Annotated in this window: 203 protein-coding genes and 7 tRNA genes (1 of these 210 cut by a window edge); 76 read left to right on the top strand and 134 right to left on the bottom strand. The window is 40.8% G+C overall.

The window, feature by feature from the left end; translation table 11 throughout:
* Positions 1-605: the 5' portion of a Fic family protein gene (locus tag H6679_04130; protein MCB9493434.1), read on the bottom strand. Its footprint begins 484 nt before the window's first position; the window shows 605 of its 1,089 coding nt (coding positions 1-605); the start codon lies at positions 603-605; its stop codon lies beyond the left edge, outside the window.
* A gap of 290 nt (positions 606-895) precedes the next feature.
* Here H6679_04130 and H6679_04125 point away from each other — a divergent pair, with 290 nt between their 5' ends.
* The 12 genes from H6679_04125 (at position 896) to H6679_04070 (ending at position 12,832) form a co-directional block, all read left to right on the top strand.
* Positions 896-2,134, top strand: coding sequence for a hypothetical protein (locus H6679_04125; protein MCB9493433.1), 1,239 nt, complete (start codon positions 896-898; stop codon positions 2,132-2,134).
* A gap of 173 nt (positions 2,135-2,307) precedes the next feature.
* Positions 2,308-3,156, top strand: a complete 849-nt coding sequence (locus tag H6679_04120; GenBank protein MCB9493432.1) for a hypothetical protein — start codon at positions 2,308-2,310, stop codon at positions 3,154-3,156.
* A gap of 14 nt (positions 3,157-3,170) precedes the next feature.
* Positions 3,171-4,358, top strand: coding sequence for a hypothetical protein (locus H6679_04115; protein ID MCB9493431.1), 1,188 nt, complete (start codon positions 3,171-3,173; stop codon positions 4,356-4,358).
* An 89-nt stretch (positions 4,359-4,447) separates the two neighbouring features.
* The gene (locus H6679_04110; GenBank protein ID MCB9493430.1) at positions 4,448-6,172 is read left to right on the top strand and encodes a hypothetical protein; all 1,725 of its coding nucleotides are present in this window, start codon (positions 4,448-4,450) and stop codon (positions 6,170-6,172) included.
* A 508-nt stretch (positions 6,173-6,680) separates the two neighbouring features.
* Complete coding sequence (locus H6679_04105; GenBank protein ID MCB9493429.1) at positions 6,681-8,147, top strand: MATE family efflux transporter; 1,467 nt, start codon at positions 6,681-6,683, stop codon at positions 8,145-8,147.
* 26 nt (positions 8,148-8,173) lie between these two features.
* A complete protein-coding gene (gene gatC, locus H6679_04100; GenBank protein ID MCB9493428.1) occupies positions 8,174-8,461 on the top strand; it encodes an Asp-tRNA(Asn)/Glu-tRNA(Gln) amidotransferase subunit GatC in 288 nt (95 codons plus the stop codon).
* Between the two features lie 14 nt (positions 8,462-8,475).
* Positions 8,476-9,918, top strand: a complete 1,443-nt coding sequence (gatA, locus tag H6679_04095) for an Asp-tRNA(Asn)/Glu-tRNA(Gln) amidotransferase subunit GatA (GenBank protein MCB9493427.1) — start codon at positions 8,476-8,478, stop codon at positions 9,916-9,918.
* A gap of 2 nt (positions 9,919-9,920) precedes the next feature.
* On the top strand, positions 9,921-10,952 hold the full coding sequence (locus H6679_04090; GenBank protein MCB9493426.1) for a tRNA-dihydrouridine synthase: 1,032 nt from the start codon (positions 9,921-9,923) through the stop codon (positions 10,950-10,952).
* On the top strand, positions 10,949-11,770 hold the full coding sequence (locus H6679_04085) for a rod shape-determining protein MreC (GenBank protein ID MCB9493425.1): 822 nt from the start codon (positions 10,949-10,951) through the stop codon (positions 11,768-11,770). The genes H6679_04090 and H6679_04085 overlap by 4 nt, the downstream gene beginning before the upstream one ends.
* Before the next feature lie 17 nt (positions 11,771-11,787).
* Positions 11,788-11,864 (top strand) — tRNA-Arg (locus H6679_04080).
* 51 nt (positions 11,865-11,915) lie between these two features.
* Positions 11,916-11,989, top strand: a tRNA-Arg gene (locus H6679_04075).
* Positions 11,990-12,034: 45 nt separating this feature from the next.
* Entirely contained in the window at positions 12,035-12,832 is a 798-nt protein-coding gene (locus tag H6679_04070; protein MCB9493424.1) for a hypothetical protein, read from the top strand.
* On the opposite strand, the gene H6679_04065 is transcribed toward H6679_04070, so the two are convergent.
* Together H6679_04065 and mrdA are read right to left on the bottom strand one after the other, a co-directional pair.
* Positions 12,798-13,913 carry a hypothetical protein gene (locus H6679_04065; protein ID MCB9493423.1) on the bottom strand — a complete coding sequence of 372 codons (1,116 nt, stop codon included), beginning with the start codon at positions 13,911-13,913 and terminating at the stop codon, positions 12,798-12,800. The two genes, H6679_04070 and H6679_04065, sit on opposite strands and share 35 nt — an antisense overlap.
* A 240-nt stretch (positions 13,914-14,153) precedes the next feature.
* A complete protein-coding gene (gene mrdA / locus H6679_04060) occupies positions 14,154-15,905 on the bottom strand; it encodes a penicillin-binding protein 2 (protein ID MCB9493422.1) in 1,752 nt (583 codons plus the stop codon).
* A gap of 351 nt (positions 15,906-16,256) precedes the next feature.
* Between mrdA and H6679_04055 the strand changes: the two genes are divergently transcribed.
* Positions 16,257-16,598, top strand: a complete 342-nt coding sequence (locus H6679_04055) for a hypothetical protein (GenBank protein ID MCB9493421.1) — start codon at positions 16,257-16,259, stop codon at positions 16,596-16,598.
* Between the two features lie 211 nt (positions 16,599-16,809).
* On the opposite strand, the gene H6679_04050 is transcribed toward H6679_04055, so the two are convergent.
* Both H6679_04050 and H6679_04045 read right to left on the bottom strand, forming a co-directional pair.
* Positions 16,810-17,157, bottom strand: coding sequence for a nucleotide pyrophosphohydrolase (locus H6679_04050; protein ID MCB9493420.1), 348 nt, complete (start codon positions 17,155-17,157; stop codon positions 16,810-16,812).
* 89 nt (positions 17,158-17,246) lie between these two features.
* The gene (locus H6679_04045; protein MCB9493419.1) at positions 17,247-18,515 is read right to left on the bottom strand and encodes a dicarboxylate/amino acid:cation symporter; all 1,269 of its coding nucleotides are present in this window, start codon (positions 18,513-18,515) and stop codon (positions 17,247-17,249) included.
* Positions 18,516-19,007: 492 nt separating this feature from the next.
* Here H6679_04045 and H6679_04040 point away from each other — a divergent pair, with 492 nt between their 5' ends.
* Positions 19,008-20,480 carry a hypothetical protein gene (locus H6679_04040; protein MCB9493418.1) on the top strand — a complete coding sequence of 491 codons (1,473 nt, stop codon included), beginning with the start codon at positions 19,008-19,010 and terminating at the stop codon, positions 20,478-20,480.
* 7 nt (positions 20,481-20,487) lie between these two features.
* On the opposite strand, the gene H6679_04035 is transcribed toward H6679_04040, so the two are convergent.
* The 4 genes from H6679_04035 to H6679_04020 form a co-directional block, all read right to left on the bottom strand.
* A tRNA-Arg gene (locus H6679_04035) sits at positions 20,488-20,561 on the bottom strand.
* 21 nt (positions 20,562-20,582) lie between these two features.
* A tRNA-Pro gene (locus tag H6679_04030) sits at positions 20,583-20,658 on the bottom strand.
* A gap of 34 nt (positions 20,659-20,692) precedes the next feature.
* Positions 20,693-20,768 (bottom strand) — tRNA-His (locus H6679_04025).
* Positions 20,769-20,896: 128 nt separating this feature from the next.
* The gene (locus tag H6679_04020; GenBank protein MCB9493417.1) at positions 20,897-22,450 is read right to left on the bottom strand and encodes a S41 family peptidase; all 1,554 of its coding nucleotides are present in this window, start codon (positions 22,448-22,450) and stop codon (positions 20,897-20,899) included.
* 158 nt (positions 22,451-22,608) lie between these two features.
* On the opposite strand from H6679_04020, the gene rapZ reads away from it, so the two are divergent.
* Complete coding sequence (gene rapZ / locus H6679_04015; GenBank protein MCB9493416.1) at positions 22,609-23,514, top strand: RNase adapter RapZ; 906 nt, start codon at positions 22,609-22,611, stop codon at positions 23,512-23,514.
* A gap of 10 nt (positions 23,515-23,524) precedes the next feature.
* Positions 23,525-23,818, top strand: coding sequence for a septum formation initiator family protein (locus H6679_04010; GenBank protein ID MCB9493415.1), 294 nt, complete (start codon positions 23,525-23,527; stop codon positions 23,816-23,818).
* Positions 23,819-23,885: 67 nt separating this feature from the next.
* Here the strand turns inward: H6679_04010 and H6679_04005 are convergent, their stop codons facing one another.
* On the bottom strand, positions 23,886-24,149 hold the full coding sequence (locus H6679_04005; GenBank protein MCB9493414.1) for a hypothetical protein: 264 nt from the start codon (positions 24,147-24,149) through the stop codon (positions 23,886-23,888).
* A gap of 205 nt (positions 24,150-24,354) precedes the next feature.
* Here H6679_04005 and lysS point away from each other — a divergent pair, with 205 nt between their 5' ends.
* Both lysS and recJ read left to right on the top strand, forming a co-directional pair.
* Entirely contained in the window at positions 24,355-25,866 is a 1,512-nt protein-coding gene (gene lysS / locus H6679_04000) for a lysine--tRNA ligase (GenBank protein ID MCB9493413.1), read from the top strand.
* Positions 25,867-25,869: 3 nt separating this feature from the next.
* Positions 25,870-27,639: a single-stranded-DNA-specific exonuclease RecJ gene (recJ, locus tag H6679_03995; GenBank protein ID MCB9493412.1), complete on the top strand. Its 1,770-nt coding sequence runs from the start codon at positions 25,870-25,872 to the stop codon at positions 27,637-27,639.
* A gap of 2 nt (positions 27,640-27,641) precedes the next feature.
* Here the strand turns inward: recJ and H6679_03990 are convergent, their stop codons facing one another.
* The 6 genes from H6679_03990 to uvrA form a co-directional block, all read right to left on the bottom strand.
* Positions 27,642-30,809, bottom strand: a complete 3,168-nt coding sequence (locus tag H6679_03990; GenBank protein ID MCB9493411.1) for a hypothetical protein — start codon at positions 30,807-30,809, stop codon at positions 27,642-27,644.
* 2 nt (positions 30,810-30,811) lie between these two features.
* Positions 30,812-31,783, bottom strand: a complete 972-nt coding sequence (locus H6679_03985; protein MCB9493410.1) for a hypothetical protein — start codon at positions 31,781-31,783, stop codon at positions 30,812-30,814.
* Positions 31,780-32,775 carry a hypothetical protein gene (locus H6679_03980; GenBank protein ID MCB9493409.1) on the bottom strand — a complete coding sequence of 332 codons (996 nt, stop codon included), beginning with the start codon at positions 32,773-32,775 and terminating at the stop codon, positions 31,780-31,782. Before H6679_03980 ends, H6679_03985 begins: the two co-directional genes overlap by 4 nt.
* A gap of 15 nt (positions 32,776-32,790) precedes the next feature.
* On the bottom strand, positions 32,791-34,284 hold the full coding sequence (locus H6679_03975) for a hypothetical protein (protein MCB9493408.1): 1,494 nt from the start codon (positions 34,282-34,284) through the stop codon (positions 32,791-32,793).
* Between the two features lie 188 nt (positions 34,285-34,472).
* Entirely contained in the window at positions 34,473-35,123 is a 651-nt protein-coding gene (locus H6679_03970; protein ID MCB9493407.1) for an ankyrin repeat domain-containing protein, read from the bottom strand.
* 119 nt (positions 35,124-35,242) lie between these two features.
* The gene (gene uvrA, locus H6679_03965; protein MCB9493406.1) at positions 35,243-37,828 is read right to left on the bottom strand and encodes an excinuclease ABC subunit UvrA; all 2,586 of its coding nucleotides are present in this window, start codon (positions 37,826-37,828) and stop codon (positions 35,243-35,245) included.
* 346 nt (positions 37,829-38,174) lie between these two features.
* On the opposite strand from uvrA, the gene H6679_03960 reads away from it, so the two are divergent.
* From H6679_03960 to H6679_03945, 4 genes are all read left to right on the top strand, one after another.
* Positions 38,175-38,627: an ankyrin repeat domain-containing protein gene (locus tag H6679_03960; GenBank protein MCB9493405.1), complete on the top strand. Its 453-nt coding sequence runs from the start codon at positions 38,175-38,177 to the stop codon at positions 38,625-38,627.
* Positions 38,628-38,654: 27 nt separating this feature from the next.
* Positions 38,655-39,704: a hypothetical protein gene (locus H6679_03955; protein ID MCB9493404.1), complete on the top strand. Its 1,050-nt coding sequence runs from the start codon at positions 38,655-38,657 to the stop codon at positions 39,702-39,704.
* A 9-nt stretch (positions 39,705-39,713) separates the two neighbouring features.
* On the top strand, positions 39,714-40,235 hold the full coding sequence (locus H6679_03950) for an ankyrin repeat domain-containing protein (GenBank protein ID MCB9493403.1): 522 nt from the start codon (positions 39,714-39,716) through the stop codon (positions 40,233-40,235).
* Positions 40,236-40,357: 122 nt separating this feature from the next.
* Positions 40,358-42,100: a hypothetical protein gene (locus tag H6679_03945; protein MCB9493402.1), complete on the top strand. Its 1,743-nt coding sequence runs from the start codon at positions 40,358-40,360 to the stop codon at positions 42,098-42,100.
* A gap of 11 nt (positions 42,101-42,111) precedes the next feature.
* Here H6679_03945 and H6679_03940 read toward each other — a convergent pair whose 3' ends face one another.
* Positions 42,112-42,849 carry a hypothetical protein gene (locus H6679_03940; protein MCB9493401.1) on the bottom strand — a complete coding sequence of 246 codons (738 nt, stop codon included), beginning with the start codon at positions 42,847-42,849 and terminating at the stop codon, positions 42,112-42,114.
* A 152-nt stretch (positions 42,850-43,001) separates the two neighbouring features.
* Between H6679_03940 and H6679_03935 the strand changes: the two genes are divergently transcribed.
* The 5 genes from H6679_03935 to H6679_03915 are packed head-to-tail and all read left to right on the top strand — an operon-like array spanning position 43,002 to position 50,303.
* The gene (locus tag H6679_03935) at positions 43,002-44,507 is read left to right on the top strand and encodes an ABC transporter substrate-binding protein (GenBank protein ID MCB9493400.1); all 1,506 of its coding nucleotides are present in this window, start codon (positions 43,002-43,004) and stop codon (positions 44,505-44,507) included.
* Positions 44,479-45,576, top strand: a complete 1,098-nt coding sequence (locus tag H6679_03930; protein MCB9493399.1) for a hypothetical protein — start codon at positions 44,479-44,481, stop codon at positions 45,574-45,576. The genes H6679_03935 and H6679_03930 overlap by 29 nt, the downstream gene beginning before the upstream one ends.
* Before the next feature lie 16 nt (positions 45,577-45,592).
* Positions 45,593-47,404: a metallophosphoesterase gene (locus H6679_03925; GenBank protein MCB9493398.1), complete on the top strand. Its 1,812-nt coding sequence runs from the start codon at positions 45,593-45,595 to the stop codon at positions 47,402-47,404.
* A gap of 15 nt (positions 47,405-47,419) precedes the next feature.
* Entirely contained in the window at positions 47,420-49,729 is a 2,310-nt protein-coding gene (locus H6679_03920; protein MCB9493397.1) for a hypothetical protein, read from the top strand.
* Positions 49,730-49,742: 13 nt separating this feature from the next.
* Complete coding sequence (locus H6679_03915; GenBank protein MCB9493396.1) at positions 49,743-50,303, top strand: hypothetical protein; 561 nt, start codon at positions 49,743-49,745, stop codon at positions 50,301-50,303.
* A 582-nt stretch (positions 50,304-50,885) separates the two neighbouring features.
* On the opposite strand, the gene kdsB is transcribed toward H6679_03915, so the two are convergent.
* A complete protein-coding gene (gene kdsB / locus H6679_03910) occupies positions 50,886-51,650 on the bottom strand; it encodes a 3-deoxy-manno-octulosonate cytidylyltransferase (GenBank protein MCB9493395.1) in 765 nt (254 codons plus the stop codon).
* 149 nt (positions 51,651-51,799) lie between these two features.
* On the opposite strand from kdsB, the gene H6679_03905 reads away from it, so the two are divergent.
* From H6679_03905 to H6679_03885, 5 genes are all read left to right on the top strand, one after another.
* On the top strand, positions 51,800-52,330 hold the full coding sequence (locus H6679_03905) for a hypothetical protein (protein MCB9493394.1): 531 nt from the start codon (positions 51,800-51,802) through the stop codon (positions 52,328-52,330).
* A gap of 30 nt (positions 52,331-52,360) precedes the next feature.
* The gene (locus H6679_03900; GenBank protein ID MCB9493393.1) at positions 52,361-53,029 is read left to right on the top strand and encodes a hypothetical protein; all 669 of its coding nucleotides are present in this window, start codon (positions 52,361-52,363) and stop codon (positions 53,027-53,029) included.
* A gap of 47 nt (positions 53,030-53,076) precedes the next feature.
* Positions 53,077-53,739: a hypothetical protein gene (locus H6679_03895; protein ID MCB9493392.1), complete on the top strand. Its 663-nt coding sequence runs from the start codon at positions 53,077-53,079 to the stop codon at positions 53,737-53,739.
* 231 nt (positions 53,740-53,970) lie between these two features.
* Positions 53,971-54,951, top strand: a complete 981-nt coding sequence (locus H6679_03890; protein ID MCB9493391.1) for a hypothetical protein — start codon at positions 53,971-53,973, stop codon at positions 54,949-54,951.
* A 23-nt stretch (positions 54,952-54,974) separates the two neighbouring features.
* Entirely contained in the window at positions 54,975-56,480 is a 1,506-nt protein-coding gene (locus H6679_03885; GenBank protein ID MCB9493390.1) for a hypothetical protein, read from the top strand.
* Here the strand turns inward: H6679_03885 and H6679_03880 are convergent.
* The 21 genes from H6679_03880 to H6679_03780 form a co-directional block, all read right to left on the bottom strand.
* Complete coding sequence (locus H6679_03880) at positions 56,477-57,358, bottom strand: 4a-hydroxytetrahydrobiopterin dehydratase (GenBank protein MCB9493389.1); 882 nt, start codon at positions 57,356-57,358, stop codon at positions 56,477-56,479. The two genes, H6679_03885 and H6679_03880, sit on opposite strands and share 4 nt — an antisense overlap.
* 132 nt (positions 57,359-57,490) lie before the next feature.
* A complete protein-coding gene (locus H6679_03875; GenBank protein MCB9493388.1) occupies positions 57,491-58,234 on the bottom strand; it encodes a 4a-hydroxytetrahydrobiopterin dehydratase in 744 nt (247 codons plus the stop codon).
* A 65-nt stretch (positions 58,235-58,299) separates the two neighbouring features.
* On the bottom strand, positions 58,300-59,073 hold the full coding sequence (locus H6679_03870; GenBank protein MCB9493387.1) for a hypothetical protein: 774 nt from the start codon (positions 59,071-59,073) through the stop codon (positions 58,300-58,302).
* A gap of 191 nt (positions 59,074-59,264) precedes the next feature.
* The gene (locus tag H6679_03865; protein MCB9493386.1) at positions 59,265-60,026 is read right to left on the bottom strand and encodes a 4a-hydroxytetrahydrobiopterin dehydratase; all 762 of its coding nucleotides are present in this window, start codon (positions 60,024-60,026) and stop codon (positions 59,265-59,267) included.
* A gap of 18 nt (positions 60,027-60,044) precedes the next feature.
* Positions 60,045-62,198 carry a hypothetical protein gene (locus tag H6679_03860; GenBank protein ID MCB9493385.1) on the bottom strand — a complete coding sequence of 718 codons (2,154 nt, stop codon included), beginning with the start codon at positions 62,196-62,198 and terminating at the stop codon, positions 60,045-60,047.
* Positions 62,176-64,308 carry a hypothetical protein gene (locus tag H6679_03855; protein MCB9493384.1) on the bottom strand — a complete coding sequence of 711 codons (2,133 nt, stop codon included), beginning with the start codon at positions 64,306-64,308 and terminating at the stop codon, positions 62,176-62,178. The genes H6679_03860 and H6679_03855 overlap by 23 nt, the downstream gene beginning before the upstream one ends.
* Before the next feature lie 14 nt (positions 64,309-64,322).
* Positions 64,323-65,342, bottom strand: a complete 1,020-nt coding sequence (locus H6679_03850; protein ID MCB9493383.1) for a hypothetical protein — start codon at positions 65,340-65,342, stop codon at positions 64,323-64,325.
* An 11-nt stretch (positions 65,343-65,353) separates the two neighbouring features.
* Positions 65,354-67,408 (bottom strand): hypothetical protein, encoded by a 2,055-nt coding sequence (locus H6679_03845; protein MCB9493382.1) that lies wholly within the window; start codon positions 67,406-67,408, stop codon positions 65,354-65,356.
* Positions 67,409-67,562: 154 nt separating this feature from the next.
* Positions 67,563-68,642: a hypothetical protein gene (locus tag H6679_03840; GenBank protein ID MCB9493381.1), complete on the bottom strand. Its 1,080-nt coding sequence runs from the start codon at positions 68,640-68,642 to the stop codon at positions 67,563-67,565.
* 30 nt (positions 68,643-68,672) lie between these two features.
* On the bottom strand, positions 68,673-69,746 hold the full coding sequence (locus H6679_03835) for a hypothetical protein (protein ID MCB9493380.1): 1,074 nt from the start codon (positions 69,744-69,746) through the stop codon (positions 68,673-68,675).
* A gap of 18 nt (positions 69,747-69,764) precedes the next feature.
* Complete coding sequence (locus H6679_03830; protein MCB9493379.1) at positions 69,765-70,850, bottom strand: hypothetical protein; 1,086 nt, start codon at positions 70,848-70,850, stop codon at positions 69,765-69,767.
* 51 nt (positions 70,851-70,901) lie between these two features.
* On the bottom strand, positions 70,902-72,017 hold the full coding sequence (locus tag H6679_03825; GenBank protein MCB9493378.1) for a hypothetical protein: 1,116 nt from the start codon (positions 72,015-72,017) through the stop codon (positions 70,902-70,904).
* Positions 72,018-72,026: 9 nt separating this feature from the next.
* Entirely contained in the window at positions 72,027-73,121 is a 1,095-nt protein-coding gene (locus tag H6679_03820; protein MCB9493377.1) for a hypothetical protein, read from the bottom strand.
* Positions 73,122-73,130: 9 nt separating this feature from the next.
* Positions 73,131-74,201 carry a hypothetical protein gene (locus H6679_03815; GenBank protein MCB9493376.1) on the bottom strand — a complete coding sequence of 357 codons (1,071 nt, stop codon included), beginning with the start codon at positions 74,199-74,201 and terminating at the stop codon, positions 73,131-73,133.
* Between the two features lie 106 nt (positions 74,202-74,307).
* Positions 74,308-79,986 carry a hypothetical protein gene (locus tag H6679_03810; GenBank protein ID MCB9493375.1) on the bottom strand — a complete coding sequence of 1,893 codons (5,679 nt, stop codon included), beginning with the start codon at positions 79,984-79,986 and terminating at the stop codon, positions 74,308-74,310.
* A gap of 118 nt (positions 79,987-80,104) precedes the next feature.
* Positions 80,105-84,040: a hypothetical protein gene (locus H6679_03805; protein MCB9493374.1), complete on the bottom strand. Its 3,936-nt coding sequence runs from the start codon at positions 84,038-84,040 to the stop codon at positions 80,105-80,107.
* A 41-nt stretch (positions 84,041-84,081) separates the two neighbouring features.
* Positions 84,082-85,101, bottom strand: a complete 1,020-nt coding sequence (locus tag H6679_03800; protein ID MCB9493373.1) for a hypothetical protein — start codon at positions 85,099-85,101, stop codon at positions 84,082-84,084.
* 53 nt (positions 85,102-85,154) lie between these two features.
* Complete coding sequence (locus H6679_03795; protein ID MCB9493372.1) at positions 85,155-87,191, bottom strand: hypothetical protein; 2,037 nt, start codon at positions 87,189-87,191, stop codon at positions 85,155-85,157.
* Between the two features lie 71 nt (positions 87,192-87,262).
* A complete protein-coding gene (locus tag H6679_03790; protein ID MCB9493371.1) occupies positions 87,263-89,173 on the bottom strand; it encodes a hypothetical protein in 1,911 nt (636 codons plus the stop codon).
* Positions 89,174-89,200: 27 nt separating this feature from the next.
* On the bottom strand, positions 89,201-93,331 hold the full coding sequence (locus H6679_03785) for a hypothetical protein (GenBank protein MCB9493370.1): 4,131 nt from the start codon (positions 93,329-93,331) through the stop codon (positions 89,201-89,203).
* A gap of 193 nt (positions 93,332-93,524) precedes the next feature.
* A complete protein-coding gene (locus H6679_03780; protein ID MCB9493369.1) occupies positions 93,525-94,493 on the bottom strand; it encodes an L-lactate dehydrogenase in 969 nt (322 codons plus the stop codon).
* Positions 94,494-94,775: 282 nt separating this feature from the next.
* Between H6679_03780 and H6679_03775 the strand changes: the two genes are divergently transcribed.
* The gene (locus tag H6679_03775; protein ID MCB9493368.1) at positions 94,776-95,246 is read left to right on the top strand and encodes a hypothetical protein; all 471 of its coding nucleotides are present in this window, start codon (positions 94,776-94,778) and stop codon (positions 95,244-95,246) included.
* 86 nt (positions 95,247-95,332) lie between these two features.
* On the opposite strand, the gene rplQ is transcribed toward H6679_03775, so the two are convergent.
* From rplQ to H6679_03610, 33 genes are all read right to left on the bottom strand, one after another.
* On the bottom strand, positions 95,333-95,692 hold the full coding sequence (gene rplQ, locus H6679_03770) for a 50S ribosomal protein L17 (protein MCB9493367.1): 360 nt from the start codon (positions 95,690-95,692) through the stop codon (positions 95,333-95,335).
* Positions 95,689-96,738, bottom strand: a complete 1,050-nt coding sequence (locus tag H6679_03765) for a DNA-directed RNA polymerase subunit alpha (protein ID MCB9493366.1) — start codon at positions 96,736-96,738, stop codon at positions 95,689-95,691. The genes rplQ and H6679_03765 overlap by 4 nt, the downstream gene beginning before the upstream one ends.
* A gap of 23 nt (positions 96,739-96,761) precedes the next feature.
* A complete protein-coding gene (gene rpsD / locus H6679_03760) occupies positions 96,762-97,388 on the bottom strand; it encodes a 30S ribosomal protein S4 (protein ID MCB9493365.1) in 627 nt (208 codons plus the stop codon).
* 40 nt (positions 97,389-97,428) lie between these two features.
* On the bottom strand, positions 97,429-97,812 hold the full coding sequence (rpsK, locus tag H6679_03755) for a 30S ribosomal protein S11 (protein ID MCB9493364.1): 384 nt from the start codon (positions 97,810-97,812) through the stop codon (positions 97,429-97,431).
* A 31-nt stretch (positions 97,813-97,843) separates the two neighbouring features.
* Complete coding sequence (gene rpsM, locus H6679_03750; GenBank protein MCB9493363.1) at positions 97,844-98,233, bottom strand: 30S ribosomal protein S13; 390 nt, start codon at positions 98,231-98,233, stop codon at positions 97,844-97,846.
* Between the two features lie 61 nt (positions 98,234-98,294).
* Positions 98,295-98,411 carry a 50S ribosomal protein L36 gene (gene rpmJ / locus H6679_03745; GenBank protein MCB9493362.1) on the bottom strand — a complete coding sequence of 39 codons (117 nt, stop codon included), beginning with the start codon at positions 98,409-98,411 and terminating at the stop codon, positions 98,295-98,297.
* A 48-nt stretch (positions 98,412-98,459) separates the two neighbouring features.
* The gene (infA, locus tag H6679_03740) at positions 98,460-98,687 is read right to left on the bottom strand and encodes a translation initiation factor IF-1 (GenBank protein MCB9493361.1); all 228 of its coding nucleotides are present in this window, start codon (positions 98,685-98,687) and stop codon (positions 98,460-98,462) included.
* A gap of 24 nt (positions 98,688-98,711) precedes the next feature.
* Entirely contained in the window at positions 98,712-99,467 is a 756-nt protein-coding gene (map, locus tag H6679_03735) for a type I methionyl aminopeptidase (protein ID MCB9493360.1), read from the bottom strand.
* Positions 99,468-99,477: 10 nt separating this feature from the next.
* A complete protein-coding gene (gene secY, locus H6679_03730) occupies positions 99,478-100,794 on the bottom strand; it encodes a preprotein translocase subunit SecY (protein MCB9493359.1) in 1,317 nt (438 codons plus the stop codon).
* Positions 100,781-101,251: a 50S ribosomal protein L15 gene (rplO, locus tag H6679_03725; protein MCB9493358.1), complete on the bottom strand. Its 471-nt coding sequence runs from the start codon at positions 101,249-101,251 to the stop codon at positions 100,781-100,783. The genes secY and rplO overlap by 14 nt, the downstream gene beginning before the upstream one ends.
* The gene (rpsE, locus tag H6679_03720; protein MCB9493357.1) at positions 101,238-101,792 is read right to left on the bottom strand and encodes a 30S ribosomal protein S5; all 555 of its coding nucleotides are present in this window, start codon (positions 101,790-101,792) and stop codon (positions 101,238-101,240) included. Before rpsE ends, rplO begins: the two co-directional genes overlap by 14 nt.
* Before the next feature lie 55 nt (positions 101,793-101,847).
* Positions 101,848-102,204, bottom strand: coding sequence for a 50S ribosomal protein L18 (locus H6679_03715; GenBank protein MCB9493356.1), 357 nt, complete (start codon positions 102,202-102,204; stop codon positions 101,848-101,850).
* A gap of 37 nt (positions 102,205-102,241) precedes the next feature.
* Entirely contained in the window at positions 102,242-102,778 is a 537-nt protein-coding gene (rplF, locus tag H6679_03710; GenBank protein MCB9493355.1) for a 50S ribosomal protein L6, read from the bottom strand.
* Positions 102,779-102,788: 10 nt separating this feature from the next.
* Positions 102,789-103,181: a 30S ribosomal protein S8 gene (gene rpsH, locus H6679_03705; GenBank protein ID MCB9493354.1), complete on the bottom strand. Its 393-nt coding sequence runs from the start codon at positions 103,179-103,181 to the stop codon at positions 102,789-102,791.
* A 27-nt stretch (positions 103,182-103,208) separates the two neighbouring features.
* Positions 103,209-103,394, bottom strand: coding sequence for a type Z 30S ribosomal protein S14 (locus tag H6679_03700; protein MCB9493353.1), 186 nt, complete (start codon positions 103,392-103,394; stop codon positions 103,209-103,211).
* Positions 103,395-103,400: 6 nt separating this feature from the next.
* Positions 103,401-103,949 carry a 50S ribosomal protein L5 gene (rplE, locus tag H6679_03695; GenBank protein ID MCB9493352.1) on the bottom strand — a complete coding sequence of 183 codons (549 nt, stop codon included), beginning with the start codon at positions 103,947-103,949 and terminating at the stop codon, positions 103,401-103,403.
* A 13-nt stretch (positions 103,950-103,962) separates the two neighbouring features.
* The gene (locus H6679_03690) at positions 103,963-104,280 is read right to left on the bottom strand and encodes a 50S ribosomal protein L24 (GenBank protein MCB9493351.1); all 318 of its coding nucleotides are present in this window, start codon (positions 104,278-104,280) and stop codon (positions 103,963-103,965) included.
* A 16-nt stretch (positions 104,281-104,296) separates the two neighbouring features.
* Positions 104,297-104,665, bottom strand: coding sequence for a 50S ribosomal protein L14 (gene rplN / locus H6679_03685; GenBank protein ID MCB9493350.1), 369 nt, complete (start codon positions 104,663-104,665; stop codon positions 104,297-104,299).
* A 14-nt stretch (positions 104,666-104,679) separates the two neighbouring features.
* Positions 104,680-104,967 carry a 30S ribosomal protein S17 gene (gene rpsQ / locus H6679_03680; GenBank protein ID MCB9493349.1) on the bottom strand — a complete coding sequence of 96 codons (288 nt, stop codon included), beginning with the start codon at positions 104,965-104,967 and terminating at the stop codon, positions 104,680-104,682.
* A gap of 73 nt (positions 104,968-105,040) precedes the next feature.
* Positions 105,041-105,235 carry a 50S ribosomal protein L29 gene (gene rpmC, locus H6679_03675; protein ID MCB9493348.1) on the bottom strand — a complete coding sequence of 65 codons (195 nt, stop codon included), beginning with the start codon at positions 105,233-105,235 and terminating at the stop codon, positions 105,041-105,043.
* A gap of 13 nt (positions 105,236-105,248) precedes the next feature.
* The gene (rplP, locus tag H6679_03670; protein ID MCB9493347.1) at positions 105,249-105,695 is read right to left on the bottom strand and encodes a 50S ribosomal protein L16; all 447 of its coding nucleotides are present in this window, start codon (positions 105,693-105,695) and stop codon (positions 105,249-105,251) included.
* A gap of 13 nt (positions 105,696-105,708) precedes the next feature.
* Positions 105,709-106,341, bottom strand: a complete 633-nt coding sequence (rpsC, locus tag H6679_03665; protein ID MCB9493346.1) for a 30S ribosomal protein S3 — start codon at positions 106,339-106,341, stop codon at positions 105,709-105,711.
* 25 nt (positions 106,342-106,366) lie between these two features.
* Positions 106,367-106,705, bottom strand: a complete 339-nt coding sequence (gene rplV / locus H6679_03660) for a 50S ribosomal protein L22 (protein ID MCB9493345.1) — start codon at positions 106,703-106,705, stop codon at positions 106,367-106,369.
* Positions 106,706-106,769: 64 nt separating this feature from the next.
* Positions 106,770-107,054, bottom strand: coding sequence for a 30S ribosomal protein S19 (gene rpsS, locus H6679_03655; protein MCB9493344.1), 285 nt, complete (start codon positions 107,052-107,054; stop codon positions 106,770-106,772).
* A 35-nt stretch (positions 107,055-107,089) separates the two neighbouring features.
* A complete protein-coding gene (gene rplB, locus H6679_03650) occupies positions 107,090-107,905 on the bottom strand; it encodes a 50S ribosomal protein L2 (GenBank protein MCB9493343.1) in 816 nt (271 codons plus the stop codon).
* Positions 107,906-107,907: 2 nt separating this feature from the next.
* Positions 107,908-108,264: a 50S ribosomal protein L23 gene (gene rplW / locus H6679_03645; GenBank protein ID MCB9493342.1), complete on the bottom strand. Its 357-nt coding sequence runs from the start codon at positions 108,262-108,264 to the stop codon at positions 107,908-107,910.
* Positions 108,255-108,893: a 50S ribosomal protein L4 gene (rplD, locus tag H6679_03640; protein MCB9493341.1), complete on the bottom strand. Its 639-nt coding sequence runs from the start codon at positions 108,891-108,893 to the stop codon at positions 108,255-108,257. Before rplD ends, rplW begins: the two co-directional genes overlap by 10 nt.
* Positions 108,894-108,903: 10 nt before the next feature.
* Entirely contained in the window at positions 108,904-109,527 is a 624-nt protein-coding gene (rplC, locus tag H6679_03635; protein MCB9493340.1) for a 50S ribosomal protein L3, read from the bottom strand.
* Positions 109,528-109,555: 28 nt separating this feature from the next.
* Entirely contained in the window at positions 109,556-109,870 is a 315-nt protein-coding gene (rpsJ, locus tag H6679_03630; protein ID MCB9493339.1) for a 30S ribosomal protein S10, read from the bottom strand.
* 29 nt (positions 109,871-109,899) lie between these two features.
* A complete protein-coding gene (gene tuf, locus H6679_03625; protein ID MCB9493338.1) occupies positions 109,900-111,090 on the bottom strand; it encodes an elongation factor Tu in 1,191 nt (396 codons plus the stop codon).
* Positions 111,091-111,124: 34 nt separating this feature from the next.
* On the bottom strand, positions 111,125-113,200 hold the full coding sequence (gene fusA, locus H6679_03620) for an elongation factor G (protein ID MCB9493337.1): 2,076 nt from the start codon (positions 113,198-113,200) through the stop codon (positions 111,125-111,127).
* Positions 113,201-113,224: 24 nt separating this feature from the next.
* A complete protein-coding gene (rpsG, locus tag H6679_03615; GenBank protein MCB9493336.1) occupies positions 113,225-113,707 on the bottom strand; it encodes a 30S ribosomal protein S7 in 483 nt (160 codons plus the stop codon).
* A complete protein-coding gene (locus H6679_03610) occupies positions 113,700-114,086 on the bottom strand; it encodes a 30S ribosomal protein S12 (protein ID MCB9493335.1) in 387 nt (128 codons plus the stop codon). The genes rpsG and H6679_03610 overlap by 8 nt, the downstream gene beginning before the upstream one ends.
* 462 nt (positions 114,087-114,548) lie before the next feature.
* Here H6679_03610 and H6679_03605 point away from each other — a divergent pair, with 462 nt between their 5' ends.
* Complete coding sequence (locus H6679_03605) at positions 114,549-115,751, top strand: site-2 protease family protein (GenBank protein ID MCB9493334.1); 1,203 nt, start codon at positions 114,549-114,551, stop codon at positions 115,749-115,751.
* Positions 115,752-116,026: 275 nt separating this feature from the next.
* Here the strand turns inward: H6679_03605 and H6679_03600 are convergent, their stop codons facing one another.
* From H6679_03600 to rplM, 3 genes are all read right to left on the bottom strand, one after another.
* Entirely contained in the window at positions 116,027-119,056 is a 3,030-nt protein-coding gene (locus H6679_03600; GenBank protein MCB9493333.1) for a macro domain-containing protein, read from the bottom strand.
* A gap of 70 nt (positions 119,057-119,126) precedes the next feature.
* Complete coding sequence (lpxC, locus tag H6679_03595) at positions 119,127-120,008, bottom strand: UDP-3-O-[3-hydroxymyristoyl] N-acetylglucosamine deacetylase (GenBank protein MCB9493332.1); 882 nt, start codon at positions 120,006-120,008, stop codon at positions 119,127-119,129.
* Positions 120,009-120,090: 82 nt separating this feature from the next.
* Positions 120,091-120,519 (bottom strand): 50S ribosomal protein L13, encoded by a 429-nt coding sequence (rplM, locus tag H6679_03590; protein ID MCB9493331.1) that lies wholly within the window; start codon positions 120,517-120,519, stop codon positions 120,091-120,093.
* A 377-nt stretch (positions 120,520-120,896) separates the two neighbouring features.
* Between rplM and H6679_03585 the strand changes: the two genes are divergently transcribed.
* A complete protein-coding gene (locus tag H6679_03585; GenBank protein MCB9493330.1) occupies positions 120,897-121,274 on the top strand; it encodes a hypothetical protein in 378 nt (125 codons plus the stop codon).
* Between the two features lie 30 nt (positions 121,275-121,304).
* On the opposite strand, the gene H6679_03580 is transcribed toward H6679_03585, so the two are convergent.
* From H6679_03580 to yidC, 5 genes are read right to left on the bottom strand one after another with little or no spacing between them, the layout of a single operon-like run.
* Entirely contained in the window at positions 121,305-122,972 is a 1,668-nt protein-coding gene (locus H6679_03580; GenBank protein MCB9493329.1) for a CTP synthase, read from the bottom strand.
* 23 nt (positions 122,973-122,995) lie between these two features.
* Positions 122,996-124,285: an aminopeptidase P N-terminal domain-containing protein gene (locus H6679_03575; GenBank protein ID MCB9493328.1), complete on the bottom strand. Its 1,290-nt coding sequence runs from the start codon at positions 124,283-124,285 to the stop codon at positions 122,996-122,998.
* Between the two features lie 33 nt (positions 124,286-124,318).
* A complete protein-coding gene (locus H6679_03570) occupies positions 124,319-126,718 on the bottom strand; it encodes an LPS-assembly protein LptD (protein ID MCB9493327.1) in 2,400 nt (799 codons plus the stop codon).
* Positions 126,719-126,725: 7 nt separating this feature from the next.
* A complete protein-coding gene (gene recR / locus H6679_03565) occupies positions 126,726-127,325 on the bottom strand; it encodes a recombination protein RecR (GenBank protein ID MCB9493326.1) in 600 nt (199 codons plus the stop codon).
* 15 nt (positions 127,326-127,340) lie between these two features.
* Positions 127,341-128,948, bottom strand: coding sequence for a membrane protein insertase YidC (gene yidC / locus H6679_03560; protein ID MCB9493325.1), 1,608 nt, complete (start codon positions 128,946-128,948; stop codon positions 127,341-127,343).
* Positions 128,949-129,224: 276 nt separating this feature from the next.
* Between yidC and bamD the strand changes: the two genes are divergently transcribed.
* The gene (bamD, locus tag H6679_03555) at positions 129,225-130,106 is read left to right on the top strand and encodes an outer membrane protein assembly factor BamD (GenBank protein ID MCB9493324.1); all 882 of its coding nucleotides are present in this window, start codon (positions 129,225-129,227) and stop codon (positions 130,104-130,106) included.
* A gap of 58 nt (positions 130,107-130,164) precedes the next feature.
* Positions 130,165-130,542, top strand: a complete 378-nt coding sequence (locus H6679_03550; GenBank protein ID MCB9493323.1) for a YraN family protein — start codon at positions 130,165-130,167, stop codon at positions 130,540-130,542.
* Here the strand turns inward: H6679_03550 and H6679_03545 are convergent.
* Positions 130,539-132,203 carry a penicillin-binding protein 2 gene (locus tag H6679_03545; protein ID MCB9493322.1) on the bottom strand — a complete coding sequence of 555 codons (1,665 nt, stop codon included), beginning with the start codon at positions 132,201-132,203 and terminating at the stop codon, positions 130,539-130,541. The two genes, H6679_03550 and H6679_03545, sit on opposite strands and share 4 nt — an antisense overlap.
* Entirely contained in the window at positions 132,196-132,510 is a 315-nt protein-coding gene (locus tag H6679_03540) for a cell division protein FtsL (protein ID MCB9493321.1), read from the bottom strand. Before H6679_03540 ends, H6679_03545 begins: the two co-directional genes overlap by 8 nt.
* 148 nt (positions 132,511-132,658) lie before the next feature.
* On the opposite strand from H6679_03540, the gene trxA (H6679_03535) reads away from it, so the two are divergent.
* From trxA (H6679_03535) to H6679_03520, 4 genes are all read left to right on the top strand, one after another.
* On the top strand, positions 132,659-133,144 hold the full coding sequence (gene trxA, locus H6679_03535) for a thioredoxin (protein MCB9493320.1): 486 nt from the start codon (positions 132,659-132,661) through the stop codon (positions 133,142-133,144).
* A gap of 103 nt (positions 133,145-133,247) precedes the next feature.
* Positions 133,248-134,597, top strand: coding sequence for a cysteine--tRNA ligase (locus H6679_03530; GenBank protein ID MCB9493319.1), 1,350 nt, complete (start codon positions 133,248-133,250; stop codon positions 134,595-134,597).
* Between the two features lie 21 nt (positions 134,598-134,618).
* The gene (locus H6679_03525; GenBank protein ID MCB9493318.1) at positions 134,619-135,512 is read left to right on the top strand and encodes a hypothetical protein; all 894 of its coding nucleotides are present in this window, start codon (positions 134,619-134,621) and stop codon (positions 135,510-135,512) included.
* 36 nt (positions 135,513-135,548) lie between these two features.
* Complete coding sequence (locus H6679_03520) at positions 135,549-136,202, top strand: DUF1669 domain-containing protein (protein MCB9493317.1); 654 nt, start codon at positions 135,549-135,551, stop codon at positions 136,200-136,202.
* A 516-nt stretch (positions 136,203-136,718) separates the two neighbouring features.
* Here H6679_03520 and gnd read toward each other — a convergent pair.
* The 8 genes from gnd to H6679_03480 form a co-directional block, all read right to left on the bottom strand.
* Positions 136,719-137,630: a decarboxylating 6-phosphogluconate dehydrogenase gene (gene gnd / locus H6679_03515; protein ID MCB9493316.1), complete on the bottom strand. Its 912-nt coding sequence runs from the start codon at positions 137,628-137,630 to the stop codon at positions 136,719-136,721.
* Positions 137,618-139,015, bottom strand: coding sequence for a glucose-6-phosphate dehydrogenase (gene zwf / locus H6679_03510; GenBank protein ID MCB9493315.1), 1,398 nt, complete (start codon positions 139,013-139,015; stop codon positions 137,618-137,620). Before zwf ends, gnd begins: the two co-directional genes overlap by 13 nt.
* Before the next feature lie 103 nt (positions 139,016-139,118).
* Entirely contained in the window at positions 139,119-139,865 is a 747-nt protein-coding gene (locus H6679_03505) for a hypothetical protein (GenBank protein ID MCB9493314.1), read from the bottom strand.
* Between the two features lie 113 nt (positions 139,866-139,978).
* On the bottom strand, positions 139,979-140,716 hold the full coding sequence (locus H6679_03500; GenBank protein ID MCB9493313.1) for a hypothetical protein: 738 nt from the start codon (positions 140,714-140,716) through the stop codon (positions 139,979-139,981).
* 16 nt (positions 140,717-140,732) lie between these two features.
* Positions 140,733-141,368: a hypothetical protein gene (locus tag H6679_03495; protein ID MCB9493312.1), complete on the bottom strand. Its 636-nt coding sequence runs from the start codon at positions 141,366-141,368 to the stop codon at positions 140,733-140,735.
* 51 nt (positions 141,369-141,419) lie between these two features.
* Positions 141,420-143,618: an ATP-dependent RecD-like DNA helicase gene (locus tag H6679_03490; protein MCB9493311.1), complete on the bottom strand. Its 2,199-nt coding sequence runs from the start codon at positions 143,616-143,618 to the stop codon at positions 141,420-141,422.
* A 26-nt stretch (positions 143,619-143,644) separates the two neighbouring features.
* A complete protein-coding gene (locus H6679_03485; GenBank protein ID MCB9493310.1) occupies positions 143,645-144,268 on the bottom strand; it encodes a hypothetical protein in 624 nt (207 codons plus the stop codon).
* 59 nt (positions 144,269-144,327) lie between these two features.
* Positions 144,328-145,797, bottom strand: a complete 1,470-nt coding sequence (locus H6679_03480; GenBank protein MCB9493309.1) for a hypothetical protein — start codon at positions 145,795-145,797, stop codon at positions 144,328-144,330.
* A gap of 338 nt (positions 145,798-146,135) precedes the next feature.
* On the opposite strand from H6679_03480, the gene atpE reads away from it, so the two are divergent.
* From atpE to H6679_03455, 5 genes are all read left to right on the top strand, one after another.
* Complete coding sequence (gene atpE, locus H6679_03475; GenBank protein ID MCB9493308.1) at positions 146,136-146,381, top strand: ATP synthase F0 subunit C; 246 nt, start codon at positions 146,136-146,138, stop codon at positions 146,379-146,381.
* Positions 146,382-146,412: 31 nt separating this feature from the next.
* Positions 146,413-146,775: a hypothetical protein gene (locus H6679_03470; GenBank protein MCB9493307.1), complete on the top strand. Its 363-nt coding sequence runs from the start codon at positions 146,413-146,415 to the stop codon at positions 146,773-146,775.
* Between the two features lie 130 nt (positions 146,776-146,905).
* The gene (locus H6679_03465) at positions 146,906-147,259 is read left to right on the top strand and encodes a hypothetical protein (GenBank protein ID MCB9493306.1); all 354 of its coding nucleotides are present in this window, start codon (positions 146,906-146,908) and stop codon (positions 147,257-147,259) included.
* A gap of 4 nt (positions 147,260-147,263) precedes the next feature.
* Positions 147,264-147,821 carry an ATP synthase F1 subunit delta gene (gene atpH / locus H6679_03460; GenBank protein ID MCB9493305.1) on the top strand — a complete coding sequence of 186 codons (558 nt, stop codon included), beginning with the start codon at positions 147,264-147,266 and terminating at the stop codon, positions 147,819-147,821.
* Positions 147,818-149,332: a F0F1 ATP synthase subunit alpha gene (locus H6679_03455; GenBank protein ID MCB9493304.1), complete on the top strand. Its 1,515-nt coding sequence runs from the start codon at positions 147,818-147,820 to the stop codon at positions 149,330-149,332. Before atpH ends, H6679_03455 begins: the two co-directional genes overlap by 4 nt.
* Before the next feature lie 677 nt (positions 149,333-150,009).
* On the opposite strand, the gene H6679_03450 is transcribed toward H6679_03455, so the two are convergent.
* Positions 150,010-151,248 (bottom strand): exonuclease SbcCD subunit D, encoded by a 1,239-nt coding sequence (locus H6679_03450; GenBank protein MCB9493303.1) that lies wholly within the window; start codon positions 151,246-151,248, stop codon positions 150,010-150,012.
* On the bottom strand, positions 151,248-152,711 hold the full coding sequence (gene glmU / locus H6679_03445) for a bifunctional UDP-N-acetylglucosamine diphosphorylase/glucosamine-1-phosphate N-acetyltransferase GlmU (protein ID MCB9493302.1): 1,464 nt from the start codon (positions 152,709-152,711) through the stop codon (positions 151,248-151,250). Before glmU ends, H6679_03450 begins: the two co-directional genes overlap by 1 nt.
* Positions 152,712-152,930: 219 nt before the next feature.
* Between glmU and H6679_03440 the strand changes: the two genes are divergently transcribed.
* The 13 genes from H6679_03440 (at position 152,931) to H6679_03380 (ending at position 162,285) form a co-directional block, all read left to right on the top strand.
* Positions 152,931-153,019: transfer RNA gene (locus H6679_03440), tRNA-Ser, on the top strand.
* Positions 153,020-153,082: 63 nt separating this feature from the next.
* Complete coding sequence (locus H6679_03435; GenBank protein MCB9493301.1) at positions 153,083-153,433, top strand: nuclear transport factor 2 family protein; 351 nt, start codon at positions 153,083-153,085, stop codon at positions 153,431-153,433.
* A 66-nt stretch (positions 153,434-153,499) separates the two neighbouring features.
* Positions 153,500-153,952: a hypothetical protein gene (locus H6679_03430; protein ID MCB9493300.1), complete on the top strand. Its 453-nt coding sequence runs from the start codon at positions 153,500-153,502 to the stop codon at positions 153,950-153,952.
* Positions 153,953-153,962: 10 nt separating this feature from the next.
* Complete coding sequence (locus H6679_03425; GenBank protein ID MCB9493299.1) at positions 153,963-154,934, top strand: GNAT family N-acetyltransferase; 972 nt, start codon at positions 153,963-153,965, stop codon at positions 154,932-154,934.
* Positions 154,906-155,235, top strand: a complete 330-nt coding sequence (locus tag H6679_03420) for a hypothetical protein (protein MCB9493298.1) — start codon at positions 154,906-154,908, stop codon at positions 155,233-155,235. The genes H6679_03425 and H6679_03420 overlap by 29 nt, the downstream gene beginning before the upstream one ends.
* A gap of 18 nt (positions 155,236-155,253) precedes the next feature.
* Positions 155,254-155,904: a histidine phosphatase family protein gene (locus tag H6679_03415; GenBank protein MCB9493297.1), complete on the top strand. Its 651-nt coding sequence runs from the start codon at positions 155,254-155,256 to the stop codon at positions 155,902-155,904.
* 8 nt (positions 155,905-155,912) lie between these two features.
* Complete coding sequence (locus H6679_03410; protein ID MCB9493296.1) at positions 155,913-156,488, top strand: hypothetical protein; 576 nt, start codon at positions 155,913-155,915, stop codon at positions 156,486-156,488.
* Between the two features lie 15 nt (positions 156,489-156,503).
* Positions 156,504-158,111, top strand: a complete 1,608-nt coding sequence (locus tag H6679_03405) for an ATP-binding protein (GenBank protein ID MCB9493295.1) — start codon at positions 156,504-156,506, stop codon at positions 158,109-158,111.
* Between the two features lie 27 nt (positions 158,112-158,138).
* Entirely contained in the window at positions 158,139-159,128 is a 990-nt protein-coding gene (locus tag H6679_03400; protein ID MCB9493294.1) for a WD40 repeat domain-containing protein, read from the top strand.
* On the top strand, positions 159,121-159,687 hold the full coding sequence (locus H6679_03395; protein MCB9493293.1) for an AAA family ATPase: 567 nt from the start codon (positions 159,121-159,123) through the stop codon (positions 159,685-159,687). Before H6679_03400 ends, H6679_03395 begins: the two co-directional genes overlap by 8 nt.
* Positions 159,684-160,379 (top strand): CPBP family intramembrane metalloprotease, encoded by a 696-nt coding sequence (locus H6679_03390; GenBank protein ID MCB9493292.1) that lies wholly within the window; start codon positions 159,684-159,686, stop codon positions 160,377-160,379. Before H6679_03395 ends, H6679_03390 begins: the two co-directional genes overlap by 4 nt.
* Before the next feature lie 20 nt (positions 160,380-160,399).
* Positions 160,400-161,737, top strand: coding sequence for a ClbS/DfsB family four-helix bundle protein (locus H6679_03385; protein MCB9493291.1), 1,338 nt, complete (start codon positions 160,400-160,402; stop codon positions 161,735-161,737).
* 2 nt (positions 161,738-161,739) lie between these two features.
* The gene (locus tag H6679_03380; protein ID MCB9493290.1) at positions 161,740-162,285 is read left to right on the top strand and encodes a methylated-DNA--[protein]-cysteine S-methyltransferase; all 546 of its coding nucleotides are present in this window, start codon (positions 161,740-161,742) and stop codon (positions 162,283-162,285) included.
* Here H6679_03380 and H6679_03375 read toward each other — a convergent pair.
* Complete coding sequence (locus tag H6679_03375) at positions 162,282-162,917, bottom strand: hypothetical protein (GenBank protein ID MCB9493289.1); 636 nt, start codon at positions 162,915-162,917, stop codon at positions 162,282-162,284. The genes H6679_03380 and H6679_03375 overlap by 4 nt on opposite strands.
* A gap of 78 nt (positions 162,918-162,995) precedes the next feature.
* Here H6679_03375 and H6679_03370 point away from each other — a divergent pair, with 78 nt between their 5' ends.
* From H6679_03370 to H6679_03340, 7 genes are all read left to right on the top strand, one after another.
* Entirely contained in the window at positions 162,996-163,562 is a 567-nt protein-coding gene (locus tag H6679_03370; protein MCB9493288.1) for a hypothetical protein, read from the top strand.
* 87 nt (positions 163,563-163,649) lie between these two features.
* Positions 163,650-164,675 (top strand): hypothetical protein, encoded by a 1,026-nt coding sequence (locus tag H6679_03365; protein MCB9493287.1) that lies wholly within the window; start codon positions 163,650-163,652, stop codon positions 164,673-164,675.
* Positions 164,676-164,683: 8 nt separating this feature from the next.
* The gene (locus H6679_03360; protein MCB9493286.1) at positions 164,684-165,343 is read left to right on the top strand and encodes a ribulose-phosphate 3-epimerase; all 660 of its coding nucleotides are present in this window, start codon (positions 164,684-164,686) and stop codon (positions 165,341-165,343) included.
* 98 nt (positions 165,344-165,441) lie between these two features.
* Positions 165,442-167,715, top strand: coding sequence for an ATP-grasp domain-containing protein (locus H6679_03355; GenBank protein ID MCB9493285.1), 2,274 nt, complete (start codon positions 165,442-165,444; stop codon positions 167,713-167,715).
* 23 nt (positions 167,716-167,738) lie between these two features.
* Positions 167,739-168,545, top strand: a complete 807-nt coding sequence (locus H6679_03350) for a hypothetical protein (GenBank protein ID MCB9493284.1) — start codon at positions 167,739-167,741, stop codon at positions 168,543-168,545.
* Positions 168,517-169,044, top strand: a complete 528-nt coding sequence (locus tag H6679_03345; protein ID MCB9493283.1) for a hypothetical protein — start codon at positions 168,517-168,519, stop codon at positions 169,042-169,044. The genes H6679_03350 and H6679_03345 overlap by 29 nt, the downstream gene beginning before the upstream one ends.
* A 61-nt stretch (positions 169,045-169,105) precedes the next feature.
* Positions 169,106-170,017 (top strand): hypothetical protein, encoded by a 912-nt coding sequence (locus H6679_03340; GenBank protein MCB9493282.1) that lies wholly within the window; start codon positions 169,106-169,108, stop codon positions 170,015-170,017.
* On the opposite strand, the gene priA is transcribed toward H6679_03340, so the two are convergent.
* On the bottom strand, positions 170,014-172,008 hold the full coding sequence (gene priA, locus H6679_03335; GenBank protein ID MCB9493281.1) for a primosomal protein N': 1,995 nt from the start codon (positions 172,006-172,008) through the stop codon (positions 170,014-170,016). The two genes, H6679_03340 and priA, sit on opposite strands and share 4 nt — an antisense overlap.
* Positions 172,008-172,532 carry a DUF374 domain-containing protein gene (locus H6679_03330; GenBank protein MCB9493280.1) on the bottom strand — a complete coding sequence of 175 codons (525 nt, stop codon included), beginning with the start codon at positions 172,530-172,532 and terminating at the stop codon, positions 172,008-172,010. The genes priA and H6679_03330 overlap by 1 nt, the downstream gene beginning before the upstream one ends.
* Before the next feature lie 149 nt (positions 172,533-172,681).
* On the opposite strand from H6679_03330, the gene H6679_03325 reads away from it, so the two are divergent.
* The 3 genes from H6679_03325 (at position 172,682) to ndk (ending at position 176,471) form a co-directional block, all read left to right on the top strand.
* The gene (locus H6679_03325; protein ID MCB9493279.1) at positions 172,682-175,324 is read left to right on the top strand and encodes an insulinase family protein; all 2,643 of its coding nucleotides are present in this window, start codon (positions 172,682-172,684) and stop codon (positions 175,322-175,324) included.
* Positions 175,325-175,369: 45 nt separating this feature from the next.
* Positions 175,370-175,789 carry a hypothetical protein gene (locus tag H6679_03320; GenBank protein MCB9493278.1) on the top strand — a complete coding sequence of 140 codons (420 nt, stop codon included), beginning with the start codon at positions 175,370-175,372 and terminating at the stop codon, positions 175,787-175,789.
* A 223-nt stretch (positions 175,790-176,012) separates the two neighbouring features.
* Positions 176,013-176,471, top strand: coding sequence for a nucleoside-diphosphate kinase (gene ndk / locus H6679_03315; GenBank protein MCB9493277.1), 459 nt, complete (start codon positions 176,013-176,015; stop codon positions 176,469-176,471).
* Position 176,472: 1 nt separating this feature from the next.
* Here the strand turns inward: ndk and H6679_03310 are convergent, their stop codons facing one another.
* The 8 genes from H6679_03310 to H6679_03275 all read right to left on the bottom strand — a co-directional run bounded on the left by H6679_03310 (position 176,473) and on the right by H6679_03275 (position 188,892).
* Positions 176,473-179,133, bottom strand: a complete 2,661-nt coding sequence (locus H6679_03310) for an ankyrin repeat domain-containing protein (GenBank protein MCB9493276.1) — start codon at positions 179,131-179,133, stop codon at positions 176,473-176,475.
* A 142-nt stretch (positions 179,134-179,275) separates the two neighbouring features.
* Entirely contained in the window at positions 179,276-179,770 is a 495-nt protein-coding gene (locus H6679_03305; GenBank protein MCB9493275.1) for a hypothetical protein, read from the bottom strand.
* Positions 179,771-179,832: 62 nt separating this feature from the next.
* A complete protein-coding gene (locus tag H6679_03300; GenBank protein MCB9493274.1) occupies positions 179,833-182,388 on the bottom strand; it encodes an AAA family ATPase in 2,556 nt (851 codons plus the stop codon).
* 115 nt (positions 182,389-182,503) lie between these two features.
* On the bottom strand, positions 182,504-185,263 hold the full coding sequence (locus tag H6679_03295) for a hypothetical protein (GenBank protein ID MCB9493273.1): 2,760 nt from the start codon (positions 185,261-185,263) through the stop codon (positions 182,504-182,506).
* A gap of 99 nt (positions 185,264-185,362) precedes the next feature.
* Positions 185,363-186,490, bottom strand: a complete 1,128-nt coding sequence (locus tag H6679_03290) for a C39 family peptidase (protein MCB9493272.1) — start codon at positions 186,488-186,490, stop codon at positions 185,363-185,365.
* A 27-nt stretch (positions 186,491-186,517) separates the two neighbouring features.
* The gene (gene mnmE / locus H6679_03285) at positions 186,518-187,942 is read right to left on the bottom strand and encodes a tRNA uridine-5-carboxymethylaminomethyl(34) synthesis GTPase MnmE (protein ID MCB9493271.1); all 1,425 of its coding nucleotides are present in this window, start codon (positions 187,940-187,942) and stop codon (positions 186,518-186,520) included.
* Positions 187,926-188,609 (bottom strand): Jag N-terminal domain-containing protein, encoded by a 684-nt coding sequence (locus H6679_03280; GenBank protein MCB9493270.1) that lies wholly within the window; start codon positions 188,607-188,609, stop codon positions 187,926-187,928. Before H6679_03280 ends, mnmE begins: the two co-directional genes overlap by 17 nt.
* Positions 188,610-188,817: 208 nt before the next feature.
* Positions 188,818-188,892 (bottom strand) — tRNA-Gly (locus H6679_03275).
* A gap of 179 nt (positions 188,893-189,071) precedes the next feature.
* Between H6679_03275 and H6679_03270 the strand changes: the two genes are divergently transcribed.
* On the top strand, positions 189,072-189,833 hold the full coding sequence (locus H6679_03270) for a hypothetical protein (GenBank protein MCB9493269.1): 762 nt from the start codon (positions 189,072-189,074) through the stop codon (positions 189,831-189,833).
* A 3-nt stretch (positions 189,834-189,836) separates the two neighbouring features.
* On the opposite strand, the gene tsaD is transcribed toward H6679_03270, so the two are convergent.
* The 5 genes from tsaD to polA all read right to left on the bottom strand — a co-directional run bounded on the left by tsaD (position 189,837) and on the right by polA (position 196,821).
* Positions 189,837-190,883, bottom strand: a complete 1,047-nt coding sequence (gene tsaD, locus H6679_03265; protein MCB9493268.1) for a tRNA (adenosine(37)-N6)-threonylcarbamoyltransferase complex transferase subunit TsaD — start codon at positions 190,881-190,883, stop codon at positions 189,837-189,839.
* A 6-nt stretch (positions 190,884-190,889) separates the two neighbouring features.
* A complete protein-coding gene (rho, locus tag H6679_03260; GenBank protein ID MCB9493267.1) occupies positions 190,890-192,497 on the bottom strand; it encodes a transcription termination factor Rho in 1,608 nt (535 codons plus the stop codon).
* 219 nt (positions 192,498-192,716) lie between these two features.
* Complete coding sequence (secF, locus tag H6679_03255) at positions 192,717-193,619, bottom strand: protein translocase subunit SecF (protein MCB9493266.1); 903 nt, start codon at positions 193,617-193,619, stop codon at positions 192,717-192,719.
* Positions 193,620-193,657: 38 nt separating this feature from the next.
* Positions 193,658-193,921, bottom strand: coding sequence for a 50S ribosomal protein L27 (rpmA, locus tag H6679_03250; protein MCB9493265.1), 264 nt, complete (start codon positions 193,919-193,921; stop codon positions 193,658-193,660).
* 146 nt (positions 193,922-194,067) lie between these two features.
* The gene (polA, locus tag H6679_03245) at positions 194,068-196,821 is read right to left on the bottom strand and encodes a DNA polymerase I (protein MCB9493264.1); all 2,754 of its coding nucleotides are present in this window, start codon (positions 196,819-196,821) and stop codon (positions 194,068-194,070) included.
* A 95-nt stretch (positions 196,822-196,916) separates the two neighbouring features.
* Here polA and ruvX point away from each other — a divergent pair, with 95 nt between their 5' ends.
* The gene (gene ruvX, locus H6679_03240; GenBank protein MCB9493263.1) at positions 196,917-197,333 is read left to right on the top strand and encodes a Holliday junction resolvase RuvX; all 417 of its coding nucleotides are present in this window, start codon (positions 196,917-196,919) and stop codon (positions 197,331-197,333) included.
* On the opposite strand, the gene H6679_03235 is transcribed toward ruvX, so the two are convergent.
* Complete coding sequence (locus H6679_03235; GenBank protein MCB9493262.1) at positions 197,330-198,538, bottom strand: NAD(P)/FAD-dependent oxidoreductase; 1,209 nt, start codon at positions 198,536-198,538, stop codon at positions 197,330-197,332. The two genes, ruvX and H6679_03235, sit on opposite strands and share 4 nt — an antisense overlap.
* 10 nt (positions 198,539-198,548) lie before the next feature.
* A complete protein-coding gene (amrB, locus tag H6679_03230; GenBank protein MCB9493261.1) occupies positions 198,549-200,213 on the bottom strand; it encodes an AmmeMemoRadiSam system protein B in 1,665 nt (554 codons plus the stop codon).
* A 150-nt stretch (positions 200,214-200,363) separates the two neighbouring features.
* Between amrB and H6679_03225 the strand changes: the two genes are divergently transcribed.
* Positions 200,364-202,436: a hypothetical protein gene (locus tag H6679_03225; protein MCB9493260.1), complete on the top strand. Its 2,073-nt coding sequence runs from the start codon at positions 200,364-200,366 to the stop codon at positions 202,434-202,436.
* Positions 202,437-202,461: 25 nt separating this feature from the next.
* On the opposite strand, the gene H6679_03220 is transcribed toward H6679_03225, so the two are convergent.
* From H6679_03220 to H6679_03210, 3 genes are all read right to left on the bottom strand, one after another.
* Complete coding sequence (locus H6679_03220; GenBank protein ID MCB9493259.1) at positions 202,462-203,247, bottom strand: ABC transporter permease; 786 nt, start codon at positions 203,245-203,247, stop codon at positions 202,462-202,464.
* A 108-nt stretch (positions 203,248-203,355) separates the two neighbouring features.
* The gene (locus tag H6679_03215) at positions 203,356-204,141 is read right to left on the bottom strand and encodes an ABC transporter permease (GenBank protein ID MCB9493258.1); all 786 of its coding nucleotides are present in this window, start codon (positions 204,139-204,141) and stop codon (positions 203,356-203,358) included.
* A gap of 19 nt (positions 204,142-204,160) precedes the next feature.
* Entirely contained in the window at positions 204,161-204,901 is a 741-nt protein-coding gene (locus tag H6679_03210) for an ABC transporter ATP-binding protein (protein ID MCB9493257.1), read from the bottom strand.
* A 394-nt stretch (positions 204,902-205,295) separates the two neighbouring features.
* Between H6679_03210 and trxA (H6679_03205) the strand changes: the two genes are divergently transcribed.
* Both trxA (H6679_03205) and H6679_03200 read left to right on the top strand, forming a co-directional pair.
* A complete protein-coding gene (gene trxA, locus H6679_03205; GenBank protein ID MCB9493256.1) occupies positions 205,296-205,616 on the top strand; it encodes a thioredoxin in 321 nt (106 codons plus the stop codon).
* 26 nt (positions 205,617-205,642) lie between these two features.
* Positions 205,643-205,960: a thioredoxin family protein gene (locus H6679_03200; protein ID MCB9493255.1), complete on the top strand. Its 318-nt coding sequence runs from the start codon at positions 205,643-205,645 to the stop codon at positions 205,958-205,960.
* A 66-nt stretch (positions 205,961-206,026) separates the two neighbouring features.
* Here H6679_03200 and H6679_03195 read toward each other — a convergent pair whose 3' ends face one another.
* From H6679_03195 to H6679_03145, 11 genes are all read right to left on the bottom strand, one after another.
* On the bottom strand, positions 206,027-208,045 hold the full coding sequence (locus tag H6679_03195; protein MCB9493254.1) for a hypothetical protein: 2,019 nt from the start codon (positions 208,043-208,045) through the stop codon (positions 206,027-206,029).
* Between the two features lie 81 nt (positions 208,046-208,126).
* Entirely contained in the window at positions 208,127-209,596 is a 1,470-nt protein-coding gene (locus H6679_03190) for a UDP-N-acetylmuramate--L-alanine ligase (protein MCB9493253.1), read from the bottom strand.
* A gap of 13 nt (positions 209,597-209,609) precedes the next feature.
* Positions 209,610-210,359: a class I SAM-dependent methyltransferase gene (locus tag H6679_03185; GenBank protein ID MCB9493252.1), complete on the bottom strand. Its 750-nt coding sequence runs from the start codon at positions 210,357-210,359 to the stop codon at positions 209,610-209,612.
* Entirely contained in the window at positions 210,359-211,519 is a 1,161-nt protein-coding gene (locus H6679_03180) for a pyridoxal phosphate-dependent aminotransferase (protein MCB9493251.1), read from the bottom strand. The genes H6679_03185 and H6679_03180 overlap by 1 nt, the downstream gene beginning before the upstream one ends.
* Before the next feature lie 344 nt (positions 211,520-211,863).
* Positions 211,864-213,375 (bottom strand): MCE family protein, encoded by a 1,512-nt coding sequence (locus tag H6679_03175; protein ID MCB9493250.1) that lies wholly within the window; start codon positions 213,373-213,375, stop codon positions 211,864-211,866.
* An 18-nt stretch (positions 213,376-213,393) separates the two neighbouring features.
* The gene (locus H6679_03170; GenBank protein ID MCB9493249.1) at positions 213,394-214,554 is read right to left on the bottom strand and encodes a hypothetical protein; all 1,161 of its coding nucleotides are present in this window, start codon (positions 214,552-214,554) and stop codon (positions 213,394-213,396) included.
* A gap of 13 nt (positions 214,555-214,567) precedes the next feature.
* Positions 214,568-215,611: a hypothetical protein gene (locus tag H6679_03165; protein ID MCB9493248.1), complete on the bottom strand. Its 1,044-nt coding sequence runs from the start codon at positions 215,609-215,611 to the stop codon at positions 214,568-214,570.
* Positions 215,608-216,018 carry a hypothetical protein gene (locus tag H6679_03160; GenBank protein ID MCB9493247.1) on the bottom strand — a complete coding sequence of 137 codons (411 nt, stop codon included), beginning with the start codon at positions 216,016-216,018 and terminating at the stop codon, positions 215,608-215,610. Before H6679_03160 ends, H6679_03165 begins: the two co-directional genes overlap by 4 nt.
* Positions 216,008-216,592 (bottom strand): prepilin-type N-terminal cleavage/methylation domain-containing protein, encoded by a 585-nt coding sequence (locus tag H6679_03155; protein ID MCB9493246.1) that lies wholly within the window; start codon positions 216,590-216,592, stop codon positions 216,008-216,010. The genes H6679_03160 and H6679_03155 overlap by 11 nt, the downstream gene beginning before the upstream one ends.
* Before the next feature lie 11 nt (positions 216,593-216,603).
* Positions 216,604-217,044: a type II secretion system protein GspG gene (locus H6679_03150; GenBank protein MCB9493245.1), complete on the bottom strand. Its 441-nt coding sequence runs from the start codon at positions 217,042-217,044 to the stop codon at positions 216,604-216,606.
* A gap of 35 nt (positions 217,045-217,079) precedes the next feature.
* The gene (locus tag H6679_03145) at positions 217,080-218,300 is read right to left on the bottom strand and encodes a type II secretion system F family protein (protein ID MCB9493244.1); all 1,221 of its coding nucleotides are present in this window, start codon (positions 218,298-218,300) and stop codon (positions 217,080-217,082) included.
* A 158-nt stretch (positions 218,301-218,458) separates the two neighbouring features.
* Between H6679_03145 and H6679_03140 the strand changes: the two genes are divergently transcribed.
* Positions 218,459-219,658, top strand: a complete 1,200-nt coding sequence (locus H6679_03140; protein MCB9493243.1) for a hypothetical protein — start codon at positions 218,459-218,461, stop codon at positions 219,656-219,658.
* Here the strand turns inward: H6679_03140 and H6679_03135 are convergent.
* From H6679_03135 to H6679_03115, 5 genes are all read right to left on the bottom strand, one after another.
* Complete coding sequence (locus H6679_03135) at positions 219,562-220,305, bottom strand: TlyA family RNA methyltransferase (GenBank protein MCB9493242.1); 744 nt, start codon at positions 220,303-220,305, stop codon at positions 219,562-219,564. The genes H6679_03140 and H6679_03135 overlap by 97 nt on opposite strands.
* A gap of 5 nt (positions 220,306-220,310) precedes the next feature.
* Positions 220,311-221,954, bottom strand: a complete 1,644-nt coding sequence (locus tag H6679_03130) for a trypsin-like peptidase domain-containing protein (protein ID MCB9493241.1) — start codon at positions 221,952-221,954, stop codon at positions 220,311-220,313.
* Positions 221,955-222,090: 136 nt separating this feature from the next.
* Positions 222,091-222,624, bottom strand: a complete 534-nt coding sequence (locus H6679_03125; GenBank protein MCB9493240.1) for a nucleotide exchange factor GrpE — start codon at positions 222,622-222,624, stop codon at positions 222,091-222,093.
* Between the two features lie 158 nt (positions 222,625-222,782).
* On the bottom strand, positions 222,783-223,199 hold the full coding sequence (locus tag H6679_03120; GenBank protein MCB9493239.1) for a hypothetical protein: 417 nt from the start codon (positions 223,197-223,199) through the stop codon (positions 222,783-222,785).
* A gap of 201 nt (positions 223,200-223,400) precedes the next feature.
* Positions 223,401-224,501: a hypothetical protein gene (locus H6679_03115; protein MCB9493238.1), complete on the bottom strand. Its 1,101-nt coding sequence runs from the start codon at positions 224,499-224,501 to the stop codon at positions 223,401-223,403.
* Positions 224,502-224,576: 75 nt separating this feature from the next.
* On the opposite strand from H6679_03115, the gene H6679_03110 reads away from it, so the two are divergent.
* Complete coding sequence (locus H6679_03110; GenBank protein ID MCB9493237.1) at positions 224,577-225,122, top strand: hypothetical protein; 546 nt, start codon at positions 224,577-224,579, stop codon at positions 225,120-225,122.
* A gap of 7 nt (positions 225,123-225,129) precedes the next feature.
* Here the strand turns inward: H6679_03110 and H6679_03105 are convergent, their stop codons facing one another.
* The 5 genes from H6679_03105 to H6679_03085 all read right to left on the bottom strand — a co-directional run bounded on the left by H6679_03105 (position 225,130) and on the right by H6679_03085 (position 230,665).
* A complete protein-coding gene (locus H6679_03105; GenBank protein ID MCB9493236.1) occupies positions 225,130-226,428 on the bottom strand; it encodes a hypothetical protein in 1,299 nt (432 codons plus the stop codon).
* Positions 226,429-226,518: 90 nt separating this feature from the next.
* A complete protein-coding gene (locus H6679_03100; GenBank protein ID MCB9493235.1) occupies positions 226,519-227,376 on the bottom strand; it encodes a DUF2608 domain-containing protein in 858 nt (285 codons plus the stop codon).
* Between the two features lie 8 nt (positions 227,377-227,384).
* Positions 227,385-229,535 (bottom strand): hypothetical protein, encoded by a 2,151-nt coding sequence (locus H6679_03095; protein ID MCB9493234.1) that lies wholly within the window; start codon positions 229,533-229,535, stop codon positions 227,385-227,387.
* Positions 229,536-229,570: 35 nt separating this feature from the next.
* Positions 229,571-230,206: a hypothetical protein gene (locus H6679_03090; protein ID MCB9493233.1), complete on the bottom strand. Its 636-nt coding sequence runs from the start codon at positions 230,204-230,206 to the stop codon at positions 229,571-229,573.
* A gap of 15 nt (positions 230,207-230,221) precedes the next feature.
* On the bottom strand, positions 230,222-230,665 hold the full coding sequence (locus H6679_03085) for a hypothetical protein (GenBank protein ID MCB9493232.1): 444 nt from the start codon (positions 230,663-230,665) through the stop codon (positions 230,222-230,224).
* Positions 230,666-230,686: the final 21 nt, after the last annotated feature.

Here is a 230,686-nt window from a genome sequence, read left to right as displayed (position 1 = left end):
AACAAACGTGCACTGCGTCCATTGCCGTCGGAGTAGGGATGAATCGTCGCAAACTGATAATGCACAATACCTGCAACAAGCGGTGCCGCAAGATCTTGATCATGCTTGCCAACCCACTCAATTAATTCACCCATCAAAGTAGCTACATCACTAGCTTCTGGTGGCAAGTACACAATGCCTCCGGTTGCCCCGTCTCGAATAACATTTTGTCCATCACGATACGGCGTTGGACTGACACGAATACGCCCTTTTCCCATCACGAGCGCATGCACCATTTTGATTAGATCATCAGAGAGAGAAACCCTTTTTTTTATTTGCTGTTCAAGCCAATCAAGCGCAACATAATATCCCTTTACTTCATCTTCATCACGTTCACGGCCGGGAAAATGCTCACGCCTTTTTATGACACGTTCTACCTGCTCACTTGTTAACCGATTGCCTTCAATTGCCGTTGAGTAGTGCGTTGATTGAAGCCGAGCACTGTAGCGTAGCCCTGCCAACACATGTGGCGTAATGGGAACATGTGCTATCTTTTCTCTGGCAGCTTCGATGCGCATAAGCACCTTAGCCAGCAGCGGCGTAATCGTAAAGTTTGGTTTAAACATACTCATAACCTTGTGTAGTTAACGGCAATTTAATGACAATTTAACGGCAGTTTAACGGCATCGTCATTTTTAATGATGACCATTTTAACGATATTTTTCAAGATTTTATAATAAAAATACCCCCTTTTGACTTAGTGACTACCTCAATTTTACTAAGCCAATCAAACTTTTAATAATTTACAAATATACAAAACTATTGATTTTAACACCAGAGCATACGTACACTGAGTAAAAATAGATCTGTATATTTACAAAATTATGATTAAAAAAGTTTTTGGGGGAGAAAACTCATGAAACTTCGTTCAATACGTTTTATAAGTCTTATGGTCCTGGCATGCGTGAGTGGACAGGCATGGGCCGCTGATAGCTCAGCGTTGAAGGCCGGCAAACTCGATCAAGGGAAACCAAAACCCAAACGAGCTACAAGCTTTTATCAACCGAAAAAAGAAAAAGTAACTCCTGGAACTAAATACGCGAAAGAAATGTACGACCCAGTAGATAAGCCCATAAAAAGTGAAGAACTTCCTGGACTTAAAGTAACCGCCGGAATAAGGCAAATTGGCCGAGATGTTGAAAAAACAACTGAAGTTTTAAAAATGTTACCAAAGCGAACAAAAGTTGAGCCCGTTGTAATTAAAGTTCCTGAAAAAGAACCCAAAAAGACTCCCGAGCAACAATTCCCTGTAATAAAAACAAAAGAAGAAAGGGATGCTGAACTTGCAGTGGTAAAAGAAGCGGCTAAAAGAACTTTCGTTGAGCAACCTGGCCCACGTGCAAGCGTAGAATTTGTAAAAGTCCAAGAACAAGCACAAGAAGAAGTAAACAAGTTTAAAAATAGCACAAAAGATGAACAGGTAAACTACCTCTCAGGTATAGTAAAATGGACCTTTCAGGATACAAACTTATCAGATAAATCTCGCAAAAAGTTTAGCAAAGAAGCGTTAAAAGCTGCTAAGAACGAATTTGGCAAAGGCTCTGAAGAGTACAAAGCTATTGACCAACTGATTAAGTCAGAAAATGAAGCCGTCAAAGGTAAAAAACAACCATTTGTTAAACGTCACAAGAAAAAGCTTATGATTGGCGGTGCTATCGGCCTTGGCATTGGCTTACTTGCAGCAGGCATCGGCATTGGCTATGCAATTGGCTCAGCAAGCAATGACGAAATTAAAGAAGAAATAGCTATTCGTGAAGAAACCGTCGCTAATCTAGATGGTGAAATAAAAGAAATTGAGGACACACTTGCACCAACCCCAGAGCAAAAAGAAGAACTTGAAGACCTGAAAGAAGAAAAAGACCGTCTGGAAGAAGAACTTAGTGACCTGCGTGAAGAACTGGCCGATCGTGACAAAGAAAAAGAACAACTAGAAGAGCAAAAAGCTACGCTTGAAGCCGACGACCAGTCTCGCGATGAAGCGCTCAAACAGCTTGAAGCACTCTTTGATCAAATCATCACTGAAGAAGGCAGCGAGGTAGAAGGTGACGTTGAGTCAATCTACCGTCAAGACCTAGATGAGGAAACGGTTGACTAGACCAAGTTAGTCATAAGCGTATGTCCAAGCGAGCACGAACTTGCTTGGATGTCAGAAAGGGTCTTTGCATGACATTGTGTTGTGCAGAGACCTTTTTTATTGAATTCTATTTGTCAATTTTAGTACACTAAAACTATAGAATTGTTGTACTCTATCTCATAAGGAGAAAAACCATGAATTTTGCCATTTTACTGTTTCTACTTGCCGTCAATCTGGGCAACTATAGCCTGTATGCAGGTGAGGCTGCAGACGCGGCAAAGGCAACAAAACGAAGCACTTCACCAACTCGAGAGCTTCTTAAAAAAGGCATTCGTCTAACAGACCCAGGTGAAACTAAACCTACCAAACGATCAAGCTCGCCGCCAAAGATAAACCCGAAGCTCCAACAAAAAACAAGCCCCCGAGACAAGGCTAAACCAGCAGATCTAGAACCTCTCTCAAAAAAACTGGAACGGGAAAGAGGGAACTTTGAAGCGCGTATCACATCTGAAGAAGGTTTGATTAAGGCTCAAGAAGACCAACAAACTGATTTGGGCAGAACATGGTCAGATCAAAGCAAAAAAAAGATCAGCTCAAAGAAATACAAAAAAAAATCAAGCCAGATCCAATCCGAGCTCATAGACTTGCGAAAAGAACAGGACAAAATACTTAAAGAGGAAGCAGATAAAATTGGTGCCCGTAAAGCAACTAAAGATGAAATACTTAAAAAGTACGATGAAAAAATTAAAAAAGAAAAAGAGTCTGAAGAAGCTGCCGCACAACGAGAAAAAGTACTAGAAGAAATCAAAGCTGACGCAACTGCGCTCAAAGACGATCTTGAACAAGGCCTTGCTGATCTCAAGGCCAGCATAGAAGATCCTCCAACCAAAGAAGACGTTATAGAAAGCATTAATGCTTTTGGCATGCGTCTTTCAGACGGTCTTGATAGTCTTTTCAAAAAGAAAGAAGAAGAGCCAGAGGCAGAAGCACAACCAACAAGCATTTTTGACTTTTTTAGCGCAGTCAAAGAAGAAAGTCGTTAACGGAGAGAGAAAACGTGAAGAAAAATTATTGTTTTTACACCTTCATATTTATTGCAACACTCTGCGATTGGACTCAGCTGCAAGCGCTAGAAGGCCTTGGCGTTATGCGTGCTCAACAAGCAGCACAAATGGACCTTGTCGACAGCGCAAAAGCGCAAAAAAAAGCTGCTAAACAAAAGCTGGAGGGGACGTTAAAGGACTTTGAGGAAGTTGATACCAAGATTGTAAAGCTTGAAGAAAAGCAGAAAAAAATAGGCAAGAAGAAAACACTCAGCTCCAAAGACCAAGAAAAAAAGACTGCACTCGAGACAGACCTTGCCTCGCTAGCCGTCAAGCGCGAACAGGTTAGAACACAAGCTGAGCAAGAAACCAAAGATCTGGTTTTGAAAGATTTTGCCAAAGCTCAGGCAAAACAAATCAAAGCGCAGGAAGAACTTAATGACGCAAATACACGCCAAGATGAACTGAGAAGGCAAAGTGATCGCGATGATCTAGCGGTTGAAGGTCTGACCAAAAAACTCTCTGAGCTTACCCTGCAAGCAAGCCAAGGTGGTCAGGTTGGTCTTGAAGTACTTTCAACGCGAACAAAACTGGACCAAGCAAAAAAAACAGCTGCCGAAAGTAACACAGCATGGAAAAAATCTTTTGATGATGTTTCAGAAAAAGAGAAAGCACTGAAAAAGGCAAACAAAGAATTTGAAAAAAGCGATGCATACCGAGCTCGCCTTGAGTCCGAAGGCATCAAAATAGAAGCTCCAAAAAGCAAAACGCAACGCTTTAAAGATTTTGTGAGAGAGAATACCGCTACAATTACAGCTCCTATGTTGGTGGCTACCGGGGTCTCAGCAGTTATCAGCGGGGGCATACGTGCTACTACCCAGCATGGGGTTGAACAAGCCCTAGAGGCACGAGAGAAAGAAGAAGAAGAAGAAGAAGACACCACTGGCCAGGAAACAATAAGCCTTGAAGCTGGTGATGAAAATGAACCTGAAACCATTGATTCAGGCCAAGACGACAAAATTGTTGACGAAGAGAAGGGTAAAGTAAGCGCAGAAGAAGAAACTACTGTCGTTGACCAGCCTCAAGATCTGCTCGACTTACCCAAAGAGGCTGTCATGGAACCTGATGACATTAAAGAAAAGCCTATACAAGAAAAAAGCGTCACAACAAAAGAAGAAGACGTTGCTCGTTTTTTTGAATAAAGAAATGAGGAGTGGATCCCGGCTCAGAGGCCGGGATGACGCCGCTGGATACTTAACAGATAGAAAAAACTTTGGACTATGGAGACCTGATGAAAAGAATAAATTATGCGCTTACCGCCCTACTCGTCTATCTATTGGTATGTGCTGCGCTTTCTGCAAGTGAACAACAAGCAAGCCGCTTGAGCAAACAGCAATCACAACCAGTAAGCGCAAGCTTTAGCAGAACAAGAAGCCTAAGCTCGCTGCCAAAAAAAGAAGCAGCTCCAAAGACTGAAGCCGCACAAGAGGCTGAAAAAACTGACGCTCCATCTGGCCTTGCAGGCTTCCGCCTGCCGGGTGTAACCGGCGAGGAAAGCTCGGTGCTTGATGTTTTCAGACAAATGGGTGCGCAAGAAGAACGAATTAAAACGCTTGAGCGAGAAAAAGAGGCTGCAAGAAAAGAAGCGCAGCAATTTAAAAAACGATTTGAGCAATCACGCCAAAGCGGTAAGGAAAAGAAAGCCGATAAGAAGGAGCAGAGTGCTAAAAAGAAAGCGGCAGCAGCCCAAGACACTGCTGATGCTGAAAAGGTTGATGAAGACCCAGATGATATTTTTACTGCTGCCAAACATGCAACAACCACAATCGGTAAAATCAAACATTCCGCGCAAAAGTATCCCGGTAAAACAGCTGCCAAAACTGCGGGAGGACTGCTTGCAAGTTTTGGTGGACTTGCCGCCGTCATTGCACCGATTATCACAATCTTAGACAATGAAGGTGATGATGAAGAGCGTGGCAAACAACTCAGAGAGTTGAGTAAAAAACTTGATGAACAAGCCGCAACTGCAGCCGAAGATGAAAAAGAAGAAATTGCACGCATGAAAGAGTTTGCCGAAAAAGAAGCTGCTCGAGCCGAAGAGCGCGTTGCTGAGAAAAAGGCCATGGCAGCACAACTTGGCTCACTGCGTGATGAGATTAATGAAAACCAAGACATCATTAGCGGGCTGCGTCAAGACCTTGAAAAAGCACAAGCACAAGCTGAACAAGCTGGCGCCCAAGCTCGAGAAGACATGAAAGGTAATATCGAGCAAATACGTCAGCAAGAGCAAGAACTGGCTAATCAAAAATTTGCAGAACAAAAAGCAGCACATGAGGCAAAAATAAACGATCTGAACAGTCAAGTGAGTGAACTCACTAAGCAACTCGCAGCCAAGGAAAGTAGCGTTAACGATCAAGTCAATGAACTAACCGAGCAACTTGCTGCCCAAAAACAAGTAGGCCAAGAACTTGAAGCTGCTCATGAAAAAGAACGTGAAGCACTCAACGCTGAACTTGAAGAAATCAAGGCAGCACTTAAAGTGTATCAAGGCCGCGAGCAGGCTGAACAAGAAAAACTAGATGCGCAAGAACGGAAAGAACGTGAAGAAGAGCTTGCACTGGCCAAAGCATTTCAAGAAGAACTTGCTAAAAAGAAAGCAGCCGCTGAAGAACTTGCTCGCAAAAAAGCTGAAGAACAACGACTGCTTGCTGCATTTCAACGCTTTAAGGAAGAAGAGCGCGCTCGTCAAGAGGCAAGGGCAGAGCAAGAGCGTCTCTTAGCCGAAGAAGAAGCTGCACGCCAAGCAAAAGAGAATGCACAAGAAGAGATGAAAGAGAAATTAAAGCAGGGTGAACAGCAACGACAAGAAATGCAAGAAAAAATAGACATACTCATGGAGATGATAAGCAAAAAACAAACCCCTGCTCAGGAAACCGAAGCTTCTGTTGAAAATGCCACGCCAACTACAAGCGAGTCAAAAACAGATACATCAAAAGCAAAGCAATTGATATCTTGAAAAGTAAAGATACCCAAGAAAAGGCAAAAGGACTGCTTCAGAAAGCCAGTGGATTCTTTACTCCTACCGGATAAGGGAACTACAAGTTCTGGATTCCCGCCTACCATGTATAGTATTGGGTTGTTAGGACTCGTCATACCGGCCTGCGAGCCGGTATCCATTGTGACACCCACATGTACGACGCGTTTGTTCTTTAGAAATAGACCCTGGATCGGAGTCCAGGGTGACGAGCTACTACTATCCAAAGTGCTGCTTGTAAAATCATATGCAATTGAGTAGAGGTCATTCCCAAGCCTGTCCTCTGACTTGATCAGGGGGCCGATCGGGAATCTAGAATTTAATCATCCTTTTTCTTCCCAAAGAAGGTTGCCAAATACACGCTTTTGTTCTACATTTTCTGAGTCAATACGTTGTGATGCGGCTGTCGCATCACAAGCGTACACTACCCTTTTTGGTTTTTGTGCGTCTCACGCTGCGGTTTCACGCCTTCCACGTAAAGGATGGTTTCATGAACGTTAAAAAACAAATTCAATCGTTTCTTTCATCACGTATGCACGGTGAACGGTCGCGCGACATTATTCTTTACTGGTTACCTGAGCTGATAACGGCAACGATTCTCATTTCGCTGCCACCACTAATCGACTCGTGGATTGTTTCGCAGCTGGGGTCAAACACAACCTACGGCGCACTTGCTATGGGCACCAACTTTTTGCATACGCTAATCAAACTTGCAGAAGCAATACCAGTCGCTTCAATCGCCATCATTGGTCGACACAACGGTGCGGGCGAGTATGAACAATGTGGCCAGGATCTGGGAGACACGTTTTGGACAACATTTATTTTTGGGTGTAGCCAATTTTTGATCATCTTTTTGAGCGCAAAATATATTTATCAATGGCTTGGCGTTCCCGCGAAAATGATTCCTATCGGTGCTGAGTTTTTGCGAATTAAGGCGTTTGGTGTTTTCTTAATTTTCACGATTTTGTGTTTTGTTGGATTTATGCGCGCACTTAAAAATACTCGCGTTCCTATGCTGATCAATATGCTGGGCATTGCAGTCTTTATCGTTTTTGACTACATGCTCGTTTTGGGACACTTTGGTTTTCCCAAACTTGGGCTTAAAGGATCTGCCATTGCAACAATTGTCCAATATTCAGTAATGAATGTTGTTGCGCTCTGTTACATACTCTTTAACCCAGACTATAAAAAATACTTCACAACTATCTTTTTTGCCGTCTTTAGCTGGAAGCGCGCACTGCACCTGATTAACCTCAGCTGGCCGATTGTTATTGACAAAAGTACGATAACCTTTTCATATGTCTGGTTGTCAAAAATGATTGCCAGCATGGGCAAATATGCCATCACCTCGTATGACGTCGTCAAGAACCTGGAACGCTTTGCCATCTTACCGGTGGCCGCTGCTGCCCAAGTCGTCACCTTTCTGGTCAGTAACAGACTAGGTGCGGGCGACCCAGAGGGCGCTGTAGCCAACATCAAAAAGATGTTTATGCTCTCGTTTGCCACCGTCATACCCTCGCTCTTCATCTTGAGCATCAATGCCCCCTATTTCGTCAGCTTTTTTGATAAAAAAAACAAGTTTGGCAATTTTGCAGCATCTGTTTTACCAATCATCACCTTTCTGGTAATCTTTGACTTTACACAGCTCGTTCTTGCAGGGGCACTACGTGGTGCCGGTGATGTAAGAACAGTTATGTGGGGGCGGCTTTTTTCGTGTGCTTGTTTTTTTATACCCGTCTCCTATGTCATTAGCCAACTGCCACAGGCAGGAGCTGGTCACGGGTTTAGCACACAGACAACAGGAATGTTATCTGCATACTTTATGGTACTCCCTCCCATTAGTAATGAACTAAAATTTATTCTCATCTATGGGTCTTTTTACGTAACCACTGGCTTGATGGGCATTATCTTTGTACGGCGCATCAAAAGCCGCAAGTGGCTAACCCATAAGGTGTAACACTTTTTGAAAAAGGAACTACAACCATGGCAAACAATTTTTGCAAAGAAGAACTGCTTAAACTTGCCGCGATGGCTGGGCTATCACTCGACGAAAATGAAGTGAAGCAGTTTGAAGGTGAAATTAAGGCAATTATCGAAAATATCGATGCATTAGAAAACGTAACACTTTCTGAAGAGCTAGCAACAGCTCGACTCGAAAACGTTTTTCGCGAAGACGTTGTTATAGAAAGTGACGCTGACGCAATCCTTGCCCAAGCACCTCAAACGCAAGATCGCTATTTTGTGGTACCAAAAATTCTTGACGAGAAATAAGAGGAAGCAACAGGATGAATCCCTTTTCAACTATTCGTGAGATCAAAGAAAAATTAGAAAAAAAAGAAGTCAGCAAAAAAGAAGTCTTCTCCTTTTACCTTGAACGCATCAAAAAATACAACCCTGAACTCAATGCAGTACTTGAAGTTTTTGAGGACCTTTCTGCTGATGACATCGAAAGCAGCCAAGGCTTACTTGCCGGCATTCCGATGCTTGTCAAAGACAACATTTGCCAAAAAGGCCGACTGACCTCTGCTGGTTCAAACATTTTGTCAAACTACAGGGCGCCGTACAACGCTACCGTCATTGAGCGACTCAATGCTGAGGGTGCGCGCTCGTTAGGTCGTACAAACATGGACGAATTTGCCATGGGGGGTACCGGCGCTTTTTCTGCGTACGGCATCGCCAAAAACCCGTGGAACCTTAATCGTACACCAGGTGGATCAAGCTCAGGATCAGCTGCTGCTGTTGGCGCTGGCCTGGCACCATTTGCTCTTGGGTCTGAAACTGGCGGCTCTATTCGCCAACCAGCTGCATTTAACAACTTGGTTGGCATGTACCCTACCTATGGCTCTCATTCGCGCTACGGTGTTATTGCCTTTGGCTCATCACTTGACCAGGTTGGTGCCATTACCCGCGATGTGTATGACAGCGCATTGATTGCAAGCATTTTTTCTGGCCACGACCCACATGATCAAAGCTCACTGGTAACAGACAAAAAAGATTACACCAAGGCGCTTGATGGAAAACTACCTGAAAACTTGAAAGTTGGCATCATCAAAGACGCCCTCGAATACGAACAAATTGAAGGAGAAGTGCGCGCGGCCTTTGATGAAAGTGTCAATCAACTCAAAGCAATGGGTGCAAAAATAAAATCAGTCGAACTCCCTGATCTCAAGCACGGTACTGCGCTCTACTTCATTGTTAGCCGTATGGAAGCTGCATCTAACCTACACCGTTTTGACGGTTCGCTCTATGGCAACCGTTGTGAGCAAGCAGACAACTTGATTGACATGTATGTACGCACGCGCCACGACGGCATGGGTGCAGAGGTAAAGCGCCGCATCTTAACGGGGACATATTTGCTTTCTTCTGAACACAAAACTTTTTACTATGAACTTGCATTGCACATTAGACGTATGATTCGTGCTGAATTTGAAAACGCTTTTAATGACGTTGATGTGTTAATCAGTCCTACAACCCCAACATTGGCATATCGCTTTGACAACATGCCCAGCGACCCAGTGCTGCTCTATCTTGCAGACTATTTCACCACACCAAATTGCATGATCGGTACCCCAGCCATTTCAGTGCCGGGTGGCTTTTCGCCTGAAGGGTTGCCAATTGGGGTACAATTTTTGGGACCACGACTGTCTGAACAGTTATTGCTTAAGGTTGCCTACGCTTTTGAACAACATACTAACTATGGTCAAAAAACTCCGAAAGGGTTTGAATAATTATGTCCTTTTTCACAGAGCAGATTAGTTTTGGAAAATTACGCGTTCCACGTGTTATGGCAGCGCCACTTGATGGTGTGACCGACTCGCCACTGCGCCAGCTCATCAGGCACTTTAGCCCGACCGAGCTATTGATGGGCGAGATGCGCCATGTCAGCCAAGTAGCTAACGAAAAAAATGACAGAACTGTCAGCTATAATGCAAGCGAACAACCACTTGCGTTTCAGTTTTCTGCTAATCGACTCGACTTTATGGAAAAGGCGGTTGAACGGGTACTTGAGCACAAGTTTGTCATGATCAATCTCAACTGCGGGTGCCCTGCACCTGCGGTCACACGCTCGGGCTCGGGCTCAGCACTGATGGCAGATCCTGACACATTCAAAATTTTAGCCACACGTTTGAAAGAGCTGATTGGCGACCGCGTACCATTCACCGTCAAAATTCGCGCTGGCTACAAACAAAAGAATGCCGTTGATTTCGCCAAACTTGCAGTTGACTGTGGCGCTGACGGCATCATGATTCATCCACGTACGCAGCCTGAAGGTTTTACTTCACGCCTTGACTACGACCTAACTGCTGCCGTAAAAAAAGCAATTAATGTCCCACTAATTTTTTCTGGCAATATTAGCCGCTTTGATCAGGCACAGCGCGTCTATGAAAAGACCGGTGTTGACGGTTTCATGATTGGCCGTGCGCTGTGGGGTGCACCATGGAAAATGCGTGAAATAACCGACGCAGCACAAGGCAAAACCTTTACGTTTAGCACCGTGCAGGTGCTTGAGTATGCACTCAAACACCTTGATTTGAACATGCAATTTTACGGACCACGTGGCTTTATACCATTTAAAAAACAAGTTGCTCAATACATTCGTAGTGCACCTAACGCTGCAACCTGGCGTAAAAATATTTTGATCAGCCAGACTGAACCTGAAATGCGCGCCAAGCTTGAGCAAATTATTATCGAAGCAAAAAATCAAGAACTCACTTCACCAGATACCAGCACCGTAAGGACACAAACAAGCCCAGTGCTATGATAAAAAAACTCAGCACTCGATTTATATCATTGCTTGGATGTTTGGGGCTTTGTCTTTATCTTGTACTCTTTCCTGTCGCGTTCGTTGAACGGGCAGCGTCACACATACTCTTGCCGGTACTGTACGTGTCGCATTTATGTGCATATAAACTTCGAGCACTATCTCAGGCAAAGGTCGACTACGCAACCATGCTTGAGCGTTATCATGCATTGTTTGAAGACAACGAGTCAATCAAACAAGAAAACATTGCCCTGCATGCAGCGCTTGATCAATTTAAGCGAAGTGCTGACCTGCATAGCTTTATGAAAAAATACACCCTGTCTGATAAGCTGCAGGCAACAATCTTGGCACGCAACATCACAACCGACCAACACTTTTTTTTACTCAATAAAGGTGCGCGTGATGGGGTTAAAAAGGATATGGTCGCACTCTACAAATTTCAAATTATTGGCAAAGTTTATGAGGTTTGCCAGTGCTATAGCAAGGTCAAACTTATCACCGACAAGAGTTGCAACATTGCCGGCTATGCAGCAAAAAATCACGCGCATGGCGTGGTACAAGGAAGCAATAATATTGGATTTTGCGCCTTTACATACGTTGACCAATCATTTAAACTAGAAGCCGGTGACATTGTTATTTCAAGTGGACAGGGACTTGTGTTTCCTGAAGGCTTTGGTATCGGCAAAATTTGCCAACCCAACAACAGGCCAGACGAAACACAACAGCTGTATCAAACGTTTGATATCGAACCTCTTGTTGACTTGTCATCACTTGAATTCTGTTTTTTGACCGATTACACGCAACGAGATCTTTTTTAATAATTTTGATTATACATGCGCCTGTAGCTCAATTGGATAGAGTGTCGGACTTCGAATCCGCAGGTTGCAGGTTCGAGTCCTGCCAGGCGCACCATCTTTATTAAGGGTGCTGAAAACGTAAATCGGTTAACGCAAAAAATCTTGTGTGCCTATAGCTCAGGTGGATAGAGCGAGCGATTCCTAATCGCTAGGTCACAGGTTCAAGTCCTGTTAGGCACATTTTTACTTTTATCTCTCGTCAACTTCCCCAAGAAGGTATAACTCATGAAAACAAGCACCACCCTACTCTTTTTTGCCCTCTGCTCTTTTTTTTCACTCTATGCTGCTGAAAATACTGGCCCTCAAAGTGATTATGATGACACGTGCCTCACGATTACCAGCTCTACGGAATACGTCGTCATAAAAAAATTTTTGTACCAGAATGGGGGTGCTGCTTTACAAACAGACTATTCTTACAGCTGTGCATTTAATCTAGAAGAAGTGCAAAAATTAATCTCGCCAAGATTCACTCACTATGCGGGGCTCATGATTTACTCTCTTTCGCATCCCGTCACCATTCCTGCTAAAAATGCCGGCTATGTAACGATAGAACTTGTAGAGATGGCAACAACGCAGCAAGAACTACAAACCAAGTACAGCTACACCTGTTGGACTGAAAACGACCTGTGCCGTATAAAATATCTCTCAGGAAAAGAAAAAGTGCTTCCTACGGACCTACATCAAGCAATGTTCACCGTAATTAACAATCTTGAACCAATGTTTATCTACGCAGATGTGGTCGCGCGTGGTTATAACGATAACCCTTCATGGACGCCGTATTTTTATTACACGGCACCCGATCCATACAATAGCAACGAGCTAACGCTCTGGCCAATCATTAGCCGTTTTCTTCAATCACAACAGCAGAAAGAAACCAAGCAACAGCCTACATCTCAACCCCAAAAAACTCCTAGTCGAAAAAAGCATGGAGAAAGCAAAAAAAGCAGTCAGGGAAATGTAAGAAAGCGCCACAAGAAAAAACAATCTTTTATTTCACAAACACAAGGATTTCAAAAGCAATAAGAATGATGATCACAAGCGTCAAAACATGATCATGCATGAGGTCAAGGCGGTTTTGGTACACTGAGTATAAATCGTGAATAATGTTAAGTTTACGGTTGATTGAGTCACGCAGTGAACGCAGTGCCATCTTGTCAACAAGCATCATGTACAAGTTGATGTAATACGAGTCGCCCGTCAGCTTAATGCTACTCTCAAGGCGCTCAGTAATTACTGAAATATCAACACGCAGCTTTGCAAGGTTTGAAATGGGCTTGTCTGCAAATGCCCCAATGAAAGGGATATAAGCCCTAAGTGGTATGGTATACACATCTTGCATGTAAAAAAACGTAAGCTTATTGTCAAGTAGACGATCGTAATACTGTAACTCAAGCTTTTGGATATTGATTTGCTCAAAAAACTCCACCGCTTCAAAATAATCGTAGTCATAAACAAACGATGCTTCACTGTCGATGATCATAAAGTCTTGACCATAGTAACCGATACTTGATGAAAGAATTTGATCAGTTTGATACTCAGAAAGCGAGTAAATTTCTAACTTAAGAAGTGAGGCAATTTTTGATCCATAGCTTTCTTTAAACGTCTCTGAGGTATATTTTTTCCCCTCGAGTGGATCAACTTGCACAGCAAAATAGGAGTGTTTGAGGCTTCCGCCATCAAAGCGTGGGTCTTTAACCGCTGGCAAGATTTTTTGCAGTACCATTTTTGCATCTTGATCACTTTTGTGATCAAACGTTTTTTTGATATCGATAATACGCAGTTTCAAATCTTCAAACGTACTGCTAAATGGAATGCGGTATGCAAAAGAAAGCGCTCCAAAATTGTAGACTTTACATGAAAGATAGGTTGCGCTAAGCGCGGGATCAACACCAGCAACTTTTTGGTCCTCAGTCATACGAAATGAGAGCGGCATGTGATAACTTTTGAAATAACTTGAAAGCGGTACAATGCAAACATTCAAAAGCAATTTTCGTCGTATTATTTCAAGATCAACGTCGTCACTGACATCAAAGGCATAAAACAACAAAATATTACCATTAAAAATGGTTCCCTGTTTTGACTGCTCTTGCTCTGTTACCTTCATTGTGCTTCCTATGCTATTTTTTAACCCTACTTACCCGCTCAAGACCCTTAAAAAAGCTCTATGCTGCTGCTTCATCGATCCGGCCTTAATCTACTACCATCAAAAGTGTTTATCACCTGCTACATAAACTATTTTCTAAAATTATGTACTCTCTCCCCTGAGTCGCCCCCGACGCCGATCGGGGGTCCAGAACTTGTGTTCAACACTTTTTATCGAACGCGTAGCTACCTCCCACTACCCTCAACTTACCACAGCTTTTGCCTTTTGTCCCTGGTCGGCGCTCATCAGTTTTTTGTACTGCTGCAAAAACTTTTCAGCAAAATTAAGTGCTGGCCTGGACAGCCCAACGTTTTCAATCAATACAACAAAGGCGAGCGGATCGCTACCTTCATATGAGAAAAAGCCACATGTCCATGCATGTTCCAGCTGAGACTTTGATAGTTTTTTTGTCTTCAAACCACACGTCTGTGCTGTCCCTGTCTTTGCATACGCTTCAAAACCTTCAATTTTGTTTAGCCTACGCGCCGTTCCATTAAGCACAACCTCACGCATTGCATCTTGCAAAAATTGTAGCGTCTGAATAGAGATATCAATCCGCTCTTGCTCTATCGGCTCAGTTTCTAGCAAGCGCGGTTTGACAAGTAAACCGGTACAAATACCTGCGCTCATACGCGCCATCTGCAGTGGTGTAACCAACATATCCCCCTGCCCAATAGAAACCGAGAGTGTCTCCCCTTTCCACCAACGCTCACCCTTGTAGGCCATTTTCCACGATGCACAGGGTACCAACCCTTCACGCTCGGGCAGTAAAAATCCTGTTTTTTGACCAAGACCAAAACAGCGGGCATACATAGCAAGAGTGTCAACACTAACATGACGAGCAATTTCAAAAAACGGCACATTACATGAAACGGCAAGCGCTCGCTTGGGTGCAATGTTGCCATGACCAATTTTACGCATGCAGTTGTAGCGACGTCCGCCAATTTTGACGTACCCCTTACATTCAATGTCTTGATCGTAAAAAATAATGCCCTCTTCAAACCCTGCTGCCAGCGTGATCATTTTAAAGAGCGATGCCGGGGGATACAGCCCTTTGGTTGCACGGTTGAGCAGTGGATTATCATTCATTAACTCATCCCACACTGACGATGAAAATGGATTTAAAAATAGATTAGGGTCAAAGGTTGGGTACGAAACAAGCGCTTTGACTGCACCCGTTTTACAATTCATCAACACAAACGCCCCTGATTGATCTTTTTCAAACAAGCGCTGGGCAAGCTCTTGCACTCGACAGTCAAGGGTAAGTGTCAGGTCAGCGCCAGACTGGGCAGACTTGTATTGCTTGCGCTCAAGCATTTTACCTGCCGAGTTTATAACACTGACGACAAAGCCATCTTTACCCTGCAGTTGCTGGTCAAAGGTGTGTTCTATACCTGCTCGGCCTACGAGCTCACTGCGATTTAAATAACCAAGCACATGACTTGCATTGTGCTGTTGTGGATAAAACCGAGCAAAACGCTGTTCGATAGAAATGTTTGGAATATCAGCACACTGTTCAGAAACTTTACACAACTGAGAAAAATTAACATCACGAGCAAGCTGGTACGATTTTCCATATTTTTCTGACCGCAACAGCGTACTGTAGCTATCACCATCAAGTAATGAATCGTCTAAAATTTCGCCTAATTTTTCAAGCACAGCCTGTTGCTGACTGGACAAGCTTGTCTGCCCACCTCCCTGCCAGTACACATCAAAAACTGGTCGATTAGATGCCAATAGCCGACCGTTACAGTCTCTAATAGTGCCACGCGGTGAGGTTAAGACCTCAGTCTTTAAAAAATTACGCTCTCCTAGGTTTTGGAGCACCGCATTTTGCACAATTTGCAAATAAAATAGACGCAGCGTAATGATGGTTATAAAACAACAAAAGCCACACAATAACCACCATATTTTCTGCTCTCTGGCAGCAAGTACCACCCGCCTTGCTAGCATAAAATCCCTTCTATTGCTTGGCCTGATCAACGATAACAAAGAGTAACGCACCTTAAAAAAATTGATTTTTACAGTTTACTACAACCTGTAGGCCTCTGCCAAATTTTGGCCTATTAGAAAAATATCAAAAATTTATCAAAAATAATGCCAAAAGCTCTTGCACAAGAAAATAAAATTATCTAGGCTGAATTCCTCACGTGAGAAAACGGTGACATCTTTGACAAACAGCAAGACCGTTATAAGGCACAAAAGGGATGTGTCCTAAAGACCACCAAACATAACTCAAATATCGATCTACCATGGTGGTAGGTGATTGTGGTTCAACATTTTAAAATCTTATTGGGGGATTTTATGATGACATCTGTTAAAAATATTGTTTTATCTGTCGCATTGTGCAGCTTAGTTGCTGGTTCAGCTAATGCTGGCGTTGCAGAAGTTAAAGCAAGCTGGGATAAACAGTCTAAAACTAAAAAGGCTGTTATCATTACTGGCCTGACAGCTTTGGCTCTTACAGGCGCAACTACCGCTGGCTACATTGCTGGCAAAAATGCTGCTGAAGGCACTTACTTGAACAAGTTTTACAACGCAATCAACAGCGCAGCGCAAGCAACTGGTAATGCACTTTCAAGCGCAAAAGCTAAAGTAAAAAGCCTTGTCAGCAAAAAAGAAGCTAACGACGAAGAAACTGCATAAAAACAGTAACTTCTGACAACACCTGGTCAGACAACAGTTTTTCATAAATGATCTACAACAGGCCTTTAAACTCGTAATGCTTTGCAGAACACGCATTTTTTCAACACAAACGTATGAGCAACCACAGCATTACGCGGTATTTGACGGGAAGATGGGTTGTGTGTTCCCTGCATGGGACTCAATCTTCCCGTTTCTTTTTTGTCTATTCTTTTTATAGCTCAGTGTACTTTTTCCTTACCCCTCGCGCTTTTTCAATCGGATATTTTTTAGCCGTCTTTTCCAGCTTACGCTCGGCCGCATCAAAAAGATCAATATCACAGTCATTAGCCATCAATACAATCCAGAACAAAACATCGGAAAGCTCATCACCCAACTGTTCTCTTTTTTCTTTGAGGGCAGCATCCAGTTCATGCTCACGCTGCCACTGGAACAATTCAAGCACTTCGGCAGCCTCCAAAACCAGTGAAAGCGCCATGTCTTTGGGATTATGAAACTGCTTCCAATCCCGATCTTGCCTAAACTTAAGCATTTTTTCTTTGAGTTGATCAAACTTTTCCATTGAATAATCCTTTAGGGCAAAAGAGATTCCCGATCCCCACTTTCGTGGGGACTGTCGGGAATGACGATTTTTTTTTGCACATTAATTTGCTAGTCACCGTTGGTAACGCCATTATTGTACACATCCAGCTCAAGCTCACCTTCAGAACGAGCAACCAACACGGCGGTAAATGTATCACCCGTGATGTTAGCCGTTGTACTAACCATGTCAATGACACGGTTAACAGCAGCAATAATACCAATCACACCCAACGGAATTTTGACTGATGAAAGCACCATCGGCATAACAATCAAGCCAGCTGCTGGCACCCCAGCACAACCAATTGCAGCAATAACTGAGGTAAAGACGACGCTGACCATGTCGGCAAGGCTCAGCTCTATGCCATATAAATTTGCAGCAAATACGGCGATCACACCCATGTAGGTTGACAACCCGTTCATATTAACCGTTGAGCCAAGCGGCAACACAAAACTTGCAATATTGTTGTGTACCCCAAGCTTGTATTCTGCAACACGCAGGTTGACTGGCAATGCTGCAGCACTACTGGTGGTACTAAACGCAATTGCTTGCGCCTCAATCATCTTTTTGAAAAATGGAATTGGGTTAAGGCCAACCATAAGAAGGCCAATGGTATATACGCCAAAAATTACAATAGCCATACACAGATAAATCACCCCAACCATATTCATAAGCGCAGCTATCACGTCCAAGCCGTGACTGCCTGCAACATCGGCCATTAAGGCAAAAATACCGTAGGGTGCAAAACTCATAACCAAATTAACAAGCTTGAAAATAACCACAGAAAGCGACTCAAACATGTATTCGACAGGACGCCCCTTGCGGCCACACAGGTTAATAGCAACTCCAAAAATGAGTGCAAAGAAAATGATTTGTAAAATATTGCCCTGAGCAAACGCACCAAACACATTTGATGGAACCATATCAACAACCATATCGACAAAACTAACGGTTGGCATTTGCTTTACATCAATCAATTTTTTACTCAGGTTGTTCAGCGTTACCCCAAGGCCTGGTTTAAAAACAACCGACGAGAGAAATAGGGCAATTACTGAACCAAGCGCCATGGTAGTAATGTACAAAATGAATGTTTTAAGCGCAACACGTCCCATTTTGACGGGATCTTTCATCGACAGGACACCGCAAACAAGCGAGACAAAAACGACTGGCACAACCATCATCATAATCGCATTAATAAACATGGTCCCAACGGGACGCAGCACCGTTGCTTTTTCGCCCAATGTGCATCCAAGCGCTAATCCCAAAATCATGCCCACAATACTTTTAACCCATGCTGGAAGGTCAAACCACAATGAAAAATTTTTTTTTACTTGTTTCATACGTTTTTATCCTTGTCGCTAAAATGTACATCTATCGAAAAAAATTACTAAAAGTCTCCTTTATATTCTTTTAAACAAAGGTATTCCCTGAGCACCAAATGAGGTAAGTTTCTTCAACAAAACTTCCTTTCTTTTAGTTATACGAGTACAGATCGCGCTTTTCGAAATAAAATCTTAATAAAGATCATGCAGAAAAGAAAATACAATGTCACTCTTTTTGATACAGCCACGTAATCGGCTTTTTTTACTCAATGAAGAAGTATTATATCACAAAAACAATAAAATTACTTGCCCCCCTCATAAAAACTCAACCATCAAGGATAAAAATGTCGTATTTTACGACCAAAACAGACAATACTCAGGCAATTCCTGGCATAATGATGCACTTTATTTGTATATTATTAAATAATAAGACCTGTGAAAGAATAAATAACACAGAACAAATGTGCCTGATAATTTCTTATAGATATTATTTGACCCAGAGGAAGCGGTATGCACACGCATCGATATGCCTTTTTTATTATGACACTCATCGTCACAACAGCCAACGCGCATGTACCAAACTATCAAAACATTGCAAGTAATCTCACTTACCTTAACTCATCAATTGATCATATACTTAATCCCTCCTATCAACCGGTCAGAGAAGAGATTGAACACACAATATCAGCCATTAAAACAGTCATGCAACAATTTGTAAGCCACGAACAATGGCCAGCTGACGCATACGAAAAAATGTCAGAATTACTAGCACACGCTACGCATTCTTCATCGTTTGAAATACATAAGCTTTTTGATGAATTGATAGCCTGGTACGGTCTACCCGTTAATGACCTGGTCCGCAGCAAATTTTTTATTACCATGCTTGAGGAGCTGGCAGCCTTGCTCTGGCATACTCCAAACCCAACGATGTATGATTACAAACGCTGTGCACATCAAACGCTTGAAAGGCTTGACCGCACAGCTCAGGAACTTTCTTCTACACTTTTTTGCAAGATCAAAAAAAAAGATCCCGAAGAAAAACAGCGTTACTTACTATGGATATTTTTTTCCATCTCAATCACGTTAACCGTTGGCATGAGCATTACAATTTATCACCTCCTTAAACAAACACTGGCAAGCCAAAACGCAGAACAAGAAAAAAAAGCACTCGCCCAGCAGCTAGCACTTGCACAGCAACTGGCTGAAAGTCAAAAACTAAGTGAGTCGGTTGCTACCACTGTTGAACAGAAACTTGCCCAAGCACAAGTAGAACAAGAAAAGGAAAAACTTGCTACCAAGGAACAAATAAGCAAACTAACACAGCAAGTTGAACTACTAGGCATAAAGCTTGAAGAACGTAGCAAGGCACTTGAAATGGCACAAAGGCAGTCACAAGAACAACAAAGTAAAGAGATTGCCTATCTCAAATCACAGCTTTTACAAACATTAGAACAAGAACAGCGTAAGACAAACCAACAGATTGACCAGATAACGCAAATCATGCAAACACTTAAAGCAAACAATGATCAAAAAACTAAAGCATGCCAAGACAGCATTACAACTCTTGAACAGCGCGTAGAAGAAATAAAGAAGATACATGTGGAACAATTACAGTCCATAAAAAGAGTAATATCAGAACACGTCGCAGCCCGTGACGAGCAAGAGGATGATGAACCTTGGCTTATTGACAGCCTTCCAGATTTCAGCTTTTCCTCTATCGGGAAAGGCATCAAGGTAGTACAAAGCGGCATTCACGTTGCTGGAGAGCTTGCCAAGGTCGTCAATATGCTTCAGGGATCCCCTGGCCATGCATTCTCCTCTCCGACACTCCCGACCTTTACCAACCCTGAGGATATCAGTGATGAAGATTTTGAAGAACGTATTGCACGCCTTAAAAGGCCTTCTAACTCCGTTCCAGATCTACCGAGCAGTACTACTTTTAATTTTAATGGAACAGCGAATGGAAGAATGGGATTGTTCTAATAAGATTTGTGCCCGGCAGGACTCGAACCTGCGACCTACGGATTAGAAATCCGTTGCTCTATCCAACTGAGCTACGGGCACAAAAAAGCTCACGGAAAAAAATGGTCGGGGTGGTCAGACTCGAACTGACGACCCCTCGCTCCCAAAGCGAGTGCGCTACCAACTGCGCCACACCCCGACGGTCTTTTTTTATTCAAGATATTTCATTTAAATGGGGTGAACGACGGGACTCGAACCCGCGACATTCAGAACCACAATCTGACGCTCTACCAACTGAGCTACGCCCACCATTTCATGCGTTAACGCAGCGTATTGAGCATACGTTTCACGGTTTAGATAGTAGTATATGGCCTTTCCATCCAAAAATCAAAAAATATTTAACAATTTTTATTGTTTTTTAGCCATTTTATTATGTATTACTTGATTTTAACGACCTGAACGGGGTTGTCGGTCATATAGTGTTGTTTCAAAAAACTAAGTGCTTTATCTCGATTCTTAACCATTTTAGGAGCATTTTTTCTACTATTATCAAGCATATTAATCATATTGACGCAGGTCTGCACCTGTATATCTGAAAGCAGTGCCTCCCGATGCTTTTCTTCCCAACTCTTTTCTTTCTCATCCTCTTTTTTCTTTTCTTCAGGTTTTTTACCCGGATTTTCTACCTCTTCAGCGGTGATATAATGTTTAAGTGATGATTCTTTTCCATACATTTCACTTACCCATTTCAGCTCGTCTGAAGGAATCATACGCGGCTTTATCAAAAAATCTGGCTCTATACCACGGGCCTGAATAAGCTTTTCGTCAGGCAAGTAGTACAGCATTGTTGTTAGCTTGAGCGCACAACCATTACTGATTGGAATAACTTCTTGCACTGACCCTTTACCAAAGGTTGGAACGCCCACCAAAAAAATCATCAGTCGCTTGTTCTTTTTTGCATTTTTGTCTTCAAAGTTTTTGATAGAGTGGTACTGCAAACACCCTGCCAAGATCTCCCCTGCTGAGGCTGTAAAGTTATCAATCAAAATAAAGATAGGCACATCTGACTTAAGCACTGGCTCGGTCTTAGTGCGGTATTCAGCAACACGCATACCAAATTTGTTTTTGGTCAAAGCAACCATTGCGCCCTTTTCCAGAAAGAGGCCTGCCATCTCAATTGCAGAGTCAAGCGTGCCACCAGGATTACGTCGTAAATCAAGCACAATGCCCTTACACTTACCGGCGTTAGCCTTATGCAGCAGTTCAGACATTTGCTGCGCTGAATTTTCTGCAAACATTTTGAGCGAAAGATAATAAATACCGTGATCTGGAAAATGATAACAAGATGACGTCTGGTCCTTAATGATGTCTCTGGTAATGGCAAATTCAAGCGGCTTTTTATTACGCACAACTTTAATTTTAACCTCGGTGCCAATTTTGCCTTTTAATTTGCTCGTAGCCTCATCAGTTGTCATCCCCTTTAGTTTTTTACCATCAACTTCAACAATTTTGTCATTGGCTTGTAGACCTGCTTTTTGTGCTGGACCGGGTTGAACAACATCAATAATTGTAAGCGCCTCATCATCAGGCGACTTACCAATAATGCTGATCCCTATGCCAGAAAACTCTCCAGTAGCCGACTCCATAGCGGTTTTATAACTATCCCTAGTAAAAAATGCAGAGTGAGCATCAACCTGCGATACGGCTGACTTAAGCGAGTCCTGGATAAAGTCTGAAAAATCAACACTTCTAAATGCTTTCTTCTCAACAAGACCAACCACTTCAGAGTATGTTTTGAACCACTGGTAAATGTCTTTTTCTGGATTTTTTTCCTTTTTGTCATCTTTATTATCATCTTGACTTGATGAGGAGGCAAGCAACAGAGGCTCCTTTTTTACGCATAAGCATGAGCGACACAAAACATCCTCTTGAGCGTTAAGTATGCTACCTAAGACCATAAGGATCATAAAAAAATATTTTTTTTCCTTCATACTTCTCCTTTCTAGGGCACATTCTAGACTTTTACTTGTAGAAACTTTCCAAATCGCTCTAAACACTTTAAGATTAGAGTAATCAGAAATAAGAAGTAAATGTATTTACAAGGTTGTAAAAGTTTTAAGCGTTCTAACAAAAAACGTGGATGAAGAACATGCAACAAATCCATGAAAAAGAATTGGTTTCACCTCAACAAGAAAATACTTATACCGTTGTCGTTGTTACTGGCCTTTCTGGTGCTGGCAAAACAAGTGTTATGCGCGCGCTTGAAGACCTTGGTTTTTATTGCGTTGACAACTTACCAGTACCTCTGATCAGTACATTTCTTTCACTCGCATTTCATACTAAAATTAACCCACTAAAAATTGGTATTGGTATTGATGCACGCGGAGAACAATTCCTCTCAGAATTTATGTCTGAAATGGCAAAAATCAAACAGGAAGGAATTTTTTCAACCAAAATAATTTTTCTCAATGCTCGGACCCAAACACTGCTTAAGCGCTTTCAAGAGACGCGACGCAAGCACCCTCTTGCAGAAGGTATCAACATGGATCGTGCCATTGAAAAGGAAAAAGAATTACTTGAACCTATCATGAGCATGGCAAGCATGATCCTTGATACCGACGAATTTAATATTCATGAGCTACGCAAATGGGTACGTAAAAGTTTCTCTGAAGAACAGCTGCAAGAACTTCTGGTGAATCTACTTTCCTTTGGCTTCAAGTACGGTGTTCCCTCTGAAAGCAACCTTGTCTACGATCTACGTTTTTTACCCAATCCACATTTCATAGAACACCTTAAACCTTTAACTGGTAAAAACAAAGAGGTACAAGACTACCTGTTCAATAACACGGTTGCCGAAGAATACTGGGAAAAATTATCAGGATTTTTACACTACTCACTCGAAAAGTTTTATCAGGAAGGCCGCTTTTTTGTCACCGTAGCAATCGGGTGTACTGGCGGCAAACATCGTTCTGTTACGTTTGTAGAAAAACTCAGTCAACAAAATTGGCCTCATATTCGCTTTCTCACCACACATCGAGACATTGAGCGAGAGTAAGATTAAGATTATGGAAAATAAAACATCTATATACTTATGCATCTTTCTATCAGCCTCTTTCGCTGTCGGCTACTATTTTGTTCTAGGCAAGCGTGGCATCCACGAATATTTTTCATTACAAAAAAAAATTGAATCAAAAATGAAGCAAATAAGCTCGACACGAGATGAAATATATGCCCTCAACAATACCATTACTCAATGGCAAGCGGGCACATTTGAACTTGAAAAACTCTGTCGAGAAAAATTGCAAATGGGACAACCTGAAGAGTTTGTTTATATCAACGCTCACGCTGTAACAAAATAAGAAAAGGCGACTCATTGCGAGTCGCCTTTTCTATTTCAACGCTTAATGCGATGAAAACTTTTAAGCCCTAGGCTGTTGCACCGCCGCGAGAAGCTTTTCTGCCTTCTCTACCAGCTTTGCGTGCGCCAGCTGCTCTAGTTCTTTTGCCTTTTCTTTCTTTTTTGGTGCGTTGCTTTCTGCCTGCAGTTCTTTTTGTACGTGCTTCAGCTGCTGTTATGCGGCCTTTTGTTTCAGGTGATCTTTTTGCCGCTGTGTCTGTTCCTGCAAATACAGGCGTTACTGCAGCTGCCAAAAGAACTGAAAGCAACAAACTTTTTGCCAATGATTTCATAACCTTCCTCCTAAAAATAGAGTTAGTTGAACGAAAAACTTCTCCTTACACCTGATTTAAGGTAACCTGCTTTTTTTCGTTTGTAAACATTATTGTTTGTATTTGTCAAAAATATGCAAGATTTGCACAGTTTTTGCAAGTCTTATATACTAAAAAGACTCTCAAGGTCTTATATTTTTTTAACGTCCAGCGTTAGGTCACCGCCATGAAAAATACAAAAATTGATCCCGTAGACACACATACACTCCAGCCAACGGATGCCAACGAGCATGAGGTTCGCTGTGCAAAAGTTACAACAATGCAGAAGCAGAACATCAACCCGTGGCCATGCAATATACCGCTTTCATGCACTATTGCCCAGGCACTTGATGAATTTGAGCAGGGACAAAAGCCTGAAACATCATACAAGCTTGCTGGACGTCTACTCTCAAAACGTGATCATGGCAAAACGTTTTTTGGCAATGTCAGAGACTTTTCCGGAAATTTACAAGTTTACATAAAAAAAGATGGCCTAGGAGAAGAAGCATTTGATCAGTTCAAACACTTTGTTGATGTCGGTGACATTGTTTTTGTACAAGGAACACTATTTGTAACAAAAACTGGACACACGACACTCAGTGTTGAAAAAATCGTACTACTGAGTAAATGCTTACACCCACTTCCCGAAAAATTTCATGGTCTGACCGATATTGAACAACGTTATCGTCAACGATATCTTGATCTAATCAGCAACGCTGAAAGTAAACAGAAGTTCATACAGCGCTCAAAAATTGTTCAAGAAATTAGAACCTTTTTGCAGGAAAAAGAATTTCTGGAAGTTGAAACTCCTATGCTTCACCCCATCGCCGGAGGAGCGACCGCACGACCTTTTGTAACTCACCACAATGCTTACGACATTGAATTATTCATGCGCATTGCACCGGAACTATACCTCAAGCGCCTTGTCGTTGGCGGTATAGACCGGGTGTTTGAAATCAACAGAAACTTTCGAAACGAAGGGGTTTCAACAAAACACAATCCTGAATTTACTATGCTTGAGTTTTATATGGCTTATCATGACTATCATCACGGCATGGTCCTAACCGAACAACTTATTGCTCATGCCGCACAAAAAGTAAGTAATGATCTCAACGTTGAATACCAGGGAACCGTGCTTAACTTCAATCCTCCTTTCAAACGCATGAGTATAAAAGATTCGCTCATCGAAATTGCTGGCATTAGCCCTGCTGCGCTTGACGAAAATGAAATCAATAAAATCTTTAGCCAACATGGACTTGAGCACAATCCAAATACACCTTACGGCACCAAGCTCTTCACACTCTTTGAAGAATTGGTTGAGGAAAAATTGGTACAACCAACCTTTATCACAGATTTTCCTGTTGAAGTTTCACCACTGGCCAAAGAAGATCCAGAAAAGCCACATATTGCCTCACGTTTTGAACTATTTGTTTGTGGTATGGAGTGTGCTAATGGCTTTTCAGAGCTTAATAATCCGTATGAACAAGCAAGGCGCTTTCATCAACAGCTCGATGCAAAGGCTCAGGGAGATGACGAAGCGCACTGTTTTGATGCCGACTACATCAAAGCACTGGAGTATGCACTACCACCAACCGTTGGTGTTGGCATCGGGATTGACCGTCTCGCCATGTTGTTAACCGATACAAGCGCGATCAAGGACATAATTCTCTTTCCAACGCTTAAGCCGATAAAAGAGTAGCGCATGTTAGAGCGGTCCACCCAAAAAACTGAGACGCTCGCGCAACAGCACGAATTTATTCAAGGAACAAAGTACTATTGGAAGCTCCCAGTCACTGATTTGGCACATGCGCGTCAATGCGGACTTGCCCATAATCTCGGCTACCCAATTGCACAGATTTTATGCCGTCGAGGATATGACACAAGCGAAAAAATTAACTCTTTCTTGTTCACGACGTACGAAAAAGACGTCCCGCATGCTGGTACGCTCAAAGATATTGAGATAGCCGTCGAGCGCATAAATCGAGCTATCAATCGTAAAGAAAAGATACTAATTTTCGGCGATTATGATGTTGACGGCATTACCTCATCATCAATTATGCTCTCCTCCCTCATACCGCTGGGGGCAAACATAAACTATTTCTTGCCCAACAGAAAGCGCGACGGATACGGACTTTCCAGCAAAGCTGTAAAAAAAGCTCATGCAAGCAACTACGCGTTAATCATCACCGTGGACAACGGCATTACAGCCTATAAGGCTGCTAATGACGCATATAAACTTGGTATCGACTTGATCATCACTGATCACCACCGACCTCACGGCACGCTGCCCAAAGCAATCGCTATCATTAATCCCCAGCAAGCCGACTGCCCTTACTCGTTTAAAAGCCTTGCCGGCGTAGGGGTAGCATTTAAATTGGTAAGCTTACTGTATGAAAAGCGTGGCATTAAAAAACTCCCAGAAAAGACATACGAGCTCCTTATGCTGGGCACTGTTGCCGACGTTGTCCCGCTCGTCGGTGAAAATAGGTTCTGGGTACGGCATGGTCTCAATCTTGTCAATCAAAACCGTAGCTACGCTATGCAAACACTGGTGCAAAACAGCGGTCTGGAAAAGCAACTGCTTGACTCACTCGATATCGGTTTTATGATCGCACCGCAACTCAATGCTCTGGGTAGACTTGATGACGCTCGTGATGGCGTACGATTCTTGATTAGCTCTAACCAAGATGATGTTGCCCACGTTGGTGCGGTCTTAAAAAATATGAATGAAGAGCGCAAAAAAATCGAACGCTCAATTTATGCTCAAATTGAGCAAGCCATTATCAATAGAACAATCGATTTAGATGGTGAAAACGTTATTATCGCATCAAATGACAATTGGCCTGCTGGTGTTATTGGCTTAGTTGCCGGAAAACTGATGCACAACTATGGCAAACCCACGCTCATTTTTCATATCGACGCTCACGGAACCGCAAAAGGCTCATGTCGCTCGATTCCTGAATTTGATATTTTTAATGCACTAGAACAAAACAAAGATCTTCTGCTCAACTTTGGTGGACACACCTGCGCTGCTGGACTTTCACTTGACGCAAAAAATCTCCCTCTACTCAAGAAAAATCTTGAAGAACAGGTGAAAGCGAGTGTTTCTCCTTTAGATCTTCAACCTAAAGCAACTATAGATGCAGAACTTGAACTACCAGAAATTAACTACAAACTTATGGACGATATCGCTCGGCTAGAGCCATTTGGCAACTCAAACCCAGCACCACTTTTTCTTATCCGCAACGTTACCCTGCAACAAGGAGCAACACTGCTAAAGGAAAGACATGTACGCTGTTCGGTCTTTAGCCAGGGCATCATCAAACCAGTAATCTTTTTTAATCGCCCAGACCTTTTGCCTATTTTTGATCAAATTGGCGACCAGTCATTTAACTTGCTTGCACAGGTTATGAAAAATGAGTGGCAAGGAGTTACGCGTATTGATCTACAAGGGCTTGATATCAGTCTGTAGGTCTACTGGCCAATCTTTTCCCAATACTCCCAACTTGGATACGGCTCAACAGTGTCATAGTCCTCAAACAGTTCATCTTTGCATAAAAGATTAAAATAACGTGGCATGGTTATTTTTTCAAACAGCTTAAGCGCTGCCTTGAAGTCTTTTTTATTACACCAGCGAATTACAATATTGCTATCAATGTCCTTAATGACCATGTCAATCGTACAAAGCATACGAGCAAGAAGCTGCATGGTATACTTTTGATCGTCACGCATAACATATAATTTTTCTTTTGTGTTGTTCTCGTTTTGCATACCAAAACCTGGATTTGCTCCAAGAAAACCTACTGACTCTGCGTCATCGAAAAACCCTGAATTATTGCTCTCATCTGAGTCATCGCTATTTTGATCACATGATGGATTCAGTCCATTTTTCGTTGCCTCCTGATACATATTACGCGCTTCAATTTTCCAAAATTGACTTTCGTTAAGATATTTACCAAGCCGATTTGCTGTAACTACCGCATCCGGGCCATTCTCGTTTTGATGCTTTTGGACCAGAAGTGAAACAACGCTTTGCTTACCCATTGGGCCAAACATCATTGAATCATTTCCTGCTTTACTCCGTAGAGTTGCAAGATCGCAATCATAGGCAAAAATACCACTACTTGTTTGTTTGACATTCCAGTTCAAGCGTAATAGTTCATCGTCAATTACTGCAAAATCCTTAGGTTTGAACGTCCTTAAATTAAAATTTTTAAAAGCTTTTTTTATTTTCTTTGAAATAGAACTTGTACACAAATCGTAGAGGCGTTGCACCACATAAACATTTCCATCTGTTCCCTTTGTCATCAAAAGTGGAACAACGGGCCATAGGTGTTTTTCAAACTCGTACAGACCATCAGCATTAACTTTTGTAAAAGCAAGATTGCTCAACGCTGCATACCAACACGAGCGTATACTGCTCATAAATGGCGTCAGCAACAACTCACTTTTACACTCAGGGAAAAAACGATATAAAACCTTAACGCCCTGCCCATGAGTAAGGTTAGCCTGATAATCACACGAACCCTGTTCAAAGTTACTCGCTCCAGTGACATTAACGTCACCACACTGTTGCCAAGCCTTAGCCAAACTTTCATGGTTAACATAAGCATTAAAAAAACTAGAGAAAACGTCAGAAAGCGCAAGAACTCTATTAAATGAAAATTCAAAGATATTAACAAAAGACTTTGTTTTAGCAAAAAGCTTTTGGAGGTTGTTGCGTTCTTCAAGAATTTTTTTTCGACATGCATTATGTACATAATTAACATTGTCCTGCTGCACATCATTTAATTTTTTGAGGCAGTAGTCGTTGAGCATTGCGGGAGAAACACTTTGTACATAATTAACATCATTATTCATAATGTACTGGTACAAAAAGAAGCGCAACATTGACTCTTGATAAAGCGAGTCAAAAAATTTCTCTAGTTTTTTGTGATCAAGTAAACAATGCAACAACTGTCCACCATTAATAAAGGTTGCATATGAGCTAAACAGCGGATCAAATGATGGATTAAGCAAAGCAAGTTGCTGCAACAGGTAATTAATTCTCACATTTTCACGCGATGAGCGAGGATACATACTTACAAAATCAACAAATACTACTTCTTTGATATCATACTGCTTAAGCTTTTTAATAAAATCATCGACAAAAAAACTGTACGAACAAGGCATCTTAATGCCGGCAAAAAAAAGCATTTGCTCTGCTTCAATGTTCTTTAGCCCTTCAGACTTAGTCTGCCCAAGCGGAGTCAGTCCACGGATTTCGGATGGTCTGTCTTGGTTAAACAAGTAAAAATTATCTTTATGATGAAAAGGAATCCAATTGTTACCCACATGTCGTTTTAATAAAAAGAGATTCTTTACAAATGATGAAGAGGCTGATGCTGCATCGTTAAGCTGAGGAGCCTGAAAACCTTGCTCTGCTATAACCTGTTCTACACGCTTATACAACCGATCATATTCCTGTTTAAGCTGACCAATATTACAAAGCACATACTGCTCAAGTTCTGTAATTTTTGCGTACGGTAAGTTTGTTTGCACATCAACATACACGTATCCGTCGGGCTTATAGGTAAAATGACTCACCTGCGCCGGCAAATCTGCAATAAAAACCTTATCAGCATACTTAAATACTTCTGAAAGCTGTGATGATGAATTATCAACATGCTCAAATTGGTCAATATCACTACCAAACCGCATCCAATTTTTAATGTTGCCAAGCATGGTACTTTTGCCAACACCATCAACAAAACTACAAAAAACATAGACCGTATTTTGACCATTGCGAGACTGAAGCTTTTTGACAAATTCGCTAACAAAATGCTGAGCATGAATAGTTGCCCCACGCTTTTGTTTGCATGAAACCTCAATCGGATAGGTAATATCGGGACCCAAAAAAAATTTAAGCAATGGAAGCTCAGAACGAAGTAAATGCTTGCCATACTCAATAGAAAATAAAATATCTTGCGTTCCTGCAATCTGCTTATTGCCAACCTTCAATGCACTTGTGTACATGGTATGCCAAAACGCTATCAAATTTTTAAAGACCTCTTTGCATTTCCCTTTTAAACTGTGGGCTAAAAGAGTATCTCGAGCCTTGTGCATCAACGGCAAAGCTTGCCCAAATGCATGTTCCTGAAAAACTGTCGCTTGATCTCTAAACACCGTTAATGCCGTTGGGTCAATATGGTAAAAAAGCGGCTCTTTATCTTTTATAAAGCGCTGAGATAGCTCGTTGATATCCTTAAACAAAAAACCGGTCATAATGCCAAACCGATTGTGTAATTTCATCGACCAATCTGCTTTACTATGCAAACGTGCCTCATCGTTAATTTTGGCTCGTGTATAATCGGTGTAGTAGGATGGAACCGCCTGTTCTTCATATCCACAAATAATCATACGACCAAACAAATGAAGCCCATTATCAACTAAGCTATGTTCAAGCTCATCAAGACTAACTGATGTATTTTGCAGCAGATATGGATGATATTCATGAGTAAATCGCCCCTCTGGGCTAAACTCATAATGCTTAATAAAGCTCTGAATAAAATCTGGCAAAATAACACTACGCGATGTGTGCTGTTGCAGAGCCAAGCATCGAACAAAACAGAATAAAAAGATGTAAAAAAATCTATAGCTCATACCTACCCAAACAGAGAACGACTTTCACGCATCAACGCTTTTGCCTCTTCAGATGCTTCCTGATCATCACCAAAGAGCATGTTAATAAACTCTTCTTCATCTTTATCAACACCTAAATGCAGCTCAAGCAATTGATAAAGCTCACGACATGTCTTCAATGCTTCTTGATAATCAGATTCAAATGACGAACCGCGTAACTTACCCATAACGTAATTCAATTCAGCCTGATATTTGTTTGCCATAATTGTATCTTTAAACATGATACCCTCATTAAATAACTTAATGAGATAGTCAAAGCACAAAGCATAAAAACGAAATATTACATGGTCTTGACGCATTTCGTAATCTTTTTGCTGCTCGTCCGTATCTTCATCTCCTGAATCCTCCCCGCAGGTCTTATCTTGCGAGGAAATGTCAAAAAGGGCCATAAACATAGCCTGCTCATCTGCTTGAACAAAATCGTCATGCATATTTTTTTGAGCACCATAAACGTTCGATTGCTCTTTAAAATAATCAAGCAGTGGCTTTGATATGCTCATCAACAGCTTTTCCTCAGATGATAAAAAAAATGAATCTTTAAGGAGGAAGACCTTGTTTTCAAGGGGATTAATACGAGCTTTGTTCAAAAAGCTATTGATTATGCTGAGCTGATCTACGATAAATTCCCAATAATGACCTAATTTGAAACCCTCAGGTTTATTGACAAAATAAAACCACGGTTCTTTGGCAAAAAGCGTTACAAGATCTTCCAGCGACTGCTCAATCTGTTCAGGCGCCATCTGCAAAAACATATCTTGCATGACCAATGCCTTAGGAAAATATTTTTCAAGATAGTCTCGATAAAAACTAAAGTCCTGCCGAGCAAGCATATTCCGCTCTGGGACTGAGACATTATCTAAAAAACACTCCCCACTAATCGCGGAAAAAAAGTACGAAAAAATAGCTAAAAAAAAAATGCTTTTCATACCACTCATGCAACCTTGCCTTCACAGATATCTTTAGCCATGTTGCACACAGTTCGCTTCATTTTTTTGAAAAATATTTGTAGTGACAAAAAAAAGCTATCCGCCTCCTGTCCATGCTCGCGACTACTCAGAATATGTTCAAACTCTGAAGAAATATGATTAACCCCCTCAACAATATTATGAATATGGGCACTCATACCCTGATCAGAATGGCCTTGATTTACTCGACAACCAAATACAGCGCATATAAATGCCAGTAGTTTTTCTGTTGTGTAAACCATTGCTGCATGATGTGTCACTATCGAAACGGCGTAAAAATCGTATAATTTTGACGTATCATCTTGGCTCAACCTATGCTGAAAATGCTGACAACTCTGTAAAAAGTCATACACACTATCACCAAACGTACCCAACTCCTGCTCAAACTCTGCAAGCAACATCCGCGCTTGTTCTTTCTCAAAGTTCCATGAAATACCCGCAGCACCTTCCTGTAACTTATCAAACAAACCAGAAAACTTTTGCAACAGCTCATGCGAGATAAATAAAAATATCGCTGCACCAACAGCACGGAGCGCAGAGTCTTTAACTATGCCCCGAAAAGTTGCACGCTCTCGTTTATGCTTTACTTTTTCATAGAGATATTGATTATACAACCGATCAAACTCTTCATCGCTCATTGGTTGACCCGAATTATTATTGTGCTCTTGTCGCTCAAGCTTCCACCAAATCCACGCCACACTGAGCAAGCCCGTTGCCAATAAGCCAAGTACCATGTTTCTATTCCAGCATGCCTGGTCTATACGTTGCTCCCACTCATTTGTGAACTCAGCAATTCTATCTAGGCTCATTGTCTCAAAAACGAGAGTTTTTTTGCTATCAAAAAGCGGGGTTGGCTCCAGCGCTTTGGAACCGGAAGCAAGCACTTCATCTGTGCGACCTACAACAGTACAAGTCGCAAACAATCCCAATGTAAACAAAATCTTGTGTACGCCTACTTTCACTCCGCTTGTTCCTACCTAAAAGAATGAACCCGGATACGGCTTGTCATTATCAAAACCCGAACCATAACCGCCCATACTACCTTTATTGAAATCATTAGCAGGAAACTTACCCCCAAATTGTTTGTCCTTGCTGGTAGCTCTTCCAAATCCTTGCAGCGACTCTGACAACCGCCTGTTAAGCATCAGGATGTTCTTCTTGTAAGCACCAACCATCTGTTTGTTAAAATCAAGCAGTCGATCAAGCTCGCTCAAAGAATTTGCCTCAAGTAAAATATCCCTAAACTCAAGAAGTCGTTTAACAATTTGGCTAATGTAAAATGAGCAAACACGATTTGTAAGATTATTTTCTTTATAGTAAACCTTACGGTCTTCAAACTCACCTGCTATAAAATCAATTTGATCTGCATAGCCCTCAATCAAGCAGCGCCAAGCACTATTTTTAAGTGTTGTCAACGTTTCACTTGCTTCATCACTCTCTTCTTGTAATTGACGTAATGTCATTTCATAACTACGAGAACTATCTTTAGGTCCCTCTTTTAAAAGCGCTTCAATATCTTTAAAAACAGAATCAAGTAAGTTATCCCACCCGGTTAATTCGTCTGAGGTAAATGGATCTCGTGACGCATGAAACAACACATTGCACAACACATTCCACCCATCCACGATCTGGTTCTCGGCAAAATCCCACGCACCGCCAAACATGCGGTTAATAGATCCTTTAAGTTTTTCGCCAAGAACGTCGCCACATGCACCCGCAACGCGTACATACACACCTTGTTCGATACCACTTGAGACACTGTCAATATCACTATCTTCAAGTACCCCTTCAAGCTGTTGTCCGGCTAGCCCTCGCGCAATAATACTCCCAAGCTTTGCCGCAGGATTAGTTGAGTTGACCAGTGCTTTAGCTATATTATCTGAATTTTCACGCAACATTTTAAGCGCTTTTTTATACTTATTTATTGTGTTATCAAGAGCATCTATTTCTTCTTGATCAACTGGCTGACTATTAAATTTTTCTTTATAATAATGAAAACAATTCTCCTCTTTAGTAAGCAATTCCCACTTCCTTTTTTTAAGCACACCTCGAGGCGTAGGAAGGGGAACCTTATCGGCACTACCACTCCGACCTGGTGATGCCAAGGCTATAAAATCCTCATCAGATTTTCTCAGATCCCTTTGCCAGTTAGTCAACGCTTCAGGTTTATTAGGCTTACTAGCCGCACTTAGTTGCTTATTATACGCTTTATAAGCATTTACCTTCTTGGTGTACTTATCACGTGCTTTGCGAAAGTTATCCATGACCTGTTCAATTTTTTCTTGATCTCGAACAATTTTTTCAATCTTGGTCATTCTTTCGTGTAGGGGCAATCCAAACAGTCCTCTACCTTCCCAGTACTTATCACGTTGAGACATGGCGCTTACAACTTGGCCACAACCGAGGAAAAATAATATACCTACAACTAAAAGACATAGACGTCTTTTAAAAAAGTCTACATCAACTTTCACGCCAATCCCTTTTCTCAATGAGGGGGTTAACATACATTTAAATGGAAAATACTGTGACAGAAGTATATCAAATAACGCCTGTAATGCAAAAACGACACGCTGCTGGTTGATTAAATCAACCAGCAGCGTAAAAAAATTACGAAATCGTGCAAATTTTCAGATAATGCTTACTCAAGACTTGAGTAAGCCTATGATTTGAGTTCTTTGATAGATTGCATGAGCTGTTTGCTTTGCTCATCAACACTTAAGCCAAACGCCGCCAGCTTTTTGCAAATTTCTTGTGCTGCAAAAACATATAATGAACGAGATGTTTCGGCGCGAGCTGTTTGACAACTAATTAATGCGCGTGCAAGTGGGGTAAATTTTTGTCCATCAAGCATTGTAAGGTCATCCTTACCGAGTGAACTAAGTAAACGATTGAAACCCTGTTTTGCCTTTTCAACATCTTGTTCACTCTCTTGAGGAAGATTGACAATAGCTAGATGAAGCGTTGTATACCCATTAAATGGAATCATTGTTCCCTTATGTCCACCATCTTTACGCGTAGCTACAACCTTAGCATTCTTCTCTACGCCATCAAGCGAAAGCAAGTACGTCATAACACCAAGGCTATTATGACATACAGCATTATGTAGCGGTGTAAGCCCATGCTCATTGCGGGCATTAACATCAGCACCATCTCCTACCGCTTTTTTAGCATCATCTAAGCTATCACTTTGTGCGGCTTCGTGTAAAGCAAGCGATGCTCGATCCAGATCTACCCCCTGCCCCTCATCCATTGCCGATAACGTTGAACAAGCAAACAAAAGCATACAAGAAAAAATAACAGAGCATTTCATTCTCTTCCTTCCCCGTCTTTAAAAATAAAACAACCTTGCTCGGAATTTAATCTAAACAAGGCTGTTTTCGCAAGCAACTTAAAAAATCGGTTTAAAGAGCGTTCTAGATCAGTGTGCCTTTATTTTTTTTGACTATTCGCAAGCTCACGTGCTAGAAACTTACCGGTAATACTTTGCTTACTTTTTGCTACTTCTTCAGGCAGCCCTTGAGCAACAACATAACCACCCTGCTCTCCACCCTCAGGACCAATGTCAATCAGGTAATCAACTGATTTGAGCATATCTAAATTATGTTCAATAACCAGCACACTGTTTCCGCGATCAACTAATTTGTTAATCACATGAAGGAGTTTGTCAACATCGGCACTGTGAAGCCCCGTCGTTGGTTCATCAAGAACGTACAATGTGCAACTATCACGCTTTGCAAGCTCATTGACAAGCTTGATACGCTGCGCCTCACCGCCAGAAAATGTTGTTGATGGTTGACCAAGTCTAATGTAGTCAAGTCCAACCTCACAAAGCAGATCAATACGTTTTTTAATACGTGGGAAATTTTTGAAAAACTCTTGTGCCTCGAGCACCGACATTTCCAAAATATCTGCAATCGTTTTACCATTAAAGGTTATCTCAAGAACCTGCTGGTTATAGCGTTTACCCTTACAGGTCTTGCACAGTACTTGCACATCTTCTAAAAAGTGCATTGATACTTTAATTTTACCCTCACCATTACATTCAAAACAACGCCCATCACGAACATTAAAGCTAAATCGACCAGGTTTGTAGCCTCTGGCGTTGCTCTCAGGCAAGCTTGCATACAGATTGCGAATATCGTCAAAAATACCAAGATACGTTGCTGGATTTGAGCGTGGTGTGCGACCGATTGGACTTTGATCAACAATAACTACATTTCTAAGCTGATCAATACCCTCAATTTCTTCAAAGTTTCGGCCTATTGCATACCCTGAGCTAAAATATTGTCGTAGCCCCATAGCAAGGCACTGCATGACCAAGCTACTTTTTCCTGATCCAGAAACGCCAGAAACGGCAGAAAAAACACCGAGAGGAAATTTAACCTCAAGATTTTTTAGATTATTTGCCCGTGCTCCTTTAAGCGTTAAAAATCCCTTTACCTTACGACGTTTTTGGGGAACTTTAATCGCTCGCTTACCAGACAAAAATTTACCGGTCAGGGACTGTTCTAGTTTTGCAAGTTCTGACGGTGACCCATGAGCAGTCACCTCGCCACCTAAAATACCGGCAGCCGGTCCCATATCAATCAAATAATCCGCAGCCTTAATGGTGTCCATGTCATGCTCAACAACTACTACCGTGTTGCCCTGATCACGCAGCAACTTGAGCGTTTCAATTAAGCGGTCATTGTCTCGCTGATGCAAACCAATACTTGGTTCATCAAGAATGTAGACAACGCCACTCAGCGATGAGCCTATTTGCGTTGCCAAACGAATACGCTGCCCCTCCCCACCAGACAGTGTTCGAGCGCTACGAGCAAGTGTTAAATAGGTTAAGCCAACATTATTGAGAAAGGTTAAACGGCTGATAATTTCTCGCATAAGTGGTGCAGCAATTACTTGCTGCTCGGCATCCAGATCTGTTTCAATGGTTTTGACAAAATCAAGCAACGAACTAATCGCCATGGTGCTGAACTGATAAATATTCTTTCCCGCAACGGTAACAGCCAGAGCCTCATCACATAAGCGCTTACCCTGACAAAAATCACACGGACGCTCGTGTGGACGCACATCCGTATAACGGCTTGATTCGTCATCCTCAAGAGAGTCCCACAACTTGTTTTCAAATGATGAACTTGATTCGTACGTAAAGCCAAGCCCATGACAATTCTTACACGCGCCAAGGGGAGAATTGAAAGAAAAAATACGGGGCTCAAGTTCAGGAAAGGACTGGGCACAATCAACACAAATACGCTTTGATGAATACATACTCTCAGAGCCCTGCTCATTAATAATGCCACACAAACCACCGTTACATCCAAATGACTTTTCAATGGCCTCTTGTAATCGAACATGTTCATCTTTTTGAACACGCAACTTATCAATCAACACACTAATTGTATGTTTATATGTTTTTCCAAGCTTAACTTTTGCAATATCTTGTGGGTCGGTAAAACGATAATATTTTCCGTTTATAACAAATCGATGAAAACCTCGTTCAAAAAAACGCGTAAGCTCATTTTTAAACTCCCCCTTCTTTTGAACTGCGATGGGCGCCGTAACCGTAATTTCCTGTCCATCAAATTTTTCCTGCAACATATGGGCTATCTGTTGAGGACTACGTGCACTAATACCTTTACCACACTCGACACAGTGAGGAGTGCCAACACGGGCAAACAAAACACGTAAATAATCGTAAATCTCGGTAATCGTTCCAACAGTTGAGCGAGGATTATAACCAACCGTTTTTTGGTCGATGGCAATTGCAGGACACAAACCATCAATTTTTTCGACAGATGGTCGACGAGCAACGCCCAAAAATTGTCGCGCGTAGGACGAAAGCGATTCAACATAACGTCGCTGTCCTTCAGCATACAACGTGTCAAGCGCTAAAGAACTTTTACCAGAACCCGATGGCCCGGTAATAACCACCAATTTTTCCTTAGGAATATCAACAGAAACTGACTTTAAATTATGCTCTTTAGCACCAATAATTTTGATTGTAGGTTTACCCATCACGATCCTCACTGCTTAAACGGTTTAACACTCCACTTTTAGTCACATTATTACAGATATTTATTTTCTAATGATCAATAACATACCATAAAAAACAAGATCTGTCACGCCCCCTGAAAACATTTATTATAAGGCACAATCCATACAAAAAAACCCGACATGTCCCCTCTAGAAGGACTAAATGGTATATTAGACAACTTCTTTGCCCTATCAAAATGGTGGTATACATAATATCACACATTATAAATATTGCCCATTTGACAATTATACGAACCGCTATACACTAAAGAAGGACTCAATTTTAGCGCTCTTTCGACAAAGTATTAGTAAAAATATGGAGGTCTCTATGAATAATGTAACTAAATTCACACTCGTAGCATCACTAATATTTGGCATGCTACCTGCAGCACAATGTACACCACCCATCAACCCAGAAAGAACACCTGATAATGAGCTTTTACGCTCAGCCCGTGACGGACGGCTAACAAGTCGCACGTTGGCCATATTGCTCAATGCGGGTGCAAATCTGAATGCAACATCCCCTACAGGATGGACAGCGCTTGATTACGCTCAAGCAAAAGGACACGTAAACATAATTGCACTACTACAATCACTTACTCAAGATGTGCCAGAAGCGCCAGTAATCAATCTGAATGAGGATAGTGATATAGAAACGCTCGACCTTCCAGTACAACAAGAAGGGGAGCCTGTAGAAATAACTCAAAACATCACCGTTTTTAGAGTAGGGCTACACAGATTTTATGCTAACCCAACGCCCGAAACTTTAACCACTCAATAAAAAAATTATCGATAAATGGAGGTTCCTATGAAAAAGCTTATAAGCGCTATAGCACTGCTAGCATTAGCAAATGTCAACCTGTACTCTATAGAGAAGCCAAACAACATACCCAGAAACATTCATCTTCGCCTAATAACCAAACAAACAGGCAATGATAAAACCATTCCTAATGGCTGGCTTACGGACTTTAATGTTAACAGAATCAAAATCGATGATAATTATACGTACGACATTATTATGAGAGCTCTATTGTTAAGGGATCAAAACATCATAATAAAAACCATTCTCGCTCTAAAGGAAGCTCAAAAACTGAATAACTCATTAAATGCAGCACTTATAAAAGCATCAAATAACATAGCAACCTGCCACCCGTTAAAACTTGATGACTACGCCCATGGCTATCTATTATGGAGAGAGCTTGAAAGCATGCACTTAGATGAAGAACAAGACATCGACAATACATTAGAAATACAAGCTCAAAATAACAAACTGTTCTCACATGCTAAAAAGCTCCATACGGCATATCAAGAACTATACAGGTTTGTGGATAATGGAGAGCTGACAGAAGAAACGCTCCACAAATACATTAAAAATCACAAGATTGATATTAACTTTCCACTTTGGCAAGGAAAAACGCTGCTCGTGATCGCAATAGAAAAAACAAACTCCAGTCACGCTCACATGGAACAACGAGATACTATAAAAGAACTAATCAAGCTTGGAGCAAATATAAGTCATGTAGACCAAATCACAGGAAAAACTTTGCTTCATTATGTAGTACAAGCTAATCTAATAGAGGTTGCGCAGGCACTTATAACAGCTAACAACAACAAACCTTCAGACGATATACAAGTCAACGCTGTATGCAAACAATATCACAAAGCAATAGATCACGCATTCGCTCCTAGTGTCAACATACCAATGCTCAAAGTATTGCTTAACTCTAACGACATAGATCTATCTCATACAAAATTATCGCACCCCTTTTGTGGCAGACCATTAAAAGATGTTATACTGGGTGACCCGTTCTTGAACGAAATACTCGGTAAACAACTAGAACAAAAAAATTATCGTTAAAGAGACATTATGAAAAAAACAAATATTTTAGCGCTCATACTCATGCTTGCAGCCTCTCAACTTCCTCATGCAAGAGGAGCAGAATGCCGCAAGAACCAACAAGAAATACACTCTCTTCCTGAGGATCTTGTACACAAAATACTCTCAGACAAACTCACAGAAGCAGACGTCAAAGAAATTAGCCCCATATTTATTAATGCTACACATGGCAAAGGTAAATTTACCATGCTGCATCATGCAGTTGAAAACAGGCATAAAGGATTAGTCCAAGCCTTACTTGAAAAAGGTGCTAATCCAAATCAACCAGACGCTTGTGGTAACACTCCGACACAAAGCGCTGTACCTCGCGTTGGTAAATGCAATATAGAAATTCTTGACCTACTGCTTAAGCACGGTGGAAACGCAGAAGCAACAGACAAACTCGGAGAAAGCCTTTATAGTATTGCTCTAGACAGACACCCTCTTCCAGTTCAAGCACTCATCTTACGCTGTTTGCTTAACGCCAAACAAACTCGAGAAATCAACAACTAAACTACTGCCTAACGCAGAACAACCGCCTACAAAGCAAATCCACAAATTATTGACAAAATGCCCCCTTGGCAAAGTATTCTGAAAAAGTTAATCAGTTTAGAAAGCTTTGTTAAGGGAGTATCATGAACAAATATAAGTCACTACAAACAAACCTGTTACTCTTTTTACTGACAATAAATTTTTACCCCAAAAGCGTATTCTCAGCAGAAAACCTTTCATTACAAACCCCTGTCGCTGACGCTCGTGGTAATCTGTGGGCACTTGCCCTCGCCGATCCGCAAAATCCTGATAAAGACCTGCCCATATACTGCAAACAAAAAGATAGCAAACTATGGCAGACCATTCCTGGCATTGGCATCAAATTGACCACCCATCCTGAAATCGATCAGGTCTGGATGACCCAAAGCAAAAAACTTGGCGACAAAGTTTTCGCCCGAACCAACATTTCCGACCAGCTCCCCATCGGTAACAACTGGTATCCTATCGGGCTCGATCTACAAACACAAAATATCCAAACTCCCGTCACCGACGCTCGTGGCAACCAATGGGCACTTGCCACGGCTGATCCTGGAAATCCTGATAAAGACCTGCCCATATACTGCAAACAAAAAGACGGTAAACTATGGCAAACCATTCCTGGCATTGGCATCAAATTGACCACCCATCCTGAAATCGATCAGGTCTGGATGACCCAAAGTAAAAAACTTGGCGACAAAGTTTTCACCCGAACCAACATTTCCGACCAACTCCCCATCGGTAACAACTGGTATCCTATCGGGCTCGATCTACAAACGCAATACATCCAAACTCCCGTCACCGATGCTCGTGGCAACCAATGGGCACTTGCCGCGGCCAACCCTGAAAATCCTGACCAAGACCTGCCCATATACTGCAAACAAAAAGACGGCAAACTATGGCAAACCATTCCTGGCATTGGCATCAAATTGACCACCCATCCTGAAATCGATCAGGTCTGGATCACTCAAAGTAAAAAACTTGGCGACAAAGTTTTCACCCGAACCAACATTTCCGACCAGCTCCCCATCGGTAACAACTGGTATCCTATCGGGCTCGATCTACAAACACAAAATATCCAAACTCCCGTCGCTGATGCTCGCGGCAACCTCTGGGCACTTGCTGCGGCCAACCCTGAAAATCCTGACCAAGACCTTCCCATATACTGCAAACAAAAAGACGGCAAACTATGGCAAACCATTCCTGGCATTGGCATCAAATTGACCACCCATCCTGAAATCGATCAGGTCTGGATCACCCAAAGTAAAAAACTTGGCGACAAAGTTTTCACCCGAACCAACATTTCCGACCAACTCCCCATCGGTAACAACTGGTACTTTATTGGGCTAGCGGGAACCGTAGAAAAAAGTATTACGCCACAGCCAAGCCCTACTACAAAAACTGAACCGGGGCCCATACTCCCGGCTGAAGAAACCCCAAAAACGCAAACAAAAATACAACCTCAAACAACAGAGCAACCAGCTCAAAGAATAAACGATAGACGAGCCGCTGCCACCACAAAAACAGAAGCTCCTCATGAATCTTTCAAAAAAATACAACGACCTGAAACGCCAACATCACGAACACTACAATCTCCAGAGGCAACCATCGAGAGAGCTCCTCAAAAAAATATTGCACCAGACGTTGGAACAGGATCTGTTAAAAGTAGCCGAAAACGTGCAACAGCCAAAGGGGTACGAGCTGCAACAGGTATGGGACTATCGAATGAATCAGTTTTGCGATCTGACCCTACAACGACAAGTGAACCCACAGCAAAAACACAAACACAAAGCAGAGAAAGAGAATCTACTACAACAACGCAACGTCCCCAACGAACACGAATACGTTAGCAGCCTTCACATCAAAATAGCTGCTCAAGATGAATAAGCATCCGCTTCACGTAGCTTTGTATTTCTTGATCACCTGAAAAATCTGGCATGAGCTCATACCATACTTCTAACATCGTAGGACTAATGCCAAAATATGTTTTTCCCTTGACCAAACTGAGCAGCTTACTTGGACGATTGGCAAAAACAAGTCGTAATTTTTCATGCCACACACGTACATCGCGCTCCGTCAAACCCAAAACAATTTCTCCATCCGCCATAAAATTTTCAGTCCATAGAAAATCATCCCACTGACCCTGCATATCAAACAAAACTTCATCTTCCAAAAATTTAAGATATCGATCACTCATTTTCTGAGGTAGCTTTTGGTTCTTTTTAAAAAGCAGATCACGTATACCTTCCTTACGTGCAAATTCTTCTCGTTTTTCATCGATAAAACAATGTATTTTTTTACCCAACTCACAAGCGTCCTGACATGCTCGAAGATTTTCAGCAGTCAAGCCGCGCTCATGCGTTTGCTTACGTGTAATAACGGGCGTCACATTATCTTCTTTTAAGATATATCGAATGTCTGGCCACATGCCCCCCAGCAAGCATGCGCGCTTTTGAGCAACATTCTCAGGCTCGTTATATGATGCTCTGTTTTTATTTATCCACTTTTGCGTCAAATAAACGTGTGTATAAGGACCAGCTGCAAATACACTGCCGCAAACAAACAAATAAATGAACACTAGGCTATTATGAAGCTTCATCCTACTCCTTCCTTTTTTATTATCTCAAAGCACGCCTGAAGTATACCCTAGCGCAATCATTCTAGAATACTGTTGACTTAATAAATCAAAAAAAGGCAAAGTAATTGCGGTTGTTGAATAACACTATGTCCATCTTTTGATCGAAAAAAATCATGCCTGACAAAAACAAAATAATACTCACACTCACACTTATGCTCAGCGTTGCGTACATTGGCCAACATGCCAGTAATATAGCTGTTGATGATTTGCCAATATCAACCCCTGAACACGTAGAAGGACTACAACAAGAGCAAGAAATATACGAAGATGATCTAGAACAACCAGCTATTACCGTTGCAAAAGAAGCAAAAAAAATAAAAAAACACAAACCTGGTGCTATAAAAAAAGATGCCCTAACAGAAGAACTTGACAAATATGGACAAGAGAAAGAAGAAGACACTCCACCCCTAGCATTTGTTAAACGCACTGAAAAGCTTCAGCAACCACCGCCAACAGAACCTAGCCCCCATGACATCCCCCAACGTCAAGAGTTACCTATCCAAACAAAAATTGTCTCTGGCAAGACACAAATTCCAATATCTGCAAGCCTTCCACTCAAAGGTGAAATTTCCATTATCGGCAAACAGCTTTTTGACGGCATAACGCTCTTTTTCAAAAAAATGAAAAAAGATTTTAAGGAACTTGTCTTCAATTTTCATCTGTACGCGCTCAACGACAGCGCGTTAATTCCTAAGGTACGGCGTAATATCGGGAAAATGTCACCCCACTCGCCACTTTTTTTAAGCTTCTTTGGCACTGAGGTTGTTGGGGCCATCATGCCACACATTCATACTGGTGAACTTGCCAATATTTTTCCCATAGAGGGAAGCCCAGGTTTGCGAACAGAACAAAACGTTAATTCCGTTTATTTTCGAGCATCTAATGAACTCGAACTGAAAGCGCTCATCGATCACTCAGTCAAAGTGCTTTACAAGAAAAAGTTTGCCGTATTTTATGAAGCAAGTGATTGGGGCGAAGGAGCAGTCATTTTAATTGAAAAAATTCTTAATGAGCATGGGCTTAAACTTATGGCAAAAGCTGGCTATCCAGCACGTACCGTCAATATCAAACAAGCGGTTGATTTTCTCTCGGCCTATTCGCCAAACGCAATTTTGTGTATTGCTCACGCACGGCCAGCATATAATTTTATTCGACAAGTCATTAACAAAGGTCTGCACCAAACAGTCTTTTTGGGGCTTTCAACGCTTTTCTCAATCCAGCGCCCCTTGCGCCGCTCACGCGGCATACAACTCATTACTTCATCGGTTGTCCCGAGCCCATTTACTAGCAAGTTGCCCATCGTAGAAGAATATCGAAAGGACATGCAAGAATATTTACCCTACAAAACGCTATCACCATTTTCTTTGGAGGGGTACATTAATGCCGCCCTTCTTTGTGAATGCTTTAAACGTATAACGCTTCCACTCAACAGCGATAAAGTCATATCAATCTTAGAAGATATGCAACAGGAGAATTTTAAAGGCCTTGAACTTAATTTTTCTGCCCAAAACCGAACACTTTCACATCAGGTATGGATCAATATTGGACAAAAAGAAGAATGGATTCCGTTTCCTCAAACGTTAGAAGATTATGAACAAAACGATTCAAAAAATAATTGACTTCACCCTCGATCATGCGATACAGGTTAAAACAGGCATCATAGCCCTGGTAATGCTTTATCTACTTGCTATTTTTCAAATCCCGCTATTGCGCTTTACTACCACCGATACCCCTCCAGAGCTTAACGCTATTAACACAGAAGTTATCAAAAAACTCGGTCCATTTGCAGTAAAAGTTGATACGGGAATGCTGATTAAAAACTTCCCTATATTTGACGTTAAGAATAATCGCTTTGAGGTTGATGCTGTTGTATGGTTTGAATTCAACGCTGATGAGATCATGCTCAGCACCATCGAAAGCTTCTCATTTGACAACAGCAAAATTAAAAGACGATCACCGCCTGATATAAAAATGATTAAAAATCGTATTTTTGTAAAATATGACGTACTCTTCGAACTTGATACCAACTTGCAATTCCACAAATTCCCCTTCGAAGATCATCGACTTTCGATCGTACTAACCAATAACTTTGTTACGCCTGAAGAAATGTACTATATGGTTGATGTTTCAGGCTTTCAGCTCGCCAAGGGCGTCGTTCCCTCTAGCTGGCAGCTCACTGACGTTAATGTTGACTCTGGCTTTTTGCCAATTCAACTCGACGAGCAGGATAAGACTAAAAAAATTAACAACCCCAAGGCTCTTTTTATTATCAACTTTGCCAAGGCTGGTATAAAGCGAATCATGGTTATTTTTATCCCGATTTTTTCAGCGACCTTTCTCTCGCTCCTCTCATTTCTGGTCAGTGCTACAAACTACATTTCTCGCTTTAGTTTGGCCATAACAGCTGTAACCGCTTTGCTTGGTTATCGATTTGTTATCGAACAAATGATGCCCAAGGTGGGTTACATGACAACCACCGATACTATCTATCTCTTTTTACTTGTCTTTTCATTTGTATCTTTTGCCATACAACTTCTGGTTAACCGCTATTTTATTACCCAAACTAAGGGGCAAAAAGATGTCAATCCAAAAAATCTCACACGGACATTAGAAGTTGTTAGCATGCTCATTTTTATTTTCATGGTGCTCTTGCTTGCAAGTGCAATCACATATATTATTTTAACATAAAAGGAAGAGAGTCATCGTGAAAAAGAGTTTGTTTTCAAAACAAAATATTTTGTTCGTTCTTAAAATATGTGGTATTACCCTTGGCATCATTGGTGCGGTGGTTTTGGCTGTTGCCGTTCTCGTTCCACTCCCAATTTACAAGACAGGTTTTGAAACGCTTACCGCAATCAGTGAATATGCTCAGGGTCTTGAGGAAAAAGTTCCTACAGACACAGACAACACTATTCGGCCACAATTTAATAAGCATTACAAACAATTTGAATCATCATTTTGGAAAAACAGCAAAAAAAAGTTTTCATGGCTTTTTTCATTTATAGGTCTTTCAAAACCACCACTCTGGTCTGCTGGTTTTTTTAAAGAACAGCTAGAAAAACTCACCAAACCCCGTGAAGAAAAAGGTATGAAAGATAATTTTGTTACAAAAATTGCAACAACTTCGAAAACAAAATTTGTTATTTTTGGCAACGTCCAGGGGGCATTTCATTCAATCGTTCGAGATCTTGAGCAATTGAAGAAGCTCGATTTTATCGATGATGATCTCAAGTTAAAATCTTCCGACTACTACATTGTTTTCATGGGCGATGTAATTAGCCGCTCACACAGCACCATGCAAATGCTTAGTCTTGCCATGCGCCTACTACAAGCAAATCCCGACAACGTCGTATACCTTCGCGGCAATCATGAGACCGGTGATTACTGGCAGGAGCACTCACTCAAAGCGGAACTACAAATTCGTGCAAAGCATCTTGATGAAAGCACTATTCCTTTAGAAAAAGAAGTAACCGCTTTTTTCAATACGTTAGCACTCGCCTGTTATATCACAACAATTGATCAAGCTACCAACGAATTTATTCGTATCTCTGACTCAAAGCGTGGGAAAATACCAATACTCAATGAAGCACATTACGCAGCGTTTTTATCTGAGAAAAAACCGGGACTGAGTTGGCATCAACTCAAAGGAGACGCCGATGAAGGAGGCGAAAGCTCTGAGGAAGAGGGTCCTGAAGCAGAAAGTTCTATAGACTTAAAAGTTATCTTCAAGGGTGAAAAAAAGCGCGAGTCATTTCAAACAATGACAGGCCTGCGTTACCTTTCTCCTGACATGGGTGCCGTTGCATGGAACATTCTTTCATGCCCAACCATGGTATATCAAAAGGCACTTAAGTTTTACCATGACGCCTTTGTCATGCTCATTCCCGCTGCAAAACTTGAACAATGGCAACTCATACTCTATAACCGCGACACACGCCAAGATGATAAAGAATACAAAAAGACGGTCTATTCACTGCTGACCGGAGTTGAAGAAGGAACCCAAACTAAAGCGCCAACTGATGAGCCAGCTCCTGACGCACAGGCAAAAGAAGAAGAAAAAACCGATAAACCAGAAAAGAAAGCTGTAAAGGCAAAGCCCAAAAAAATTAAACAGGATGTGGCTCAAAAGCAAGAAGAGGCAGAAGTGAGGGCCAAAAAACAGTTGCAACCGGAACAACCACAAAAACCAACCAAGACAGTCAAACGAATACCTCAACAGCCAGCTGAGCCATCACCAGATACACATGAAAGCATTGATGAGATTAAGGACCATCTACAATCTGTTATCAGACTGCTTAACGATCTAAAAACTGATGATGAACAACAACCCCAAGACCAACCTGCGCAACAACAAACCAGACAAGAGCCAGAGATCGACGACGAGCATGTATATCACGAAGAACATGCTCAAGAGCAACGTCTGCAACCACCAACTACTGATCAAGAAACTGAATATTCCCACGTTGAGCAACAGGATATACCAGAACAAGAACAACGCTTACAACCGGCAGAATAAAAAGGAGAAATGCCAATGAAGCGTCCCACAGCTTTATTACTTCTTATACTCCCAGCAGTAATGATATCATTCTGTTGGGCAGAACCAGAGAGCCACCATCGCCAGGATTCTTATCCTGACGAACTTGATGCTTGTAGCATTATTATTGCCCAGCACAGCCCTGACAAAACAACGCTGCAAGAAGAGCTTGAGCATGTCAAACAGACACAAGACATTTTTGACACCAAACCAAGCAAACATGTTCGCTCACGCTTGTACACCGCCGGTCGATATTACACGCTACGAGACAAAACACACATGCCTCATTTGCATGACGCGTACAAGATAAAACTTGAAACGCAAGATCTTGAAATAGGTCTTGGTGGACGAATTCGTGATGAGTTTTTCTTCTACAATCGTGCCCGCACATTGCGTGATGACTGCTTTGACCGCAACGAATTTTTCAGACACAAACTCAATCTTGATTTTTCCGTACAGCAAGGTGCACAGCGTTATGGCACGCCGGCTTCGCAAGCATTTATCAGACTTACCAACTACGTACGCTGGCAAAACCATGGCCACTACATGCCTATGTACATTGACGACCTGCTGATACCATCACTACCTGATGTTTCGCTCGCTCAAAATGTTAAAGTCAAAAACGTCATGCCGCTCATTTTTACTGAAGAAGCTTGGTTTAAAATTAATTTTAATGCCTTTACCGATCTGCTCCAAGATCGTGAAACATACCTTAAAGTTGGTTATTTTCGATTCTTTTTAGGCCGTGGTATCGTCGTTGGCTACCATGATGACTTAGCTGTTGACTATCTTGGCTGGCCAGGAGAGGGGCTGTTTGCGCGTCATCCACACATGCCACCCGGCCTGTTGCTGCATCATCAAATACACAAAAATATCGCTGCAGAACTTTACTACATGAAGTGGCGCGAAGTTAATAACTCGCATTTTGATGTTTCTCAGCCAGTTCGTCGCGGACACCTTAAAGGAGCTCCCGAGCGGGGACGAGACAAAGACCGTGACACCGTTATTGGTCGACTCGTTCTTGATTACAAGTCAAAAGAAAAAGGTAAATATTATGCTGAACCGTACTGGGCTTACACCCGTGCACCAGAACAGCAAATTGAAGCACAAGCTGACGCAAGCTCTCACATTCATACACTTGGCTTGATGTTTGACTGGAAGAAAAATAACATGCACTTCAACTTTGAAGTCGCTGGCCAAATGGGCCACCAGCAAATGCATGGCCTTGACCGTAACTTAATTCAGCTCGTGCATGGTGGTTCAAGCGGTGCAGTTAGTGCAAAGTTTAGCCATATTGACTTAAAATCAAATATTCCTACGCAAGATAGTGGCATTGTGGTACGAGCAAAGGCTCATGCTGGCACTCATGGAGGAGTTTTTCCAATACCTGCTGATGGGGCCTTCAAAAAGGACGAATTATTGCCACTTATTGTTAACAATCCTATTAATAAAGACCCCCAGGTAACTGATAATTTAAAACGTACAGACAACGCTCAAAATCTTCTGGTTAACACCGGCGGAACCGCAAACTCCTTTGCCCTCAACTCACAACGCTTTGGCAACAACCGTTTCCGCTTACCTTACCGCTTGTCCTACCGCGGTATCATGGCACTTGCTGACATGAGCTATGAATTTGAAAAGCCACATCTAAAGGCTGCACTTGCCGTTGGCTACATTGGCGGTGACAACTACCCATACAACAACGAACGCGACTGTACCTACCATGGCTTTATACCAATGCGCTCACGTTACAAAGGCCTTGGTGTTCAGAATATGCTCATTTTTGATCGCTTGGCAATTCCGCGTCCAGTTAACATCTCACACCGAACATTCTTCGCATTTAATAACACCAAAGATCTTTCTAACCTTCAATTTCTGGGCGCAGGCCTAACCTGGTATCCACTTGAAGAAAAAAGCAAACTATCACTGACCCTTGATGTTATGTCACTTTGGGAAGCTGCCCAACTTCAAAAGTGGGATAAAAATGGCACACATCCTGACCCTGACATTGAAAAACAAATTGCAGAAGCTCGTAAGTTTTTTGGTTTCTCTGGCTGGGAAAGTAAGGATAACGCAAGCAAACATTTGGGCGTCGAAGTTGATCTTAAATTGTTTTATGAGATACTCAATCACAGTCTGTTCTTTGTCAGAATGGCTATTTTTGTACCTGGTAATTTGTACAAAGACTTACTTGGACAACCAAACGAACTTACTATTCGCGTTACCCGTGATGGCTTTAACAGCTATCAGTCTCTTGGTAACTCAACCGCTTTTGCTTTAATTATGGGCATTAACTACCGCTTCTAAAGGAGAATAAACAATGAAAAAAATATTATTACTGACCACATGCGTCCTCACAACACCTTGCCTTGCAAGCCTTGTACCTCCAGGAATTAACATCAGACAAACAGAAACATCTAACCCAAAAAATACTCGATCACCGGGCAACCACTTCAAAGATACTGAGGTTACTCGTGCAGACGACCCCAATAAAATTTATGGCAAAAATAATATAAAAAAATACCTGGTTGAATTCCTCGACAAAATGTGTGGAGATATAGGAACAACACCTCACAGCGTCTCAAATAATTTCTGTGCAGAGTATGAATCACGCTGTGAGCACGTTATGGAAAAACTCACGTGTCTCATGCAAAAATACGAGCGAGGCTACGTATCACCGCAAGAAATCGAACAAGAAGCTCGTCAAACCATGGATATGTTTTTCCAGCGTGTTCGCTTTGCAAACATTAATAAGCTGGCAAAAGAAATGATGAAGCAGCACCGCAGTAAAAAATCACTTCGGGGGCATGAGGCTGCATCCAGCAAGTTTGAATACGATAAGGAAACTGCTGTACAATTGACTCAGTACTTGGATAAATAAAGAACAGCTATGCATTTGACAAGTCAGAGCGCTGGCTTGGGCATGACGTCACTTTATACTCGCAACTCTTTCTCCGTAATCCCGGCCCACGAGCCGGGATCCACAAAAACGCTCAAAACAGACTCCGGATCAAGCCCGGAGTGACAGCTGTCGCGGACAGGCTCTCTAAGCAACAAAACTTGTCATCCCCAACTCCAATATGTTTGTGTTTGTAAAATTTTATATGAGGGACGAGTTCTGGCTTCCCGCCTACGCGGGAACGACGAGTGTTTGGCTGTTAGGACTCGTCATGCCGGACTCCGAGCCGGTATCCATTGTGACACTCATATGTACAGTGCGTTTGTTCTTTAGAAATGGACCCTGGATCGGAGTCCAGGGTGACGAAATTAGTAAGCCAGATGCTACCAAAATTAGAAAGCTAACCAGAAAGAACAACACTTTGCACAGTAGTGGAACAAGCCCGTGACGAGCTTGTTTAGAAAGTTACTCAAAAAAACAGCTCTTTGAGCAGCAGTACTCTTAGGCTCTCTAAATAGCAAAATTTGTCATCCCCGAGTCCCATCGGGGATCTCAATCCTCTGGTCAAGCAAGTGACTGACAACGCAGTGTCGCTCGTGCCAAATCCTGTTCAGTGTCAATACCCATAACTTCATGACTCGTATTATGTACAGTTATGGCAATGCCGTTTGCAAGAAATCTGAGTTGCTCAAGCTTTTCAGCATCTTCAAGCATATTGGACTCAAGTGATGCTATCTTTTCCAGAGTCTGTGTCGTGTAGGCGTAAATACCAATATGTTTTTTGAACGCACCTTGCTGAAAAAAACTCTGTAGCTCATGCTGGTCTCGTACATGTGGGATTGGACTGCGTGAAAAATACAGTGCTTTGCCCCACTTGTCGCAGACAATCTTGGCAATATTGGAAGCAAAAATTTCAGCCTCATTTTCGATAGTTTTACACAACGTCCACATCTGCTGACCAGTTTGATCGCACGATTGGAGCAAATCATCAATCATGGTAGAAGTTATAAATGGCTCATCGCCTTGCCAGTTTACCCACACATCAGCATGAACATCACCTCGCCTGGCAACCTCTATGACTCGATGCGTACCTGAAGGACATGCTGAATCAGTCATGACGTAGTCTGCACCAAAACTATCAAGTAATCGAGCAGTCTCTTGACTATCTATAGCGAATAAGACACGATCAAATGCGACAACTTTTTTTGCTGCTTCCCATACCCATTGCAGCAGAGGCTTGTCGTGAAGTGTAGTCAAAACTTTTCGTGGAAATCGAGTCGATGCAAGACGAGCAGGAATCACACACACAATTTTTTTATTTTTAAACATTATAAAGTCCAAATTTTGTACAAAAACAAAAGCATATGTCAGCGAAAGCATTTAGTTTACCACACCATAATTTTCGGACCACCCCTTTGCAGATTACAGGAAACAAGCTAATGTAAAATAAATTCTATTTTGATAAAAAAGGAGTCCTCATGAAAAATAAAAAGAATCTCATAGCGCTTTTTTCTTGCTTCACCCTACTTCTTATCAATCCGGCGAACAGCCTCGCTAAAGTAAACAACCAAAAAAAATCTATTAACAACCAAGAGTGTTGCGAAATCCTCGCATGTCTTAAAGAAAAAGTAAAAAAAAGCGAACAAGTAATTTCTAGTATAAATGTTTTTTTAAATAACATAAAAGATATAACATCTCTACTTTCTCAAACTCTGCAGCAACAACCAAGTCAACTTTCAACAATCAAAGAAAACCTCGCTCAATTGGTCAGTGACTATGAGCAGACTAAAGAGAAGTGCTCTCTCTATCAGACAAATGAGGATTTATGGGAAAAATTCATCGAAAATTTAAAACCATTGATTGAGCAAATTGACTCAAGCATAATGGACAATAGTAAGCAACTCGAGCAGCTTAATCAGTATTTAGTCACATTCAACAATATGGAAAGGAGTAATGATTTAACTTGGCATGAAAAATTCATGCAGTTTTGCAAAAGTAGTGAAGTGTAGAAATCACCATGTACAAAAAAGGAAAGAACCATGACGCTAAAAAAATTGCTCAGTCTAAGCCTGGCATTTTCTCTGGGTGCAAGCCAAGTTTTTGCAGTTGCTGTTAACAAAAATCTGTGGCAAGACGCAAGTAGTATTTTATCAAAACTTGGTGGCGTGCGTGACCAAATTGGTGAAATGCGTGAAGAATTCAAAGTTATGATTCCTGTTCTCGGTACACTTGAAGAAGTATTCATTGAACGCGATAAACAACGTGATGAAACATACAAATGCTTACGTGACAAATTTAAAGAACTTGAAGGCCTTATCGGTAATTGCCTTGAAAATAAAGGCAAAGTTGATGAGCAACGTAAATTAACAAACAAATCAATCCAAACAGAAATTGACAAGCTCACTCAAGAAAGCAACATAAAAATAAAAACCCTTCAAGAAGAAATCGACAAAATTAATGAACGCATTGCCGAGCTTAAAGCATCGCTTGCAACGTTAACCGAAATGAACGGCGAAAAAGTTAAGCAAATTATTGATGACTTAAGTGGCATTAGAAGTGAATATGAAACAATGATGGTTCAACGAGAACTATTCAAAAAGTCACTCACCGACCTAACCAGCAGATTACAAGCATACAACCATGATGAAACAACCGATACTACCGAACTTAAAAAAGACCTGTGTACACAAGAAGGTGATGAGTCATAATCACCGTTGTCATATTTGGAAATATACTCTAAAAAGGAGACTTTATAATGAACAAGCTTAGCACACTTCTGCTTACCTCAAGCCTTGTTTTTTCAGGACTTTGCCTTAGAGCAGAAAATGTAGAAGTTCCAGACTGGAACTCACAATTGCCAGCACTTGAGGCTAGTCTTACCGGACTTAAAGACGCCCTGTCTGAAAACAAAGCAACATATACGGCTCTCGACGAAACTGTTGTAAGCCTTTTTGGCACGATGCAAGCACGTCATGAAGCACGTCAAGGCGCTTTTGATTGTGTAAGAAAACGTTGGAAAGAGTTACTCAAAGATCGTCAAACTTGTGTAACTGACACACAAGCACTTGTGGAACTTGCAGCATCTGAAAAACTTGCACTCCAGTCAAAACTTGAATCACTACGCAAAAGCACCGAAACAGAAATTAGTGATTTAGAAAAGAAAAAGGCAGACGCTGAAGCACTTAAAAATCAACTACAAGACGAATATGATGCAGCCGTTGGTGACTCACAAGAAGATGCAGCACGAATTATGGGCCAACTGATAGAGCTCTCAGGTGAATACGATTGCATGATCGACGCAAAGAAAAAACTGCTCAAGGATGTTAACACCCTCAAATCAAAAGTCGAAGCTTACGACACAAGAACAGACGTTGCAACAAAAGATATCAACACAGAAATCTGCGGCGCAACACTGTAATAACGTAAAAGAGAAGGAGCACCTGGTAATTACCCATAATCTTTTTCTCTGAAATAAAAGAGGTGGTTTGGACTATTTCAAGCTACCTCTTTTTTCCTCCCACTTATTCTGATCCAAATGTTACCACCCCCTGTACATCACCACCTGATATGCTAGGCTAGGGTAGTCCTGCCGCTAGCTACTACGCACAGCTAAACCAATCAAATTTAAGCAGGGCAAAAAAGGTAGAGAGTGAAGGACAAATCTGGAAAAATAGTTTTCATCTCCTTTTTCTTTATGTTCCTGCTTAGAGCTCAAGATGATACTCCAACTCCCCAGCAAACTATACAAATATCACTTGAGCAGCTTTCTGCTGCGCTCAAAAATGGCCTGGACCAAGCAGAACCTTTAATAACCGCTCTGACAACAAATATGCACATTCTGCAAAATGATCTTGATGAGCTTGAGGCAATTTTTTGTCCAGATCCAACATTAACCGACACGACTGATGCACAACCGGAGCCAACACCACCTCCTACACCAACACCATTTTCTTTTGACCCCTTTGTGCCACCGCCGCTACCAAACCCCTGGCCAGACAAAACATCACAACTTGCCTTTGTCTCAAAACCTTCATCATCTTCGACACAGCCCACAGACACTGCAGCTCAAACGCAACCTACACAACCTTCGCAAAATAACACGACTCCTCAACCATCAACTCTCCCAAACACTACACCAACTCAAACGCAACCAGAAACAACACCCACTCAAGAAGTTACAATACCACAAAACACTTCGCAGACAGAGCAACCAATACCACAAACAAACACGCAAGTAACCAACCAAACTGGACAACCTGTAGTGCAACCGACGATACAACCATCTTTACCCTCTCTGGAACAATCTCGTCCTCAAACATCAGTTGTTTATCAACCAATTACTGAGTTAGGCCCTATCTCACTGTACTATCCCGCCTGGATACAAAAGTTGATACAAACAAGCCCTGAAGTCACTATTTTATACGATGGGACCACCTGCTGTGCTCCACTGCCCCCTCCAGACACACAAACCGCACATTTTGTTTTGGAGATTGGCGACCATAACCTGTGGTACGGCCCAGAAGGAGCTTTATGGGGCTACGACAAATGCGGACGTATATTTTACATCACTGTCGATGGAGACAGGGTTACACAAAATATAGAATGTCCATGTGATTTTTTACTTGAGTAATAACACTAACCATTGAGAACTACATGAGAAATAGTATAGTTTTTCTACTTTTTCAGTACTTATTTTTATTTCTCCGTATCATGGCAAGTGAAACAACGCCAGACTCACTGCTGCTCAGTAACAAAGAAATAGTTCACCAGACCGTAAAAAACCAAGTAGAAAACAAAAAAAATCATGTGTCTATTGTACAAAAATTACAGCGCTACAAAAGCTATCTTCCCCCTAAACTCCATTGGCTTTTAGACCCATACCAAGAGCATGGCGTAAAAAAAATACATAACGCACTTTTTTTCGAACTTTCATTTGCCCACAACTTTACCGACCATTGCTTTAACAAAATAGGTAAAAAAACTGGCCTTGCTGAATGCATTTTTGGCAAAGAGTTTCTGCTCAGGGACATTTTTTTGGCGAGTAAACTCGCAGCCAAGGGTAAATTCTCACTTGGTGGGGGTACTGGCTTTGGTAATAGCCCAACCGAACAATATATTTACTGTCTTAGTCCCACAAAAATACTCATTGACGCTGAACAAAAAGAATTCATAGGCCATGCCCACGGTCTGTTTTATTTTCGCATACCGTATACAAAAAAATTACTCGGTGGTATTGGTGCACAGCTGACGGTCAAAGACTGTAGACGAACTATGGAACTTAGAACCCAGGACGGCCGGCTCTTTTGTTCAAACACTTTTGCAAGCGGGGAAAACAGTCTTTCTCAGTTTTTTAGTGATTTTAATATGGACTTTTTTGACTTTTTTACGCGAGGAGTTACCAATCCCAAACTGCTAACCTTTCAACCTAAGCAACAAAAGCGTGGCATTGGTGACCTGTCCATTTTTACACTTGTTAACTTTGCGCCCTATCTCCCTAACACCTACGACTGTGCCCTGGGTATGAACGTCGTCTTACCAACAGCTTCAAAAAAGAAAGGCTTTAAAGTTTGGGAAATTACCTTAGGAAATCGAGGTGGCGTAGAGGTTGGAGCCTTTTTAAGTGGGTCATACCACTCATCTTATTCATTTTTTCATCCATTTTTTTATGCTAACTTTTCTTATGTTTTTCCTCACTCAAGCATGGAGCGTGTACCTGAGCAAAAGACTGATCCATCACAAGTCCTCGTTCCCCCACGTTTTAACATGCACACGATAGCATCATTTAATGAATTTGATACCACCGTGTTGGAATTTGCTGACGAATCATTTAAAACACACATCAGAAACCGCTGGCATACTTCATTTTTAATTGGTAACTACTGGCACAATGTTTTCCGTTCGAATATAACTTTCGGGGTTAGTTATAGCGCATATATTCATAACCAACCCACCGTTAGGGTACCAAATTTTCATGGCAGATTTTTCAATACAGCACTGATTGCTGATAGTATGAAACACCAGCGTCACTGCCTGAGCTGGAGCGCTAAGCTTTCATACAGCAACAACACTCGTATCTCACTTGGCTTTAAACACACGTTTGCCGGTAGAAACGCATCTGCATACGATGAAGTACATGGCTCCCTGGTATTCCTAATCTAGGAGGCTGCTGCAAGCGCCTCACACTCTTCTATAATGTCAGTATACTGGACTACTGAACCTGCAGCCTCATCATCCTGGTCTGACTTGAATGCAAATTTCACACTCGTCAGGTGTTGGTCAAAAAGATCGTCTATATATTGTGCAAGTTCAAAATCTTGAAACGAAAACGTTTTAAGCCCTGGACTGTAAATATCAATTCTTGCTCTGCTGTAAAAAATATACAAGTCAGGATAATGCGACATCGCTTGTGCCTGCTTTGCTATCTCATTAACAAAGCTCATCGTCTGAACAAAATTTGTAAATTCAAACCGGCGAGAAAGACGAGGAGAAAGCGCATCAACTTCTTTCCAGTCACCAATCCCTGTAAATAGACGTTTTTTATCATACTCCGTCACGACAGCATGCAACGGTCTAAACGTTTGCCCTTGCTCACTATTGTCTTTCTGTGCAAGGTTTGCCAAGGGAATAATATCAATCTTTGCAGCCATAATAAAATCACTTTCGGTCAAGCCATTAACTGCATGTGTGTACAAATCCAAGCGCACTTGGTTACCAAAAACAAAAATGTCTGGATGATGTCCTTCTCTTTCAGCAACATTTGCAACTCTGTTGATAAAGGCTATGGACTCTTGATACGAATCAAATGAAAAGCGACGCGTAATTCTGTTCGGGAAATAAGCATCTTTACCCCATGCTGGCACCTGGTCAAGCAGCCTTTTTTCCTCTTTGGGATCTAAGATTGGAACGCTTCCTTGACAGGCTGTACAGGTCTTCTTTGATAATTCTTCCTTTTTTGAACCCTGAATCTGCGCAGCACCTAAAAACGCTGCACAAAAAACTACATGTAACAATAAATATTGTTTTAACATTACTTTCATTACTACTCCCTTTCAACACGAAGATATATTCTAGCCCCAACAGGCTACAGTAATGAACGTAAAAAAGTATCACGAAGACGTCAACGATATAAGTACAGAAACAAGTAACGTCTTCACTTTTTATTCTCTTTGCTACACAAGCTCATCAAATTTTTGGTCTATCATGCAAGCCATATCAAAGTCATCGAGCGTAAAGCCACGAGCACTTTTTGTTGATAACGATATCTTCATACGATTATAAAAAATGTACATCTCTGGATAGTCCTTCCTTTGAATGGATTCTTGCGCTAGCCAATTCATAAAATCAATCGCTTGAACAAAATCTTTAAACTCAAGCTCACGACTCAAGCGCTGCCAAATATCTGTCACAACATTCCAGTCAGGCATGCGGGCCAAAAGATGCTTTACCTCACTTTGTGAATGTACTGCTTTTTTGTCTGGCTTGTGCTTATGCTCCTTATCCTGATCGGCTGGCAATGTAAGTTGATTGATTTTTGCAGCCATAATAAAGTCGTTTTCAGTTAACCCATCAGCAGCGTGAGTATACAAATGCAACTGCACTTGGTTATTGAAAACAAAAATATCAGGGTGATGTCCCTCATTTTCTGCAAGTTGAGCAACTGTATTAACAAATTCAATCGATGCTGCAAAAGTGTTGAAAAAGAAAGCACGCATAATTCGGTTTGGACGATACTGATTTTTATGCCATTGCTTAACTTGCCCAAGCTTTTGCCTCACCTGATCATGACTGAGCGCAAGCACTCCACCCTCACAAGGCACACAATGCTGCTCGCTTATATCACAACTCTGAGAATTTTCTCCCCACACAGGCACCGTTAAAAACACCAAAAAGCTAAGTACTATTAAGTGTATCATTCCAAACTCCCTTACGATAAAAAATAAAAAGGTCGCCCAAAAGGCGACCCCAAAAATACATTTTTTTATGCTGATGGTGCTGGTGTAAGCCACATTTCTTGACTTGCTGTATAGTCAAGGTCTGTAGCATAAGTAGCAAGACTCCCTTGCATGTTCCCTTCGTCTGTAGCAACACCATAGGTAAAGGTATTAACTAAACTCAGAAAATTTTGGAGTTCTGTCATGAATGCTGCACGATCAGTTTCCAATGTCGATTGCTCTGTGCTAATAGAATCCATCACTGCAACCAATTCACCAGCCTTGGTTGCATCAAGACTTACTAATGTGTTATATGCGTCTTGAGCAGAAACCAAATCTGAATTTAATACCGTATTTGCAGCTTGAAGATCAGCTATCTGTTTGGTTGCAGACTCTTGCAGTGAGGCAATTTGCGCTTCAAGAATATCGCGAACTCTACGAGCTTGCGTAATTTGTTCATCACGATCAGCCTCAAGCTGTAAAATAGTTGCTTTTGCAAGATCAAGACTTTGACGCATGCTATCAAACAATACGCTACGCTGTGTGTTCATCGCATTAAAATCTGGCTGTATGTTTTGTAACGTACTTCCCCAGCTTCTATAATTTGCAGCTGCAACTTGTAGCTGTGCGGGCACACTGCCCAACTGAGTTAAAATGTTATCAGCAGCAGTCACCCAATCAACAGGAGTAGACCTGAGCGTAAGGTCCCAACCATGATTTTTAAGTTCTACATTTTGGTTATGAGCATGAAGCGAACCCAGTACAACTACACAAGAAAATCCTACAAATAATACTCTACGAAGCGCTTGAGATATACTCATTGCATTCTCCCCCTTTATTTAAACTCAACCTCTTAATACATAACTTTTTGTAGTTTTGTCCTATAGACCTCCCCCCTCTATAAAAATGAAACTGTTTTTATAAATCAATAACAAGAATACTTAAAAATGGGTGCAGCACGTAACATTTTAGTTACTTTGCCCCAATATAGTCCAAAACTAGAGGAATACTGCTATCCTTCTAATCGTTTGTATTTTTGATAAAGGTTTTCTGCCAACATAGCCGCATTAAAATCACCTGCTGTCAGATCATGCACATCCTTAGAGTAAAAATCAAGACGCATGCGATTGTAAAAAAGCTGTAACTCAAAGTTCTGCTCAGCTGGAGAAATTTCGCCCATGAATTCATTTAAAAAAGACATAGCTACTTCAAAGTTTTTAAAAACGTAGCGGCGAGTAAGGCGAACCTCAGGCTCATTAACAACACGCCACCCAGTAAGGCCGCGTAATAATGATCCTTTTTCAACCTCAGATAGTACTGGTGCACTCTTTCTAGCGGCACTGCTCAAAGGTGTCGACCGCCCCTGCTCATTTGGTGATATAACGTCAATTTTTGCAGCCATAACAAAATCACTTTCAGCCAAACCACCAATTTTGTGCGTGTATAAATCAAATCGAAGACTCTGCTCATTTAAAATGATGTCAGGATGATGGCCCTCTTGTTCTGCTATATCTGCAACCTCATTAACAAATGCTAACGTTTTTTTAAACGTTGAAAGCGTAAACTCTCGAGAAATTTTTGCTGGATTATCAGAAGACTTATGCCATTCAGGCACATGCTTGAGATATGTACGTTCTTCCTTTGCGCTCATAGGCGGTGTACCGCCTTTGCATGGCACACACTTTTTGCGTGCAAGGTTATTGAGCTGCTTTGTTTGCGCACATGAGCAAACTCCGACAGATAACATCAAAAGCATTAATCCTAACTTGAGCATTGTACCCCCCTATACTTTTTACACAGCTGTTGGCTCCAACGTTGCATCAGACGGCTTTATTAAAATCACTTCATCACCAAACGTAATGGCCTGATCTGGTACTGTTGGATCGTTGCTAAAGAGCAGGTTGCGATTTCCTACAACAATCCTGCCACGCTCGAAAAATAAACCTTGCGGAGCAAGAAGCGATGCACCATCAAGAATAAGCGCAGCTGATGAGTCGACCAGCTGGAAGAGTGTGTTCAAGCCACTTGCTGGAGCGTACTCAAAAATTGTGTCTCGGGTCAACAAGATGGTTGAATCCTGCAAAATAGTAAGGGGCTGATTACTCAAATAACGAAATGGAATAGGATGAGACATTGTCACAAGATCTAAAATATCTAACGCTCCAACGCTATACTCAAATATATCGTCTTGCAGCCATTTCACATTACGCAGGATAATTTTACTACTTGGATCAAGACAACGAATGTTATTACCTGCAATCCCTCGCAAAACCAGCCCATCAAGCATCAACTCTGAGTTTTGCCCCGTAACCACAATTGCCCCACTCACACCTAATGTTAAATCATTGCCACCACCATTTAGAATGGTCTTACCACTAAACGTCCATTCATAGTCAAGTTCCTCATTTCGAGCAAGCTCAACCGTGGTACCATCATCAAATGTTAAGGTAGCATCTTGTCCAAATTCAACGTGACGAGGAGAAAACTTGAACACGGTATTTTTGTAGCATGCATTAACATTATCACTGATGAACATGAGTGGCTCATCAGCCCGAGAAAATGAGATATAATTGGTATTACCATCGATTGTAAGGTCAAACCGAACATTGTCCTCATCAAGCTCGTCCCTGAGCATGCCTTTAACCGTAGGGGTATCAATTTCTGGAAAGATACGCAATTTACGTGTTGGCCAAATAAGTTCATAACGATCCATTACCGCATCTTGGGAATAGTTAACAAATGAAATAGGATCAACACGAAAACGCCTAATTGAACCATTGTTAATAATTTCTATAAATTTGTGATTTGGATCTTCTATTCGTAGAGGACGAATATTAAATTGATCAATAAAATCAAGCGCATCATACGTTAGTGCAACTCGATCAACAGTCAAAGAACCTTCTTGATCGAAGATTAAAAAGTTGTCTCTAGTCAACACATTTGTTTCACCATCAACAAAAATACCTCCTGAGTTAACCAAATAACTCGTATTCATTTCGATAGCAACATTTGAAAGGCGTAACTGAGATCCTTCTCCCAACAACAACTCACCAGTTCCTACACCTTTCAGTACAACCCCAGACATCCGCAGACGAGAACCAGGGAAAACAATAATCGCGCCACCCTCAGCAATGTCAATGACATTGCCATTGCCATTAATTTGCCCATCGCCAAAAAAGAACCATTCGCCACGCAGATTAACTCTACTATTAAGCTGAATATCTAACGCGCTATTCCAAATAATTTGGCCTTCCCAATCGGTTTCAGTACCGCCAATAGACAAACGTCTATTGTTGAGCACAACTTGCCCATCACCTAGAAATTTTGCATCATCGCCAAGTGATAAGTCATCTTGCAGAAAAACCGTACCACCATTGAGCGTTATATCAGTATTAAGCGCATTTTGAATGGCAATAAAAAGACCCGCCGAATCATCTTCAAGCACAAGATCATTCGTTCCAAAAAAAACAGGTTGTCCTCGCAAAAAATTTGCTCCCGATTTAATAATCACTTTATGACGGAAACCTCCGGGATTTGAAATAAACAGGTCAGCATCATCCAGATCTGGGTTGTCACCAATTTCAATATTGCCAGTCCTGGAGGTATCACCGACAGAATCAAGCTCTGTATCTTTACGTGATGTTATATCCGACAACCTGCGAGCAGGCCTAAATACTCCATTTAAAAGGCCTTCGGCATTAAAACTTGCAAAAACACCATTATTAAATCGTATGGAATGGCCAATAACTTGGCTGAGAGGCTCTCTTTCAAGTCTGCCCTGCTCGATGAGCATATTGGGCTCACGAATCCGCAGAAACGAGTTGTCTTTTACCACCAGACTTGACTCTGTGTTGCCAAAGTTAATCTCTGCATCACCCGGACAGAAGCAAACTAAACCTACAAGTAATAAGAAGCTACCACTTTTAACCAAAGACATTTTGATCACTCAGCGCTCCTGAAATAACCTCAAGTGTAGCACTTGCAGGTTTATCAAGCAGTAAATTGTTTTCAAATGTTCCGTTCCCAAACTGAATAACCTGATCAAAGTTTGTTGCGCCATCATTTTGCAGAAAATTGCGATTACGCACAATCAGGCGGCCGTTTGTTAAGATAACGCCAAACGGAGCAGACAACGTCATATCATCCATAAATATTGCCGATGACCGATCAACTAACTGAAAGTTATCACGATTTTGGTTAGGAGGCGCATAGTTAAATACTACACCGCGCGTTAAGTAAAACGTTGCATCAGGTAAAATGGTGAAAATACCATTACTCATGAAATTGAAGTCCCCGGGACATGGCATAAACGTTTCCCCATCAATGTCCATGCTCCCTCTTTCATAGGTGAAATCGCCGCTTTGAATCCAGCGAACATTACGCAACACGATTTTGCTTGATGTATCAGTACAGCAAATATTTGTTCCCTGTATCCCTTTGATTGTCATGTTCTCTAGGTGTAGCTCTGAGTTTGGACCCTGCAATAAAATCTTACCACCCTCTTGAAGTGTCAAAATCGATCCTCGCCCTTTAAAGAACGTCAAACCTTCAAACGTCCATGTTATAGATAGATCCTCGTTACGCGCGAACTCAACGGTCGTTTTATCACCAAGTACAAACGTGGAACCTTCCCCAAGTAACAGGTGCCGCGGAGAAAATTCACGCAAAACAATATTTTCGGTCTTTGCTCGTACTCCGTCAGAAATCTCAAGCAATGACTCATTTGACCTGGTAAAAAGCCAGAAGTTTGTGTTGCCCTTAATCGTTACATCAAAATTAAGCGCATTTGTTGTACGATTAATTTCAGGAAAAATTTTAATTTTTTTATTTGGAGTTGCAACACCATAGCGCTCAAGCGCTGTGTCTGAGCTGTAATCAAGAAATGAAATAGACTCCGCACGAACCTTTCTAATTGATCCCCCATCTAAAATTTCAATGAATTTATGATTTGGATCCTCAATTCTAAGCGGTCGAATATTGAATTGATCGATAAAATCAAGTGGATCATAGGTCAATGCAACACGATCAACCGTCACAGAACCTTCTTCATCAAAGGTTAAAAATTTATCTTTGGTAATGATGTTTGTATTACCATCAATAAAAATACCGCCAGTATTAAACAGGTAGTCAGCATCCATTTCAATCTCAACTTCTGATAGACGCAGTTCTGCTCCTGTTCCAAGAAGGATTGATCCTGATCCTAGACCTTTGATCACCGTTCCCGAAATTCGTAAGCGCGACCCTGGAAATACAGCAATCACCCCACCGTTTGCTATGTCAATGACATTACCGTTGCCATTAATTTGGCTGTCCCCAAAGAAAAACCAACTTCCAGCCAAATTAACACGACTGTTAAGTTGAATATCAAGTGAACTGTCCCAGGTAATTTGCCCGTTCCACGTTGCAGCTCCCCCACCTAGCGCTAGACGTCTGTTATTAAGTGCAACAAGACCATCTCCAAGTAAAACTGCATCATCTCCAAGGTCAAGATCGTCTTGAAGAAACAATACCCCATTATTCATGCTTATATCTGTATTAATGGCATTTTGTGCCGCAACGGCAAGTAATGACGTTTCATCTTGTATGGTTATATCATTTGGTCCAAAAAAAAGTGGTTGTCCACGAAGCAAACTACCACCAGGTCTGACAAGCAGCTGATGACGAAATCCTCCCGGATTTGCAATCAATAAATCAAGTGCATCGGGATCAGGATTAAGCCCTAATGCAACAAAGCCAGTATTTTCAGTGTCTTCAATGCCCTCAACAGGGATAACCTCAAGCGGTGGAGCAAAAATACCATTAAGCAAAGCTTCTGAATTAAAGCTTGCAAAAACACCACGATTAAATGTCACTAAATTACCCGTTATCGCACCAAAGGCGGTGCGCGCAAGCCGTCCCCCATTAATTTGCATACCTGCACTCGTAACATCGAGCTGAGAGTCATCATTAATTTTAAGCGACGACGTCCTACTTCCAAAGTTAATTGCGGGTAAGACTATTTGACTGCATAAGCCAGCATGTAGTAAAAACGCTAAAAGTGTGTATCTCTTTTTCATGGTTATACTTTTCTTTAACTAGGATTTTTATAAGAAAGAAAACCATCTTCAACTTCTATGCTTGCTCCAGGCATAATAGTTACTTGCAATGTTCCAGCGGTGGAACCATCACCCAAAATAATTCCCTGCGACTCCTGAGTCGGTCCATCACTTAAAAATGTTGTTTTGTGATCAATAATTAAGTGGCCATCTGTCAGACGAAGCCCAACACTGCGAGGAACCGTCAAAAATGCACCATTCAAGAAAAGCTGTGACGATGGTCCTGCCATCACAAAATGTGTTGAAAGTGAGTCAGCGGGGATATAAAACAAATCAGTATCAATATCAATAAATAATGTTGAATCTTCCTCGATAAGTAGATCAAGATCAGAGTTGAAAACAAAAGAGAAAGGCTCCATGATTCTAACAAAATCAAGAATTTCAAGTGATCCTTCAGAAAAGACAAAATCACCACTCAGGTGTATAACTGCTTCTTGTAGCACAAGTGTTCGAGAGCTTCCACCAGCTGCAACCGAAAGATTTGTTCCACTCAGGCCCGTAATAATAACATTACGCAATGTCAACACAGTACTGGCACCACCAGCAACTACAATGTCTCCGGAAAGATTTAAAACGTGACCTTGACCATCAATGGTTGTATCGGAAATTATCGTTATTGTTTTGCCAGCTGGAACAGACAAATCACCATCTAAAAAAATTGTATTACCGGCACCGTCAATCATACCGCTATCGGGCAATGTCGCACTTGATGCAAGGTGCATATCCCCTGCCAGCAACAATGTACCTCCACCACCAAGGTCAACAGGCCCTGCAACTGGCGGAAAAACATTAAAAGTAACCGTACCCGCACCCGGTAGACTGAAACCACCATCAAGCTTGACAAAACCTGTTGCAAACTCACCCGCACCAAATGGATGAGAAGCAGCTTTGTAAACAATACCAACGGTCCCGTCAAGGCTTACGGCGTGAAGCGCCATAAGCCCTAACAAAAAACACATCATTAAGCTTGATAAATACAATGCAGTTTTTTTCATGGGAACACCACTTAAACAGCATTATTGTAAACTAATTTACCTGAAAGTATTTCTAGCACGCCATCACCGGCAAACTCAACCGTAACATCTTCTGCAGGAGTGCCATTACCAAGCGAAATTGCTTGAGACAGTGAAACAGCACCTGCGTTGTAAATTGTATTGTTACCTCGTACAAAAACTGTACCCTTAGTCAGACGCATACCTGTTTGGGATGAACCAAGGGATGCATTATTAAGCTCAAGCGTTGCTGTGCTATCATCAAGTGCAATCAAGTCACGATTTGCAACACATGGGTCATAGCTGAATGCCATGTTACGGTCAACACACAGCGTACCAAAGTGACAAATATGGCTTTGTCTTGGTGAACAGTATGCAAATGTTGTTGTACCAATCAAGTCAGTTCTACCAACAACCGCAAGTGAACCTACCGTAAAGCTGAACACACCATCCTGTTTAAATTTAACGTTACCAAATGACACCGTTGCAGTGGAATCAAAACAACGAATTTTGTTAGCACTTGCATCTTGAATCTCAACATTATCAATAAGCAACGCACTATTTGGACGCACACAAATTTCACTACCGGTACCAAGACATAAAATTTTGCCACCACCGTTGAGGGTTGACTTACCAGCAAAATTCAGCGTCGTTGTCAATGTTGAGTTTTCACCAAGATTGAGCACAGCTTTATCACTAAAGGTAATACTCGATCCTGTTTCAAGCGTCAGATCATTGATTGGGAAGTTACGGAGTTCGATGTTTATAAACACTGCGTCCTTGCCACTGACAACCCTAACAATACTTTGTGTTGAACCAACGGCAAAGTCGTACTTAAATCCGTCTCCATTAATCGTAGAAGTCTCTTCAACAATCAATTTTCTAAGTGGAGTCACCTGAAACTCACGATCAAGTTTTTTGTCTGCTGCCGCAACCTCAAGATCACCGAGTTCAAGCGATTCTTCCTTACGAATTGATCCACCACGAAGTAAAATCTTACTATTCAACTCATTGGTAAAACGAATATTGTTATTATCATTAAAATCAAGGTTATCGTAGACCATTGTCGTCCCATCAACGGTCAAACAGCTTGCTGGGTCATATGTTAAAAAGAAATCTCCAGTGATAACACGCACTGGCCCAACAGCCTTAAAGCCACCTATGGTAAAGGTCACATCATCATCCATTTCGATAGCAACATCAAATAACTCAACACGGGCTGTTTTATCATCGAATTGCAACGACCCACTGCCAAGACCTCTAAGCGCAACATTCGTCATCCGCAACTCGGTCCCTGCCTTTACCCGAATGCGTCCACCACCTGAAAAGTCTATAACGTTGTTATTGCCTATAATTTGAGCATCACCATCAAAAATCCACTCACCAGTTAAACGATTATCAGCATTGAGTACAAAGTTTTTTGCCCCCATCAGCATGAGCGTTGTTGTCCAAATCAAATCCTTTTGACCAAGAACAAGGTTAAATCCATTAAAGTCAATCGTACCTTCATCTGCAAACTGGACAGAGTCACCAAAAGCCAAATTGTTATCTAAAATAACTTTACCCCCACTCAGCTCAATCCCCTTATTTAACTCATTTTGAACAGCTACACGTAGTACTGTTGTTGCAGCGCTCAGCTTAACAGGCAAGGCAGGCTCAAAACGTGGAAACCCTTCTAGTCGATTATTTGAACCACTGACCAAAATTCGTTCCGCAATAAAGCCTGGATCTATGACAAAAAATGATGCTGCCTTTGACGCAGTACCACCATTAAGCAGATAGGAATACGTGCTTGATGGATCGTACGTTCCAGTAAATTTTATTTCGTAGTCGCCATCGGTGATAACGCCACCATCGAATGGAATTTCTGCGCCCGTCCATGTTGTTCCAGGATTTTTTTCAAGCGTCCCTGTTATAGGAGATAACCCCGTTGATGTAACTTTGAGCGATGCACTACCCTCAAAGGTTATTTTTGACGATAAATCCGAAAAGGTTAGTGCTGCATTAAGTGCGTTGAAAGAAAAGAAAAGCAACCCAACAGCTATGTAAGAAACCACTCCTTGTTTCATCTTTCTCCCTTTTTTTACGTATAAAATTCTAAGCTTCAGAATTGTGTGCGTACCATTTAAGGTCGGCACATCAATACTTCTTATTTTCACTCTCCATTTTTCATGCTAACAGATTTTTTAAAAAACAAAACTGATAAAATCGTTGTATTAATTTCTATGTTGTGTTGTTAATAATTAGACGACCGTCCACGCCCGATCTGGCAGATATCGTCAAAGATGAACTCGGTAATATTTGTAATGTAAAGTCATTTGTTGATGTCACTCCGTCACCCAATGTAATTGGAGGATCTGTATTAATTAAATTCACTCCTTTGCTAATTAACCTTCCCCGCTGAAGACGCTGATTTCCTACTCCAACAAATGTCAAAGCCGCACCATCCATAAGAATTCGTGATGATGAATCTAAAAAATTAAAAATGTGATTATCGAAAAACATACTTGAGCCAGGGGGCATTTCAAAAGTCGAAAAAGAATGGATCAGAGGATTTTTTAAAAGTGGATTCTGCACACCCAAAAACGCTATTGCATTTAAGGATAAAAGCGCAACACTATTCATCATAGTTGTAGCAGCCTCAAGCCGGACCAAATCAAGTCCCATAAAGACCCCATCAAACGTGACTGTCGTATGTGTTGATGTAACAAAAGTTCCGTGAGCATTATTCAACTCTCCTCCTGGCCCGCGAGAGCTCAGAAAATTGAACGTCAGGTTTCTCATGTAAAGACCAACTTCCTGAGGTAAAGGAACAGATTCAAAAGGAAACGAACGCTTAACAAATGAACCACTCACCAAAGATGAACGTCTAACCTCTAAAGTATGGCAATGACCATCGAGCGTAATGGTATTTCTAAGTCCCGTCATGGTAAGCCGGAGTTCACCATCGAGTAACTTAACATTACCCAAAAAGTGCACTGCGTTACCATTGCCCACAATCGTTCCGGTGCCAACAAATGTTGTGCCCGCATTCAAAAACAGCTCATCGTCAAGAATAAGGGTACCATTATTAAGATCAATTTCCCCTCCAACTGGCGTTTTAGCCAAACTTAGCGACACCGTTCCATTCGCAGGAAGGCGAAAGCCTTTAGTAAAATGAACAAACCCACGAGCACTATCGCCACTGGTAAATCCTGTATACTGCACCTCTAAAAATGAGGGGGTTACCGTTCCATCAATACTTACAGCACTAAGTTGAAAAAAACTGAAGCAGCTCAAAAATAGAGCGCAAATAACAAACATTACACTTCTCCTAGAAGAATTTTTTACATTTTAGAGCGGGTTATTATAAACAAGTCTAGTTCCTGTAGTCAGTACAAGCTTTGAAGACGGCATAAAGTTTAAATCAACATTGTCGGTAGGAGACCCTCTGCCAAGAACTAGATCACCACCAGGAATGTCTGCTGTAACCACACCATCAATCAATACTCTGAGTGGAGTAAAGAATATAAGTGCAGATGCACCGCCAAACTTAATTGCACTTCTTGTTTTGGTTGTAAGCCTACAGCCCTTGAGACGCAAAGAAGATCTTATGCTTCTGCTAAAAAAGAGTTCTTCTTCATGTGCATAAATACACTGGTCATTTGAACCAATCTCAAGCTCTGAAAGAAAATCAATACTGAGCGTTGAGCCTGACTTGATTATTCTAAATGGCCCACGAGAGCGACGAGTTTGAAATAAACATTTTCCACATATTGTTGTCGTTGCCCTCAATGAAAGTGTATTAACAACATCGAGAATGGAATTTTCAAAAACAAAATCAGTTAATATCCCGTTACGAAAAGAACCAGTGTTCGTCAGAATTGATGCACTTGTCGGATCGTGAGTATGCACGCCCCTGATACGTAAATTTCTAAACGTAACCGTTGTTTTGAAGCTGCTTGCATCGCCACCACAGTTAAGCGAACCAGCAGCACTCAATGTCAAAATTTTGTTGTGGCCATCAATTATAATTTTGTTATCTTTGTCTGGCAGCTCGAGTGAAATTGTTGATGTAAAAACAAGACTATTGGAAAAGTGGATTGCAAAACCATTTCCTTCAATTAGCCCCGAGCCTGTCAAACGAGCACTTGAGCTTAAAAACAAGTCTCCATCCAAAATTAAACGACCATCGTTAAGATTAATATCTCCGTTGACGGGTACTGAAAGATTTACATTTAGTGTTCCTCCTGAGGGCACCTTAAAACCACTTTTAAAGTACACCCATCCCCGAGCACTATCACCAGAAGAAAAACTATTCATAGACGTTTCAATGTAGGTCGGTGTTGCTCGTCCATCTAAATTTGCCGCCTGAGCAAATGAGTATGTTAAAAAGATGCTCCCTAAAAAAACTATCATTTTTTTCATTGATGTACTCACTTCTTGCTATTTTGAATTGTTATAAATAAGACGATTGCCGGTAAAGAACTTCATACGAATCTCAGAACCCGGATTTACAATCACGTCTATATCTCCATCTTCACTCACACCATCACCAAACACCCAGTCTGGCAATCCATTTTTGCTCAAAGCGACCAGTCCATCAATGACCATCGTTCCCCGCTCAAGAATGATAGGATCAGGCGAACCATTAGCTGACTGAAAATTACAATTATCAAGAGCCAAAATAGACTCGCGCGACTCAAAAATAGGCCCGCTTATGCCCGCGCCTGAGCTAATACCAAAGAGGAAGAAAACATTTTTGTCTAATCTAAGCGTTGAAAACGGCTCAATTCTCATTTTTCCTAATGCAGACTTACTAAAAAAAGGTGTGCTTGCACCCGTTGCTGCAAACTCAACAAGTCCTCGAATGGTTATATCTGCGTTTAAAGAAAAGCTAAAACTACCACCTGCAAGAGCCGGTGTTTCGGCCCCAAATAACTTGCAATTTTCAAACGATAAAACTGTATCAGCTCCACGCTGAGCAAATGAGCCTAGGTTGCCCGCAAAATCAGCATTAAGATTTTTTAGAGTCAAATCCATGTAATCAACAAAAACTTTAGGCTGCGCTGGTCCAACATCCATATCAAGAACACCAAAATTTCTGAATTCTATGGCGTTACCATTCCCATTTACTTTTATACGGGTTTCTTGAGCATTATTTCTGAGTTTTACTCTCGAAGTAATAATTAATGGCCCACTCAGATGAATAGTATGGCCGTTACCAACAATAAAGCCCGTGCCCGTTATTTCAGCGCTAGACCCAAGGTACAAATCATCAGTTAAGACTATTGTTCCGTTGTTTAAATCTATTTTTCCATTTACTTCACCAGCTGTACCAAGGGTCATGGTGCCAGTAGATGGAACAGAAAAACCATCTTGAAAATACACAAAACCAGCAACTGAATCCCCATTGGCAAAAACAATTGGCGTTGTGTTGTAACTAATGGATGTTTTCGCGATTATGCTAGCAGCATCTAATGTTTGTAAAAAAATTGTAACGAATACAACAAATAAACTTCGAAAAAACACTACAGTCCCCTTTTTAATACGAATCAACGTTTTTATTTCATCTGCTCAGACCTAAACCGTGTTATTGTAAACAAGACGAACATCTTTGCCCGCACCGGCAAAAAAGTCATTAATTATAAGCTTTGAGCTTGGTAGAATATCAACATTAAAGTTATTTGCTCCACTGACACCGTCACCAAAGATCAGACTACTAAGAGCCGGAACAACTGCTGCCAACGAATCTACCTCAGCTTCTCGCTCAACAATAAGCGTCCCTTTTTGAAGATTTATATTATTTGAGGTGGGCAACAACGTACTGCTAAGCGACAGCACGGTCCCACGAAGACTCAAGCGAGAAGAACCATCAGCAAACTCTTCTGTACCATTTAGGCTCAATATCAAATTTTCTTCTAGCCTCAGCGTGGAATTGTCTTTAATCAATAATTTCTCTTGATTACCACCAACCCCAGACTTTGTTCCTGCACCAACAGAACGCAGTGCTATCAAAACATCCCCAATTATAGTGGTATTTCCATTACCCAAAACGAGAAATGAAAATCCTGAGATAGGCAAAATTACCGTATCTTCAAATGTAAACGTTACTTTCGGCACAAAACCTAAAAAAGATAATGACGTATCAAATTCTTCCAAAATAATATTTTTAAAATGAACCCCATACTGAAATGTATGCGTTAATGCGCTAATACCACCCAGCCTAAAATCAATTATATTCCCTTTAAACGCAAGCTTGTGCCCATGACCATCGATAGTAATACTTGTATCATGCGAAGCAGACAAGCGAATACCCAAACCATCTAACTGGACATTTCCTCCCAGATGAAGCGTGTTCCCCTCTCCAATGATATTTGCCGTTCCACCTGTAAGCTCTCCCGGCAAACGATCTAAATCAGAGTCAAGATACAAATCATCACGCAAAATAAGTTCAGCAGTAGAAGCAGCCCATGATAAAGGGCCTGAAACAGGTACCCCAGCCAAGTCGAGCACCACCGTGCTTGACGGGTTAAGGCTAAATCCTTTGGCAAATCGCACAAATCCTGTAGCAGCATCTGCATTAGAAAAAAGGTGCGTGCTCGTAACATGCGACGGAGTAACCGTGCCATCAATACTTACTGCCTGAGTGGAAAAAAAATAGAGCGGTAACAAAAGTAAAAAGGCATACACACACATACCATCTCCCTAAAGGTTCGAGTTATAAACTAAACGAGTATCGCCTACAATATCCAGACTCGTTGCGCCAAGCAAGAATAGATCAGTGTCATCAAAAAATCCTGCTGACGGACCTTCTCCAATAACAACATCACCTCCAGGAACAGCAACAGATACTCTGTCTTCTAAAAATATGCGGCTAGGGTTAAGACAAATTAAACCATTTACTTTCGACTTTAACTGACAACCCTGCAACCGAACACTTGAAGACTTTGTTGGGAAGGTAAATTCACCAACTTCAAGTTCAAACACACAGTTTTTATCAGGCCCCAAAATTAACAACGCCTGTTTATCAACCGTTATTTTACCACCAGTCTTAATAATTTGATGAGGACCGCGCTGACGACTTGCCATGAAATTAACATCGCCCAAAATACTCGTTGTCGCTCTAAGAGAAAATGTGCCCTTAAAATCAATAGTGGTATTTTCAAAAAGGATCGTACTACGCAGCCCATTACGTAGTGACCCAGTTTCGGTAAACATTGCAGCTCCAGTGGGGTCATGGGTATGAGCACCTTGTAAACGTACATTTAAAAACCTAATTGTTGTCGTAAACGTACTTGAATTACCACCCAAATTTATCGATCCTCCAGATTCAGAAATCGTCAACACATTATCATGCCCATTAATAATGATATGATTCGCTTTATCAGGCAGTTCAAAAGAAATAGTCGATGTAATATAAAGACTTGATGTCAGATGAATTGATCGATAAATATCATGACCAAAAAGAGGTAAGTCGGGCACTGTATTGCCGTTAATTCCTTCAATTAGACCAGAGCCGGTAATACGAGCACCAGAGGCAAGCCACAAATCTTTCTCCAAAATTAACCGTCCACCATTCAAGTCAATATCACCCTTAACCGGTACATTGAGCTCAAGTGTTAGTGTACCTCCTGTAGGAACTTTAAATCCTTTACGAAAATACACCCAGCCTCGAGCACTATTGCCTGAAGCGAAGCTGGTCATTTGCGTGTCAATATAGGTTGGTGTTGTACGTCCATCCAAACTTGCTGCCTGGAGACAAGAAATATTTATAAAACAAAGAAGAATAAAAATAATCATATGTTTCTCCTAGGTCGTATTGTTATAGGTAAAGCGCGGAGCTGCACTAAAGATGTTTCTTGTCATTCGCCACAATGCTCCATTTCGTATAACAATATCCATATCATCTGCTGGATCAGGCCCCCCGCCTATGGTGATATTTGGCGACGATCCAGATCCGCTAAAATGAAACGTATTCCAAGCACCTTCAATCAACAATGTTCCACGTTTTAATTCAACAGGCCCAAAAAAGCCTTGTATAAAGGCCGTTGTATTATTCATGCGCAGTACTGACGAACGATCTTCAAATGTTGGCACCGTGAAGGGTGCTCCAACCGTAGAGAGTCTAAAAGTAATGTCTTGGTCAATATCAAGCACTGAGTTTTTCGTTACATGGACTCTAGTGCTATCATTACCAAACGTTAGGCCAGAACCGGCAATCGTCAGCTTACGTATCACCGTATTCCTAAAGCCACCAAGCTCAAGGCCTTTAGGAAATCCAGTAAGTCGCCCCATAATTATTTTTACATTATCGTAGGTCATCTCAGCAGCAATAACCCGAAAGGATCCTGGTGCAGCGCCGGCAAAGGTTAAATTGGCATTTTTAATAGTGATGTTTCGAAGTGTTGCGGTTAAATTCGATGCTTGAAAACGTAATAACCCCTCATTTCGTAACTCCAACGTATTTCCATCTCCATTAATAACAATTCCCTGAGGGGTCGCACCCTCAAACGTAATGCTCCCAGTAATAATTAAATCATTTCCTAAGTAAACTGAGTGTCCATTTCCAAGAATGTGACCAGACCCTGTTATTTTGCTTGAGCTAGAAAGAAATAAATCATCATTAAGTTCAAGAACACCACCATTAAGGTCAATTTCTCCATTAACGGGAATGCCCGCAAGCGACATAGTCATCGAACCCCCTGATGGCGGACACTTAAACCCCTCTTTGAAGTAAACAAAACCCGTTACGTCGTCACCCGCGGAAAAACTAACTTGTGACGTATTATAGCTAATCGATGTTTTTGCAGAAATGCTCGCCGCTGATATCGACGGCACCCAAGACAATAGTAAAAAATAAATGATGCCATAAAATAGCATAGGTACACCTCTCCTTTTGGTCCTTTTTTTTTAGAATATATAAGAGTAAAAAAAAGAAAAGAAGATAAAAAAAGGGAGGGACCTTTGCAGTCCCTCTCTTCTCCTTTTAGTCAACGTTTGCGTAATCAAGCATACCTGTTTGTAACTCAACCGAGCCACCAGGTAACACTTGAATATTGAGATCGTCAACTGCAACACCATTACCAAACGCTATCGCTTCATTGAGCGCTAAGCCTTCAGCATAGAGGTTATTGAGATGATCTATACATAGGGTACCAACCGTCAATCGTAATCCCGTTGTCGTTGAACGAATATCACAGCCATCCCATTTTAAGACTGCTGTAGCATCTTGCATTGCAAGCAAATCTCTGCTACCAGAATTTGGAGCATAATTAAATGTGGAACCTTTATCAAAGGTCAAGCTTGAGCATCCGCTAATGGTTGATGTCAAGTCTGTCATGTAGCTAAACCAATGTGTTCCGCGTAAAACTACATCTTGAACAAACAGCATTGAGCCTTTTGTAAAGCTGTAATCTGCTGATAACCACAAGTCGCAATCTTTGTAAATAATGCTTGAATCGTCATGTTCGCAACGTACATTGTTATCCTGCATGCCTGACAACCACAAGTTGTGCATCGTCAGCTCTGCACTTGGCAATACTCTTATGTTGTACTCACCCAGCATCAAGATATTGTCGTAACCACGGATTTGTGTATCTCCGTCAAACTTCCAATCCATCTCCATGCTCTGCATTTCATCAAGTTCAAGACGTGTACAGTTACCAAAGACAACTTCAGATCCTTCGCCAAGCTGAAAAACACGGTCATGGTAGTGTCTGAACACAACGTTTTCAAAAATAACTTGTACACCATCTGCTACCTGAATGATGTCATCACATTTGCTTGCAAGGTTAATTGCCTGGCCATTACCGTTAATAATAACTGTAGTACCACAACCGTTTCGAGTAACTTCCTTTTGCCCATCAGCTACAAGATCACTCGCCGTTCTTATAAGACATTCTGGCTCAATCACCATGCAGTGTGTACAGGAAATATGCAGATCAAAGTTGATTTGATGCGTGTTGTGCTTGATAAACACTTTTTCTGGGCCATGATCAATGGTATTTAGCTGTTTATCGTGTCTGATGATCGCATTGCTATTGTCTCGGCAACATGCCAACAGCGTATTGCTGTTATTCTTCACATCCTCTACTAACTTGAGAATTGCCTCACTATTGTCCTCGCAACACTGGGCAAGAACGATAATCGCATTACTGTTGTTGGTTATGTCCTGATCATGTTTAATAATCGCGTTACTATTATTGGTGATGTCCTGAACGTTCTTCAAGATCGCATTGCTGTTGTTTTCAACATCCTGTGTCAACTTGATAATCGCATTACTGTTATCACGGCAGCATGCCAACAAGGTGTTACTGTTGTTGGTGATATCCTGCACGTTCTTCAAGATCGCGTTGCTGTTGTTTTCAACATCTTGTGTCAGCTTGATAATCGCATTGCTGTTATCACGGCAACATGCCAACAAGGTGTTGCTGTTGTTCTTAATGTCCTCAACGTTCTTCAAGATCGCATTGCTGTTGTTTTCAACATCCTGCGTCAACTTGATAATCGCATTACTGTTATCACGGCAGCATGCCAACAAAGTGTTACTGTTGTTCTTAATGTCCTCAACGTTCTTCAAGATCGCATTACTGTTGTTTTCAACATCTTGTGTCAACTTGATAATCGCATTGCTGTTATCGCGGCAACATGCCAACAAGGTATTACTGTTGTTCTTAATGTCCTCAACGTTCTTCAAGATCGCGTTGCTGTTGTTCTCAACATCTTCTGTCAACTTGATAATCGCGTTACTGTTATCACGGCAGCATGCCAACAAGGTGTTGCTGTTGTTAGTAATATCCTGCACGTTCTTCAAGATCGCATTGCTGTTATTTTCAACATCTTGTGTCAATTTGATAATCGCGTTGCTGTTATCACGGCAGCATGCCAACAAGGTGTTGCTGTTGTTAGTAATATCCTGAACGTTCTTCAAGATCGCGTTGCTGTTGTTTTCAACATCATTCGTCAGCTTGATAATTGCATTGCTGTTATCACGACAGCATGCCAACAAGGTGTTGCTGTTGTTAGTGATATCCTGCACGTTCTTCAAAATCGCGTTGCTGTTATTTTCAACATCATCCGTTAGCTTGATAATCGCATTGCTATTATCACGGCAGCATGCCAACAAAGTGTTGCTGTTGTTGGTGACATCTTGGACTAACTTGAGGATTGCCTCACTATTGTCTTCACAACATTCGGCAAGCACAACAATCGCATTACTATTGTTTGTTATATCCTGATCATGCTTGATAATTGCATTACTATTATCACGACAGCAAGCCAACAGCGTGTTACTGTTGTTGGCAACGTCTTGAGTCAACTTGAGAATTGCCTCACTGTTGTCTTCACAGCACTCGGCAAGCACAACAATTGCATTACTGTTATTTGTTATATCCTGATCATGTTTGATAATTGCGTTGCTATTATCACGACAGCAGGCTAGCAAGGTATTGCTATTATTAGTAATATCCTGGACGTTTTTCAAGATTGCGTTACTGTTAGCTTCAATTTCTAAGCACTTTGCCAGTATTGCATTGCTATTATTTTCAACATCTTGCGTCAGTTTAATAATCGCGCCACTATTTTGTTCACAGCAATCACCTATCGCCAATATCGCGTTGCTATTATTCTCAATATCCTGACATTTACCAATAATTGCATCGCTATTGTGCCTGATGTTGTCGGCGTTGGAAGCAATATCCATAGCATTATTGGTTATATCAACAGCATTTGCAGCTATGTTTGTTGCATTCGTTGCAATATTGACTGCGTTGGTCAAAATATCGGCTGAATTCTTCATAATATCAGCCTCATTGGCTAATATTGCGTTACTATTCTGTTTAATCTCTTCACATTTTTTGATAATTGCATTGCTGTTATTAGTAATACGCTGACTGTTGTTTATGCAACAATCACCTATTGCCAATATTGCATTGCTATTATTTTCAATATCCTGACATTTACCAATAATTGCATCGCTATTGTGCCTGATGTTGTCAACATTGGAAGCAATATCCATAGCATTATTGGTTATATCAACGGCATTCGCAGCTATGTTTGTTGCATTCGTTGCGATGTTGACGGCGTTGGTCAAAATGTCTGCTGCGTTCTTCATAATGTCAGCTTCATTTGCCAATATTCCATTGCTGTTGTTTTTAACATCTTGAACAATCTTGATAATCGCATTGCTATTGTTGCGGCAACAAGCAAGCAATGCATTGCTATTGTTCGTTATGTCTTGAACATTCTTCAAAATCGCATTGCTGTTGTTTTCAACATCATTCGTTAATTTGATAATTGCGTTGCTGTTGTCTCGGCAGCAGGCAAGCAACGTATTGCTATTGTTCGTTATGTCCTGAACATTCTTCAAAATCGCATTGCTGTTATTTTCAACATCATTCGTTAATTTGATAATTGCATTGCTATTATCACGGCAACATGCCAACAGCGTGTTACTGTTGTTCGTCACATCCTGAACAAGCTTAATAATCGCATTACTGTTGTTTTCGATTGCCTGAGAAAGGCCTTGATCAAGTGCAACAATAGCATTACTGTTGTTTGTTATATCTTGGTCATGTTTGATAATTGCGTTGCTGTTGTCTCGGCAGCAGGCAAGCAACGTATTGCTATTGTTCGTTATGTCCTGAACATTCTTCAAAATCGCATTGCTGTTATTTTCAACATCATTCGTTAATTTGATAATTGCGTTACTGTTGTCTCGGCAACACGCCAACAGCGTATTACTATTGTTCGTCACATCCTGAACAAGCTTAATAATCGCATTACTATTATTCGTCACCCCATCAGTAAGACCAGCACTCAGGGCAAGAATAGCATTACTGTTGTCACGACAGCATGCAAGAAGCGTGTTGCTGTTATTTGTTATGTCCTGAACATTCTTCAAAATCGCGTTGCTGTTGTTTTCAACATCCTGCGTCAACTTGATAATTGCGTTGCTGTTATCTCGGCAACAGGCTAACAACGTATTACTATTGTTTGTTATGTCTTGAACGTTCTTCAAGATTGCGTTGCTGTTGGCCTCTATTTCAAGACATTTTGCAAGGATGGCATTGCTATTCTGCTCTGCAAGTTCGGCAGCACCACCACTTGCCACATCAAGTGCAATAATCGCATTACTATTATTTGTTATATCTTGGTCATGCTTGATAATCGCGTTGCTATTGTCTCGGCAGCATGCAAGAAGCGTGTTGCTGTTATTTGTTATGTCCTGAACATTCTTCAAAATCGCATTGCTGTTATTTTCAACATCATTCGTTAATTTGATAATTGCGTTACTGTTGTCTCGGCAACACGCCAACAAGGTGTTACTGTTATTCGTTATATCTTGAACATTCTTTAAAATTGCATTGCTGTTGTTTTCAATGTCCTGACATTTCTTGATCAACGTATTGCTATTGTTAGTTATATTTTGAACATTAACCAAAATCGTGTTGCTGTTATTCGTTATATTCTGAACGTTCTTCAGAATTGCATTGCTGTTATTTTCTATGTCCTGGCACTTTGCAACAATCGCATTACTGTTTTCTATTGCAAGCTGGACCCCGCCAGAGCTAATCGCGAGAATTGCATTACTGTTATTTTCAATCTCTTGGCATTTAACAAGAATTGCATTACTGTTTTGAATAGCAAGCTGACTTGCCTGTGCCACATTGTTGTTTGTGATAACGCCATTATTTACAAGTGCTAAGTTGACCCCACCTGGATCTTGCCCAGCGTCGAGCGGCACTATATTTGAACGGTCATCAAACGTCAACGTGTCATAAGTAAGGCGTATCCCATCAACGGTTAACGATCCACTCTGATCAAACGCTAAGAAGTGATTTTTTGTTACGATATTAGCAGGACCTTTTGCGTAAATACCACCGGTTGTTACCGTAAACGATGAATCAAGTTCTACTTCAACCTGCGAAAGATACAAACGAGACGTTTTATTTTCAAAAACAATAAACCCCGTTCCCAAGCCGCGAATTTTAATATCGCTCAACCATACATCGGTATTACTGCGTATCCACAGCGTCCCACCACTGGTCAGGTCAAGGCAATTGCCATTTCCGATAATGTGGGCTGGGCCGGTAAACGTCCACAACCCCGTCAAAGCAATATTGCTATGCATGACCAAATCATCTGCATTTTCCCAGACGATTGAGCTCGTCAAACCTAAATCTCTTCCTCCAAATTCTAGCCTATGACCATTAAGCTGCACACGACCAGAAGCACCAATAGTAACACCATCGGCAAGACTTAATTTATTATCAAGACGCAACGTCCCGTCATTTAAAATAATGTTTCTATCAATAGTTGTTTGATCAACAATAGTTACATTTGATGCTGAGTCAAAAACTTCAATAACATTATTTTGAGTGAACGCCAGATCACCAGTAAATTCTGCACTACTGTTATTATCGGCGAAAATACCTCCATCAAACATAAGTTTGGGACCTGAAACTACGCCACTCTCAAGTGCATTGACACTCCCCTCTCGCACCAAAAATGGATTCGCAAAAGACTGCAGCTGTGCGCTGCGTCTAACATTAATAGCAGACGCTAAGCTCCCAAATTCAACTGCTGCAAAGAGACTACTTGACAGTGTACAAGCTATCGCCAATAAAACTTTTATTGCACGTTTTGCAGGTATAGTCACACCCATCCTTCCTCTTTTTTTAAAAAATGCGTAGACACCTCTACGTAACGCTCGTAACGAAGCTCTTACACCATCTCATATTCTGAAGAGGAGGGATGATTCCCTCCTCTTCAGGCTTTTGCGTTTATGTATCTAAGTTTGCGTAGTCAAGCACACCTGATTGAAGATCAATTGATCCACCAGGCAACACTTGTACATTAAGATCGTCAAGTACTACTTGATTGACACAATTACCAAACGCTATGGCTTGTGACAAGCTTGAACCGCTACCAAAGAGTCTGTTGATATGATCAACACACAACGTACCCACGGTTAGGCGCCAGCCAGTTGGTGTTGAGTAAATATCACAGCCATCCCATTTTAAGACTGCTGTAATGTCTTGCATTGCAATCAGGTCTCTGTTCGCAATAGGCGGTTCATAGTTAAACACAACGCCCTTATCAAAGGTCAAGCTTGAGCATCCGCTAATGGTTGATGTCAAGTCTGTCATGTAGTTAAACCAATGTGTTCCGCGTAAAACTACATCTTGGACAAACAGCATTGAGCCTTTTGTAAAGCTGTAGTCTGCTGATAACCACAAGTCGCAATCTTTGTAAATAATGCTTGAATCGTCATGTTCGCAACGTACATTGTTATCCTGCATGCCTGACAACCACAAGTTGTGCATCGTCAGCTCTGCACTTGGCAATACTCTTATGTTGTACTCACCCAGCATCAAGATATTGTCATAACCACGGATTTGTGTATCTCCGTCAAACTTCCAATCCATCTCCATGCTCTGCATTTCATCAAGTTCAAGACGTGTGCAGTTACCAAAGACAACTTCAGATCCTTCGCCAAGCTGAAAAACACGGTCATGGTAGTGTCTGAACACAACGTTTTCAAAAATAACTTGTACACCATCTGCTACCTGAATAATGTCATCACATTTGCTTGCAAGGTTAATTGCCTGGCCATTACCATTAATAGTAACAGTCGTGTTACAAGCGTAACCGTTTCGAGTGACTGCCTTTTGCCCGTCAGCTGCAAAATCACTTGGTGATTTTGGACATTCTGGTTCAATCACCATGCAGTGTGTACAGGAAATATGCAGATCAAAGTTGATTTGATGCGTGTTGTGCTTGATAAACACTTTTTCTGGGCCATGATCAATGGTATTTAGCTGTTTATCGTGTCTGATGATCGCATTGCTATTGTCTCGGCAACATGCCAACAGCGTATTGCTGTTATTCTTGATATCTTCAACGTTTTTCAGAATCGCGTTGCTGTTGTTTTCAACATCTTGCGTCAATTTGATAATCGCATTGCTGTTATCGCGGCAGCAGGCCAACAACGTGTTACTGTTGTTTGTAACATCTTGTACCAATTTCAGGATCGCCTCACTATTGTCTTTGCAACACTCAACCACTGCAATAATTGCATTACTGTTGTTTTTTATATCCTGTTCGTGCTTAATAATCGCATTACTGTTGTTACGGCAGCAGGCCAACAAGGTGTTACTGTTGTTCTTAATGTCTTGCTCATGTTTAATGATTGCATTGCTGTTGTCCTCACAACACTCGGCAAGTACAACAATTGCGTTACTGTTATGTATGATCAACTCATTGTTAATCATAATACTTACAATTGCATCACTGTTGTGTCTAATATCTTCAACATTCTTCAATATTGCATTGCTGTTATTTTCGATATCTTGACACTTCTTCAGGATCGCGTTGCTGTTATTTTCAACATCTTGCGTCAACTTAACAATTGCATTACTGTTATCGCGGCAACAAGCCAACAAGGTATTACTGTTGTTGGTGATATCCTGAACGTTCTTAACAATCGCATTACTGTTGTTTGTTATGTCTTGATCATGTTTGATAATCGCGTTGCTATTATCTCGGCAGCAAGCCAACAAGGTGTTACTGTTATTCTTAACATCTTCAACAAGCTTGAGAATCGCTTCGCTATTATCTTCACAACACTCTACCAATGCAATGATCGCATTACTATTGTTGGTGATATCTTGGTCATGTTTAATAATTGCGTTGCTGTTATCACGGCAGCATGCCAACAATGTGTTGCTGTTGTTGGTGATATCCTGAACGTTCTTCAAGATCGCGTTGCTGTTGTTTTCAACATCATTCGTCAGCTTGATAATTGCGTTGCTGTTATCACGGCAGCATGCCAACAAAGTGTTACTGTTGTTGGTGATATCTTGAACATTCTTCAAGATCGCATTGCTGTTGTTTTCAACATCCTGTGTCAACTTGATAATCGCATTACTGTTATCACGGCAGCATGCCAACAAAGTGTTACTGTTGTTGGTGATATCTTGAACATTCTTCAAGATCGCGTTGCTGTTATTTTCAACATCTTGTGTCAGCTTGATAATCGCATTGCTGTTGTCACGGCAGCAAGCCAACAAGGTGTTACTGTTATTTTTAATATCCTCAACGTTCTTCAATATCGCATTGCTGTTGTTTTCAACATCTTGTGTCAACTTGATAATCGCATTGCTGTTATCACGGCAGCATGCCAACAGCGTGTTACTGTTATTTTTAATATCCTCAACGTTCTTCAATATCGCATTGCTGTTGTTTTCAACATCTTGTGTCAACTTGATAATCGCGTTGCTGTTATCACGGCAGCATGCCAACAATGTGTTGCTGTTGTTGGTGATATCCTGAACATTCTTCAAGATCGCGTTGCTGTTGTTCTCAACATCATCCGTCAACTTGATAATCGCATTGCTGTTATCGCGGCAACATGCCAACAAGGTATTACTGTTATTGGTGATATCCTGAACATTCTTCAAGATCGCGTTGCTGTTATTTTCAACATCATCCGTCAACTTGATAATCGCATTGCTATTATCACGACAGCATGCCAACAGTGTGTTACTGTTGTTGGTGATATCCTGAACATTCTTCAAGATCGCGTTGCTGTTATTTTCGACATCATTCGTCAACTTGATGATCGCATTGCTATTATCACGGCAACATGCCAACAGCGTGTTACTGTTGTTGGTGATATCCTGAACATTCTTCAAGATCGCGTTGCTATTATTTTCAACATCTTGTGCAAGCTTAATAATCGCTTCGCTATTGTCTTCGCAACACTCGACTACCGCAATAATGGCATTGCTATTATTTGTGATATCTTGATCATGCTTAATAATCGCGTTGCTATTTGCTTCGATCTCTTCACATTTGACAACAATAGCATTACTGTTATTTATTATATTTTGAGAATTTTTAACAATAGTGTTGCTATTATTTGTTATATTTTGAACATTAACTACGATAACATTACTGTTATTCGTGATATTTTGAACGTTAACCAAAATCGCATTGCTATTCGCTTCAATTTCGTCACACTTTGCAATCAAAGCATTGCTATTGTTGGTTACATCTTGTTCAAGCTTAATAATGGCATTACTGTTGTCCTCTACACCCTGTGACAGATCAGCATTAATAGCCAAAATTGCATTACTATTATTTCTGCAACATGCAAGAAGCGCATTACTGTTGTTTCTAATTGCTTTAAGATTATCAGATATGTCCATTGCGTTACTTGCAATACTTGTTGCATTTGATGCGATATTAACCGCATTGGTAATGATGTCAGAAGCGTTACTTGCAATATCCGCGTCATTTTTTACAATTGCATTACTATTATTTTTGCAACACTGCGCAAGCGCAGCTATTGCAGCACTGTTTTGTAAAACAAGTTCTGGATCGGTTGTAGTAAAGGCACGATCCATTTGCCAGTCTCTTAGCACGTGCCACTCATCATTCACTGAGGCTGGTGCACTATTTTGATCGTAAACTTGAGCCCCTCCAGGACTTCTGCTAATAGTAAGGCCTCGATCAGATGCTCGTACAATTGATTCTTGCTCCCAACCACGTACTTTATTCTGATCGCCAACACGCAAAACAGACTGCTTTCCATTACTACCTAGCAATATGGACGAGCTACGACTTGCAAAATCTAGCTTTGCCCCCGCAAGATGATGCTCAATGCCACTGGCTGCCAAAAGCATTAAGCACACAATCTTCTTGTAACATCTCATTTTCTACTCTCCTTTAAAACGTTTATATACCTTGCAAAACACTACCGAGCCGGATTAAAGTCCATGTAGCCATCAACCTCAACAAGCGCCCCAGCAAGAACTTTTACATCAACATCATTAGCTGTATTTCTTCCATCACCAAGTTGAAAACTTCTTGTAGCAGATGTATTACCGTCATTTTGAATCATACATCTATTATCTAAAAGCAATGTTCCTTTAGTCAGTTGAAGCCCTTTGTTCTCTCCTTTAGCATCTGCATGAATATTTCCACCGTTTAAGAAAATACGGGATGTTTCATCAACCATTACAAGCCCAGTTCGAGTTTGATTCTTCCAATGAAGTGTTGTATCCGAATCCATCCACAAAGTAGAAAATGAATCTATTTTTAAAGAACTTCTACCACCAAAGACTAACTTGCCGCCACCTTGTACTGACACCAAGCTACGTACTTCAACTTCTCCATCACCCTCATATTCAGCTACCATTTCAGGTGACAAGTCAATTTCACAATCCTGCAATACTACACGGCCTTGTCCTGCAAGCTGGCAATTGCCATCCCAACCCCTTAAAATAAGGTTGCGTAAAGTAAGTGTGCAATGCTCATGAACATAAATTTCCGAGAGTAAGTCCTCAAAACAAATAGTATATCCGTTACCATCAATCGTTAAATCACCAGCTATGTGCAATGAACGTGAGGCTGGGACGTTTATATCACCACCAAGAAATAATGTATATCCTTGCCCATTTATATAAGCACAGTCCGAGCAATTCTGACCAATAGCAAAATTGATGTGTGATGCAGTATGTAGGTCACTCATGAGATGCATAGTACAATCGGCACCAAACTCTACAATTCCTTGTACTGGAAGAGGAACATTAAAATAGACATCTGATTTTGATGGCAAAGAAACCCCATTCAAAGGAACAAAACCCTCAATGGTCTCTCCATCACGGCATACTCTTTTTTTGCTTGCAGCACAAAATAGCGCTGAGCCTTGCAACAAAATAAGTACCATGATTAAGCATTTTTTTAGACTATTTGAGCAGCCAAAACGTCTCATTCTCTCTCCTTTTTTACCTAGCAAAATAAACGTTAACTAATTTTTCTCTCTCTTTAAATCGTATTATCATAAACAAGGCGTCCAGTAAGCACATTAATATTTGCACCCGGCATTACTTTAACAGTCAAATCATCACTTGCTGACCCATTACCAAAAGCTATTGACTGTGAAGCACTCGCAGCACCATCATTGATCGTATTGTTTTTGTGATCAAGCATGAGGGTTCCTCGTGTCAAGCGTAGACCAGTCACCGTCGATGCAAGCGTCGCACCTTTCATTTCAAGCACAGCGCTACTGTTTTCCATGTAAATTAAGTCACGATGTGCACGTTTTGGTGCATAGCTAAATGACATACCACAATCGAGTTTCAATTTTCCATGTGCGAAAATGGTACTTCCAACAACCGTTGAATATTCAAACGTTGAAGAACCTACAAGTTCCAAATCCTTAATAACTGCAAACGTACCCAATGAGAATGTTGTTGAATCATCTTGAATCCACGTAACATTTTTAAAGGAAACACTACTGCTATTATCAAGACAACGAATTTTATTGGCAGAAAGACCTTTAATAATGATATCTTCGAGCAGCAAGTTAGTTCTATCTTGCTGCAACACAAGCGCAGCAGCAGTGCTACTCATGTCAAGGCAGAAACCGCGACCATTCAGCACACATGCCCCGGTAAAGGTCCATGTCGTAACAAGTTCACTATTTTGGCCAAGTTCAATTTTAGTGTTATCTGCAAAGATAAATTTAGCACCCGCATTAATATGGTGTGGAGCAAATGCTTTGAAAGCAATATTTTCAAACGTCGCTATCTTGCCCGGATCAACAACAATAAGCGGCTCTTTAGCACACGAGAAGAACACATTATGCGTTGCCCCGTCAAGCGTTGCCGTTTCACAGAAGAAAATCTTGAAATCTGGGTGCAATTCAAGCAGTCCCTCTAAAATAAAGTTATTAACAATGACTACAGGGCCCGAGGTAGAAGCTACCCTGCGAATGGTTGCATTATTAAGCAATGTTAGATGCAACTGATTTAGATCAGCCGCTGCATTAAACGGTCGAATATTTTGTTTATCGGTGAATGAAACGGTATCATATTCAAGCGTTAGACAATCAACCGTCAGAGAACTTGCACTATCAAAGCGCAAAATTTTATCTTTCGTGATAATTTTTGTTGGACCTTCAATATAGAAACCGCCGGTTGTAAAGGTCACGTCACGATTCAACATCACATGAGCGTCAGACAAACAGAGTTGTGATGTTGGATCTTCAAAAATAAGTTTTCCAAGACCAAGGCCTTTAAGCGTAATGTTACACATAGCAAGCGTTGTTGTAGCCCTGATTCTAATCGTTCCCCCCTGAGAAAGATCAAGCACATTACCATTACCGTTAATTTTTGCATTCCCGGTAAAAGTCAATTCACCCGTCACGGTAATCTTGCTGTTAATGTCCCAATCAGACATATTTCTCAACGTAAGATTATCTCCTAGAGTCAAATTTCGACCCCCGGTAGACAGTCTGTTACCACGCGCATCAATGGTACCATCGCCTCGAGGCATACGACCATCAGAAAGGCGCGCATCGCCCGTTAGATTAATTTTACCTCCAGCAAGATTAATGTTGGTGTTGATCGGTGTTGCAAGGTTAAGATCAAGTTCTGAGGCAGGATCTGCTAAACTAACAGACTCATCAAACCGCCCAGAAAGGCCCTCAAGCTTTGCACTTCCACTCAAGCGAATGCGTTGACGAGGCCGTCCCGAAGCTGGGTTGAAGTTAGACCCATCAACAGTAATCTCATTAGCATTAATATCAAGCGTACCCGTCAGCTCAACATCCACTTGATTTTCTTCAACAAAACGTCCATTGGTAAATTCAACAATCGCACCTGTTGCACCTTCAAGCGTTGCCTTCTCCCCAACTCTTAGCCTTCCGCTATTAACACGTAATCGATTTTCAATGCGCATGGTTGAAGTTGACTCAACGTTATAGCCAGACTCGCGACCTCTGTGCAACGTTCGAGCATGCAAAGAACCCACTGCGGCTACACAACATAAAGCCAAGAAGAAACAACGCTTTTTCAACATTACAAACTCTCCAGCACTGACGGTGGACCGGAAGCGCCTTTATACAAACGCTTCCGGCATGTTTTTATTACTTAAAATGAGTAGTTAAACGCTGTTGTGAATAACACTAGTTTTGGAACGCTCTTACCAGCAAAGGTATACTCTAAGCCGACACGCAGACGTGCGTCCAGATCAAACTGATAGGCATACTCAAAACCAAGCTTATGCTCAAGACGCTGTGTGTTATCCCAAACATAGCACAGGTTAAGTTCATCAACGCGCTGACAGCAAGCTGTGTCAACTTGCTCAAGGCAACGACGTACTTCATCTTGAGCTTTGGCTCTAAAGTTGTAGTACACGTCCATAAAGCCACGACGAAGCAAGAACGCTTCCATCATGTTACCGAGGCGGAACTCAAATTCTGCACCCTTGGTCATGCGAATTTTGTTAATCTTGTCACCAAAGCCATTAACTGTCGCATCAAATTCATCAAACTTGTTAGCATCACTAAGAGGATCTGTTTTGTATTTGACAAAACCACCAAGAGAAATCAAGTCATGGCCAAGATCTTCGGTTGCGACAGCACTGTCAGGCGTTACAACACGGCGAGGTACACGGCGTTTAACGTTTGCTGAGTTGCTAAAGCGTCCTTCAATCAATACATGTGGATTCAGGAACTTTTTATAGCTAACCAGTGCCGACATGTAGGCACCAACCGTGGTAAATCCACCGCAGCCAAGCTCTGGTGACCAGAGTCTGTGCAGATCGGCTTCTTTGCCTGTCGGTACTGCTACACGTAAGCCAAAAATCACTTTATCGGCCCACCATGGTCTGAGTTGGATGTTACCAAACAGCTCAATGTCTCCAATACCACCAGATGAACCACCAACGTGTTCAATGCCTTTGCCTTTCAAGATTTTTTCGATCATGTAATCGTTAAAAGCTTGCAAGACATTTGGATTAACAAGTTGTTTGAGAGCAGTATTCGCAGGAACAACTATCGCCTGGCCTGATTGAGACTGTATAGTAACTATTGGAATGTTATTTAAGGTTGCTGTCGGATCATTGCCCAATCCCAAGAAACTATTAAACTCAAGCTCACGACCACTGACTGGCAAACCAATTTCAAGACGATTCTTTTTGTACACAATTGGCACATGCACACCCACGGCCACATCACGACCACGCAGGTAACGAGCAAAGTCAAACGACACACTCATCGACTCTTGCTTACCATTAAAACGCAAAGTTTCATCCGCAAACGCTTTCAGAAAGTTTGCAACAACCAAGTTACATGCCTCTGGATTAACTTTCCCATCTTTAAGCAGCCTGCTGGCAAGAGAAATGTCTTTGAGCTTGATTGGGCACTGACCAAACTCAAGTGTTGAGACATCATGCCCACTACCGCCACGGCAAGAGCCATAAGCATCTGTTGCGTAGGTGTAGTCAAACTGCACATTTAAAAACGCTTTATTTTCCCAGAAGAGTGCATGCATAGGCCATGCTGGTGATTTATAAAGATAGGCATACTTACCTTTTTCTTTTTCTTGCAGGACAACTTTATCACGATGAGTTTCCCAATTGCTCATAAGCATGTCGCGTTCATCACGTCCCTGCAGAGCACGCTGTTTTTTCTCTTCCTGTTTAAGCCCATCCATTTCACGAAGGCGTTCGTACTCTACACGATTTTTATCAGCTTCTTTGGCAGCACGATCTTTTTTGGCTTTCTTTTTCATCTTGTTGCGAATTTTCTTGTCCTCAGCCTTTTTCATTTCAACGCGTTTTTTCTTGTCTTCCATCGCACGCTTCATTTCCTTTTTGCGTGCTTTTTCAGTCGTCTTTTTTGCTTTTTCCATTTCGCGTTGTGCATTTTTTTTCTGCTTTACCAAAGCCTTTTCGTGCTCTTTAGCAACGCTCATGGCATCATGAGCGTTGGCATTTGCCTGCTCCACATTGCAACACAAGAGCAATGAGGCAAGCATTCCTAAAATAAATGCGTTCATCGTACTCTCTCCTTATTTTTTAAAAGCTTAGTCATTAACTTTAATATTGCCATTAATGTCAATCGTCACCGCATTAAAGCCATCCGTTCCAGTTGCTTGTCCGGTTGTTGAACTGTCTGATACCAATGTAATTGGGTTATTGTTTGCAGGATTAACAAGTGGAACAGTTGTACCATTCTTTGTTCTCAACATTACAGCACCGTCTTCATCAACAAATACCGTTGAGACAGACAGGCCTGGACGACTTTGTACCAAGTTTCTGACAATACTTTCACTTGAAAGTTTATCTGCTTCTTTTATACGACGAACAAACATCTCGTTAAGACCAATGAGGCGACCGAGTAAACCACCCTTGTGAATACTTTGTTCTTTACCCGGAGTACCTGAGAACGGAGCAGGCAGATAACCAACTAAACCTGAACCTTGTACTTGACCACTGAACTCAAAGTCATAGCAGGTTTTGCCAGTTAGTTTTTGCTTAGGATCTTCTTTGCTGGCACCAATAAGCAGCAAGCCATTTTGACGGATATTCAACTGTCCACCACAACCAAGATCAAATGAATTGAAGCGACCCTGTTTCAACGTTTCGTTGCAGTCTCCGTTTATAGCAAAGGTACCATAGTCACCAACTAACAAGCGGCCACCATCAGTACCATTGATATCAAATGTTCCGTACTCAAGGCTAATACATGCTCGATTTGATGAATCATCTGATTCAACCCAAACAACACCATCAATCAAATTCAACATAATGTCATTGAGCTTGTTTGAGTCAACGTCATCAACTTTTTCGGTTGAAGAACCCAAACGTAGTTTGCTACCTGCCTTATCAAATTTGATCATTGCACGATCTTCAACGCTAACATTACCCACACCTTGAATAGCAATTTTGGCGTTCTTTGCCGCTGGAACAAACTTAGCATCATCTCTGATGATTATAGATGGACGAGCTTCGGTTTGCGCTCTACCTGTTTCAGGGTTAATCTCAGGTTGTCCAAGGAACTGGAATGTTACACCATCCTCGCAAACAACATACCCATCACCTTCAAAAATCAGTTTGCCTTGCTCTCCTATGTTTTGTGTCATACCTGCAGAGAAAATAAAGCGAGGTTTATGTGTTCCGTTATTTGCAAAGCGAATAATACATTCCGCATCACCAGAGAGAAGCAAGTTACCCTGGTTAACTCTGAAGTCACGGCAAACTTCTACCACATTCTGTTTACCGATCACACTGATTATCTGTGTAGGCTCGAGATCAATATCTCCAGAATTACTTTGCTCTAACTCTGACTCATTACTCAAAACTACATGAAACGGTTGGTCGGGATCTGTATATGCTTCCTCAATACGAGCATTATTTCTCACATCAAGAGCACCTTTAAGCGGTTCATTTTCAGCAGGATTAAGAAGAAGAGTACCACCTTGGTTACCTTCAATAATTTCGTCAAATATTTCTGGTACGAAGAAATCCTCTGGATCTTCAAGATCTCCACGTTTCCTTGCCCACTGACTTGGGATTCCCATTGCGCGAGTTGTATCATTCAAGCTACGCTCACTACGACGGCGACGTCCATTTGATGAACTACCTCCACCGTTTTGAACTTGAGTAGGTCGTGATGGACGGTCATTGTCTGATGAACTTGGACGATCTGGGCGACCCGGAGCTTCTGGGCGATCAGGCTTTTGTGGTGGACGTGGAGGCTGCTCTGGACGAGAGCCCGGCGCTTCTGGCTTATCTTGACGTGGTGCTAATGGTTTAGCTGTCGCTGGTTTTTGCGGTTTATTATTATTGCTTGGCTTGTTTGGTTTATTTGGACGTCCACCATTTTGTTCAAGTGCTGCAATCGCTGCTGCCTGTGAAGCTAAGAACTGCTCTTTTTCTTTTTGACGAGCAATGTGCAGCGCTGTTAACTTGATACCTTCTGATCTGAGTGCACTTCTCACACTTACTGGGCTACGAACAAATGATGGGTCAATTTTTGCACCAGCTATTTCAATCGCTTCAAATCTGAACAATCCAGATGCTTGTTTAATTGGATTATCAAGAATTTCAAGTTTCTTGGCTGTAAGCAGCGAGTTGTCATCAACCACAATACCATTTGCATTGCTAAGGCGTGTCGTTACTGAAAAGTCTTCAAAAATCAGATGAGCACGACCGTCAAGTGAGAACACAAATACTCCAGGATCACCAGTAAACTCTACAAATGGGTTACCCGGTTTTACGCCAACACGGCGAGGGTTGTTTGGATCAATTGGATCAATAAGCAAGAAGCGCATTGACAATTCATTATCTGGGAAGTCACCAAATGAAATGTTACCAGACATAATCAAACCATCTTGCTCAAAAATCATTTCGTTGCGGCCATCTTCAATAAAGAAGTTCATACCTGTATCGACATCAATAAATGCGCATGCTTGGCATGAAAGCGCAATGGCACCAACAATGACCGGACCATTAATATGGCTTATTGATGCAAAGCCACCAATACCAGCATTTTCAAGCTTGAGGGTGTTAGTGCCCAAGAAAAGCAATTGGTTTGCAACGCCTGATGGAAGCAATGGCACAAGTGGGCGTACATCAAAAACTCGTTTGCACTTGTCACCTTTAATAGTGAAAATGTTTGAACCAGCCGCCGAGTTAAGTACCTGAATAGCACCTTGTGAGAAGGTAACGTTTTCGCACAGGCAAAATGAAACATCTTCGTCGATGTTAAGCAATGCACCATCGCGAATATCAAGGGTATTTTGGCCAATGTTGTTTAATGCAATATTTTTAAGTGTGAGCGTGTTACCTGCTTCAACAATAAGCTGTGCATTGTCTGCACCACATAGGAAGCAAAGCTCATTACCTTGACCGTCAATTTCAACATCCCCACAAATTCTAATGGTATCATGTGAACAAAGACAGATCCCACAGTTGAGCTTAAGACTGTCAGTCAAGCAACCACTAAGCAACTCGCACAGACTTTGGTCAAAGCGGGCTTCCTCTTTGCTGATGGTATCTTTAATTGTTGCGCAATCAATTAATGAAAGGTATCCGGCCGCAATATTTGCAGTAACATTATCTGGCTGCCATAAGCCATTTGCAAACAATGGGAGATTAACAAACAATTGACCTGACCCAACTGCGCAATCAGCACACAGCGTATCAAGCCACAATGGTACACCGTCTACGGTGAGTGAAGCCATGGTATCAAAAGTCCAGTCATAGTTGCCAAGCATCAATGTTGCAGGCCCAACAACATACATGCCGCCGGTGGTCCAGCTCATATCACCATCAAGTTTGAACGATGCATTCGCTATACGAAGCTGACTTGTTTTGTCTTCAAATACAATCATGCCTTTGCCAGCTGCATCTGCAAGACCAGTAACGTGAATGTCGTTCATGCACAACGTTGCACCAGCTTTAACAATAATTTTACCTCCACCGGACATATCAAGCACTGAGCCGTTACCATTAAGAACGGTTTTACCTGTAAATGTCCAGGTCCCTGTCAGTACCGTGTTACCCGTTAGCACGAGGTCAGTTGCATTATCAAAAAATAGTTCTCCTCCCCACGGTGTGGTATATACGCTACCAAGTGAAAGTTGACGCTGATTTAAGTCAACAATACCAGGACCATTGATTTTAACATCATCAACAAGGCCAAGGTTATCAATTAAAATCAATTTACCGCCATTAAGCTCAATATCATTATTCAGTTTGTTTTGAATACCGATTGAAAGCTCTGTTTTGTCGTTGGCAAGAGTAATCGGCCCACTAAAACGAGGCTGTCCCTCGAGCTCATTATCAACACCTTCAACTACCATTGCCTGAATCACGGTGCCAGGTGTTACGTCACAGTGAGCCTTGCCGGGAAGCGTTATGATGTCTGTTCCTGTTGGATCATACAGTGCGGTCATGCAGAGTTCAACATTCTTATTGCGCAAACGACCATCTTTGAAAGCAAATTCCTTGCCTGTAATACTTGCATCGTTAGCAGCATCAATAGTACCGTCAACGCACAAATTGTCAGATGAAATATTAAATGTAGTACCCGATTGAACCTTAATGGCAGACTCACGACTACCAAAGGTTATATTTGAAAAAAGCGACTGACCCAACCCAACAATAAAAAGCACAGATAGAAATGTTGACAAGCGAAGAATGTTCCTCATTGCTCTCCTTCCTCTCACAGACTTGTACCTCTCTCACTTTTTGAATCTAGATGAGGCCCATACCACATCTAATTTTTTTACCATGTAGCATTATTTTATGTTCGATTCTAGTAACCTAAAAACTTTTTGTAAAGATATTGAATATTTTTTTCATCAATATTTCTCAAACTCCCAATCAATACACGCTTCACTATTATAATAACTTCATTGCTTGCTCAATTCCTTCCCTTATCTTTTGAGCCGACTTAGAAAACAATACTTGCTCATTTTGGCTCAACTGCAAAGGCAGCTGCTGGCAAACACCTCCAGCGCGGATAATAGTTGGAACACTCAAACAAACACCCGACTGCCCATAAACATTATTGATTAACGTTGACACGGTAAATACACGCAACTGGTCAAGCAAGAGAGCTCTAACAATCTTTGCAATCACCAATGCAATCGCATAATACGTAGCCCCCTTTGCTTCAATAACCTCATAGGCTGCACGTTTTGTATGATCATAAATTTTTTTCATTAGCGCTGGTTGGTAGCCCTCAAACTGATGCAAGCCAATTCCTGCAATATTTGCTGCACTTTCCCAAACAAACTCAGAATCGCCATGCTCACCCAAAACATAGGCTATAACATCTTTGGGACTCACATTAAAATGCTCACCCAATGAATAACGAAGACGAGCTGAGTCAAGGACCGTACCTGTTCCAAACACACGACATGCATCAAACCCAGAAAGTTTATGAGCAACATAGGTCAATACATCAAGCGGATTTGTCACAATTAACAAAATACAATCTTTGTTATGCGCGACAATCTTAGGAATAACATCTTTGAATATAGATACATTTTGCTCAAGTAGCGCTGAACGACTCTGACCCGGTGCTTGGGCAACGCCTGCGGCGACGATAACAATGCTCGCGTCCTTTATGAGTTCATAAGAACTACCAGCACAAATTGAAACAGACTTGGTAAATTGCATACAATGCTGTAAATCAAGAGCGTGTCCTTGAGCTTTTTGTTTTTCAACATCAATCAAGACAATTTCTGAAACGGTGCCCCCAATCATCAGAGCATATGCTGCAGTACTGCCCACAAAGCCTGCTCCGACTATTGCAACCTTACATCCTGACTGAAAAACTTTACACCCTCTAACCGTCTCATCCATTGTATTTATAACACTTGCACGTCTTAATTATTTTTTTTAAATGCTTGTCACACGAGTATAAGAGTACTCAAGTCATTCAAACAATTGCAACATTTAATTATGTTTGCTAAAAAAATGACCCCAACATGTCCCCAATACGACTATAACAAACAAATTGAGAATGCTATTTTTAAAACTAAAAAATACATTGTGTTTTTTTCTCTTGCCTTCCAAAACTTTTTTTGTACAACCTAATACAATTGAGTTATATCCATTTCACTAAAAAGGAAACAAGGAGAAACAATGAAAAAAAGCCTACTAACTTCTTGCTGTTTTTTTGCGCTCGTCACACTACTAACCCCATCCAATATTTTGGCTGCAAAGGGTGAAAAAAACCCAAAACCAAAGAAAACAAGTGTTAAAAAGGGCGACAAGAAAGGGCTTCCGTCCGATGCTCAACTCGCCTACTACTCGTACATCAAAGAACACAATTTAAATGAAAAAATGAGATCATGCTCAGATTTACTCGTGGACATAGCACGAGAAATGAGAGGAATGTCTTTTGCACAAGAGCCGACAGAAAAACTGATTGCTTTGTTATCTAGCTATAAACAAAACGCTGAGTCCGCCTGCCAAGAGTGGCAAGACTTTCTTACAAGTAATCCAGACATTGATACAAAAATAGTGGAGTATGTTACACAGGCAAAAGAGTCGCTTGAAAGCGGCTGCAATGCATTGAAGAAACGCTTTGCAGGTGTGTGGGACAACTTATAAACTTTTTTTTCTTTCACATAGAACGCAGCAATTAAAAACCCCCGTATTTTCTACGGGGGTTTTTAATTTTTTTAATCTATCTCATATTACACCCATTCAAGGCGCGCAATAGGAGCAGTATCGCTCATTCGTCGCCCTAATGGTATTGTCCGAGTATACCCGCCGGGTCTATCAACATAGCGAGGAGCTATTTCTTTAATAAGCTTCTGAACCGCTTTTTGATCATAAGGAAGCAACTGCCTTACTCGACGAATTGTGTTAAAGTCATTCCCTTTACGAGCAATGGTTACAATCTTCTCAGCCATTTGCTGAACAGCCTTAACACGTGGCTTGGTTGTTTGCAAGACACCATAGTTAATAAGGTGAATAACCTGATTACGCATAAAAGCTCTACGATGAGAGGACTTTAAATTTAATTTTCTTTTTCCAGCTTGATGGTGACTCATGATTTGATATTACCTTCCTGTTCTTTAATGGCTTTTTTAAGATCCAATTCTTTGACATTCATTCCCAAATGAAGCCCAAATGCAGAAAGTATTTCTTTTACTTCTCTCAGCGACTTACGGCCAAAGTTTTTGATCTTAAGAATTTCGTCTTCTGTAAGATTTACCAAATCATAAACACGCTTGATACCAGCCCCAATTAAACAATTGTGAGCTCGAACAGAAAATTCAAGATCATTTATTGGCTTTAAGAACAGGTCAACCGGCAACCCCTTGGTTGGACTTTCCCCTTCTCTAACGCCTTCACTTTCAGCATTCTCTTCGCTTGCTTTTGAAATTTCATTAAATGCAATTTCTTTAACCGTCAAGAAATGTTCTAATTGAGTTCTCAAAACAGAGGTCCCATAGTGAACAACATCTTCAGGCTTTACAGCACCATTGGTGTGAATGCTTATGATAAGTTTATCATAATCAATTTCTTGCCCCACACGCGTTTTCTCAACATGGTATTCAACACGCTTAACTGGGCAAAACATTGCATCAAGATAAATTCGTGAATCTTCTTGTAAAGACTCACCCTGTGGCCACTGTGCAGTCTTATACCCCCTACCAGCTTCCACAAAAAACTCTATCTCCAATTCACCATCAACTGCTAAATGAGCAAGCACAAGGTCTTTATTGATGACCTCTAAGTGCTCATCACAGATAATGTCACTTCCACGAGCAATGCCTTCGCCTTTTACCTTTAGCTGCATTTTTCCTGGCAAGCCCGTCGTATTCTTGATAACAATGCCCTTAATATTCAAAATTAAGTGTAATGTATCTTCCATCACGCCTTTGAGCGATGAAAACTCGTTATTCACGCCCTTAATAATAACAGATGTAACGGCTGAACCTTCTATCGAAGATAACATGACACGTCGCAATGCATTTCCCAGAGTAATTCCAAAACCAGGACCAAGCGGCTTAACTATTAACTCTCCGTATCTCTCTGACAATGTATCAACATTCCAACTTAATTTTGGAAGTATTAACGGCCTATAATTCATCGTTCTCTACCTAACACCAGCTATTATTTAGAATACAATTCAACAATCAAGTGTTCTTCAATTGGCGCTGTGATATCTGATCTAACCGGCAAACGCAGAACAAGTCCCTTACGTTCTTGCTTTTGTAGCTCAAGCCACTCAGGAACCTTAATACCAGAATTCAAACGCTTATCAACAACATTTTCAACGAATACTTTGCTTTTCAAAACGCTCTCGCAAAGCCCAATAGCATCATTCTGAGAAACTAAGTAAGATGGTCTATCAACACGTTTTCCATTGACGGTAATGTGCCCATGTACAACCATTTGACGGGCTTGAGCTCGAGAAACTGCCATTTTAAGACGGAACAAAACGTTGTCCAGGCGACGCTCAAGAATACTCAGCAAGTTATCACCAGTTACACCAGATTGGCGAGAAGCATTCTCAAAAAACCGACGGAACTGACGTTCTTTAACATCATACATCAGTTTCACTTTTTGCTTTTCTAGTAATTGCTTACCATACTCAGACATTTTTTTTGTTCCAATTTTTTTCCCATGCTGACCAGGCTGTACGGGACGATTTTCAATAACACATTTAGGAGTGCGACACTTTGAACCTTTTAGGTAAAGCTTTTCTCCTGCTTGTCTACATTTGTTACATGCTGACATACAAATTCCTTATCTTCGCTACTAATTCAAAGCTCGTTTTTTAAACTCTACGTTTTTTACAAGGACGCGTACCATTATGAGGCAATGGAGTAACATCTCTCAGTGTTGTAACGCCTAATCCTGCTGATTGAAATGCCCTTACTACAGAGTCTCGCCCAGAACCAGGACCTTGTAAGTTCACTTCTATAGTCTTAACGCCTATTGTCATTAATTCTTTAGCAAGCTTTGTTCCAATCTGGTTAGCAGCAAAAGGAGTTCCCTTACGTGTACCTTTATAACCCATCTGCCCAGCGCTACCACGCACCAAAACATCTCCATCTAACGTCGTCACAGCAACCAACGTATTGTTGAATGTTGATCTTACATGTGCTATCGCTGAATCAACATTTTTATGCTGACGTTTCTTACTTTTTTTGTACGCCATTAATCGTCATCCTTGTCACTTACTAACTTAACTATTTCTTAGATACAGCTTTTTTATTCGGTACAACATTGTGAGGCTTTCTAGGACCTTTACGCGTACGAGCATTTGTTTTAGTACGCTGACCTCGAGCTGGTAGGCTTCTCTTGTGTCTCCATCCTCGATATGAACCAATTTCTTGCAAGCGTTTGATGCTCAATGTGATCTCCTTACGAAGCTCACCCTCAACCTTGCAGCTTTGATTTATGTACCTTTGAATAGCAGCAACCTGCTCATGTGATAAGTCCTTTACGCGTATGTCTGGATTAATTTTCGTCTCACGTAAAAGATCTTTAGACGTTTGCAAACCGATGCCATATAAATATGTCAAAGCAGTTTCTACACGCTTCTCTGTAGGTAATAACACACCTTCTATTCGAGCCATTCGTACCTCATTAAAACAAATCAAAAATCCAAAGCTAGGATTTTATAAATTCTTAAATACTTTATCCCTGACGCTGCTTATGTCTTGGGTTCTTCTTACAAAGAACACGAACTACACCAGAACGCTTAATAATTTTACAATCTTTGCATATTCTTTTTACTGATGTTTGTACTTTCATGTCTTAAAACCTATCCAATATTCTTAAATTTTACTTTTTTGCACTCACTTAATGTCTATAGCGAGAAACAATCCTACCCTTGGTCAAATCATATGGAGATAGCTCAACAGCCACTTTATCCCCAGGCAAAAGCTTTATGTAGTGCATACGCATTTTACCAGAAACATGCGCAAGTACAGCATGATCACTGTCAAGCATTTTCACCTGAAACATCGCATTTGGCAAAGCCTTTTCAACTATGCCGTCCATCAATATAGATTCTTCTTTCTTTTTCATACTCACTCAATGTCTCTTTCCAAACTACAGCCTTGTTAATACTTCAGGACCCTGCTCTGTAATGACAACAGTATCTTCCACATGGGCAGCAAGACCACCATCTACAGTCTTTGCTGTCCATCCATCAGGCATAACTTTAACTTCATAACTATGTTGTGTAATCATAGGCTCTATGGCAAGCACCATGCCCTCACGCAAAACCGGCCCCTGCCCAGGGGATCCATAGTTTGGAACATCTGGAGCTTCATGAATACTTTTGCCTATGCCATGTCCTGCAAAATCTCTTACGACACCAAAACCGTCTTTTTCAACAGTTTCCTGTACACATGAAGAAATATCGGAGAGACGATTCCCAACGGTAGCTTTGGAAATTGCCAAATCTAAAGCCTTCTGGGCACTGCGTGCCAATTTTTCAGTGATTTGAGCAACTTCACCCACAAAAAAGTATCGTGCCATATCAACACAATAATTTTTATATGAACCCACCACATCTATTTTAACAAAATCACCAGATTTTAAAATAATTTCTTTTGAGGGAACACCATGAACAACAACATCATTCAAAGAAATACAAGTTGCAAATTTATATCCAGCATATCCCTTACAAACAGGTTTTAAACCAACCTGTCTCATCTTCGATTCAATAAGCGCATCCAAGTGAAATGTACTCACCCCCTCCACAACTTCGCCATGCATTTCATGCATGATCTGAGCAAGAAGTTTCCCTCCAATGCGCATCTTTTCTATAGTATGTTTATTCTTTATGATTATTCCGCTCATGTATCTATTATTACCTTACGTATCGACCTTTAAGACGACGACCTGCCCCTAAAAAGCCTTCATATTTACGTTCTATTAGGTGAGTTTCTATCTGAGCAGATGTATCAAGCGCTACACCAATTACAATCAACAGGCTAACACCGCTAAACATAACTGGAAATGCAAAAATACTTTTCAATATACTCGGCGCTACAGCCAAAAATCCAATATACAGACCACCCGCAAAAATAATACGAGTTAACAGAAAATCAAAATACTCAGCTGTTCGCTTTCCTGGTCTAATCCCTAAAACAAACCCTCCTGACTTTCTCAAGTTATCTGCAAGTTCGACCGGATTAAAAATAATCGAAGCATAAAAGTAAACAAAAAACATAATTAATCCAGCAAGAAGCGTATTATAAATCAGCCGATCACCCAAAAACCACTCATTAACAATGCGGTTCAGATACGGCCATTTCATAGCAAACAAACTCACCACTGTTGCGGGCATTGAAAGCATGGCACCTGCAAAAATAACTGGCACCACTCCTGTAGGATTAAGCTTGAGGGGAATATACGAACTCTGACCGCCGTAGACCTTTTGGCCCACAATTCTACGAGCATATTGAATTGGAACTCGACGCTCACCTTTTTCTAAAAAGATAATGCACGAAACCACCGCTAGGGAAATTAAAATTAATAATCCGACAAGCAGCAAATCCGTCTGTCCTAACCGAACATTCTCAATAATCTTGAGAATTGCACCAGGCAAAGACGCTACAATACCTGCAAAAATAATCATCGAACTGCCATTACCCAGTCCATGTGTATTCACCTGTTCGCCAAGCCACATAACAAATAAAGACCCCACAGTCAAAATAAGCACTGCAGTCAATCTAAATGCCCAGCCAGGGCTAACAACAATTCCAGGATTTCTTTCTATAAGAAAAACAGCACTAAATGCCTGTAAAAAACTCACCAAAACTGTTAAATAGCGAGTATACTGATTAATAATGCGACGACCATATTCCCCCTCCTTAGATAACATCTCAAGAGAAGGGACCGCTATCGTCAAAATCTGCATCATAATAGAAGCTGTGATGTATGGACCTATACCCAATGCAAAGATGGCAAACTTACTCAAAGCACCACCTGAAAACATATCCATATAGGTTAAGAAACCACTTTTAAAGCCGCTACTAAATAAATTATTTAAAGCAACTACATCAATCCCTGGAATTGGTACATGTGCACCAAAGCGAAAAACCCCAAAAATAGCAAATGTAAATGCTAATTTCTTACGGAGTTCTGCTACAAAAAAAATGTTTTTTAAATTATGCAGAAGCACCACCACTGCTCATCTCCTTGATCAATTCTACCTTGCCGCCAACTTGTTCAATAGCAGCTTTCGCTGATTCGCTAATTGCGTCTACTTGAACGGTTAATTGCTTACTCAATGTGCCAGTTGAAAGCACTTTAACTGGAAGAACTTTTTTACGTTTAATCAACCCCTTTTCTTTCAATGTCTGACGATTAACGCATTCGCCTGCATCAAACTTACGCTCGAGATCACGTAAACCAATTACTTCATACTCTGTCTTAAATTGATTAACAAAACCACGGCATGGCAAACGCCTAATCAACGGCATCTGACCACCTTCAAAGAATGGCCTCAACTCCGACTTACCACCAGCACGAGCACGCTGTCCCTCTTTACCTCTACCGGAATATCTTCCCTTATCACCACCGCGACCAACGCGTTTTCTTTTTGTGGTAGTTTTTTCCAATTTATTAAGCTGAAACATTCTTATCCTCAAATATTTCTTTTATGTTTTTACCACGTAATTTCATGAAATGTTGCGCTGACTTTAACTTACTCAGGGCATCTATTGTTGCTTTAGCAACATTATGAGGATTTGATGAACCCAATGACTTTGCAAGTACATCTCTAACCCCCAGAGCTTCCATAACAGAACGTACGGCACCACCAGCAATAAGTCCGGTACCCTTCGCCGCTGATCTTAGCAAAACAGAGCTTGATCCATGCCTACCAAGAATTGTGTAAGGAATAGTTGTTTTATAAAGAGGAATAACAAACATCGTTTTCTTTGCTCGACGTAATGCCTTTGAAATCGCAGAGGAAACCTCTCTTCCTTTTCCGAGAGCAATGCCAACTCTTCCCTTTTTATCCCCAACCACAACAAGGGCTGAAAAGGCAAATCTTCTTCCACCTTTAATTACTTTTGCAACACGACGAATGTTCAATACCGACTCGGCATACTCTTCTTGTTGAGCCGCTTGCTTAGTAGCTGCTACTTGAGACTTTTTATTTCTTTCTTCTGCCATAAATATAATCCCAGGAACTTTCTTATAATTTTAGTAAAAGCATTAAAAAACTATGCTAAAAACTTAGACCTGCTTCACGAAGCCCATCAGCGAGCGCTTGCATTCTTCCATGATACAAGTAACAACCACGATCAAAGAAAACATCTTTGATATCTTTGTCTACAGCTACTTTGCCAAGCTCTAGGCCAACTTGTTTTGCTTGTGATTTTTTATCACCATCTTTTTTAGCTAGTTGCAAGGACGAAAAACTTGCAAGCGTCTTGTGCTGGCTATCATCAATAATTTGAGCATAAATATTACTCAAACTTTTAAAGACACTAACACGCAACTTTTTACCACGACTTACTTGCTTATTTCTTACGCGAAAACTTCTTTTAATTTTTCTTTTCTTAATATTTTTTTGCAGGCTCACAAAAGCACCTCTTAAAAAGTTAATTATTAAATCCTACTTATGCCTTTGTCTTTCCAGCTTTACGTAAAATAACTTCGCCTTCTTTAATAATACCTGTCCCTTTATATGGCTCAGGCGGTCTAAAAGATCTTACTTTGCTGCAGACATTACCAAGCAAAAATTTATCATGAGAGCGAAACACAAGCTTCTGACCAGTCTTGTCAACTTCAGCGGTTACACCTTCTGGTAAGTCAAAATTAATTTTATGTGTATAGCCGAGGGAAAAAATCATCTGACTACCACTTACCTGTGCCTTATAACCAAGTCCCACTATATTAAACTTTTGCTCGAAACCTTTTTCTACCCCTTGTACTTTGTTTGCAACAAGCATTCTATGAAGCCCCCAAAGCATTCTATTTTCACGGGTATTATTAGCAATTCCAATATTTAATTTACCATCTTCAAGAACAGCATTCATGCCTTCCGGAAGTTCGTGGTCAAACGTTATTTTTCCACCAGTAATCTTGAGCCTGTTCCCATCAACCTCAACTTTAGCGGTTGAAATAGCTATAGGTTTCTTTCCAATCTTTGACATATGACGTTCCTTACCAGATATGACAAATAACTTCGCCGCCAACGTTTAACTTTTTGGCCTGTCTGTCAGTTATTACACCTTTACTCGTGGTAAGAATAGAAATACCCAAACCACCAATTACTTGCTCAATTTCCGCGACACATTCATAGCGTCGTCTGCCGGGAGTACTAACTCTTTTAATTTCATGTATAACCGACTCGCCATCAACATACTTTAAACGAACAAGTAAGTTCTTTTTTTGCTCTTCTTGAACTACCTGAAAATCAGTGATGTATCCTTCGTCCTTAAGAACACGAGCAATTTCATGCTTCAAACTAGAAAAAGGTATAACTACTGAACGCTTTGCAACGCTAATACCGTTGCGAATTATTGTCAAAAAATCACCAATAGAATCAACCGACATTATAAAGTCTCCACAATTTATGTAGCCTTACCAGCTCGCTTTTCTTACACCAGGCAATAGGCCTTCTAACGCGTATTTTCTAAAACAAATTCTGCACAACCCAAAAAGACGCATGAAACCACGCGGCCTACCACACAATGAACAACGATTTCTAGCGCGAACTTTATACTTGGGCTCTCTCTTGGATTTCTCAATCAACGCTTTTTTTGCCATAACCTTCTACCTCTCTGTTCTCTTAAAAGGAACATTAAACTTACTTAAAAGAACATGAGCATGATCATCAGACATCGCTGTTGTGTGAATTGTAATATTCATACCACGACTTTTATCAACTTTATCATAATCTACTTCAGGGAAAACCATCCAATCTTTCAGTCCAAGATTATAGTTTCCAGTACCATCAAATTTAATACCTACCCCCTGAAAATCACGTACCGAAGGTAAAACAACATTGATAATCTTATCTAGAAAGTGGTACATTTTCGATTTACGCAGCGTCACCTTTAGACCAATTGGAACACCTTGACGCAACTTAAACCCGGCAATAGACTTTCTCGCACTTGTTTTGACCGCAGCCTGACATGTTATTTTCTCTAAAATATCTTTTGTGGCATCAATAACCTTACTGTCAGTTACCGCATCCTTCAAGCCGATATTAACGACTATTTTTGTAATCACAGGAGCCTGCATAACATTCTTCAGCTTAAGGTCTTTTACAAGGGCAGGACAAATAGTGCTTCTATAAAGTTCTTCCAAGCGTGATTTCATAATTTACTAATCCTTAAAATTCTTCTCTACAACGATGACAAGATCGAACCTTTTTTTGTCCTTCTTCTACAAACTTCACCTTAATTCGGCAGGGCTTTTTACATGCAGGACAAACAGGCATTACTTTACACAAAGCAATCGGTCGCTCTTCTTGAACAATCTTACCCTTTTCGCCAGCTTTTTTTGCCTTAACGTGACGAGTAACAACACCCAAATCTTTTGCTATCAGTGTTGACTTTTTGGGGTCCACAGAAAGAACAACTCCCTGCTTTGTTTTATCTTTTCCGGATAAAACAACAACCGTATCATTTTTCTTTATTCGACTCAACATAAAACTTACCTAAATGCTATAAAACTTCTGGCGCAAGAGAAGCTATTTTTGAATAACCAATACTTTTAAGCTCTCGAGCAATCGGACCAAAAATACGAGTACCCATAGGTTGCTTATCTTTATCTATAATCACAGCAGCGTTATTATCAAAACGAATATAGCTTCCATCAGAACGTCGAAATTCCTTTTTGGTTCGAACAATCACCGCATTGTGAACTTCGCTTTTTTTAACTGTTCCACCAGGGAGAGCTTTTTTTACTGTAACCTTCACGATGTCGCCTAAATATGCAAAACGCTTTCTCGTGCTTCCGGTTACTCGAATAACCTGTACCTTCTTTGCACCTGAATTATCAGCAACGTCTAACATCGACTGTTCTTGTACCATCTTCTAAGTCTCCACTAAGCAGCGTTTTCAACAATTTTTACTAGCTTCATATGCTTCGTTTTTGAAAATGGTTTTGTTTTTACCATTTCCACCTTATCCCCAACTCGAGCTTGATTTTGCTCATCGTGGACTTTGTACTTTTTATAACGACGTACAATCTTACCGTACAGTGGATGAGTGAAGGTGCTTAAAACTCTAACAACAACAGTTTTATCCATCTTGTCAGAAACAACTTCACCGGCAAGTACAAGGCCTTTGCTCGTTTGCGCTTGATCAACGTCGTGCTTTATATTATTCTCCATCGCCAGGTTCTTTCTTACCTATATTTCTTTATTATACCTTTAACAAACACCCCCCACAGGGATTTTTTTAAAATTAGCGAGCTTCTTTCTGCTTAAGTAGTGTTAAAGCTCGAGCAACTTGAACACGAAGTGCTCTAAATTGTGAATAGTTCTTTACCTGACCAGTATTTTTACTCAACTTCAGAGTAAAAAGCTCCTGTCTTAACGAGGCAACTTCATTTTTAAGTGACGCGCTGTCAAGCGCCTTCAGTTCTTTTTTAGTTAACATAAATAACCTTCCCCTAAGCCGTTGTCGCTTCAGATTGCTGTACTACCTGCTCATCACGGGCAACAAAACGAGTCTTCATCGGTAGCTTATAAGATGCAGCTTTCAGAATTTGCTTAGCCACTTCTTTGTCAAAACTACCCTTAATTTCAACAATCATCTTGCCACGCTTAACAGCCGCTACCCAAAACTCTGGGCTACCCTTACCTTTACCCATTCGCGTTTCAGCTGGTTTTTTGGTGATGGGTTTATCAGGAAAAACTCGCAGAAAAATTTCACCAATTTTCTTTAGTTTCCTATTTACAGCCACACGAATAGACTCAATCTGACGAGCTGTTACCCACGAAGGGTCAACTGCAACAAGCCCATAATCACCAAAAAGTAGGTCCCTGCCGCCTTTAGCACGCCCTTTTAGTCTACCTCTTTGTACCTTGCGGTATTTTATTTTTTTTGGCATCAACATGATTTATAACCTTTCAACGATTGGCAGAGTACTCACCCTTGCATATCCAAACTTTAACGCCAATCATTCCATACGTTGTATATGCTTCAGTAAATGCATAATCAATGTTTGCTCTTAAAGTATGAAGTGGTGTTGAACCTAATCTCAACCATTCCGTACGAGCAATTTCAGCGCCACCAAGTCTACCAGAAATACAAATTTTTACACCTCTTGCACCACTTTTCAAAATTGCATAACCAGATTTTTTCATGAGCCTCTTGTAGCTAACACGCTTTCCAATCTGCTCAGCAATAGACTTTGCAACGAGTAGTGCACTGAGTTCAGGTACTCTAACTTCTTGCACAGAAACATCTACGTTTTTTTTCAAGAAATTAAACAGGTCTGCCTTTAATTGCTCTACACCTTGACCTTTTTTACCAATCACATAACCAGGACGAGAGGTAAAAATAACAATCCGGACATTGTCGACAGCTTTCTCTATTACAATCCTTGCAATGTCAGTATTATTCAATCTCTTAGAAAGAAATTCTCGCACTCGAAAATCTTCTTTAAGCTCGTCACAATACTTACCTTTTGCAAACCAACGAGCATGCCAATCTTCAAAAACTCCAAGTCTAAAACCAAATGGATGAACCTTTTGTCCCACGACGCATTACCTCAAAAAAATAGTTTTATCTCTTATCCAATACAATTTCCAAGTGGCACAAACGCTTTCTTTGCATGAAAGCTCGTCCCATGGCGCCAGGTTTAAAATATTTTACTATCGGCCCCTGGTCGACGCGTATTTCTTTAACATACAACTCTGCCATGTCATTGATCTCTGGATTTTTCTGACATGCATTTGAATACGCAGAATGAAGCGTCTTAATGATCGGCCTAACCCGTTTAACAGTACATGTTCTCAGCCACGCAAATGCCTTATCGGCCGCAAACCCACGAATTACATCCGCATAAGGGCGCAATTTGTATGGAGAAACGCGAATATACTTACTTTTAGCTCGTGATAACATAACACTTTATCCTATTAATTCAACATAGTGTGAGCATTTCTGCTCATTTCTTCAATTTGCCTTATTACTTACCACCTTTTTCAGCTTTTCGCTGTCCACTATGCAATCTAAATGTTCTTGTTGGAGCAAACTCACCTAGATAGTGACCCACCATGTTTTCGGTAATAAAAACAGGAACAAATTTTTTACCATTATGTACAGCAACTGTAAAGCCTACAAAATCAGGCGTTATCATACTTCCACGCTTGTACGTTTTAATTACATCTCGCTTGCCAGATTCTTTTGCCTTTTCAAGCTTTTCTATAAGCGAGGGGTGTACGAACGGGCCTTTATGTAAAGATCTTGCCATTCTTAAATCTCCAGTAGTCCTCAACTATATCTGTTTTATTTTCTTCGTTTCAAAATCGCTGAACTCTTGCGTCTTCTTGTCTTCACACCTTTACAGCTCTTACCCCACGGAGTCACTGGATGAGCTCCAGACTTGGAACGCCCCTCACCACCACCGTGCGGGTGATCTATCGGGTTCATTGCCATACCCCTAACAGATGGTCTAATACCCATCCTTCTTGATCTACCAGCCTTACCAATCATCATGTTACGATAATCAGCATTTGCAAGACTTCCAACAGTAGCCCAGCAACTAAGTAAAACTGTACGTTGCTCACCAGAAGGCATCTTCAGAATAGCCCGATCACCCTCTTTTGCCACAAGTTGCAATGAACATCCTGCACTTCGTGCAATCTTGCCACCACGGCCAGGACTCAACTCAACATTGTGAACTACAAAACCAACAGGAATACTGCGCAAAGGAAGACTATTCCCAACTCTAACTTCAGCTCTATCGCTCACAATAACTTCATCACCTACTTGCAACGAATCAGGCTTCAGCATGTAACTTTTAACGCCATTCTTATATTTAATCAATGCAATAGGAACATTTCTGTTTGGGTCATATTCAAAAGCAGAAACAACGCCGGCTACATCCTTCGTTGCTCGCTTAAAATCAATAATGCGATATGCCCGTTTTGCTCCCCCACCACGATGGCGAGACGTTATTCTACCATAGACATTTCGTCCACCACTTTTGTGCAATGGAGCAAGAAGATGTTTTTCGGGTTCCTTTTTCGAAAGATCTTTGTCAGCAATATATTGCTGATTTCTTAAAGATTGGTTTCGTGGCTTACGCGTTACAACTGCCATGTTTACTCACTTTCCTGGTCTGTTTTTTTCATTTGAGCCTGAGTTTCTTCTGCAGCTTTTACAGTATCAACTAACCCTGGAATCTCAATTTTATAACCTTCTTTCAAAGTTATGATTGCTCGCTTTTGATCAGGCTTTTTATATGTCCTACGTGCAAAACTCTTTGTTTTACCCGTCTTATTTGAAACATTTATCTGTTCAACCTTAACATTCCAAATCTTTTCAACAGCAGCACGGATCATTGGCTTGTTTGCTTCCCTGTGAACCTCGAAGGTTACTCTGCCATATTTTCTAAACAATTCAACAGCCTTACTTGTTATCACAGGCTTTTTAATAATACTATAAATACTTAGTTCCATCGCTGCACCATATCTTCAAAGAGCTTTGTATCTTTTTTCAACATCACCCAACAATCAGCATTTGCCAGATCAAAAACATTGGGCTCATCAAAATAGACAACATTAACATTCGGAATGTTTCTAAATGATGCAACATAGAGATCATCCGCAAATGGAAGAAAAAGCAAAACTTTTTTATCAGACAAATTAGCTTGCTTTAAAAAACTTGCGGCTTTCTTTGTGCTTGGCTTTTGCTCGCCAAGAACAAAATCGAAAGAAAGGATTCCGTTCTGCTCAGCTTTTGAAAAAAGAAGATTGTTCAAAACATGCTTCTTTTGCTTTGCATTAAATGAAAGCTTTCTCGGCCTCTGTTGCGGACCAAATGTTACGCCACCTTTTCTCCAGATTGGCGATCTACGAGTTCCAGCTCGTGCACGGCCGGTACCTTTTTGTCTCCACGGCTTCTGATTGGAAAAGGCAATCTCACCCCGTGTCTTAGTACAGGCAGTTCCTTGTCTCCAACTAAAAAATAGGGCACGCAAGGCATTTGCAAATGTTTTCGGACTTTCTTTCTTTTGAGCAACGGTTACTGAAAGTTGCAACGCATCCTGCTCTTTTCCTTGTCCATCAAATGTTAAAACTTTTAGCATGCTCAGACCCTTACTTTTTAATCGTAATCAACGTATCTTTTTTTCCAGGGACAGCGCCTTGAACAAAAACATAACCATTTTCTTTGTCAATATGAGCTATCTTTAGGCCTTTAACAGTTGTCCTTTTCATGCCCATATGACCCGGTAATTTTTTCCCTTTAATAACTTCACCTTGACGACGTAGGTGACCAATAGCACCCGGTATACGATGAAATTTAGAACCGTGCCCCCCTGGGCCACCGGAAAAACCCCAGCGTTTTACAACACCCTGAAACCCAAGGCCTTTGCTAATTCCTATTATTGCAACAGTATCGCCTTGTTCCAGCGAAGTATCCTGCAGTGTAATTTTTTGTCCAAGCTCAAATGCTGCATTCTCTCCTGTCATAGGAATTTCTTTAACATGCAAAAAATATTCTTTTTTTGCATGAAGCCATGATGTAGAAAATTCTTGGTTTCTGTAACGTTTTCTTGGCAATGCTACTTGCAGAGCATCATAGCCATCTTTTACCGCAGTTTTTATCTGCGTGACATACCAATTTCCTACATTCACAACTGTTACGGGAATAGCATCTCCAGCCTCATTAAAAAGCTGGGTCATTCCTATCTTCTTCCCTAAAGCGTTATTTAATACCATAGTACATTCTCAGTATCATCAATTGCATCTATTTAATTTCAACATCAACGCCAGCAGAAATATTTAACTTCATTAAAGCGTCCATCGTTTGCTCTGCAGGAGCATCGCGAAAAATGATATCTAAAAGTCTTTTGTGAGTAGTTAGTTCAAACTGTTCACGAGACTTCTTGTCAATATGCGGTGAGCGTAAAACGGTAAAAATTTTCTTTTTATTTGGCAAAGGAACAGGCCCCACAACTTGTGAGCCTGTCCTTTTTACCGTCATAACTATTTGCTTAACCGCACTATCTAACAACTGATGATCATATGATTTAAGCGTTAAACGCATTTTATGTTTTTTCATATTGTTCAATCGTTAGTAAGGCTAAATGGTTAATCCAATATTTCTGTAATTGATCCAGCTCCGATAGTTCTGCCACCTTCACGGATAGCAAACTTCAAGCCTTTGTCCATAGCAATTTTGCTAATCAATTCAACTTCTACTTCAACGTTATCACCAGGCATAACCATCTCTCTGCCTTCAGGAAGCTTAACAGAGCCTGTTACGTCGGTTGTACGGAAATAGAACTGTGGACGATATCCGCCAAAGAATGGGCTGTGTCGGCCACCTTCTTCTTTTTTCAACACAAAAATTTGGGCTTTAAATTTCTTATGAGGCTTAATAGTCCCAGGAGCAGCTATAACCTGTCCGCGCTCTACGTCTTCTTTTTTAATACCACGAAGAAGCAAACCTACGTTTTCTCCAGCTTCAGCCTCTTTCATTTCTTTATTAAACATCTCAACACCGGTAACGGTTGTCTTTGTTGTATCTTTAATACCAACAATTTCAACTTCATTACTGACCGCAATTTTACCTGACTCAATACGTCCTGTTACAACGGTACCACGACCAGAAATTGAGAATACGTCTTCAATTGGCATCAATGCTGGCTTATCAATATCTCGCTGAGGCTGAGGAATATTAGCATCTACTGCTTCCATCAATTTCAAAATTGCTGGAGCCCCGATATCACTTGTATCGCCTTCAAGTGCCTTAAGCGCAGAACCTCTAACGATAGCTGTCTTGTCTCCAGGGAAACCATACTTGGTCAAGAGGTCTCTTACTTCTTCTTCAACAAGCTCAATCATGTCAGAATCGTCAACCATATCTGCTTTATTCAAGAACACAACAATGGCAGGAACGTTAACCTGTTTTGCAAGAAGAATGTGCTCTCTAGTTTGCGGCATAGGTCCATCAGCAGCAGAAACAACCAAGATAGCTCCGTCCATTTGTGCTGCACCGGTAATCATGTTTTTTACATAGTCAGCGTGACCCGGACAGTCAACGTGAGCATAGTGTCTCTTCTCAGTTTCATACTCTACGTGTGTTGCTGCAATGGTAATACCACGAGCCTTTTCTTCAGGAGACTTATCAATCTGATCATACGCTTTAAAGTCAGCCCCACCTCTTTCAGACAAAACCTTAGTAATTGCTGCTGTCAATGTTGTTTTACCATGGTCAACGTGGCCAATCGTTCCAACATTACAGTGTGGCTTCTTTCTTTCGTATACACCCTTTGCCATTTTTTAATCCTTCCAGCTGTACCAAAATATAATTTTATTTTTTATTACTTACTATTTGCTCTTCTATATGCTTTGGAACCTCTCGATACATAGCAAACTGCATCGAATAGCTCGCTCGACCTTTGGTCATAGAGCGCAGCGCCGTGGCATACCCAAACATTTCACCGAGAGGAACTTCTGCACCAATTACCTGAGCGCCCTTTCGAGTCTCCATACCCAAAATTCTTCCACGGCGAGAGTTTAGGTCACCCATAACGTCACCCATGTGCTCTTCAGGAGTAATCACTTCAACAGTCATAATCGGCTCAAGTAGCACAGGAGATGCTTTCATAGATCCATCACGAAACGCCATAGATGCAGCTATCTTAAATGCCAATTCTGATGAGTCAACATCGTGAAAAGACCCGTCATACACAGTCGCCTTAACGTCTACGACAGGATATCCTCCAAGCCCCCCAGCATCCATCGCCTCTTTAACACCTTTTTCGATGCCCGGAATAAATTCTTTTGGAATCGTTCCGCCGACAATTTCATTACCAAACTCAAAGCCTTGCCCACGCTCTAGTGGTTCAATTTTGAGCCACACGTGACCATACTGTCCATGACCACCCGACTGACGTATAAATTTGCCTTCGACTTCAACTTTTTTCTGAATGGTTTCTTTATACGCAACCTGAGCCTTACCAGTATTTGCTTCAACTTTATACTCGCGCAGAAGACGGTCTACAATAATTTCTAGATGCAACTCACCCATACCAGAAATAATTGTTTGTCCCGTTTCGTTGTCATAAGTAAATCTAAACGATGGGTCTTCTTGCATTAGTTTACGCAATGAGTTGACCATCTTTTCATAGTCACCTTTACCCTTGGGCTCAATAGCAACGTTAATAACTGTTTCTGGTGCGGTAATTGACTCAAGAAGAACTGGTTTACTTTCGTCACATAACGTGTCACCCGTTGTCGCTTCTTTAAGCCCAACTACTGCAACAATATCACCAGCTGAAACGGATTTAACTTCTTCTCGCTTATTAGAGTGCATTTTCAGCAAACGACTAACACGCTCTCGCTTACCCTTCGTCATGTTATAGACATACGAACCAGCTTCCAGTGTGCCTGAATAAATACGAGTAAACGTCAATGTTCCAACATACGGATCAACCATAATTTTAAATGCAAGCGCAGCAAATGGCTCGCTCGGATCTGCTTTGCGAACAACTATTGTGTCCTCAGAATCAGGAAGCGTACCCTCAATTGCAGGAACATCTAAGGGGGAAGGCAAATAATCAATAACCGCATCCAGCATCAACTGAACACCTTTATTTTTGAAAGCAGAACCACAAAACATTGGTGTCACCTCTTGTTTGACAACACCTTTGCGCAAAGCGGACTTAATTTCTTCGACACTAATCTCTTTGCCTTCAAGATACTTCTCTGCAAGATCATCATCAAAATCGCAAGCTTTTTCGACGATTGCTTCATATCTTTCTTCAACTTCATCTTGATATTCTGCTGGAACGTCTTCCCACTCAATATTTTCACCCATCTGACCAGAGAATGTAGCCATTTTTTTGGTCAAAACGTCAATAATAGCAGTAAAATTTTCTGATTGCCCCACAGGAATCTGCATAGCGACGGGATTACCATTGAGCTTCTCAGCTACTTCATTAACAACAGCAAAATAATCGCCACCGGTGCGATCTAGCTTGTTAACAAATGCTATACGAGGAACTTTATAACGATCAGCTTGTCGCCAAACAGTCTCAGATTGAGGCTCAACACCACCCACACCACAAAAAACCGCAACCGCACCGTCAAGAACACGGAGCGAACGCTCTACTTCAATAGTAAAATCCACGTGACCAGGAGTATCAATAATATTAATTTGATGCTCTTTCCAGTGACAAGTGGTAGCAGCCGAGGTGATAGTAATACCACGCTCACGCTCCTGCTCCATCCAGTCCATGGTGGCTTCACCTTCGTGAACTTCACCAATCTTGTGAGAAACACCAGTATAAAACAACACACGCTCTGTTGTGGTTGTTTTACCAGCATCAATATGGGCCATAATCCCAATATTTCTATATTGCTGCAGCTTAGTTTTAGTACTCATTATTTTTCTAATCCTACCTAAATATTACCATGCATAGTGCGAGAAGGCCCTATTTGCTTCAGCCATTCTATGAACATCACTCTTCTTTTTGACCGCAGCACCATGACCTTCAGCAGCATTCAGCAATTCATTTGCCAAACGTTGCCCCATGGTCTTGTCCTTACGCGCAGCAGCAGCGCCTATAATCCAACGAAAACTTAAAGCTAGCGCTCGAGACGGACGCACTTCGGCAGGAATTTGGTAAACACCACCCCCAACACGTCGAGACCTACACTCAACAACAGGCTTAACCTGCTCCAAGGCTCTTTCAAAAAGCGCATAGGCCTTTCTATCGTCGCCACTATTTTTCTGAGCGATTACATCAAACGCTTCGTACACTATATTGCGAGCAATATTTTTCTTGCCCCGCTCCATGACCATATTAATAAGCTTTTGAACCATGTACGAGTTGAAACGCTCGTCAACTCCGATATCTCGGACAAAATTTACAGATTTACGCCTAGGCATTTGCACTCACTTTCTTACGCTTAGCACCATACAACGAACGACTTTGCTTTCTCGCATCAACACCAGCTGCGTCAAGAGTACCCCGTACAATATGATAACGAACACCCGGCAAATCCTTCACTCGGCCACCACGTATCAAAACGATCGAGTGCTCCTGCAAGTTGTGTCCTTCACCTGGAATGTAGGCCGTTACCTCTTTTCCGGTTGTCAACTTAACACGCGCTACCTTACGCAACGCAGAGTTAGGCTTTCTTGGCGTTGTCGTGTACACACGAACACAAACACCACGTCTTAACGGACACCTATTCAGCGCCGGGGACTTTGTTTTCTCTATCTTCTTTGATCGTCCTGAACGAACGAGCTGGTTAATCGTTGGCATAGTTTAAACCTTAAAATTTAACCTTAAAATCTAATACTCCAAAAAAAACTAGCCGCAAACGCTGCACCTGCCGCATTTGCGAACCCAATTTACACACAGTAAATAATTTTAGGGTCGGTGTATATATATTTATTGCGTATTACCTCAATGACCGTAAAAATGCATGATCCCTAAGCAATAATTGAGGAGCCATGAAAAACTCAATATGCATATCAAAAAGTAAATGGCTGTTTACGATTTTATATTTTTTTACATTTTTTTCAAGCAAAAATATACTCAGACAAATAATTTCGGGAATATTTCTCTCTGACCTCATTACAAAAATGCACAAATATGCAAATTTTGCCCTCAATCAGTCGTAATCAACATTTCTTTTACAAAACGTGTAAAAACGTGAACTTTTTGATACACTTTCTAGTAAGTTTAATCTTTTTGTAATAAATTTCTTACTAAAGGAAAATCATGTTTCTTAATGCACTGCCACTCTTTGTTAGCAGCAAAATTATTCCTCTCTTTAGTGCTATTTTGGGGCTGAGTCTACTCATTGCAATTCACGAATGCGGGCACTTCATTTTCTGCAAACTTTTTGGCATTCACACCCCAACATTTTCTATAGGCTTCGGTCCGGAGTTAATCAGCAAAAAAATCGGGGACACAAGCTTTCGACTCGCGCTTATACCTCTTGGTGGCTACGTTGAAATCGCTGGCCTTGCCGAAGTAGGGCAAGGCGAACAAGCACACGCAACGGTACAAGATGACACATCGTTTGATAAAAAACCGTACTGGCAGAAAGTGCTCGTCCTGTGTGGTGGTATTATTTTTAATATGCTGCTTGCGTATATCCTATTTACAACAATCTTTTTACTGGGTACAGCCAGCAAGCCATCGCTCACCGTTGCCTCGGTAAGCAAAGACTCTGCCGCTGAATCTATAGGCCTGCGTGGGGGCGACCACATCCTATCCGTCGACATTATTCCAGCAGAAGACGTAAAAACGGAAGAAAATGTACTCAGTCATCACAATTTTGAAGAAATCTCGGCAACAGATCTGCATAGCACGCAAAAATCATTCATCCAAAGCATTCAAGCGAATCCAGGCAAACAAATTATTTTACATATCAATCGAGGTGATGCCTCACTTGACCTTAAAGGTCTAATTGGCAGCAAACCATCACAGGGCAAAGAGATCGGCGTACTTGGAGCCATGACCTCAATACCAACGCCACGCTTACCATTTTTTCAAGCGGTTGCTATGGGCATCCAGGTAACCAACGGCTGGATCAAAGACATTGCCTACAGCGTAAAACAAGTCATTACTCAGCGCCTGGAAGGTGCTGGTGGTCCAGTAATGATTATTTCACATTCATTTAGCTCAGCACAGATGGGACTACAATCATTTTTGATGTTTTTGGCGATCATCAGCATCAACCTAGCACTGCTTAACCTGTTGCCAATCGGAGCACTTGACGGTGGACAGCTGCTTTTTGCAACTGTTGAGGCAGTCACACGACGCAAAATTCCAGAGATTGTCAAGCTAAGCATCAACCTTGCATCATGGGCGCTCTTTATAGGCCTATTCATCTACTTGACCTACAAAGACGTCAGACTGCTTTTTGGCGGGCATCTTTCGAAGCTGTACCAAAAAATTGTTTCACTCTGGAGCTAGCAACTAGGCCTTACCAATAATGGCCGTCATAAGCTTAAGATGCTTAAGCTTCATTAGCTGCAATAGCTGATTGACTGGACTTAAAGTAACCTTGTCAAATTCAAATACTGCTTTCAGGGCACAATGATCAGAGTAAAACTGTACCGACTTCGGTGTAGTTTTTGCTCTGTCGTCAATGAGATCTTGTACCTTTCCAGGATACTGATCAAATGTAACACACTTAATATTTTCGCCCCAATAGAAGATATAATCTATGTATAAATCAATAACAAAACCTAAGTCAGGCTAAAGGACCCATGAGCACTAAGCGCCTTTTTAAATGCATTAATCCACGCCTGCTCACCTTTTTGTGCTATCAAATAAATTCTACGCAATGTGGTTGTTTTATTCGCCCTTAAAAATGCATCTATAGCATCCAACGCAACGGGCGTCGCCTTTTCAACGGAGTACCCAAAGATACCTGTGCTAATACCCGGAAAACAAATTTCAGTCAATCCCTTTTGCTGAGCAAGCTGGAGTGATCGTGTGTAGGCAGATTTTAAAGCAACAGGATCTTCACCCATGGGCCCAATCGCATGAATAACATATTGCGCCACTTCCTTTTGACCCGTACCAAGATCACATGCGTCAGAAATGTACGCCTCACCTGTCTTGCCACTACTAACCTCACTACCTCCAACATCAAACTTGCCAGCTGCAGCTAATTTAGATTTAAATTTTTTGGTGTCTTTAGGATCCGGATATTGCCCTGCCGCCTTATGAATTGCACCGTCGACGCCGCCACCTCCTTGTAGCCCCGTATTTGCTGCATTGACAATTGCAGCTTTCTGCCAGTTGTCAAAACTAAACTTTGTAATGTCATTTTCAACAACAATAACCAAAACATTGTTAAGAATCGTATGCATATACTTAGCTTTTTCATCCCGAGTCTCTTTTTTAAAAGAACTCGCTCCTGAGCCAGCACCTGACGCTGATGATGGAAGAGCAACAGTTGACATTAACTTGAGCATCTTAAGCTTCATAACCTGCAAAAGGCTCGTCGCTGGAGAAAGTTGAGCTGCGCCCGATTTTGATGAAGCGGCAGCTCCTTTGGCCGAAGCTGAACTACTTTTTGGAGGGGGGCTCGAGCTCTTTGGTTTTGCTGATGATGGTGGAGGCGAACTAGCTCCCCCTGGTGATGACCAAGACCCTGACTGTTGAGCTGAGGACTTCGGAAAACTAAACCTAGCACTCACAATAGCATGATCAGAATGATGCTTAATATTCTCGAGGATGACATCGCGATTACTCCATGTTTTCTCATACTTTACACCATCCCAATAAAAATATGGAAGCCTTATCAAAGAGTTAGGAAGAGGAACCATACTAAAACCTTCCTGCGCTAAACCCTTGCAGCATACATGATCAACCCATTGCTCATATGGCTCTGCTTGTAATGGTTTGTTGTTGAAAAATGATTTAAATGCAAAATTACCATTCACACAAAAAGTATACTGCTTCGAAAGTAAGGCTGCTTCCGCGTTCTTCCAATTAAATGAAGCCTGATTTGCATGCACACCAAAATCACCACAAACAATAATACTGTGACTTTGCACTAGCCAATGTTGTAGATAGTATAGTATCTGATTTACATAGCTACCCACTAAATGTTTGTTGAGCGTGCTAACTAGAATATTTAAAACCCCAAGTCTATGACCTGTTGCCTTATGCTGAAAAAGACAATAGAGTGACTCAAACTCACCATCCAAGTCGTATGCTATAGAATTAATAAGATCAAATACATTTGTCTTATTAAGTACAACCAACTTTTTATTGTTACCTACATAAGCAAAGGTTTGGGGCGAATAATTAATATTTTCCGCAAAATATTGATTATCATCATCCTGCAAACATATAATATCTGCCGAAGAAAATCTCGCAGAGTGATAGCGGTTAAGTAAGCCTAATCTCTCCTTTTGGCTAACCGGAGGATTGGCTACCTGCTGCCAATAACTTTGCAACGGTGAACCAAACCACCCGCTCACATAACGCCACTCTTGAAAATAAGAATCATAACGTTGCTGAGACAAAACGTTATGCGAAACAATGTTAAAAACCAACGCTGCCCCCTGTCCTGTTGGCTGCGGTGGAGATTGCTTGCCATGATCAACATTTTTTGGGTTTTCTATTGCTTCTATAAGCTTGTCATAGGCATTTTTGATGATCTTAAATATTTCTGTATACTTTTCACTTTCATCTTTATGCTTGTCAGGATGATATTTCACAGAAAGCTTTTTATAGGCTTTTCTTATAGTATCTTTAGAAGAATCATTTGGTATACCTAACACAGCATAGTAATTATTGGGATCATTAAAACTTTCGGTGGTTCCCGTTGTTCCCGCTGCTGGCAGATCTATAGAAAACGTAACTTTCATGATAGCATGATCAGAATGATACCCATAATGCTGAAATGCTGTTTTGTGACTAATCAATTGATCGAAGGTAGGAAATGTTGTAAAACTACCTTCTTCTTTTTGCATGCCTTTGTAAAAGATATAATCAAGACGCTGTGGCTGATCAGTAGGGTCTTTCACCGGAGAAACTCTTACCGTACATGAAGGCGTCTGTAACTTCTCATCAACATTAGAAAATCCTAATATTGAAAGCTGCGTAGCCTGCATGAACTCATCATATTGAGCAGGGCTTGCATTAAGATTAAAATCTCCACACAATACTGTCGGCATATCTGAAGGAATCTTAGTTTTAATCGTGTTTATCTGATCTATACGTAACTTCACGTAGCTATTCGCTTGACCAGAATACCCAGGGCCACCTTTCAAATGAGTATTAATAACTGCAACTTGTTTACCAGTTACTTTATGCCTAAGCGTAACAAGCACATAAGGTCCTTCATTAAAACCGCTTGATGCAAAACCATAGCTGACTTCACCAACAATCTCAAAAACAGTCTTATCATAAATGATTGCTACATCTGCATTCGGATTTTGCTTAATTAACTGAAATACACCAGGCTTTAGCGATTGTATTTTGCCAGAAAACGTTCCCCCTTGATCTTCTTGCAAACAAACGATTTGAGCTTCTTTAAATTTGTCCTGATAAGAATCAATATAGCTAAGTCTTGAAGTTTCACTCAGCACCCCCGACAACAGATGTGTAACACCTTTCCCATAATTTTGTAAAGGCGTTTGGTGCAACACGTTGTTTGACACCAGTGTAAACTTTATCTCACCCGCAAATAATGAACTAAACAAAAAACAGCATAACGATGAAAATAATAGAAATTTTTTACCCACAAACGACATCATGGCACGCTCCAAAAATTTCAAAACTACTGACGCTACAACTGGTCAGTGTATAAAAAAAGGAGGAACGCACTCAAGAGTTAAGCAGACGCCACTGCTCAGGGTAACGAATAAAATGTTCTACAACAAGACGGTTAAAGCTATGACCTGTCTTTTTTGCTTTAATGGTACCTGCCAGCTGGCACCCAAGTAGGGCCAAATCTCCCAGAAGATCAAGCACCTTGTGCTTGACACACTCATCTGCAATACGCATATCATTAAGCAGACCGTCTTTACCCGCTACCACGGTATTACCTAGCGATGTACCTTGGGCAAGACCATGCTGACGAAGCAACGGCAGCTGGTGCATAAATCCAAAGGTTCGGGCAGGTGCAAGTTCACGTGCAAAGCAGTCAGCTGTAATTGCAGCCTTAAAATGTGGACTACCTAAACTCGGATCGGCAAATTCAGCCTCATAGTCAACACTCACCAGACTTGCACCCTGACTGGGTAGCTTTTGAACGGGTGTAATACAGATCGAGCGACCATGTTTGTCTTGTATGCTTAATTCTTGTTTAGGCGTAATGATTTTTTTTGCAGCATTCTGCGCAACCAACCCAGTTTGCTGTATACCCTGAACAAAGGGCAAAGAACTTCCGTCCAAAATAGGAACTTCATACCCTTTAATTTCAATAACTGCATTATCAACACCAAGCTGCCCAAGTGCCGCCATTAAATGCTCTATCGTGCTGATCATCCAACGCTTTGACTTTAACACCGTTGCATGCATAGCAACTTCAGGCACAACACTACCAATAACAAGTGGTTCATCATGCAAATCAACGTTAACAATCGTAATGCCGGCATTTTCAATGGCCGGCTTAACCCACACCGTTGAGGGCTGCCCCGTGTGAACACCAATGCCCTCGAAAATAACATCTTTGGATACAGTTTTTTGCTTCCAGCGATCTGTCATACTTTTGCTCAGAATTTATAAGAAACAGGAAAGGGGCACTAAATTTAGTGCCCCTCATAATCTATATTTGCGCGTATTAAATTTATGCTTGCTTTACGCTAGTCTGCGCTTCGTGTGGATGCTCATTGCCAACGTACACTTTGAGCTTTTTCAAAATAGTACGATTTAATCTGTTCTTTGGCAACATACCACGAACGCCAAGCAAAATAAGACGGCGAGGATCTTTTTCAAACATTTTTTTCGCAGGAATCTGCTTAAGACCGCCCATCCAGCCGGAGTAACGAGAATAAATCTTGTCGTCCCACTTTGCGCCAGTCAATTTAATCTTTTCACAATTGGTGATAACAACATAGTCACCACTGTCGGTATGCGGTGTATATTCTGGTCTATCTTTACCACGCAAAATGTCAGCAACTCGTGTGCACAAACGACCAAGAACCTGGTCTGACGCATCAATTACATGCCATTTGGGGTCACGATCTTCGGGTCTAAGTCTAAAGCTTTTATTCATGTCCATAGGGAATTACCTCACAGCGCAAATGCTCTATTAATCGTTGATTTTAGAATTTTAATTTCGTTCGAAAGCCTTATTTTAAAGGAAAAAATAGGTTCGGTCAAATTAAGTTTGCCTAAATTAACACATACGACAAGCCCCTCCACCTCTCCCTAAACTATCATTAATTATTAAAATTTCAAATAGAAAATATAGGCAATGCAAAAAGAGTTGCTGAGAAAATATAAGTACTACTACCAGTAGGACATATTCATCGAATATAGACCAATTTACTAGCCTATCACAGCCCCCCATTTTATTTTTTAACAGAAATATTGTAAAATTAATTACAGTTAAAACATTTTACTGTTTTTATTGTAATGGAGGTTACACTCATGAAAACTATTTCAAAAATCTTTTTTGCTGCTTGTGCAATCACCCTTGCTAACGGTCACGGCATGCAAGCTACTAACCATGCTCCCTACGCAATTCCAGGAGCTCTAGGAACAACATCGCTTATTGCCGGACTTGCAAGTTTTTATAAGGGATACGAGATCACTAAGGCAAATATTTGGAGATCCTTAGCTATAGATGACCTAAACCAATACCTTGGAGAATGTCTAGCATACAGAATTCCAGTAGCAATATACGGATCCCGGCTCAACACAAACTACAATGCCTATGGCATAACCCTAACACTCGCAGGTCTTGGACTGTTAGTATACGCCGCACACAACTACTACTTCCCACCAGGAAAAGATCAGTCAAAATAAACAAATGGGCCCGCTTAAAGCGGGCCTTTTCTATTGCTGCTTACGCTCAACAGCTGCTTTTACAAAAGCTGAAAACAACGGATGTGGACTGCGTGGTGTAGAACAAAACTCTGGATGAAACTGGACCCCAAGCATAAATCTGTGGTCTGGGAACTCTGCAATCTCTACAAGCTCTTTATCTCGGTACACCCCTGAAAACACCAGACCCGCGTCCTCGTACGATTTTCGATAAGCATTATTAACCTCATAACGATGACGATGCCGTTCATAAATAACAGGCTTGCCATACGCTGCTTGAGCTTTTGTTGCCGGCTGCATGGTACACGGATATGCCCCACGTCGCATACTAGCACCTTTTCTGGTAACACCACGCTGCTCATCAAGCAAAGAAATAACGGCATGTTTCGTTTTAGGATCAATTTCTGTACTATTCGCTCCTTCAAGTCCAACTAAAGAACGCGCTGCCTCAATCAACATAACTTGCATTCCAAGGCATATACCAAAAAATGGTACATTATTTTCTCTTGCCCACGTCGCTGCAAGTACTTTACCCTCAACACCACGCTTATCAAATCCGCCAGGTACTAAAATAGCATCAAGTTCTTTAAGCTGTTGCCACGCTTGGTCATGCTCTTCTTGACCGGGCTCAAGTAGCTCAGCATCAATCACTGTAACTTTAACACGACGTTGCTGGTAAAACCCAGCGGTCTTAAGCGCCTCAATAATACTAATATACGGGTCATTAGCACCAACGTACTTTGCAATAAGCCCAATGTTGAGTTCTTTACTGCTCTGCTCAATTAAGCTTATGTACGTCTGCCAAAAACTAAGATCTGCTTTTTTGATTTCTTCGTGGTTAAAATGCTGCTGAATTCGTGCACACAAATTTTGTTCATTCAAATCAACAAACAATTTTGCTAAAGCTTCAAATGTCAAAACTTGAAAAATAAAATCTCGCCCAACACCGCACGTGAGTGCAACTTTTTCAACCGACTTCTCAGGAATTGGCTGCTCGGTTCGTAGGAATAAACAGTCGGGAACAAGCCCAGCTTTTTTAAGCTCCATAACACTATGTTGTGTTGGTTTTGTTTTGACTTCACCAGTCCACTCAAGATGAGGTACATAACTTAAATGCGCAAGCATTACCTGCCTGCCCAGCTCCATACGTAGCTGTCTGATGGCTTCTAAAAATAAGTCACCTTCCATGTCGCCAACCGTGCCACCAATTTCAACCAACACATACTCTACCTCGTGCTTAAGCGCAAACTCAAGCAAGCGTTGTTTAACAGTATTTGCTGCATGCGGCACCAGCTGTATACACTTACCAAGATATTTACCCTTGCGCTCTCCTTCAAGTACCTCCTGAAAAATCTGTCCCGACGAAATCGATGAATCTTGCGCTAAATGAATACCAAGCATGCGCTCGTAATGACCAAGATCAAGATCGGTTTCGGCACCATCATTGGTAACAAAAACTTCACCATGCTCAAGCGGTGACATTGTGCCAGGGTCGACATTGAGGTAAGGGTCACATTTAATAACCGATAATTTATATCCCGAACTCTTAAGCAACACACCAATGGAAGATGTTAATACGCCTTTACCAATAGATGAACAGACACCTCCAGTTACAATAATAAACTTTGTCTGCATTTCTTTGACTCGAGCAATAAGCTGATCTATGCTCTGATCAATCACGATGTCTCCTTTTTTAGATCTTTTTAGCGGGCCATTAATCTCTCGATTTCATCAGCCTCTTTGGTTAATTCATAACTTAAACAAACCGCCCCCTCGTCAGTCATGACGTAATCATCTTCAATACGCACACCGATATTCTCTTCGCAAATATACAGGCCTGGTTCAATAGTGAATACATTGCCCGGCTCAAGCGGAACCTTGTATGAACCAACATCATGCACATCTAGCCCCAAATAATGCCCTATGCCATGACAAAAATACTGTGCGTATCCTTTTCCTTCTAAAAATTTAATTGCTAAATGATGGAGTGACTTATCTTGCTGTTCAGGGTTTGATAAAAACATTCCTGGTTTTGCAATGCCTTCAACATAGCGCTGCGTCTCCAACACTATGTTGTATACTTCTTTTTGCCGTGTACTAAAAACACCATCTACAGGATAAGTACGCGTAATATCTGCTGCATAATACCCATATTCTGCACCAATATCAACAACTACTAGTTCATTTTCTCTCAGTTGATGTATCCGATCAGTGTAATGCAGGATCGTTGTATTTTGTCCAGTTGCTACAATCGACGGAAATGCTGGACCTGCGGCAGCTATGTGAGAAAATATAAATTCAATAGTTGCCTGCAATTCGTACTCAAATTTACCAGGTTGAATAGCCTTTGCTATTGACTCTTGCGCCATACTGGTCAGCTGCGCAGCTTTGTAGAGTAAATCTATTTCGTACTCATCTTTGGCTTTACGCATTTCATGCACTACTGGAGCAACATTGACAACACGCTCATACGAAATACCTAATTGACCAATTAAAAAATCAAGGAGCTGATACTGCAGGACAGCACCTGTCTGGTGCTCATCACGAATAACAAATAACGTTGTATCAGGCACCATACGTTCTTTTAACGTAGCCAAAATATTTTGATATTTTTCAAGCGTAAAAATAGGTACAAACGAGTACCCCTTTTGCTCTGAACCTAAAAATTTTATGCTATCCACCTCCAAAAGTGTTGCATCTCGTTCAGCATCAATTGTCGTTGTTACCCACTGTTGACGTACTGAGGAAAACTGGGGAACGTATAAAACCTCTTGCTCATTCAAATCGATACCCAACATAACACCAGGTTCAGTGATTCCCGTCAAATAATAAAAGGAACTTTCTTGACGAAAAACAGTACGATCAGGCTCAAACGCACCACACAGCAAAATAATGCCATCTCGAACCTGAGCAAACTGTTGCTTAACCAACTCTGTAAGCATCGCTCTTCGTCTTTTGAATAAAGTATAGTTTTGAGGTTTTGAAAAATGCACACACTCCCTTTCTGTCAAATCAATCTGATAAACTCAACGTTTAATAAATTGAGGCCTTTTAAATTTCTTTGCAAATGAACCGAGAGAATCAAGTCGTAAAGAAAATACCACGGCATGTTCACTGCGATTATTACCAAATTCTCGGTACCGCTTCTGTTCATAACCCAAATAAAAGCCCCAGCAATGTCCAGCATAGTCAAAACGTATACGATGGAGCAATGGTCTTACCGTACCTAACTTTAAGAAGCTTGATTTGCCCTGAGCATATAACTGTGCATCATAGAACAGCGTCGCACATTTGCCAAGAGGTATTTGACAATTAAGTAATAAAAAATGAGAAACGTTGGTTAAAATATCTCTAACTTCTTGGGCTTTACGATCTTGATAAAGATAACCCAAAGAGATATTAAAACGATCTGTATTAATACCAACACCACAATACGACTGCAAAAGGTTAAAGCGCTTCCAATCATATTCTTGATCACAAACAAAATTGACATATCTAAAGCCCCCTTCAGCATTCAAACGAAAAGGCAACAAATGCTCATGTGTCACTGACCGATCAAGGAAAAAACGATCTTTTGATGGGAAAAAATCATATCCCTGACTCAAACAGATCTCTGCATGCCATGGGTCCTTATGCCATGCATTGTGTAACGTCAATCCCAGCTGATTTTTTGCAAAGAAACGATCCCATTTGTCCATATAATACCAATGATCTTGAAAAAACCTTGGAACAAAATCCCAGGTCAAACACGGCTGAAAATAGTTTCCCCACGAGCCATTATGGGAAAGCAAGCTCCACTCGGGAAAAGCCCATGTAGCTCCCGCTGCTAAAAAAGCTCGGTAACCACCACGACCAAGCACGCGTTCTTCCCACACATTTTTTGAAAATACAGCATCTTGCTGCTTGTCAGATCTGACTTGAACAACTGGCTTAAAATAAGCTGTCAATGCATTTGAATAAAATTGAGCATGAGCAGATACATTGCCATGATAGTTAAAACGAATAAGCGATGTTTCATCCAATGGCTTTAACAAACGAGTGTCAACAAGCAAAGAGTTAGAATAGGTACGCTCTGCTTCTTTTTGACGATAATAAATATGGTCTATGAAAAAATCATGTCTGTATGAGAGAAAATCACCAATCCTTTGCCACGCCTGATTAACTTCAAAATGCGGCACCTTGACAACTGAAACACGATCCTCCAGCTCTTTACGCTTGCAAATAGCTGTCCCTTCCTGCTCCCGCTTGCAAGCAAGCTTTTGACTCAACTCATGTAAATGCGCATCTTGCGTCAATGAAAAATCAATAAATTGTCGTCTATTCGTTTTAATACTGTCAAGACTAAGCTCAAGCAAATTTTTTGGACTGGCTAGTCGCGCTATAACCGAATTACAAAAACTGTCTTCAACGTCCTCTATCGTATTAAAAAAATGATAGCCAATACGCTTATCAGTCCCAAAATCAAGTCTGACTAAACTATTAAGATCAATGTCCTTACCAGAAAAAAGATCAAAGGTACGAAAATCCTTACCCACAACCCAATAACGGTGTTGTTTTTTACTCACCACCCTTTTGTTTCGTCTCACAAGATTGTCATTGACAACCGCATAGTGAGCATTAAAAAGTGTAAAATCTTGCGGCGATCGGGCCCAACGCAATTCATCAAAAAAAACAATACCTCGACGATCGCGCCAGTCAAGACCAAGTGTTGTATCAGCATGCTCATGTATTCGATAGTAATACTCTTGCTTAAAACCAATGCCGTAATCAGAATCGAGCACAAATCGCGGAAATAAAAAACCTGAACTGCTTGTATGAGGCGAAAGTAGACCAATTGGCAACATAAAGCGTGGCAAAGAAAATATTGGCAATGGCCCCGCCTTAAACAGCGCATCGTGCATCTTTATAAAATAGCCACCGCGTAACATTGCACGCTTAGCTTTCATTTGCCAGTGTGGCCTGCGCCCATCGCAGGGAGTAAACTGTAAACTTTTTATATGCCAATCACGGCGATTAATCTTTTCTGCTTGTTGCGCGTACACATATCCTTCATCAACATGCAAAACTATTGAATCAGCATGGCCCGTCTGATCATTAAGATCGAAAACAAAGCGGTCAGTCAAAATGAGAAAGTCTTGCCCTTCAACCTTGACGTGTCCCTCTGTTTTTTTTTCTGCGACAATAATGTTTTTCTTCTTATCAAAGGTGACAACATCAGCACACAAATGGATTTTTTCATCAATAAGTACATCCACCTGATCATAAAACGTAAAGGTTTCAAGCGCATGTACAACTTGACGCTTGCTTTCTATTTTAATGCGATCAATGGCTGTTGAAACTTTGGGTAGTGCTGCATGTACATTACCCAACAATGCAAAGCTAAGCAGGCACAAACCAAGACGAGTAATGAACTTAAAATATGTCACGCCAACCTTAGTATGGCCTTCTACCTGCAAGCGCCTTAGCTATAGTTATACGATCCATATATTCCAAACTTGACCCGGTAGGAACACCGCTTGCAAGCTTAGAGATCGTCAATGGAAGATGCTGTATTTTTGAAGAAATAAAGCTTGCAGTCGCCTCACCCTCGGGAGTCGGGTTGGTTGCAAAAATAATTTCTTGAACATCACCTTCAAGACGCTTGAGCAAAGGCTGAATATGTAAATGTTCAGGACCTATGCCCTCAAGCGGACACAGTGATCCCCCCAGAATATGATAAACCCCTTCGTAACCGCCGGTATTTTCTATCGACCATAAATCATGCCATGTTTCAACGACACATATAACCTTGCCATCACGCTTTGGCGAACTACAAATTGAGCACAGTCCCTGCTGCTCCGTCCAGTTAAAGCATGCCGTACATAATTTAACTTGTTCACGCGCCTGTTTGATCGATTCAACGAGCTCATCGATTGTTTTATCATCGCGCGTCAAAAAATAAACTGCAACCTTGGCGATATTTTTAGACGCCAAGAAGGGAACTTTCTGTAGTTGCCTAATAAGCCTGCTCAGAGCAGGAAGTCGTCCAAACACGGCTCCTCCCTGCCATTACCCGAAGATATATTTTCTCAAAGAATCTTCAGCAACTGTCAACACGTTGTTAACAAACCAGTACAAGACAAGACCTGCTGGAAAGTTCAAAAACACGACAGTCATAATCACAGGCATAAACATCATGACAGCACGTTGTTTTTCATCACTGACGGGAGCAATAATCTGCTGAACCAGCATGGAAAGACCCATCAAGATTGGAAGTACGTAGTATGGGTCTTTGCTTGACAGGTCAACAATCCAGCCAATAAATGGTGCCTGATGAAGCGCCAAATAATTGTTCAAGACTCGATAGAGTGCAAACAAAATTGGCAATTGCACAAGCAGTGGCAAACAACCAACCATATGCGCGGTTGGGGAGAGACCGTGATCCTTGTGATACTTCATAATCTCTTCATGCGCTAGCTTCAGATCATTGCGATATTTTTGTCTAATTTTGTTAATAATCGGCTGATGTTTTTGGTATTCTTCCATTCTACGACGTCCATAAATAGAAAATGGGGTAAATGGAATCTTGAGCAAAATTGTCAAAATGATGATAGCAAAACCAAAGTTGCCAACATACTTGTAGATAATTTCCAACAGTTGAAGAAGTAGCTTACACAGCCATGACAACCATCCAAAAGACAAAAGCTCTTCAAGACGTGCATCAGCTTTTGCAAAATGCTGAAATAACTTTGGCCCAAAGTAAAATGACATCCTCCACTCACGCCCTTCAGTTACTTCAGGACCCTCAAGAACAGGAAGCACCTCGCGATCGTTAAGATACTTGACATAGGCACGCTGCACAAATTTGCTTGGGTCGTTAATTAATGCATGAACAAAATACTTGTTCTCTACCCCAAACAACGGATCTGTTCCTTGCCATGGCCACACAAGCCCCTGGGCCTTAACCGCTTCAGACTTGTCAATAGCTTGCTTTGACTCATTCCACGCAACAACGCTCAAACTATCTTGCTCAATCTCCTTAATGAATGGTGCTACAAAAAAGAGGCGTGGCTTGACCGGCTTTGCCTGTACAACTTTTGGCTCAAACCCAACAATCACATCAATCTGATAGCTATCTTTTACAAACACGTACTCTTTTGTAATAACCCACGACTCATTTTCTGCTTGAAAAACAAGCTCCATGCCACCATCAGTTTCACGTCGTTGTTTAAGCGTATAAATAAACGGAGTGTTCTCGTCCAGCGCAAGCAAGAAACAACCTTTTTTACGTTGCTGCTCATCGTGGACTCCTTTTGCCTGGACCGTTTTTAGCGCAGTTTTATTTCTACCTGTATGCTGATCAAAATCCAGTGATGTTAATATTGCACCATAGTTTGAAAACGTAGCAGTGCAATAATCTGTTTGTACAACCGTATTAGACTCATCCAACCCCGCCTTACGCTCAGCGGCAAACGAAACATCTAATACCAATGGTTTATACAAATCTTGAGTTGTTGGCACTTTGATCGGCTGCCCTGAAACTGCAGTCTGCTCCTGCTGTTCTACGCTGACAGGCCCCGTTTTTTCAGGTGCCTGAGAAAATTTACCAAAAAAGTAATGCATGGCACCAACCGTCGCCAATGAAAGTGCAATTGACAGAAGTAATTTTCTATCCATAAATTTTTCCTTGCGTTGCCTATAAATTCAATAAGAAATTATAAATTAAAATACATACAAACATTGAAACTACTGTAAAATGAGAATTCTACCAAAGAAATGCAATTGTCGCTAGCGCTATCATTGATAATTGCCTGCTGGTAAAATTTTTTTTTATTGGTATCGTAAGCATTACACACAGATACAGAAGTGAACTATAAAACGTATTTCTCTATCACAACTCCTTTATGTTCGTTTTTTACACGCAAACCACATTTAAAAATCGGGGAAGCAATCATGCAAAAAACACGCTCAATGTCAGTAAGCACGCTATCCACTTACCTCTGCCTAGGGTTGCTAGGCTTAACGCTGAGTGGATGTGGCAAACAAAAAAAAGAAAAAACAACAACTATCCCCATTGAACAAAATCAAGAAAAACCGATTAAAAAAAAGAAAAAGAAGAAACTAAACAAAGAAGACGATCTTACTCTTGCCGAGCTCAAACAACACGCGATTGATAGCATCAAGCGCAAACGTAAAATGGATGCCATCACGTATCTTGAAAAAATTGTCACACACTACCCAGATGAGCCGAACATCGGTAAGTTCAAACTAATGCTTGCAGAGATGTACTTTAAAACAGCAAGTTATCCATCAGCAAAGAAAATGTACTCTCACTTTAAACATTACTACCCTGCAAGCAAACACGCTGAGTATGCTCAGTACAAATCCATTCTTTCGAATTTTTACCAAACACTACGCACCGATTGCGACCAAACACGAACAGAAAAAACAATCAAAAGTTGCAAAAAATATCTAGCCGACGCTAGCAAGCTACGCTACCGTCGTGACGTGCAAGACATTCAAACAACCTGCATAAACAAACTCGTAGACAAAGAAGTATACGTTTTTAACTATTACCTCAAACAAGGCGAACTACAAGCTGCAGAAAACCGGCTCAAACATCTACGAGCCAACTTTCTAGAACAAAATTCATCACTTGAACCACGTCTACTCTTTTTAGAGTGTAAACTTGAGAAAAAACGTAATAACAAAGACTCAATCAGACACAAAATTGAGATATTGGATACCAAATATCCTCAGTCTCAATTTACCGTTATGGCTCAATCGCTTGATACGAGCAGCAGCCACAAACCAACTGTTCTTGACCTTGCATAATTTGACAATGTCATCTCCGGCGCTGATCGGCGATGACATTTCGCACTGATTCAGAGTTATGACAAACAACACACAAGCATTAGCTAAGCAAAAAACTGGGCGTGCTGGCGAACAAGCTGTCAGCACGCATCTTGAGGCAAATGGCTTTCAAGTCATCGCGCGTAACTATCAAACACGTGCTGGTGAGATTGACATCATTGCACAAAAAGATGATGTCGTTGCTTTTATTGAAGTTAAAACACGATTTAATGAGTACTTTCACATAACGCAGACCATTACAAAAAGCAAACAAAACAAAATCATCAAAACAGCCAAACACTTTGCCATGAAGCAAAGTGTTGTCGACAAGGTTTTGCGATTCGATGTTGCCATTGTCACTCGTCAAAATGGAACATGGCACGTCAACTATTTGCCCAATGCGTTTCAGGCTGGCTAAGAGTTCGTAACCGTAACATCAAGACTCATAAGATCATGCAGTGCCATTTTATGCGCAATTCGCTGAAACAAGGGCGCTGTAACTTGGGATGCATATTGAACATATTTTTTTGGCTCCTTGATAAACGTAATAACCACGCGTTTGTATGCACCCTGTTCAACAATTCCTGCAAACGTGTAATTATGATGCAGAGGTGAGTACTTACCATCTTTAACACACCGAGCGCTACCAGTTTTGCCCATCACTTGAAACCCATCGACGGGATAACGAACGCCAATGTCAGTCAAAATAGATTTGACATCTTCAATCGTTTTTTCTTTGTACAACCTGCGAGCATGCGCCACGTTCCCTTTAGACTGGCATAAAAGAGTCAGTGGTACGTCGTAACCCCCATTGGCAATGGTGCAAAAGGCACGCGCAAGCTGGGCAAGCGTTGCCATGATTTCATATCCAAACGATAAAACAATGACCGATGGCCTACTCCATTTAGACGGATGATTGACAAACCCATCACGTTCTCCCGGCAGCTCAATGCCTGTCTTTCTACCAAAGCCAAGCATGGTCAAATGATCATACAAATTATGCCCCAACCGCATACTCACTTTTGCAATACCAATATTGCTTGAGTAGCGCACAACATCGCGAAACGTCATTGTTTCAAACCGCCTCCAATTTTCAACACGTACGCGATTAACCATGGACACTTTTCCCTCGCAATCAATTTCTTCATCCATATCAACCACACCCTGCTCAAGCGCACCAAGCGCAGTGAAAACTTTAAAAACTGAGCCCAACTCATAACATTCATTGACAGCATTATTTTTAAGTAGGTCAAGATCGGTACATTTTTGATTTGGGTCAAAAGATGGATAGTTGGCAAGTGCAAGCACCTGACCATTGTCAGGATTGACAATAAGCACCGTACCTACCAATGCTTCATACTCTTCAACGGTTTGTTTAAGTTGTTCCCAAGCAAGAGACTGCAAAGTACTATCAATCGACAACCGCAGCACATCTCCTTTTTTTCCCTGCTGCTGAACTGCTTGTTCAAAGTAAAATGATCCAGAACGTGCATCCTTTTCAATGCTGACCAGTGTTGGGCTTCCACATAGTTGCTCTGAAAACAAAAGCTCTGTTCCGGTCAATCCAACGTTGTCAACATCAGTTATCCCAATCACTTGCCCTAACGAAGGCTGTGCATAAACACGCTGATCTTCGCCAACAAAATTAATATCGCAAACATCGGCTCCTTTAAGCCAGGAATAACGCTCTGAACTAAGCTTACGCTCAATCCAGAAAAAGTTTTGTTGTGGATGTTCGTTCATCTTTTTGTACACATCGGGGTAATGTCGCCTTAAAAAGTCATTCAATTTAGCAATATCTTTACACTGATTTTTAAGAACAAATGCGGACTGCACCTGCCTGTTAAATGCCAGCGCCACACTACCTGAGCGGTCAAAAATTTCTGCTCGCGCTGGCACAATGCTCAAATTTGTTTGATACTGACTTCGTGCCAACAGCATAAAAAAATCTTTTTGTCTTACCTGTAGCAGAAAAAGCCGCAATGCTATGATCGCAAACATTACAAAAAAACAAAGGCACACAAGCCCCACACGCATCTTATAGCGAGAGATATCTACATGGTTATACCATTTACGCATGAAAGGTTCCCATTGTCACTGTCTGAGATGTAGTTGTTTTTAGAGTGAGCACTTTGACCTGTTTGAGGTTAAGCTCTTGCATATTCAGCTCTTTACGCGCTAATTCTTTTGCCTTACTGTGATCTTGCAACTGACAAACCTGGACCAACAATTGCTGCTTTTCAAGCTCAAGACCTTTGTGCTCTTGCTCTAACCGCTGAAGTTTATAACGCAAGCGAATAATTGTATTGTGTTGATAAATTTTGGCAAAACAAAACAAGAAAGTAGCAGATAATAAGATTCCAATTACGTATTTATAGGCTCCCATTTTATTCCCTTTGTACAATAAATCTGTGAACAACCCTCCTAGGGGCAAGATATCATTAACATTTTGACCAAATCTACACTTTGTAGTTTTTTCAGGGTATGCTAAGTTGCATGGTGTAAAAATAATATCTTTATAGAAAAGGAGTAGCATGAGTACAACGTTAAAACGTCTTTGGTTGATCTGTTTGATAGCGATCCTGTCGGGGTGTGGAGATTGGTTCAGCACGGCAAACAGCAAAACAAAAAACAATAAGAAATCAACCCACGTTACCGAAGTTGTAAGCGAACAAGATTTCAATACCATGGTCCTCAAATCAGACAAACCAGTTGTCGTTGACTTTTGGGCAACATGGTGCGGTGCATGCAAAACCATGCTCCCTATTTTTAGCAAGCTCGCTGGTGAAATGAACAAAGACTATAAATTTGTCAGCATCGATATTGATAAAGCAAAAGGACTCGCCAATAAGTATGGTGTAACAGCCATCCCTACGTTTCTGTTCTTTGATGGTGGACAAAAAAAAGGTCAGATCGTCGGCGGCCAAAGCGAAGCAGCATTTAAAAAAGCAATTGAAGACAATTTGAAGCAAGCCGCAACAAAATCAGGAACTACATCCGCAACAGCTCCAACAGCATAATTGCTTAAGAGGTTGCTGATTTAACAACAAGTTTACAAGTCATAGATAATTGATTCGGGAGTGTACTTGTTCGTACACTCCTTTTTTACAGGTACCTAAAAAAATGAAGCTAAAAATTACAAACACACTCACTAAGCAAGAAGAATTTTTCACTCCTTTGCAAGAAGGAAAAGTAAATTTATATGTCTGTGGTATAACACCGTATGATTACGCTCACCTTGGCCACGGCCGAGCATATGTTCATTTTGACTTTCTACTCCGCCTGCTGCGTCAACTAGGTTACGATGTAGCCTACGCACGAAATTTCACTGATATTGATGATAAGCTCATCAATCGTGCCCAAGAGATGGGTGGAAATACGACATACAAAGATGTCGCTGAAAAATTCATTGCTGCATACACCGATGATATGCAAGCACTCAATTGCATAACGCCAGAATATGAACCACGCGTGACGGAATGCATTCCAGAAATTATCATCTTCATCGAAGAACTCATCAAAAAAGAACATGCCTACGTTATTGATAACGATGTGTATTTTGACATCAGCACATTTAAAGAATACGGCAAACTCTCAGGCAGAGATCTAAATGACTTGTTGGCCGGTGCACGCGTCGATGTTGATGAGCGTAAAAAAAATGCTAGTGACTTTGCACTATGGAAGGGCAACAACAATAACGAATACTGGCAGTCTCCATGGGGTTATGGTCGACCAGGATGGCACATTGAATGTTCTGTTATGGCCAAAAAACATCTCGGACAAACAATTGACATCCATGGTGGCGGCATGGATCTTATTTTTCCTCATCATGAAAATGAAATTGCCCAAACAGAGGCGCTTCACGACAAACCATTTGCAAACTACTGGATACACAACGCCTTTGTAAATGTTAACAAAGTTAAAATGTCAAAATCGTTGGGCAACTTTATGACGCTGCACGAAGCGTTTAAAACTGTTGACCCCATGGTACTGCGCTATTTCTTTTTACAACACCATTACACAACTCCAATCGACTTTAATCCCGTTGATGTTGACGCCGCAAAAACAGCTTACAAAAAACTGTGCTCCCATTTTTCTGACCCGTCTCTTACAATACTCAACAGCAAGCAATGTAAACAATTTGCAGAACAATCTGATATTGCTAACACTATGCTGCAAGCACTATGCAATAACTTGAATACCCCAAAGCTTTTGGGACTTGTATTTGAAAACCTTGCCACAATAAAGACATCACTCGAACTTGCCAACTTTATCTACACCATGCTCTCAGGTATACTTGGGCTTACGCTGCAACCGTTCAAAGAGCAAACCCTTGACATTACCCCAGAGATTCAGGCATTGCTAGATGAGCGAACACAAGCACGTGAGCAAAAAGACTGGGCTCGTGCAGACGCTATTCGCGACCAACTGACTGCCATGGGCTACCAAGCACAAGATAAAAAAATAGGGTAACTAACATAAAAATGGGGCTTCATGCATTTACATGCAACACTCGTTCTGGCTCTGTCATGCATGAGTTTTCTTCAGTCGCTTGAGGCTTCTGAAAAAGCTACGCTGTTGCTTGACGATATGACAACAGAACAAATGAGCAAACACTCTCTACACGAAGTGATCAAAAACAGAACTCCAGTAAGTGCATTGACGGCACTGTTAAAAGTAAACACTTATGATTTTTCGCTTAGAGACGGCCAAGGCCTTACCGCGCTAGAACTTGCATTTCAGGAAAAAAACTGGCCGGCTTACATGGTACTCTTGGAACAAGGCAACACCTTATTACACACTCATGCAATGTATGGAACCCTGCAATGCGACCTTAATTTCGAAAGCCAAATTGTTTTAGGGAAAAACAAAGAAGGACACTACTGCTTACTTTTTCGCTCAATGCTAAACAAAAAAAGTACCCATGGGTTAACCCCGTTAATGTGTGCAGTACTGACCGGCAATATTGAAAGCATGATTGCACTTATTGATTGCGGCGCAGATGTCAACGTCTACAATGATATTTTAGACTGCAGCGCCCTTAGTCTTGCAGCTCACATAAATTACCAAGAACGAGCGGCTCAGTTTGAACAAATCGAACTCAACAAGAACACTTGGAAATGGTTAATAGGAAAATTAAAAACAGCTGACCTGCAAAAAAGCATTTTAAAAGAGCTTCTTGATGCTGGCGCCAATAAAAATGTACAAGATCGCTCCGGCAAGAATCTTATAGAGCAGCTAGAGGACACTAACTTAGAAATTGCATCATTTATAAAAAACTATCAACCCCAACCGACTACACGAGTCTACCATAAAGACGAAGAACCTTGCTGTTGGTTGTGGGAAGGAGTAAAAATGTGCTATGCCTGTATAAGAGGAAGTGAATAGCATTGTACATTTTTAACAAAGAGAGAGATGCATCGCATGAAAAAGCGTATGGCTGGAGTCTTATTTTTCCTAGCACTTAGTGTAATACTTCGGGTACAACCAGAATGTCGTAGTCTTTTTTCTCCCCGCGATGATGTTTCTACAAAGCTTATCGAACTTATCAAACATGCTCAAACAAGTATTGATGTAGCTGTCTATATGCTTACAGCAAAGCCTCTAGCTCAGGCACTAATCGACGCTCATAACCGAGGGGTCAAAGTTACCGTTATTGTAGACCCCATAAGCTGTGACAAATTTGGCAAGGGAGATTTCTTAGCCGAAAACAATGTCGTGGTCAAAGTATTTGATCAAAGCAAAGCTCACAAAAATTTTTTTGGCAGTGACGATGTGCTTATGCACCATAAATTTGCAATCTTTGACAACACTGTCGTTTGGACGGGTTCATTTAACTGGACAAAATCAGCCAACGAAAAACACCGCGAAAACGTTATAGTCACTGACGATAAAAATATTATCACCGACTACCGAAAAGAATTTGCTCAGCTCTTAAAGATCAGTAAGCCATTTAGGGCAAAGGCAAAAGCAGTGCGCGAGCCGGAGCGGCCTCAAGGCCAGCAAGCAATAAAGGCAAACATGACAAAAAATAATGCCCACCCTGCGCTTGCGCAAGCCGCAGCCCTTCAACAATAATGATGCCCGCTTCAAACAACGCAATATGGGAAGCATGATCGGACTGGCCTCGTTCAATGCCGAGATAATCAATGCCAACTGTCTTAACTCGGCACTCGGCCAAAAACTGAGCTGCCGAGCTATCAATATACACAAAGTCTTTGTTAAATGGCTCTTGCACCTTAAGTTGACTGTTTTTTGTTTTAAGCAGAATTATTTCATGCTCTTGCGGCTTATGAGCACGCAAATCATCAGCTGATATTTTTTCTTTACACACCGTCATGTCAAGCACTCGGCATGAACCAATAAAATGATCTAGGCTTATTTGATCAATAGTTTTACCATCTTTAACAAAGTGAGCCGGTGCATCTACATGCGTACCGCTATGCGTCCCAAGGGTAACAAGTGCTTCTCGTACCTCATCTTTATCAAATGTCTTAGTTGCCTCAAACACTACAACTTTACGATCTTTGTAAGCTGTCATATCTGGACTGATTGGCCAACTAATATCAATCAAACTATCTGTTTGCATAATTCTCACTCCTCTTCATTCTTTTTTACTGTATGCCCACCAAATTTATTGCGCAACATGGCAACAACCTTTGTTCCAAAATTACCACCAGTAGAGCGTGACCATGCACGTATGGCAAGTGCTTCATCAATCAGTTTGACTGGTACGTTCTTCTCATGAGCAGCCTGAGACGTCCATTGCCCTGTCTTGTTTTCAGCTATATAACCTGAGATATGCTCAAGTGTCTGGTCTTGCTCGAAAACTTCGTGCGCCAGTTCAACAATCCATGAGCGAATTATCGAGCCATTTGCCCATACCTTGGTTACTTTTTCAAGGTCAAGGTTGGGATAATGTCCATTTTTTAACAGATCAAGGCCTTCTCCATATGCTTGGAGCAATGCATACTCTATACCATTATGCACCATCTTTACATAATGCCCGGCTCCAGCCGGACCCATGTAACCAAATCCATCTGGAGCTGCAACGGCGGCAAACAACGGTATTATTTTTTCAAAGACTTGCTGGTCTCCGCCAACCATGAGTGAAAATCCAATATCACGACCATGCACACCACCTGATGTGCCACAATCGAGAAAATGAATTTTTTTCTCTTGCAATGCTTGATGGCGTCTGATTGTGTCTTTGTACAAACTGTTACCACCATCAATGAGAATGTCTTCTGAGCGAAGGTTTGGTAATAATTGTTCAATCACCTGATCAACAGGTTCACCCTGTGGAACCATAATCCAAATAATGCGAGCTTTGGTAGCTAGTTCTTCAAGCGTTGTAACAATTTCAACACCGCTCTCACGCGCTTGCTGCCGTGCTTGCTGGCCCATGTCAAAGCCAGCAACGTTATGTCCCGCTTGAACAAGGCGATGAGTAATGGCTTGGCCCATTTTACCAAGTCCAACAAGTCCTATCTTCATGCTTTCCATGTAATTTCCCTTTCACTATCAAGCTGCTTAACTTGAGCTGGCCCATCTCCCCCCTTTTCATAGGCATACAATTTTTTTTCAAATTGCTGTACCTGCTCAATAATCTTCCAGGATAAAATAATTTCATCTGAGCGAACAAAGGCACACTGATCGCCTTTTATAACATCGGCTAACAGCGTTTCATAGGCCTCTGGCGTATTAGGTCCAAAAATAGAACTGTGGCATAAATCCATCGTTACAGGCGTTACCTGATTATTTACTCCAGGTTTTTTGACATTTAAATCAAGATAGATACCCTCGTCGGGCTGAATTTTGATAGTCAGGTAATTTGAATCTGCGGGACACCAGTCAAGTAGACACTTAACCATCTTAAATTTAATATGTACACTTGCCTCTTTATTTTTAAGATATTTTCCCGTCTTCAAATAAAATGGTACACCCTGCCAACGCTGGTTATCGACGGTTAGCTTAAGCGCTGCAAATGTCTCAGTCTGCGAGTCTTTATTGACATTTGCTTCCTGCAAATACCCCTTGTATTGGCCTAAAATAACGTTATCAACATTAACGTCTTTAAGAACCTGAGCTTTGGCATCACGCACTTGCTTGGCTGTCAACATTTCAGGTGGCTCCATTGCAATTAACGAAAGAATCTGAAGCATATGGTTTTGCACAACATCTTTAAGCGCACCACAAGCATCATAAAACTCTCCCCTGCCCTCGATGCCAATTTTTTCGCTCAGCACAATTTGCACAGACTCAATATGCTCATTATTCCACAACGGCTCAAAAACGCGGTTGGTAAAACGTGCTAGCGCTATGTTGCTCACCAGCTCTTTTCCAAGATAATGATCAATACGGTATACCTGTTTTTCATCATATACCTGAGCTATGCTGTCGTTAATTTCTTGCGCTGAAACTAGATCATAACCAAATGGCTTTTCATAGACTATGCGCGACCACGGCTCGTTACCATGATCATCTCGCTGTCTGACAATACAACACTGAGCTAAGTTTCTGGTTAAAAATGCGAAGTGCTGGGGCATAACCGCCAGGTAATAAATCCTATTGCCAAACAAACCATGCTTTTGCTCGACGCGCTGCAACAACTCATAAAATGGCGCATACGCACTGTCATCATGAAAATCCATCTGATGGTAATAAGCCGCCTGGGTAATTTTTTGCCAGACCTGCTCATCAATGCCTGTAATAAATTTTTTACCATCGGATAGCACCTGCTCAATTGTTGTATCTGAAAGTGCTGCACCTACCAACACAAATTTTGAAATCATCTTGTCGGCAACAAGTTTATATATAGCTGGAATCAGCTTACGCTTTGCCAGATCACCCGTTGCCCCCAACAGAACAAACGTACATTCGTTTTGCATAGTACCAAACCATCATTAAAAAATAAAAGCTGCCTGCCGTACACATAAATGCCCAGTGTACAGACAGGCAGCCATTAATGCCAATCTTTATTAAAATCGGTAATTAGCGAGAAAAGGTATTTTTACCTTGCATATCAAAGGTATCATATGATGGAGCTTGATTTAATTGAGGTTTAGCGATGCTATTTTGAGCGTGTTCTTTTAAAGTCTTCTCAAGTGAAATAACAAATCTTGTTAGAATATCCATCGCATCTTCTTCAGATATAGTAAGCACGTTACCACTTACTAAGAAATCTTTATGCAGACGCTGAATTTCTGTATTTGCCTTTACTTCAAGCAAAGACAGAATATGGTCAAATTCTTGTGACTCTGCAACAAGACCTTTAAGTGCCTCTGCATATTCTTTTGAAACATTTCTATATTCAAAGAACCAGATAAGAAGTTTTTTAAACACAAATTTTTCTAATGGATAACAAATCAAAAAGAACGCTGCGGCAACTAGAGCAACAGATGAATACTCTGAGAGGTTTGCTTGCGAGGACATTGCAGTAAATGATAGCAAACAGAATAGAACCTTTATGCCAACCGACCGTTTTGCCCATTTAGCAGATGTATCTTGCAATAACTTTGTATCTGCTAAATCTTTCATTTCAGCTCTAAGTATACTGCCCAACTCTTCGGCAGTCTGTGCGGGATTTTTATGATCAACAGCATTGAGAATCTTTTTCTTCAGTTCCTCACTCTGAACTTTACTATCAGAACCTATAAACGGTATTTTAAATGGCTTGGCAACATCACCAGAAGAAAACAAAACAACAAGCGTTAAAACCCTTAGCATGGATGATTTCATAAAAAAATACCTCTCGTTAAAAAAATAATAAAAAAACTTACCTTAATTGAGTGGATAGTAGTGTAACAAAAAAGTAGTAAAATCAAAAAAATATAACTCAAACTCAATAAAACTTACATTTTTAAATCACACACTTCAAAAAGTGACTGTATCGTCGTCGAAGCAAGTACCATTAAACACTCCTCTTGGTGTGCTTTATTTTCAAAATCAACCGTCAAGGCAAGCTCTTGGCAGAGCAACAAAACCATAAGCATTTCCAGCGCCTTACGTGCTGCAGCTTCTGGTAAAGGCTTTTCTTGAGACTTTTCATACGCGTGATATAACTGATCACCCTTTTGCTGAGCGTCATAATCATATAACGACTTGTAATCAGGCCAAAGTTTAATTGCTTTTTCAAAAGTCTTTTGAAAAAGATTATCAAGAGGTTGAGCATCATCGTATGTTAAGAAAAATTTACTCCAGAATAAATATCCAAGTACAGCAAGTCCTGATAGCCCTACTCCCGTTTTTAAGGCAAGTGGAAACTGCTTGCTTGTATGGTCTGATGTTATAACGCTACCGACTTCTTGCATGTAGTCACGCAAAGATCCGTGCCAATATTTTTGAAAAAGTAAAAATAGCATGCCTGCAGACACAACCCCCAATGCTAAAGATTTTTTTTGCGTTGCTATGCGATGTTCTTGATACAGATCTTTCTCTTGCTTTGCTTGTTGCAAAAAACCGACAACCTTGTCAAAATACTCCTGTTGCTGTGCAGGAACTTTTTCTTGCAAATCTGTACGAAAACTTACTGCATGCAAATTGATCTGTAATAAAGGAATAAAAAATAAATACCTTATTTTCTTTTTCATTTTTCACATTTAGTAATTACTGATTAGAAATCAAAACAACATCTAGTAACTGCTGTCCGTTACCATCCATAACCTCACCTTCCAGTACTGCCAGAAACAATTCACTTAACATACCTTGTGCAAAATAGTCTGGAACAAGAAGCTTACCATTATTTTTTCTATACATAACGTACAGCTCATCAAACTTCTTTTGCTGCTTTTCTGTAACAAAATTTCTATACATAGGCCACTGAACAATGAACTCTTCAAGTATTTCGACGTATGGACACTCTTGCTCACTTTCTAAAAAAAGCTTCAGAATAGGCACAAACAAATCGCTAATCATCCAGCCAGCAAACGTCGTCGTCGCTGTAACAAAAAAAACCGTCTTTATAAAATCCCAATATCCTTTTGGCATCTCTAAGAACTGCCAAACAAAGAACAATGAAACGATGATCCCTAAACTTTTGGCGCCAAGTTCAACACGCTCCTTTGATCGATCACACTCATACTTCTCTTTTTTTGCTCGATTCAAATTTTGCTTGAGTAATTCAATAAATTGAGATTTATCAGGAGTGGCTTGCTTAAGTACTTGGGGTAGCAGATTTGAATCAGCATTTGTATAAACCACACAGAACAGCATCACACATGTAACCCATATTTTTTTATTCACACTCTTCACTCCCTAAAAAACTAGCTAAACAGACAATCAAGCTGACCGAGTCTAACGAGCCTCTAGGTCTGTGGTCAAATATTGAGGTAAAAAGGTAAGTCGGTCGATGCCCTTGTCATTGTTGATACCAACAGCAATTGCTCTTGGTTGGCCTATCAAAATACAAAGTTTTTTAGCCCGGGTAATTGCTGTGTAAATAAGATTTCGCTGCAACAAAATAAAATGTTGCATAAAAATGGGGATGATCACTGCATCAAACTCAGAACCCTGACTCTTGTGAATCGAAATAGCATACGAAAGGGTAAGCTCATTGAGTTCGGCAAAATCATACTCTAACTCTCTCCCCCCAAAGTTGATCTGAAGTTTTTGCTCACTCCTATCTATGGCATTAATAACTCCCATATCGCCATTAAACACAAATTTTTCGTAGTTGTTACGAATTTGCATAACACGATCACCAATGCGATATACCTGCCCAAACTGCGTAACGTGTGGTGCTCCCTCCTGCTCAGGGTTGAGCACATGCTGTAACTCCTGGTTAAGACGTGTAGTCCCAACTACACCTCGATTCATCGGTACAAGTACAACTGCATTGCTGGTGCTAATTCCATAGCGGCCCAATTTTTTGGTATAAATTTGGCGTAGCTGTGCAAATGTGTTTTCAGGCTTATCTTCTTTGATATAAATAAAATCTTTTTTAGGGGCTGGAAGCGAGGATGTCGGAAAAATTCCTTTATTAACCCGGTGAGCATTAACAATAATTAATGAATCTTGCGCCTGACGAAAAACTGTTTTAAGTCTAACAACATCGATTTTTTCTGACTTAATTAAATCGTTTAAAACATTACCTGCACCGACAGAGGGCAATTGATCAACGTCACCAATAAGCACTAAGCTAGCATGGGCCGGCATTGCCTTTAGCACCGAATGCATCAAAAAAACATCTATCATAGATGCTTCGTCAATAATCAAATAATCAAGCTCAAGCGCATGTTGCTCATTACGAGTAAAAGCCATATCGTTAGGAGAAAATTCAAGCAAGCGGTGCAATGTCTCTGTGTAGCATCCCGTACTCTCCGCCATCCGCTTTGCTGCACGTCCCGTTGGGGCTGCCAACCGAAACTTTATCTTACTCGCACCCAATACATCAATCAGCCGTTTAATCATTGTTGTCTTACCCGTACCTGGCCCACCAGTAATAATGGTTACCTTGCTTTGTAGGCACGTCATTATTCCTCGCTGTTGGTCTTCATTAAGCTCAACGCCGCGCTGATCTGCAACACGAATATCTTTGTAAATTTTTTCAAAATCAAAACTACCAGGACCCTGCTGCTTACCCCGTTCAATCAGCTTTTGTGCTTTACGCGCAATACCAAACTCAGAAAAATAATATTTCGGCAACGTTAGATAATGTTGGTCCTGATAAGAGATCAGCTTAACTTTATCCTCATAGTACAAATCTTGCAGTGCAGCCTTGATTTTATCAGTAGCTGCCTCAAGCTCGATCTCTAAAAGCTTGGCTACCTCTTCCTTAAGCTTTCCAACTTCGATGTACAGATGCCCCATGTCTGTGGCAGCCGTAATGCCATGCAAAATACCTGCCTTGACACGCTCAAGAGAGTCAGGCTCAATACCAAGCTTAATGGCAATACCATCAGCTGTTTTAAAACCAACACCCCAAATATCTTCAACGAGACGATACGGATTTTGCGTAATTTTTGAAATAGCCTGATTGCCATATGCTTTAAAAATTTTAACCGCATATGCTGTGGAAACATCTTTTTCACGTAGAAAAACCATAACCCGGGCAACTTCTTTTTGCTCTTGCCAGGCAAGGATGATACGCTCGATACGTTTCTGCCCGATACCACCAACCTCAAGCAGGCGCGATGGCTCCTCATTGATAATCTCCAACGTCTGAGCACCAAATTTTGCTACAACTCGTTGTGCAAACTTTGGACCTATACCTTTAATCATTCCCGATGCAAGATATTTCTCTATACCCGCTACACTTGAGGGAAGTTGGGCGACACATTCTTTTACTTCAAATTGTCGCCCAAATTTTGCATGAAAACCCCAACTACCCTTTAAGCTAACCTGTTGACCTTGGTGAATGTCTGGTAGATAGCCTTTGACTACAACCGACTCTGATTTACCAACTTTTAAAGCAATTACAGAAAAACCGTTTTCCTGACTCTTAAAAATGACTCTATCGATAACCCCAGTCAATTCTGCGTATTGCTCCTGCACAAGTCAGCCCCCTACAGTTACTGCTTTTATGAACTTCTTGCTTTAATTTCCTTCAAAACTTTTGACGCATTTGAACAAGCAAAATGCATACGCATTGTTGCAATCGGATATTGCTCAAGCACCGCATTCAAAGTATTCATTTGAGGCTTTTTCAGGCCAGGCTCTTTTTTGCCACCTTTGTTATCTTGCTCTTTTTTTACTTCTTTTCCTGTTGCCTTTGCCCTGAGCTCATCATATGCTTTTTTCGCTTTATCTGAAAGACTTGTAGATAAATCGTGGAAAAAATGCATAAAGTCACTACATGTTGCCTTCAATTTTTCAACAGTTGTAATTTCTTTATCAAAGTAGGCAACGGGCTCAAGATCTGAATCAAAAAAACCGATCAGTGATGAGTTTTTCTTTCCTCCTTTTTCAACGATACTTTCTTCCATTAACGGACGTAAGATACCGGCATAGTCTTTGAAGTACTCAAAAAACTCGCTTACCGGCTCCAAGACATTTTCTAGCGATTTGTGGATAAATTCTTTGTCTGAGAGCACTGCTTGCTCTGTTTTTGTTTTTGGGGCTGCTTGCTTTGCAAAAACACTGCCACTATGCAAACAAGCAACAGTCAATGTAAGACAAGCAAGCTTAGAACATTTTGACATCATAATTTTCTCCCTGCAGATTAATCATCTTATATAAAATTACATGCAAATGGTTAAAAAAGTTAAAACGATGCACTTCCTTTCAAAAATATAGTCCAATCTTTGCCTATACCTCGGCTCACCCACGTTGCATCAAATCCATAGCCTATGGCAACATCTGCGCGTTTATAACGCTTAATGTACATAGACTCAGAAAACAATTTGTGCTGCGAAACGCTTGCACGGGTAGCATCTACAACGCGCAACTCATTCATAGCCGCAGCAGTATTATGCACCATGGTAATTCGTTCATTTTGCTGTCCATAAAAATCATAGCCAAATGTGTATCTATATTTTTTACCAAGATTAATATTAACAGCAACCACCAAATTAAAAATTCCACCAGGATTGACCGTTGCTTTAAATGATGATGGAAAAATATACTCTTTCAAATACTGTGTTAAAAAATTAGCCAAGCCATCGGGGGTTGCAAATTCTTTAGCGTATTCTTCTGCCGTCATAGTAGGGGCAAACATAATCAATCGATCCTCATCTTTCTTCAATGACTTATCAAAAGACAAGCGTACCCACAACCGAGCCAACTCATGAAATAGATCTACTTTTGCTTCAAAATAAGGACCAAAAGCAAAATTACCATTACCAAGACGTGGATCAATCAGGTAATCACGAATTCCAAACAGCGTTTGCGTAACATCACGCGTCAGTGCCTCGGGCGTTAACTCACCTGTCAACTGTGTCCTAAAACGTGGAACTGCCGAAAGACGGCTGGTTGGAAAAATTCCTTCAAGGCCAGCATCTAGTTGAAAGTTACTCATATTGAGCATGTTAACACCAAATTTCAAACGGGTATCGCCAAGCCCAACACGAAAACGTACAAACTCACGTTCATCAAACGTACTATCTCCGGGGAAAAGGTCTGCAAACAAGTCACGTAAAATATTTTGGTCACGACCATTCAGCCAAAAGTTTCTTTCTGCTACTTGCAGCGATGTATGCAGATGAACCGTAAAGAAGCTCTTTACAAAGCCAGACTGAAATAACAAGCCTAACTTTCGATCTTGTATCTTTATTTTTCTAAATAGAGGCAACACCTGCTCAACAAGCCCACGGCTACCGCTGGGCAAAACTGCATCTAAAAAATCACGCTGATTCCGTCCACTGAAAAGATCGTCGACAGAAACCCGCATATGATTTGTAAAATTAAAAAAGAGATATGTCGCCAATCCCCCGTATTCTATGGCAGTAATCTTATGCGGCAAAGAATACAAAATATCACGAGCAGCTGGTGCACGCGTTTGGCGCCACAACGGACACTTCTGATTCTTAACAAAATCCATGAGCCTTGCCGGATCTATGCCGTCTCTGGTACTTTCAAGCTCCTGAATGGTATTCATGTCAAAATCACACTCATCCCAATCAAATACCAACTCATCAAAATCATCGTAGTCTTGGGCACAAAGAACTATTGGTTGGGATAAACAAAAGAGGGTTATAAGAAAGAAACCCAACAAAAATCGTCTGTTTGTAATCATAAAAAACCTAATTTTTTCTTTAAAGTAACACTTTCGACCGAAAGCATTACATATGGGAATAAACCCAGGATATGCATCAAAAAACTATAAAATTGGTCACTCATTAATAATAAAAAACAGGGAACGAACATACCCTAAAAAGACTTACACTGTCAATTTTTTTGGACAATACGTCCAGTTCTTCAACTTGTAAGAATAAAGTAAATCATTCAGTTATTTTTTAACTAAAAAACAAACTTTATTTAATTTTCTTACAAAAATCATATAATAAAAGATACACTAAAAACCATGAATGTTAAATTGTACTTGTAAGAACTAAAACAAAGGAGCTCCAAACTATGACCGATGTTATAACAGTCAAAGCAGCCGCATATATTGCTGCCGGCATTTGTATGGGAATAGGAGCACTTGGTCCCGCATTAGGTCTTGGTTTTATTGGTGGTAAAGCGTGCGAAAGCCTAGGCAAAAAACCAGAGTGTGCTGATGCGTTATTCAAAACAATGATTATGTCTGCAGCATTCGTAGAATCGACAGCAATTTACGTACTTCTTATAGCTGGAGCACTTATTTTGTACGTAGGATAAAAGGCTCTTTTTTTAAGCACCTATCAACTGTATGATTAATTATATAAACTGCACACTCATTGTTCAAATTATTAACTTTTGGGTGACATACTTTATCTTGCGCACGCTACTTTTCAATCCCATACTCGAACTTATTAATGACAAACAAGAGGTAAAAGATTCAATGCTTGCAGCTTTGATAGACAAAGAGAACGCTATCGATGCCTTGCGTGAAAAGAAAGAAGCCCAACACGCCATACTCCATAAACAGCTTGATATGGTAACTGACTTGGAGCTTCCCCAAACTCCCTCTCTCCATCTTGATACATATACTCCCAAAACATCGCAAGAATTGAAAGAAAGTATCACACAAACAAAAGAGTGGCTCGTAAAAAATGTCCCACACCATTATTAGTCCCCCTACCCTCACCATAATTTTTCACTGCACACTTTTTGGTTTACTTGCATATAAACTCTATGAATTATCCAAGGGATATCTGCTTCCATGGATACACAGAACGCTTGATTTTGAAAAAAGACAGCAAATGCAGATCATAGAAAAAGAAAAGCTTTTGCTAACAACAAAACATCGCTTGGACGATCAAATTGCCAGCCAACAAAAACTTTTTATGCTTTTGAAGAAAAATACACAACAGTGGACCCAGTACGTTAACGCAAAAAAAGCAAAGCAAGAAGAAGAAAATAAATGCATAGCCAAGCAGTTAAAACATAAAAAAGTACAACAACAAAAAAGACTTCTGGCTGTGCACGAAATCAAATATGTCATTCCTGAGGCAATTACTCTGGCAAAGTTAGAGCTGAGCAGGCAGTATACGGCTGAAAAGGGAACTGTCCATCTCAAAAACATTATTGAAAGTCTGAATACTAACAAGAGCTAATATTATGGTTATTGAACGTATCATCATAGCTAGAAAATATGCCTTGGCTTTTTTCGTTCATTACAGCGATCAAGTTGACTCAATAACCATAGAAAAGTTGCAAGCCATTCTAAAATACATAAAAATACGTAAAGACATTTTTGCTTATATCAATCTATCAACAGTTCCAGAAGAGGAAAAAAACAATATCCGCAAAACAGTCATCGACACCTTAGGCCTTGGCTATGGCTTTAAACAACTTATGAAAATTTTATATAGGCATAAACGAATTCACTTACTTAGTGATGTCATCAAACACATTGTATACCTCTACCATAAACAAAATGATATCGTTATATTTAACGTTTTGACTTCACATCCCATAACAGACGGCGAGCGAGCAGCCATAGAGCAATTTATTGAACGTAACGTACCTGGCAAGCATGCCTCCATTAATTTTTCAGTTAATAAAAATCTCATCAGTGGTATACGCATAAAAAGTGACTCACTCTTCTGGGAAAATTCTATCGCAAAACAACTAAAAGATCTTGAACGATCATTGTTAGAGAAAGCGCAATTATGAAAACCAAAGAAACAGATCTTATTGCTCTTTTAGAAAAATCTCTTGGCCCCCAAAAACTCAAGGTTGCAAACCTTAAAGAAGTTGGAACCGTCATCAAAGTTGGCGACGGCATTTGTAAGGTTTTTGGCCTTCAAAATGCCGTTTACGGGGAGTTAGTGAAATTTGAAGGAGGAAGCCAGGGAATTGTCCTTAACCTCGACGAAGACTACATTTCAGTTGTTTTGCTTGACAGCTCTGACAACGTCATAGAGCAAGAAACAGCTCAAAGAACAGGATCTGTCTTTCAAGTTCCCGTAGGAGAAGCACTGCTTGGTCGTATCATTAACGCATCCGGCAAAGCACTTGACGGACTTGATGAGATTGACCCTGAAAAAATGATGTCTATAGAACAGCCAGCACCACCCATAACAAAGCGACAACCAGTTCATCAGCCACTTGAAACGGGAATTACCGTTATCGACGCACTTTTCCCCATAGGCAGAGGTCAGCGAGAACTTGTCATTGGCAATAGAAGTACCGGAAAAACAGCGGTTGTTCTGGACACTATCTTACACCAAAAAGGTAAAGACATCATTTGTATCTACGTAACCATAGGGCATAAACAATCAAACACCGCTCGCATGATTCATGAGCTTGAGCGACATGGCGCAATGGATTATACCATCATCGTAAATGCTGATGCTAAAGAAACAGCGCTTAACCAGTTTCTTGCTCCGTACACCGGATGCACCATCGGCGAGTATTTCATGAATAAAGGGAAAGACGCCCTTATCCTATACGACGACCTGAGCAACCATGCAATTGCATACCGCGAGCTCTCACTACTTTTACGTAGACCGCCAGGCCGTGAGGCTTACCCTGGTGACATTTTTTACATTCATTCACGTTTGCTCGAGAGAGCTGGCAAGTTATCTGATGAACATGGCGGGGGATCGCTTACCGCTATTCCAATCATTCAGACACAGGGCGATGATATTTCTGCGTACATTCCAACCAACTTAATTTCCATCACTGATGGTCAAATATTTTTCGACACACACCTTTTTAACAACGGTATTCGTCCTGCTGTCAACATTGGACTATCGGTTTCTCGTGTTGGCAGTGCAGCACAAACAAAAGCAACTAAGCGTGTAGCAAGTTCGCTCAAATTAGAACTCGCTCAATATCTGGAACTTTTAGCATTTTCTCAGTTTGGCTCAGAGCTTGATAAGGCAAGTAAAAAAGCCCTGGAACGCGGAGAACGTGCAATAGAAATATTCAAACAAGCAGAGGGCGAAACCCATTCATTTGCACATCAAGTAATATTCCTTTTCCTTTTAAAGGAAAATTATCTTGATAAGCTTTCTTTACATAACGTAAAGCCATTTGTTACACAATGCGCAAGCTACGTTCAAAGCGTTTATCAAGATGTTTATGACGAAATCTTAACAACTAAGGATCTTTCTGAAAATACAACGACTCAGCTAAAAAAGATTGCTGAAGAATTCTTGATAGCGTTTAGCAAGTCGTAATCAAAAAGTATTATGAGTACGCTCCGCTTAACCATTATTGTGTTTTTTGTATGTCTGCTCTCGAGTTGTGGAAAAAAACAAAAAGATATCTTCCGTTTCAATCAAAAAAAGACTTTAAAGGTCAACAAACTCTCTCTTCCAAACATTAAAAATGCAAACGTTAAAATAGAGGGAAGACAGCGCATTATCACATGGTCCCCATTGTATGACACGTATGCGACCACTAACTATGGCAAACAAAACGCTGTAATAGTTGGCTATAACGTTTATCCTCTCACTCGAACCGCAACTATAGCCAAGAACCCACTTAATAAGACACCTCTACCAAAGTCTTTATTCATTCACACCGTTGACACATATACAAAAAACGTTAGCTCCTACACCATTAGAGGTGTTTTCAAAGTAGACGGTCACCTCATCCAGGGACCTGCTAGCTCTATCATACATGTCCAAAAATAATTACCCTCCAACTTAGGACAAGCTGGAGGGTTGGGGGGGCGAACAATACATAAAAGTATTGTTCATTTAGGGACCTTTTAATGTCTGAAAAAACAAAGCATAACGCATTCCTTTTTTCATGCAAAATCCTAACAAGCTGGTACCGTTATGTCAAGGAAAAAACATGACTGCAACGCAAATAAATTTTCTCATTTTTCTAAAATACTTTTAACTAAAGCTTATTCACTCTCTTGTGATATTTGATAGAGTTGCTCTGCTTTATTTTTTAAAATATCTTTGCGCTCAATAAGCTCTTTTTTGGAAGAAAAATATTGTTCAAGTAACGTCTCAAACTTCATCTCCGACTGCAAGCTCATACGTCGTTCTCGCTGTACTTGTTCATGAACAGGAATAACACCCACAACGTACATAGCGTTTGCACACGCTCGTAAAATTTCATTTAAATCAACCTTATCACTCACTCCATCTTTTAAGTGATAACGAATTTTTACAATAGCATTATCAAGTTTGTGGTGCGCTAACGCTGCAAGAATTTTTTCTGTTTGATCGGTGCCTTTTTCAAGCGTAACATCAACCTGAATCATTGGCCGTGTTTGTAGCTGAACAAACTCATATTCACACGACTTAACACCTTTTTTATTCATCTTGATTTCAACGCTACAAAAACCTTTTTCTTCCCTACGCTCACCAAAGTCAACCCGTTCTATTGAGCCTGCATACACGACGGGAGTTTTGCCTCCAGGATTCAAATTTTGATGTCGATGCAAATGTCCCAAAGCAACATAGTCAAACTGTTCAAGAGCAAGTTGCGATGGTAAAAAAATCGGATCTGTTCCGTAAATTGCACATTTTTCAGAACCGGAAAAAATTCCAGTACTCACGGTTAAATGCCCCGCGAGTACTGTGGGAACTTTTTCATCTACTTCTTGCGCAAACGATGCAATTAATTCACCAATACGGGCGGAAAGATAGTCTGCCACTTGGCTATTGTCCTTCATTCTGTGTTCTTGGTGCGCAACCAAATGGTTGCGTGATGGCCAAGGAATGCCCACTATCTGAACCGGTCCATTTTTTGTTTGAATTATTTTCAGCTCCGGCTTTGAAAAAACATGAAAATTATCTGAACGTAAACAATCAAAAACATCTAACGCGTGAGCTTTCCCAAAACTCAGTGGATGATCGTGGTTACCAACAATGATCACAACGGGAATACCAGCCTGCTGTAATCTCATCATAAGCTGCATAAAAAACTTTTGTTGCGTCGGTGTTGGATGAGCAGTTTTGTAGGCATCGCCAGAAAAGAGAAAAAAATCAATATTCTGCTCTATAGCCTGATCTACAATGGTGGTCAAACTTTTAACGAAATCAAGCAACCGAGTATGAATGCCAGTTTTTGCGTCCACCCTTCCGTAGTTCTCAACACCAAAATGGATATCTGCTGTATGAAAAAATTTCATTAGACGTTCTGCTTACACTCTGTATCGGTTTTAACTGCACCCTTAAAACTATAAGTATTTTCGGTATCGCTTGATGAACCAGACGTATCTGGTGCCTTTCCTTGACGTAATTTTTCAGCGTAACCTGGCTTATTTGTTTGCCGTTCCCGAGCAATTGCCAAACTTTTTTCAGGCACATTGCGATTAATCGTTGAACCCGCTGCAACGTAGGCATCTTTTTCTATATGAACTGGGGCAATAATGGTTGAGTTACTACCCACAAATACGTTATCTTTGATGACTGTCTCATGTTTTGAAATACCATCATAGTTACACGTAATGGTACCTGCACCTACGTTAACGTGGTCACCAAGACGTGCGTTACCAAGATACGTTAAATGCTTTGCTTTGCTATGATAACCAACCGTTGAATTTTTGACTTCTACAAAGTTACCAATATGTGAATCTCGTCCAATTGTTGCATTCGTATTCAAATGAGCAAACGGTCCGATCACCGTGTTACTGCCAACTCGGCTATTATTGACAACACTGTGCGCAAGTACCCGAGCTCCATCGGCTAACTTGCTATTCTCTACAACCGAGTACTGCTTAATCTGGCACTCTTGACCAATAATCGTCTTACCGAGTAACTGAACGCCTGCCCCTATAACGGTATCGGCTCCTATCTCGACATCACAGTCAACATGCGTAGTTTGTGCAAATTCAAAACGTACACCCTCACGCATCCAGTGGTGAATAATACGAGCACGCTTTATTTGTTCCACTTCCCACAATTGCTTAAGCGTATTAACACCACGAACATCATCGTATGCTACCTTAATCATCTGTGTTTTTTTGTCTTGTGCTGCTGCTTTACCAACTAAGTCAGTCAAGTAGAATTCTTGGGAAGCATTATTTGCATCAAGTGAGTCAATATATTCTTCAAGAAAACTGCGCTTAATAAGATAAATCCCAGCATTAACAAGTTCAACCGCACGTTCTTGCTCGTTGCAATCTTTTTCCTCAACGATTTTATAACCAGCTTCTAGCTCAATAACACGACCATACCCATGAGGATTATTTGCATAGGTTGACAAAAAAGTCACATCAGCGTCTTGCTCAGCATGCTTTTGCTGCATATCAAGCAAAAGCTCTTTAGTCACTAAGGGCATGTCACCGTACAAGATAAGGACGTTATCTTGATCCCACGTCGCTCGACTACATTGCACAGCATGCCCAGTCCCTAGCTGCTCACTCTGGTCAACATAGGCAAGTTGAGGCAAACCCAACTCACTAACAATATCTTTTACCGCTGATGTTTTATTTGATAGCACTAATGAAACCGGCAACCCTAACTCCTGAAGGACCATTAAAGGGTGCAAAATCATGGGTCTACCACACACATCAAACAACAACTTTGTTTTTTTTGTTTTAAAGCGAACTGACTGACCTGCCGCTAAAACAATTGCTCTTATATTCATCATCATGCACTCCTCTTGTACTTGCTTCAGAAATTATTTACCGATATGCTATTTTTCTACACATTTCTATTAGAAAACAACACAAAGGATAATATTATTTAAATCTACTTTTACAATTATATTGTATGGCCTTTGAGCGTAGCACCAATACTAACGATAGGCAAAAGATTAAAGCAACTTTTTCTACTAAAAAGCTAAAAAATGCTTATACTTAAAGCATTCGGAGAGGTGGCAGAGCGGTTGAATGCGACCGCCTCGAAAGCGGTTATTTCGGGCAACCGGAATCGTGGGTTCGAATCCCACCCTCTCCATAAACGCTCCACCAAAGTTTCAGTAACACAACATCTCCTGTTTTTCAAAAATCAAGGATACCCATGGAAGCAAATAAATGCATCGAACTGGCATGCTCGTACTACACAGCTATGCACAACAAAGATTTACAAGCAGTAGCAACATGTTTACACGACAACGTAGAACTTATAAGCCCAATGGCAAAGATAAATGGGAAAGAGGCTGTCTTAAAAGCAGTAGAGGGTTATTTTCCAATCTTTACAAGCATCACAGTTAAAGAAAAATTTGGAAGTCAAAATCAGGTCATGCTTGCGTACAACTTAGATTGCCCCGAACCAATTGGATCACTGAGAACTGCGGTTCTCATTACCATCACCGACGACCTCATCTCTCATATTGAACTCTTTTTTGATGCATCGCCATTTAAAGGGTAATGGTAATGTACTGCGGCTAAGCAAAGTAACTAATCTTCGATAATCTATCCGCAAAGGTTAAACTTCATGCTCATAACATTTTTCATTACTCTCCAGGTAGTTTTGCTCTTTTTTATGGTACTTCATGATTGGTTACCACTACCACCACTAAATGATACACAAGCTATTAAGGAAGCTGAAGGAAATTGGAGGCGATTTGTTGATGCAAGCATTAATGGACTTTTTGTCTTCATACCACTACTGCTCACACTAAAATACCAGCATGCCTTTATGCCCTTTTGGACAAAAGTTTCAGTAAATCTTTTTTACACTATACTCACCATTGGCACTATTGCCGCATGGTGGGTCCCTTATTTCTTTGGCAGCCCTGCAAAGCATAAGCTACATTTCACTAAATTTAAAAAAACACATCACTTTCTACCCGCACGTGGTGACAATGTAACCCCCAACACACTACATGTTATACTCCACTTGCAAATATGGGCGTGTTGGCTTATTTCTCTCTACCTTATATTCTAAATACCCAATCATGAAAATTTTAGAAACCGAACGCCTTCTTTTGAGAACCTTAATTCACACTGACCTACAACCAATGCTTGATATTAATCAGGACCCCAAAGTGATGGAGTACTTTCCTAGCTTACAAGATCTAAGAGCAACTAAGGCGTTCATCACTAGAGTAGAGCAACATTTCGATAAACATGGTTACTCTTTATATGCATGCATAAGAAAAGATCTCAATGAATTTATCGGTTTCATTGGACTGCTAACGCCACGTTTTGAAGCACATTTCACCCCTACGACAGAAATCGGTTGGCGATTATCTTCTAGACATTGGGGACAAGGTTTTGCAACAGAAGGGGCCAAAGCCGTTTTAGACTATGCATTTAGAGAACTGAAGTTACCTGAAATAGTCTCATTTACATCAGTTGAGAATATTAAATCAACACGGGTCATGGAAAAAATTGGCCTACAACACAATCCAAACGATAATTTTGACTTACCTGGTCTAGATAAAGACCACCCACTAAAGCACCAAGTACTCTATCGGCTAACGAGAAAAGAATATCTTGATATCTCAGACATGGAAAACATTAAGACTAGCCTTACTCAGTTGGGCAGTTATGAAGTTGGTTGTTTTTATAATATGCTGGCACAGTTTAATAACTTCATTGTTCCTGAATTAATCAAAATGCCAGAATGTGATTACCCCACTTTTCTTATTGAAGAGCAGGTCTTAGGATATGAAGATATCTTACAAACAAAGGGTTATAAACATTTCAAGTGCTTAAAAGCCTTTCATGAATTAGGGAAAATTTTTAAGCTGGCAAATTATTGGTACCAAGAATGCCATGATAAAAAATCAGCTTTAAATACTGAGAAGGAAATAAGCTCTGTAGCTAAGAGACTGCATCCCAAGATCTCTGACTTTTGTAAAAAATTAAGAGAAACTGCCGTAAGCTGCAAACAAGATGAGTATTTTTCTGGCAATTTTGAATAAGAAACAAGCAATGAACAATAAAAAAATTAAGTTTCCCATCAAGGGACACATGTTCCCAGTACACAACGATAACTGCTGCCCAATGTGCAAAAGTGATATTAAGCAAGGACAAGTGGTACTCATGTTGGAGGGCAGTGCATCAGTTCATGCTCATTTTCATGAAAGAAGCTTGTTTGATACTATCCTAATCAATGACCGAACATGTGACATGCATTTTTGTAGTACAAGCTGTCTAAGAGGGTTTTTCAACGAAATCGTCAACAGGTTAGAAACAAAAAATCCAGCGTTAAAAAAAAATTAAGAAAAAAGGCCAAATAACATGAATAAATTAAAAGAAACGCATCCTACAAACACCCAGAGCATACCTACTATTCAACTTAAACCATTTTATTTTATTCGTCATGGCCAAACTGACTGGAACTTGCAAGGTCTTGCTGCAGGACAATCAGATGTTGAACTCAACAAAACTGGCCTACAACAGGCACATGACGCTGCCACACTCTTGGAGTCAACTAAGTTTACCAACATAGCCTCAAGTCCTCTCAAACGCGCTCTAAAAACAGCCGAAATTATTGCTCATTACACAGGCAAACCCGTCACCATTGTTGATAGTCTCAAAGAAGCTTGCTGGGGAACTATGGAAGGCAAACCCTGGACAACCACAAGAGAGCAAGCAAAAACCAATAGCTGCTGGATCGATGATTGGAGAAACAACCTCCCTGTAGAAGGAGCTGAAATGTATTCAAGCTACCTCAATCGTATTGCATCAGGATTATCAACCGCCCTCGAGCTTGATGGTCCTATTCTGGTAGTTGCACACGGCGGAGTTTACGCAGCGATACAAGAGCTACTGGTTCTTCCCACAATAAATGTACCCAACTGTTCAATACTTTATCACCAACCACCTCAAGGCGGTCAGCATGCCTGGACTGTTCATGACTTAAGTGGCAACGATCACGAAGAATCATAAATATAAACATGAAAAAATTACCTGCAACTTTTAAACAAGCACTTAATTTTTTAAAAGTCGATGAACTCAGAGAGATCTGCAGCCAACTATCACTTCCCGTAAAAGGCAAAAAAGGGTTAGTCATCAATCGGATTGTTCACTTTTTGCAAACAGGTAACATAATTAATGAACCGATTATCCCGCCAGTCTCTTGCGCTCAGCCAGGCAAGCAGTATCCACTCAAGCCAAGCACACTCATTGTTAAAGGTTCCTACAAAAATGATCTCGCAACACGTATGTTTTTTAAAAAACTCATCGGCCAGCACTTTCATTTCACTGCGTTCGGTCAAGATTGGACTACGGAACGCTGGCTTGCAGGTAAACCACCAACATACCAAGAATTTGCAGACATGTGGCGGCATGAGTATGAGAAACGTAAAAAGCTTGGCAGCACACCCAAAGATGAATGGGCCTACATAAACTTTGTCCAGAAATATATAGCGAAAAATCCACAAGCAACGCGTAAAGAAATAACTGGTTCATGGAAAGAAGAGCAAGCTAGACAACGAAAATTTGTCGAAGAAGTATTAATTGCTAAAAAATAAAGGAGTGTTCTTAATATGAGAAAATTGCCACTTGGTATACAATCCTTTACAAAAATAATTGAAAATGACTGTATTTATATCGACAAAACAAAACATATTTACGAGCTGATCCAAGAAAATAACTTATTTTTTGCTCGTCCACGACGCTTTGGGAAGTCGCTTTTATGCTCTACCCTTAAAGAGCTATTTTCAGGAAAACGGGAACTTTTCAAAGACCTCTGGATCGAAAAAAACACAGATTATCAATGGCCCATCCACCCCGTAATACATATTGATTTATCACTCGTTGCTAGGAGTAATGCTGAGATTTTAACCGCCAGTCTCATGCGATATCTTGATGATATCGCCGAGCTATACGAAATAGATCCTCTTCAACACACTACCCCCGGTGAAACACTCAAAAAACTTGTCATTCGCCTTTTCAAGAAGTTTGGCTCTAAAAATAGAGTCGTTATTATCATTGATGAGTACGACAAGCCTATTTTGGACAATATCGAAAATATCGAGCTAGCAAAGCAAATGCGCAATATTCTAAAAGAGTTCTATGAATTTGTTAAAGGCTTGGATGACTTTCTCCGCTTTGTCTTCATTACCGGTGTAACTCGCATTTCAAAAACAAGCATTTTTTCAGGAACAAACCAGCTAACTAACATTTCTATGGATCCTAAATTTGCGCATCTTGTAGGCTACACGAAAGAAGAAATAGACGTCTATTTCAAACAACATTTGCAAGATGTTGCCCACAAAAAAAAGATGTCTCCGGTCAGCGGTGTTAAAGAACTTAGCCAAACACTTGGTCTTTGGTACAACGGATATAGATTCTGGAAGGATCAACAAGAACTTACTCGAGACATAGAAGGGAAAGACTTGGCCAGAGTTTACGCGCCATTTTCAATTCTAAATTTTTTATTCACCGCAGACCTAAGCAACTATTGGTTTGAGTCAGGTACACCATCATTTTTAATAAAAAACCTTGAGCAAAACTGTTTTCCCGTAGAATCATTTAATAATCTTACAGCAAACATGAACGAACTACTGACATTTGACCTTACTGACATTCCTCTGCCCACGCTACTTTTCCAAACTGGGTATGTGACAATAAAAAAACATATTGTGGATCAAAATTATGAGCTGGAAATTCCAAACTACGAAGTTCGTGATTCTTTGTTCAAAAGCATTTTGGCAGTTATAACTAAACACAAAACATCCACAATTAGTAGTCATTTAAGAAATATCAGATCAACACTAGAAAATGGCAAAATCGAAGACTTTATAAGCAACGTTAAAGAATTTTATACTAATATCCCTTACACAATTGCAATAGATAAAGAAAAATACTACCAATCAATCTTTTTCTTATTATTACAAGTTATAAAATTAAAACCAGCAGTAGAAACGGCAACAAACATTGGCCGCATAGATCTCACCGTGGAAACTGAAAAAAATTTTTACATTTTTGAATTTAAGCTCAATGGATCAGCTGAAGAAGCACTTAATCAGATCTTAACTATGAAATATTATGAGCCTTATAAAAACTGTGGCAAAAAAATAAAACTAATTGGTATAAACTTCTCTAGCAAAGCTAAAAACATCACTGACTATCTATTTCAAGATTTCAATTAAACTTGTTTACCTGAAGGAGAAACTATAATGGAGTTGTGGTTTAAAATATTACGCTTATATATTCTGTGCAATGCGTTTCTTTTGTTAACACCACATGCGACAGCAAAACAAGAAAATCGCGAGAGCATTACTTTTGAAAAACGTCATATCCTCAAAGGGCACAAAGATATTGTTGAAGCTATGAAGATACTACGCAATGGCTTACTCGCTTCAGTATCCGCTGATGCCACCATAAGAATTTGGGATATGGATGGAGCATGCACTCGCAAACTATGCAACCAAACAGAGATACTATGCATCGAAGAACTGGCAGACGGACGAATTGCCTGTGGTTCAAATGACGGTACAGTAAACCTTTGGGACTACTTAGAAAAAAAATGCTCCATGCTTCACAATCTTAAAACCGTAGGTCGATACTCAAATGCTCTCGTCCAACTCAGCAATGGCACCCTCGCATTTGGAACAAGAAGATCATTTGGTGTTTGGGATATTGACAAAGATGTAAGTCTAAAAAAAGTTGAACCAGAAACACATAACGCATGGATAAGTTCCATTATAGAAATAAAAGCTACAAATCACATAGCGACCTCATCATGGGATAGAACCATCAAAATTTGGGACATAGACGCATATATCCCCTCCTGCCTACATACACTTGAGGGACACAATGATTGTATCAATGTAATCAAACAGCTCAACGAGCACACACTTGTGTCAGCATCTGACGATAAAACCATTATGACGTGGGATATAAATTCCGGCAAAAAAACTGAAACTCTTGAGGGTCATGATGATAGAGTATACGCCCTACTGGTTGTGGATAATAAGATTATCTCAGGCTCACGTGATAAAACCGTAAAAATTTGGGATGCTGAATCAAAACACAACTTAGCAACAATACCCTGCCAGGACAAAGTTTACTCCCTAGCCTTTTCAAAAGATCAAAATTATCTTTTTATTGGTTTGGGCTGTGGAGATATAGAAGTATTTCAACTAACCGAACACACACATGAGTAAGATATATTTCATAAGCGGCGCAAGCGGCAGTGGCAAAACAACGATAATTCCAGTATTAAAACGATCCCTCGGCGACAATTGGCTCGTGCATGACTTTGATGATATTGGGGTACCACAAAATGCTGATAAAAAATGGCGCCAGGAATCAACTGAAAAATGGCTTCAAAAATTACTCCCTACAGAAAAAAACACCTGTCTACTGGGGCAGATAGTACTTGGAGAGATTCTTGCATGTCCCTCAGCAAAAAAGCTGGATATCATTAACTTTTGTTTACTTGACGTTTCGGACGTTGAACGCATTAAACGTTTACAAAAACGCAACACATACGGAGCAGACCAAAACATGCTCAATTGGTCATCATGGCTAAGAATGCACAGCCAATATCCACAGTGGGAACAGCATGTTATCAAACAAAACTCGTGGGAAAAGCTTGATTTTGACCACTGGGATAAGCTTTCTAATTGGAAAAGTAAAGCAAATATTGCTTTGCTTGATACAACAGATTTTAATATTGAACAAACCACAAATAAAATCACTGCATGGTTAAGGACACTATGATTAGATCATCAATTCTCAAAGACCAAAAATTTTACTTTCTATGGCTAGCATCAACTTTAAGTGCCATTTCAGTCTTGCCCTACGTTGCTGCAACTCACGGTGGAATAGTTATCACTCCCAAATTACTTGCTGGTGCACTGACCCAAGCAGCTTTGCTCTATGGCATTATCGTGTTTTTTGGATTAAAAATGAGTAACAAACTAAGTCTTAAATTGATCCCTTCAAACAATTTTCTTATCCCTTCAGTTGTATCTGGCCTGGCCGTAGGCTCCTGTATAAAACTGCTGGATAAGTTTGTATTTATACACTACTCAAATGTACTGAATACACAAATTACTGATATAGCTGCCTGGAAAGGTTTTTTAGCATCGTTTTATGGGGCAATCAACGAAGAAGTCTTGCTTCGCCTATTTGCTGTTTCTTTATTTACACTTTTACTGCAAAGATTTTCAAAAATAACTAAATCAGGTTGTATTATAATCTCAATAATTTTTTGCGCAGTACTCTTTGGTGCTGGTCATTTACCTACACTTTATAGAATTCTGAAAGTCCCAAACACTTGGGATATTATAAGAGTACTGACAATGAACGGACTGGCTGGCGTTATATTCGGCCTATTGTATTGGCGATATGGTCTACTAGCGTCCATGATAAGCCATTTTATAGCAGACTTACTGCTCCATGTTTTTTAAAATTAAAGAAAAATTAGAACATGCCAATAAAACAATCTCCAACATATCCGCTCTCACAAAAGTTGTCGACATTACACGGCAAACTCATGTCTAACCTTAAAAACTTACCGGAGCCCCTAATTCACAAAAAAACCATCACTGATTTTATAAAAAATGAGAATATCTCCATTAGTGACGTATTATCTTACTTAATTGGCTGGGGAAACATGTTACTTTCATGGTATGAACAAGGGCTTTCAGGCAAAGACTTCGTCATGCCTGGACAAGGATTTGAGAAATGGGATTATGCCAAAATAGCTCAACATTTTTTTAAAAAATATAATCAAAACACACTTGTACAACAGCTTGTATTGCTCGAACAAACTACTCAAGAGATTGTTTCATTAATTGAAAAAGAAAGTACCTCAGGAAACATTGACAAACTTGGAATATGGAAATGGTGCACACTAAAATCGGGCAAACAATGGCCCTTATCAAAGTGGATAACCGTCAATAGCATAGCTCCTTACACAAGAGCCATTACAAAAATACGAAGAGTGCATAAAATTAAGATGTCAACGACGCACGTAAAGTCTGTCCCTCATCCTGATGGTATCAAACTAGGGCTTCCTCTTGAATACCAGGAAATGCCTGAATTCTTTGACGCTCACAACGTAACAACTGATACTGACTTGAAAAATAGCCGCATAGAAAAAATACTAAAAAAACACAATGTTAAAACAGTTTTAGATCTTACTTGTGGTACCGGCTCTCAAGTCTTTTTTCTTGCGAAAAGGGGGTATCAAGTTACCGGAGCTGACTTCAGTCCACCCCTTTTAGATAAGGCACGAGAAAAAGCTACCAAAGACAAAATAAACGTCCAATTCATTGATGGTGACATGCGCACACTCAATGTCGGTCTTTTTGATGCTGTCATTACTATTTTCAATGCTATCGGCCACCTAACGAAAAGTGATTTTGTAAAAACAATACAAAATATCCACAAAAACTTACACCCTGGGGGACTTTACCTATTCGACATTTTTAATCTGTCAGCGATGACTGAAAAAGTTGTTGAAAGCCTTGCCATGCAAACGCATAAAACGGTTGGGAACAAACATCTTCAGCACATACAACATTCAAAAGTTGATACCGCCAATGGTTTACTTACATCGCAAGATAGCTACACCCTAAGCCAAGGTGGAAAAGAAACAAAAAAATTTAACAATCAGTTCTCCCTGCAAATTTACACCCCCAAAGAACTTCGAAATATACTGGCAGAACATGGATTTCAGACCATAGAGCAACAGGATTTTGATGGATCAAGATTTTCAGAAGATAGTACTTTAAGCATTCTTACCATCGCCAAGAAAATTTAACGATGAACACACTTTTGAAAAAAACAATTAAATATAAAACTACTATACACACGCCCCTAGGAGACATACTTGCCATCTCGGACAACAATTTTTTATATCTTTTGCAGTTTACTGACAGTCCAAGGCTTGAACAACAAGTTAAAAAGCTTGAATCGGCAATAGAGTTGCCCCTTAGAGAGGGAATAACAAACATCTCAACTTTAATCAGAGACGAACTAAGCGCATACTTTGCAGGTAAGCTCGAAAAATTTGCCACACCACTGTGCCCGTCTGGCACCGATTTTCAAAAGCAAGCGTGGCACACAATTTCAACAGTGCCATACTCGAAAACAATCAGCTATACACAGCAAGCTCAAGCACTCAATAAATCTTCTGCATGCAGAGCTGTTGCCAATGCCAATGGGGCTAATCCTCTTGTCATTGTCATCCCTTGCCACCGAATTGTTAGTAAAAACAATAGTCTAGGTGGATACAGCGCGGGACTTGAACGCAAACGTTGGCTTTTAAATCATGAGCAACAAAATCATTTATTCAACAGTAAAAACTAGCCTCTCAGTTTTTTTAGTAACTCGGACAAAACAGCATCAGGAATTTCATGCCCACCATCATACTCAATAAGCTCAACACGAAGCCTAGAAAAACTTTGGGAAGCGTTATAAAAATCCTTCGCATGCTGGTAATGGTAAATATCATTTTTGCCAACAAGCAAATATAAATTGTTAGCATACGAATCATGCTTTAACACACCCGCACTCCCTACTGAAACAACAGGCACACCTAACTCCTTAGTTTGAACCAGCTGATTAAGAAAAAAGCCTCCATTAGAAAAACCAATAAATCCAGCAATTTGTTGTCCATTTAGTGCATCCACTATCTCACTGTACGTTTTATTCACCTCCGATTCAGAGTCATGAGGCCAACATAACTTATTATCAAACTGATGACAGCGGTTTTTCGGTTTGACAGCTACAAACTTCACACCTATCTCTTGCCCCATTCTGTCAAGGATATTTCTATTATTACACTCTTGCTGCCCATCAAAACTTTGGGTTAGGCCACATAGGTATATCCACACCTTTGAGCTGCTTTGATTGCCTAGAACAATGGCATCTTCATGCGGTTTACTACATCCAAAAAACGCCACTAAAAACAACAAAATAAAGACTTTATAAAAGGTCATGAAAAACTCCCCCGGTTAAAAATTGCATACTCCCTTAGCATACTTGCACTCAGCACATTATTGCTATAGTCTCTCTCCATGAAAGTCAATAAGACACTTATCATAACTCTTTTCTGTAGCCTTGCTGCAGGCATGTTTTTTTTTCTCATCCAGAATGGCATTATTTTGGTGCATTGTTCGCTTCCTCCATCAAAAGACTTTGCACTCCAAACAAGTGTGTGCACTAAAAAAAATATCATCTGCTCAATCTGGAAAGATGGTCATTATCTTGATGAAGAACAAAGCGTTATCTGGAATAAACAAGACAGCGCAGCAAACCTGGGCCAAATTGTACGCACATGGCTAGGAATACTCTTTGAATACCATGTCATTGGACAAGAAATCAATCTTGAAGCTGTTATGCTCTCATCATTTGAACACGAAGCCTATATCAGCCTTGCACACTCTTTTATAGAAAGCGAACAATCGGTACTGGACAAATGGTGTACCATCCAAAGCTTGCTGAAAACACTACAAACCGCGGACTTGCCAGCTCAAACAATCCAGCTACTGGTAGGCGGTAGCCCCTTGCAAGATGAGCACATCGACTTCTCTCAGCCGTTATGCATTCAAAACTACATTGAGGATAAAGATCTTCCGCTTTAATTTTTCTCGATGCTTGTCTTTAAAGACCCTATTTTTATAATAACAAATGAGGTATTCATTATTTTTTCTTCAAAAAGGAGACTGTCCATGAAACAAAACAAGAGCATATTCTTAACTATTGCCCTACTGCTGGCAGCAACAAGCGGTCAACTTTGGGCCGAAAATATTGCCCGTATCAGTGCTCGGCATAGTCACGCCCCACACCACGAAATGCCTGCACGAACACCTGACTTGCTTAAGCAGTGGTACGATGAACTTGAACATAACGCATCGCCCGAAGTACTCAGAAGCAAATCGAAAACGCTGACTATTATTCTAAACAGCATTGCAAAAGCCTGTCAGCATGCCGCTATGGTTTTTGCTGCTCCATCCGGACATAAACCAGTGGTGGCATTACACCTTGTAGGAACCGCATTTGAAACAGCATCACAGCTTGCACATCATAAGGCCGACAAGAAGGCGGCTAAAAAAGCGGCCAAACAAGCTGAACAAATGGCTCAAGCTACCCATGATGCCACAGCACAACTCCAACAAACCGCCGCCGCCATTGAGGCAGAAAATAACTCGCTCGGCATAACCGAATACACACGTACCTTATTGGATTACCTCCACACTCAAAAGGAGTATGCGGCATGCCTTGAACATATGACTCATCTTGAAACAATTGCACAACTACGCTCACCAAGTGAAAAAGACAACCACATAAACTCACTGCTCAACGAGGAAAAGAACTGCTCAGAATTTCTTGACGAAGTTTTTGAACTTACACAGCTCATCGTAACAAACAATATCGAACTTGTTGTTAAAGCACTCCAGCATCAAGTCAAAGGTATGGAGCTTGGATCTGAACTCAATGAGCATGAACAATTTATTTTGATTGCCGAAATCTGCAACTATCTTGGCCATTTGAACCTCAATGAGGACGACTGGAAAAGCTCAACGCGAAGCATTTTTGATATAAACAAACTTAAAGATACCGCAGTTAAAACAAGAAAAGCACTAGAAGTTGCTATAAAGAACTCGCTCAAACGTTTCGTTCAAGCAATGCACAAAGCAGCTAAAGAACAATTTGTAAAGCCTGGTAAAAAGGCAAAACATCCTGCAAGAAAATAATAAAAATCATGGAAATTTACCCATCGCTGATATCTTCAGATCTGTTAAACATCAAGACAACTCTAGAGTTGCTTGATCCGCACGTACATGGCTATCACATTGATGTCATGGATGACCACTTCGTTCCCAATCTAACCTGGGGACCAGCATTTATCAACGCAATTCGTCAAGCAACACAGCTCCCGCTACACATCCACTACATGGTCGATAACCCGGAAGCGTGGATCGGGCGCCATGGGCTTTATCAAAATGATACAGCGCTTTTTCACTACGAATCGTTTTCTCATGATTCTGACCGAAAAGCATTTTTTTCAAACATTAAAACACACAGCAAGCATCAAATCGGCATCGTCATCAATCCAGAGACCCCTATTCAAAACGCTTTTCCATATCTACAATTTGTTGACAATGTCTTAATCATGTCGGTTCAGCCGGGTTTTTCAGGGCAATCATTCATGCCGGAAGTAATGGGTAAAGTGTCGCCTTTACTTGAAGAGCGCAAATCACAACAACATACGTTTATTGTCTCAATGGATGGCGGTATTAATACAACCAATATCGCACAATTAGCCAAAAATGGTGTAGAACAGGTCGGCATGGCCAATGCACTATTTGGGCAAGACGATCCAGTTAAAGCCTGTAATGAGCTTTACCGCTTAACACAGTAATTTTTAGGTTACTCCTCATTCTTTGAAAAAAAATATGATACAGTGTGAACACCGCACTGTATCATATTTTTTTTGCTTTACCAAAAGCGGAGATGTCTATGAAATCAAAAAATAAAAAACAAAAATTTCGTGTCGGCGTTTTGATGGGTGGTAAGTCCATTGAGCGAGAAGTATCCTTCAATTCAGGACGTACAATTTGCGATCACCTTGACACTCAGCGATACGAAATAATACCGATTTTTCAAACCGTAGAGGGGACACTTTACCTTTTACCGTGGCACTTTTTACATCGAGGTAAAATTTGTGATTTTGCCCACCGCCTTGAAGACGAAGCAACCAAGATCACCTGGGATAGTCTTGCAGACCTTATTGATTTTGCTTACCTTGCAATGCATGGGCGCTTTGCAGAAGACGGTACACTGCAAGGAATGCTAGAAGTACTTGGTATCCCCTACCTTGGAGCAAAGGTCCGAGGTAGTGCTGTAGGTATAGAAAAGGGCCTACAAAAAAATTTCCTACACATAAACGGCATAAAAACTCCGCATAGCGTAGAACTTTCTGTTCATGAAGCTGAAACTATTACTCCAGATAAACTCATACAAAGGCTTGCTGACAACAATCTCAGCTTGCCCTGCGTTGTAAAACCCGTACATGAGGGTTCAAGCCTTGGCGTTACGGTTGTACATCGAGAACAACAACTTTTGCCTGCACTCACCCATGCATGTGCCATTGACCCTACAAAAAAACAGAATGTAATTATCGAAGAATACATCTCAGGCAAAGAGTTTGTATGTATCGTGCTGCAAAAAAAAGATAGCAACGATTGGTTTGCCCTGCCGATTACCCATGTGATCGCAGAAACCAATACTCACCTGTTTGACTACGATCAAAAATACATGCCAGGTCGAGCAACCAAAATAACCCCAGCCCCCTTCTCGCCAGCAGAGCATGAAAACATAACTAAAACGTGCATTCGCGTCGCTCAATCACTTGAGTACCACACAACTGCACGCATCGATGGTTTTTTAACCAACAACGGGGACGTGGTGATTATCGATCCCAACATCCTAACTGGTATGGCACCATCAAGCTTTATTTTTAATCAAGCAGCTGAACATGGGATGAGTCACACTGATTTAATCAATTACTTTATCGAACGTGAGCTTTGTTATTACGGTAAGAGTATCCCCAATAACCCAGAACTGACCAAGAAAGACAATGATATGATCGGTGCAAACAAGGAAAAAATACGAGTTGGCGTTCTATTGGGAGGCGACTCTCACGAGCGCGAAATATCGCTTGAATCTGGTAGAAATGTTTGCTACAAGCTTTCTCCACACAAATATGACGTCACACCAATCTTTGTCGATGAGACCATGAAGCTTTACAAACTTAACCAAAAACTTTTGGTCAAAAACTCAACACGTGAAATTGCAGGCCTTGTCACCCCTGATATTGAGATCAAATGGGCACAACTACCAGACAATTTTGATTTTATTTTTCTCGGGCTCCATGGCGGACGTGGAGAAAACGGCGCCGTACAAGGAACCTTAGAAATGCTTGGGCTGCCATACAACGGCCCAGGTATCTTTGCCAGCGCATTATGCATAGACAAATATAAAACAAACGCATTTCTGCGATCAAAAGGCTTTGATGTACCATCTTCACAGATAATCACCAAAGATACGTGGCAAGAAAAAAATAACGATCAAAAGCTTGATTTTCTCACTAACACTATACTCAAAGACCTGACATTTCCCCTCATTGTCAAACCTCACGATGATGGTTGCAGTGTTATGGTTGACAAAGCAACGAATCAAGCAGAGCTACTTACACAAATTGATAAGCACTTTACCACTGAAAAAACAACCGTCATGCTTGAAGAGTTCATTCAAGGTCTCGAGTTAACATGCGGGGTTATTGGCAATGACAACATTACCATACTACCAGCATCACAAGCCATTGCCAACAAAGGCATTCTGTCCATTGAGGAAAAATTTTTACCCGGCCAAGGCGAAAACCAAACGCCAGCACCGCTGCCTACATCGGCCCGCAAACTACTTGAAAAAACACTCGCATCTGCTTACAAAACAGTCAATTGCTCAGGCTATGCCCGTATCGACTGTTTTTACCAAGACGCACACCAAAGTCCTACCGGCAAAGAGCGTATTGTTTTGCTCGAGTTCAACACACTCCCAGGCTTGACGCCTGCAACATGTTTATTTCATCAAGCTGCAGAAATTGGCTTGAAGCCAATGGAGTTAATTGATACAATCGTCTCCCTTGGTTTTGAGCAACATAAAAAAGCGGCTGTAACAAAAATGAAGGCGCAAAAGCAAGGACTTGAACAAGAAACTATTCATAGCACATAATGGAATCAAAAGGATTTTTTTATATGAAACTACGTCATTTATTGATTTTAGCTTCCTCCGTTACTTTAACCACTCCGCTCCAGAGCGCTGAACAAAATCCAGAGCCCGGCCCAGAAGCCGGACCAACTAACTCGGCTCCAACTTTAACAAAAACAAAATTTGGCGGACCGGGATGGAGCCCACCTCTTTCGAAAAGAAACTGTTACTCTAGCCCTGCGCTCAAATTTACCCCGCAGTTGCAAGTGTGGACGGAGGAAAAAGAAACTCCAGCCGAATACCTGGATGAAATAGCGGCTCACCCAAGTAGTGAAGGCCTTGCCACTTTTAACGAACTTATAGAAAACGAAGGCCGCCTTAACTTTGATCCAGGTCAAACGTGCCTAAGTGGCAAAACGGTTTATCGGGCAATTATGGAAAAGCTAAAAAACAGTTCCCAGGCTCAACAGTACTTATCTGCTCTCAAAAACAATCAGCACAAAACTATTTCTACAACATCCCTGTTAATCTTTGCTATTGAAAATCAAATGATCGAAGACGTCGCATTCTTGCTAAAGCATGGAGCAAATCCCCTGGGAAGACAAAAAAATACTGATAAAACCCCATTAACACTATCAAAAGAACAAATTATAAAATTAGGCAACAATCCTATACAGATAGTCAAGGCGTTAAAAATAGCATCTTTACTCGGGAACTATTTAGTACATAAAACTGGACCTCAAACACCTATGAGAAAATCCACTATGCCCGAAAACGCTTTTGACCCAAGAAATCTTCTAAACCCTCTAAAAAAAAGCCCTACCTGTGAACAAGTACCACAGTGTAGTAGTTAGCCTTATACTTTTTTCATCACTTGCTGGAGCAGAAAAACCAACGTTTAATCGCTGGAACTCTGCTCCAGCAGTACTAAGAGATTTCATACCACATCAATCTCGCTCAATTTACTACACATTTCTCAAGAAACTTATTACCAGCAGTGACCGGGAAAGCATTGAAAGTTTTGAGTCATTCCTACAACTGTGCAGACAGCTCAATCAAACTGCGGTACCAGGTACATGCTCACTCAATTTTGCCATACAATGCCAGCGAGCAGATATGGTCAGGCTTATGCTGGATTACAAAGCAAACCCCTTAACAAAATGCAAATATTGCCTACGAGTGCCACTTGAAGAAGCACGCTATCAAGTTGAAGAACATAATAAAATTGATTATGACTCTAAGCAAGCAATAAAGGCACGTGAAATTCTGCGGATACTTCTTGCTCAGGTCAATAAAGATGTGCTCAACTTACTAACACCAGAACAGGCAAGACCGCTTGACCTTTCAGCATAATCCCATCATACTTCCATCAATTTATTTTCGATAGTTTTTCACTTAGCCTGGGAGTCTTGCTATGAAAAAAATCGTAATGTTACTTTCTCTCACCTATTTTTTTACTCCTTGCTGGGCTACCGATAGAGGCTGCACGATCATTTCACCACCCTACAGCTACGACCACCATAATCAAGAGCTTGAGAATTACATGGCTGAAATTCATGAGCAGATAGCAGAAGAGGTAAATGCAGAAGAGGTAAATGATGACGAAGAGAACAAGGATGAACCTGAAAACGCTACGTTGCAATGTCTCCCGGTAAATGATGACGAAATCAAGCTCTACCGCTACCAAGAAAACAGATTAAACGGTACATATCTTTCAGCCTATGTTAAAAATCTGCCACTACCTAACTTGTACAAAAAAACCATACATAGATTAAAAAATGACCTTTTATGTTACTTAGACTTGTGTTATGCAACTGCCACAAGAGACCTAGAGCACATGCAAATGCTCCTTATGCTGGGCATTAACCCAAATCTTTTACTTATTCCAAGCAGTGATAACCAAGCACAAAGCTTCATCCTGGCAGATTACCTCATAAATAAATTATCAAAGGAACAAGAAGCCTGTGGTCGATTTATTTTATGTGAAGTACACATGTTTCTGCTTTCTTGGATAAACAATAATGTTACCAACGAAAAACACAAACAAGAGCTCTACGAAATAATGGCTCCCGGAGCTCACTACTCACCATTCTTATACCCACTGACCTGTGCAGTATTTTCAAATTTTGCCCAAGGTACACAGCTGCTCCTTGAATACGGAGCAGAACCCAATATTGTGCCACATAAAACGCCTCCTCATGCACTTGTCACGGACGCCTTTACCAACCAAAACCTTGATATAGCCCAATTGCTTATAAATTATGGAGCTAGTCTTGACCTACTGCCATATCAACCTCGAACAGAAGACCTGCAAAAAGAAGATTAGGCCGCGTGAACAAAAAACACATCACTATGGAGTTCGAGCTGTTCAACTAAATTGGCAACAGCCCTCAGCTGGGTAAATGTTTTAGCCTTGATAACTATGTGGCGCATCTCATAGCGAGCAATACGGTGAACCAATGGCAATGCCGGTCCGAGAACCGTAATCTGATCTTGGCTTTGAGCACACAACGGCATTAGCGAATCGGCAACTACTTGACCATCAGCCTGCACTTGCGCAGCATCTTGATGGCGCAACTCAATATACATCAAACGCATAAAGGGTGGATAACCTACTTCTTGTCTAATTTCAAGTTCTTGCTGACAAAACTGCATGTACGCCTGCTCATCCAAATAGTCAAAAATAGGATGATCACGCATAACCTGCACCACAACCACGCTATTCTCACTTACACGACCAGCTCGACCCGCAACCTGAATAAGCTGCTGCAATGTGCGTTCACTGGCATCATAGAGTGGAAAATGTAAATTCAAATCGGCCCACAGTACTCCTACTAAGGTAACACCCGGAAAATGATACCCCTTGGTAATTGTTTGCGTACCAATCAAAATATCAAGCTCACCCTTTGAAAACCGCTCAACGGTTTCTTGCCACGAGCGCTTTTTTTTAGTGGTATCCAAATCAGCACGTGCAACACGAGCATGGGGAAAAAGCTGAACAAAAATATCGAGAAGCTGCTGCGTCCCAATCCCCTTTTTGAGCAAAGACTTTTCAGAAGCGTTGCATCCAGCACACGCTGTTGGCAACACTTGCTTGTAATCACAGTAGTGGCAATGAAGCATACTATTAAACTGCCCATCAGACGTTTTTTGACGATGTAGCGTCAAACTCACCGAGCAATCTTTGCATTCAAAGGTAAATCCGCATGTCTTACACTGAACAAAAAAGCTATATCCACGCCGGTTCAGGTAAATCATAATTTGCTGCTTGCGCACAAGACACGCCTTAACCTCACGCTCAAGCTCTTTGCTGATCCAAAAAGACGGGCGTCGTGACTTGTCTGCAGCAAGCTCAACTTTACGAATTTTAGGAAAGTTCCCAGAAAAGCGTTTGGTTATCTCAAACAACTTCCAGCCACGATGAGCAACGCTATGCAGGGATGCAAGCGACGGGGTTGCCGAACCGAGAATAATAGGGATCTGGTATGTCTGAGCTCGCCACAAAGCAATATGTTTGCTATTAATTCGTGGATGCTTTTTTTCTTCAAAGCCTTGTTCGTGTTCTTCGTCTACAACAATCAAGCCAACATTTTGCATAGGCAGCAAAATTGGCAAATGCACCCCAAACACCAACACAGGCTTTCCCTCCCGCATCAGCTGCCATAGTTGACGTTTTTGCTTGGTCGAACTTGCTGAATGAAAACCAACAACAGGAATATCTGGCATTTTTTTTGCAAACAAGTGTTCAAACTGAACACTCAAACTCACCTCAGGCAACAAGAAAATAACTGATTTACCAAGGTGTATGGCCTTCCTAATTAAATTAGCGTAAACCTCACTTTTTCCCGACCCCGTCACACCATGAATGAGCGTTGGACAGTACTCAGCCCTTTGCAGAAACGGAGCAACGTAGTCAACCACAGCCTGTTGTTCATGCGTCAAAACGACATCTTTCGGTTTTTGCTCAGGTGCAACTGGAGCTTCCTGAGGCTCGCCTTCTTTTTCATGTAAAAAACCATAAATCCGTTGATAAAAATAAAAAGGATCAAGAAAGTAATATGCTGCAAGCTTTTTTATAAACTGGTGATAGTCCTGATCAAGCATTAAGGGCTCAACACCAAGCAGATCACGCAGGGCAAAATTGCCCACCGGCTTTTGCTGCGAGCAAGTAACTACCAGCGCATGTTCTGTACGTTTTTGTAAGGGAACATGAACGAATACGCCGGGACTGATCTGTTCTTTTAGCTGCTCAGGAACCCTATAAACAAGCTCCCGCTCAAAACCGTTAAGTAGCCGAACATAGGCATAAGCAGGCATTACGCCTCCTCGTCTCGCGCTAAATCATCAAGTGAAATATGTTGGGGTGCATGTACGTACACCTCAATGGTGCTAAACGGTAGCGGCAATTTGAACTGATCCCAGCTTTTTTTGAAAACGTAAGCGGCACTTGGCTTACATTCGACATAAATGAGAGGGACTTTAGTACGAGCCGCTAAATATTTGACGCCTTTTTGCAATTTAAATGCAGGACCTCGAGAGCCGTCGCCGACCAAGCAAAGATGCTTATCTTTTTTCAAGACTTGTAATGCGTTGCGCACCAAAGAAAAAGATGATTTATGCGCTGAACCATACAGTACATCAAAACCTAGTTTCTTGCATACAAAGCCTGCAAACTTACCATCACTACTGGGACTGACAACACAATGCCCTCGGGCCTTCATACTCCAAAAAAAGAACATCCCGGACGCTATATGTTGATGCCAAAAGTAAAATAGGCCCTCCTGATTTGCAAGAGGTTGCTTGACTGCCTGTGCATAACGAAAGCGTACTCGGTACGTCATAAAAATCAGTCGTACCAGACAATACACCAGGTATTTGCACAAAAAACTAAAAATTCTACTCTTTTTCAATACTTTGGTGATAGGCTTGAACATAAACTTCGCAAACACATAACAATTACGACTAAACTCAATAATACAGGCCCTTTAGTATGACTACAAATCAATTTGATTTCAAAATCTTTAAAAAAGACCTAAAAAACGGACTCACCGTACTGGTAAAACCCTCAGGCATCATCCCACGCGTAGACATCCAGATGTGGTATAACGTGGGCTCCAAGCAAGAAATAACCAATGAAAAGGGGATGGCCCACCTGATCGAGCACATGATTTTCAAAGGGACAAAAAAACTCTCTGAATCAGACATTAACCTACTCACTCAAAAGATGGCTGGTCAGTCTAACGCATTTACCACCCAAGACTACACATGCTACACATTTCGTCTACCAAGTACCGTCTGGCACTATGCATTAGAAATTTTTGCAGACTGCATGCACAATGCCACATTCAAACAACAAATGCTTTTTTCTGAAGTGAAAGCAGTTATTGAGGAATTTCGCATGTACAGCGACGACTACTACACAACACTAGTAGAGCGACTCACAGGCAGCATCTTTCAAGGCCATCCATACAGCTATCCAATAATCGGCTCAAAACATGATCTTGCAAGTCTTGACAGCGAGCAGCTTTACCAATTTTACCAAAAACACTACCAACCAGCCAATGCAACGCTCGTTGTTGTGGGTGATGTTGATCCTGAAGAAGTCTTTACCCAAGCTGAAAAATACTTTTCCCACCTTAAAAATACGCAACCCCTAACCAAATTTGGACATTACTTTGACGCCGATATCTCATCTCAAAGCGTAACACTCTACCGTCCTGTTAAAAATCCATGGAGCTGTTTTTGGTACATTATACCTGGCCTGGCCAGCCAACAGACATACCTGTTTGACGTAGCATCGCTCATCCTTGCCAATGGCAAGAGCTCGCGCTTATACCAAAAACTTGTTGTCAAACACCAACTCGCAACTGATGTTGAAAGTTTTGTTTATGACCTTTTTGAACATGGTATTTTTTGTATCAACGTACAACCTAAAAATGCTACCGATCTGCCTATCATAGAGGAACATATCAACGAAAGTATTGAAAAATTGCTTAAAGGATCAATCAAAGACTGGGAAGTTGAGGCTGCAAAAAAACGTGCCTTGGTCGACCTCAGTAGCTTACTCGAAAACAGCGAACAACAAGCAACTCTGATTGGATCTACATATTTAGCAACACAAGACCCACAATTTCTCAACAACTATCTAGCAAATATGAGTAATATCGACATAGACAAACTACAGACCACGCTCAAGGCCTACCTGAGAAAAACCTGTCAACACCAGGGCTATCTTTTTCCTTTGCCAAACAAAAATGAAGAAGCGCTCTTTCTGACTAACCAACAAGCTGCTGAAAAACTTGAGGATAGTATTTTATCAAGCCATCAACGTACATCAAACATTGAACCTGGCAAATGGATAAACGAGGTGCCAGAGGCTACCTATCCAGACTTTTCATACCCCAAACCAACATCAACTAATTTGGAAAATGGTATAAATCTCATAACACATCATAATGCAACCGTAGATCAAATCTGCGTCATTTTCAGCCTCAAAACCAATCACCTCTATGAGTCGCCTGATAAAGCTGGCCTCTGCTACTTTGGCATGAGTGTGCTCACTCACCGAACCGCGAAATTAACACCCAGTAAGCTACATACGCTTCTGGAAACAAGCGGAATCTCACTTTCATCTGGAGTGAATTCTATAACATTTAAGTGCTTAAGCAAAGACTTTGAGAAAGCACTCGATCTTGTTCAACAGATGCTGTGCAACCCTTCCTTTGATCAAACAACAATAGATCACGTTCGCCACCAACTGATGGTTGATGTACAAAATTTTTGGGACAGTCCCAGTGATTTTATAGACCAACTTGCACGTGAGCATATCTACAAAAATCATCCATACGGAAATAATCCTTATGGAACAATAGAAAGCATTCGCAGCATAAAAAAACATACCTTAGAACAATGGTACAAAACACAAATAAGTCCACAGGAAGCTCAACTCATTATAACGGGCAACTTCGACCAAGACCGAATAAACCAAACAATAGAGCGGGTCTTTGGGCGCTGGCATGGACCAGCAGTTCCTGACATTACGTATCCCCCTCTCACAGAACATAAACCGCAAGTCATTGAATATCCCTTTGCTCGCGATCAAGTAGTCTTAGGATTTGTCGCTCCCTCACTTGAAAGATCAAACAAAAACTTTAATGCTCTTGCGCTACTTGACGTCATAGTCACAGGTGGACCACATGCTTGCTCATCCTCTCGTCTATTTGCCCTACGCGAACAAAGTGGCCTATTTTACACCATAAATGGCTCACTCGTTTTCGATGCAAGCCAACAACAAGGCATGATGTTTATAAAAACAATCGTGTCAAAAACAAAAATCAAGCTTGCGGAAAAAATGATCTTACAAGCCATCAATGAGGTTGGACAAAATGGAATCACTGATGAGGAATTTTTGCAAGCAAAAAATGTCTTGTTTAATGCAACTGTAGAGCTTTTTGAAAGTAATATTCAAACTGCACGAACATTTTTATTTATGAAAAAAAATAAATTAAATTTTGATTTATTTGACAAACTAGGTCACGAGTTGTCTATAATAAAATTAGGCCAGGTGAATAACCTCGCGAAAGAGTTTTGTAATAACATGAAACTTTCTGTGATTAGAGTTGGAAGAAGTTAGAGTAGTAAACCCAGAAAAACAAGGCCAAAGAGGAGGAGGGTCCCCATGGCAACAAAGAAAAAAGCTGCTGCAAAGAAGTCAACAGCTAAAAAAGCTGCAAAAAAAACAGTAGCTAAAAAACCTGCAGCCAAAAAAGCTGCTCCTAAGAAGAAGGTAGCTAAAAAGTCAACGGCTAAAAAAGCTACTGCAAAAAAGAAAACTGCAAAGAAAAAAGTAGCTAAAAAGTCAACCGCTAAGAAAGCTGCACCTAAGAAAAAGGCTGCTAAAAAGAAGGTAGCGAAGAAGAAAGCTGCACCTAAGAAAAAAGCTGCTAAAAAGAAGGTAGCGAAGAAGAAAGCCGCACCTAAGAAAAAAGCTGCCAAGAAAAAAGCTGCTCCAAAAAAATCTAGCGCTAAAAGCAAATCAGCTAAAAAACCAATGAGCATGAGACCTGCTAAAAAAAAATCAGCCAAAAAAAAACACTAAAAGCTAAAAAACCAATGGCAACTTGGGCTAAAATAGTAAGCAGATAATGTGCTTATCATCGAGGTCAAGAGAGAAAAAAACGAGGGATATAGACGTATAAAAGCGCATATCCCTCGTTAATTCATGCTTGAGAAAGGAACCTAACATCATGAAGGCAATTGTTCGTTGGGTCATAATAACCACCATTGGCTTCGCAATTTTGATCACGGGTGTACGCGTTGCGATGTATCTTGTCGAACTTCCTCAGGAAAAACCCGTAAAAAACTCTACAGAGCAAACACTTGCTATCATCAAACCTGATGCCGTCTTAAGCAAAGCTACCGGTAAAATTATTGACCGCGTCGAACAAGAAGGCTTTGATATCATCAATTTAAAAAAGACTACCTTAAGCAAAGAACAAGCTGAAAAGTTTTACATCGAACACAAAGATAAACCTTTTTATAAAGATCTAGTCTCCTTCATGTCAAGCGGACCGATTATTGCAATGATTCTTTCCAAAACAAATTCGATCGAAGAATGGCGCCAACTTATGGGCGCTACCGATCCAGAAGAAGCTGATGAGCGCACAATGAGAAAGCTTTTCGGTACCAATAAGCAAAACAACGCAGTACACGGATCCGACTCACCCGAAGCTGCAGCTCGTGAGATTAACTTCTTTTTTGAAAAAAAAGATCAACAATAATCTACTGTTGATCCTGCTTGGCCAACTTCTGAATAAGCTCTTTTATACCCTGATGCTCATAACTTTCTTGATTGACAACCTCTAGTACCGTTTTACCCTTTGGAACGTATTTTTTTTGCGGGCCAGATTGATAGGTCCCCAAATTAATACTTGCCTTCAAATCCAGCAACATCCTCACCAAATCTTCGTGCCCCTCTTGCACAGCAACATGCAACGGAGTCTGACCATAAGTATTTGGTTCATGCCTTAATTCAGGACATTTTTCAAATAACAACTCAAAACATTTTTTGTAGTCATTTAGGTCATGTACCTTATCTGCTATTATTTTTTTTATTAGCTGATGAGCAACGCCAAACGGCCCCGGAGGCTGATAGCCGATATTGAAGAGAACTTTAAAATCAGCATTTGATTCTCGCTCATAAGTCTGCAAAGTAGATTTGAGAACTTCATAAAAATTGTTAACGTCATCATTTTCACCGCGCATGAAAGATTCTATCACATCGTTGAAAACCCGCTGACCAAGTGGAATAGTTTCGTCAACAGCTTCATAATCCAGATCCTCGTTCTCACAGCCTTTAAAGATGACTTTTATGCGATCATCCAATTGTTGCCCATGATATTTCTCAGTCCATTGGCACTGATCAAGCATCTGAACTGCCCCACTAAAGCGCTGCCTGAAATTATCAAGTACCTGGTCAATATGTTCATCGCACTGTAGAAACTCCACGGCATACGCACTCCACGATGCAAATTCACAAATCTCTTCTTCAGTTTTCACTTCAATGGAACGTTTTCTTAACAAACTCTTCAGGTCATTCTCTGTCAAAAATGAACATGGGCTTTGTTCATTGTCCCTTTGCCCCTGAACAAAATTTTCCCATGCTTGGTCATCAGGTAAACGCTTAAAAATCGTACGCAACAACGCTGTATACAATTCAAAAATCTGTCCACATAACCCTAAATTTTCGGGCGTTAGATCACCAAGTTTTTGCTTAAAACAATCAATGAATACTTGCAGCGCGACACGGTTATTTGCGGCCTTGTGTAAAGGGGTTTTTCCTTCGTAGTCTTCTAGCAACAGATCTGGATTCAATGCAAGCAAACGTGTAAGACGCGCAGCATCGGCTGTTTGCACCAAGTAATGCGCCGGCGTTTGCTTACTTCGGTCCATTGGAGCATCCAATAAATAGACTTTTTCACCATTCAAAATTTGATCTACAACCTCAGACTTATCTGCATCTGAGACGAGTCCTGCCATATTTCTACGTAACTTACGGTGCTCACGCTCAATACGCTCTAATCCATCTTTTGACGCCTGTCTAGTTTGTTCTATTTTTTGTCCTATCCCTCCCAATCTTTCTTGCAGCTTCCTACTTCTCTCTTCACGCTCTTCACGCCTTTCCTGCACCCTTTTCTCGCACTCATCCCGCTCCTCTTGTAATTTCTTTATTCTTTCCTGTCTTTGGGCATTGGTAGAGGCCTTAGCAAGCTCCTTTTTCTCCTGAGCGTTAGCCTCTTTAAATTTTTTAATATTTTCTTCTCTTTGAGCTATTTCCTCATTAAGCTTTGCAATACGCTCTTCAGACTCTTTCAAAAGCCTTTGTCGTTCCTCTCTCCTTTGCTCAATCGCACTGTCGCCACCACTCTCCTGTTTTGGACCATCAAGATATTGTTTAATACGTTCTCTCGTTTGTTCAAGCCACTCTGTCATTTCACGTGTTTCTTGACGTATTTGCCTAATTTGCTCAAGTAGTTTCTCATAAATACTTGGGTCAAACTCACTACACTCGTCCGATCGCTGACCAAGCTGATCTTCTAAAGCGCTTGATCGTTCTTTTTCATCCATAAGTTTTTGTAGCAACTGATCAACTTCATCTTGCAAGGCTATACATTCATCCTCTTGATCAGCCAAAACCTGCTCAAGATCACCAATCAAAGCATCCCGTTCCTCTAGAGCACGTTGGACATTGCCCCTTCCATACCTACCCCACTCATCGCCAGAAAGAGCATGATATGCCAAACAAATAAATGACAGCAGACCAAACGCCGCCGCCAAAGACTTTTGACCTACAAAATTATACTCTGGGCTAATATTCGCCTGCAAAAGTTCATCACACGAACGAAAAATCCCTGAAAGAGCATATGCACATTTTTGCTGTCGAGCTCTACCAAATTCACCAACATACAATCCATACAAAGTACTTGTTGCCTCAAGCAAGGTTAACCCATGTACGGCAAACTCCTGCAAAAGTCTTTGCGTACCACAATCACATTGATCATCCTGCACCTGACATTGTTCCAACTGACTACACAGCTCTTTCAGGCTATGACAAAACGCATAAACGTCATACAATGCCCATATATCAAGGGTATCAAGCTGATCATCGTGAGCATACGTTACCAACCACTCACCTACACGAGCTGCCCGTTCAAGCATAAGCACCCAACGTCCCTGAACGCTTACATCCCCAGAGCGCTCATATTTGCTCCAGGTTGCACAAAGCACCTTAGACGCCCCAGCAACTAGCGCAGGCTTATCAAATCCACTGAGGAAAGATTTTACACTATCAAATGATGATTCAGATTTAATAGAAAAAAATTGACTGGAAAAAATGAGAAGAATAAAGAAAAAACAATTCTTTGCCACTTTTCGACAACTCATCGGCTCACCTTTCCCAAGCTATTTAAACGTAACAGGACCCGTTCAGCTCGAGTACATCATACCTAGGATCTGAGAAAAATCTAATTTGGCAAAGAATGTAGAACAAATGATAGTTTTTTGTGGTTCCACTCAAACACACACATCAGCTAACTTGATACCTCCGAACAAGCTCTTTAATATCCTCGTTTTGACATGCATCAACTTCTATCTGCAACGTTGTCACGCATATTCGACGTTTACCGCTAATTATGCGCCCCCAAAAATGCTCTTTCTTAAAATCAATCCCCTCATCAAACTTAAGCAAAACCGCAACGGCCCGAGCGCAACCAGCTTTGATTGCTTTAAAAAGCAGACCTTCGACACCTCCTAGGTGCCCGTCTTTAAGCTCCTTCTCAAACTCTCGTGTAAGCGTATCTATATTTTTTTCAGCGTTATTAAGCCTTTCAAGAAGGTTCTGGATACTCTGCTCACACATCCGTTCTTCACATTCACTATCACTCAGCTCCGAATCGCTTAGCTGTGAAGAATACCCCGCCCCCTCACTCAATGGCCGCTTTTTCTCAAGTGCTAACAAGTCAGAGTTAATTACATAAAAAGTACTAAAAATAAGCAAAAGAGCCTTGCTCGAAATATTCATAACATACACCCTCTCTAGCTTCCAGCTGGTAACGATAAAAATAACGCCTAATCTCAGAGATTTTAACTAATCTCAAACTCACCGTTTTTGATATCAACTGAAAACTGCTTTTTTTCAGGATGCTGTAAGATCTGAACTGATAGTGGACTAATCACATACTGATTGATAGCTCGTTTTAACGGCCGAGCACCAAATTCTTTGACGTATCCACGCTGGGCAAGCTGGGCAACTGCCGATTCTGAAATCGAAAGCTGAATATCCCGTTCTGCCATGCGTTTTTTAAGTCCGTCAAGCTGGATCAACACAATACCGTGCAATGCTTCCTGACTCAGCGAGTTGAAATAAACGATCTCATCGATACGATTTAAAAATTCAGGCCTAAAGTTCTTATGTAATAACTGTTCTATGTTATTGCGTACTTTTTCATCAACAGTTCCCGCCTGTAAAATCAGGTCTGAGCCAATGTTGGACGTCATGATCAAAATACAATTTTTAAACGAAACCGTACGCCCCTTTGAGTCTGTCAAATGACCATCATCAAAAATCTGTAAAAATAGGTTAAAAACTTCCGGGTGAGCTTTTTCAATTTCATCAAACAGAACTACGCTGTAGGGATGACGCCTGACCGCCTCAGTGAGCTGACCGCCTTCTTCATGGCCAACATAGCCAGGCGGCGCACCAATCAAACGTGAAACGGCATGTTTTTCCATGTACTCAGACATGTCAATGCGTACCATTTTTGTTGGATCATTGAACAAATAATCGGCAAGCGTACGCGCAACTTCTGTTTTGCCCACACCAGTAGGCCCTAAAAATAGAAATGAACCAATCGGCTTATTAGGATCGGCAATGCCCGCACGGTGTACACGAATTGTGTTTGCCACTTTACCGACTGCTTCCTGCTGCCCCACAACACGACGCTCAAGTTCAGCTTCCATTTCAATCAACTTTTGCGTTTCGTCCATACTCAATTTTTCAACCGGCACCTTAATCCAACGTGCAAGAACCGCAGCGATATCGTCTTCATCAACTTCTTCTTTAATCAAATGTGTACCATTTTTATCAAGTGCTTGTTGGGCCTGCTCAAGCTTTTTTTCAAGCTCAACAACCGTGCCATATTTTATTTTTGATGCTTTCGCGAAATCGCCTTCACGTTCAGCCCGCTCATACGCTATTTTAGCCTCATCAAGTTCAGCCTTGTACTTGCCAATCTCTTCCAGCGGCTTACGCTCAGCCTGCCAGGCGCTAACAAGTTCACGGTGTTTTTCTTTAGCACTAGCAAGCTCTTGGCCTACATCGGCTAAACGCTTTTGGGAAGCCTCATCTTTTTCCTTTTCAAGCGCCACTTTTTCAATCTCAAGCTGCCTAATCTTACGCTCAAGCTTGTCAATCTGCTCAGGCGTTGAATCGATAGCCATTTTAACCATCGAAGCAGCCTCATCAATCAGGTCAATTGCTTTGTCCGGCAAAAACCGGTCTGGAATCATGCGTGCTGAAAGCTGCACTGCTTTTACAATTGCTTGATCTTTTATACGAATACCATGATGTAATTCGTACCGCTCTTTGAGACCACGTAAAATTGAAATAGCATCTTGAATTGATGCTTCTTCGACAAGAACCTTTTGAAAACGACGCTCAAGCGCCGCATCTTTTTCAATGTACTGGCGATATTCTGCAACCGTTGTCGCACCAATGCAATGCAAAATGCCACGGGCAAGGGCTGGCTTGAGTAGGTTTGATGCGTCCATACCACCGCCAGTAGCACCAGCACCAACTAACATATGCAGTTCATCGATAAAGAGAATAATACCATTTTGCTGCTTTTCAATTTCATTTAATATCGCTTTAAGCCGCTCTTCAAACTCTCCACGATACTTTGTCCCCGCAAGTAGTGAACCCAAATCAAGTGCTAAAATCTGATGTCCCTTCAAACTTTCTGGTACATCATTATTGATGATACGCTGAGCAATACCTTCTACAATGGCTGTTTTGCCTACGCCCGGGTCACCAACAAGCACAGGGTTATTTTTTGTTCGACGTGAAAGTATCTGGATAACACGTCTAATTTCATCATGCCGCCCAATGACAGGATCAAGCTTGCCATCTCGTGCCTGCTTAGTTAAATCTTGGCAATATTTTTCAAGCACTTGATAGTTACCTTCAGCAGTTTGACTTTTCACACTTTGCCCCGCACGCATTTTTTGTACCCACTCTTTAACCCGGCCGGCCGGAAGTTGCTGATTTAAAAAGCTTTTTACGCTTGATGAAAATAAATCAACGCTACAACACACCAACAAACATACATCAACGCTGATAAACTCATCTCCCAAAGCCTTTGCTTCTTGCCTGCATGAGCTAAGCAATTTTTGCATAGACTGGTCTGGCGTTGGCTGAGCACCACTTACGGTAGGCAAACTCTCAAGCTCACTGCTAACAACCTGCTTAAGCTGGACAAGATCGGCCCCTAGCGCTTGAGCACAAGAAGCCGTTAATTCATGCTCACTCAGTGCACTCAACACATGCAGCGCCTGCAGCGTTGCATGACCACTATCAGTTGCTAACTCCATCGCTGTTTGCAGTAACTCAGTAAAAGCGTGAGTAAATTTATCACCGTTCATCGTGCATCCTTTGCTTTAGAATTTTTCTCAACATGCTGATAGAAATTAAGGCATACATTTAAATAGCTAGATATATGCCTTAATCGTGCCGACATTTTGCCTTTAAATCAAGAACCTAGCCCTCAGAATCACCATTTTTGAAATATTGCGCCAAAGGCTTTTCAGGATATCCTTGAACAGAATAATCTTTGAGTTTTGTAACGCCGCGTTTTTCTAGCTCTGTTTTGATAAGTTCAGCAAACTGCAGCTTGTTGTTAAGCATAGCAAGCTGCAGTAAATTGTAGGTCTTTTTATCGTCAAGCCCACTTTTTGTGCTACCGGTAAGAAATATCAGCCCATCCTCTTGCTTATTCATTAACTCATCCCACTGCTGACAATTAAAAATATCTGTCATGAGCCGCGCGCTTTCTTCAGTTACCTCACAACGCCTGACAAGCTGTGCAATCATGTGCCACGTATGTACGACAGCTTGCTTGCTTTGAAAGCTTAAAACTGCTAAATCATCATTCTCTTTAAAATTCCCGACAGGAGCAATACCCGCATCAAACAAAGTCCTCATTTGTGCAACATTTGCAGCTTGAACCCATTTTTTAAATCTAGCTGGCCACATTTTCCAATATACATCGCCTGAGATTTGTTTCAGGCACCAATTATTTAAACCTTTTATTTTATTTTCATTGATAATTTTTACTACCTCGCCTGCATCTTCTTCATCAAACAATTGACTCTGGACAATTTTATAAGCATATCTTTTTGCTAACCTGCACGGTTTATCTTCACACTGCCTTGCAAGATTCTCAAGCTCACCACACACTTGCTCTGAAACACCTGCTTTCACAATTTCTTTGATATAGTCAGCTATACTTTTTTTACTGGTAATTAGATTAGCTGATGTTTTATCCGAGTAGCCAGCATAAACTGGCAGCTCAAAGATGCCTTGTCTGACAAAGTGCTCTACCAATATTTTTGCAAACAGCGGTTTCTTTTCTGCTAATGCAAGCTCTACAGGGTTATATTTTCGCATATCCGTAAATCCTCTGGACATCCCCTGCATTACCCATTCATCACCAAAAGCTTTATTTTTTAAGATGTCTTGTAAAAACTGAATATTTTCAGGATTCTCATCTCCATCAACAAGCATTTTCTTAGCCATATCCCAACTCACGTGACAAGAACCATCTGACCGCCCTACCAAAGCAAACGGAGATAGATCTCGGTCAAAGAGCATTTTCATTTGCGGTATACTCGAATTACGTATCCCTCGTGAGAAATGGCCATACCAATCTATGCAAAGTTGCTTGGGTGCGCAATGCCTAAAGAAATTAACATCCAACTTAATGTCAACATCACCCTCCAAAGCTTCAACAGTCTTTTCCCAATTGTTTATAGCTAGTAACCTTCCATCCTGTGCTAGTGTGCATAACTTCTTTTTTTGTTCGGTCAATGCAGGATTAGTATCTTTCGGCTCGTCGTCTTCTTGCGCACCATCTTTTCCCGACCCATCTTTGGTTTTTTTATCGCCCTTATTACCCTTGTCAGGCTCAGGAGAAAGCTCTGGGAAGAGCAGGCTACGTAATTTTTTATAATCATCATGAGCAAGTTTAGAGTCTTTATTCTCCTCCATTTTTTTATAGGCATCTTGTAAGTGTTTTTTAAAATCAGGGCTTGTAAGATCTTTTTCTAACATTTTTGTACAATGGCGTGGCAACTCGGCAACACAACACTGTGCAATACGTTGCTTATGCTCCTGGCCAGTATTGCCCTGTTCAAAAAGACAGAATAACGTTACCGGATTTTTTCTTTCAATAACAAGCTTAATTATATTTTCTTGTAGACAATGTGTCTGCTCATCAACGATGTCGAGCAGCTCAATCCAGGGATCTTCTCCCCCTTCCTGCAGCTCATCGATTATACAGTCAAGCAAATAAACTTTGGTGGCGTCATCCATAGAAAGCCCGGCAGCTTTGCATAATTTTGCCAGTTCGATGTCACGCACAGACAATGCATGCTCAAATAATTTTTGTCCGTATCCCTTGTCTACCACCTCTTGTTTGAAGTCGGCTGGCTTATATTTCTGCATGAGGTCAACAAGCCTTTCAACCACCCTGTTCTTACGCGCATTGGTACTGTCAGAGTCAAGCTGTGTACGCAATTGCAGGCCAAAATCACCATCTCTTGTGTTTGTACCAGCCCAAGTCTGATGACAAGAATAAAGATTATTCAAAGCAATAAGACCTAAACCCAACAAATAGCGTGTATCATTGCTGTGATTGCTAGCCTCACGCAAAACACGTGAAAGCACATAAATATTGTGTGCCCATTGACGCTGTATGCTCTCATCAAGTGGATGTGTTTTAAAAGCCCCAAAAATACCCGCTCCACCAGCACTCAACGCAAGCAAATAATCAGAAACTTGCGCTTTTTCATCGTCAAGTGATTGTTTAAAATTTGAAGAGGCTTTATGATCACTTTTCATTTCTGTAAGCGCTGTAAAAAGATGTGAGCCAAGATGAACAATGTCATAAGCTTGTAACAATAAAAAATCAACATTCAGCTCAAAATCAGTGACCCCACCAGTCAGATTAAACATTTCTGCAACCTGCAAATCATTACACATGCATAATGCTTTTGCAATAACACGAACACCATCACGAACCGCATTACGAAATGCTTCACGCCCAGGAGTATCGCTACCCTGCATGCTTGTCACCGCTACATCAACACCTGCCTCTAGCACGCGTAATGCCAGCTCAACCTTTTGCAGTATTTTTGATTCATCTACACTTCCATCGCACGCCTGCAATGGCGCTAATGCTAACGCAAGCATCACAGGTAAAAAAATGCATTTAATTTTCGTACTTATGGTTATCTGCATGGGCAAACCTTTTATTTTTAAAGAATAACTATTTTTCTGTGGCCAAAAAAGTACCCGAATATACTTCAAAAAATAGTATTTGTAAAAAGTCTGCTGCCTTTACCACAAAGTAGACAAACCTTGGTCTGAAAAGCGAGAGTAAAAATCTTTAACTGGGGTAGCAATATAAGAAAGATTGCGCGAGCGCGCCCATGAACGTAAGAAATTGCCAAGCTTGTAGCTTTTAAGCGTAGCACGGTTAGCATCAAAAGCTGGATCTATGCAGACAACAGAACGTTTTGCCTGATCCCAGCCAATAACAACCATAAAATGACCATTCTCGTATGGTGTTGCTCCGCCCGTTAAATTACGAACACTTACCGCCACGGGAATGCTTTGTTTTAGGTATTGGTACAAATCTTTGAAACCATTCAACCGTCCAACACCACACAGCAGCTTGCCCTGCGAAGAATCGTAAACCTGAGCAACGTTAAGCAGCCAGTTGCCATAAATATCAATGCCTTTGTCGTGAACTTTATCGGCAAAATTAATTGTCTGGTTATGTAAACAACGAGGCAAAACGCAACCATAAGCCTTATGCAACAAATACTTAAGTACCATCATGCTGCTGGTCGGTGAACATAAATCACGACATCGAGGATGAGCAAGCTTCATTTGTGATTGCTTAGGAACATTGCCAATACTAACACTTGGCATATTAAAGGCATACTCAGGATGAGGAAAATGCTTAAGGTCTGATGAACAAGCAAATAATGCTTTAAGATTTTTAACATCAGCACCACCCTCTGCACTTACTTTAACACGAAAACCCTTTGCCTTAACGCCCTTTTGCAGCTCAACACGAACATGCTTGGTGTGAACATAGGGGTTTTTACGGTTGATGAAGCTACGCTGATGGTTTTTGCCCCACTCAGCAATGCGATGCCACGATGACCAACCACCACCATGCTTGACGCTCACCCAAAAAGTAAACTTGCCCTGTTTGGGACGATGGCCATTCCATGAAAAAATCAACTCATTAAAGGGCTTGACGCCATCTTCATGCTGCCAAAAATAAGAGTCTGACGACTGACGCATTTCATGTACGTAGTCGGGAATAACGTGAGCAAACATGGACGAAAATTTTTGAGACTGCTTTTTAACTCGCGGTTTTGCATGAGGAAAAACAGAAGTTAATGTATGTAAAATAAACAGGGTACAAACTAAATATCTATGCATCTGATTCATTACTACTCCTCGGCCTAGTGATGCAAATCACTTACCAACACAGAACTGGCCAAAGACCATATCCATCATGCGCTCAGAAATATTCTTTCCGGTAAGTTGAGCAACATGCTCAAGAAGTTGCTTAAGATGATGTGCCATTAATTCATAGTGTACCCGTTGATGCTGGTTACTTGCAAGCAATTCAAGTTTATTTTGAATTTCAGTTATAACATCAATATGTCTTTTATTCAGAAGAAAGGGGGAATTGTATGTCGAAAAAAGTTTTTTAATTGTATCATCCAACCTCACTTCAAGCTCCACAATGCCATCACCTTCTTGGGCAGATACAAAAACTGCAGGAATATCTTTAAAAAACGTATACTGCTGAGCAAAATCTTTGCTACCTATGTCAATCTTGTTAAAAACCACAATAACTTTGTCGGCATACTGGCTAATAACACCTTGATAGTCATCCTGCTGCTCCTGACTTAGTGGTTTGGAGCTATCACAAACAAGCAAAACAATGTCAGCATGCGCAGCCTGCTCGCGGGAACGAATAATACCCTCTTTTTCAACAACATCATCTGTTTGCCTTAGCCCAGCAGTGTCAACGAGCATGAGAAAGTTTCCATTTTTATACAAATTCGCTTCAATGCTGTCACGTGTTGTTCCTGCAATATCAGTAACAATGGCGCGCTGTTTATTGAGTAATCGATTAAATAATGTTGATTTACCTGCATTAACTGACCCTAAAAGAGCAATGCGAACACCTTGCTTGATAAGCTGAACAGCATTATTATTTGCTTGAACAGCTTTAATCTGCTCTAACAATAATGTTAATTTTTCTTCAACAAGTTCATCAAAATCAAAGTCTCGCTGCTCTTCGTCAAGAAACTCAAAACTCGCCTCAACTAAGGTCAGTATCTGGAAAATGCCCTGTTCTATCTGAGCACAAAACGAAGAAAGTGAACCCTTGAGCTGTTGCATAGATTTTTCAAGCGCATGTTGCGTTTGCGCGTGAATTAAGTCATTAATCGATTCAGCCTGAACAAGATCAATTTTACCATGCAAAAATGCACGCCTGGTAAATTCACCCGGCTCAGCAACACGTGCGCCAGCCTGAACTGCAAGCTCTATAATCTTTTGAACTATAAATTGATTATTATGAGTTGTGATTTCTACGGTATCTTGCCCCGTAAACGTTTTAGGGCTAAGCATGAGAAAAAAGAGCACTTCATCAACAACATCAGCTGGAGCATTTTTTCTGTTAACCACATGCCCATGATGAATGGTATGAGACTGACAATCAACTAATTTTTTTCCAGACGAAAGCTTGGCAAGCTTATCTGCTACTTCAACCGCACTGTCCCCACAAATACGTACAAGTGAAAGTGCTCCACTACCTTGTGGCGTGCATTGAGCAACAATCGCATCATGCCCAGCTACAAGCAACGCGTTATTTTCTCTGGTCATGCGAAGATTTTGTGCCTAAAACAATATGGTATCCGGCAAATTTTTTGCGATGTTTTTTCTTCAGAAACTGGATTAAAAGATACGACATCCCACCGTACAAAGACTTTTCTTCATCGGGCTTTGGACAGGCGCTTCGTTCAAACGTTATGCGCAAGACATTCTTTTCAATCTTTGTTGTAAACGCTACGTTAGTTCCCAAATGTCTAACAAAATCTCTGCACCACGCAGTGACATCATCTACAAGGTCTTGGTGCCATCCCGTATGTATCGGCTGCTCTCTTTTAGGCTGATCGCCCTGAGGTAAAGAAGAAGCCTTAGGCTGCAAAATTCTTTGTTGCGGCTGCAACTGTTGTTTTTTCCTATTATCCCTATTATTATGTTGCGGCTGACTAGCTCGTCGAGTATCTTGCTCACGGCCTTGTCCCTGAACTTTTTTAGGCGCAGGATTAGATGTTTGACGACCGCGTTGCTCTGGACGTTGGTGCTGAGCAACCTTTTTCTGGTCATACGTTATCGAAACAATTGCCGGGTGCTTTGAGAAACCCAAAAACCCCGTCTGCCCTGCCTCGAGAACATTAATTTTGAACTCTGCTGGTTTACCAGAATCAACCCATGCTTTTTCTATGGCTTTTAAAACAGTAGATCCTTCATGCAGCATCGACTTCATCGCAAGAAAACCTTTCCAAATGATCGATTATTTAATAAAAATACGTGAGTAACATCAAGCTTAGTGCCTTTGTGTGAGCATGTAAAATACATGTGCTACTTGTACCCCCTACTACTTTAGTATGATGGAAATGTTATTTTTTTACAAAGAAAACAACATGAAATGGAAAAAACATCGCTCAAGACGCAATTTCTTGTTGTAATTTTAATGGAGCGGGAAACGGGATTTGAACCCGCGACCCTTGCCTTGGCAAGGCAATGCTCTACCACTGAGCTATTCCCGCTTAATTTCAATGTTTTTTTGAAGAATTTATGCATAAGATGGTACCCCCATTCAAGCTAAATGTCAAATGTAAAAACGACTTTTTCAGTTTTTTATAAAAACTTGCTAAAATTCAGTCTCCTCTTCAGACTAGAAACTGACCATTAATTCAACAATTAGACTATTTTAATGAGGCTATATATGAAAAAAATAAAGATACAGTCATTGCTTATGACTGTTTGTATTTTCTTCACACTCTATGCTAACACAGATGAAAAAGAAAACACCTTTGAAAGCCTTGAAGAGCTTTTAGCAGCAGAAAAACCAGGCCCCCGAAGCAGAAAAAAAGGCGGACGAACAAGCAGCACAAGCAGCAAAGATAAACAAGCAACACTCAAAGGATGCATCAACGTTAGTGATCCTACTCAAAAGGCACCCCCATTTAAAGTTTATTTTGCAGGCAAGGAGGTAAATAGCGACGAGGAGGGATTTTATTCTTTCCCACTCAATGGAGAAGAAATACCCGAAAAAATTGGCTTTGTTATAACCAAAGCTGTTGATTTTGTTTCCGACAAAAATACCGTCGAATATCTACAACTTTTACCCGAGAAACGCTACCGTTATTTCTCGCTAAAGAAACACGGTCGCAAAAAGTTTGCCGTGTGGTCTAGTAAAGAAAAAAATCTTGAAAAAAAAGAATACACTATCCCAGAACAAAGCGTTATTGTTATGATTGATCCTAAACATGTTGCTAAAGTTGAAGACTGGGAGCTGGATGCTTCAACAGACATCATTAAACTGCCTGTAATTCATTTAACAAAGCATGAAACTGAAGAACTTAGGCGTCTTTCAGCAAAATCTCTACTGTACGCATTGGACAGTAAACCATTTCATGAAACAATTAAAGAAGAGAAAAAAAACTCTAGCGACAATAACAAAGTTAAGATTTCTTTGATGCAGTAAACCTTATTTCATAATATCAAAAGTACTATCAGAAAACTGACGCTGCTCCGTTTTGTAGCCACCTACAAAGGCAATCATCGCTCCATTATCAGTACAAAAAGAACGTGGAGCTACAAAGAGCTGTACCCTTTTTTTGTCACAAAGTTGCTGTAGACGCTTTTGAATGTATCGATTACAAGCAACCCCTCCAACAAACGTAACAGCCTTGATACCCGGCTGTTTTTTTAGCACGCATGCTATGTTATTAGAAAAAATATCGGCAATGCATACAAGCAGAGAACTTGCTACTTCTCGCGCTAACTGCGGCGTCATAGCCTGCTTGACTGGTCCTGTTTCAAGATCATAAACGCCCTTTTTGACAAGGCTATACAACACCGCCGTTTTCAAACCAGAAAATGAAAAGAAAACATCACCGTTTGGATTTTTAGTCCGTGGATAATTAAGGTAATCAATAAAATCAGCTTCTCCTGCAAGCTCTTCTATAATCTGCCCACCAGGATAGCCATAACCAAGAACTTTAGCAATTTTATCAAAGGCCTCTCCTGCTGCATCATCAATCGTTGAACCCAACGTTTGGTAATCTCCAAAACCATTCACGTGATACACCGACGTATGCCCGCCTGATGCTGTCAAACACACATGGGGAAATGGAACCGCTTGATTAAGAGAACCATCCGCAGCAAGAAAAGACGAAAAAACATGACCCTCAAGATGATCTATAGCTATAATCTTCTTGTTGTATGCCCACGCAAGTCCCTTTGCAAAGCATGTTCCGACAAGCAGCGAACCTGCAAGCCCAGGTTTGCTTGTCACGGCGATTGCATCTACATCGCCCATAGAAAGCCCTGCTTGGTCGAGTACATGCTGCACAATAACATCAATTTTCTCGAGTTGTGAGCGGGAGGCTATCTCTGGAACAACACCCCCATACTGCTTATGCAAGGCAATTTGAGAAAAAAGACTGTGTGCTAGAATTTTTTGCTGCGTTATCGAATAAAGCGCAGCACCAGTTTCATCACACGATGTTTCAATACCAAGAATAAGATTCATGCACGCTTATTTTTTCTGCTTACTCATGATTTCCAGGAACTCCTGATTTGTTTTATGCTTACGCATTTTTTCAATCAAAAACTCCATGCCATCACTCGTATTCATAGTACCAAGAAATTTTTGCAGTACCCACATGTTACGAACCTGATGCGGCTCAAGCAGAAGGTCTTCACGACGTGTACCAGAAATCTGTAAGTCATAGGCAGGAAATGTCTTTTTATTGCTCAATTTTCTGGTTAGATGAATTTCCATATTGCCCGTTCCTTTGAACTCTTCAAAAATGACTTCGTCCATTTTTGAGCCGGTTTCTACAAGCGCTGTAGCTAAAATAGTAAGAGATCCACCTTCTTCAATATTTCGCGCGGCACCGAGAAAACGCTTTGGTCGCTGCAGGGCATTTGCATCTATACCACCAGTCAAAACTTTTCCCGATGACGGCGCAAGTGTATTGTATGCACGAGCAAGACGAGTAAGAGAGTCTAAGAATATAACAACATCTCGACCAGCTTCAACCAAGCGCTTTGCCTTTTCAAGCACAATTTCTGCAACCTGAACGTGTCGTGTTGCGAATTCATCAAACGTTGAGCTAATGACTTCTGCATTAACCGAACGCTCCATGTCCGTCACTTCTTCGGGCCGCTCATCAATGAGAAGCATCATCATATGAACTTCTGGATGATTATGCGCAATAGTGTTTGCAACCTCTTTAAGCAAAATCGTTTTACCCGTTTTTGGAGGTGCAACAATCAGACCACGCTGCCCTTTACCAATCGGCACAAACATATCAAGAATACGCGTTGAAATAACAGACGGATCACCTTCTAAATTGAATTTTTCGTCTGGAAAGAGCGGCGTCAAATTTTCATATACTGTACGTGCTGCTGCGTTGGATGGCGCCTGAAAATTAACATTCTCAACCCGTTGCAAAGCAAAGTACTTCTCACCCTCTTTTGGCTTTCTCAAAATACCACGTACAACATCACCAGTTCTAAGCCCAAAACGCTTAATGTGAGCGGGAGAAACGTAGATATCATCTGGTCCAGGAACATAACTAAACTTAGGTGAGCGTAAAAAACCAAATCCATCAGGTAAGCGCTCCAAAACGCCTTCCCCATAAATTTCGACCTTTTGATCAGATTGAGATTCTAAAATTTTAAAAATTATTTCTTGTTTTTTAAACGAACTCACATCAGTAAGACCAATGCTTTGTGCATACGCAATTAATTTAGTGATGCCCATTTCTTTGAGTTCTTGCACATTAATTGAAGATTTTGGCGCTGTAACGCTATTTTTATTTTGTTCCACTTTGGATCCCCCATTCCCATCGCGAGCCGAGGTAGGCGAGGTCCCCTCCCTACTAACTACTTCTTCCTTCGTGCCTGTTTGGGCAGTCGAGCTTGACGATGACTTATCTAATTGCTCACCAGTCTTTGAAGAAACATTATTCTTACTCAATACAGTACCTTTCCTTTTTCTTTGATTTTCTACCTTCAAAGAACTCGGTATCGAACCATTTCTTGTGCTTTTATTACTAGTATTTACAGAAGCAAGAGGAACTTTCTTAACATCTTTTTTCACCGAAGTCACATTACGGGGATCTGTTTCTGGATTCATTTTCTTATTTCGCATTTCTTTTTCTTTAGCATCTACCATGAGTTTTTGTATGAGAATAAAAGATATTAAACAGATTCTTTTTCAACATTTTACACCACGTAGCAATACGGCTACTGTGCATTATCTCTCGTGCGTTTGTAAAGAAATTGCAGTATGGTCCTTGTTTTTACAAGAACCATACCTGCAACGCAAATATTTCATGCAGTATAAAATACTGTATTATCGAGCTTTAGATTTTTTATTATGAAAAGCAAGCATTACTGGACTAGCAATGTAAATGGAAGAGTATGTTCCAAAAACAATGCCTATAAGCATCACAGAAGACAACCCCCGCAACGACTCACCTCCAAGCAAAAAAACAGCGAAGACTGAGAGAAAAGTTGTTAAACTTGTCAACAGCGTTCTTGTCAAGGTTTGATTAATGCTTAGATTAGCTATGTCATACTCTGAAGCATTTTTATGCAACTTTAAATTCTCTCTAATTTTACTGAATATAACAATGGAATCATTAAGCGAATACCCAAGCACCGCAAGCACTGATGCAAGCACATGCAGGGAGAATGGCTCCCCAGACAAAAGGAGAAAGACCAAAACAGCAAGTACGTCATGCGCTAAGGCTACGACTCCTCCAACACCAAATCGCAACTCAAATCGAACCGCTATATAGATAAGCAAAATAAGCATAGATAGCAAGACCGCAATGAGAGCATTGCGCGTTGTATCGCGCCCTACTTCTGGGCCAATCCACTGAATACTATCAACTTTTGCCTTGTTATCGGGAAATCCTTTTTGAAGTGACTCAACAATTTGTTGTTCTGTACTACTTTCAAGACTTCCTACACGCACCAAAAAACTACGCGATTCCTTCCCAACGCTTTGAATGCTGGCGTCACCCCAACCCTCATTGCTAACAAAATTACGCAGCTGCCCAGTCTCTATGGGCTTTTGAAACGTAACACGAAGTTCAGCACCACCTGTAAAATCAATATGATACTTAAAGCCCCCGCGAACTACATATGCCAAAGCACCTGTAATCATAAACGCCAATGATATGCCAATTAAAACATAACGATACTTTAAAAAGTCATACTTGTAAGAAACAGAGCCTGCTGCAGTATGCATTGCTTCTCCAGTGCATAATGAAAAATTAAAAAACTATATTAATTACTCTCCGCAGATAATATTTGAATATATCTTCTGCCTTTTAACCCCTTGCCATATTTAACATGACCCGACGCGGTTGCAAAAAGTGTATCATCTTTGCCGCGCATAACATTTTTGCCAGGATGAAAACGAGTCCCTCTTTGACGGACTAGAATCTCACCTGCGTTTACAAATTGGTTATCAAAACGCTTACAGCCTAACCGTTTACCTATACTATCGCGACCGTTACTCGACGAACCGCCGCTCTTACTCGTTGCCATGTGACTAATCCTTTGAATGTTGTAATTAAAGACAAACTTAAAATAATTACGAGGATACTTTATTATGATTATCCGATGCCTTTACCAAAGAAGGCTCAAGCACTCAGAATAGATATATTCTGCCCAGTTTTTGAAAAAAGTCAAAATTATTTTGTTACGTCTCCCCAGCTTTTACCTTTTCTAATGGTAACTTTTAACGCTACTTCCCAGTCAACAATACCTTCCATCACCTGCCTAACTACTTTTTCTACCTGCTCATACTCGTTGTTTTTTACTTCAAAAACCAATTCGTCATGTATTTGAAGAATCATCTTAGATGCAAGCTTGTGCTGCTCAAAAACACGATCTATTTCTATCATTGCACATTTGATAATTTCTGCTTGCGTACCTTGCACCGGAGTATTAATCGCAACACGCTTACCAGCCTCAAATAATGTCTTGTTCTGCTCTGCAAGCTCTGGAATATACCGCCTTCTACCTTTCCAGGTCTGGGTATAGCCTAACTCTTTTGCTTTATCAACAACCCTCTCCATCCACTCACCTACTTTTGCATATTGTTCAAAATACCTATCTATACAATCTTTCGCTTCGCTCATAGAAATTCCAAGATCTTTTGACAACCCATACGGCGTCATACCATACATAATGCTAAAATTAATACGCTTGCCAATTTGCCTCTGCTCATGGGTAACTTTATCAACCGACACATCAAAAAGCTGTGCCGCAATCGCCCGGTGAATGTCCTGGTCCTCTTTAAACGTCTCAATAAGAAGGGGATCTTTGCTTAAATGAGCCAAGACACGCAGTTCAATTTGAGAGTAATCTGCTGACAAAAACACACATCCCTCTGGTGGAACAAATGCTGAACGCACTTTAATGCCATACCCCTCACTAGCGGGGATGTTTTGCAAGTTTGGATTATTGCTTGATAATCGTCCTGTTGCTACCTGTGTTTGCGAGTATGACGTGTGTATTCTGCCTGTTTGGGGATTGATAAACGATGGTAGCGGCCCCAAATAGGTATTTTTAAGCTTGGTCAGAGCTCGATGCGTTAAAATCATCCCGGGAATAGGATGTTGTTTGGCAAGAACTTGCAGAACCTCTTGATCAGTGGATCTGCTCCCTTTACTACTTTTTTTAACTATTGGCAGACCCAGTACATTAAAGAGTAGATGTTCAAGCTGCTTAGGTGACTTCAGGTTAACTGCTATTGGCTTTTTGTCATGCTCTTCAAGTGCCGCAAAAATCTTGCTTTCAATTTTTTCAAGCTCTGCATCAACTTCTTTGCTCACTACTGCCAGCTTTTGAGTGTCAAGCATAATCCCATGCTGCTCCATTTTTGTCAGAACCATGTAAAGGGGCATTTCAATGGTAGTAAAAATTGACTTAAGCTTAGAATCTTTTCCAAGCTCTTTTTCTAAAACCGATTTCAATTTAAATGTTTGCAGCGCATCATGGGCACCGTATAACGCAGCATGTTCAATACTAATATCGGCTATCGACTTAGCCTTACCAACAACATCTTTGTACTTCTGCATCGGCTCTTTAAGGAAGAAGGCTGATAAATCTTTAAGTCCCACTTTCTGCCAGGCATTTCTCACCAGATTTGCCGCAAGAATAGTGTCGAACGCCACAGGGCGCAAAGAAAAACCATGCCGGGCTAAGACCAAGTGATCAAATTTAGCATTTTGCATAACCAACTTGGATGATTTGCTTTCCAAGATAGGCTTGAGTCGATTAGTGACTACCTTCAAGTCAAGTTGTTGCCCCTGCTTGTGAGCAACTGGAACATAGTAAGCTTCTTTTTTATTCACTGCAAAACAAAAACCAACCAAATCATCTTGCAAAGCGTCCGGCCCATTTGTTTCGGTGTCAACTGCACACCACGGACTTTCTTTTAACGTTGCACATAACTCATCTAACCCCTCCATTGTCTGGACAATAATACATTTCCATTTTTTTGCTTTTAATTGATCGTGAGATTGGTCAAAAAGCGTTTGTTGTTCCTGACCTGCTTGCTGCAAACTCTGTGTCGGTGCCCCAAACTCTCTGTCCACATCTCTGACCAATGAGGCAAACTCAAATTCCACAAAAAAATCACGCGCTTTCGCCCAGGCATTCCTGTCAAAAGTAAAGTCACTCTTTTTTACTTTTATGGGAACGGACACCAACGTGAAAAGCTCATGGCTTAGGTAAGCATTATCTTTATTTTCCTCAAGCAACTGCCGCCTGCGCGGTTTATCAATCTTATCTAGGTTTTTATACAAATCATCAAGACTATCAAACTGCTGAACTATTTCAGTAGCGGCCTTCGGACCAATACCCCGTACACCTGGTATATTATCGGAACTATCGCCTACCAGTGCATAGTAAAATGGCACTTTTTCAAATCCAAAAGATTTTTCTTGCTTAAAATCGTCCGCGTTAATGATGCGGTCTTTGAATACATCCCATATCAACACATTTTGAAAAAGGAGCTGATAAACATCTTTATCGGGACAAGCAAGAACAACCTGAGTATCTTTATATTCCTTAACAAGTGTTGCAATAATATCATCGGCCTCATAACCCGGTTCAGCAATTTGACACATTCCAATCAGGTCAAGCATTTGAATAATATAATCCTTCTGCTCAAACAAATCACTTGGCGGCTTCTGACGAGTCTGTTTATATTCCGCATAAACCTCTGAACGTTGCAATTTACCTTTTGCATCCCAGGCAACAACAATGTTTTGTGGTTGAAAACGATCAAGCATCTTTTTTATAGCACGAGCAAATCCATATATTGCATTAGTCGGAAGTCCCTTTGATGTGTATAATGGTTTTATTGCATAAAATGAACGGTACAACAGGTATGAACCATCTACCACAAATAATGCGTCTTTCTTTATTCTATGCACGCAAAAACCTTTCACATTTATGCATCTGACCATTAAATCGAAAAAACTTGCTTTAATGTAGCAAAAACACACATAAAAACAAAGGAACCCAATCAATGAAAATACTTGGACTAGACCTTGGTGATGTATGGATTGGCAGTGCCATATCAGACCCACTCGGCATCACTTGTAAGCCATACAAGACTGTTAAGCTAGAAGAACTCGAGGCTTTTGTTGAAAACACCATTAAAGAAGAGCTTATTGGCACTGTTATCGTTGGCAAGCCAATTACGATGAAAGGCAAGGACAGCGAGCAAACCGCCAAAGTAGTCGAACTAGCAAACAAACTCGAACAAAAATTTAGTCAGGTAAACAAGCGCCTCGTAAAGTGGATCTTGTGGGACGAGCGACTTAGCAGCAAGCGAGCAAGCGAACTGGCAAAATCAAGCAAAGAAGACAAACTACTAAATCACGCCCGAGCTGCAGCTTTCATTCTACAAAGTTACCTTGACCATAAAGCCATGATGCGCTAAGTACCCAGTTGGCTTAGATCAAAACCTGAACCATCAAGTAATTTCTTACGAAGAGCACCCACATTGCTCACGTTACCAATCATAACAAAACCTTTAAGAGAATTATTGTCGTCGACAAGGTATTTATGGTAAAAATTAAAATTTTTTTGAATAAGCTCTTTAAAGTTATGACCTTGATCTGCTACAGGCCCAGCTGTAACAAACGTTGTCCCAAAAATATGAGAACTGGTCACGACTAACGTGCCGGGATAGATCTTTTTTTGTCCCACCATGCCATAAGCAGCCGCCATGCCTTGCATAACAGAGTCTGGCCACAGGCACGTTTGTACAGATTCTTTGGTCAATAAATCCGTAACCACGCACACATCCCCTGCTGCGTAAACATCCTCATCATTTGTTTGCATGGTTTTGCTGGTTACAATGCCACCAAAATGTGTTGTAATACCTGCCTGCTTGGCAAAGTCACTGTTGGGTCGCCCCCCAATGGCAAAAACAACCATATCTGTTTTCAAGTAACTGCCAGAAGTTAGGCAAACACCCTTAACAAACTGATCTTCGTTGATATCAATTTTTTCAACTGATGTATTAAGCGTAAGATTGACCTCATGCTTTTTTGCCAGTTCAATTAGAAAGTCTGAGCCTCCTTGATCAATTTGACGAGACAATAACTTAGACTCTCGCTCAATGATATGAATACTAACGCCATGGTCTTTAAGCGCGTCTGCACACTCTAGACCAGAAAGTCCAGCTCCAACAACTGTGACGTGTTTAGCATCACGGGCCCTGACAAAACTCAAAATCTTAGTAACATCATGCAGGTTATAAAAAGGATGCACACCCAACCCGTCGATTCCCTCAAGTTCCGGCAATCGAATACTACGACCAGACCCAATGAGCAACTTATCATACGTAAGCTCACGACCATCGTGCAAAATGACTTGTTTATTTTTTCTATCAAGTCGAGCAACCCGCGCATCAAGCATAAGCTCTATCTTATTTTGCTGAAAAAAATCTTCTTTTTTCGTACGTACGGCCTCTTGATCTTTGCTACCCGCTAAATAATCAGCGAGTAAGCAACGATTATAAGGCATTTCTTGCTCGGCACTCAAACAAATAATTTCTACATCTTTATCTAGAGCACGTAACTTAACTGCAGCACCAAGGCCTGCTGCACTTACTCCGATGATGATATGTCGTTGTTTCATAATGATTTAATCATTCCCAAATTTCAAAACCTTCAAACACCTCAAATATGCAATCTTGTTGCCAACCGTCCTTCTCTAGGCCAGCCTTTTGAGCAAGATGCTCAAGCGTCGACTTACGATCCCAGCCGAAATTCACAGGGACTTGAGGCAAAAATACCGATGAAGTGATTACATTACCCTGCTCATCAAGACGCTTGAGATATACCCCGTGCTTACCTATGACAATATCTTGATAGCTTTCAACTCTTTTCGGAACAGAAAGCACCGTAACATCAAGCTTAATACTACTCAGCTCACTTTCCTGAACTCGCTCAAAACGAGTATCATTAAAAGCCGCAGCTCTTGTCATTTCAATAACGGTTTGATAGAGAGGCATTCGTCCAACAATATTACCGATACACCCTCTCAGACTACCATCTTTTTTATTCAAAGTCACAAACGCTCCTGCCACCTGCGTCAACCCCTTACTCTTGATCGGCGCAAGTAGCTGATCACGAACTGCTCTTTTTTTGTCTACAAACTCATTTTCCAAAGTCTTACGAGCAAGCTTTGCAAGCGTTTTTTTCTCATAGTCAGTTAAAATTGCCGCTAACGACTCCTGAGCAGGCGAACGATCAGCTTCTTTTTCTGCAAAAACAATCCCTGCATAACTTACACTATTATCGGCATGCAGATCAGGTACTTGTTCAAAAATCATTTCGCTCTCAAGCCCTTGATCACGCTCACGCTTAACATGTGCCGAGGTATAGTAGGAAGTTAAATGGGCATCAACTTCGCCTAAGTCCTTGGTCTCAAGTAAGGCCAATAAGACCTTCAGCGGCTCTCGTCCACATACCGTAGCATGCGTTTGGAAAACAAGTTCATGAAAATGGGCAAATGACTGTGCCTGAATTGCCTGAATTAAGGCTGAATCAATAATTCTAACATTATCCAAAATGTGTTCTGAAAAAAGATCATAATCGTATGACTTGCCATGATGCACAAAATCAGAAGTTACACACACAAGCGTTTGATCGTTAATAATTTTTTTCAGTGCCTGTTGCGCCTGAGCGTAATCAGCATCATGCAAGTGCCCTACAATGAGTGGAACTATTTCAAATTCATCGATCGTTTTTTGCAGCATAGGCAACTGCATCTCAAGAGAGTGCTCCTGCCCATACACATCAACCTTTGGTCGGAACAGTTGACTCTTGTCTTTCCTCAGCTTTTTAACAGCCTCCTGATCAACAGCAATCTCACCCAAAGCTGTCTGATAGTGCGTATATGTCGGCAAAGTTATACCATGCAAAAATACCCTATGACTTGGCGCCAAAATGACAACGCGTTTAATATTTTTGTTTTTACGACTTTCAATATGACCATTACCCTTTTCTAACAGTGTCTGGTAAACCGTCGCAGCACATAACCCTGAGTAAAAATAACCAGCATGAGGAACAACCAGCGCTTTAACATTTTCAGAGCTCACTGCGACAGCAAAATCTTGCTGCGCTTGAGTAAAGTACTGGTCTAGCTCATCATTAAGTATTTTTTTATCTGCACTATACCAACTTCCCGCAAGGTGAGCGTTTTGCACCACCTTTTCTTCAATGCTTTCTTGTTTGGTTTGCTTTTGACATGCAGGTAAAGCATGCAAACTAATAAGACTACATACGACAAATCCAAGCATATTTTTCACTACCTCACTCCCTTCTTGAAAGAGATAACGTACAAAACCAACAGTTCTTTAGCTTAAAAAAAAAATTGTTGTGAAACAAATCCCAGATGCAGTATGATGAAAATATAAAATATTTTATATTTGAAAATTATATTTAATTTGGGGTGAGAGATGAGAAAATCTATTTTTTTATTGATATACATTTTTTTGTGCACTCCTAACAATCTACTTGCAGAAAAAGAGGTATCTACACAAATTACCCACACTATCGCTCTCCTCGACTGCAGCGAACGAGAAAGTAAAATCTATCAGCCATTTATCGATATGGCCAATTCAATAGGTTTTACAGTAGATTATTTTGCTCTAGATGAAATCATGGACTTGGACATGCATGCCGATCATTTCAGCCGCTACCAAGGTCTCGGGCTTGTTATGAATCACAAGTTTTTATATGGTATGCAAAATAATTCACCTGTTACACAAAAAGTACTTACTCTTTTGGGCCATCACGCAAGGCAACAAAACAAACTTACCATGCTTTTCTTCCCTAGCCTACGCACCACAAACGGCAATGTAGTACGAGCACTGGCCCCAATTTTTACATACTTTGATGTCTTTACTCAGACAACTAACCTCAACACTGCCGCTAAAAATTCTCTAATCAATTTTTTTAACACCGCAAATATTTTTTTAACACGACCGCTTGAAACACGGCCATGTCCATACCACACCACCTTACAAGCACCACGACCAGGCACGTTATTTGATAAACATGTTCCGATGACCGATCAAACAGGAAGACTTCATCTGCTCCCACAGCATACCACCCGCTTGCCCCATGCAACGCAACAACAACTACCATACGCTCTGTACTGGCATAGTCCACTCCAAAATAACCATCTATTACTAGCAAACTCAACTCTCATAAACTTTTCTGGAATCAGCGAAAATATGCACTTCTGCCCAATGAATGAAACAATTAAAAACGGCATACACGAAGGTATCCATCAAATGCTGTGGGAGCTACGCCATTTGCTCATCGCAAAAAATAAAGCTCCCCAAGCACTCCACGCCTGGCATAAAAATAATTCTAAACCCCCATTACCTCACGCCTTGTTGGCATATACGCTCAAACCTGCAGATAAACGATTGCATACCGTCAAAAAAACAGCGTGGATGGAGATTCCCATATTTGAGGATGACAATAAAGAAAAAGAACAAAACAGTCTCATTAACTACATTGTAAATGGCAACCTAGATGCTTTGTGGATCTCACTTAATCCACACGAGTACTACAGCCCTATCGCAAAACGCAAAGAAAAGGCACAAACATTTATCACATCGTGCGCACATTTTTGCAAACAACTTTCACAACAAAGCAAGGAGGCAAATAAAAAGACACCCGAGCTTATCGTTGGTTTTGAGATTGCTAATAATTTGTACAACCAAAACTTACCCAAGCCCTGTCCAGTCGATGCTTATGGTGACAGTTATCCAGACATCCCAAGCCCAGTTGACCCAACATTTTGGAATAATGAAGTAAAAATACCGCTCACCAAATTCTTACAAAACTATAGAAAAGCCGATGTAAACAATAGTATACCCATCTCCGGCATTGCACTTGACCTTGAAATGTATTGTCGAAAAAAAACCGGAACCTTTAGCACCATCATGGGTTTTGAAGACTGGTTATTCCAATCTTTTCTTTCATCAAGAGGGCTGAACGCTCAAGCCAAAACCATTAACGAAAAAATAACCTTTTTGATGAGCAGGCACCTGAGCAAACAATACTTTTCATTCTTGGAACAAAAGGCTGAAAAACTTGGCACAGAACTGCAACAATTCTTTCTTCAACAAATACCAAACTGCCGAATCATGTGTTACGTGCCAATCGTTCTTGTTAGCTGGTTTTACAAAGGTTTTTTAAAGGGACTATGTTCAAACAACTACCCAATCCATCTGCTCAGCTTTAACACGACCTTTGCTCCGTGGCAAAAATGGTTTACAGATGCAGGCATTAACACTGATCATCAAAGCGTTCTACTGCTCTCAAAAATACGAAAAACACAGGACTTTGAACTTATTGATTATATCCAAAAGCACCATCACGGCATCTGGCTCAATCGTTTTTCACGTATTGCAGAGGCAAAAGCACATGACTGGACCGCCATTGAACAACTTGGAATTGAAGAGAAGTTGTACCCACAATTCCTACACTACTTTGCACAATCAAAAAAGCGGTAGCTTTCACCACCGCTTTTTCTTTTTATCATACAAAATCAAGTCGCTTTTTCAGGCGTCTAATGCCATGCCAAGATAATAGAACGATAAAACCTGTGAGCGCTAACGCACAATTCCAATACGGTATGGAGTCGGGCCAGCCTAAAACTGCACCACGCATACCTTCCATAACGTACACATACGGATTTAACAAACTAACATACCCCGAAACTGGCGAAGCATCACATATCATTTTCCAGGAAAACTCGAATGCTCCTAAAATCCATAAGGGATATAAAATACGCATCCAAATACTAGCAGCTTGTGAAACACTGGTCACAAATGAAACTAACCATAAGGCAAAGGCACCGTAATAAGCGCTAATCAAGATATAAATTAAAACGAATTTAAAAATTGATATTGATGCCAAATTAAGTTGATGACCTAAAAAAATCTTACCTAGCGGCAGCACAAACAACCCCAGAATAAATGAATTAATGGCATTCGAAATAATGATACGCAAAAAAACCATCCAGGCAGGAATTGGTAAAGTTGCATAATAAAAAATAACTCGATCACCTGAGATATCTGTCAGGATATTAACGATACTAGTCCATACTGCAAACTGCCCCGCTGTCGCACATGAACCAGCTAAGACAAATGCCCCAAATGACTTTGATATACCAAAAAGTGGCAACAAATATTCAGACTTAATGATCATACACATGACCCAAACAAACGCATCAATGGTTCGAGCCATGACTTGGTACTTAATAATTTTAAGATCTGTTTTGATGAGCTGCCACAATACACCCCATTCACGCAATGTAATCATTGCCATGTCCCCTGGCTAAAATGCCGTTATAAAGCCCTGTAAAAAGCGGCAACAAGAAACCTTGTTACCGCTACAACCTTTAAGAAATCATGCTATTACAAAAAAATACTACACAAAATCAAGTCGTTTTTTCAAGCGTACAATTCCATGAGCAGCGCATAATGTCGAAAACGTAAGTAATGCTAATACACAGAATGGAAATGGAATTGATCCTTGCCAATCTAAAACAGCACCACGAATGCCCTCCATAACGTAAATAAATGGGTTTAGTAAACTCAAGTAGCCCGCAACAGGTGAAAAATTATACATCATTTCCCACGAAAATTCGAATGCTCCAAGTATCCAAAGAGGGTACAAAAAACGCATCCACACACTTCCAGCTTTTGAAATATCTTTCATAAAACTCGCAAGCCAAATGGTCAACGCACCATAAAAAATACTTGTTAGCACATAAATTAATAAAAACCGCATAAAACTAAAGTTTGCAAAATTAAAAGCAGTACCAAGTATCAACTTCCCCACTGGCAATACAAAAATACCTATTAATGCCGCATTAGTAGCATATGCCACAACGGCTCTCAGCAATACAAACCACGACCTCATTGGCAGCGTAAAATAGTAAGAAATTACTTTTTCTCCAGTAAAATCTGACACCATACCAATCACCGCTGGCCATACCTCAAAAAGTCCTGCAGTTGCACATGAACCAACAAGTACGAATGCTCCAAATTCTTTGGAAACTCCAAAAGCGGGTAAAATAAAGCCCGATTTTATCACTCCGCAAATAACCCAAATCAACATATCAATGAGTTTATCTGCAATTTGAAACCGTAAAATTTTAAGGTCCGTTGACAAAAGATGCCAAAAAACACTTAATTCCCGACGCGTAATCATACTATTCCTCTAACATCAATTATTCTTCAATACTATCTTTCACAAGCTCTAAAAAGACATCTTCTAGCTTGCCCTTTTGAAATGTCGCCATTAAGTTTTTTGGTGTATCTATCAGCTTTACGACACCATCAGATAAAAGACAAACTCTGTCAGAAAGCACCTCAGCCTCATCAAGATAGTGTGTTGTCAAAAGGACGCACGCACCCTGCTCTTTGATCAAGCTGATATATTTCCATAAGTTCTTTCTAATGTGTGGATCTAATGCAACTGTAGGTTCATCCAAAATAATCAGCTTAGGACTGTGCATAAGTGAACGCGCAAAAACAAAACGCTGCTTATACCCACCAGAAAGTACATGGGCATAATCATTTAGATACTGCTTAATACTAAACGTCGAAGCCAACTCATCAATACGCTGATCAATCTCACCCTTACTCATACCAAAATATTTTCCCGCAAAAACTAAATTATCTCTCAAGGTCAACAGACCATTTAAATTTGGCTTTTGTGGACAATATCCAATAAGTCGACGATAAGAACAAATATCCTTATAAATTGACTTACCCTTATGTGTTATGTCGCCCGCTGTTGGATTGGTTAGCGTCGCAATAATTGACGACAAGGTAGTTTTTCCCGCACCATTAACACCCAACAGGCTGAACACTTCTCCATGCATGAGATCAAGGGAAACCCCCTTAAGTGCCTCTTTTGAGCCAAATGATTTTTTAATGCCCTCAATCTTGAGCAAGACATCGTTCATCTATGAACCTTCCGATAAAAATTTTGTATGTGCAAAGCACCCCAAGCTTTTCAAATTAAATGGTAACAAAAAACACCCTTAACTTTCAAAGCAAGTCGATGCAAAAAACATATATTTGAGATTGAATAAAAAAACAATTTCACACCTGATAAAGGTGCAAAAAGGGGGTATCTAGCAACGAAAAGGCTAGACTGGCTTGATGAGTAGGAATGTGACTATCATGACGAGCTCCTAGCGTAAAACATTGTTGAAGAGATATACTCAACGTTTTAAATCTAGCAAGGACCTTTGCAAAAAGCAAGCAACAAATAGACAAACCACATAAAATTGCCTACGCTGAATAGCTCAACGTTGTTAAATCAAATTTTTATAGCTCTTAGAAAGGAACCTTAATATGACAGTCGTCGTTAACTCACAAAACTTTGAAACAGAAGTCATTAAATCTGAAAAACCCGTTATCGTAGACGTTTTTGCAACCTGGTGTGGACCATGCAAACAAATAGAGCCTATTTTTGATGAGCTCTCAAAGGAATTATCAGGACAATACACCTTTGCCAAACTTAACATTGACAACGACCGTGATATTGCCATCCAGCATAGCGTAAGCTCAATTCCAACTTTTTTGTTCATTAAAGGCGGCGAGGTTGTTGCTCGCGAAACTGGCTACATGAGCAAAGAGGTTCTTAAAGACAAGCTTGAAACTATTTTCAAATAACCCTTAACAAAAAAGGAGAGAGGAAAATGGCCAAAGCGGTAAATGACCAAAACTTTGACCAAGAGGTCATGCAATCAAGCACCCCAGTTGTGGTCAAGTTTTTTGCAACGGAGTGCGGCGCTTGCAAAACGATGGCCCCTGTCTTTGAAGAGCTCGCCGAAGAAATGTCAAGCTGCAAATTTGCCGAATACAACATTGACAATTCACGCGAAAGCGCTGTCCAGATGAACGTCGCCTCAGTCCCGACATTTGTTATAATCAAAGATGGTCATGAAGTTGGCAGGGCGAACGGATCGATGAGTAAAGATAATCTCAAGAAAAAAATTGAAGCCAGCCTAGGCTGATTAGACACAGTAATACACAAAAAAGGAAGCAGCTTTGCAAAGCGGCTTCCTTTTTTGTGTTATTTTCTAGAACTTGTATTCTACGCCAACTTTCAAATAATATGACGTATCATTGCCAAGTGAATATAGCTTTGCAAGCGTCTCATTTGCTTCAAGGACACCAAAATTCGCTGGGGTTTTAACCAAACGCCTAAAAAAGTTTTTATCAAGCGGGACACCCTTAATATCAGTAAAGTAGCCAGCTGGAGCAAATAATCCAGTATTGCAAGCCATAGTGAGATCTTTAGATAACTGCAGCGACGACATTATATTAAATTCCGTTCCCATAAAGTTACGCGCTTTTTCTGTCGTTGATGCCTCACCCTTCTCTGCATCAAATTTTGCAGATGTCTTAGTTTTCCAATAAAACAGTAGGTTTGGATTAATTTTTAGACCCTTAACCCGGGTATTGGGTTTCCACAGGGCACTCACGCCAGCATATGCAATATCACTAAATGTGACATCTACGATGGCTTCGCGCTCTCCCCCAACAAGGGTAACTGGCATTTTCAAAAAGCGCTCTCCCAAAATTATAACGCTTTTTACTCGCTTACCAGAATACACTTCGTGCAACCCATTAAATCCACCATAACGTTTATTTACTTCCTCTGAATGCGGACTTTTATCTCCCGATGCATAGCCATATGCACCTGCAACAGTCAAGTGGATATCCTCAAAGGTGTAGGCAGCATCAATGACCCCCATCCATCCGGTAAACTTATTAACATAACCTTTTATAAAACGATCACTCTTATTAGAAAAATCATCGAATTTACCGTCTGTAGGAACTTCAATATTACCTTTGCAGTCAAGTCCAGACCTAAGTGCATACTCTTCGCTCACCTGTGTTACAGGAGCATTAATAGTCATATTAGGGTCAGATGTAACTAGGCCTTTTTGTAAAATATGCGAATATTCTTCGGTCAAATAAGCAAATTCTTCTCCATTTGAAGCCCTTGTACGCTTAATCTGTGACTTATTACGATCAATGGGAAACAAGGTTTCATGACCATAATTAACCGCAACTTCTCCACCCCACTCAAAGTTTTTAACCTTATGCTCGAGCGCAATACCAAAAGCACCCCACTGTGATTTTGAGTCAGGAGCTATTTCCACTTTTTGATCAGACGCAGCATTATAAAAAACATACGGTTCAAGCTCTAATGTTCCAATTTTATCGTGATCATAAACGGGCTTGACCTTAATGCGACCAGCAATCAATTCATCATCTTTATTCACACCACGCCATGGGGTTTCGCGACGACCAACTATGTGCGCGTTAACTGTATTAATTGTGTCCGAAAGTCCTTTACTACGTTCTTCAAACTTTGCATAGTAAATATCGTAGGCAAAACGGTCTTTGAAAAATTCCCCATGTAACAAAATGCCTGGAGGAGCCTTGTCTTCAGGGTAGGAATACAAACCCAAAAATTCTTTATTCAAACCATATGCTGAACCAAGAGCAATACCTCTTCCTAGATCAAATGGGAAATACCCTAGTTTGAGGGTATGAACTAGAGGGCTGTGGTAACCAATGGCTGCATTTAAACTAAACTGAAGCCACGCTTCTTTTGCCCAGATCAAAGGTTTACCGGTGGTGTGAGAGTGACTTCCAACCAGTGAGTCGCTAATTTTTACTTCTGATGGACTGTTTGGCCCGGACTCACGATCTGAAAACGATGCAGGCTTACCCCAAATACCCTTACTACGCAAAGCAGTAAATGCCTGTACAGCCTTATGTCCATACTTCTTTTCTCCGTACACAAAGTGTAAGGACGTATCCACCGTATGCTTGAAGTATTCGTTCTCATCTGGCATACATCCATTCAAGAGATAAATATTGTCCTGGTAATAATGTTCTACGCAAGCCCTACCACCAAAATTAAGTTTGTAATCACCATTTTCAATAAAAAGAGGCGGTTTTTTGCCTAAATCAAGACTTTGGGGGTTACTCATAGTTCCCTGAGTATCTTGTGCATGTAGGCAAGACACAAATACCGCTAAGCAAAACAGCGTGCTCGCCAAAGGTTGCATTATTCGTTGCATGTAAAATTCCTTTCAAACAATAAACATAATTTCAGAAAAAGTTGAGTGTGAGAGTATCGCCCATCTTATCTTTTTTGTCAATTAAAGGCGCTCACTCTGCGACTTTCTTGACAAATCTAAAGACTGAGGAGTGCCTTCTTGTTCATACTCGGCAAGCATTGCAAGCACACAATTAATTTTTCCAGCTCCAACAGTAACGAATAGGTCCCCCTCTTGCAAAATATCTAGGGCTCGATCTTTTACTTGCTCATAGGATGCACAATAAATAACATCAAGCAATGGATTCTGCTCAGCCATGGCCCGAGCTAAATTGAACGAGGTAATCTCAGCAATAGGCTTTTCGCTTGCAGGGTAAATATCAGCAATAAACAATCTATCAATGACATAATCCTGTTGAGCGCAAAATACATCGACAAACTCTTGCCATAATTTTTGGGTACGTGTAAAACGGTGCGGCTGAAAGGCTACATATAATTTTTTACGTGCCCGCTTTCTTGCAACCGTTAATGTATGCTTAATCTCTGTTGGATGATGGCCATAGTCATCAAAAAGCTCGGCACCCTTACATATCCCTTTTAATTCAAACCGGCGCTCAACACCACCAAATGTTGCCAACGCCTGTGCTATAACTTCAAATGACACATCACACTCTCGTGCAACGGCAATGGCTGCAAGCGCATTTTGAACATTATGTACCCCAGGCATATTAAGCTTCATACGTCCAATTAGTGTTCGCTGCCTCTGGCCAGTAGTATCAACCTTATAACTATATACATCAAAAACTGAAACTGTATCCCCCAGCTCAACAACTTCTCCTTGCAAGTCAGCATCATCAGAGAAGCCATATTTTGTCACACAAATGTGGGGAAGCGGTAGCAGAGATACTAACGGCTGGTCGTCAGCACATAAAAATGCTTTACCATAAAAAGGTAACCGTTCTAAAAAATTCTTAAATGTTGATTTAACATCATCCAAATCAGCATACATATCAAGATGCTCTGCATCCACATTGGTCACTACTGCCATTGTAGGATTTAAATAAAGAAGCGAGCGATCACTTTCATCAGCTTCAGCAATAAGCAGATCACTTTGTCCCAACTGCGCGTTGCTGGCAATGTTTTTAAGCACTCCTCCAACAATGACCGTCGGGTTGAGCCGTGCTTCAATTAAAATATGAGAAATCATCGATGTTGTTGTTGTTTTTCCATGCGAACCTGAAACCGCTATGCTAAACTTTGTGCGCATAAGCTCTGCAAGCATAAGTGCACGAGAAATAACAGGAACACCTTTTGTTTTTGCGGCAGCAATTTCTTCATTATCTTGGTCTATCGCTGATGAATAAACTAAAACGTCTGCATCATTAACATGATCCTTACAATGTCCATGATAAATAGTACAACCAAGTCCCTTAAGATGGTTAAGCTTTGAAGACTGTGCAGCCCCATCACATCCAGAAACTGGATAGCCCTGCAGTCGAACAATTTCAGCAATACCACTCATTCCAATGCCGCCAACACCAACAAAATGAATATGTTCTCTTTTTTTATACATACTTTAACTTTACTTATGCTTTAGCTTTTTTTAGGCCTGTTACTAATCTTACTGGCGGAAAAATTAGCAACTGCAGACCAGTGCGTTTTACATTTTTCAAGCCAGCTCTTTTTAATACTCTACTATATTCATTAGTGTACAAAAAATCAGAAATCAACACTTCTCCACCAGGCTTTAACACACGAACGATCTCTTGCAATGCACGCTCACGGGCGAGCTGACCGTCAATATTGTGAAGCACCAAATTTGAAACGACAATATCAAACAGGTTATCTTCAAACGGTAAACGACATGCATTGCCAGTAATAATCTCGACCCTCTGTTCAACCTGCTCAAGCGTTGCATTTTCTTGAGCCGCCTGCAAACTATTACCCGAAAGATCTGCCTCATCCCACGTATCAATGCCAACAGCTCTTCCTGTTGTTAGCTTTTTCGCTATACCAACTAACATAAGTCCACGACCACAACCAACATCAAGCACCCGTTCATTCCCCTTCAAGCGGAGGCCCGTGATCATTTGGTCACGCAAACGGTGTTTACCATACCTGCTACTCAAATACATAAACAAAGCTGGAAGAATGAACGAAGCAAAAATAATGCCAAACCAAATCCATGAAGAAAGGAAAGTAAAAAGAAACGACGGAAATCGAACATTAAGATATGCAAAAAACACCTTATAGAAAAATGGTACAAGAACCGCAGCGATTACTAAATTCCGTATCACTGCCGGCGCATCAAGCCCGTAGTCAGGTTGCTGTTTCATCATTCCTCTTTCAATAAATACTGAGTTAAACGAGTTAACCCCTTCTCCAGCAAATCTTTTTCACGAGCAAAACAAACTCGTATAAATGATTGAACGCTGTCCCCAAAACCAGAGCCCGGAACCAATGATACTTTTTTGCTTTGCAAAATGTCCATACAGACATCAGCTGTACGATCATAGCGCGTTTTCAAGAAAATATAAAATCCAGCATTCGGGTAAGAATATTTAATCAATCCTTTTGCAACCACCGGTTCTAATAACTCTACGGCACGATTACGATTTTCTTTAACTTGCTGATAAAACGACTGAACAATCTCGGGATGATCCAGAGCATACAGTGCGGCATATTGAGCTGAATTATTTAAACAATTCAAAAGCGCATCTTGCATACCAACAAGCGCCTTAATAAGCTTAGGGTGCGCAGCAAGAAATCCAACACGCCAACCGCTCATGGCAAAGTTTTTTGAAAAAGTATGGGCACTAACAAGCCACTCAGACTCATTAAGCAACGCCAGTGAGGATGTAAAATCACCTTCAAAAATATAATCAGCGTACGCTTCGTCAACGACCAAATAAATGCCCTTTTGAGCGCACCACTCAAGCAGCTGACGAATTTGTACAGCAGAAATAACATACCCCGTAGGATTACACGGATTTGAAAAAACAATCATCCTTGTTTTGGAAGTCGTTGCTGCCTTAATTTTTTCAATGTCAAACTGCCAAGAAACACCGCGTTCAAAATTGTCATCTTCAAGACATGACACTGTCACAACATTTGCCCGCGCCGCTTGAGCAAGCACCCGATAGGCTGGATAGCTAGGCTCAGGAATAATGACTTCATCGCCGGGGGCAAGAATTGAAAGGTACAAGATCGACAGCCCACCAATACAACCATGTGTGGGTAAAATTTGATCTGTAGTCAATTTTGTATGATATCGAGCAGATAGGGTTTGGGCCAAGCGCTCACGTAAAATATCGAGCCCCCAGCAGCTGCCATAGTAGTCAGTTATGTCTGTGCTCAACAATGTCTGGACATGCTGCTTTATTTGCAGGGGAATACCACCTAGTTTAAGAGCGCCCTGTGAGAGCGATATATTATCTTTATCACCACGAACAAGCTCCTCAATCCGCTTAATTTCTGAGAACGGAAGATTTAACATCAAAACCCTTTCAAATAAAAATTTCTACCCCTTCTCCCAGGTAAAAAAACTATCGACGTAAGAACATTATTGATTTTACCCAAATCACATCTATACTTCTGACTTAAAATATAGATAATGAAAAAATATAAAAGCCTTTAGTTAAGACAAATAAAAGAATATTTTTCAAATGATAAATAATACAAACAGTAACATACAATCAGAAATACTAAGCTATTATTGCTATGAAGAAGTTTATGATGAGATCTACTACACTCACTACAACATCAACTTTGTTTTCGTTGATGAAGATGATGAGGAAGAGGATCTGAACTATCTGTATATTGATGCGACCCCAAAAAATTCTAAGCACCGCCAGCTTTACCAATTGGAAGAGTCCCCAGCAAATACTTAAGATCATCATCTCCAAATCGCAAGCCTCCACCGAAAAATGGATTCGCTCGACGTTTACTGAAAACGTCGTCTATACCAAAATTGGTATACATATTTTTAAAGAAAAATACTCTGTTAAGCCATTTGACATGCGGCCTCATATCATGCAATGGCAACCTATTTTTCCCTCTAAAATCAAAAGCTTCAATCGTTGTTACCCAGTGCATTTTATCTGTTGGTAGAGGAACATAATAATCGGCGCCAAGACCAAACGTGCTCTCAAACATCCCAATACGGAAAGCGAGACGGTCAAAGCGCTTACCAAACTGCATCCCAAATAAAACATCAAACTTTTTACGTACCACTTTTTCCACATGGTCAGCAAACTCAATTTTGCGCTCAAGTGGAACATTGAGCTCACTAGCACGTAAAATATTGCCCTTCTCATCACGTCGAGTATAGAAAATATCTTCATACGAGAGACTTCCCTGTTCATCTCCTACAAACTGTATCAAGTAAAAGAAATCAGAGTTTGGACGTAAGCGAAGTTCAAAATAACCTTTTGAATTGTTATGGCGAAGAAAACTTTCCCCATGCATATCAATATTGAGCATCAAACCTGTTTGCTTACCTACATAATCCCTAAATCCACGAATCGTCTTCTTCAAATCTCCATACGTTTCATCTTCATTGATCAATTTCCCAACTACTCCCTTGCCGCTGTTGATTTTTTCAACTACCTCTGTTGCTCCATTAAAAGTTTGCTTAGCTCCATCGGCAGCATCACCAAATTTATCTGCACCTTTTTGCACCGCGTCGGTAACTTGCGGGATGCTATCTTTTAAACTTGCAACAGATGAACGCAAGTCTGAAGCAATAACATTAATATTTTCTTCGTTATTTTTCATGGTACGCTGCATCACCAAAGAAAAATCTGCAATGCGATCTGTCGCTTTTGCAACAGCATCGAGTGCTCCTTGCATTTGACCTTCACCCCTTTGCGTTGCAAACGTGTTTTTAAACGACGAAGTTATATCCTGCACAGTAGATGCAATATCTCGAACCTGATCAAGCAATTCACCCCAGCTAGCGGGGGTCCTCCCAGGCATTGACAGCATACTCCCAGGCAATAGAAAACCTGTTGACGAATCTCCAGGATCAATTTCTAAGTTCTTCGTTCCAATCAGACCATCCTGATGGATCATTGCATAAGCATTTTTTGCTAATTTAATGTTTTTACTGATGCGCAAGATAACCTCTGCCTTACCGTCAGATAGCAAGTCAATGCGATCAACCCAACCAACTTCAACACCAGCTATTTTTACAGGCGCTTTACTTGTCAGTCCACCCGTATCTTCAAAATAAGCTCTATACGAATAGTACTGATCCTTGTCCAATCTAAATGAACGAATATTGATACTTAGGTAAAGGAACACGCCTATGGCGACAAGTATAAATGCTCCTACACGCGTCTCTAAATTCACGAATACTTCCCAATTTTATCACATCCAATAAAGCCGAATAATTTTATATTCTTTTTCTGGTGCTTTATCGGATTGTTCTTGTTTTTTTACAGCTTCCTGAGCAGGCAATTGCCGCTGGGTGCCGTCTTTTTCTTTTTTATCTTTACCGGTCTTAACCTCAACTTCTTTGATTAGGGCAAGTAGTGTTTGCTCAACATTACCTACTTTTCCAGAAGATAGCACAGAAAATGTTTTCGGCAAAAGTTCCGACGAAAAAATTCTCTTAACATTATCAAGTATTTGGGGCCGCTGCTCATACAAAGGCTCTAGGTATTGCCAATTTGTAGCCCAATCTTGCGTCCACTCTTTTTTAAAGTTTACCACAAAATTTTTAAACACCTCTTTACGCTTTTTTGCATCATCTGCAAATGGTCGCCGCAACCCCAAAATGGCACACAAAGAATCTGAAAGCCAAAGAGGGTTAATTTTATCATCTGTCGTCCATGTCGTAAAGATATCCTGCAACGCAAGCGTTTGTTTGGATTGTGCTTTTTGTTCCTTAACCGGAGCCAGAGGAGGTGAATAAAAAACATCCAGTTCTTTAAATTCAGAAATATCGGATAGCTGCGAAATATCATCAAGCTTCCGATTACGCTCTTTTAAAAAATCAGTAAGTCGCTTAAGAATTTCTCCAGCTGCAAGCTTACCTTTAATTTCAAGTCCCCTTAAAAGCATCTGATACTCACTCTTAAATTGCTGAGCCTTAAAATCAAACGCCTCGTTAATATTAATTTTACCCCCCTCGCAGCTGACACAAATTTTAATTTGCCCATCAATGCCATCATACTGTCGTTTCAAATAAAAGGACTGCCATCGATTTAGATGGGGCAGATTTCGCAACAAAAATTTTTGCAAGCGCTTACTCTCTTTTTTCTCGGCGCTTTCTTTACCTAGATCTGCTGATTGGTTTTGTTTGATTTCACCCTGCTCTTCTTTTTTCTTTTCCTCAAAGCCAACTTGTAACATTGCAAGTCGGACACCATTGAGGGCTAATGTTTTTGCATGCTCACGCTCAACCATTGTACGGGTAAAATAGGCACCAACCAACACACCTCGAGCCAATTGCTCCACCAGTACGACAACCACCGAGAGCAGTAGCAGACAAATAACTAAAATCGCACCATTCTTCTTTTTAATCATAAACTCTCGACTGTTAAGCTATTGGCGGTGGGACTGGTGTATTTGGCCCAGCAGGAGGTAGTTGTGGTGATTGCTCCGGTACCGGTGACGCCTGTTGCAGCGCTGTCACTCCCGCCTGGTTGAGCTGCTGATCAATCGTTTGTTTTTTATTATCAACCACTGCTACCAAGTGATACGAAATTATTGGTAACAAAACGTGATACATTTCAGATTCTTGTAGCGTCTCGTCCCAAAACACCACATACAATTCAAGCCACTCAGGAGTAATTCCCTGACGCTCGGGCTTATCTCCCCATACCAAGGCTCGCTCGTATTCTTTCTTTTTTTCTAACTTTTCTTTTTTTTCTTTTTCATCGAGTTCTTTTTCTTTAACATACACCACCGACATTGCTTTCACCCCATCAGCAACGATGTATGACCTGACTGGCTCGTGCTTTTTCTTCGAGAATTCATCTACTTTAAACTCAACATTTCCAAGCTCTTCTGTCTCTTTACGCCATAATGTGTATACTTTATTTTCTCTTGTACTTCGTTGCTTATCCAACACAAGCTCGTACATAATACGGACCAGGCGCTTCTTTTTTTGTCCCATCATCTGCAAGGGATTGGTACAAATGAAATTCATACTCTTAAACGGGGCGAGCTCTTTTCTGCTAACTTTAATCGGTAGCCCTCGCTCATCAGTCAAACCGATAAAGTAAGACTTAAGTTTTTCTTCTCGCTCTTTTTTCTTGTCTTCTTTTGAAAAATCTAAACCAAGATTGTCAGGCATCAGCTGCTCAGCTTTTTTTTCTTGCCCATCCTGTGGTTGTCCTTTTGCTCCCTTATCCAACAAAACATCATCATGAAGTTGAGGTATATATGCGGTACTAACATCTTTTTCAAGCTGATTAAACAACATACCAACTTTACGACTAACGTCCAAAACACGACGTGAACGAGATAAATAATTCATCATGTTAAAGTATGCCTGAACAGCACCAAGAATGACAAAACTTGAAAGCGTAATAGCGAGTAGAAGCTCTATAATCATAAATGCTTGCACACGCCGCTTCATTTTTTCTTCTCTTCAGTGTCTTGAGGTATCGGCATGAAGCCGAGCATCACATCGTCCTGACTTATCAAACCAGTTTTCCAGCTCCCTTTAACCTTTATCAACTCAAGACGATCTGCAAACTGCTCAATGCCCGATTTTTCATGAATTTTTTCTTTCTTCATTTCGACTTTGAGCCCAACAAGAGCATGCTCTTGCAAAGCTGGCTTTTCAGGGACAAATTCGGGCGGATCGATAAAGACAGAAAATAAATCTTTTTTAATCAAAAAAATTTTCTGCGTGTGATCACGATCACCTAAAACTCGCAACATTGACTTCATCTGCAGACGAGCAGCAACGTAAACACCTGAGAGTAAAACAAAAGCTGCAATAAGCACCTCAATGAGCATAAATGCTCGCTTAACTTTCATTGCCTCCCCCACCACGTACTGATGGCTTAATGTATCCATCTCGCATGGTAAAGATGCCCAAAAATGGCATCGAGTTAAACGTTGCATCATCCTTTTTCTTTGCCTGGTCTTGATGAGGCCTATGCAAATGCAACGTCACATCCTGTACCAATCCATCTGGCAGGATATAACAAAAATATTTGCCACGATTCTCTTCCTCAGCAACAAACTGATTTCCCAGATAAAAAGATCTAATCTTGATTCCGTCGGGCAATAAATATTTTGTATCAAAATAACCAGAGCTTACCTGTTCAAAAACTTTTTTACGTGCATCATCGGGGGTTGCCTTTTCTTCTTCCACAAGAACAACATCCCTACCTTTACCTTTTGGAATAAAAGTAACCCGATAATTTTTTCGTTGCATAATTGCCTCTTGCCGAGCAAACGAAAGAATATTGTTCAAGTCGGCCAACACCGATTGCCATGATGCTTCTGGTGCTCTGCCAATCGCCCGAGGTAAAATGACGGCTGCAAGTACCCCTATAAGAAATACTGCAACCATCATTTCAAGCATTGTGAAAGCTTTTTTGATCACGTCGGAGCTTTTTAGTGACCCATAATGATTTTATACCGATCATCTTCTTCACCGCTTGGTCCAAACCACAAAAGCTCATAAAACTTGTATTTGTCTTTGTACTTTTCAGGTGGTGAATTATAAATAAATTCACTGCCACTCTTAGGTGTTATTGCAGTCTCACCATCTTTAAGAAATGGCCATTTGTGAGCAATGCGCTTATGACGTTCATCGTTTGGCTTAGGATTCTCAACCAATGAGTCAAGCCCTTCACGGGTTGATGGATACTTACCTAACTCAAAATAATACTCTTGTAAGGCACTTTGAATGTCGGTCATTTGAAACTGTACTTGAGCTGCCTGACTTTTAACAGTAAATTCTTGAATCTTTGGAATTACCCACATCAAAATTACAACAATCAAACCAAGTACAACCATGATTTCCATCATAGTAAATGCAGAACTTTTACGCATTATCATCCCTTCTTACTTAAAATTTTACAATTAAACTATCCAAGTTTAGCAAATACGTCAGTTAATTCCATAATTGGCAAGAATATAGCAAGAACAATAAATCCGACAACCGCTCCCAAAACCAATGTCATAACTGGATTTATTTTTGCCACGAGACTCTCAGTCAATTCATTAAGCTCTTCTTCATAATCACGGCCTACCACAAGCAACATTTCAGAAAGTTTACCCGACTGCTCACCGGTACTGATCATGTAGCTTGCTATTTTAGGAAACAACCCTGAATCGGTTAAGTATTTTGCGATTTTACCTTCTTTGATGATCTTATCACGAGCCTCAAGCAGTTTCTTTGCAAGAACTCGGTTCTCAATAATGTTACAAACAATATCCAGCGCTTCAGCTAAATTGACACCACTCTCAAGCAACATCCCTAGTGTCTGGCTAAATTGAACAACTGCTCGGGTCCGTGAAAAATAAGCAGTCATAGGAAATCGCAAGAAAAATTCATCCAACTTGTACTTTCCTTGAGGCCTCGAACTCCAGTACATGAATAATCCAATAAGAGCAATAGTACCAACAACTATCAATAAAAAATTATCTAACATAAAATCTGATGAAACTATGAGAACTTGTGTTATTCCAGGAAGTTCAACCCCCATGGTTCCAAACACATCTTTAAATTTTGGTACTAAACTTGTCATCAAACCAACAACTACTGCGACAGCAAATGAAATCATCATTATTGGATAACTCATTGCCTTTTTTACTTTCTTTTTCGTTGCTTCAGTACGCTCCAGGTAATCAGTCAATCGGAATAAAATGGTGTCCAACTTACCAGTTGCCTCACCGGCACGTACTAGCTGGATATAAACGTTAGAAAAAATTTTGGGGTAATTTGCCAGCTGACTTGCCAGCGACTCTCCAGATTTAACACCATCTTTGACACTGATCAAAATACGACGAAATCTCCCCTCAAACTGTTCGATCAAAAGCTCTAATGCTTGCAGCAGTGGAACGGCAGATTTAAGCAAAACACCAAGCTGACGAGTAAAAATAATAACAGTTTTTGCCTCAACCTTTTTCTCAAAAAGCATCGCCAGGGAAAATCCGCCACCATCAGCAGTCACTTCTTTAATACTGACAGGCATTAAAGCCTGAATTTTGAGTGCTTCTTTTGCAGCCTGCGGCGTTGGAGCATCAATACTTCCACTCACTCGTTTGCCATCTTTTGCAAAAGCATCATAGCGATAAAGAGGCATAAGCCTTTTCCTCTAATAAATTTCTGATCCGCTTTGTTAAAATTACTTGCAAAATAATCCCCTCTGCTGCTATCTTCATTACGCTTAAATTAAGCACTTACGTTTCATTTTAATACGTTACGGCAAAAAATAAACGAATGTAGCTGAAAGGATAAAAAATGAGAGTTCTGGCAGGACGTTATTGCCTTATTACTTTATCGTTACTTTTCACTTTCTGCAAAGCAATTGCTGAAAGTGCTCCCGAAAACCTTGATTTAAATACATTACTTCCAGAACAAACACCACTTCAATTCAGTACACGAAGCCTTAAAGATTGTTTGCAATCAGTTGGCGTAGGCATGACACACACGCGTGACTTTGAAGGACAAACACTACAACCAGTTTCAAAGACATCGATTTTTAATCAATCATTTGTCACATTCATCAAGGAATCATATAACCAAAAGAACTATGCCGACGTTCTTTCTCAAGATGGCTATCATATTATCCAGTTTTTTGAACTGTGTAATGAACTTAACCTAGATATCGAAACAACCTACGTTATCTTACGCTTATATAAAATCAAACTTGACTCAGCTGAAATCATTGACGCGTCAGTTTGCAATCAAATTATACACAGTCTTCCGCTCCTCCCTGAAAGATTTTTTGAGCACGGCGAAATTATACCGGAAGCAAAAACAAACCTAACATTTCTCAAACAGCATATTGAAGATAGTATGCTTTCAAAACTTACCAGCCACTACCACCAGTTTCAGGAACAGCCAGGAGAGTTTGTCACCAGCATAGCTGACGACATTGCACACTCACTCGATAGCCAGGTAGAAAAAATAAAACAAAATGTTCAAAAACATATGATCCAAGAACGTTTTAGACAAATGATTTTACGATTCCTCAATGCAGTCCTGGGCAAAGCAATTTGGAGCCAGCATAGCCCAGAAGGCATTTGGTCTTCATTCATTGAAATCTCTCATGGGCTCCAGCTTCTTGCTACACACGGCATTATCAACCACATGGACGATTTAGATGAACTGCTATGGCTAGTCACACACCGCATGTGCTTTTTTCTTGACCTAAGCGGATGGACGCTCCCGCTTGAATTTTATGAAGAAGTTGAAGATGATCTAGAAAACAAACTCGTCTATTTTTTAGAAACCAAAGAACAGGACGATGACATCAGAAGCAAAAAAGATATGCTCTCAGATGCATTACTCCAAGCAAAAGTAAAGGCCATTGCTTTTCACAAAAAAGGAGTCATGGCTCATCATTTTGTCGAAACAAACATACCTAAAAATTCTTTATTTCCTGATGCAGCACCTGTGATGGGAGACTCAATCAGGCCTGCAAGGCTATATCCATAGTCTGGCATCTGCTCTCGTAGTTTTTCAATAACACGCTCGTGGACTTGTTCGCTACGGACAAGTCCCTTGCGTCCAATGTCTTCCCGTTCTGCTTCAAACTGAGGTTTAATCAAAACAATAATTCTCCCCCCAGGTTTGAGCAATTCGCTAACAGCAGGCATAACTTTTAAGATTGAAATAAAAGACAGATCAAGCGTAACCAGATCAACTTTTTCAGGCAGTTGCTTAAGGTGGCGTAAGTTTGTGCGCTCAAGCAAAACCAATCGCTGATCGACACGTATTTTTTCATGTACTTGGCCGTACCCAACATCAACACCATACACCCGCGCAGCTCCATGCTGCAGCAAGCAATCGGTAAACCCCCCTGTTGAAATACCGGCGTCAAGCACCACTAAGCCATTGACATCAACCTCAAACGCCTTAAGCGCAGCCTCAAGCTTATGGCCAGCACGACTGACATATTTGTCTTGGCTGAGGTCAACCGTTATTTCTACCTCAGGATCAAGCATAGTACCAGGCTTGGTTTGCAGTTCGCCTCGAACAGTTACCTTCCCCTGCAAAATCAAACTTTGAATATGTGAACGTGACAAGGCTGGCCATTGCTGGCCAACCAAAACATCAAGCCGTGTTTTTACTTTTTTGCTCATGCAGCTTATTCGCCTTGAAGCTGTTCAAACAACTTCGATTTTTTGAAAAAGAATCTATTTGCCAGCATATCTTCGTTGCGCAAAATTTTGTCAAGTGCCATAACCGCATACAGATTATCATCAGTCTTAACAGTCAAGAAACCAGTTTGCTTGCTCTTTGGCACCGCCTTTCTAAAATCTGCAAGGCTCTTAACTTTAATGTCATTGATCTCATCAATAATCTCACCAGTTCGAATGACTTTGGCAATATGCGCTTGAGAGTTTGGCAACACATGTGTGATGATAAGTGCTGAATCATGCTGATGCTCTGGGCGATCAAACTTCATCAGTGATGATGCCAACCGTGGTGAGCGTGAAACAAGTGCACCCACATGATTCATCGTTAGCTCCATAACAACCATACCACCGATAATCTCATAGTCAGTGGCTTCAGGCTCAAACTCTGGATAAATCATGCGAATTGGCGGCAGGTAGATTTGCTCGAGTTTAAAGGTAAAATCTTTTCTCTGTCCTTTACGATACATCACACAATGAAGCATATCACCAACGGTGTAACGATTTAAAAACTCAAATAACGAAACTTTATCCTCACTCCACGGCACGTTCAGCTCACCATACATGTCAATGTCGTATCCACCAATTTGATAGAGCATGTCACCATCTTTAACACCAACGCGTTCAAACAGTGTGTGCTTAAATACTTTTGCAACATACCATCCTCCTGGCTCGGGGTTACCCAGCAACTTGACCATTTCAGGCGTTGAAAGAGTAAAGATACAACCAAGCACAGGCTTGCGTAAAAGCTTCACTTTGTACAAATCTTTAAGTGCATTTTTAACTTCGTTGATTGGAATGATGTATCCAATATTTTGAGCTGATGGAATGTTTGCATTATTAATCCCAACAACGGTTCCATCTGTTGCTAGTGCCGGCCCACCTGAGTTACCAGGGTTAATTGGTGCCGTTGTTTGAATGTAACCAAATGAACCAAGCCGTTCACGCCCACTCACAATACCCAACGTACTTTTCAGGCGTGACTGACCAAGTGGAAAACCAAGCGCCAAAACCTCTTGTGAACGCAAAACAGAGTCTGAATCGCCAAGTTTTAGAAATGGAATGGTTCCCAGTTTTTGCGAAATCTTTTCATACGCCTCTTGTGTTGGCTTGAGCAAAGCAATATCACGCTCTGGGCTAACACCAACAATTTCCATATCAAAGCGCTCCATACCAAAGCTCGGAATTTGAATTTGAACGGCACATGACTGAGCAACAACGTGGTAATTGGTGATCATGTCACCTTTTTCGTTGATGAAAAAACCACTTCCGGCACCTTCACCTTGATCAGGTGTTTTATACGGCTCAAACCAATTAAAATCAGTTGCTTGTGAATAAACTTGAACAACAGTATCTTTGACCTGCTTTTGTACATCAAGCCAGGTGTGGCCTGATTTTTCAGAAATTGAACGCTGCACCGGCTGAGGACGAGACACCCCAATGGCACCTTTAACCGTATCCTGAAACTGCTCTTGCAAACCTGTAAGCCTTGTTAAATCCTCTTGAATCTGGCTATGCTGCTCGTACAGGTAAAAACATGCACCAGCTAGTACAACGATGACTAAAACATTTACAAAACGCCTCATCATGCTCATTACATTCCTTCGCCTAGAAACTATCGATATAAAAACAAGGCCGCTGAACTAGCGACCACCATAAACATAAGAAAGTTTTCAGTCTAACAAAGCCTGAAAATAACAAAAGGATCGATAAAAAAAGAATGTGCTCTTGCTACTTTGCAACACTTACTTTTGCGTGCTTGATAACTTTACCCTTGAGCATATACCCTTTGGCAAGAACCTGTACAATGGCACCAGACGCATGGTCCGCTGAATCTACTTGTATAAGCGCCTCATGCTGATCGGGGTTAAATTCACCGTCGGTTTTGATTTCCTCAACCCCCAGATCGGTCATGGCTTTTTGTAAATTTTTGTACACAAGTTTAAAGCCTTCAAGCCATGAAGCATCATGCTGTTCACTTTTTTCTAGTGCCGCAAATGCACGATCAAACTCATCAACAATTGGCAGAACTTTTTCAAGCACGCTTGCCTGCGCCGTTGTCATCCACTCAATGCGCTCTTTTTCTACACGTTTTTTAAAGTTTTGAAAGTCGGCATTCAACCGCAGATATTGGTCTTTAAAGCTCTCTTCTTGCTGATTGTCTTTTACAACCTTGCTTTGTTCTGCAGCCTCTTGAGCTGCCTGCTGCTCTTCGTTTTTTTCTTCAGCTTGTTTGCAATCAATGTCTTGATGGTTTTTACACATAACACTTCCACCTAAATATTTTAAATAGAAAATAATAATGTATTTTTAGACGTTAAATAACAAGGAAAGTATAACATAGAAAGAGCTTTTAGAAAATAAGGGGCTCGAATTGAGCCCCTTATTTTATTCAGTTAATTACCATTAAAAAAAACGAATGTTTACTTCTTCTCGCTAGGGTTCTGCTCTGGAATCCAACTCCAGAAATATTTATCTTTTAATTTCTGATTAAACAAATAAAAATCAGGAAAAAACTCGTTTCTATTTATTAAGTATGCTGGAATAAGCGATGAATAGGCTGTAGCCTTCCACAAGCCTCTCTTAAAAAAAGACTTTAAGTTTCTTTCAGGATAGAGTCTGTGTTCTGTTACAAATTTAGTGTAAAGACACAAACCAGAAGCAAGGACACCAATCGAAACAGCCAGACCTTCCCTTACTTTACGATTAAGCCACTTCTCTTGTAGTTCTCTTAGTTCTCTTCGACTCTCATCGTTGTTTTTGCCACACATAGCCATGCCATTAGCACCAACAGCCATTAAACATGCAAGCAATACGGCTTTAGAAATACGATTAACCATGATATCCTCCATTTGGTTAATTAAACTTATACCCTACCAATTCTCGTCGCACACGCAACAAAATCAGTTAAACAGGCTTAATTTTGAATAACTGACATTAAATATAGCATAGCCACACTCTTAGTTAATGTCAAATGGGATATTTTTTATAAAAATTGCTCGATTTACCGCTCTAAATCGATCTTCAGAGAAAATCGTCACTCAAAGATCTTGGAACAGAGCCTCATTTAGAGCATTTTCAAAGAAATAATTACCCAAATATGCATACAGCTCACGCTGCCAGACATGATTACGTCCATGCCGGTTCTTGGTAAAAATGGACATTTTCCACGCTTTAGTGGCTTGCCAAATCTTCTCAAACTGCTCAGCCGAGCAATAACAATCATCACCACACTGCCAAAAAAGAACTGGTATATTCAAATGCTTTGCATACTCAGAAAGCTCTACAAATTTTCCCAAATCAGCACCACTGGTTGACTCGACTATCCACTGGCCAATATCTTGAAACCATTGAGCATCGGTTAGCCACGAACATGGTGATCCTGGTGGCTGACGACCACAAACTAACGACGGATACTGTGCTATTTTTCTGACCACACTTGCCACATTAGGCCAGCACCCATCAAGTATTAATTTTTGAAAAAGATTAGGTTTTAGTGCCTGTGCTTTTGCAAAAATGTAGGATGAATAACACAGTGCTATACCATAGGTATGCTGATACTGTTTTTTTTGCTTTACTGCCTCTACAACTGCGTATAAATCGTCATGCTCTTGCTGGCCTAGCTTTGTTGCTGCCATATCAACACCAAACAGACACTTCGTACCAAAGCCCAACCATGCTGCAAGACTAAACCAGGAGCTATCTTTGTAAACACTGCCCCCCTGTCCACGATAATCAAAAAATAACAGATCATAGTTGGGGAAAAGATCTACAAACGAGATCATACGCTCTTTAGGCACCGGAAAGCCAGGACCTATAACTAAAAGTGTGTTACTCTTTCGCTTAAGGTACAAACACTCAAGGTCATTACTTTGGCAGTCAGCAGTTATAATTTCTACATCATACTTTTGACAAACACTGTCGCGCACATGCTGGTGTTGCGTAATGAACTCAGCCTCAAAATAATTCGAGTTCTTGAGGTGAGAATAGTTGCTATATGCCGCCTCAATCGTCCCGTCAGAAAACATCTTTGTCTGACTTTGGTTATTAATTTTAAACAATGTCGACTCTTGCTCTATGGCATAAACTGCACCAGTAAAGAGCACGGTCACAAAAGCCATATTACCCATAAAACGCTTCACTCTATCACTCCTTGCATTCTAAAAAACACTATTTTACACTAGGAAAAATTAGTCGTACACCACCGAGGAGTCTTGATGTTTTTAACCATTCTACAAAGCTTTACCCCATGGATAATCTATTTCTCACTTGAGCCTGCAGCACATGCTGCACCACTCGCACTCATAGTAAATGCAATCTTTAACTTCAAGCGACTTAAAAAAGTTTTCGTAATTGAATGGGGAACGCTTATCTACTTTTCAATTTTGTCTGTCTGCAATATCGTGCCATCACTCCAAATAGCTATTGGTAGTCATGCATATGCTAACGCAAAAGTAGCACTTGCAAGCATCATGTGGATTTCAATTTTTATCAAAAACCCATTTAGCATGCAATATGCGAAAGAGGATGTACCAAGAGAGTATTGGAACACCTACGCTTTTAAATTCATCAATTACACAATATCGGCAGTATGGGCACTAACGCTTTCTGTTAAATCACTACTCGCCTATTTTCTTCCCTTTTCACTTTCATCATCTCAATGGCCTGTAAAAATAGGTCTTGTCGCGCTGTGGGCATTTCCTATTATTTTCACGTCATGGTTTCCAGAATGGTATGTAAAAAATTATACACCGAAAAAATAGCCCCTTACTATTTTTTCGCATACCACTTGTATGAATCAAACACCCGTTTCAGATTAGCCTTTTTAATGACTGAAAGCTCGTATTTACCTAGAAATTCATCTTGGCCTTCTTTGCTCAATCCAGAAAGATAACGAAGCACCAAGTCGCTCTTCCAATCATTTTTTGTTGAATCCGCAAACCATTTGTCCCAATCTTTTGGCTTTGCCCCAAGCAACTTATCTACAACTTCTTTTGCCACTTCTTCTCTTTGAGCAACCTGAGCCGGTAAATTTTGCACTGCACCACTCAGCTCATTGAGTTGACTTGCATCTTCCATTTTTGCTTTCAGCTGACCACGCTCAGCCCACTTTAAAATATCCAGGTAATTTTTGTACGGTAACAAAAACGCTCCATCTTGCTCTTTTAGCAATTGGCCGCTATCACCCTTCTGGTCAGTAATCAGTTGTTGCCCAATGGCCGCTAAAACACCTGAGGTAACAAGAGCGGAAAGTGGTTTTTTCAAGCTAGCTTTTACACCACGCTCACGCATAACAAGCTTAAGTTCACGGACAACATTTAGGTAGTTTTCATTTTCCAGTGCACCACCCACGCTTTTCAACTTTGCTCTATCAACAGCTAATGGATCAATAATCTGTGTTTGTGGGATATTAAGATCTTCAGGCACAGGTATCACCACAGGAAGAGCAACACCTGGTTCATCACTAAGGTCTTCAACCGACTCACTACGAATATCCCAACGCTTGTGCTGCTCACCAACCCTGAAATAAATGTTACCGCGCCTGTCCGAACGAGGCTGATAACTCTCATCAATCTTACCATCAACATACAATGGAACACGCTTCCCAAAGTCCACTGATTTTGCAAATGAACCATCATCATTTTGCTCAGCCCATAAGGTGTATTTAAACAGATTTCCATTTTCAACGGAAAGCAACTCACGATCCCAGCCTACATTACCACGACCTGCTCCACGATTAATAAACGAAAGGTGTCGTGGCATAAAATTCTCAAATTCTCCTTCTTTTAGTAACAATGCTGCAGGGAATTGTAGGATTGTTACCAAACTCTTATCTTTGAAAAAAGCAGCTTTAAAATACCATTTTTTATCCGATAAGCCTTCATGTTTTTGGCCAGGAAGTGCACCCTTATATTTTTTTGTTTCCAAAGAAATCGCACACGCATAGTCAGTATCACTTCCCTCTCTGGCAGGATCAAACAGGCTAACAGCAGAAGGAATTGCATGCAGCAAGCCAAAGACAATTAAACCTAACCAAGTGGCAAATAAGCGTATACCCACTTTTTTCACAGTGCACCCTTTGTTCTAAAACCAAACTAGTTTATCAACCGAATCAATGATAAAAAATGGTTCGAGAAAAAGTCAACTGCTCCAAATTAATTAAACACTTTCTATATATTGATCAAATTCACTATCGCTGAGCCAGCGCTTTTCACGAACTAGGCAGCGCAGCTGTTTTAACGCACGTGAAGATTTAAACGGGGTTGAGCGTAATTTTGCACCACGGTAGTTATACAAGTGACATTCAACATTACGTTTTCTACACGCGCGACGAATTTTGCGTAGTTCTTTTTTATTATCGTCAAAAACAATAATTCTTGAGGGCGAGTATGAGGCCTGATCCAAAAAAGATACCAAGACATTTCCCTTATTTTGTCGATTAGCAAACAAAATCCCACTATGAAGTCTTGGATAAACATTTTTATGCTTGGGCAATTTCGTAAACCACTGATCTTGAAATGAATCACTAAAATTAATACCCAATGCTTTAAGCATATCAGTTCTCATAAGTGCTGCATCATCAATGCTACCATATTTTCCAGACCATGAGGCAGTCAGGCCAAGCACTTTAGAGTCAGCAGCTTTGAATGTTTCAACTACTTGAGCAGCTTCTTGTTCAATAAGCTCACGCTGAGCCTGAGCAAAAATAGCACTAACACACTCGTCTCTTGGTCTCTCAAATAAAAGCTGGGGAAACCGAAAAAACAATTTTATACGAAACCACGGCGAATACTGCGCAGGATTTGCCGCTGCATCTGGTGAATGAATGAGCGTGTCATCAACATCAAACAATACTAGCGTCTGCCCATCGGCTTTTGCTACTGCCGAGGCAACCTCTGCATCATTGTATGATGAAAATTGAATAATCTTTGATTTCTTTCTATGACTTCTTTTTACAGCGCAAGCAATGCCACTAAAGCACATCACTAGCATAAGAAGTATATGGAGTATTTTCATATATAGTCTCATTTTAATTGGGCAGTATCACTCAGAACTGCCTTTGCTTGGTTTAAAAATTGATCGCCAAAACCTTCATTGTACAAAATATCAAAGGCAATATTCTGATGAGCTATACCACGCTCAAGCTTATATGGATAACTAAAATTACCATCACGATCATACTCAACACTTACTTTGTAGTTAGTAAATGATTTTGTCTGATCTTGTAAATTAGTCAAAATTGGAAAGTGTGTTGGACTAATGCACGAAACATGCTCATACTCGCCAAGCTGTTTGATAAACGCATAGGCTGCGGCTTGACCCTCCTCAAAGGTCGTTCCATTAAATACCTCATCTACTGCCATTAAGCATGACTTGCCCATTTGGTTTGTCCGTTCGGCAATATCCATGAGATCTCGCGCACGCAAAACACCTGCTTTAAAGTGTGAATTTCCAGCTGCAATATCATCAGTGATATTTAAATAAGTCCTAAAAATATGAAATGGCTTAAGCTTACATTGTTTGGCACAAGCAATAGTCAATGTTTGGGGAATCAATGCATTAATAAAAAATGCTTTCATTGTTGTTGACTTTCCTCCCGCATTAGGGCCAGTGATAATGGCACTCGTACGTTCTTGTTCGCCAAGCGTAAGCGAGTTAACAATGGCCTTGTCTCTATCAAGCAAAGGATTCCAAAAATCTTGCTGTTCACACAGTGGCTGCATCGACTGATTTTCAACAAATTCTGCAAAGCAAACTGGAGTCTTGCCTTCTTGCTCAATTTCGGTATAAAGCCGAGCTGTTGATAGCAAAACATCAACATCACCAACAGCCATCATCAATTTTCCAAACTGCCCCTTCACCTTACCTAGCAATTTATATGCGGCAATCACCTGCCCCAAATAGGTATAGTATGATGGCTCCTCCTTAAATGTGTCCTGTTCAAGCAAAGCCACAAACTGCTCCATTTCTTCAGACTGCCGATCAAATTCTTCATATGCTTTTTTGAGTCGCTGAATTTCTGGAATATTGGCCCTACTGATCTGCTCATCATCAATTAATGCTTTCACGTTACGTAAATAAAGAGCAATATAATTCAATTTTTCGTGAATACACCTTAGATAGGTACTGTCAACATACCACCATCCATCGATTAAGTGGTTTAAATGTCTACCGTTATTAACTGCTGCTATGGTGCCCTTAGCTGCCTTCATAGCTGGCAATTCACGATCAGTGCCCAATTTCTCCATAGCAAAAAATAAAAGACCGGGCAGACTAAACTCAGTTACATGGTCACCAATACGAAAATACTCATTGATTGAATCGATTGTTTCTTGCCATGATGTTTCACGTGCTAAAATACTAAGTGTACGCAACGAAAGCGTTGCAACACTCAACCCCATTAAAGCAGTACCTATAACTTTTTTTGTATCATTTAAACGATGATTGATCTCAAGCAGCAGAGGACTCTCATTAAACGATTGCGAGCAGTCTTTGAGAAAATCGATTTCTTTCTCAAAAGGGAACTTAATGCAAAAATGTTGAATCATGCTCTCATACATGCCATCGTCCCAAAGTGAAAGCAAAATATTTTCGCTTGTTTGTAAAACATTCAAATTTTTATCGAGTATTTCGCGCAACTGCTCATCATCACAGACAGCTTTAACAGCATTTTGACGTTTTTTAAGCTCTTCAATATCTGCAGTTGGTGTAATCAGACGGTGGTAAAGCATAGCACGTCCAACTTCTGTACAGGTCCTATCCAGCTTCTGGGCAAGATATAGCTCAGGATGCGCTCCTGATCCACATAGTATTTGCAAGTCTTTCCAAGAAATAGTGTCCATGGAGCAATCTTCATCTACATGATGTTGCTCACTCCCCTGTTCTGCTTGCTCAAAGGCTGCAAGCATAGCAAAAACTAGCCTTCGCTTTTCTTGTACTCCAAGATCCTTTTGCTTTTCAAACGTTTCTTCAAGTACCTGATAAAACTCTTTGTCATCGTTGATTAGGTCACTCAAAATACCAGCATCACTTTGCAGTGAGCTATCCGTAAGCGTTTTTAAGTTTTCCTGAGCAATTTGCTCATAAATACCGTTTTTAGTGTCACTTGCATGTAAAGAAACACAAAAAAAGCAAAGCATTATAGACAATAAAATCTTGCTGTTTACTTTATTCACAAAAAAATCCCCCTCAAAAAACTAACTTTTCAAACTTACTTTTGAGCTTGCTGCGCACCAATAATATTACCCAAAACCTTGGACTGGCCAACAAGCAAAACCTTACCATCTTTTTGCTCAAACGTAATATCACCTTTCACAACAGTATCAACAAGCTCAAGTACTTGCTCCTCTTTTTTCTTATCACTGCGCTCTGGAAAAATAATTGATTGATTAATGCTACACTCCTTTAACCAAACCTTTTTAGCATATATTGTCAGTTTTTCGAAGCGAGTATCTTCAGCTTCTAGCACCCCGACTATGGTCGCATCGCTCAAAATTTTGCATTTCTCAAGCTCTGCTCGTCCATTAACCTTAACCTCATTAAAGGTACAGTTACGGGCTTTAAGTCTACCGTTAACCTGAACAAGCCGATCAACCTTAACATCTTCAAGATCGCCAACACCGTTAACACTTAACGTGTCTTTAATGTGATCTTTTTTTAATGTTGCCGTACCATTAACGGCCAAAGACTTGTGCTCACCTTCCTCTGTAACCATTTTCCCGTTAAAAAACGATGTGTCAGCAACCCAACGCTTAACTGATTCTGGCACAAAATCTGCCCACGACCACGCTGCACAACTTTGCCCCAAAAGAATGGCACTAAACAATAATACTTTTACATTTTTCATCTTATACACCCTTCATTATTTTTTACTTTTTCTCATCTGCTCAAATGCCGTAGGTACCACACTACTTTCAACAAAATTTTTAATATACTCAGCTACCTGTTCTGGGCCTACGTTTGTTGTATCAATTTCAAAATCATAAACCAAACCCTCATGAGCCTTTTGATAGTAGGCTCGAGCATGGCCCTTCGGCGACGTCCCCCGCTCACGCTCTCTTTGCTCAATTACATTAATATTAGCCTTAATACCAATAAAATAGACCGGTACATCTTTTAGCACCTTCATAAGTTCATCAAGCCATGCTCGGTCATACATAATGTAATCAACCACTACATTATTGCCCTGCTTGGCATAAGCAGCAATTGCATGGTGCATACCAGCAATGACCTTTCTACCTTCGAATCCGATGTCTAAATAAAAAACGTCATGCCCTTCGGGTGTTTTTTGAGCACGGCCTTGCATGACACGCCTAGTCTCTTCTGT

Source organism: Campylobacterota bacterium (genome assembly GCA_020633995.1).
Taxonomy (GTDB): domain Bacteria; phylum Babelota; class Babeliae; order Babelales; family RVW-14; genus JACKCO01.
Note: the sequence above shows the minus strand (reverse complement) of the source record. Positions and strands in the feature narration are given on the sequence as shown.

Coding starts and splice junctions, on each gene's coding strand:
- H6679_04125 (MCB9493433.1), top strand. CDS start 896: ATGAAACTTCGTTCAATACGTTTTATAAGTCTTATGGTCCTGGCATGC.
- H6679_04120 (MCB9493432.1), top strand. CDS start 2,308: ATGAATTTTGCCATTTTACTGTTTCTACTTGCCGTCAATCTGGGCAAC.
- H6679_04110 (MCB9493430.1), top strand. CDS start 4,448: ATGAAAAGAATAAATTATGCGCTTACCGCCCTACTCGTCTATCTATTG.
- H6679_04105 (MCB9493429.1), top strand. CDS start 6,681: ATGAACGTTAAAAAACAAATTCAATCGTTTCTTTCATCACGTATGCAC.
- gatC (MCB9493428.1), top strand. CDS start 8,174: ATGGCAAACAATTTTTGCAAAGAAGAACTGCTTAAACTTGCCGCGATG.
- gatA (MCB9493427.1), top strand. CDS start 8,476: ATGAATCCCTTTTCAACTATTCGTGAGATCAAAGAAAAATTAGAAAAA.
- H6679_04090 (MCB9493426.1), top strand. CDS start 9,921: ATGTCCTTTTTCACAGAGCAGATTAGTTTTGGAAAATTACGCGTTCCA.
- H6679_04085 (MCB9493425.1), top strand. CDS start 10,949: ATGATAAAAAAACTCAGCACTCGATTTATATCATTGCTTGGATGTTTG.
- H6679_04070 (MCB9493424.1), top strand. CDS start 12,035: ATGAAAACAAGCACCACCCTACTCTTTTTTGCCCTCTGCTCTTTTTTT.
- H6679_04065 (MCB9493423.1), bottom strand. CDS start 13,913: ATGAAGGTAACAGAGCAAGAGCAGTCAAAACAGGGAACCATTTTTAAT.
- mrdA (MCB9493422.1), bottom strand. CDS start 15,905: ATGCTAGCAAGGCGGGTGGTACTTGCTGCCAGAGAGCAGAAAATATGG.
- H6679_04055 (MCB9493421.1), top strand. CDS start 16,257: ATGATGACATCTGTTAAAAATATTGTTTTATCTGTCGCATTGTGCAGC.
- H6679_04050 (MCB9493420.1), bottom strand. CDS start 17,157: ATGGAAAAGTTTGATCAACTCAAAGAAAAAATGCTTAAGTTTAGGCAA.
- H6679_04045 (MCB9493419.1), bottom strand. CDS start 18,515: ATGAAACAAGTAAAAAAAAATTTTTCATTGTGGTTTGACCTTCCAGCA.
- H6679_04040 (MCB9493418.1), top strand. CDS start 19,008: ATGCACACGCATCGATATGCCTTTTTTATTATGACACTCATCGTCACA.
- H6679_04020 (MCB9493417.1), bottom strand. CDS start 22,450: ATGAAGGAAAAAAAATATTTTTTTATGATCCTTATGGTCTTAGGTAGC.
- rapZ (MCB9493416.1), top strand. CDS start 22,609: ATGCAACAAATCCATGAAAAAGAATTGGTTTCACCTCAACAAGAAAAT.
- H6679_04010 (MCB9493415.1), top strand. CDS start 23,525: ATGGAAAATAAAACATCTATATACTTATGCATCTTTCTATCAGCCTCT.
- H6679_04005 (MCB9493414.1), bottom strand. CDS start 24,149: ATGAAATCATTGGCAAAAAGTTTGTTGCTTTCAGTTCTTTTGGCAGCT.
- lysS (MCB9493413.1), top strand. CDS start 24,355: ATGAAAAATACAAAAATTGATCCCGTAGACACACATACACTCCAGCCA.
- recJ (MCB9493412.1), top strand. CDS start 25,870: ATGTTAGAGCGGTCCACCCAAAAAACTGAGACGCTCGCGCAACAGCAC.
- H6679_03990 (MCB9493411.1), bottom strand. CDS start 30,809: ATGAGCTATAGATTTTTTTACATCTTTTTATTCTGTTTTGTTCGATGC.
- H6679_03985 (MCB9493410.1), bottom strand. CDS start 31,783: ATGAGTGGTATGAAAAGCATTTTTTTTTTAGCTATTTTTTCGTACTTT.
- H6679_03970 (MCB9493407.1), bottom strand. CDS start 35,123: ATGAAATGCTCTGTTATTTTTTCTTGTATGCTTTTGTTTGCTTGTTCA.
- uvrA (MCB9493406.1), bottom strand. CDS start 37,828: ATGGGTAAACCTACAATCAAAATTATTGGTGCTAAAGAGCATAATTTA.
- H6679_03960 (MCB9493405.1), top strand. CDS start 38,175: ATGAATAATGTAACTAAATTCACACTCGTAGCATCACTAATATTTGGC.
- H6679_03955 (MCB9493404.1), top strand. CDS start 38,655: ATGAAAAAGCTTATAAGCGCTATAGCACTGCTAGCATTAGCAAATGTC.
- H6679_03950 (MCB9493403.1), top strand. CDS start 39,714: ATGAAAAAAACAAATATTTTAGCGCTCATACTCATGCTTGCAGCCTCT.
- H6679_03945 (MCB9493402.1), top strand. CDS start 40,358: ATGAACAAATATAAGTCACTACAAACAAACCTGTTACTCTTTTTACTG.
- H6679_03940 (MCB9493401.1), bottom strand. CDS start 42,849: ATGAAGCTTCATAATAGCCTAGTGTTCATTTATTTGTTTGTTTGCGGC.
- H6679_03935 (MCB9493400.1), top strand. CDS start 43,002: ATGCCTGACAAAAACAAAATAATACTCACACTCACACTTATGCTCAGC.
- H6679_03930 (MCB9493399.1), top strand. CDS start 44,479: ATGAACAAAACGATTCAAAAAATAATTGACTTCACCCTCGATCATGCG.
- H6679_03920 (MCB9493397.1), top strand. CDS start 47,420: ATGAAGCGTCCCACAGCTTTATTACTTCTTATACTCCCAGCAGTAATG.
- H6679_03915 (MCB9493396.1), top strand. CDS start 49,743: ATGAAAAAAATATTATTACTGACCACATGCGTCCTCACAACACCTTGC.
- kdsB (MCB9493395.1), bottom strand. CDS start 51,650: ATGTTTAAAAATAAAAAAATTGTGTGTGTGATTCCTGCTCGTCTTGCA.
- H6679_03905 (MCB9493394.1), top strand. CDS start 51,800: ATGAAAAATAAAAAGAATCTCATAGCGCTTTTTTCTTGCTTCACCCTA.
- H6679_03900 (MCB9493393.1), top strand. CDS start 52,361: ATGACGCTAAAAAAATTGCTCAGTCTAAGCCTGGCATTTTCTCTGGGT.
- H6679_03895 (MCB9493392.1), top strand. CDS start 53,077: ATGAACAAGCTTAGCACACTTCTGCTTACCTCAAGCCTTGTTTTTTCA.
- H6679_03885 (MCB9493390.1), top strand. CDS start 54,975: ATGAGAAATAGTATAGTTTTTCTACTTTTTCAGTACTTATTTTTATTT.
- H6679_03880 (MCB9493389.1), bottom strand. CDS start 57,358: ATGAAAGTAATGTTAAAACAATATTTATTGTTACATGTAGTTTTTTGT.
- H6679_03875 (MCB9493388.1), bottom strand. CDS start 58,234: ATGATACACTTAATAGTACTTAGCTTTTTGGTGTTTTTAACGGTGCCT.
- H6679_03870 (MCB9493387.1), bottom strand. CDS start 59,073: ATGAGTATATCTCAAGCGCTTCGTAGAGTATTATTTGTAGGATTTTCT.
- H6679_03865 (MCB9493386.1), bottom strand. CDS start 60,026: ATGCTCAAGTTAGGATTAATGCTTTTGATGTTATCTGTCGGAGTTTGC.
- H6679_03855 (MCB9493384.1), bottom strand. CDS start 64,308: ATGAAAAAGAGATACACACTTTTAGCGTTTTTACTACATGCTGGCTTA.
- H6679_03850 (MCB9493383.1), bottom strand. CDS start 65,342: ATGAAAAAAACTGCATTGTATTTATCAAGCTTAATGATGTGTTTTTTG.
- H6679_03845 (MCB9493382.1), bottom strand. CDS start 67,408: ATGAAACAAGGAGTGGTTTCTTACATAGCTGTTGGGTTGCTTTTCTTT.
- H6679_03840 (MCB9493381.1), bottom strand. CDS start 68,642: ATGTTTGTTATTTGCGCTCTATTTTTGAGCTGCTTCAGTTTTTTTCAA.
- H6679_03835 (MCB9493380.1), bottom strand. CDS start 69,746: ATGAAAAAAATGATAGTTTTTTTAGGGAGCATCTTTTTAACATACTCA.
- H6679_03825 (MCB9493378.1), bottom strand. CDS start 72,017: ATGTGTGTGTATGCCTTTTTACTTTTGTTACCGCTCTATTTTTTTTCC.
- H6679_03820 (MCB9493377.1), bottom strand. CDS start 73,121: ATGATTATTTTTATTCTTCTTTGTTTTATAAATATTTCTTGTCTCCAG.
- H6679_03815 (MCB9493376.1), bottom strand. CDS start 74,201: ATGCTATTTTATGGCATCATTTATTTTTTACTATTGTCTTGGGTGCCG.
- H6679_03810 (MCB9493375.1), bottom strand. CDS start 79,986: ATGGGTGTGACTATACCTGCAAAACGTGCAATAAAAGTTTTATTGGCG.
- H6679_03805 (MCB9493374.1), bottom strand. CDS start 84,040: ATGAGATGTTACAAGAAGATTGTGTGCTTAATGCTTTTGGCAGCCAGT.
- H6679_03800 (MCB9493373.1), bottom strand. CDS start 85,101: ATGAGACGTTTTGGCTGCTCAAATAGTCTAAAAAAATGCTTAATCATG.
- H6679_03795 (MCB9493372.1), bottom strand. CDS start 87,191: ATGTTGAAAAAGCGTTGTTTCTTCTTGGCTTTATGTTGTGTAGCCGCA.
- H6679_03790 (MCB9493371.1), bottom strand. CDS start 89,173: ATGAACGCATTTATTTTAGGAATGCTTGCCTCATTGCTCTTGTGTTGC.
- H6679_03785 (MCB9493370.1), bottom strand. CDS start 93,331: ATGAGGAACATTCTTCGCTTGTCAACATTTCTATCTGTGCTTTTTATT.
- H6679_03780 (MCB9493369.1), bottom strand. CDS start 94,493: ATGGATGAGACGGTTAGAGGGTGTAAAGTTTTTCAGTCAGGATGTAAG.
- H6679_03775 (MCB9493368.1), top strand. CDS start 94,776: ATGAAAAAAAGCCTACTAACTTCTTGCTGTTTTTTTGCGCTCGTCACA.
- rplQ (MCB9493367.1), bottom strand. CDS start 95,692: ATGAGTCACCATCAAGCTGGAAAAAGAAAATTAAATTTAAAGTCCTCT.
- H6679_03765 (MCB9493366.1), bottom strand. CDS start 96,738: ATGAATTATAGGCCGTTAATACTTCCAAAATTAAGTTGGAATGTTGAT.
- rpsD (MCB9493365.1), bottom strand. CDS start 97,388: ATGTCAGCATGTAACAAATGTAGACAAGCAGGAGAAAAGCTTTACCTA.
- rpsK (MCB9493364.1), bottom strand. CDS start 97,812: ATGGCGTACAAAAAAAGTAAGAAACGTCAGCATAAAAATGTTGATTCA.
- rpsM (MCB9493363.1), bottom strand. CDS start 98,233: ATGGCTCGAATAGAAGGTGTGTTATTACCTACAGAGAAGCGTGTAGAA.
- rpmJ (MCB9493362.1), bottom strand. CDS start 98,411: ATGAAAGTACAAACATCAGTAAAAAGAATATGCAAAGATTGTAAAATT.
- infA (MCB9493361.1), bottom strand. CDS start 98,687: ATGAAAAAGAAAGAAGAATCTATATTGATGGACGGCATAGTTGAAAAG.
- map (MCB9493360.1), bottom strand. CDS start 99,467: ATGAGCGGAATAATCATAAAGAATAAACATACTATAGAAAAGATGCGC.
- rplO (MCB9493358.1), bottom strand. CDS start 101,251: ATGTTTCAGCTTAATAAATTGGAAAAAACTACCACAAAAAGAAAACGC.
- rpsE (MCB9493357.1), bottom strand. CDS start 101,792: ATGGCAGAAGAAAGAAATAAAAAGTCTCAAGTAGCAGCTACTAAGCAA.
- rplF (MCB9493355.1), bottom strand. CDS start 102,778: ATGTCAAAGATTGGAAAGAAACCTATAGCTATTTCAACCGCTAAAGTT.
- rpsH (MCB9493354.1), bottom strand. CDS start 103,181: ATGTCGGTTGATTCTATTGGTGATTTTTTGACAATAATTCGCAACGGT.
- H6679_03700 (MCB9493353.1), bottom strand. CDS start 103,394: ATGGCAAAAAAAGCGTTGATTGAGAAATCCAAGAGAGAGCCCAAGTAT.
- rplE (MCB9493352.1), bottom strand. CDS start 103,949: ATGAAATCACGCTTGGAAGAACTTTATAGAAGCACTATTTGTCCTGCC.
- H6679_03690 (MCB9493351.1), bottom strand. CDS start 104,280: ATGTTGAGTCGAATAAAGAAAAATGATACGGTTGTTGTTTTATCCGGA.
- rplN (MCB9493350.1), bottom strand. CDS start 104,665: ATGGTACAAGAACAGTCGATGTTAGACGTTGCTGATAATTCAGGTGCA.
- rpsQ (MCB9493349.1), bottom strand. CDS start 104,967: ATGGAGAATAATATAAAGCACGACGTTGATCAAGCGCAAACGAGCAAA.
- rpmC (MCB9493348.1), bottom strand. CDS start 105,235: ATGTTAACTAAAAAAGAACTGAAGGCGCTTGACAGCGCGTCACTTAAA.
- rplP (MCB9493347.1), bottom strand. CDS start 105,695: ATGTTGATGCCAAAAAAAATAAAATACCGCAAGGTACAAAGAGGTAGA.
- rplV (MCB9493345.1), bottom strand. CDS start 106,705: ATGTTATCACGAGCTAAAAGTAAGTATATTCGCGTTTCTCCATACAAA.
- rpsS (MCB9493344.1), bottom strand. CDS start 107,054: ATGGCAAGATCTTTACATAAAGGCCCGTTCGTACACCCCTCGCTTATA.
- rplB (MCB9493343.1), bottom strand. CDS start 107,905: ATGGCAGTTGTAACGCGTAAGCCACGAAACCAATCTTTAAGAAATCAG.
- rplW (MCB9493342.1), bottom strand. CDS start 108,264: ATGGAACTAAGTATTTATAGTATTATTAAAAAGCCTGTGATAACAAGT.
- rplD (MCB9493341.1), bottom strand. CDS start 108,893: ATGCTAAAAGTTTTAACATTTGATGGACAAGGAAAAGAGCAGGATGCG.
- rplC (MCB9493340.1), bottom strand. CDS start 109,527: ATGGTATTAAATAACGCTTTAGGGAAGAAGATAGGAATGACCCAGCTT.
- rpsJ (MCB9493339.1), bottom strand. CDS start 109,870: ATGAAAAAACATAAAATGCGTTTAACGCTTAAATCATATGATCATCAG.
- tuf (MCB9493338.1), bottom strand. CDS start 111,090: ATGGCAAAGGGTGTATACGAAAGAAAGAAGCCACACTGTAATGTTGGA.
- fusA (MCB9493337.1), bottom strand. CDS start 113,200: ATGAGTACTAAAACTAAGCTGCAGCAATATAGAAATATTGGGATTATG.
- rpsG (MCB9493336.1), bottom strand. CDS start 113,707: ATGCCTAGGCGTAAATCTGTAAATTTTGTCCGAGATATCGGAGTTGAC.
- H6679_03610 (MCB9493335.1), bottom strand. CDS start 114,086: ATGCCAACGATTAACCAGCTCGTTCGTTCAGGACGATCAAAGAAGATA.
- H6679_03605 (MCB9493334.1), top strand. CDS start 114,549: ATGTTTCTTAATGCACTGCCACTCTTTGTTAGCAGCAAAATTATTCCT.
- H6679_03600 (MCB9493333.1), bottom strand. CDS start 119,056: ATGATGTCGTTTGTGGGTAAAAAATTTCTATTATTTTCATCGTTATGC.
- lpxC (MCB9493332.1), bottom strand. CDS start 120,008: ATGACAGATCGCTGGAAGCAAAAAACTGTATCCAAAGATGTTATTTTC.
- rplM (MCB9493331.1), bottom strand. CDS start 120,519: ATGAATAAAAGCTTTAGACTTAGACCCGAAGATCGTGACCCCAAATGG.
- H6679_03585 (MCB9493330.1), top strand. CDS start 120,897: ATGAAAACTATTTCAAAAATCTTTTTTGCTGCTTGTGCAATCACCCTT.
- yidC (MCB9493325.1), bottom strand. CDS start 128,948: ATGGATAGAAAATTACTTCTGTCAATTGCACTTTCATTGGCGACGGTT.
- bamD (MCB9493324.1), top strand. CDS start 129,225: ATGCAAAAAACACGCTCAATGTCAGTAAGCACGCTATCCACTTACCTC.
- H6679_03550 (MCB9493323.1), top strand. CDS start 130,165: ATGACAAACAACACACAAGCATTAGCTAAGCAAAAAACTGGGCGTGCT.
- H6679_03545 (MCB9493322.1), bottom strand. CDS start 132,203: ATGCGTAAATGGTATAACCATGTAGATATCTCTCGCTATAAGATGCGT.
- H6679_03540 (MCB9493321.1), bottom strand. CDS start 132,510: ATGGGAGCCTATAAATACGTAATTGGAATCTTATTATCTGCTACTTTC.
- trxA (MCB9493320.1), top strand. CDS start 132,659: ATGAGTACAACGTTAAAACGTCTTTGGTTGATCTGTTTGATAGCGATC.
- H6679_03530 (MCB9493319.1), top strand. CDS start 133,248: ATGAAGCTAAAAATTACAAACACACTCACTAAGCAAGAAGAATTTTTC.
- H6679_03525 (MCB9493318.1), top strand. CDS start 134,619: ATGCATTTACATGCAACACTCGTTCTGGCTCTGTCATGCATGAGTTTT.
- H6679_03520 (MCB9493317.1), top strand. CDS start 135,549: ATGAAAAAGCGTATGGCTGGAGTCTTATTTTTCCTAGCACTTAGTGTA.
- gnd (MCB9493316.1), bottom strand. CDS start 137,630: ATGGAAAGCATGAAGATAGGACTTGTTGGACTTGGTAAAATGGGCCAA.
- zwf (MCB9493315.1), bottom strand. CDS start 139,015: ATGCAAAACGAATGTACGTTTGTTCTGTTGGGGGCAACGGGTGATCTG.
- H6679_03505 (MCB9493314.1), bottom strand. CDS start 139,865: ATGAAATCATCCATGCTAAGGGTTTTAACGCTTGTTGTTTTGTTTTCT.
- H6679_03500 (MCB9493313.1), bottom strand. CDS start 140,716: ATGAAAAAGAAAATAAGGTATTTATTTTTTATTCCTTTATTACAGATC.
- H6679_03485 (MCB9493310.1), bottom strand. CDS start 144,268: ATGATGTCAAAATGTTCTAAGCTTGCTTGTCTTACATTGACTGTTGCT.
- H6679_03480 (MCB9493309.1), bottom strand. CDS start 145,797: ATGATTACAAACAGACGATTTTTGTTGGGTTTCTTTCTTATAACCCTC.
- atpE (MCB9493308.1), top strand. CDS start 146,136: ATGACCGATGTTATAACAGTCAAAGCAGCCGCATATATTGCTGCCGGC.
- H6679_03470 (MCB9493307.1), top strand. CDS start 146,413: ATGATTAATTATATAAACTGCACACTCATTGTTCAAATTATTAACTTT.
- H6679_03465 (MCB9493306.1), top strand. CDS start 146,906: ATGCAGATCATAGAAAAAGAAAAGCTTTTGCTAACAACAAAACATCGC.
- atpH (MCB9493305.1), top strand. CDS start 147,264: ATGGTTATTGAACGTATCATCATAGCTAGAAAATATGCCTTGGCTTTT.
- H6679_03455 (MCB9493304.1), top strand. CDS start 147,818: ATGAAAACCAAAGAAACAGATCTTATTGCTCTTTTAGAAAAATCTCTT.
- H6679_03450 (MCB9493303.1), bottom strand. CDS start 151,248: ATGAAATTTTTTCATACAGCAGATATCCATTTTGGTGTTGAGAACTAC.
- glmU (MCB9493302.1), bottom strand. CDS start 152,711: ATGATGAATATAAGAGCAATTGTTTTAGCGGCAGGTCAGTCAGTTCGC.
- H6679_03435 (MCB9493301.1), top strand. CDS start 153,083: ATGGAAGCAAATAAATGCATCGAACTGGCATGCTCGTACTACACAGCT.
- H6679_03430 (MCB9493300.1), top strand. CDS start 153,500: ATGCTCATAACATTTTTCATTACTCTCCAGGTAGTTTTGCTCTTTTTT.
- H6679_03425 (MCB9493299.1), top strand. CDS start 153,963: ATGAAAATTTTAGAAACCGAACGCCTTCTTTTGAGAACCTTAATTCAC.
- H6679_03420 (MCB9493298.1), top strand. CDS start 154,906: ATGAGTATTTTTCTGGCAATTTTGAATAAGAAACAAGCAATGAACAAT.
- H6679_03415 (MCB9493297.1), top strand. CDS start 155,254: ATGAATAAATTAAAAGAAACGCATCCTACAAACACCCAGAGCATACCT.
- H6679_03410 (MCB9493296.1), top strand. CDS start 155,913: ATGAAAAAATTACCTGCAACTTTTAAACAAGCACTTAATTTTTTAAAA.
- H6679_03405 (MCB9493295.1), top strand. CDS start 156,504: ATGAGAAAATTGCCACTTGGTATACAATCCTTTACAAAAATAATTGAA.
- H6679_03400 (MCB9493294.1), top strand. CDS start 158,139: ATGGAGTTGTGGTTTAAAATATTACGCTTATATATTCTGTGCAATGCG.
- H6679_03395 (MCB9493293.1), top strand. CDS start 159,121: ATGAGTAAGATATATTTCATAAGCGGCGCAAGCGGCAGTGGCAAAACA.
- H6679_03390 (MCB9493292.1), top strand. CDS start 159,684: ATGATTAGATCATCAATTCTCAAAGACCAAAAATTTTACTTTCTATGG.
- H6679_03385 (MCB9493291.1), top strand. CDS start 160,400: ATGCCAATAAAACAATCTCCAACATATCCGCTCTCACAAAAGTTGTCG.
- H6679_03380 (MCB9493290.1), top strand. CDS start 161,740: ATGAACACACTTTTGAAAAAAACAATTAAATATAAAACTACTATACAC.
- H6679_03375 (MCB9493289.1), bottom strand. CDS start 162,917: ATGACCTTTTATAAAGTCTTTATTTTGTTGTTTTTAGTGGCGTTTTTT.
- H6679_03370 (MCB9493288.1), top strand. CDS start 162,996: ATGAAAGTCAATAAGACACTTATCATAACTCTTTTCTGTAGCCTTGCT.
- H6679_03365 (MCB9493287.1), top strand. CDS start 163,650: ATGAAACAAAACAAGAGCATATTCTTAACTATTGCCCTACTGCTGGCA.
- H6679_03360 (MCB9493286.1), top strand. CDS start 164,684: ATGGAAATTTACCCATCGCTGATATCTTCAGATCTGTTAAACATCAAG.
- H6679_03355 (MCB9493285.1), top strand. CDS start 165,442: ATGAAATCAAAAAATAAAAAACAAAAATTTCGTGTCGGCGTTTTGATG.
- H6679_03350 (MCB9493284.1), top strand. CDS start 167,739: ATGAAACTACGTCATTTATTGATTTTAGCTTCCTCCGTTACTTTAACC.
- H6679_03340 (MCB9493282.1), top strand. CDS start 169,106: ATGAAAAAAATCGTAATGTTACTTTCTCTCACCTATTTTTTTACTCCT.
- priA (MCB9493281.1), bottom strand. CDS start 172,008: ATGCCTGCTTATGCCTATGTTCGGCTACTTAACGGTTTTGAGCGGGAG.
- H6679_03330 (MCB9493280.1), bottom strand. CDS start 172,532: ATGACGTACCGAGTACGCTTTCGTTATGCACAGGCAGTCAAGCAACCT.
- H6679_03325 (MCB9493279.1), top strand. CDS start 172,682: ATGACTACAAATCAATTTGATTTCAAAATCTTTAAAAAAGACCTAAAA.
- H6679_03320 (MCB9493278.1), top strand. CDS start 175,370: ATGGCAACAAAGAAAAAAGCTGCTGCAAAGAAGTCAACAGCTAAAAAA.
- ndk (MCB9493277.1), top strand. CDS start 176,013: ATGTATCTTGTCGAACTTCCTCAGGAAAAACCCGTAAAAAACTCTACA.
- H6679_03310 (MCB9493276.1), bottom strand. CDS start 179,133: ATGAGTTGTCGAAAAGTGGCAAAGAATTGTTTTTTCTTTATTCTTCTC.
- H6679_03305 (MCB9493275.1), bottom strand. CDS start 179,770: ATGAATATTTCGAGCAAGGCTCTTTTGCTTATTTTTAGTACTTTTTAT.
- H6679_03300 (MCB9493274.1), bottom strand. CDS start 182,388: ATGAACGGTGATAAATTTACTCACGCTTTTACTGAGTTACTGCAAACA.
- H6679_03295 (MCB9493273.1), bottom strand. CDS start 185,263: ATGCAGATAACCATAAGTACGAAAATTAAATGCATTTTTTTACCTGTG.
- H6679_03290 (MCB9493272.1), bottom strand. CDS start 186,490: ATGAATCAGATGCATAGATATTTAGTTTGTACCCTGTTTATTTTACAT.
- mnmE (MCB9493271.1), bottom strand. CDS start 187,942: ATGACCAGAGAAAATAACGCGTTGCTTGTAGCTGGGCATGATGCGATT.
- H6679_03280 (MCB9493270.1), bottom strand. CDS start 188,609: ATGAAGTCGATGCTGCATGAAGGATCTACTGTTTTAAAAGCCATAGAA.
- H6679_03270 (MCB9493269.1), top strand. CDS start 189,072: ATGAAAAAAATAAAGATACAGTCATTGCTTATGACTGTTTGTATTTTC.
- tsaD (MCB9493268.1), bottom strand. CDS start 190,883: ATGAATCTTATTCTTGGTATTGAAACATCGTGTGATGAAACTGGTGCT.
- rho (MCB9493267.1), bottom strand. CDS start 192,497: ATGAATCCAGAAACAGATCCCCGTAATGTGACTTCGGTGAAAAAAGAT.
- secF (MCB9493266.1), bottom strand. CDS start 193,619: ATGCATACTGCAGCAGGCTCTGTTTCTTACAAGTATGACTTTTTAAAG.
- rpmA (MCB9493265.1), bottom strand. CDS start 193,921: ATGGCAACGAGTAAGAGCGGCGGTTCGTCGAGTAACGGTCGCGATAGT.
- ruvX (MCB9493263.1), top strand. CDS start 196,917: ATGAAAATACTTGGACTAGACCTTGGTGATGTATGGATTGGCAGTGCC.
- H6679_03235 (MCB9493262.1), bottom strand. CDS start 198,538: ATGAAACAACGACATATCATCATCGGAGTAAGTGCAGCAGGCCTTGGT.
- H6679_03225 (MCB9493260.1), top strand. CDS start 200,364: ATGAGAAAATCTATTTTTTTATTGATATACATTTTTTTGTGCACTCCT.
- H6679_03220 (MCB9493259.1), bottom strand. CDS start 203,247: ATGATTACATTGCGTGAATGGGGTGTATTGTGGCAGCTCATCAAAACA.
- H6679_03215 (MCB9493258.1), bottom strand. CDS start 204,141: ATGATTACGCGTCGGGAATTAAGTGTTTTTTGGCATCTTTTGTCAACG.
- H6679_03210 (MCB9493257.1), bottom strand. CDS start 204,901: ATGAACGATGTCTTGCTCAAGATTGAGGGCATTAAAAAATCATTTGGC.
- trxA (MCB9493256.1), top strand. CDS start 205,296: ATGACAGTCGTCGTTAACTCACAAAACTTTGAAACAGAAGTCATTAAA.
- H6679_03200 (MCB9493255.1), top strand. CDS start 205,643: ATGGCCAAAGCGGTAAATGACCAAAACTTTGACCAAGAGGTCATGCAA.
- H6679_03195 (MCB9493254.1), bottom strand. CDS start 208,045: ATGCAACGAATAATGCAACCTTTGGCGAGCACGCTGTTTTGCTTAGCG.
- H6679_03190 (MCB9493253.1), bottom strand. CDS start 209,596: ATGTATAAAAAAAGAGAACATATTCATTTTGTTGGTGTTGGCGGCATT.
- H6679_03185 (MCB9493252.1), bottom strand. CDS start 210,359: ATGAAACAGCAACCTGACTACGGGCTTGATGCGCCGGCAGTGATACGG.
- H6679_03180 (MCB9493251.1), bottom strand. CDS start 211,519: ATGTTAAATCTTCCGTTCTCAGAAATTAAGCGGATTGAGGAGCTTGTT.
- H6679_03170 (MCB9493249.1), bottom strand. CDS start 214,554: ATGATTAAAAAGAAGAATGGTGCGATTTTAGTTATTTGTCTGCTACTG.
- H6679_03165 (MCB9493248.1), bottom strand. CDS start 215,611: ATGAAGCGGCGTGTGCAAGCATTTATGATTATAGAGCTTCTACTCGCT.
- H6679_03160 (MCB9493247.1), bottom strand. CDS start 216,018: ATGAAAGTTAAGCGAGCATTTATGCTCATTGAGGTGCTTATTGCAGCT.
- H6679_03150 (MCB9493245.1), bottom strand. CDS start 217,044: ATGCGTAAAAGTTCTGCATTTACTATGATGGAAATCATGGTTGTACTT.
- H6679_03145 (MCB9493244.1), bottom strand. CDS start 218,300: ATGCCTCTTTATCGCTATGATGCTTTTGCAAAAGATGGCAAACGAGTG.
- H6679_03140 (MCB9493243.1), top strand. CDS start 218,459: ATGAGAGTTCTGGCAGGACGTTATTGCCTTATTACTTTATCGTTACTT.
- H6679_03135 (MCB9493242.1), bottom strand. CDS start 220,305: ATGAGCAAAAAAGTAAAAACACGGCTTGATGTTTTGGTTGGCCAGCAA.
- H6679_03130 (MCB9493241.1), bottom strand. CDS start 221,954: ATGAGCATGATGAGGCGTTTTGTAAATGTTTTAGTCATCGTTGTACTA.
- H6679_03125 (MCB9493240.1), bottom strand. CDS start 222,624: ATGTGTAAAAACCATCAAGACATTGATTGCAAACAAGCTGAAGAAAAA.
- H6679_03120 (MCB9493239.1), bottom strand. CDS start 223,199: ATGGTTAATCGTATTTCTAAAGCCGTATTGCTTGCATGTTTAATGGCT.
- H6679_03110 (MCB9493237.1), top strand. CDS start 224,577: ATGTTTTTAACCATTCTACAAAGCTTTACCCCATGGATAATCTATTTC.
- H6679_03100 (MCB9493235.1), bottom strand. CDS start 227,376: ATGAAAATACTCCATATACTTCTTATGCTAGTGATGTGCTTTAGTGGC.
- H6679_03090 (MCB9493233.1), bottom strand. CDS start 230,206: ATGAAAAATGTAAAAGTATTATTGTTTAGTGCCATTCTTTTGGGGCAA.
- H6679_03085 (MCB9493232.1), bottom strand. CDS start 230,665: ATGCAAGGCCGTGCTCAAAAAACACCCGAAGGGCATGACGTTTTTTAT.